Source organism: Polyangium sp. y55x31 (assembly GCF_029946505.1).
GTDB lineage: Bacteria > Myxococcota_A > Polyangia > Polyangiales > Polyangiaceae > Polyangium.
In genome coordinates this window covers 57,188-231,748 of sequence record NZ_JARZHG010000018.1, presented here as the reverse complement: position 1 = coordinate 231,748, position 174,561 = coordinate 57,188, and the positions used below count along the sequence as shown (strand labels likewise).

Below are 174,561 nucleotides of genomic sequence, written 5' to 3'. Positions count from 1 at the left end.
CGCCGCCCGTGCCGCCCACACCGCCGACGCCGCCCGTGCCACCGACGCCGCCGACGCCGCCCGTGCCACCGACGCCGCCGGTCCCGCCGACGCCGCCCGTGCCGCCCGTGCCGCCTCCGGTTCCCCCGGTGCCGCCCGTGCCTCCGGTCGCGCCCGCGCCGCCCGTGCCGCCGGTCGCGCCGCTACCGCCTTGGCCCCCTGTAGTGCCGTCCGAACACGACGCGAGGCCGAGGGCGCCCGCGAGCAGGATCAGCGAGCTGGAAAAGAGAAGGGTACGAGCCATCAGGAAAACCTCCGGGAGCAACGCGCCGGCGCGGCGCCGCCCGAATACGCGCGGTGGTGCGGCCATGTGGAGCACCCGTCGCGCATGTCGGAACCGGAACGCGCGCCTGCCGGGTGTGCGCTCCGATCAAGCGGGCCAAAGCGACTTCCGGAGCATCGTCTCAGATTTCCGCGTGCGGCTCAACTTCGGTCGAACGAGGTCGATCGACGGTCGACGCGAGCTGCGGCCGCGCAAACGAACGGCTCCCATCGTGGGAGAACTCGCGATCTTGGGCAGGACGGCGCGCGGGGACGGAGGAAGGGCAGCGCGCCCGGGGCGCTCGGCCACCGGGCGCGCGGAAGGGATGGGTCAGTAGCTCGTGACCAGCGCGAAGCAGGCGGCGTACGCGTTGTTGCAGTCGGGCTCGGAGCTGTCCGTGATGCAGTTGGCGAGCTCCTGGAGCGCGGCGTTGTTGAAGGGATTCGTCTCGAGCTGGCAGTCCTGCGTCTTGAAGGTCTCGCCGTTGATGCAGAGGTCGGTGGCGATCGTCTCGCAGGCGAGGGCCGCGTCGGCCGAGGGGCACGCCGCGTCGTACATCTTGCCGACGCACTCCGCGACCTGCTGATCGTCACAGGCGTTCGCGGGCTCGACGCCGATGCCGTCGAGACAGGTCTGGAGCACGTTGGCCGCGCCGCGCGTGTAGATCTCGAAGCCACGCTTGCAGGTGCCGTAGCCGGGGGGATCGTACTGGATGGGGTTGCCGTTCTGGTCGGTACCCTGGCACTGGGCCGCGGGGCCGTTCGGCTTGGGCGTGATGTTCATGGCGTCGCAGGAGGCGACGTCGCCGTTGCCGTCGTCCGGGCCGACGCAGTTGGAGCCGCCGCCCTCACCGCCGACCCCGCCCGAGCCGCCGACGCCACCCGAGCCGCCCGAGCCGCCCTCACCACCGACGCCGCCGGTGCCGCCCGAGGCGCCGACACCCGCGCCGGCGTCACCGCCGCTGCCGCCGGTGTTGTTGTTGGGGTCCGTGACGATGATGCAGCCGCTGGAGAAGGCCGCGGCCGCGACGAACGAAGTAAGAACCAAGGCAAATGTAGCGCGAGACTGCATGTTCCGAGTCCTCCGAAGTTGGAGAGGCGCCGGGGGCCCGGGGGGTGGGGCTCCGGCGCGGACGATTCCAAGAAGTGTCAGCGTATACGAGCAGACCCGGCGGATCCTTCAACTCCGAACCGTGCTCCGTACGCCCGTTCAGCGATCGCGGGAGATCCGTTCAGCCGGATCCCTCACGGACGAGGCAGCTCGCAGATTTTCTGCGGATCTGGCTTGCAAGCGTCGTGGGGCTTTGCTAGACACCGCGCTCCGTTTTCCTGGGGGCGATCGCCTATGGCGTTCGTCCCTCCCGAAGCCGTAACGGCGCTTCGGACTCAGCTCGCCTCTTCGGCCGCCGTGGGACACCCCCCGGTGACGCGGAGAGGGTTACTCGTCGCGAGACGTCGGGTTGGTCTTCCGGAACGTACGACGGCAGGGCTCGGTTCGACAGGCGTAAAGCTGGTCGACCGGGTTGGCCAACGACCGGGCGCCCTGGGCCGAACCGGCCCCCTGTCTGCGAGGTTTCTCGGATGCTAAGCAAGGCCAGTGCGATGTTTTCGCGGATCTCTCCGCGAAAGGCGCGCATGATTGCGGACCTGGTCCGCGGACGCGATGCAGCGGATGCGATCCAGCTGCTCCAGTTCACGGAGAAGTCGGGCGCGCCGGTGATCAAGAAGGTCATCGAGAGCGCGGTGGCGAACGCCCGCCAGGGTGGCGCCGACGTCGACGCTTTGTTCATCAGCAAGGCCACGGTCGACAAGGGCCCGAACAAGTTCAACCGCCGCTGGCGCCCCCGTGCGATGGGGCGCGCGACGAAAGTCGTGAAGGGCGTCTCTCACATCGTGATCGAGCTCAGCGAGCGCAAGTAAAGGAACACGGCTTCCATGGGACAGAAGACCCATCCGTACGGCTTCCGCGTCGGCGTCATCAAGACGTGGAGCAGCAAATGGTACGAGGACGGCAACGCGTACCAGAAGTGGCTCCACGAGGACATCCGCATCAAGCGGGCGATCAAGCAGTATCTCTACAACGCGAACATCGCGAGCGTGGAGATCGAGCGCGCCGCGAACCGGGCCAAGGTCATCGTCTACACGGCGCGTCCGGGGATGGTGATCGGCAAGGGCGGCAAGGGGATCGAGACGCTGAAGGGCGGCAACGTCGGCACCGCGACCAAGGGTGAGACGGTGTTCCCGGGCGTCGCCTCCTTCACGGACAACGAGGTCTTCATCGACGTCCAGGAGGTCCGGAAGGCGGAGACGAACGCGCAGCTCGTCGCGGAGAACATCGCGACGCAGCTCGAGCGTCGTATCGCGTTCCGCCGCGCCATGAAGAAGGCCGTGGCGACGGCGATGAAGTTCGGCGCGAAGGGCATCCGCGTTCGGTGCGCGGGTCGGCTCGGCGGCAGCGAGATGAGCCGGGTCGAGACGTACCGCGAGGGTCGGGTTCCGCTCCACACGCTGCGTGCCGACATCGAGTTCGGCCTCGCCGAGGCGAGGACGAAGGTCGGCATCATCGGCGTGAAGGTGTGGATCTTCAAGGGTGAAGTTCTCCAGCGCAAATCGCGCCGGATTCAGTAGGAACGACCGATGCTGTCTCCCAAGCGAACGAAGTTCCGCAAGATGCAGAAGGGCCGCATTCGCGGGGTTGCGACCACGGGAAGCGACGTGTCCTTCGGTGATTTTGGCCTGCAGGCGCTCGAGCCGGCGCGCATCACGTCTCGTCAGATCGAGGCGGCGCGTATGGCGATTCAGCGGCACTGCAAGCGCGCGGGCAAGCTCTGGATCCGCATCTTCCCGGACCGACCGGTGACGAAGAAGCCGCTCGAGGTCCGCATGGGTGGCGGAAAGGGTGCGCCGGAGGAGTGGGCCGCGGCGGTGCGGCCTGGCCGCGTCATGTACGAGATCTCGGGCGTGCCCGAGGAGATGGCGCGTGAGGCTTTCCGCCTCGCCGGGCACAAGCTCCCGATGGCGTGCAAGTTCATCGCTCGCGGGATCGTGTGAGGTATTCGAGATGAAGGCGAAGGATCTGCGCGAACGCACGACGGAGCACCTGCAGGAGCTCGAGAAGAACCTCGGCCGTGAGGTGTTCGACGCCAAGTTCAAGAACTTCACCAACCGGCTGAACGACACGTCGGCGATCCGCAAGGCGCGCCGCGATCTCGCCCGGGTCAAGACGATCCTCCAGCAGCGTGCCAGCGAGTCGGCAGCGGCGGAAGGGAACAAGTAGAGCCATGGCAACGAACGAGGCGAACGCGACCGCCGCCGGGCAGGCTCAGGCCGAGACGACCGCGAAGCCGCACGGCTTCCGCCGCAAGCTCGTCGGGCGCGTGAAGAGCAACAAGTGCGACAAGACCGTCGTGGTCGAGGTCGTGCGCAACTCGCCGGATCCGGTCTACAAGAAGTACGTCCGGGCCCGCGAGCGCTACAAGGCGCACGACGAGAAGAACGAGTACAAGGTCGGCGACCGCGTGGAGATTCAGGAGCACCGCCCGATCTCGCGCGAGAAGCGCTGGATCGTGACGAAGCTCATTTCCCGCCCGGTGGAGGAGTAGGCCATGATCCAGGTCACGACGCATCTCGAAGTGGCTGACAACTCCGGGGCTCGGGTCGTCAAGTGCATCAAGGTTCTCGGTGGCTCGCGTCGCAAGTACGCGGGACTCGGCGATGTGATCGTCGTGTCCATCAAGGAAGCCATGCCGGGCACCAAGGTGAAGAAGGGCGACACGGCCCGCGCGGTCGTGGTGCGCACGGCGCGTGAGTATCAGCGGTCGGACGGCAGCTACATCAAGTTCGACACCAACAGCGCGGTGCTCATCAACAAGGAGAAGGAGCCGATCGGGACCCGTATCTTCGGGCCGGTGGCTCGCGAGCTCCGCGCGAAGAAGTTCATGAAGATCATCTCGCTCGCGCCGGAGGTGCTCTGATGCGACGGCTCCGAGTCGGTGACCTCGTGCAGGTCATCAGCGGCAAGGACAAGGGCAAGCAGGGTCGCGTGACGAAGGTCCTCGCGGAGGACGACAAGGTCGTCGTCGAGGGGATCAACGTGGTGACGCGGCACCAGCGCCCGACGCCGCGCAATCAGCAAGGCGGCAAGATCACGAAGGAGGCGCCGCTTCATGCCTCCAAGGTGATGCCGGTGGATCCGACGACGGGCAAGCCCACGCGGGTGAAGTCCACGGTCGTCGATGGCAAGAAGCAGCGCACCGCGAAGAGCGGCGCCGTGATCGCGGCAGGCTGAGCCATGGCGGACAAGAAGGAAGAAAAGGGCAAGGGCAAGGGCGAAAAGCCCAAGGACGCCAAGCCGGCGGCTGCAAAGCCGCAGGCGGCTGCAGCCGGCAAGGGTGGCAAGGAAGCCGGGAAGGGCGGCAAGGGCAGGGGCGAGGCGAAGGCCACGCCGCAGGCCGAAGTCGCTGATGTCCCGCGCGATCCGAGCTACACGCCGCGTCTGCGCAACAAGTACCGGGACGCCGTCGGGGCCGCGCTCACGAAGCGCTTCGGGTACAAGAACCCGATGATGGTGCCGCGCCTCGAGAAGGTCGTGATCAACATGGGCCTCGGCGCCGCCGTCGGGAACCCGAAGATCATCGACTCGGCTGTCGAGGATATGCGGGCGATCTCGGGTCAGAAGCCGGTCGTGACGCGCGCCCGCAAGTCGATCGCGACGTTCAAGCTCCGCGAGAACCTCCCGATCGGCGTGATGGTGACGCTGCGCGGCGAGCGGATGTGGGAGTTCGTCGATCGCCTGATCAGCTTCTCCCTGCCGCGCGTGCGTGACTTCAAGGGCGTGAGCCCGAAGGGTTTCGACGGCAAGGGCAATTTCACGATGGGTCTGCGCGAGCAGATCATCTTCCCCGAGATCGACTACGACAAGGTCGACGTCGTGAAGGGAATGAACATCTCGTTCGTGACGACCGCGCGCACCGACGAGGAGGGACGAGCCCTTCTCACGGAGCTTGGGATCCCGTTCAGGCATTGAGGAACGTTCGATGGCCCGTGCAAAAGAATTCGCCAAGCTGAACCGGCCGCCCAAGTTCGCCGTGCGGCACCGGAACCGTTGCAAGGTGTGCGGCCGTTCGCGGGCTTATTACCGCGATTTCGAGCTCTGCCGTATCTGTCTTCGTACGTTCGCGCTCCGAGGCGAGCTGCCGGGCGTGATCAAGGCGAGCTGGTGATGCCATGATGACCGATCCGATCGCCGACATGCTGACCCGGATCCGGAACGCTGCGCTTGCGCGGCACGATCGGACCGAGGTTCCTGCAAGCAAAATGAAGCAGGCCGTTGCCGAGATCCTCAAGTCCGAGGGATACATCGCGGACGTGCGGCCGAGCGACGGCAACCCTGCGAAGCTGACGATCGTGCTGAAGTACGGGCGTGACCGCTCGAGCGCGATCGACGGAGTCCGTCGGGTGAGCCGCCCGGGGCGACGCGTGTACGTCAAGCACGACCGCATCCCCCGCGTGCTCTCCGGGCTCGGGATCTCGATCCTGAGCACCTCGCACGGCCTGATGAGCGACCGCGACGCCCGCAAAAACAAGCTCGGAGGCGAGCTCATCTGCGAGGTGTGGTGATGCAGACGGCTACGACGCAACAAGGCGAGGCCTCCAAGACTTCGCGTATCGGCAAGCGGCCGGTGGACGTCCCCAAGGGCGTCACCGTGTCGGTGCAGGGGCGCAAGGTCGACATCAAGGGCGCCAAGGGCCAGCTCTCGCGCGAGCTGCCTTCGACCGTCGACGTGAAGGTCGAGGGCGCGAAGCTGCACGTGGTCTCGACGGCCCCCGGGCGTGATGGCTCGCGGCTGCAGGGGCTCGTGCGAGCGCTGCTCGCCGGCATGGTGAAGGGTGCGGCCGACGGCTACGAGCGTGTGCTCGAGCTGAAGGGCACCGGTTACCGTGTCGACCTGAAGGGCACGACGCTCACGTTCGCGCTCGGGTATTCGCACCCGGTCGTGTTCAACGTGCCGAAGGGCCTCACGGCGACGATCCCGGCGGATTCGAAGGGCACGGTCCTCGTTCTGACGGGCGCCGACAAGGAGCTCATCGGGCAGACGGCCGCCACGATCCGCGGCTTCCGTCCGCCGGAGCCCTACGGTGGCAAGGGCGTTCGTTATCGTGGCGAGCGCGTTCGCGAGAAGGCCGGCAAGGCTGGCGGTAAGGGCGGCAAGAAGTAACCGAGCGGGGCGACCTCGTGTCGCCCCTACAGGTACGGGGTTACGACCATGGCTATGAAGATCGTCGGACGGGAGCGCCGCAAGCTCCGTATTCGCAAGAAGGTGAACGGCTCGCCCGCTCGCCCGCGCCTCACCGTCTTCCGCAGCGCGAAGCACATCTACGCGCAGGTGATCGACGACACGACGGGTCAGACCGTCGCGCACGCGTCGACGCTGTCGAAGGACCTGAAGGGCACGCTCGACAACGACAACAAGGTCGACGCGGCCAAGAAGGTCGGGGCGCTCATCGCCAAGATCTGCAAGTCGAAGAAGATCGACCGTGTCGTGTTCGATCGGAACGGCTACCTCTATCACGGGCGCGTGAGCGCCCTCGCTCAGGCCGCGCGGGAGGCGGGGCTCGAGTTCTAGCCCCGAAGGCGCCGGACCCGTGGGGGTCTCGGGCAAAACGCCTCGGGCGATAGCGAAGACTTCACGGACGACGAAGAAGGCACGGTATGGCGTTCGATCAGGTCGACGAAGAAAAGCTCAAGGAGCGGGTGATCCACATCAACCGCGTCGCCAAGGTCGTGAAGGGCGGGCGGCGCTTCAGCTTCTCGGCGCTCGTCGTGGTGGGCGACGAGTCGGGACATGTGGGCGTCGGCCTGGGCAAGGCCAACGAGGTCCCGGAGGCGATCCGGAAGGGCAACGACCAGGCCCGCAAGAACATCTTCCGCATCCCGCTCGACGGGGCGACGATCCCGCACGACGCGTTCGGTCACGTCGGCGCGGGCAAGGTGCTCCTCAAGCCGGCGAGCCCTGGAACGGGCGTCATCGCGGGCGGCGCGGTGCGCGCGGTCGTCGAGTCCGCGGGCATCCACGACGTTCTCTCGAAGTCGCTCGGCACGAGCAACCCGCACAACGTCGTTCACGCGACGGTCGCGGCTCTCAAGGCGCTGAAGAGCGTGGAGCAGGTCGCGGGCCGGCGCTCGATGCAGGCGGACGACGTGGGTTGGCAGCGCAAGGGTGGCAGCGTGACGGGCGCGACGAACCGTCGTCGCGCGAGCCAGATGCCTCCGGCGCGCAACCCCCGCGAGGGGGGTGAAGGAGGTACGCCGTGAAGACCCATCTCCGCGTGCGGCAGACGGGCAGCGTGACGGGCCAGACGGAGCACACGCGCAAGGTTTTGCGGGGCCTCGGCCTCCGCAAGCCGGGCAATGAGGTGCTCGTGGCGAACACGCCCTCGTTCCGTGGCATGGTCAAGAAGGTGATGCACCTCGTTTCGGTCGAGGAAGTCGACGGCAACGGCGCCCAGGCGTCGAAGTAGAAAGCGAAGTAGCATGGACATCCTCTCGAAGCTTCAGGCCCCGGAAGGCGCCAACAAGAAGGAGACCCGCGTCGGCCGCGGCGTGGGCTCCGGCCTCGGCAAGACGGCCGGGCGTGGCCAGAAGGGCCAGAAGGCCCGGTCGACGGGCAACATCGGCAAGAAGCACTTCCAGGGCGGCCAGACGCCGATTCAGCGTCGCCTCCCGAAGCGCGGCTTCCGCAACCCGCTCGCGGCGATCGTCGCGAACGTGAACGTCGGCGACCTCGAGATCTTCGAGGCTGGCGCGGACGTGAACCAGGAAGCGCTGGAGAGCAAGCGCCTGCTCCAGGGTCGTTACGACCTCATCAAGGTGCTCGGCGACGGCGAGCTCACGAAGAAGCTCACCGTGACGGCGCACCGGTTCTCGAAGAGCGCCATCGCCAAGATCGAGGCGGCGGGCGGCAAGGCGATCGTGCTTGCGCCCGGCAAGGCTTCGGCGCAAGCCTAACGTCCTCTCGGCTCGAGCCCCCCCAAGGCAGCACACCGACGTACCATGGCCACACTCGCGGGAATTGCGAACTTCCACAAGGTCCCGGAGCTCCGGCGCAGGGTGATCTTCACCCTCGTGATGCTGGCCGTGTACCGCATCGGGGTCTTCGTCACGGTCCCGGGCGTCGACCGCGCCGCCATGTCGAAGTACATGGCCAAGCAGTCGGGCGGACTGCTGAACTTCTTCAACATGTTCTCCGGCGGCGCGCTGGAGAACTTCTCCCTCTTTGCGCTCGGGATCATGCCGTACATCTCGGCATCGATCATCATCCAGTTGATGGGCATGGTCTACAAGCCCATCGACGAGCTGCGCAAAGAGGGAGAGCAGGGGCGGCGCAAGATCGATCAATACACGCGCTACGGCACGGTCGCTCTGTCGCTCTTCCAGGCGTACGGCAGCGCCAAGCTCGTCGAGGGCTGGTCGGCCTCGGACGCGGGCGCGGGCATCGTCACGCACCCGGGCCTCGGCTTCCAGCTCATGACGATGATCACGCTGACCACGGGGACGGCGTTCCTCATGTGGATCGGCGAGCAGATCACGGAGCGCGGGATCGGCAACGGCATCTCGCTCCTGATCTTCGCGGGCATCGTGACGGGCGTGCCGGGCTGGGTGGGCAGCTATCTCGCGACGAACGCGGGCAACATCCAGCCGCTCACGATCTCCGCGGTCGGCGCGTTCGTCGTGGGTGCGATCGCGGTGATCGCGTTCTTCGAGAACGGTCGCCGGCAGATTCCGATCGTGTACTCCCGCCGGCAGGTGGGGCGGCGCGTGTACGGCGCGCAGAACGCGCACCTGCCGCTCAAGGTGAACACGGCGGGCACGATCCCGCCGATCTTCGCCTCCTCGCTGCTCATGTTCCCCGCGACGCTGGCGAACATGAACGTGCCGGGCGCGGACAAGCTTCAGTCGATCATCAGCGGCGGCGGCTGGGTGTTCAACACCGGCTACGCGCTCCTGATCGTGTTCTTCTGCTACTTCTACACGAGCGTCACGTTCCAACCGGTCGACGTGGCGGAGAACCTCAAGAAGCAGCAGGCGAACATCCCCGGGATCCGCCCGGGCAAGCAGACGGCGGACTACATCCAGGGCGTGATGAACCGTATCACGTTTGGCGGGGCGATGTACGTCGCGGCCGTGTGTGTCTTGCCGTCGGTGGTTGGTGACCTCCTGCGTGTGCAGATCACGTTTGGCGGGACGTCCCTGATGATCGTCGTGGGTGTTGCGCTGGATACGGTCAATCAGATCGAGGCGCAGCTCATCACGCGCAGCTACGAAGGGCTCACCGGCCCTGGGGCGAGCCGCATTCGGGCGCGGCGCCTGCCCGAGGGATGAGAAGGGAGAGCTTCGGATGATCGCGATCTTGGTTGGTCCGCCTGGTTCGGGCAAAGGCACGCAGGCGAAGGTCCTCACCGGCAAGTTTGGGATCCCGCAGATCTCGACGGGCGACATGCTTCGCGCGGCGAAGGCGGCCGGCACGCTCGATCCGCGGTACCGCGCGATCATGGACGCGGGCGGCCTTGTCCCGGACGAGGCGATGATCGAGCTCATCGACAAGCGCATCGACGACGTGGACTGCAAGAACGGCTTCTTGCTCGACGGTTTTCCGCGTACGGTCCCCCAGGCCGAGGCGCTTGAGCGTCTGCTTGCGGGTCGTCGCCTCACGATCGATGCTGTTTTGCAGCTGGATGTAGCGCGATCTCTCCTGGAGGAGCGCTTGATCCACCGTCGGACCGACAAAAGGTCTGGACAGATCTACCATCTCGTCTATAATCCGCCGCCCCCGGATGCCGAGCTAGAGCATCGGGCGGACGATCGGCCGGAGGCCGTCGGAAAGCGTCTCGATGCATACGAGGCGATGACGGCGGCGCTCCTGCCCTACTACGAAGCAAAAGGTCTCCTCCGGCGTGTCGACGGTGTCGGCAAACCTGAGGAGGTCACGGCGAGGGTGCTCGGGGCCCTTGGCCGAGCGCATCCGGAAGAGTCATGAGGCGATCGAACCAAAGCTCGAAACCCGCGAAGGAACCGAAGGGCGACAAGCTCGAGTTCGATGGCGTCGTTCAGGAGGCTCTTCCGAACGCGATGTTTCGGGTGAAGGCTGACAATGGTCTCGGGGTGCTCGCGACCATCAGCGGCCGGATGCGTCAGTACTACATCAAGATTTTGCCCGGCGATCGCGTTACGGTCGAGGTTTCGCCCTACGACCCGACGCGTGGCCGGATCACGTATCGTCACAAGTAGACCAAGCAGCCCAAATAGCGGAGCGAGGACAGGGAACGGAGCCGCGTCATGAAGGTGCGACCGAGCGTCAAGAAAATCTGCGACAAGTGCAAGGTGGTGCGCCGTCGCGGCGTCGTGCGCGTGATCTGCGAGAACCCTCGCCACAAGCAGCGTCAGGGCTGAGCTGGAGCAACCATGGCACGTATTGCTGGCGTCGATCTCCCGCGTCGTAAGCATCTCGCGTATGCGCTCCCGTACCTTTATGGTATCGGCCGCGCCCTCGCGAAGCAGATCTGCGCGAAAGCCAAGATCCCCGAGAACAAGCGGGTGGAGGAGCTGAACGACGCCGAGATCAGGACGATCCGCGAGATCCTCGACGCCGAGTACAAGGTGGAGGGCGATCTCCGTCGTGAGGTTCAGCTCAACATCAAGCGGCTGATGGATCTCGGCTGCTACCGCGGTCTTCGGCATCGCCGTGGCCTGCCGGTGAATGGCCAGCGCACGCACACGAATGCGCGTACGCGCAAGGGCCCGCGCAAGGGCATGCTGCAGCGTCGCCCGGCGACGAAGGCGTGACGGGACGTTAGGAAGAGGACGCTATGGCGAGTCCGAAGACGGCGGCCACCAAGGCCAAGCAGAAGAAGAAGGTCAAGAAGAACATCGCGGCTGGGATCGCGCACATCCAGTCGACGTTCAACAACACGGTCGTGACGATCACGGACATCAACGGCAATGCCGTGGCGTGGTCGTCGGCCGGTGCGCGCGGGTTCAAGGGGTCGCGTAAGTCGACGCCCTTCGCTGCGCAGCTCGCTGCCGAAGAGGCGGCGCGGCGGGCGCAGGAGCACGGGATGCGGTCGGTGGCCGTATTCGTGAAGGGCCCTGGCGCCGGGCGCGAGAGCGCGCTCCGGGCGCTGCAGACGGCCGGCTTCAAGGTGACGTTGATCCGCGACGTCACGCCCATTCCGCACAACGGTTGCCGGCCGCCCAAGCGGCGCCGGGTCTGAGGCAGCGCGCGCGGGAGTCCGCTCGAGGTTACGAACATGGCTCGCTACGTTGGTCCTGTCTGCAAGCTCTGCCGCCGCGAAGGCATGAAGCTCTACCTCAAGGGAGAGCGCTGCTACTCGGAGAAGTGTGCCTACACGCGGCGTCCTTACCCGCCCGGCCAGCATGGTCAGGGTCGTATCAAGCTCAGCGAGTACGCCGTCCGGCTCCGCGAGAAGCAAAAGGTGCGTCGCATCTACGGCGTTCTCGAGAGCCAGTTCCACGGCTACTTCCAGGAGGCGAGCCGCCGCAAGGGCCGCACGGGTGAAGAGATGCTGGCGCTCCTCGAGCGTCGCCTCGACAACGTCGTGCATCGGCTCGGCTACGCGGCGTCGCGCTCCGAGGCTCGTCAGCTCGTGCGCCACGGTCACGTGAAGGTGAACGGCAAGCGCCTCGACATCCCGAGCTTCGTGGTTCGGGTGGGCGATCGCGTGGAGCTCACCGAGGGCGCGAAGAAGTTCAAGTTCGTGGCGGCCGCTGTGGCCGGCGCGGACAAGCGCCCGATCGCCTCGTGGCTCGAGGCCGAGCGCGGGTCGTTCTCGGGTTCGGTCAAGTCGACCCCGGTCCGCGAGGACCTCAATGAGCCGGAGATCCGCGAGCAGCTCGTCGTCGAGTACTACTCGCGCTGATTCCGTTCGGTGGTCTTGCGGTGAACGTTTCGGAAAGCTGATCGGGGGCGTGCGATGGAGCGCGGCCCCGATCGCTTTTTGATTGCAGGAAAAAAGCGCCAACCGGCGCGACGCGGGCAGGAGACGGCTTTCGCTCACCGAGTGCGGTGACGAAGGTGAGATCTCCGCGCGAACCCCTCGAAGAAAGAGGACGCTGATGACGATGCAGACCAGCGGAAGCATGACGATGATCGCGCGAAACTGGCGCGATCTGATCCGCCCGAAGGGCATCTCGATCGACACCGAGTCGGCGAACAACTTCTACGCGAAGTTCACCTGCGAGCCTCTCGAGCGCGGCTTCGGGATCACGATCGGCAACTCGCTCCGCCGCGTGCTCCTCTCGTCGCTGCAGGGCGCGGCGATCACCGCCGTCCGCATCGAGGGGGCGCTGCACGAGTTCACCACCGTGCCCGACGTCGTCGAGGACGTCAGCGACATCATCCTCAACCTCAAGGAGGTCGTCTTCAAGGCGGCCGCCGCGCGTACCTACACGGTCCGCGTCGACAAAGAGGGCCCGGGGCCGGTGTACGCGCGTGACATTCAGCTCGTCGACGGGCTCAGCGTGCTGAACCCCGATCACCTCATCGCGGTGCTCGACAAGAAGGGCCCGCTCGCGATGGAGCTGACGGTGAACGTCGGCCGCGGCTACGTGCCCGCGGAGCGGAACAAGACGCCGACGATGGCGATCGGGACGATCCCCATCGATGCGCTGTTCTCGCCCATCCGGAAGGTCAACTACACGATCCAGAACGCGCGCGTCGGTCAGGTGACCGATTACGACAAGCTGACGCTCGAGGTCTGGACGAACGGCTCGGTGCTGCCCCAGGACGCGGTCGCGTTCGCTGCGAAGATCCTGAAGGAGCAGCTCTCGATCTGGGTCAACTTCGAGGAGTCGGAGGAGACGAGCTACCAGACCGTGCCGGGCGACGAGGAGCCGCTGAACGAGAACCTCTTCCGCTCGGTCGAGGAGCTCGAGCTCAGCGTGCGCAGCGCCAACTGCCTCCAGAACGCGAACATCACCCTGATCGGCGAGCTCGTGCAGCGGACCGAGCAGGACATGCTGAAGACCAAGAACTTCGGTCGGAAGTCCCTGAAGGAGATCAAAGAGATCCTCGCGAACATGGGACTTTCGCTCGGTATGAAGATCGACAACTGGCCGCAGCTGCTCGAGCGCTGGAAGGCGCAGCAGGCGCAAGCCTAGAGGGTGCGATATGCGTCATAAGAAGGCGGGGAGGCAGTTTGGTCGGGACACGTCGAGCCGGCGCGCGATGCTGCGCAACTTGACGGCGAACCTGATCACCCACGAGCGCATCGAGACGACGGACGCGAAGGCCAAGGAGCTCCGGCGCGTCGCGGAGCGGCTCATCACCAAGGCCACGCGCCTCGGCAAGGTCGCCTATACCGCGCAGAGCGAGCTGTCGGCGGCCGACAAGGCGCGCCGGCTCCACGCCGAGCGCCTCGTCTCGTCGTACGTGCCGCGCTTCGGCGTGAAGGCCGACGGGACCAAGGTCGACGTCGTCGAGAAGGTGATGCTCGACCTCTCGAAGCGCTTCGAGGGCCGGCCCGGTGGCTACACGCGCATCATCAAGCTCGGCAACCGCCGCGGCGACAATGCGCCGATGGTCTACATCGAGTTCATCGATGCCGCGCCGGTGACCGACAAGCAGGCTCCCGAGGAGCCGGCTGCCGCGGTGACCGCGGAGCCCACGACGGCCGCGTCGGCCTCGGCCGAGACCGCCTCGACGGCGAGCTCGGGCGAGACCGCGTCGAACGAGTAAAACACTCCCGCAACGAACCCGTGAACGGGGATCGGGTGACCGGTCGCCGCCGTTCACGGGTTTGGAAGGGACAAACGAACACGGACACCGCAAGGTGCCCGTGTTTTCGTTTGTCCAGTCCGCGAGCGATTCGGACTCGCGGAACCCTCACTCCACGCCGGCGACTGGCGCATCCGGAGCCGGCGGAGCCGGCGGATCGCCCCCTGCCCGCGGCCCTTCCGCGTCGCGACCGGCGTCGGGCTTGCGCCGCGCCAGAAAGATCATCGCGATCAGCGCGACAATCCCCACACCGCCCGCCGCCACATAGCGGTGCAGCGAGCTCTTCTGTGGCTCGATGCGCTCCTGCTCCAGCGACGCGAGCGCCCGTTTCGCGCGATCGTTGCTCGGGTCGAGCTCGATCGCCTTCGTCAGCGGGAACTTGTCCGGCGTGCCCCGCGCGATGAGCGTCACGCCTTCGAGGTACGCGATCTCTGCCTCGACCTTGCGCGCGCCCTCGCCCTTCGGGTCGAGCCGCAGCGCCTTGCGCAAGAGCTCCAGCGCCGCTGCCGGCTCCTTCTCTTCGAGCGTCTTCGCGTGCGCCACGTACGCCGGCGCCATCTCCTTGCGGCGCTCGAACACCGGCGACCGCGCGAGCACCTTGTCGAACGCGCTCGTCGCTTCGACCCATCGGCTCGCGGCCGCGTGCGCTGCGCCCTCGTCCATCAGCTTGTAGACCTCGGCGAGCCGCGCGCGGTCGTACATGCCGAAGAGCTCGCGCGCGATGCGGTCCCACGTGAACTCGCGCGGGGCCTTGTTGCCCGTCTGGTTCAGGTAGGCATCGCGGAGCTGCCAGATGCCGGGCTCGCCGATCGCCGCGATCGCCTCGCGCGCGGCTTCCCGAAGCTGGATGCGGTCGCTGTTGCTGAACGAGAGGATCACGCGGACGGCGTCGACGTCGCGCGTGCGGCCGTAGGCGCGCAGGATGTCCGCGAGCACCTGCGGATCGGTCACGCCGACGGCCTCGCCGGGGATCGCGCGGCCGAGCAGATCGAGCTGCTTGCTCGCGAAGCGCTGCACGATCTTCGCGTCGTGCTGGCGGCCCTCGATGAGCGCGGGGACGGCGCGGTCGCGCAGTTTTCCGATCTGCCGCTGCAGATCGACACGGAGCAGCTCGCCGAAGTACGAGTACATCTGCAAGAGCTCGCGCACCGCGGGCGTCGTGCCTGCCGCCGTCAGCATGCGCTCCATCGCGAGCAGGCGGACGAGATCCCGCCACGTGTCGCTCTTCGGCTTGGGGTTCGCCAGGACGAACTCGAGCCAGTCGCCCTCGTCCTCTGCGTCCTTGTCCTTTTCCTTGTCGGCCTTGCTCTTCTTGGGCGCCTTCGCGTCCTTGCTGGCCTTGTCGTCCTTGGCGGCTTTCTCGTCCTTGCCGGCCTTGTCCTTCTCCTTGCCGGCTTTCTCCGCCTTCTCCTTCTCGCGCAGCGACTTGCGGCCGGCCTTGCGCGCGTCGTCGAGCAGGCCTTGCGCCTCCTTGCGGTCGAGCCCGGCGCGCAGCTCCTGCACGCGTGCGCGCACCGCGGGCACGACGGCGGGCGTCACCTCGGCGACGGCCGCGCGCGCCGTTTCCTTCCCGCGCGCATCACCCGTCGTGAGGCGCTCGAGCACGCGGTCGAGCTCTTGCAGCGCCGCGGCGTCGGGCTCTTGCAGCACGATCGGCTGGAGCTTCGGAAGCTCCGGCAGCGAGCCGGGCGCGGCCGGCGCGGCGGCCGCCGAGGCCGAGGCCGAAGGTTGCGTGATCTCTCCGGCGGCGTGCACGTGCAGGGGCACGAGCGCGAGCGTGGAGACGAGAACGAACGACGAAGCGAGCCTCGAGACGTGATTCACGGTGCCCCCGAGAACGACGGGCGAGCGCGCGGCCCTTCCCGGGCGGCTCACTCGACGATGCGGAAGTCCGGAAAATCCCCCTGAAATCCGCGCCACCGAACGTCGACGCGCTCGACGCGCGCCGCGGTCGGACCTTTTTGGGCCCAGGCGATGAGCTCTTTCAGACCGTCTTCTTCGCCCTCGGCGAGGATCTCGACGCCTCCGTCCGGGCGGTTCTTGACCCAGCCGGAGAGGCCGAGGCGCTTGGCTTCGCGCTGCGTCGACGCGCGGAAATAGACGCCCTGGACGCGCCCCTTCACGTGCAGATGCACTTGTTTCAGCCCCATCGGACCGCTCGATTCCTACTCGCACGTCGCGACCGAGGCAACCTCGGAGGGCCTGCGCGCGGATGCGCGCCCTGAAACGATCCGCCCCCGAAGGAGCGAACCGGCGAGGCGAATCGGCCGATTGACAGGGCAGTATCGCTTGATAGAGTCCCCGCCCGCCGAGCACCACGCTCGGCCGCGCCCCCTCGCTGGGGACGCCTCATCACTGTCCGTCGAACCGCCCTTCCCAGGGGCGGGCATCCACGAGAGCCGGCCCAAGGGCCGACTCGAAGCTCGACCTTCCCACAACCCTACCGACCTCGGGGAACGCGCCGTCTCCCGGCCGACGCCCCTGCGTGGAGTTTTCGATCGATGCACCTGCGTGAACTGAAGCAGAAATCGATGGCCGATCTGGTGCAGATGGCCAAGGGCCTCAACATCGAAGGAGCCGCGGGTCTGCGCAAGCAGGAGCTCATCTTCGCGCTCCTCCAGGCCTTGGCTGCCCAGGATCAGCCCGTGTACGGCGAGGGCGTGCTCGAATGCCTGCCCGACGGTTTCGGCTTCCTGCGGGCGCCCGACTACAACTACCTGCCGGGTCCGGACGACATCTACGTCTCCCCGTCGCAGATCCGGCGCTTCAACCTGCGCACGGGCGACGCGGTGAGCGGTCCGATCCGGCCGCCGAAGGAGCGCGAGGCGTACTTCGCCCTGCTCAAGGTCGACAAGATCAACGGCGTCTCGCCCGAAGTCGCGCGCGACAAGATCCTCTTCGACAACCTCACGCCGCTCTATCCGCAGCAGAAGTTCAACATCGAGAACGGCACGAAGGGCTTCTCGACGCGCATCATCGACATGCTCTGCCCGATCGGGAAGGGCCAGCGCTGTCTGATCGTCTCGCCGCCTCGCGCCGGCAAGACGGTGCTGCTGCAGAACATCGCCAACGCGATCAGCACGAACCACCCGGAGACCACGCTCATCGTGCTGCTCATCGACGAGCGGCCCGAAGAGGTCACGGACATGCAGCGCAACATCAAGGGCGAGGTGATCAGCTCGACCTTCGATGAGCCCGCGACGCGTCACGTGCAGGTCGCCGAGATGGTCATCGAGAAGGCGAAGCGCCTCGTCGAGCAGAAGCACGACGTGGTCATCCTGCTCGACTCGATCACGCGCCTCGCCCGCGCCTACAACACCGTCGTCCCCCCGAGCGGCAAGATCCTCTCCGGCGGCGTCGACTCGAACGCGCTGCACAAGCCGAAGCGCTTCTTCGGCGCGGCCCGCTCGATCGAGGAGGGCGGCTCGCTCACGATCATCGCGACGGCGCTCGTCGACACCGGCTCGCGCATGGACGAGGTGATCTTCGAGGAGTTCAAGGGCACGGGCAACAGCGAGATCCACCTCGACCGCAAGCTCATGGAGAAGCGGATCTTCCCCTGCCTCGACATCAACAAGAGCGCGACGCGCAAGGAAGAGCTGCTCCTGCCCGAGTGGATCCTCCAGCGCGTCTGGCTGCTCCGCGGGCTCCTGCACCCGCTCAACGTCATCGACTCGATGGAATTCCTGCTCGACAAGGTGAGCCGCACCGAGACGAACCAGGAGTTCCTCGAAAGCATGAATCAGTAGCACCGGCCTTCAGCCGTGCTTCGGGGGGGCCCTCGACCCGGGGGCCCCTTCCCTTTTCCCCTCCCCTCCCCTACCGATCCCCCGGGCAAACGCCGGATCCATCGCGAATTTGCGGGAGCGCTGTAGCGCCGGCCGGAGGCGTGTTAGCGTCGACGGGTGACCGGCAAGGCGGACCGCCTGCGAGAGCTCACGGCCCGGGTCGAGGAGCTCGAGGCCAGGCTCGAACGCTCCGAGAAGACCGTCCGCGCCCTGCGCGACGTGGGGCTCGCGCTCGGCTCCACGCTCGACCTCGATCAGCTCCTCGAGCTCATCCTCGGCAAGATCACGGAGCTGCTCGAAGCCGATCGGGCCACGCTCTACCTGCTCGACGAGCAACGAAAGATGCTGCTCTCGCGGGTGATCCTCGGCGGCGAGGTGCGCTCGATCGAGCTGCCCGTGGGCGAAGGCATCGCCGGACACGTCGCCAAGCACGGCAAAATCGCCCGCGTCAAGGACGCGTACAGGGACAAACGCTTCCAGCGCACGTGGGATGAGCTCACGGGCTATCGGACGCGCTCGATCCTCGCCGCGCCGATGCGCAACCACGTGGGCCGCACGATCGGCGTCGTGCAGGTGCTCAACAAGCACGGCGGCAAGGGCGAATTCTCGCAACACGACGAGGAGCTGCTCTCGGCGCTCGCCACGCAGGCGGCCATCTCCATCGACAACTCGCGCCTGTTCCTCTCGGTCATCCAGAAGAACATGCAGCTCGTCGAGACGAAGGAGCAGCTCGAGCATCGCGTCGCCGATCTGAAGCTTTTGTTTGAGCTCGAAACGGCGATGAGCGGCGCGTCGTCGCTCGAAGAGCTGAGCCGCGCGGTGATCGCCGAGGCGTCGAAGGCGTGCGAGGCGCGCGCCGGCGGCCTGCTCGTCGATGAGGGCGAGGCCGGCGTGTTCTTGTACTTCTGCGACGCGTCGGCGCCGGGCGTCTCGGTGCGCGACGTCGACGTGAAGCGATTGCCCGTCAAGCGCGGCGAAGGCCTGCTCGGCTGGGCCATGACGCACAACGAGTCGGTCCACCTCGGCCCGAAGGATCCGCCGATCGGGCCGATCGCCGAGGCCGCGCTCACGCACATGCATCCCTCGCTCGATCTGGAGATCGAGAGCGCGATCGTTGTGCCGCTCGAAGGCGAAGAGGACACGTCGCTCGGCGCGCTCGGGCTCTACAACGCGAAGAACGCGCTCGGCTTCACGCAGGACGATCGATCGCTGCTCAGGCTCGTGTCGGCGAACGCGTCGACCGCGGTGCGCCTCTTCCGCTCGCGCACCGAGCGCGAGAAGAGCGAGCGTCTCACGGCGATCGGGCGGCTGCTCTCCGGCGTGATGCACGACATGCGCACGCCGCTCACCGTGATCAGCGGCTACGTGCAGCTCATGGCGACCGCGGGCGAGCCCTCGGTGCGCGCCGAGCACGCGCGGCTCATCCTGAAGCAGTTCGACGCGATCAGCGCGATGCAGCGAGAGCTGCTCGAGTTCGCGCGCGGCGAGCGCAGCATCCTCGTGCGCAAGGTCTACCTGACGAAGTTCTTCGGCGACCTGGAGAAGCAGCTCCAGCTCGACCTCGCCGGCAACCGCGTCACGATCGTGATGGAGCTCGACGACCGCGGCACCGCGCGCTTCGACGAGACGAAGATGACGCGCGTCGTGCACAACCTCGTGCGCAACGCGGTGGAGGCGATGGAGCCGCACGGCGGCGGCAAGGTCGTGCTGCGCGCGCTGCGGCAGGGCTCGGACTTCGTGCTCAGCGTCTCCGACACGGGGCGCGGGATTCCGCCGGAGATCCGCGAGCGGTTGTTCCACTCGTTCGTGACGAGCGGAAAGCGCGGCGGCACGGGCCTCGGCCTCGCGATCGTCAAGAAGATCGTCGACGAGCACGGGGGCTCGATCGAGGTGGATTCGTCCGAGCGCGGAACGACGTTCACGATCCGGATCCCGCAAGAGACGCCCCTCACGGCGACGATCGCGCCGCCGGCGCCGCACGCGCCGCACGCGTCGCCGCACATCCCACGGGCGTCGAGCGCGCGTGTCGACGAGGCAACGGGCTTGCCGCTCGTGCATGCCACGAGCCCCGCGTCGGCCTCCGCGGCCGCGACGACGGCGCGCTCGCCGCAAGCGACGGCGGCCGAGGAGCCCGAGGCCGACCGATCGGCCAAGACGGCGCGAGCGAGCCAGCCCGGCGAGGAAGGGCCACCGAGCCGACGCAGCGGCCGCACGAGCAACCCGGGTCAGCCCGCGGGACGAACCGGATAGCCCCACGGAATCCGCGGATCCCTTGCGCTCATCGCCTCGGGAGCAGAGACTCCGGAGGTGCTCCGCCTGCCCATCGTCGCCACGCACAAACGCGCGCTCGAGACGTGCGTGTACTGCCCGAAGCTCTGCCGCGCCGCGTGCCCCGTCTCGAACGCGGAGGCGAGCGAGACGGTGACGCCGTGGGGCAAGATGAGCCTCACATACTTCGTCGGGCGCGGCGACGTGCCCGTCGAGCCCGAGCACACCGCGCCGGCGTGGGCCTGCACGGGCTGCCACGCGTGCCGCGAGAAGTGCGACCACAGAAACGAGCCAGCGACGGTGCTCGTGGAGTCGCGCGCGGACTTCTTCGCGCGCGGCGCGGCGCCGAAAGGCGCCGTCGACGTGGTGATGCGGACGCAGGAGCGCGCGAACGAGACGGCCGCGGCGCTCGATGCGATCGAGGCCGAGACACCGCGCCACGGGCACGTCGCGGCCGGCGTGCTCGTCGGATGCTCGTACGTCCGGAAGAACCCGTCCGTCGCAAGGGACGCGCTCGCTGCCGCGGCGAAGCTCGTGGGCGGTCCCGTGCGCGCCATCCGAAGCTGCTGCGGCCTCCCCTCGCTCCACGCGGGCGACCGGGAAGGCTTCCGTGTGGCCGCCGAGCGCCTCGCTGCCGAGGTCGCCGAGGTCCCGCGCCTCCTCGTCGTGGACCCGGGCTGCGCGCGCGCCACGATGGTCGAGCACGCGCGCGTGGGCGTCACGATGCCCCGTGAACCCGAGCTCCTCCTCGACCTCGCGCACGCCGCGCAAGACCGCCTCCGCGTGCTGCCCGAGCTCGCCGAGACCACCGTGCGGTGGCATCAGCCGTGTCAGCTCGGCCGTGGGCTCGGCCGGTACGACGAGCCGCGCGCGCTGCTCGCGAAAATCTCCGGCAAGGAGCCCGCCACGTTCCAGCGCGACCGCGAGCACGGCGAGTGCAGCGGCGCAGGCGCGCTCTTGCCCGTGACGCGTCCGCGGACGAGCGAGGCCATCGCGGACGCGCGCATCGCCGAGCACAAGGCGCGCGGCGGAGGCCTGCTCGTGACGGCGTGCGCGTCGAGCCTGCGGCGCTTCCGGAGCCGCGGCGAACAGGCCGAGGACCTCGTCAGCCTGCTCGCGCGGGCGCTCGCTCCCTGACTCCTCGCGCGCGCATGTCGACCTCGAAACCTCCGCGCCGCAGGCGAACCGTATCGAGCAGGCTCCTCGCGAGTTACGTGGTCGTGCTCGCGGCCTTCGCGCTCACCGTGACCTGGAGCTTTCGCGCCCTGCGCGACACGGCGCAAGGCGCGGAGCTCCTCCGCAGCGGATACGCGCCGCTCCTGCTCCGCGTCGGCGAGGCCCTCGCCGCGCAGAACGTCTTCAACGCGCAGCTCAACCACATCACGGCCGCGAAAAACCCCGGCGACGTGCGCGAGTGGATCGAGACCGCGCGCCGCACGCGCCCGCTCACGTTCGCGCACGTGCGCGAGGCCGCGGAGAAAGGGCTCGTCGACGAAGATCCCTCCGTCGCGAAGTTCCAGGACGAGATCGTGCGCGAGGCCGCGGCGATCGAGCGGCTCCTCGGCTCCGACCCCGAGCGATTCGGGCAGCTCTTCCAGGCGCTCGCGGTGAGCGATCGTGAAGCCGCGGAGCGGGCGCGCGACGAGCTGCTCAAGCGCGAAGCCGAAGGCGCGCAGCGGCTCCGTGCGATCAAGCTGCGCGTCGAGGAGCGGATGGAGAGCCTCACGGCCGAGGCGAAGCGGCGTGAGGCCCGATCGATCCAGCTCCTCGTCGGCCTCTTCGTGCTCACGCTGCTCGTCGGCGTGGTCATCTCGATCTACGCGCGCCGCGTGCTCGCGCCGCTCACGGCCGTCACCGAGCGCGCGAAGGCCGTCGCGCGGGGCGACCTCACGCCGCGCGAGGTCATGGCCACGAACGACGAGATCGGCGAGCTCGCGACCACGTTCGAGGGCATGGTCGCCGCCATCCAGCGCGCCCGCAGCGAGCTCGTGAACGCCGAGCGCCTCGCCGCCATCGGCAAGATGGCCGCGCACGTCACGCACGAGATTCGCAATCCGCTCTCGTCGATCGGCCTCAACCTGGAGCTGCTCGAAGAGGAGGTCGCCTCGTCGGACAACAAGGAGGCCTCGCAGCTCGTCGTCGCCATCAAGGCCGAGGTGGAGCGGCTCTCGCGCATCGCCGAGCAGTACCTCAGCATCTCGCGCAGGCCTCGCCCGCGGCTCGAACGCGAGCGCGTCGAGGACCTCGCGCGCGAGCTCGTGGCCTTCGTGCGGCCCGAGCTCGACCGCGGCAACGTCACGAGCCGCGTGGAGGCCGACGACGATCTGCCCGACGCGCGCCTCGACGAGTCGCAGTTCCGTCAGGCGCTTTTGAACCTCGTGCGCAACGCGCGCGAGGCCATGAGCAAAGGCGGCGAGCTCGTGGTGTCGATCCGCAAAGCCGAAGACGGCGGCATCGATCTCGCGGTCGACGACACGGGCTCGGGCGTGCCCGAGGAGCTACGCGCGTCGATCTTCGATCCCTTCTTCACCACGAAGCAACGCGGCACGGGCCTCGGCCTCGCGGTCACGCGCGACATCGTGGAGGCGCACGGCGGAACGATCCGCTGCCTCGGCCGCGAAGGCGGCGGCACGCGGTTTCTGATTCACCTGCCCGCCGCGGCCGCTTCGGAGCCGAGCGCGAAGGCCGTCGAAGACGACGAGATGGTCGCCTAGTGCGCGCAGCTCAAGGCAGCGCGCCGCCGCCCCACGGAACGAGCACCAGGAACACGAACGCGACGAGCACCAGCATGAGCACGCTGGTCACGAGGTACGTCGAGCGCGGCGAGCGCGACGTGCTCCATCCGTCGCCGTAGAACTTCCCTCGCGAGCGCGTGCGCAGCTTCTTCTGCACGCCTCCGAGCAGGCTCGGCGCCACCGAGCCCGGCGGCGGACGTAGCGCGCGCCGGAGAAGCTCGCGCACCTCGACCTCGTCGAGCGGCGCTTCGTCCTCGGCCTCGTCGTGCTTCTTCGCCGACGTCTCGTCTTTCGCCTTCTCTTCGGCGTCGAGCCAGCGCTCTGCTTCGGCCGCGAGGCGCTCGGCCTCCTCGTCGCTGACGTCGCCCTCCGTGCCGAGCAGATCCCGTTCGTCGTCGGCCGGCGCGCCCGCCTCTGGCTTTCGCTTCGCGTCGCCGCTCATGCCTTCTTCTCGCTCCTCAGCTTGTCGCCGAGCGCCTTCTCGACCAGGGCCCGAAGCTGCGCGCGGGCGCGGAAAATGCGGCTCTTCACCGTGCCTTCCGGCAAGCCCGTCACCTCCGCGATCTCGTCGTAGGACATGTCCTCCACGTCGCGCAGGATCAAGACCTCGCGGAAGTCCGCGTCGACTTGCTCGATCGCGCGCTTGACGATGCGCTCGAGCTGCATGCCCTCGAGGATCTCGTCCGGGCGGTTGATCGCGCCGCTCACCGTGACGCCCTTGCCGCCGTCGCCGTCCACGCGATCGGCGATCTCGTGGACGTCCTCCTGCTCGCCCACCTTGCGCCGCGACAGGTACTTCGCCTTGTTCTTGCAGAGGTTCACGGCGATCCGGAAGATCCACGTGGAGAGCTTCGACTCTCCGCGGAACTGATCGATCGCCTTGAAGACCTGGACGAACACCTCTTGCGCGAGGTCCTCGGCCTCGTCGCGTCGTCCGATCATCCGGAACACGAGTGCGAACACGCGCCGCTCGTAGGCGACGACGAGCTCGTTGAAGGCCGACTCGTCACGCGCCACGAGACGCGCGACGAACCTGGCCTCCTCGGTCTCGTCGTCGCTCGTCACGCCCGGCTGCTCCCTCGGCAGCTACGGTAAACGCCCTCGCACGCGGCGCGCTAGAGTCTGTCTCGCGTGCCCGTCGTCTTCCCGGAGCCGGACGAGCCCGACGGCCCGCTTCCCTGCCCCCCGCGGACCTGGTTCCGGCGCATGGATTCGAACCATGATTAGGGGATTCAAAGTCCCCCGTCCTGCCCTTAGACGACGCCGGAGTGAGCTCCGGAAGAGACCGGAGCGCCAGAGGGCCGGGACGATAGCGCGACTCTTCTCGCTTGGCACGTGCCGCGAGGGCAGTCTCGACCGTCTCCAGGGGGGGTCGTTCCTGTCCCGCGAGACAGTCACGACCCTCCGGGGAGAGGGTCGTTACCGTCGCACGCCCCGTCGCGACCGTCTCTGACCCGGGTCGGTATGGTGGCGCGCCGAGGGCGGAGGGGGCGCCACGGGGGTCGCCTCCGTCTGCCGGAGGGTCTCGACCGTCCTGTGCCCGACCTTCGACACGAGCTCGGAGGCTCCGGACACGAGCGCGGGACGGTTCGCACCCGCGTCGTGCCCAGACAGGACCGCGGGCGCGATCCCTCGATGCACGAGCGCAAGTCCCACCGCCGTCACCGCCACGACACACCCGAGCACGAAGGAGAACCCTCCCTGCCCTGCCAGAGACCGTCGTGACCCACCCTTGCGAAAGAAGGGCCACGCCCGGACAGGGAGCGAAATCGGCTCCGAGCGGGTCTCGTCCCCCTCGATGGACCGTACATGCGGAGGGTCGCCCGTCTGCGCCACGGCCCCGGTGAAGGTCAAAGGCGTCCGCGACTCGCCCCGCGCCGGGGTGAGCGCGACGTCCGGCAGAGGCGCGGGCGTGACGAGCGGCGGGTCGAACGAGACCGAATCGGCGAGCGCATAGGCGAGCTCGGGGATCCGCGCGATCTGCGTCCAGCCCTCCATCCCGTCGCGCCAGACCGTGGTCTCGGCCCCGATCTCGCCCCGTGCGAGGGCCATCCAGAGCTCGAACGTGGTCATGGCCCGCAGGCCCGAGCCGAGCTCGACGCACCACTCGGGCATGGGACGACCGCTCTCGGTGCTCTCCTCGTCGAGGTCGAGGCGCGCGAGCTTGTGGCGCCTCTTGTGGCTGGCAAACCAGGACTTCGGGTTCGAGCGGCCGTAGGGGATGGTGGGGTCGCTCTCACGCGCGAGCGGCGCCGGCTGCGTCTCGGCCTGGTTCTCCGCGGGGGGCGGGAGCATGGACGAGCGCGGCTGGAACACGCTCGGGATCGTGTCTTCCGGGCTCCTGCTGTTGATGGACGACGACGCACACGACGCCTGCATGAGACGCCCCTTCCCGACAAACTCCGGCATCCGCGGGCCCCGCGATGTGGGGCGACGGACGGACGCTCGGCGTGACTAGGGCGCTCGTACAGGGTTCGAAGGAGGTCGGCCAAGTTTTGCGCGGGGTCGGTTTCCTGGGGGGTCGGACGCTTGGGCCGATCGCGGGAGAGTCCAGATCGAGCTGTGCGCGGATCACGCAGCCGGCGGTCGACAGCAGAAGGTCACGGCTTGCTCGGGGTCTTCCTTCTCCCCGATGGGCTCGCCGTCGCTCGGCTCGCACGCGCCGGGCAGGTACGCGGGCGGCGTGATCTCCTTGCTGCCGATTGCGAGGCCCGGGATCGGCACGTTCGAGCATTGCTCGACGGACGAGGAGATCGCGTCGTCCGACAATGGCAGCCGACGGTCGACGACGCCGGTCGGCGCTGAATTGGGGTCGTTCGGCGAGTGTGGAGGATGCGCGCGGGGCGCCCCGTCCTCCTACGCCTTTCATGCATGCCCTCGCTGTCACGTGCATCCGCGGCGGTGAGGTTCTGGGTCCAGGGGTGCCGGCGATCGTGCCGCTTGCCGTACGCCGTACCATGTCGCGGCAGATCTTTTTCGTTTTGGCCGGCACGGTCCTATGCTCCGCCGGAGCATGACGCAGCGCCGCCCCAAATCGTCCCCAGCCACAGCCGCGCGCCTTCCGCACCCAGCGACGGTGCCCCGCTCTTCGGCGGTACAGCCCAAGGCAACGACGCCGGAGCGCCCTCCGCACCCGGCGACAATGCCTCGCTCTTCGGCGGTGCAGCCCAAGGCAACGACGCCGGAGCGCTCTCCGCATCCGGCGACGGTGCCCCGCTCTTCGGCGGTGCAGCCCAAGGCAACGACGCCGGAGCGCTCTCGGTACGCCGCCACCCGATCCCAGCTGGGATCAGCCATCCAACGTATGGAAATCGAAGAGCCGCACAATGGATACAAGGTGTATTTCAACAAGAAGGCTCTGCCTGAACTCGATATGGATGACTATTGGCTGGTGGAAGGCTACCGCGCAACGGCGATGGAGGTGAACAAGGATGGCGGCTACCCCATTGGGGAGAAAAAGGGGCGGAATTTTGATTTTGTCTACAAAGGCGTCAACGTGGGAATACGGTATGACAAGACGAAGACCGGCGTTTACCCGAGGATAAAGGTGAACGGGGATGATCTCTCGACCAACGAGTTGTGGCAACTGGTGGATACGATCCCGTTTCAAGAGTACTTCTTTGCCGGTGTCCGCGGTCAGGGTGTAGTTGCCGATACCAGAGAGAAGGCGAGAGATTATTCGACAGGGATACAGGTTAGGGCTCTGCTACTGGGATCGGATACGCTGGACTTCACCTCGGAGAGGCTCACGGCTTCTGTATTGGCCAGGGTGAATGATGCGAGAAGCTATAAGAGCTTGTTCAAGGCGGGGTACAGGGAGTTTTCGTATGGCGGGTTGCTCAGCCAGAACATCAACACGCAGCTGGAGCAGAGTACCGACCGGATAGGCGTGTACAACAAGCTTGGTGAGCTGATATCGAACCGGAAGGAAGGTAAGAACGACGTATTCGACGTGCCATTCTTGAGCCTGGATGAGTCGGTGGCATCGCACCAGCCGTTGTTCAGGAAACTGAGTGCCATGCTGACGGTGTCGCCACCGGAGGCCTTCAAGATCACTCTTGCAGATGGAACCCATGTACCGGCGCCGGACTTCATCCGGATTGCGAACGGCGTGGCGTTGAAGCGGAGAATGCAGCAGGAAAAGGAGCTGCGGAAAAGTGAAACGACCCGGGATGTGGTGAGCGATGATGAAGACGATGAGGAATTGGGAGCGTTCCGCGTGTCTGAACTGAGCGTCGAAGATATCGATGCGCGCCTCGAACGCCTGAAGCGCATAAGAGTCAGTCTCGACCACAAAATCGCGAACTGGGAAAAACTGAGGCAAATAAAATTATTTCTCGGTTTGGGGTCCTCATTCAAATGAGCCCTGTGTGACCACGTGTATGCCCATCGAGATGCTTTTGGTCGATTTGTATGAGTTGTTATTGTTGGAGTGTTCGTTGCGCTCGTGCTCGGCGTACGGCCCAAAGAGCTTACCGGCCGCTTGCTTTTCGAGGTTCGGTCGGTCGGACGCGATGTCATCGACGGTGACGGCGGACGACCGCTTGGAGCCCCAAGCTGACGGTTGGCGCAAAGTTTCTCCGAGTCGATGTCACATCCCTTTCCCCAGCCTCGTCACGCTCGTGTCAGATCGAGAAGGAGATACCGACGACACCCCGCACGACCGACTACTTCAAGCGTGCCGAGGCTGGCTTCAAGCCGCTCTACGCTGTCGAGGCCGGAATACGCACCAGCACGCTGGAGATGCCGCTTCTGCACCTGATGGCATTGCGTGCGAGCCAGATCAACGCCTGCGCTTATTGCATTCAGGTGCACGTCGCCGAGGCGCTCAAGGCTGGTGAGACCCCGCTCCGTCTGCACATGCTGCCCGCCTGGCGCGAAAGCCCGCTCTATTCCGAGCGCGAGCGTGCGGCGCTGGCCTGGACCGAGGCGTTGACGCTGGTGGCAGAGACCGGCGCGCCCGATGCCGACTGGGCGCTGGTCGAGGCGGCCTTCACCGAGGACGAGCGGGCGTTTCTGACGCTGTCGATCGCCACGATCAACCTTTGGAACCGTGTTCAGATCGGCTTCCGTGCCGCCCACGGCATGACCCTTCCCGAAGCGCAGACCCATGCGGCCTGAGGCGCTGACCACCTTCGAGATGCAGCGGCCCCGGCTGCTGCGTCTCGCCTACCGGATGCTCGGCAGCCATGCCGAGGCCGAGGACATGGTGCAGGAGGTCTGGCTGCGCTGGCAGAACAGCGATCACGCCCAGGTCGAGGAACCGGCGGCTTGGCTCACGCGGGTCGTCTCGCGCCTCTGCCTCGATCAGATGAAATCGGCACGCAGCCGCCGCGAGACCTACCCCGGCACTTGGCTGCCCGAGCCGCTGATCGAGGAAGAGGACGATGCCCTGCGGCCCGACAACCTGACCCTGTCGCTGATGATGGCGCTGGAGCGGCTGTCGCCGCTGGAGCGCGTGGCCTTCCTGCTTCACGACGTCTTCGGCCAGCCGATGGACGAGGAACTGACCCGCGCCTTCTTCGAGGCCTGCAAGTCGGGGGATGCCACGGCCCTCTCCGCAATGCTGGCCGAGGGTGCGACGCTCCACTCCGACGGCGGCGGCAAGGTCCACAACGTGCTGAACGTCATCACGGGGGCGGACAAGCTGCTGCGGATGTTCGAGAGCCTCTGCCGCAAAATGGGCGAAGGGATGGAGTTCCTCGCCTTCACCGTGATCGACGGCTTGCCGGGCTTCGTCAGCCGAATGGGCGGCGCGCTCCAGACCACCGCACTGGAGATCGAGGACGGACGCATTGCCCGCATCTACATCACCCGCAACCCGGACAAGCTCACCCGATTGCAGAACCACTGACGGGAACCGTCGCTCGTTCGCTTGCCCAAATCCCCGCGCTCTTCGGCCGGCCCTCGCCGGCCTCCCGACGGCCTGCAGACGGACGCGACCACCGCGGCGATCGCGGTGGTCGCGCAACTCGAAGAGGCGAAGGCGTTCGCGGCCTCTTCGAAGTGATCGGAAGACCGCCGAGCGGGGGCGCTCAAACCCCCTTGATGACCTCGCACCCCATGAACGGCCGCAGCACCTCGGGCACGACCACGGTGCCGTCTGCCTGCTGGTACTGCTCCAGGATCGCGATCACCGTCCGGCCGACCGCGAGCGCCGAGCCGTTCTGCGTGTGCAAGAGCCGCGGCTTGCCCTTCGGCTCGGGCCGGTAGCGGATCGCCGCGCGCCGCGCCTGGTAGTCGCCGAAGTTCGAGCAGCTCGAAATCTCCCGATAGAGGCCCTGCCCCGGCAGCCACACCTCGAGGTCGTACGTCTTCTGCGAGGCGCCGCCCATGTCGCCCGCGCAGAGCAGCGACACGCGGTAGTGCAGGTTGAGACGGCGGAGAACCTCCTCTGCGTGCCGCGTGAGCGTCTCGTGGTTCTCGGCCGAGGTCTCGGGCGTCGAGAAGCGCACGAGCTCGACCTTGTCGAACTGATGCTGCCGGATGAGCCCGCGGACATCCTTGCCGTGGCTGCCCGCCTCGGCGCGGAAGCAGGGCGTGTACGCCGTGTAGGCGAGCGGCAGTTTGTCCGCTTCGAGGATCTCGTCGGCGTGGAGGTTCGTCACGGGGACCTCGGCCGTCGGGATCAGATACAGGTCGTAGGCGCGCTCGGGGTCGCTCTTGTGCGTCTTGAAGAGGTCCTCGGCGAACTTCGGGAGCTGCCCCGTGCCATAGAGGGCCGAGTCCTTCACCAGGAACGGCGGCAGGATCTCGGTGTAGCCCTGCTCGCGCGTGTGCAGGTCGAGCATGAAGTTGATGAGCGCGCGTTCGAGCCGCGCCGCCGCGCCCCAGAGCACCGTGAAGCGCGAGCCCGAGAGCTTCGCGCCGCGCGAAAAGTCGAGGATGCCGAGGCCCTCGCCGATGTCCCAGTGCGCCTTGGGCGTGAACGTGAACGACGGTTTGTCGCCCCAGGTCCGGACGACGACGTTGTCGTGCTCGTCCTTGCCGTCGGGCACCGACGGATCGGGCAGGTTCGGGACGAGGGCGAGCTGCTCCTGGATCTTCGCCTCGACGTCCTTCAGCGCCTGCTCCGCGTCCTTGATCTCCGCGGACAGGCGCTTCAGGGCCTCGCGTTGCTCCGTGAACTCGGCGGACTTCTTGTCCGCCTTGGCCATCTTCTCGTTGGCCTGGTTGCGCGCGGCAGCCTTGGACTCGGAGAGCGCGATGAGCTCACGCCGCTTCTGGCCGAGCTCGGCAATGGGGGCGAGGGCGGCCGCGGCCGCGGGCGAGCGCCGCGCCAAGGCGGCGCGGACGTCGTCCATGTGATCGACGACGTGGCGGAGGTCCAGCATGGGGGCCGGTTTAGCCGAGACCTCCGCCGATGTCAGCCTAGTTGTACGTCACTTTCGTGAAGGTCAGGCCGTCGCCCGCCCGTCCGATCGAGACGGTATCGCCCGTCTTGAACTCGCCGGCGAGCAGCCGTTTGGCGAGCTCGTCCTCGATGTAGCGCTGGATGCTCCGCTTGAGCGGCCGCGCGCCGTATTGCGGATCCCAGCCCTGCTCGATGAGGAAGGCCTTCGCCGCGGGCGCCACGGTCATCGAGATCCCGCGCCGCGCCAGGCGCTTCTCGAACTGCGCGAGCTGGATGTCGACGATCTTCTCCACCTCCGACCGTTCGAGCCTGCGGAAGACCACGATGTCGTCGAGCCGGTTCAGGAACTCCGGCCGGAAGTTCTTGCGCACCTCCTCGAGCACCACGCGCCGCACGAGCTCGGCTTTGTCCCGCGGGTCGAGCCCCTCGCGCTCCTCGACCGCCATCGCCGCCGGCGTGCCGAGGTTCGACGTGAGGATCAGGATCGTGTTCTTGAAGTCGACGGTGTGCCCCTGACCATCGGTCAATCGGCCGTCGTCGAGCACCTGCAAGAGCACGTTCCACACGTCCGGGTGCGCCTTCTCGATCTCGTCGAAGAGCACCACCGTGTACGGCCTCCGCCGCACGGGTTCGGTGAGCTGACCGCCCTCTTCGTAGCCGACGTATCCGGGCGGCGCGCCGATGAGCCGCGCGACCGTATGCCGCTCGCCGTACTCGCTCATGTCGATGCGCACCATCGCCTTCTCGTCGTCGAAGAGGAACTCGGCGAGCGCCCGCGCGAGCTCCGTCTTGCCGACGCCCGTGGGCCCGAGGAACATGAACGAGCCGATCGGCCGCTTCTCCTCGCCGAGCCCCGCGCGCGACCGCCGGATGGCGTTCGACACCGCGACGAGCGCGTGGTCCTGCCCCACGACGCGCCTGCGCAGCTCGTCTTCGAGGCGCAGGAGCTTCTGCATCTCGCTTTCGAGCATCTTCGAGACCGGAATGCCGGTCCATTTCGACACGATGGCCGCGATGTCCTCGTCCGTGACCTCCTCCTTGAGATAACTGCCCTTCTCCTGGAGCTTGCTGAGCGACTCGCGCAGCCCTTCGAGCTTCTTCTCGACCTCGGGGATCTTGCCGTAATGGATCTCGGCCGCCTTGCCGAGGTCGCCGCGGCGCTTCTCGCGCTCCTCTTCGAGGCGGAGCTGCTCGATCGACTCCTTCGTCTTCTTGATCTCCGTGAGCAGCTCCTTCTCGCGCATCCATTGCGCCCGCATCGCGTCGCGCTTCGCCTGGAGCTCGGCCATCTCGCGCTTGACGTCCTCGAGCCGCGCCTTGCTCGCCTTGTCCTGCTCGCGCTGCAGCGCTTGCTCCTCCATGCCGAGCTTGACGAGCTGCCGCTCGACGTTGTCGATCGGCGTCGGCAGGCTCTCGATTTCCATGCGGATGCGGCTCGCGGCCTCGTCGACGAGGTCGATCGCCTTGTCCGGCAGGAATCGCTCGGTGATGTAGCGGTGCGAGAGCGTCGCCGCCGCCACGAGCGCCGCGTCCTGGATGCGGATGCCGTGGTGAATCTCGTACCGCTCCTTGAGCCCGCGCAGGATCGCGATCGTGTCCTCGACGCTCGGCTCGCCCACGAACACGGGCTGGAACCTGCGCTCGAGCGCCGCGTCCTTCTCGATTCGCTTGCGATACTCGTCGAGCGTGGTCGCGCCGATGCAGCGGAGCTCGCCGCGCGCGAGGGCGGGCTTGAGCATGTTCGCCGCATCCATCGCGCCCTCGGCGGCGCCCGCGCCGACGAGCGTGTGCAGCTCGTCGATGAACAGGATGATCCGCCCCTGCGCGCCCTCGATCTCCTTGAGCACGGCCTTCAGCCGGTCCTCGAACTCGCCGCGGAACTTCGAGCCCGCGACCATCGCCGCGAGGTCGAGCGCCGCGATCCTCTTGTCCTTCAGCGACTCGGGCACGTCGCCGGCCACGATGCGCTGCGCGATGCCCTCGACGATCGCCGTCTTGCCGACGCCCGGCTCGCCGATGAGCACGGGGTTGTTCTTCGACCGGCGCGAGAGCACCTGGATCGTGCGGCGAATCTCCTCGTCGCGGCCGATCACCGGGTCGATCTTTCCGCGCCGCGCGAGCTCCGTGAGGTCACGCGTGTACTTGTCGAGCGCCTGGAACTTGCCCTCGGGGTCCCGATCCGTGACGCGCTGATTGCCGCGCACCTGCGTGAGCGCCGCGAGCAGTTTGTCGTGGTTGAGCCCGGTACGTTCGAGGAGCTGCGACGTGTCCTTGTCGCTCTTCAGCGCCGCGAGCAGGAGGTGCTCGGTGGAGATGAAGTCGTCCTTCAGGCCCTTCATCTCGTCTTCGGCCTTCTGGAGCAGGCCGAGCGCGCGTCGCGACAAGCTCGGCTCGGCGCCGCCGCTCACGCGCGGGTAGCTATCGATCTTGGCGTCGAGCGCCTGCAAAACACGCCCCGGGTCGACGCCCGCCTTTTCCAGGAGCGGCGCCCCGATCCCATCCTCCTGAGCGATGACCGCTCGCAAAAGGTGCTCCGGATAGAGCTCCGGATTCCCGCGCCGGCTCGCGAGGTCGACGGCAGCGCGAACCGCTTCCTGGGCCTTGGTCGTCATTCTATCGATCCGCATGGCACGACCGAAACTAAGGCCGGATCTCGCGCTAGCAAGGCCCTTGCCAAGCGACCGAAGAGGTCACACGCTCGGGGATCCTTTCCGGGTTCTTCGCGATCGACACGGACGGGCGCCCTCGGCGAAGATGCGCCCTCATGCGAAAACACCGGCTCTCTTTTCTCGCTTTCACGGCGCTCGCGGTGCCATCCCTCGCGGCCGCGCTCGCCTCGTGCGGTGATGGCAACGTGACGGGCAGCGGCGCGTCCGCAGGCACGTCCTCGGGCGGCAGCGGCGGCCAGGGCGGCCAAGGCGGCGGCGGCCAGGGCGGCGACGGCGGCGACCTCTTCGGCGACAGCGGGACCACCGGGTGCACGCCCGGCGAGGCCTGCGGCGACGGCGGCGTCTGCACGTCCGGCGGCGTGTGCTGCACGCAGGACAAGGCCTGCGGGACGGCTTGCTGCGGCGACGCGGAGGTCTGCTCGTTCCAGCAATGCGTGGTCCCCGGCGCGACGTGCATCGACGCGACCGAATGCCCGGCGGGCTCCTACTGCGAATATGCGCTCGGCGAGCCGGGCATGCCCGGCGGCGGGGGCGGAGGCTCGTGCCAGGGCGGCGTGACGCCCGCGACGGGCAAATGTCTGCCGCAGCCGCCCGAATGCGCGCCGGGCATGGAGCCCGGCCCGAACGACCCGATCACGTGCCTCGCGAAATGCGAGTACAAGCCGCCCGTCGGCCAGTTCGAACCGGTGCTCAAGTATGCGTGGGGAAACCCGTCCGCGCCGAGCACGCAGGACAGCGTGATGATGGCGCCCGTCGTGATCCAGCTCGACGACGATACGTGTGACGGCGTCGTCGACGAGCGCGACATTCCGGAGATCGTGTTCCTCACGTTCCAGACGAACAAGTACAACGAAAATGGGACGCTCCACGCCATTTCGATCGTCAATGGCCAGGTCGTCGAGAAGTGGACGGCGAACGCGGGCGCGACGAGCCAGAACCATCCGGGCCGCTCGATCGCCGCGGGCAACATCGACGGCATGCCGGGCAACGAGATCGTGGTCTGCACGACCGACGGCCGCGCGCGCGCTTATACGGCGACGGGCGCGCAGCTATGGCTCAGCGAGGCCGGCACGTGTTTCATGCCCTCGCTCGCGGACCTCGATCAGGACGGCGACGTGGAGGTCGTCGTGGAATCGCAGATCCTCGACGGAAAGACGGGCGCGACCGTCGCGACCTTGAACCCGGCGAACACCTCGAACGTCGTGGTCTCCGACATCGACGCCGACGGCAAGCTCGACATCGTCACGGGGAGGCGCGCGTACAAGGCCGACGGCACGCTGCTCGTCGATTCCGGCCTCGTCGCGAGCTTCCCCGCCGTCGGGGATCTCGACAAGGACGGCATCCCCGAGGTCATTGGAATCTACAACTCGAACCACGAGCTCCGGATCTGGCGCGTCGATCCGAACGAGCCCAGCGGCTTCAAGGTCGTGCGTACGGGCATCGACATCAACGGCACCCTCAATCCGGCGCTCTGCCCCACGAACAGCACGGGCTACACGCAAGGCGGCGGCCCGCCCACGGTGGCGGACTTCAATGGCGACGGCACGCCGGACGTGGCGATGGCGGGCGGCGTCGGATACGCGGTGTTCGACGGCAAGAAGCTCATGGACCCCGCGATCCCGAACGCCGAGACGCTCCTCTGGATCCGGCAAACCCAGGATTGCTCGTCCGCCTCGACGGGCAGCTCGGTCTTCGATTTCGAGGGCGACGGCAAGGCCGAGGTCGTCTACGCCGACGAGAAGATGATGCACGTCTATTCGGGGACCGACGGGACGGTGCTCTACGAGACGTGCAACACGAATGGCACGCTCTACGAGTATCCGCTGGTCGCCGACGTGGACAACGACGGGCAGGCCGACATCGTGGTCGTGTCGAACTCGTATTCGAGTTTCACCTGCGCGGACGGCTCGAAGACGGCGGGCGTGCGGATCTTCGGCGATAAAAACGGTAACTGGGTCCGCACGCGCCGGGTGTGGAACCAGCACGGGTATCACGTGACGAACGTGGAAGAGGACGGGACGATCCCGATGGTGGAGCTGCCGAACTACAAGCAGCCGAAGCTCAACAATTTCCGGCAAAACGTGCAGCCCTCGGGCGAGTTCTCGGCGCCGGACCTCGTCGCCACGGTCTTCCCGATCTGCGGAGGCCCGACGTATGGGCTCGTCGCGCGCGTGCGCAACATCGGCGAGGCGGCCGTGCCGGCGGGCGTGAACATCGGGTTTTACCTGGACGACCCGGCAAACGGCGGCATGCCCCTGCCCGGTAGCCCCGTCATGACCACGAAGGTGCTTTATCCGGCCGAAGCCGAGGACGTGACCCTCCCCCTGCCGATGCCGCCGCCCGGCGTGCTCGACGGGGCGAAGAAGATCTACGTCGTCGTCGACGATCAATCGCCGCCGCACGCATGGCACGAATGCCGGACCGACAACAACGTCGCCCAGGGCAGCGGCGTTTGTGAAGGCGGTCCGAACTGACTGAAAAAGGAAACCCCCCTCGAACGGCGACCCGAGGGGGGTGAGGGAATCGATTCTGACGGGGGAGCGGACAATCGCTCCCCACCGATTCAGATATCGAGGTTCTTCACGTTCAGCGCATTCACCTCGATGAAGCGCCGCCGCTCGTCGACCTGCTCGCCCATCAGAATCGCGAAGAGCCGCGCAGCCTCGGCCTCGTCGTCGATCTTCACCTGCAGCAGCGTGCGGGCGTCCGGGTTCATGGTCGTCTCCCAGAGCTCCTCCGCGTTCATCTCGCCGAGGCCCTTGTAACGCTTGATCGCGATGCCGCGTCGACCACGCTGCTCGAGGTATTCGATGAGAGCCTCGCTCGTCTCGATTTCAGCCTCGTCTCCCTTGGAGATGGCGACCCACGGCGCCGGCCCCAGCGAATCCTCCACGGCGCGCTCGATTCCGAGCGCATCCGTGTACTCGGGCTGCCCACAAAGGGTCCAATCGAGCACGCTCACCCGGCTCGACGCGCCGGCGCGCGGGGTCACGGTGATGCGGTGCGCGCCATGCTCCGGATCGAACGCCGTCGAGACCTCGAGCGGCGCCAGATCGGGATACCGCCGCTCCAGATAGGCCTTGAGCTCCCGCCGCGCCGTCTCCACCTTGGCCGCGTCCCGGAGGTCCTCCTGGGCGAGACGGGTCGAGCGGATGGCCGCGGCGACGATGCGCGCGTCGCACCGTTTGTCGAGGTTCCCGAGCGCAACCTTGAAGCGCTTGAGCTCGTGCGCGATATGCCTGAGCGGCTCACCGAGCAGCTTGCGCTCCTGGTTCGCTTTCGACGCGAGCACGAGCTCGTCGACCGCGTGGTTCACGAGGTGCTCGTCGAGCGCTCGCTGGTCCTTGAGGTAAATCGGATTCTTCTTCCCCTTTTGCACGCTGAACAGCGGCGGCTGCGCAATGTAGAGGTGACCCTGCTCGATCACCTCGCGCATCTGCCGGAAGAAGAACGTCAAGAGCAGCGTGCGAATGTGCGACCCGTCGACGTCGGCGTCGGTCATCAGGATGATCTTGTGGTACTTGAGCTTGCCGAGCTCGATCCCATCGTCGTCCTTGTCCTCGCCCTCGCCGCGCGCCGTGCGCACGCCGCTGATGCCGCAACCGAGCGCCGTGATGATCGTGCCGACCTCGGCCGAGCTCAACATGCGGTCGAGCCGCGCGCGCTCGACGTTCAGGATCTTGCCGCGGAGCGGGAGGATCGCCTGGAAATGGCGGTCGCGCCCCATCTTGGCGCTGCCGCCGGCGCTGTCGCCCTCGACGATGTAAACCTCGCTCTTCTCGGGATCCTTCGACTGGCAATCGGCGAGTTTGCCCGAGAGCGAGGTGATGTCGAGCGAGCCCTTGCGGATGACCTCACGCGCCTTGCGCGCCGCCTCACGCGCCCGCGCCGCGAGCACCGCTTTCTCGATGATCTTCTTCGCGCCCTGCGGGTGCTCCTCGAAATACTGGCCGAGCTTGTCGGTCACGGCGCGCTCGACGATGCCCTTCACCTCGCTCGACACGAGCTTCGACTTCGTCTGCGAGTCGAACGACGGGTCCGGGTGCTTGACGCTGAGCACGCAGGTGAGGCCCTCGCGGATGTCCTCGCCCGCGAGCTCCTGCTTGAGCTCCTTGAACAGGTTTTGCGCCTTGCCGTACTGATTGATCGTCTTCGTCAGCGCCGAGCGCATGCCAGCGAGGTGCGTGCCGCCGTCCTTGTTGTGGACGTTGTTGGTGTAGCAATAGATCTGCTCGGTATACGAGCCGCTCCACTGCATCGCGACCTCGACCGTGATGGGCGGCACGGGCTTCGAGCCACCGTTGCCCGCCGCCTCGGCCTGGCCCTCGACCACGAACGCGATGACGTCGTCGTGAATCGCCTCCTGCGCCTGGTTCAGGAGCGCGACGAACTCGGCGATGCCGCCCTTGTAGTGGAATGTCTCGCTGCGGCCGTTCGGGCGCTGATCTTCCAGGTTGATGATGAGGCCCGCGTTCAAGAACGCGAGCTCGCGCAGGCGATTGGCGAGGACGTTGTAATTGAACTCCGTCACCGTGAAGATCTGCGCGTCCGGCTTGAACGACACCTTCGTGCCCGTCCGGTCCGTCTCGCCGAGGGCCTTCAAAGGCTTGCGCGGCACGCCGCGCTCGTACTCCTGGAACCAGACCTTGCCCTCGCGCTTGATCTCGAGCTTCAGCCACTCGGAGACGGCGTTCACCGCGGAAACGCCCACGCCGTGCAGGCCGGCGCTGACCTTGTAGCTCGCGTTGTCGAACTTGCCGCCCGCGTGGAGCACGGTCATCACGACCTCGGCCGCGGAGACACCCCTCGCGTGCATGCCGACCGGAATGCCGCGGCCGTTGTCCTCCACGGATACCGATCCGTCGAAGTGCACTGTCACGCGAATGTCGGTGCAGTGCCCCGCGAGGTGCTCGTCGACCGCGTTGTCCACGGCCTCCCAGACGAGGTGGTGCAGCCCCGAGCCGTCGTGCACGTCACCGATGTACATTCCCGGGCGCTTGCGCACGGCTTCAAGGCCTTCGAGCGCCGTGATGCTGTTCGCGTCGTAAGCCTGGCCCGCGGTCGTCTTGGATTCGGTTTGCTGGATGCTCGTCGGTTCGGTCGTCATCGGTCTCGTGCTTTCGGCTCCCGAACGTCGGGCCGATCGGTTCGTTCCGACCCGCACGTTCGCGCGGGTCGAGAGGTTCCTCGGGCCGAGCGCGGACGCCTTCTGGTCACGCGCGCGGGGGCCGTTTGGAGTCGCGGAAATCTAGCCTTTTTGTGCCTCTTGGGCAAGCGTGGCGGGGCCCTTTTCGTGAGGAAATCACGCCCGATTGGTGCCCGTTTCACGCACGCACGGTCGAGGCGCGGAAGCGCGGCCCGAGGTCAGCCCGCGCCCTCGTCGAGCTCGCCCCGAAACACGCGGAAGTCACGCCGTCCCTCGGCCGGTATGTCCTCGGCGCGGATGAGCTCGGGGCGCGTGGTCGTCAGGAAAATCTGACCACGATGGAGCGCGAGGAATGAAAAGAGCGCGCCCGTACGCTCCGGATCGAGCTCGCTCGAAACGTCGTCGAGCAGAAGCAAGGGCTCGATGCCCCGCTCTTTGGCGATCGTCGCCGTCTCGGCCGCCTTGAGCGCGAGCGTGAGCGCGCGATGTTGCCCCTGCGATGCGACCACACGCGCCGGATGCCCATCCAGCATGAGCTCGAGCTCGTCGCGATGCGGGCCAAACCCCGCCGACGCCCGGAACGCATCCCGCTTTCGGCCCCGCAAAAGCTCGGCGCGCGCCGTCTCCACGTCGGCCGAGCCTCCCGGCGCGTATCGCGCGGTGAGCCGGAGGTCGGGCGCCGCGATCTGCGCGAACGCGCTCGCGAGCTCGACGACGAGCGCCTCGGACGCCGCCGCGCGCGCCCGCGTGAGAGCCGCGCCATGCTCGGCGCAGAGCTCCTCGAACGCGTCGAGCTCACGTGTATCGCTCGAAGGTATGTCCGCGCCCCGCCGCAAGAGCTCCTGCCGCGCTTTGAGCGCATGCGCATACCGCGCGCGCGCTTCGGCGCTCTCGGGCCGCGTGAAGAGCGCGAGCCGGTCGAGCAGCGTGCGCCGTCCCTGCGCGGGCCCGCTCGACAGCGTGAGCTCCTCCGGATGAAACACGACCACGGGCGAGCGCGTCGCGTACTCGACGAGCGCGCGCGGCCGATTGCCATCGATGCGCACGGCGACGCTCTTGCCCTGCACCGCGGCCGTCTGCTCGCGCGCGAGCGCCGGCAGCGCGCCGCCGCGTTCGACGAAACGCGCCTTCACACTCGCCGCCTCCTCGCCGTGCCGCACGAGCTCGCCCACGCGCGACGTGCGAAAGCTCTTCGAAGTCGCGGCGAAGTAAATCGCCTCGAGCACGCTCGTCTTGCCGTGCCCGTTGTTGCCCCACACGACGTTGAGCCGCGGCGCGGGCTCCATGTCCACCCGCGAGAGGACGCGAAGGCCGCGCACGGTGAGCCGTTCGAGCTCGAGGCGATTCATGGGAGTTTTTTCACCCCCGTGTGTCTGGCTTCTGACCCCTCTCCCGGAGGAAGAGGGGTCAGGGGTGAGGGGGATCGGAGGGGTGAGGGTGTATCGGAGACGTGCGTGCGTTTCAGTTCGTCGTCAAATCCGCATCGGCATGATGACCGAGACATAGCTCTCCGCGGCCGACTCCGTCGCAGGACGGATGACCGCGGGGTCGAGCTCGCCCGACACGCCGAGGACGACCTCGTCGTCGTTGATGGCCGCGAGCACATCGAGGAAGTACTTCGCGTTGAAGCCGATCGTCACCTCGGGCCCATCGTAGTCGATCGGCACCTCGTCGAAGCCGTTGCCGCTCTCGGGGCTCTCGCTCGTGATGCGCAGCGCGCGCGACGTCACCGTGAGCTTCACGCCGCCCGTGCGGTCGCTCGCGGCGAGCGAGACGGCGCGCAGGGCCTCGGCGAGCTGGGCGCGCGGCGCGCGGATGCTCCGGTCGCTCACGTTCGGGATGACCTGCTGGTAGGGCGGGAACTGCGCGTCGACGAGCTTCACCGAGAAGGTCATGCCACCGACGCCGAAAAACGCGTTCGGCCCGCTCTGCGTGATGTGCACCGTGGGCGTCTCCTTGTCGACGCCGCTCGTGAGCCTGCGCAGCTCGTGGATGGCCTTGAGCGGGATGAGCATCGTCGCCGTCGCGCTCGTGCCCTCCAGCGTGACCTCCATCTTGGACAGCCGGTGACCGTCCGTCGTGACCATGCGGACGCGATGGCCGGCCCACTCGAAGAGCGCGCTGTTCACGTGCGCGCGCGTCTCGTCGGTCGAGATGCTGAAGTGCGTGCGCTCGATGAGCCGCGAGAGGAGCTCGACGGGTAGCTCCAGCGACGGCGCGTCGGGCGCGGGCTTCGGGAGCTGGGGGAACTCGCTGCCGGGCATGCCGTGCAGCGTGTAGCGACGCGGCGAGCCGACGGCCTTGATGACGGTCTGCGCGCCCTCGCGCGCGGTCACCTGGATGGGCCCGTCGGGCATGGCCTTCACGCGGTCGAGCAGGTCCTTCGCCGGAACGGCCACGGAGCCTGCGCTCACGATTTCGGCCGCCGTCTGACCGCTCACCGCGAGGTAGAGGTCGGTCGCGGAAACGCGCAGCGCGTTCCCGTCGGCGGCGAGCAGCACGTTGGCGAGCACCGGCATGGCGCTCTTCTTGTCGGCGACGCCCTGGCAGCGGTCGACGAGGCGCAGCAGATCTTTCTTCGCGATGACGAGGTCCATGGCCCTTCAACTCCGCCGCGGCGGGAAAGCAGCGGGTCGGTCCCTCTTAGCAGGGTTATCGGCGGGGCGAAGGCCGAAAAGATGACCGAGGCAAACGTGACCAGGCTCACCGGTTCCCCTCCGATCTAGGGAAGATCTTTAGATCTAGATCAGGTCGTCATCGTAGGGCCTGTGGACGATGGGGAAAACTCTGGATCGGCCTATGATTTCGATGACTTACGGAGCCACCCCCCTGTGGATCGTTCGGGGGTACCCCGGGGTCGGGTCGGGGAGAGTCGGACGGTCGGACGGTCGGGCCCGGTTCTCTCCCCAAGGCAGACCCTGGGATCACCGGAAGTTATCCCCAGCTTGCCCCTGTTCGGCTGTATGCGCCGTGCCTGTCCAGACGAGCACCTCTAGACCGAGCGCGTCGCGCGCGCGTCCGCGTTCGGCGTGAGCTTGCGTCGTTGGAACGAAAACGAGTTCGCCGAGCGATTTTGCAGTGGCCGCGCGCGACGGAATGGCCGAACGTAGGGCTCTCGCGATGAGCGAACTCCGTTGCCGCCACTGCGGCATCCGGCACGACGAACGACTCGTGATCTGCCCGGCGACGGGGCTCGCCATCGGGCCAGGATCGAGTCTGCCGCCGCGCCAGGCGATGCACACGCCGCGTTCGTTCATCCCGCCCGCGCCGAGCATCCCGCGGCCCATGGGCATCCCCGCGGCCCGCGTGCCCGCCCCCGCGCCCGTCGCGAACGCTCGACCGGCACCGCCCGGCGCCGCCCCGAACCAGCAGAACGGCCCCTCGTCGCAGAGCTCGCACAGGCTCGCGAGGCGTGACCTCGTCGGGCACGTCATCGGCGACAAGTACCGCGTGAAGGCGCTGCTCGGCGAGGGCGGCATGGGCGCGGTGTACGAGGCCGAGCACCTGGCCATCGGCCGCATCGTCGCGGTGAAGGTGCTGCACCCGAAGCACGCGCAGCAGGCCGACTCGGTCGCGCGCCTCAAGCACGAGGCGCGTATCGCAGGCTCGATCGGTCACCCGAACATCTGCGAGATTTACGACCTCGGCCGCCTCGAAGACGGCACGCCGTACCTCGTGATGGAGCGGCTCGTCGGCGAGACGCTCGACCAGCGCATCAAGCGCGACGGCGCGTTACCCGAGCGCGACGTCGCGGACGTGATGCACCAGGTGCTCTCGGCGCTCACGGCCGCGCACGCAAAGGCCATCATCCATCGCGACCTCAAGCCCGAGAACGTTTTTCTCGTCCGCAAGGCGGGCGTGCCGCCCATCGCCAAGCTCCTCGACTTCGGCATCTCCAAGGCGATCGACGAAGACACGTCGACCGACCTCACGATGCCCGGCATCGTCATGGGCACGCCGTACTACATGGCGCCCGAGCAGGCGCGCGGCGACCGCGGGCTCGACCACCGCGTCGATCTCTGGGCCGCGGGCGTGATCCTCTACGAAGCGCTCACGGGCCGGCGCCCGTTCGTCGCGCGAAACTACAACGCGTTGCTCGTGCAGATCCTCACCTCGAAGCACCGCTCGCTCTCCGAGGTGCGTCCGAACGTCACGCGTGGGCTCGAGCGTGTCGTGGACAAGGCGCTCGCCAAGATGCGGGAGGACCGCTACCAGAACGCCCTCGAGTTCCAGGACGGGCTGCGTCGCGCCCTCGAGCCCGAGGCGCCGCCGCCCTCGCGCCGCGCGCCGCTGCCGCCGGCGAAGATGTCGTTCTCCGAGGACGACGATGACGAGACGATGGTGCTCTCGTTCTCGCGCAAGGACCTCGGCCTGCCCATCGCGCCGCCGCGCTCGTCGAAGCAGGGCACCGGCAACGCGGGCCCACCACCGTCGAGCCGCGCGGCCCCGCCCACGACCGTCACCGCGCCGCACCAGGCCACCGCTGCGCCTCACGCCGCCGCGCCTCACGCCGCTGCGCCGTCCTTGCCCGCGCCGCTGCCGCCCCCCTTGCCGCCGCCTGCGCCGCTGCCGCCGCCGCCACACGCCGCGCAGCAACAAGCGCCCCAGGCCGCCGCCTCCTCGGGTGGCCCGCCGCCGACCATGCCGGCGGGGCAACTCGCGAGCATGGGCGTGGGCAGCGGTCGTCAAGCGTGGCTGCCGCCTCCGCCCGCGCCGCTGCCGCCGCCCTCGGCGCCGCCGCACCCTGCGCCCGTGCCCATCCCGGTCCACGCTGCGGCACCCTTGCCGCCGCCTCCGCCGCGCCCCATCCCGCCGGCGCGCCCCGTGACCGACGACGACGACGACGAGCGCACGCTCGTCGACCCGCCCTCGTTCAACGACGACCGGCCCTCGGTCTCCGACGACCGGCCGACGCTCGTGCGCCCGTTCCCGGCGCGTCCGGTGCCCGGGAAGGGGTCGTGAGCCAGGGCGGATGAGTCGAGCGCCGCGCCTCACTCGCATCGTCGGCAAGGGCCTCATCAAGGCCTATGGCCCCACCGTGGCCTTGCGCGGCGTGAGCCTCACGATCGAGCTCGGCAAGCTGCTCGTCATCGAGGGCGCGAACGGCTCGGGCAAGTCCACGCTGCTCGGCATCCTCGGCACGGTGATCAAGCCGACGGCGGGCAGGGTCTTCTACGAGCCGCTCGGCGACGACCTGCTCGCGGTGCGCGCCGAGATTGGCTGGGTCTCGCACGAGACGATGGCGTACCCGGACCTGTCGGGTCGGAAGAACGTGGAGCTCGCGGCGCGGCTCGTGGGGCTCGACGCGGCGGAGGCGTGGACGCGGGCGTCGGCGCGGTTCGAGCTTGGGCCGTTCGCGGAGCGGCCGGTGCGGACGTACTCGCGTGGGCAGCGGCAACGCATCGCGCTCGCGCGGGCGCTCACGCACGAGCCTTCGCTGGTTCTGCTCGACGAACCGACGACGGGCCTCGACAAGGCGGGCGTGGCGCGGCTGCTCGCGGTGGTCGACGAGGAGGTCGCGCGGGGCGCGGCCGTGGTCGTCGTCTCGCACGAGCCGGAGCTCTTTCGCGAGCGGGCCGGCGCGCGCCTCGTGCTCGACCGGGGTCGGGTGGTCGATAGCGTTACCGCCTGACCATCGCAAAAAAACCACACAATGGATCGTCGCTGCGAATGGGCGGTGACGATGAACGCGAATCTGGATTCGCGCGAAACAGGCGATCGACCTCGGTGTGTCGAAATTCCGTCAGCCGGTATTTTCTTTTCTTTTGGGATTCGATTCGATAAAGATCGATCTCAGCGTGTTCGATCTCGAAAATGGTTTGAACCGGGGGAGCACGAGGGCGCGCCTCGTCGCGGCGCTGGCCGCGCTCTGCTTTCTCGGAATCGCGACGGGCGCCGGGGCGCAGACGAAGACGTCGGCCTCGGACGCGGCGCCGACCGAGATCACGGGAACGGTGCTCGCCCTCGAAGAGGAAGGCGAGGAGCTGATCCTGGACCTCGGCTCGGCCCAAGGAGCGACGGAGGGGGCGACGGTCGAGATCTGGCGCCCGCTGAAGCTCAAACACCCCGTGACCGGCAAGGTGATCTCCGACCGATTCCGGATCGGATCGCTCGAGCTCGGGCAAGTGCGGCCCTCGATGTCGATCGCCACGGCGACCGGCACGCTCACGCGGACCCCCGAAAAGGGCGACCTCGTGATCCTGCGCAAAGCCCCGGCCCCCGGCAAACCGGAGTCCGCAACGCCCGGGGCCGGAGGCGCGGAGCCGGCCAAGCCCGCCGGAGACGCGGCCGGCGCGGATCCCGAGGCGATTGTGATCGCCACGATGTTCGACAACCTCAAAGGCGCCGACCTCGTGACGCGCATCAAAGCGTACGAGGATTACGTCCGCGAGAAGCCGAACGGTCGATATGCCCGCGTGCTCTACGAAGAAGCCGCGTCGCTGCGCCGGCTGATCGAAGCCGACGGAAAACCCGGGCCAAAGGCTACGCCCATCAAAGGGCAGACCATGCGGACCGAGCCAGCGCTCGTGAGTTTTTCCCGACCGACCGCGGCGGTGGAAGGCACGCCGCTCGAGCTCGCGGTGGAGCTCGACGACCTGGCCACGGGCGCGATCCTGCACGTGCGGACGAAGGGGAAACAGACGTACACGCCGCTCGTGATGGCGAGCGCAGGCCCCGGTTACTGGGCCGCGACCGTGCCCGGCGATCGCCTCGTGTCCTCGGAGATCGAGTACTTCATCGAGGCGACCATGGAGAGCGGCGCCGCAAAAGCCGTCGTCGGCCTGCCAAGCGCCCCCGAGCGGATCGAGATCCAGGACGCGCCCAAGGTCTCGAAACCTGAAAAGCGTATCGCTTCGGCGATGTTGCTCACGGATTTCGCGGATTACAACGGGCTCAAGGGCAACGACCGCGTCTGGCAAACGGAAGGCACGTTCGGGCTTCGTTACGGCGACACGGGCGTGCGCGCGCTGCGCACGGGGTTCGGCGTCTATCGCGGCGTCGGCGGGTCGCTGAACGATCTCGATACGCTGGGGCTCTCGGGTCGTCCCGTCGGGTTGACCTACGGCTACCTCGAGACGGAGGTCGGCTTCCACCGGCTGTTCGGCGTGATCGGCAGGGTGGCGATCGGGCTGCTCGACGACGGCATCTCGGGCGGCGGGCAGATCCTCTTCCGCATCGGAAACGATCGCGAGACGAACCTGGTGCTCGGCGGCGAGCTGCTCGGCGGCGTGGGTCTGCGCGGGTTCACCCAGCTCGAGCTGAACACCTTCAAGCGCGTGCCCATCCTCGTCCGGACCGAGGTGACGAACCAGCCGGCCGGGTCGAGTCGATACCGGTCGCCACTCGAGAACGGCGAGCCGACGCAATCCCAGGAGGAAGGCGAGGTCGGCGCACGCGGGATCGTGCAGGTGGGCTACCGGCTCACGCCCGGGCTCGTCGTCGCGGCGCGCGTGTCGTTCCAGGGCCGAACCATCAACCATGCAGGGCCGGGCTTCGGCGGAGCAGTGGGGTACGAATGGTGACGCGAACCTTCGGGAAGACGCTGGCCGCGTTCATCGCGGTCGGGCTGTCGTTGCCCCTCGCGCCGCGCGACGCCGAGGCCCAGAAAGCCGCGGACGCCCCGGCCGGCGAGACGCCGAAACCCACGACGCCACGCGTCCATCACGCGCCGATCGCCAGCGCGGAGCCGGGCACGAAGCTCGTGCTGGAGGCGTCGTTCGAGCACGCGGAGCTCATCCGGCACGTGCTCGTCGTCTACCAGACGGCGCTCGGCGAGATGAAGGCCGTGCCGTTCCAGCGAGGCGGCGAGAAGGGCTACACCGCCATCATTCCGGGTGAAGCCATCAAGGCGCCGGGGATCGGCTACACGATCGAGGTCGAGCAGACGAACGGGACGCGGTTCTCGGTCTTCGCGTCACGGCAGAAGCTACACCCGGTCAGCGTGATCGAGGATCGAACCGACGCGCGTGAACGAGCGGCGTTGAGCCGGCTCGGCGGGCGTCGATCGGTCGTCGGGGTGTCGGGCGAGTACGTGGGCTTCGGGAAGACGACGGGGACGACGGCGATCCCGTGCGCGGCAGGGCAGCCGACCTGCCAGCCGGGCGAGGAGGTCGTGCCGTCGGTCGACGAGCAGTACTACCGGGTGGAGGCGAGCTACACGTACCGGCCGCTGCGCACGGTGTCGGAGTTCGGCTTCCGGCTGGGCCTCGTGCGTGGCTGGTCGCTCGTGCCGCTCTCCGAGTTCAACGAGGAGCGGTACAAGGTCGGCCTGAACTTCGGCTCGGCCCGCATCCGCTTCCGGGTGCTCGACCTGTGGCACCTCGAAATGGAGGCCCTGACGAGCGTCACGGAGATCGGGTTCTCGGTCGGCCTCGGGGCGTCGACGTTGATCGGCGATCCGTACGGCTCGAAGCTCATCCTCGGGTTCGAGTCGATCGGCCTCGGCGACAGCGCGCCGTTTGGGAATCGGTTCTACAGCCGGATCGATCTGGTCGCGGGCGACCGCGTGATGGTGTCGCCGATCGTCGAGGTGACGGACATGCCAAACGCGGAGGCGTACGGGGTGCGTCTGTTCGGCGAGGTGGGCATCACGCTCGGGCGCGGTTTTTCGGTGCAGCTTCGAGGCGGCTACCAGGCGCGAAAGTCGACGTCGGGTGGACCCGGGTTCGGCGGGAGCGTTCTTTACGCCTTCTGATTCTCTCCCTGGAGGGCGAGCGTCGAGAGCACCAGCTTCGCCGCCGCCCTCGTCTCCTCCGCCGCCGGCTCGGCGCGGGGAAACACGACCAGCCTAGGAACGATCTGTAGCTCCACGAGCTCCGCGGCATTCGTCCCGGTGGACGCATCCGCCACGGCCGGCGGCTGAAGCACGAGCAGCGGCGCGGGCAGGTCGGCGGTCATCGTGCGAAGCGCGTGCAGCGTGACCGCGACATCGTGGAGCACGCCGAGCCGATCCGACGCCACCAGCAGCAGGTGATCGGGTCGCAGCACGCGCACGAGGTCCAGGTTGAAGAGCCCCGGCCCGAGCGGCGACAGGAGCGCCCCCGCCGTCTCGATGACCAGCACCTCCGCGCATGCATGCGCGTCGACCCACTCGGCCACGCGACCCAGGTCGATGCGCATCCCCAGGCGACGCGCGGCTAGGTGCGGCGAGACCGGATCCGGCAGCGCGTAGGGCAGGGGATGTTTCACGTGAAACGTGCTGAACGCGCCGAGCGCGGAGGCGTCGGTCGCGGTCGCAGAAGAAGGCTCGGCCGGGACACCGGACTCGATGGGCTTGAGGCCCGCGACCGAGACACGAGCCGACGCGAGGGCGGCGACGATCGCGACACCCGCGTGGGTCTTCCCGACGCCGGTGCCGGTTCCAACAACGACAATGCGGCTCATGGCTTCCAGCCCTCCGCGAAGGCAGTGACGATCCGAGAGAGGTCCGCGTCGGTGAGGCGCGCGTGCGCGGTGACGCGAAGGCGCGAGGTACCCGGCGGGACGGTCGGGGGACGAATGGCCTGGACGAGGACACCACGCTCGCGAAGGCGGAGCGAGATGCGAACGGCCTCCTCCGGAGGACCCACGAAGCAAGGGAGGATGGGCCCATGCGAGGGGAGGAGCGCATCCCCGATGAGGGCGGCGAGGTCGGCGCGCAGGCGGTTCACGACCCGGTCGAGTCGAGCACGTGCCTCGTCATCGGCAGCTACACGAAGGACCCGCTGCCGGATGGCAGCAGCGAGGGCGGGGCTGATCCCCGTGGAGAAGACGAAGCTACGGGCGCGGTTCCAGAGCCAGGTTCGAAGAACCATCGGCCCGGCCACGAACGCCCCTTGAAGCCCGAGCGACTTCCCGAGCGCCCCGACGAGGACGTCCGGTCGAACGCCCGCCCGCGCCGCGAGTCCTCGACCTTCAGGCCCGAGGGTGCCAACCGCGTGGGCCTCGTCCACGATGAGCGCGGCGTCCCATCGGTCACAGGCGGCCCGGAGGCGAGCAAGGTCGGGCGAGTCGCCATCCATGCTGAAGTACGACTCCGTCACGAGCCATCGCCGCCGCGCACCCTGCGCCTGCTCGAGCGCAACCTCGGCGGCCGCTGCATCCCGATGGGGAACGACGACGACCTTGGCCCCGGAGAGGCGGCAGCCATCGATGATGGAGGCGTGGTTCAACGCATCCGAGACGATGACGTCTCCCGGCCGAGCGAGCGCCGAGATGGTGCCGACGTTCGCCGCATACCCGGACGAGAACAGGAGCGCGGATTCGAACCCGAGCCAGGTGGCGATCGTCTGCTCGGCGAGCGCGTGCTCGGCATGATGTCCGCTGACGAGGCGTGACGCGCCGGCCCCGGAGGGTGCCTCGGTGGGCGCAGGCCAGGGCTCGGTGCCGTATCCGAGGTAATCGTTCGAGCAGAGGACGAGGCATCCCGGCGGAGGAGGTGCGCTCGGCTTGCGGAGCAGGCCTGTCTGTTCGAGCGCCGTGATCTCCGCCGCGAGATGGCGAAGGGCGCCAAGCTCAGTCATCGGTCGTCCTCGTCGGATGCGTCCGTGCCGGGTTCGAGGGCGCCAAGCGCAGCGTCGACACGCTCGAGCATGCGGCCAAAGGCGATGCGGGTGCGGGCGAGTTGATCGCTATGGCGAGCGCGCTCCTCTTCGAGGTCGTGCGCGAGGGCGAGGGCCGCGAGGAGGAGAGCCTGGGGGTTGACCATGCGGCCGGGGCCAGCAACCTGCGTGAGCTTCTCCTCGACGATGAGGGTGAGGCGGTGAAGCTCGTCGTCGGACGCGGAAGTGACGACCCGATATGTCTGGCCGCCGATGCGAAGCTGGACCTGACGGCCACCCATGGCGAGGGGACGGTACCATGCGGGGGGCCGGGATGCGAGGCGGGGAGGGAGGTCGGAGGTGGTGGCCACCCGGAGGGGCACTTGGGGTCGTTCTGGTTGGATTTGGACGGGTGGGGTTCTTTGAGGGATGGCCCCCGCACGTCTCGCTCGGGTGGGTGCGTCCGGGGGCGTGATGGCCCCTGGCACTGGACCGCCTCGCGAGGCTTTGGCGTGGGTGTACCTCGCTCGGTTCTCTTGCGTGCCCCTCCGGGTGGCCACCACCTCCGACCTCCCTCCAGCGTCGATCGGGTGGGGCGGGTGGGGGGGATGTTTCACGTGAAACATGGGGGTTGCTTGACGGGGTGGGGGAGGGTGGGCGATGGGAAGAAGATGGAAAGCAGGCGGGCGTGCCGGGTTGGGTTGGGTTGGGCTGGACGGCGGGCGCTCGTGGGCGGGGCGGTGCTCGCGGGGTGCCTGGCGTTCGCGGCGGAGGCGCGGGCCGAGCCGCAAGGGACGGTCGGGTTGACGATTGGCGCCGCCGGGCGAGGGCTGGAGCGAAAGATATGGGACCAGACGGTCTTTCACCTGGGGCTGCGCGGGGACGTTCTGTTCGGTCGGAGCAAGGTGACGGACTTCGGCGTGGGTCCCTATGCCGAGGTGTTCACGCACGCCTTCGATGAGGTGCAGTTCGGCGCCGGGGTGTCGACGCTGTTCCCCGTGCTGCAGGCGTTGCCCATCGTGGCCTCGGTGGGCGGGTATGGGCGGTACGCGCCGATGCAGGGGCTCGAACCGGGGGTGTCGGGGGCGCTGTTCTGGGGGAGCCGCAGCTACAACTTCCACGCCTCGTACGTGATTGCTGCGGGGTTGCTGGCGCAGTTCCGGTACGGGCTCGGGCCCTCGCGGGAGACGTCGATCGTCGTCAGCGCGCAGCTCGACCTGGTGGCGTTGAGCTTGCCGTTCCAGATCCTCTACAACGCGATTCGCGGAGGCTCGGCGGATACGAGACCCGTGCGGTGACGGGTGTCGGGGGGATGTTTCACGTGAAACGTTGAGTGCGGTCGGCTCTCGTTGGGTGGGTGCTCAGGGGACGCAGACCGGATTCCCGGGGCAGACGCGACAATCCACGCCGGTATCCAACCCGATCCGGCAAGCGGAGGTGGGGCCGTCCGACCGGTCCTCGCAATTCGGACCCGGCAGGGTGATGTCGTCCGCTTCGCCCGGGAAGAACACGAGGCACCCGCGGCAAAGGTCGACCGGGAACTGCCACTCGCCGGTGGCGACTTCCTCCCCGCCGAGCGTCCGCCCACGCACGATGACACTGGCGAGAACTTCGACGGGTCCCCCGGAGTTCCCGATGGCTGCCGTCGCGGTGCCGGAGTCGACGAGGACGACATTGGCGAAGCCAAACCCGGGCTCGGCGCCCGTCGACGGGTCGACGAACCCGGTGGCCGGCGCCGTGAAGGCGGCGAGCTCGTTGCCCGCGGAGTCGAAGGTGTGGACGTCGGCGCTCTCGAACTGGACCCGAGAGGTCTCCGTGCGAAGCGTCGCCGCGTTGCCGCGCCGGACCATCTGGTTGCCAATGAGGAGCGCCGCGCTGTACTCGGTGGTGAACGCCACGTCGAGGGTGCCACGCAGGATGGTCGCAGCCGTGGCCTCGGCCGTGACTTCGCAGGTGTCGGGGTCGAACTTGAGCACGCCGCGGACGAAGAGGCTGCTGCGGTTCTCCGCGCACCCCGCACCGAGCAAACCGCCGAACGCCAGAAGCGCGGCCACACTGCCGACATGCCTTCGCTGGATCTTCATGGTGGAGGAGCCTCCCTCGACGCCTGAGGTCAACCGTCAGTGTATCGAGAAAGCCGCCAAGCCGGCAAAGATCCGCAGGGTTCAGACGGAAACGCTTTGCATGCCCGCATGAAGGAGGCGCCCCAAGGCCTCGAGCGAGAGGAGCTCGATGCGAGGTCGCCCAAGGCCTTCGAGGAGGACGACCCGAATCCCGGAAGCCGTGCGCTTCTTGTCGAGGGAAGCCAAGCGGAGCGCCTCGTCGATGGGCTCGCGCGTGAGGTCCGTGGGCAAGCCGAGGTCGACGAGGAGGCGCTCGATACGCGTGGCCGCCTCAGGGTCGGTGACGCCGAGGGCACGGCCGACGCGCAGGATGGCGATCATGCCGAGCGAGACGGCCTCGCCATGGGTGAGGCGGGTATACGCGCCAGCCGCTTCGAGGCCATGCCCGATGGTGTGGCCAAAGTTGAGGAGGACGCGGTCGCCGGACTCACGCTCGTCCCGGATGACGATCGCGGTCTTCACGCCGACGGCGCCGAGGACCATCTGCCGAACGAGGTCGAGGTCGCGGGCGAGGACACGCTCACGCTCGCGGCCGACGAGCTCGAAGAGGGAAGGGTCAGCGATGGCGGCTGCCTTGACGACCTCGGCCAGGCCGGAGACGTAGGCCCGGGTGGACTCGGTCTGGACGCGCGCCGGGTCGATGAGCACGGCCGAGGGCTGGTGGAAGGTGCCGACGGCATTCTTGGCGACGCCGAGGTCGACGCCGGTCTTTCCACCCACGGCCGCATCGACCATCGAGAGCAAGGTGGTGGGCATCGCGACCCATCGGACGCCGCGCAGGAGGAGGGACGCGGCAAACCCGGCAACATCGGAGACGACACCACCGCCGAGGGCGACGACGAGGCACTCGCGGTCAGCGCCGGACTCGACGAGGGCAGCGAGGATGCGCTCGATCGCCGGCATCTGCTTGTGGGTCTCGCCGGGCGGAAGGACGACGGTGGCCGGGACGCGGAGGCCCGTGGCGCGGAGAGCATCGAGGACCGGGTCGAGGGCGATGGGCGCGACGTTCTCATCGGTCACGACGAAGACAGCGGAAGGCGCGAGGGAACGAGCGACCTCGGCGAGGGTGCGCGGGGCGTCGTGGGTGAGTCGAACCGGGTAGGAACGAGCGCCGAGCGGGACGACGAGGGTCGGGTCGAGCCACGCTTGCAGGACGGCATCGGCGATGTCGGCCGGGGAGCGATCGTCGGTCCGAAGGTGGGCATGGGCCTCGGCGTAGACCGGAGCGCGGGCGGCGAGGAGGCTGCGGAGGCGCTGGAGGCGGTCGGGGGCTTCGTCGAGGAGGGGTCGGCCGGGGGCGGCGGTGCGCGCGGCGAGGGTGTCGGGTCGAGCCGTGAGGGTGACGATGTGCGCGTGCGCGAGGGCGAATGCGCGGAGGTCGGGGTCGAGGAGGGTGCCGCCGCCGAGGGCGATGACACGAGGCTCGGGCGAGGCGAGGAGGCCGCGAAGGGTTTCGGCCTCGAGGGCGCGGAAGGCAGGTTCACCGCCGGGTTCGGCGAAGAGGGCTGCAACGGAGCGGCCGGTGTTCTGGGTGATGACAGCGTCGAGGTCGAGGAAAGGGACGCCGGCCTGGGCAGCGACGAGGGGGCCGATGGTCGATTTGCCGGAGCCCATGAGCCCGCTGAGGAGGAGGGGATGCTGGGGGCGAGGCTGGGTAACGGGAAGCGGAGGCATGGGGATTACGATTCGATGGGGGAGGGGATTTGTCGAGGTGGAGTGTGTGCCCAGGTGCGGGGGCGCCGGGGGCGATGGGCGGCGTGAGGTCGGGGGGGCTGGGGGCCCCACCCGAACTCGCGAGCCACGCCGGTCGAACCGGTGCCAGGTCGAGGTTTCGGCAAGACCCGGGAGGGGATGGGTGTCGCCTCCCGGCTAGGTCACGTGGGTGAGGGTTGGGGTGTGGGGTTTCGAGGCGGGGGGCGTGGCTCGCTCAAACAACGGGTTCCCCCCCAGCCCCCCCGACCTCACGCCGCCCATCGCCCCCGGCCCCGTCCAGCTATGGGACGAGGCCCCAGGTCCGGGGAAGAGGTGGGGTTGGAAAGATGCCGGCCGGTAACCTCGGAGGTCGGTTCGCGGTGTGGGGCGGAGGTCGAAGGTAACCTCGGAGGTCGGTCTGCGATGTTGGGCGAAGCTCGAAGGTAACCTTCGAGGTCGGTTCGCAGTGCGGCGCGAAGCTCGAAGGTAACCTCCGAGGTCGGTTCGCAGTGCTGCGCGAAGCTCGAAGGTAACCTCGGGGTCGGTTCGCAGTGCTGCGCGAAGCTCGAAGGTAACCTCGGGGTCGGTTCGCAGTGCTGCGCGAAGCTCGAAGGTAACCTGGAGGTCGGTTTATGATGCCGGGCGAAGGTCGAAAGTAACCTCGAGGTCGGTTCGCAGTGCTGCGCGAAGCTCGAAGGTAACCTCGGAGGTCAGTTTGCGATGCCGTGCGACGCTCGAAAGTAACCTCGAGGTCGGTTCGCAGTGCTGCGCGAAGCTCGAAGGTAACCTCGAGGTCGGTTTGCGATGCCGTGCGAAGCTCGAAGGTAACCTCGAGGTCGGTTCGCGGTCCGAAGGTGGGCATGGGCCTCGGCGTAGACCGGGGCGCGGGCGGCGAATTTGTCGAGGTGGAGTGACGAATGTCGAGTGGACCCGAGGTGGCTTTCCCGGCCCGGCGCTGCCCGGACATCCGCCGTTGTGCACCCCGGCCCGGCTACGCGCGGGGATCACTGGGGGGGGGCGGACGGGACGGGGGGCTGGCAGAAGCAGACCCACCCGATGGGGGTTCCTATGCAGAAGCCGGTTTGGCTCCCCAAGCGCTTGCAGGTAGCGATGCACGCGGGATCACCGCCTTGCATGCAAGCCACCGCGGGATCCTCCGAGGCGCGGGTGGCGACCAGGGCTTCATCCGCCTGCGCCGCCGGATCCTCCACGCTCGCCGCGCATCCGAAGGCCACGGGTGCGACGGCGACGGCAATGAGCGCCGCGATCTTCGCGAGCTTCATGACGACCTCCCTTGTTTTCGCCGTCGGCCCTCGTCGCGCCGCAAGAGGAGCCCATTGCAACCCACACCGCGCGTCGATCTGTATCCGACCAGCTACAATCATCTCCTGGTACGGCTTGGACGACTGTCGAGTGGACCTGACCGGCGTCACGGTCGTTCACGCGTGAGCGCCCTCGATCCCCGCCCCTCGGGGATGAACGTCGGGGCCGCGATGACGAGTATCTTCCAGCGCAGGACCATGCCTCCGCGGTTGGGGTGGGGTTGGACATGAGCAGATGCCGCCCGGTAACCTCGGAGGTCGGTTCGCAGTGCTGCGCGAAGCTCGAAGGTAACCTCGGGGTCGGTTCGCAGTGCTGCGCGAAGCTCGAAGGTAACCTCGGAGGTTCTCAGGAGGGATGTTTCACGTGAAACGTCCCGGTCAGTAGGCCGCGAGCTGGGCGCGGTACGTCTCCAGGTTGCGGCGAAGCTCGCCGAGGCTGTCGCCTCCGAACTTCTCGAGGACGGCGTCCGCGAGGGTGATGGCGACCATGGCTTCGCCGACGACCGAGGCGGCGGAGACGGCGCAGATGTCGCTGCGCTCGTGGGCGGCGTCGAAGGGCTCTTTGGTGTGGACGTCGACCGAGGGGAGGGCCCGTTTGAGGGTGGCGATGGGCTTCATGGCGGCGCGGCAGACGAGGGGCATGCCGTTGGTGATGCCGCCTTCGAGGCCACCGGCGCGGTTGGTGGGGCGGTCGAAGTGGTGGGTGGGGTCGTAGGTGATGGGGTCGTGGACCTGGGAGCCGCGGAGGGTGGCGGCCGTGAAGCCGAGGCCAAGCTCGACGCCCTTGATGGCGTGGATGCTCATGAGGGCCTGGGCGAGGCGGCCGTCGAGCTTGCGGTCCCACTGGACGTGGCTGCCGAGGCCAGGGGGGAGGCCGGTGGCGATGACCTCGAAGACACCGCCGAGGGTGTCGCCGGCATGGGAGGCTTCATGGATGGCCGTGCGCATGGCGGCCTCGGCGTCCGGGTCGACGCAGGCGAGGTCGGAGGCGCGGGCGCGGGTGCGGAGCTCGGAGAGGGGGAGGTCCGGGAGGGTGGCCGTGACCGGGCCGATGGAGACGACGTGGGCGAAGACGTCGATGTGAAGGAGGGAGAGGAGCTTGCGGCAGACGGCGCCGACGGCGACGCGGGAGGCGGTCTCGCGAGCGCTGGCCCGTTCGAGGATGTCGCGGAGGTCCTTGCGGTCGTACTTGAGGCCGCCCGCGAGGTCGGCGTGGCCAGGGCGGGGGCGGGTGAGGGGCTCGGGCGGAGAGGGGAAGGGGTCGGGGCCCATGCGGCCGGTCCAGTTGGCGTGGTCGCGGTTGTCGATACGAAGGGCGATGGGTCCGCCGAGGGTCTCGCCGCCCCGGACGCCCCCGACGAGCTGGGCCCGGTCGGTCTCGATTTTCATGCGGCCGCCGCGGCCGTAGCCGCGCTGGCGGCGTGCGAGGTCGTGGTCGACGTCCTCGGAGAGGAGGGGCATCCCGGAGGGGATGCCTTCGACGATGGCCACCAGGGAAGGGCCGTGAGATTCACCCGCCGTCATCCAACGAAGTCGCGACATGCCCCCACGCTAGTACAGGAAGGCAGGACCCAAAAGGATCGGGTGAAAGATCGAATTCAAGAACGGTATGGACGTCTCGGTTTGCGCTAGGATGCGCCCACCGCGCGATGTCGAAAGCAACGAACCAGATTCCCGGGGAATGGGCGCGGCTCGAGATGAGCGAGCGCGCCGGCGCCGTGCGCTTTTCCGTGCACGTGCGACCGCGATCGTCCCGCTGTTCGATCCTCGGGGTCCGCGACGGCGCGCTCGACGTGGCGCTGACCGCCCCGCCCGCCGAGGGAGCCGCAAACGAGGAGCTGCGCAAGCTCCTTTCGCGTGTGCTCGAAGTGCGCCGCGCCGACGTGAACATCCTCGTGGGCGTGAGCAGCCGCAGCAAGCTCCTGGAGATCAACGGCACGAGCTCGACGATCGTGCGCGAGCTCTTCAGCAAGGCGAAGCGATGAGCGGTACGCTCGCATTCGAGAAGTGGGAAGGGCTCGGCAACGACTTTGTCGTGATCGAAGCAAGCTCGGAGGATGCGATCACGCCGGAGCAAGCTCGCGCGCTCTGCGACAGGCATCGAGGCATCGGTGGCGACGGCGTGCTGCTCGTGATCGGCGGAGCGACGCCGCGCATGGTCGTGCTGAACGCAGACGGGTCGCGGCCGGAGATGTGCGGCAACGGGCTGCGGTGCGTGGCCGCGTTCCTGGCCGATCGAACGGGCGCCGAGGGTCTGTCCATGGTGATCGCCACGGACGCAGGCGACAAGCCCTGCGCCATCGAGCGAAGGAGCTCCGGGCTTTACGACGTGACCGTGGACATGGGTCACGCGAAGATGGGGCCGAGGCTCGACGTGGAGGCCGAGGGGCGGAAGCACGGGTTCGCGACGGTCGATGTGGGCAATCCGCACGCGATCACGTTCGAGCCGTACACGGAGGAAGAGATCGATCGGGTGGGGCCGACGGTGGCGACGGCGCCGGCGGGAGGGATCAACGTGGAGTTTTGCCGGATGCTCGGGGAAGGGGCGCAGACGCGGATCGGTGTGACGGTCTGGGAGCGCGGCGTGGGGCGGACGCTCGCCTGCGGGACGGGCGCGTGCGCGGTGGCAGCGGCGGCGTGTGAAGAGGGGCGGGCCCGGAGAGGCGCGCCGATCGAGGTGTTTCTGCCGGGCGGGCCGCTCGAGATCACGGTGGACGAGGCGCGGGCCCTGCGCATGAAGGGGCCGGCGCGGCGGGTGTTCCGCGGGACGTGGGAAACGAGCTTGGGCCTTGGCCCAGGCCGGGCGGCTCCTCCATCGTGGGGCGCGATTTCGTCATGATGAACTCCATGCCGCCGATCCCCGCGTCGCGCCGTAGGCCGCTCGATCGGGCCGGCGTGCCCGCGATCACCGTGCTGTGCATCGCGCAGGACGCCGCCGTGCGCGAGCTCCTTCCGCGCGTCTTGCGCTTCGACAAGGTGCTCGTGACGGCCGACTTCTCCGAGGCGTTCATGATGGCGACCGCCGAGGCGCCGGACATCGCCTTCGTGGAGCTCGGGATCGGCGACGGCGCAGGCCTCTCCCTGGTGCACCACCTCAAGGCGCTCGTGCCGGACATCAACGTGGTCACGCTGGCGACGAAGAAGAACCTCGACGCCGCCGCGAGCGCAGTGTCGCTCGGCGCGTCGGGGCTGCTCTTGATGCCGCTCTCGGGCGACGACGTCCTGAGCTCGGTCTGGGGCATCAAGCAACGGCTGGTCGAGCGCGCCGAGCGGGATCGATTGGAGCGCGCCGCCGCCGTGAGCGCGCGCGCGACGGGGTGGATTGCACGCATCGCCGAGATCGCGGAGGCGCCGGACCGGACGAGCGCCGCGCGCGAGCTCGTCGAGATCCTCGTGGAGGTGACGGGCGCGAAGGGCGCCGTCGTGTACCTGGCCAGCGATACGGTGCCGGACGAGCTCGTGCTCGGCGCCGCGAGCCCCGGGCTCGACAGCGCGCCCCAGGTCGGCACCGAGAAGCACATCCTCGATACGTTCGCTTCTCCGCGCCGCCTGCTCGCCGTGCCGCTCGGCTCGCGCAACGTCGCGGCCGGGTACGTGCTGCTCGACGAGGACAAGCCCCGCGTCCCCGCCGAGCCCGGCGCCGATCCGCCGATCGATGGGATCATCCGGCTGCTCGCGAACGTGGCCGCGACCGCGATCGCCATGCTCGCCGAGCGCGAGCGCGCCGCCCGTGGAGGCGCGGCCATCAAGGACCCGACGTCGAGCGCGTATTCGTTCGCGTATTACGTCGACGTGGCCGGTCGGGAGATCGGGCGCGCGCGGCGGTACAACCGGCGGTTCGCGATCGTGACGATGGTGTACGAGCCGATTCCCGGGCAGCCGGCGCTCTCGCCGACCGAATACGCCGACCGGCTGCTCGCGACGGTGCACGACACGGACGTGCTCGCCCGCGTCGACGAGAACGAGTTCCACCTGCTGCTCCCCGAGACGAGTGGCCTCGGCGCGCACTCGGTCCGGCGTCGCATCGCGCGGCTCGGGACCGGGGAGAAGTCGGCGTCGAGCCGGGCGCTGCTCGTCGGCGCCGCCGCCTTCCCGCACGATGGGCAAGACCTCGGCAAGCTCCTGCGGGTCGCGCGGCTGCGCGCCGAGGCGAGCAAGACGTCGGTGGTGCACAGGCTCGACCCGGAGTCGAACACGGTGCCGGACCTGCTCGAGATGCTCATCTGGGAGACGGTGAACGCGGCGCCGGCGCGGCAGACGTCGGCGGTGCGGCCGATCGAGCTCGGGACGACCGAGGCGCAGACGCTCGCGCAGTCGGTCGTGGCGGACGCGCTGCGTGGCGGGGCGGCGACGATCGTGGTGACGAATCACGCGGACCTTTGTCTCGGCGCGGCGGTGCGCTCGGCGCTGGGGCACGAGGCGGACAAGATCGCGCTCCACGCGCTCGATCTACGAGCCGTGCCGGGCTGCGAGCGGATCGAGGCGCTGGCGATCATCGCCGAGCACGGGGCTTATGCGCTCGTCGCGCGCAACGACGACGGGCTCTTGCGGGGCGCGCACGCGGCCGATCCGCTGCTCGCCGACGTGCTGGCGGAGCGACTCGGGCGGGCCGCGGGCGTGCGGGTGATCGGATAAGGGAAGGCCATGTCGCGACGCGTACTCCTCGTGGACTCCGATGTCGACGCGCTCGGCGCGCTCGCCTCCGCGCTGCGCGCGATGGGCCTCGTGGTGGCGAACGCGAACAGCGCCGAGAGCGCGCTCGAGCAGGCCTACCAGGCCCGCCCCGACGTGCTGCTCGTCCCGCGCGCCCCCGAGCGCGGCGGCAGCGTGCGCGAGGCCTTCAAGGAGAAGGCCGAGCTCGCCGACATCCCGGTGCTGTTCCTCGTCGACAAGCTCGGCGACGGCGAGCTCGAACAAGACGAGGTGATGCGGGTCGACGTCGACCAGATCGTCTCGCGCATCACGGAGGTGTCGCGGCGCGTGTCGCGGCCGCCGCTGCCGCAGGACATCCGTGGCGACCTGGAGCAGGTGCCGCTCGTGGACATGCTGCAGCTCCTGGCGATGAACCGCCGGTCAGGGACGCTGAGCATCACGACGACGCGGGGCCCGGGCGAGGTGAAGCTCGCCGAGGGGCAGATCGTCGACGCGAGCTTCAGCCGTCGGACGGGGGAACGAGCGCTCTACCGGCTGCTCGCCGAGCGGCGGGGTCGCTTCGCGTTCTCGCCGGGCGACCCGCCGAGCGCGCGCCGCATCCAGGCCTCCACGAACATGCTGCTCATGGAGGCGATGCGGCAGGTCGACGAGCTCAACGAGCGCCGCGCGAGCCTTTCGCCCGAGGGCGAGGTGTTCGCGCTGTCGGACCTCGCGAGCTTGTCGGGCCTGCTCGACGGCCCGGAGTCGATGCCGGACCCGTCGTCGATGCGGGGTCGGATCTTCGAGCTCTTGCGGATGCCGCGCAGCATCGACGAGCTGCTCGACGAGATCGACGGTCCGGACCTCGACATCCTGGACGCGCTCGGGCAGCTCAAGAAGAGCGGCAAGGTCAGGACGATCTCGCTCGCCACGCTGACGACGCCGCTGGCGACGCCGGAGCAGATCCCGGTGCTGCGTTCGCTGGCGACGCGGCTCGTGCGTCCGGGCTTCTCGGCGCCGCCGCGGCTGATTTTGGCGACGAGCCCGCAGCGGCTCGGGGTGCTCGCGTATTCGATGCGTCGGATCACGGACGTGGTGGTGGCGCCGGAGCCGACGTCCCGCGCGCCGCTGCCGCGCCCGCTCGGGACGCTGCGGCTCGGTGAAGGCGTGGAGGTGGCGGTGATCGGGCTGCCGACGGACGAGACGATGGCGCCGACATGGGCGCTGTCGTTGCCGGGGACGGCGGCGGTGGTGCGCGTGGGCGAAGCGGAACGAGCGGCGCTCGAGGCGCATTGCGAGGCGGGGGAGGTGATGCTGCTCGAAGCGGATGGGCTGATCGGGCAGTTCGATCCGACGATCCCGGCGGAGCTCTCGGCGCTGCTGCGGGCGGCGCTGGAGGCGGCGGCGGGGGCGGGGTAGCCGGGTTCACGGCATACAGATCCGCACCGTCGAGCCATAAAGCCCCGCCTCTCCATCCACCATCACGCGATACACGTGCTCGGTCGTCCCTACCGGGCACGAGCATCCCCCGGTCCACGGATTTCCCGCGCGGCACGTCGGCTCCACGTCGTCGACCTGGAATGCGCCTCCGAACGTTCGCAGCGGCGCATCCTTGTTGCCGCAAAGCACCACGACCGTCCCGCCCTCCGCGCCGTTGCACGGCAGCCGGATGATCGAGCGCAGCCCGATCACCTCGTCGAACCCCGCCGGGCACGCGCAGGCCCCGCCGGCCATCGGGTTTCCCACGCGGCATTGCGCTGTCGAGCCGCACCATCCGTCGAGATCGTCGACCTGGTACGCGCCGCCGAAATCGCTGTCCGCTGACAACGTGGGCGTCACGCAGAGCCGCAACGTCGTCGCCGATCGCATCGCCACGCCGGGGCAGTCGCTTTGCACCAGAAGCGGGAGCTCGGACGCCGGGCTCGGGCAGCCGCATGCGCCCGTCTGAGCGTTCGCCGTGCGGCACCCCGGGCATTCCGGCGGGAAGGATTCGAACGCGCCGTAGAGGTTCAGGCAATCGGCGGGGTTTTCCACGAGCGTGCCATTGCAGTCGTAGGCGCACGTCCCGTTCACGCATTGCCCGCCGGGCCCACACGCGTTGTTGCACGCGCCGCAATGCGACGCGTTGTCCTCGAGGTGCACGCATTTGCCGTTGCACGTGGTCTCGGTCGAGAAGCAGCCGTGCCCGCCCTCGTTCGATCCCCCGGCGCCGCTGGCGCCCGAGCCGCCCGCGCCGCCCTCGCCGGCGCTCCCACCACCCCCGCATCCCGTGAGCAGCAGTGCGATAACAAGATTCGAGGCGGAGTGGAAACGTCGCAGCATCGACACGGCCCGATCTTATCACGATCCCGCTTGTGACGACTCCCTGGAGTCTTGTAACCTCGAAAGCATGCGACAGGGCTATGCGCCTTTGCTGTGCGCGCTCGTGGGCCTCGCGAGTTGCGTGGGCATCATCGGGGACACGGGCGACGAGAGGGCCGCCGCCGCAGCGTTCGCGCCCGCCGAGCCGACGCTCCATCGCCTCACACGCCCGCAGATCCAGAACGCCTGGTTCGATCTTTTCGGCAAACCGCTCGCGATCCCCGCGGATCTGCCGGTCGACGACGTGCTTTATGGCTTCTCGTCGATCTCCGCCGCGCGCAGCACCATCGCCCCCGTCGACGCCGAGAAATACGAGACGGCGACGTACGAGGTGCTCGATCAGGTCTTCGCCGATCCGGCGCGGCGCGACGCGCTCGTCGGTTGCCCCGTGACGGCCGTGGGCGAGCCGTGCGTGAAGGACTTCATCGCCTCGTTCACCTCGCGCGCCTGGCGCAGGCCCGTGTCCGAGGAGGAGGTCACGTCGCTGCAGGTGCTTTCGGCGGACGTCGCGACCGACCTCGAGGACGAAGCGCAGGGCCTCAAGTTCGCGCTCGCGGCGGTCTTGTTGTCGCCGCATTTCCTGTTCCGCGTCGAGGTCGGCGAGCGGGCCGACGATGGGTATCGGTACACGAGCTGGGAGATGGCAAGCCGCCTGTCGTTCCTCCTGCTCGACGCGCCCCCCGACGATACGCTGCGCGAGGCGGCCCGGCGCGGCGAGCTCGCGACGGCGGAAGGCGTGCGGGCGCAGGCGTCGCGATTGCTCGATGATCCACGCGCGCGCGTGACCCTGACGCGGTTTTTCCGCGACTTCATGAACATCGGCAAGCTCGACGCGCTCGACAAGCAACCGGAAAAATTCCCGCAGCTCTCGGCCACGCTCGGGCCGTCGATGCGCGGCGAGATGGAGCGCATGTTCGAGAACAACGTCTTCGAGAAAGAAGGCGATTTCCGCGACATGTTCACGACGCGCGACACGTACGTGAACGAGGACCTGGCGCGCGTCTATGGCATCGAGGGCATCACGGGGCCGGAATGGACGCCCGTCACGTTGCCCGACGACGGCCGGCGCGCAGGCATTCTGACGACGCCCGGGTTCCTCGCCTTGAACGCGCACAAGACGCAGACGTCGCCGACCCATCGCGGGCGGTTCGTCCGGCTCAACCTGTTCTGCCAGGACATCCCGCCGCCGCCGCCGGGGATCAGCACCACGCTGCCCGAGCCCGATCCCGGCAATCCGACCACGCTGCGGCAGCGGCTCGACGAGCACCGGACCAACCCGGAATGCGCAGGCTGCCACGAGCGGATGGATCCGATCGGATTCGCCTTCGAGAAGTACGACGCGATCGGCGCGTATCGCGAGACCGACGAGAATGGCCTGTCGGTCGATTCGAGCACGGTGGTCGACGGCCACGACGTCGCGGGGCCGATCGACATGGCCGAGCTCGTCGCGTCGCTGCCGGAAGTCGGCGCCTGCATCGCGCGGCGGTTTTACGAGCACGCCGGCGCGCACCTCGCCGGCAAGGGGGACAAGGGCAGCGTCGAGGAGCTCGTCGCCGATTTCGTGGCGAGCGACTACCGGTTCAAGAACCTCGTCCTCGCCCTCGTGACCAACGACGGATATCGCTACGCCAGCAAGCCCTCGCAGGAAGAGGTGAAGCCGTGAGCGCACGCAAAATCGAACGCCCCTCCCGCCGCCTGTTCCTGCGCGGAATGCTCGGAGGCGCCGCCGTCGCCGTGGGCCTGCCGATCTTCGAGATGATGCTGAACAATCACGGCGACGCCTTCGCCAACGGCGAGGACATCCCGACGCGGTTCGGCCTCTGGTTTTTCGGCAACGGCGTCCACCTGCCCACCTGGACCCCGCCGACGATCGGGCCGGATTGGACCGTGCCCGAGGACTTCGCCCTCGCCCCGCTGCTGCCGTACAAGGAATACGTGAGCGTGGTCAGCGGGCTCTCGGTGAAGACGCCGCGGCACCCGCATCATTCGGGGATGTCCGCGGTTTGCTCGGGCGGGCCGCACCTCAAGATCGACGACGTGCGCGACACGATCGTGTCGACGATGAAGTACCCGAGCATCGATCAGGTGGCCGCGCAATACTTCCAGTCGCTCGCCCCGAGCCCGTACAAATCGCTCGAGGCCGCGGTGACGCGATTCCGCGGCACCGACGAGGGCACGAGCTTCCAGCACCTCTCGCACAACGGCAGCAAGAGCGGCGAGACGAACGTGAATCCGTCCGAGGAATCGCCGCACGCGTTTTTCGATCGCCTGTTCAACAAGGGCGCGGGCTCGCCGCTCGTCGACCGCGCGCGGGCGAGCGTGCTCGACGCCGTGAGCGGGCAGATCAAGACGCTCCAGGGGCGCCTCGGCACGAAGGACAAACAGCGCCTCGAACAGCACCTCACGAGCATTTCGGAGATCGAGTCCCGGCTGAACGTGCCCATCGGCGAGTGCAACAAGCCGGACGATCCGGGCGTGTTCCCCGACCTCGCCTCGAACGAACAGATCGCCGAGAAAAACAAGGCGATGAGCGATCTCATGGCCCTCGCGCTCTCCTGCGGGCTCACGCGGTCGTTCTCGATCCAGTACTCGACCTGCGGCTCGGGCGCGGTGTTCTGGATGGTCGGCGCGACCGACGGGCAGCATTACATGAACCACACCGAGCCCGCGCCCTACACGAAACAAAAGGACGCGGTGCGGTTCACCATGGGCCAGCTCGCGTATTTCCTCGATCGACTGAAGAACACGCCCGACGCGACCGGCAACCTGCTCGATCACAGCTCGCTCTTCGTCTGCACCGAGCACACCGAGGGCTGGACCCACTCGCAGGACGACCTGCCCATGCTCGTCTGCGGCAAGGGCGGCGGCCGATTGCGCGGCAATTACCACTACCGTCAGGACGGCGGGAATGCGAGCCGCGCGCTCATGACGGCCCTGCGCGGCGCGGGTTTGCCGCTCACGGAGTTCGGGTACGAGGAAGGGTACGTGAAGGATCCGATCGTGGAGCTCGAAGCGTCCTGATCCTGACGCGCTGCTTCCGCGCGCTGCGCTAAAACCCTGGAAAGTCGCCACGATCGCCGCATCGCGTCGTTTGCGGAACTGGCTCCACGTCTCTCTCCTTCTGCTATGGTCGCGCGCGCCCTCGCGGCGCAGATGCGTCGACCAAGTCGGGAGGAGACATCGTGCTCATCGGAGTTCCCAAGGAGATCAAGACCAGGGAGTATCGCGTCGGGATGACCCCGGCGGGCGTTCGCGCCTTCGTGGGCCGCGGGCACAAAGTGCTCGTCCAGCAGGGCGCCGGCGAAGGCAGCGGCATCAAGGACGAGGCCTACGTGCGCGCAGGCGCGACGATCGTGCCGACGGCCGCCGACGCCTGGGGCGCCGAGATGGTCGTGAAGGTGAAGGAGCCGCTCCCCGCCGAGTACGGGTTCTTCCGGAAAGACCTCATCGTCTACACGTACCTGCACCTCGCGGCCGAGCCCGAGCTGACGAAGAAGCTCGCCGAGACGGGCGTCGCGGGCGTGGCGTACGAGACGATCGAGCTCGCCGATGGCTCGCTGCCGCTGCTGCGGCCGATGAGCGAGGTCGCCGGCCGCATGTCCGTGCAGGTGGGCGCGGCGTGCTTGCAGAAGGAGCACGGCGGCAAGGGCATCCTGCTCGGCGGCGTGCCCGGCACGCGGCGCGGGCGCGTGGTGATCCTCGGCGGCGGCGTCGTCGGCAAGAACGCCGCGACGATCGCGGTCGGCATGGGCGCGCAGGTGACCGTGCTCGACGTCCGCGGCCAGACGATGGAGTACCTCGAGGACGTGTTCGGCGGGGCGATCGAGACGCTCTACTCGAACGCGGACAACATCGAGGCATGCGTATCGCGCGCGGATCTCGTGATCGGCGCGGTGCTCGTGACGGGCGCGAAGGCGCCGAAGCTCGTCACCGAGAAGCTCATCTCCGAGATGGAGAAGGGCAGCGTGGTGGTCGACGTGGCCGTGGATCAGGGCGGCTGCATCGAGACGTGCCGGCCGACGACGCACGACAACCCCACCTACGAGGTGCACGGCGTCGTGCACTACTGCGTGGCGAACATGCCGGGCGCCGTGAGCCACACGAGCACGTGGGCGCTGACGAACACGACGCTGCAGTACGGCCTCACGATCGCGGACAAGGGCGTGGCGGCGGCGGCGCGCGCGGATCGCGCGGTCTTGCTCGGCGTGAACACGTTCGGCGGCGCGGTGACGTACGGGCCGGTCGCGCAGGCGCACAACCTCGAGTACGTGCCGGTGGAGCGCGCGCTCGGCTGATCGGAGCTGAGCGGAAAGGGAGAGCCGTGGGATCGCAGCGCAAGAAGATCGCCATCATCGGGGGAGACGGGATCGGGCCGAGTGTCACGCACGAGGCGAAGCTCCTGCTCGAGATCTACCGAGACAAGGCGGGCTTGCCGCTCGATCTCTGGGAGCTCGACCTGGGCGCCGATCGCTACCTGCGCGACGGCGTGACGTTCCCGAAGGAGATCCAGATCGCGGTGCAGCGCGAGTGCGCCGCGGTCCTGCTCGGCGCGCTGGGAGACCCGCGCGTGCCCGGTCTCGAGCACGCGCGGGACATCCTCTTCGGCATGCGCTTCGGCTTCGACCTCTACGCGAACGTGCGGCCCGTGAAGGCGCTGTCCGATCGCCTGGTGCCGCTCAAGGGTCGAGGCGCGAAGGACGTGGACATGGTGGTGTTCCGCGAGAACACCGAGGGCGTCTACGTCGGCATGGGCGGGCAATTCAAGCGAGGCACGCCGGACGAGGTCGCGATCAACGAGGACCTCAACACGCGCAAGGGCGTCGAGCGGATCGTGCGCGCGGCGTTCGAGTTCGCCAAGCGCACGGGTCGCAAGCGCGTGTGCATGGCGGACAAGTCGAACGCGATGCGGCACGCGCACGAGCTCTGGCTGCGCGTGTTCGACGAGGTGCGGCGCGAGTACCCGGGGATCGAGTCGCGGCACCTCTACGTGGACGCGCTCTGCCTGCTCATGATCCAGGACCCGTCGCAGTTCGAGGTGCTCGTGATGAACAACCTCTTCGGCGACATCGTGACGGACCTCGGCGCGGCGCTGCAAGGCGGCCTCGGGATGGCGGCGAGCGCGAACGTGCACGCGTCCGACCCGACGCGCGTGGCGATGTTCGAGCCGGTGCACGGCTCGGCGCCGCCACTCGCGGGCAAGGACATCGCGAACCCGTTCGCGGCGCTCCTGACGGTGGGCATGATGCTCACGCACCTCGGATGGCCGGACGAGGAGAAGCGGATCGAGCAGGCGGTGGCGGCGGCGATCGAGGAGAAGGCCTGCACCGTGGACGTGGGCGGGACACTCGGGACGCGCGCGGCGGCGGCGTGGGTGCGGGAGCGGGTGGCGAAGGAGCTGTAGGGGAGGATGAGCGGTCGCGGTCCGGGGTTCGTGGTGCTGTATCGGTGGAAGCTTCATCCCGGGAAGGAGGAGGCGTTCATCGAGGCGTGGTCGCGGATCACGGCGCATTACCGGGAGAAGGGCTCGTTCGGGTCGCGGCTTCATCGCGGATCGGACGGGCTCTTCTACGGATACGCACAATGGCCGAGCGACGCGGCGAGGCAGAAGGCGTTCGCGGAGGCGGAGGATCCGGCCGACACGGAGCAGATGCGGAGCGCGGTGGCGGAGCGGTTTCCGGACATCCGGCTGGAGTCCGTGGCGGATTATTTGGTGCTGCCGGGGGCGGGGTCGACGGGCTGAGGGGCATCACGGCTGGGCGCGTGGTTCGAGAATGCCGCGGGCCGAGAGCGCTTCGACGACGCGATCGATGCGGATGCCTTCGTTTTTGTAGGGCTGTTCTTTCGTGGGATCGCCTTTGATGCCTTGCGCGTGCAAGGCGACCACCTGCCAGAGCTCGTTGCACACGGGCGAGCCGGAGGAGCCGGGCAGGGTGTCGGTGAGGTATTGGACCCGGGCCTGATCGACGTGCACGACCTCGTTGTGTACGAGCCCGATTTTCTTCAGCTGACCCCCGGGATGCTGGACGATGTAGACGAAATCGCCGCGCGTCACCGGTTTGGATGGATGGACGTTCAGCGGCTTGTAGGTGTCCTTGAAGGGTTTCTTCGGCTTGAGGATGGCCCAATCGTCGGCTTCTTCGCCCTGGATGGTCGAGACGTCGCCTTCGTATCTGTCGACGACGAGGGGTCGGCCTGAAGCGTCGAGCTCGAAGTTGAACCAGATGTCGACTTCCTTCATCGGCCGACCGCTCGCGTAAAGCACATGATGGTTCGTCAAGATCGTATTCGGAGCGATCAGGAAGCCTGAGCCGAACGCGAAATGGTCATCTTGGCTCGTCGTGCTGAGTCGTACGACCGAGGGTGCGATTCGAAGACCCTCATGGAAGAAAGACATTTCCAGGAAGGTTGGCTGCTTCCCCGTGATGACCTCCTGTCCGCTCCACACGATGCGCGCGTTTGCCGGGGGGGCGGCTTCTATGGGTGCCGGATGCGGGCCGAGGAGGCGATCGAGCCGGCGGTGGTAGGCGGTGATCGAGCGGTCATTTCGGGCATTCTGCGCGAGCTTTCGCGTGTGCCCTTCGGCCGCGGCGACTTCGAGCGCCTCCTTCCAGATGTCGCGCGGCGATTGCTTGAAGTTGATGCGGTGTCTGTCGATGCCGGATCGGTCGATCATGCCGCGGTCCGTGCCATAGGCGCGGACCATGATCTCGAAGAGCTCGACGGCTTCGGGTTTGCTCCAGTCGTATTCTGCGTCGTCCAGGAAATGGGCTGAGGGCTCCGTCATTGGGGTGTCTCCATCTGGGTTCAAGGTGTACCGCTCGCGAGTCGTTTGATCTCCCGATGATAGGCTGCGATGTCCGGATCCTCGACGGCACGTTGCACGAGCGCGCGGAGGCGACCACCGCGGGCCGCGACCTCGAGCGCCGCTTTCCAGTAGTCCCGCGGGCTTTGGTTGAAGTTGAGGTGAGACCGATCGACCCCGCTTTGCGCCAGGATCAACTCTGCCCTCGACGCCGCACCGTAGGCCTTCACGAGCAACTCGTAGAAAACGACCGCAGTGGTTTTCCCCCAATCGTATTCCTCGTCGCCGAGGAATGGCTCTTCACGCAAACCGTCCTCAGCGAGCACGATCGCTCGCTGATATCGCGGCGACTTATTCACGGCGTACTGATAGGTCACCACCCCCCGATACATGGTGGGGTTGATCAGCGTCCCGAGCTTGAATGCGAGGCCCACCGGGACGGCGGCGAAGAGGTGGATCGCCGTACGGTTGGGGAACAGCGCTCGAAGCCGCGCGATCCCGAGGTTGAACGCCTCGACCACCTCGGCCAGGGCGCTGCTCGTCTCCAGAGCGTCGGGGTGGGGCGTGGCAAGCGCGATGTCGAGATCGAAAAGGCTCCGCGGAACGACCTCGGCTGTCTCTTCGGGTGCGATTCGGGCTGACGTGGAGACACGGATCACGACCGGGCCTTTGTCCGTGGACCCGTGCTCCGGAAGCTGCATCGGCTTGAGCGCAGTCCGCTTCGGGGATGGTTTGTCCGGGGTGTAGACCCACTTCGACTGGGAATGGTTGAGCTGGTAGAGGTCGATCTCGAAGCGGTTCTCGACGAGATACCCCAGATGAATCGCGAGGGGGATCGGAGCAAATCCGAAGTAGGCAAACCCTTTTCGCTCCGCGAGCTGGGGTTTCATGGTCTCGTCGAAGAGCCGCTCCTGCTCGGCCTGCAGAGCCGTCCAGTCGAGCTCGTAGGAGTCCCCGAGCGTCGCGCGAATCGGCGCGATTTCCAAGGACTCCCACCCGGCCGCGCTCTGCGACCTCGGAAGGGTCCGTTTGATCTCGTCATGGCCAATGGCGCCGAGCACGGGTTGCGTAACTACGAGGAGGCGGTTGGTATCAAGCATCGGTTCGAGACTCCTCTCGGTTCACGAGTGGCGAGGGTTCGACATGCGCGAGCGCCTCCAGGAGCACGGCCGCTCCGAAGGGGGAATCGGCCCGCCACGCCTGCCGCAGCGCGGATCGCCCGAGGCGTACCGTGAGGTCCGAAAAGCTGAAAGGCACACCATGACGCGCCCCCGTTGCTTCCACGAGCGCGTCGAGCTCGTCCTTCGTCGGCCGTGTCCCCGCGAGGAGTTGCGCCATCACCGCGCGACGTTGCCCGGCGTTTGGCCGTTCAAACCTCAGGTGCAACGAGGCTCGCCGCGTCACCGCAGGGTCCAGTGCGCTCGCGCGGTTCGTGATCATGAGGACCGCGAGCGGCGCTTTCTCCCGGGTGATCGCGTCAATCTGCTTGATGAGCACGTTCACCCCGGCGCGGTCCTCGTGGTGCGCCTGCATCTGGCCGCGGGCGGTCGCGAGATCGTCGGCCTCGTCGATGATCAGGAGCCCGCATCCGATCTGCTTGGCCCGCACGCGTGCCTGCTCGAATGCCTCGGTGATCCGTGTCGACAGTTCGCCCACGAGCCCGTGCCCGCGAATATCCGAAGGCGTCTCCATCGCGAGGATCAGGCAATCCAGCATGTTCGCGAGTGGGGTCCCGACCGATGTGGCGAGGGCCGTTTTTCCGCAGCCGACCTCGCCGGAGAGGAGGATCAGCGGGGAGCCCCCGCCGAGCGCGCTCACGCCGGGCAATCCCTTCGGGTGGTGCGTCTTCCGCCATTTCTCCACGCGCTTCGCGTCGAGCCACAAGGAGAGCTCGTCGAGCAATTGCTCCTTGTGCGCGTCGATGCCCGTCAGCGCCTCGTACTGGGCGGCGGTGTCCTTGGACGGGTGGGAAACCTCATGCAATCGAAGGTTCGTCATCACCAATCTCCTACCTTGCTGCGCATCACGCCGAAGCCGTCCTTGGAGAAGGCCCGATCCCGGCTCGTGTTCCCGTCGACCAGGCTGCCGCCCGGGCCCCACCCGTGCTCTCTCAGCCAGGCCCCTACCTTTTCGAGGTTTGGCGCGCCCTTTCGGTAGGTGACGTATATCGTGACGCCCGTCGTTCGCGGAAAACCGTAGGGATCGAACCCGCCGCCCTTGGAGCCCTCCTGCACCGTCCCGTCGTCTCGAACCTCGTAGTTCAACGCGAGGCGTTTTCCGTCAGGGGTCTTGAGCTGGAGCTGGAAACTGCTGACCACGTTGTGAGCCACGGCGTAACTGAGCTCGTCGAACCATTTCTGGATTGTTTCGCGTTTGATGAGACCTGCGTCCGCCGCGAGCATGAAATCCGCGAGGACGTGGTGCATGACGGCGCGAGCCCGCGCCTCGGTGAACGTGCTCGCTTGTGAGGCCGTGTGGCTCATCGTCACGGCGCCTCCCCGTGATCCTTGATGGCATTGCCGAACAGCGCGACGAGTTCTTCGCGGACCGCCGCCTCGTCGCCCGCAATGTCCGCCGCGATGACGCGCGTCATGCCATCGCGCGCCTCCTCGAACCACCTAGCCAACTCCTGCAGCTTGATGTTCGTCCAGGAGGTCGGGACGACGTTGTTCTCTGGGTTCACCGAGTCGAGCACGGTCCAGAGGCCGCTGCTCGGAGTGCTCGCCGGGTTCTTGAAGTCTCCGAAGTCCACCCGCTTCCGCTGGCGAACGATGTGCGCAATCCGCCCGAACCAGCGGCTCAACGTCTCCGTGTACGTCTCGTCGACGCTGTGCTCGTCGAAGGCCTTGGCGCACAGCAAATCGATGAGCATCGTCGGCACATCGTCGAGGACGTCGCTCTGCGACTGGCGGAGCTCGCGCCACCATTTGACGAGGCGCACGCCTTCGTTGAACTTGACGCGGCCGTCGAGGAGGTCGCTCTTCGCAGTGCGCGTCTTGACGAATACGATGTGCTTCTGAACGGACGTGAGTCTGCGCTCTCCGTCGCCCCGCAGGAGCACCTGCGCCTCGTCGTCCCCCACGACGGCGAGCATGGGAACGATGTCGTACGACAGGTTATTGCTTTTGAAATCGAGGCAAATCGAGCTCTTCGTCGTGCTCCGCCGCGTGTTCGGGTAAATGGCTTTCGCGTACCGCTCGAACTTGTCGAGAAGGGTATGAATGTCCTCCCCCTCCTTGGTTTGCGGGGAGACGACGAACGGCAAGTCGACGTCCTGCCCCTCGACCTCGTGGTTGCCGCGCATATGGCGCCGGAGGCCGGTTTTCTTGGCGAAAGAGCCGGACCACGGCGTGGAGCGCACGACGAGGCCGTCTTCGACTGCCTTTGCCTTGATACGCTTTCGAATGTCGTCCGCCTGCGTCCGGATCGTCTCTTCGGTCGCCTCCTCCGGCTTGATCCAATCCACGAAATGCGTGAGCGCGCGATGCGACGCGCTCTTGGTGCTGAGCTTACCCATCGGTCCCTCCAGGCCGCGACATCGTCGAATCACGACGTGTCGGTGAGGCGAGAATAAGAGAGACGCACCCGTCCGCAAGGACGGAGGGTATTTCACCCTATTTCAACGCGGGCTGCCTACGACTCGAGGACCTCGACACGCGAGGTGCCGATGCGGAGCTCCCGCCGCCTGCGCTCCACGATACCCGCCGGCCGCTCCACGCCGGCCTTGCCGAACGCCTTGCGCACGCGGCAGATGGTCGTGTTGAGGACCTTCTCGTCGACGTGGAGGTCCCGCGTCAAGGCCTCGAGGTCGTACCAGCCTTGCTCCTCCTCCGGCAGCGTCCCTGCCTCGGCATCCTTCAGGCGCTCGCGCGCAAGCTGCAGGAGCGCGTCGAACACCGTCCGCTCTCCCAGCGGCACGACGTCCTCGCCATGGACGATATCGACGGACACGTGCTCCTGATTTCGGCTCACGTGGAACCGGAGCGACAGCGTCTTCAGCGTGAGCGACGTGCGCGCCTTGTAGGTCCCGGCGACCGGGGACGTCGGCGGGACCGAGAGCTCCCACGTCTCCCCGGCGACGGTGATCTGCTCGCCGTCCCTCGCCGGGCGCCGCGCTCCTTCGAGGGTCTCGACGACCCAATGCCCCTCCGAATCCTCGACGATCGAGAGAAAGACGTTCGCCGCGTCCGGGAGCACGAGCTGCCCGTCCTCCGCCGCCCGGACCTCGCCCGTGCTCGTCGAGCGCGCGAGGACCACGGGCCCGCGATCGTCGACGAGCTCCCATGTTTCGGCGTCGGCGCCGAATCGAAGAACGTTCCCCCGGGAGAGGATTTCCCGCTCCTTGAGACGAAGCGCCTCTCCGTCGACGGACGTGCCGTTCGTGCTGGCAAGATCACGCGCTTCCCAGCGGCTCCCGTTCCACGAAATGGACGCGTGGTTATGCGACGCAGCGGGATCGGCGAGCTGCACGGTGCAGCGCGGCCCGCGGCCCACGATCGAGTCGGCGGCCAGGATCACGGTTCTTCCGGAGGATACGTGCTTGAGGACCCCCATCTGACGGCTGGAAGCCATGCCGTTCTTTCGTTACCGTGTCAACCTCGGACGTGGTCATGCGCGAAGAGCTTCGTTTCATCGCGGACAAGTACGGAATCGGGGAGGACGCGCTCCGCGAGCTCGAACGGATCTACGACGGCGCGCTCCCCCGCGTGCCCACACACCGCGTCGAGGTTCGTGGATCCGAACACGTTGTCCCGGCGCCGCTCGCGCGAAAGGATTACAGGGAGCGATACGAGGACATCGGTCCGATTGGCCAGGGCGGTTTCAGCGAGGTTCGCGAGGTTTGGGATCGTCACGTCGGCCGGCGCGTCGCGCTCAAGGTGCAGTCGCCGTCGCGAAGCTTGCCGGAGGATTGCGAGCGCTTTCGACGAGAAGTGCGGATCACGGCGGAGCTCCAGCATCCCGGGGTCGTCCCGATTTACGATTGGGGCGAGCTGTCCGACGGTCGGATCTGGTTCACGATGAAGCGGGTCCGCGGCGAGACGATCGGCCATCGCATCGCGAGGCTCCACCGGCTGCGAGGCGTCGAGTTCCTCCAGGCATTGCGCCGCCTGCTCGACGATTTTCGCCGGCTCTGCGAGCCTGTGGCCTATGCGCACGCGACACGCATCATTCACCGGGACATCAGCCCGCAGAACCTCATGGTCGGCGACCTCGGAGAGGTTCACGTCATGGATTGGGGCCTCGCGCGGGTTCTCTCCCGCGTCGAGCCGCCCGGGGCGCATGGCGTGCCGGGAGTTCGAAGGTCCGATCCCTCGGAGGGGAGCGTGCGCACGCGGGTCGCCGGGACCCCTTTTTACATGCCGCCGGAACAAGCGCGCGGCGAGATCGCGGCCATGGGGGCGGCGAGTGACGTGTATGCTCTCGGCGCCGTGCTTTACGAGATCCTGAGCGGCCGCCCGCCGTACGCGTCTCGGCCAGAAACGCCCGAGATGCCGGAGACGATCGTCGAGCGTGTATGCAACGGACCGCCCTCTCCCATCGAGGACGTCGCTGTCCCGGAGGCCCCGAAGGAGCTTTATCCGTTGTGCCGCAAGGCGATGGAGCGCGTGCCTTCGAACCGTTTCTCCGACGCCGGCGCGCTCATGACCGCGGTGCGTGATTGGCTCGACGGCGCCGACCGGCAGGCGCGCGCCCACCGTATCGTGGCAGATGCTCACCACGCGCACCGAGCGAGGATCGAGCACATGCGCGAGGACGCGAGCCGGCTCCGGGCCCGAGCCCGGGAGATCCTTGACCGCCTGCGGCCGTTCGACCGTGTCCAGGAGAAAGCTGCAGGCTGGCAGCTCGAAGACGAAGCGGCCGCCATCGAGCAGGACGTCCTGCGCGAGGAGATCAACTGGACGCAGAAGCTCCGGTCGGCCCTCAACGAAGCGCCGGACCTCGAAGAAGCGCACGCTGCGCTCGCCGCGCATTACGCGGACAACCTGCGGCGAGCCGAGGCCGATCATGATCGCCCGGCCGCGACGAGTTTTGCCGCGCTGCTCGAAGACCATGCGGCCAAACTGCCGTCCGACGAACGCGCGCGATACGAGGCGCTGCTTCAGGGCGACGGGCGGCTCACGCTGGTCACCGACCCTCCGCTCGTGCGGGCCATCGTCAAGCCGTACGAGCCCGTGAGCCGCTACCTCGTCGCGAGCGAGGAGAAAGCCTTCACCGCGAACACGCCTCTCCGCGATCTGCGCCTGCCGTGCGGCAGTTATCTCGTGCGACTCTCGGCCCCTGGTCATCGCGACGTCGCGTATCCCGTGGCTATCGGCCGCGGCGAGCATTGGGACGGTGTTCGTCCGGGAGGCACCGAGGCGCATCCGATCCGCCTTTTGCGGGAAGAGGAGCTCGGGCCCGAGGACGTGTACGTACCGCCGGGGTGGTTCGTCGTCGGCGGGGACCCTCGCGCGGGAGAGAGCATGTCCCGGCGGCGGGTGTGGGCAGACGGCTTCGTTATCCGGAGGCATCCGGTCACGAATGGCGAGTACGTCGCGTTCTTGAATGATTTGGTCGAGGAAGGGCTCGTGGATCTGGCGGAGCGGCATTGTCCGCGAAGGTCGCCGGGCGCAGCGTTCAACGGCGACGCGCAGCTCGCGTACGCGCGCGACCCGCGCACCGGGCGCTACGTGCTCGAGAACCCCGAGGCCGAGTCTGCGCGGCCGGTCGTATGCGTCGACTGGTATTCGGCGAACGCGTACGCCGCGCACCACGCGCGCCGGACGGGGCTCGGCTGGCGGCTCCCGAGCGAGCTGGAATGGGAAAAGGCCGCTCGGGGCGTGGACGGTCGATTCATGCCGTGGGGCGACCAGATCGAGCCGACGTGGGCGTGCGTATCGGGCAGCCACGCCGAGCGAAAGCACGTCATGCCGGTGCACAGCTATCCGACGGACGTGAGCCCCTACGGGGTTCGGGGCACCGCAGGCAATGTCCGCGACTGGTGCATCGAGCCCTGGAGCCTCGACGGCCCGCATGTCGAGGGGGACGTCTTGCAGATCGAGCCCGCGAGGGAGGAGGACGATATCGACCGCGCGGTGAGGGGTGGGGCTTGGATCTCGTCGGGAGACATGATGCGACTGTCGGTGCGTTATGCCGAGCGTCCGACGAGGCGACACGGCGTGCTCGGTTTTCGCCTCGCGAGGAGCGTCATCGGTTGACGCCCAGCGAGGGGCCGATATCGAAGCTCGTGGAGTAATGCCAGGCCCAACCGCCGATGTCGTTCGGATGGAGGCTCGGCGCGCCGCTCTCGTCTTTCACGAGCACGAACTCCAGCGCATCGGGGATCGCAGCGAAGGCTGCGCCAGCGCTCCACGTCTTGTACCACGTGACCTGCTCCAGCCTGCCTCGCGCATCCTGCTCGATGAGGACGCCCATCATCTTCGTGTCGTCGTCGGGGTCGACGGCCTTGTAGAGGCGGCAGCGGGCGCCGGAGGGGGTGTGAATGCCGCGGCAGAAGCTCACGACCTGGGGTATCTCCAGCGGCGCCGACATCGCCCCGAGCACCCCTTCGACGGCCTGCTGGGTCTCCTCGATGGGACTCGAGCGCAGGGTGAACGACGAGACGTCGTCCACGAAAATCGCGGCATTGCCGCCATGGTATTCGCGATAGGGGGCGTATTGCGCGACCGTGCGGTCGTTCATCACGACGATTCGCAGGAGGTCGCCGCGGCCGTCGTTCGTTTCGAAGCGAACGCCCCGTACGATTTTGACGTCGACCGGGAACTGCTCCCGTATCTTGGTTTCGCCGCGGGGCGCGTGGCCGCTACGGGGAAGGTCGGGCATGCTCGATCGTCCTTTGCAGGGATGGGGAATGCTGTGTGGGCGACCGAATATCGCCCGCGCCCCGGAAGGTACGACAGGACGAACCGCGAGACGATTTCAGTCTATTTCACCGTGGAGCGGCTCCACTGCCGGCAATGACGAGGACACATGCAGGTCGCTGGCAGTCCCGAGGCATGAGGTAAAGTCGAGGCATGGGGCACCCGGCGGAGAAGCTGCATCCGGCGACGCACGCGGACCTCGAAGCGGTCCCGCCGCATGAGGTCGCCGAGCTGATCCAGGGCACGCTGTACGTGTTCCCGCGCGCTGCGCCGAGGCATGCGTCGGCGCACTCGTCGCTCGGGATGCAGCTCGGTCCCCCGTTCCGGTTTGGCGAGGGCGGTCCCGGCGGCTGGTGGCTCCTCGACGAGCCCGAACTGCACCTCGGCGTGCAGCACCTCTGGATCGTGGATCGGATCGAGCGGCTGCTCGAGGTCTTCGCCCTCACCCCTGAGGGCTGGCTCCTGCGCGGCGTGCACCACGACGACGAAAAGGTCCGCGCCGCGCCCTTCGATGCGATCGAGCTCGATCTCTCCATGCTGTGGAACAAGCCCGCGCCGCCAGCGGGCTCGTCGACGTAGCGCCTAGCCCTCCCCACGCTCGATGCTGGGCGCGTTGTACTCGGCCGCAGCCTCGTCGACCTCTCTCCAGAGGTCCGCGAGATCGAGCACGAGCCCATCACACCCGGGTATGGATACACGCTCGGTGGAGGCTTGCAGCGCGATCGTGTACCGCCCATCCGCGCCGAGCTCCAGCACCTCGAGGAGCCGCACCGCGGGGTCGAGCAGCCAGTACCAGCGCACGCCGAAGCGCGCGTAGTCGGCGAGCTTTTCCACGCGATCCCGACGCACGTCACGCGCTCGCGGGGAGATCACCTCCACGACCATGAGCGGAGCAACCCGCGAGAGCGAGGCCTGCAAGTCGATCTTCGTACGAGGCGCGTACACCGTCACGTCGGGCTTGCGACCGCGGCGCGTGGACACGCCGAGCTTGTGTTCCGAGCCGAAGACGCGACCGCCACGCTCCTTCGCCCAGGTCATGAGGGCGTAGAGCAACCAGCTCACGATGAGCTCGTGTAGATTCGTCGGCACCTCTTCCTCCACCAGCGTGCCGTCGACGAGCTCGCCCGGCTCGTCCTCGTCCATGTCGGCCCACTGCTCGAGCGTCATCGGTTCCGGCCGAAGCACCTCTGCCATCGCGATCACCACCATGCGACGCAGCATACCTCGGCGCGTGAGAAACGGCTTCACAAACCCCATGTCGACAGGAGGAGGCTCGCGGTTGCGTAAAATCGACCGCGGATCACGATCGAGGCCCCCGCAGGCGTCGCCACAAATTGGAGCTGCCGCGCCGACCCGTGATACGGCCCGAACCGATGGGCGCGCAAGCTACCGCGTTGGACCGAAATGAAGGCGGCCGTCCCGAGGCCATGGGCGTGATCACGCTCGAGGGCATCGCACCGCCCGTAGCGCCAGAGCGGCGTGCCGAGGCGCCCAAGGACCCTCGACCGGCGTCGTCTCCCGAGCGCCTCGGCGGCGTCCGGGCCGATTTCGTGGCCACCCTCGGCCGTCGGGTCGTCGAGCTCCGCACCGCCGTCACCAAGCTCGCCGAAGAGCCCGCGTCCCCCGCGCGTCGCGACGATCTGCGCCGCCGCGTGCATGCCCTCGCCGCCGCCGCGAGGCTCCTGCGCTTCAACAAGCTCGCCGAGGAGCTCAAGAGTGGCGAGGCGCTCGTCGATCGGATCGCCGAGCGCGGCAAGCTCACGGACGACGAGTGGAAGGCGTTGCGAACCTTGCTCGATCGGCTGCCCGAACTCGCGTGGGGCGAGGCCTCGCTGGGCGTGCCCGAGCGGGAAGCCGCGCCGAGGTCGGCGGGCAGCGGCCCGCGTACGTTGCCCTCGGCCGAACGATCTGCCGAGACGTCCGCGAGCACGGCCGCGCAGGGCATCCCGCAGACCGTGCTCTTCGTCGGCCCCGAGAAGCTCGCCGAGGCCCTCGCGAAGGATCACGCCGAGGGGGCTCCCTCGTTCTTCGAGGTCGAGCGCACGAGCGATCTCGTGGCCGCGCCCGATCTCGCGCGCGCGCTCGCACCCGACGTCGTCGTGATCGACGCGGACAAGCCCGGCGCGCGGGAGCTCATCGCCTCGCTGCTCGCCGATCCCCTCATCGAAGGGGTGCCGATCGTCCTGCTCGGGCGCTTCTCCCGGCCCGACGACGCCGCGCTCTACGCCGCGCTCGGCGTCACGCGGACCTTGCCGAAGCCCGTCTCGCCCGAGGCCCTGCGGAAAGCCTGCGCCGAGGTGATCGCGAGCCAGGTGCGTCGCGACATCGCCCGCGCGCCGATCGGCGAGGTCACGCTGGACGATCTCGGCGCGCGCCTCGCCGAAGAGCTGCGTCGAGGCCTCTGCGACGCGGCCGACGTGCGCGCTCGCAGCACGCGGATCGAGCTCGGCGAGGGCAGCCAGGTGCTCGCCGCGCTCTGGGGCGCGGTCGCGCGGATCCGGGACCTCGTCACGATCGAGTCGCAAGGCAAGGTGCGGTTCACGCCGAGCGGACCGGAAGGGGCGCTCCCGTTCGCACCGTGGCTCGGCGGTCCCGAGCAGGCAGGCCAGGCGACGCGCGTGCGGGCGCTCGGCGAGGCCCGCGGCGCGCGCGTGCCCTCGCTCGATCGGCTCCGCGTGGTCGTCGCGGATGACGACGCTGCCGTCACCTGGTTCCTCGCCGGCGTTCTCCGCGCCGCCGGGGCCACCGTGTACGAGGCCCACGACGGCGAGCGCGCCTTCGAGCTCGCGTGCGAGGTCTCGCCCGACCTCGTGGTCAGCGACATCATCATGCCCGGCCTCGACGGTTTTGCCCTTTGCCGCGCGCTCAAGCGTGACTTCGCGCTCCGCGACGTCCCCGTCGTGCTCCTCTCCTGGAAAGAAGACCTCCTCCAGCGCGTGCGCGAGCTCGGCGCCGGCGCCGACGGCTACCTTCGCAAGGAGGCCAGCGCCGCGGCGATCGTGCAGCGCCTCCGCGAGATCTTGCGGCCTCGCCTGCGCGTCGCCGAGCGCCTCGCGCAAGGCGGCGAGGTTCGCGGCCGCCTCGACGGCCTCACGCCTCGCACGCTGCTCGCGCTCGCCTGCGCCCATCGGCCCGCCTCGACGCTCACCGTGCGCGACGCGCTCTACCTCTACGAGGTCGAGATCCGCGACGGCCGTCCCGTGCGGGCCACGCGCACCACGGCCGACGGCTCCTTCGAGCGTGGCCCGGGCGTGCTCGCGCGCCTCCTCGGCCTCGGCGCGGGCCGCTTCGTAGTCGCGCCCGTCGACGACGAAGCCGCGCGCCTCTCGGGAGCGCGCCCCGACCTCGAAGGCTCACTCGCCGAGCAGCTCGTCGCGCCGATCGCCTCGGCCCGCGCCGCGCAACGCCTCCTCTCGGGCGCCTCGCTCATGACCGTCGAGCGCGTCGAGATCGACCTCGACCTCCTCGGCGCGGCCGCGCACGCGACCCCCGAGCCCTTGCGCTCGCTCCTGCGCTCGATCGCGGCTGGCGCCTCGCCCCGCGCGCTCGTCGCCGGCGGCAAGGCTGCCGCGCACCTCGTCGAGGACGTCCTCTGCGATGCGGCCGCGCACGGCGCGATCACCGCCGTCGTCGGCGAGGCCGGCGCGGACCTGCTCACGCCTGCCGTGCATCGCGAGTCCGAGCGGCTCCGCGGCGTGCGCCGTCCGCCGCCTCCTGCGCTCATCCCCGCGCTCGCCGACATCCTGCCCGAGCCTGCGCCGAGCACGCCGGAGCCGATCTCCGCGGTGATCGACCGCTCGGCCACGCCCGGCCCGGTCTACGCCCGCGAGGAGGCCTCGCCCGCCCCGTCGATCCTGACGCTCCAGCCGGACGAGGTTTTGTCAGTCGAGGTCGGATCGGTCCTCGATCTCGCGCAAATGCCCACCGAGGAGCCGACGCTCGACGTGCGGCGGCCCGTGGTGAACGTGAAGCAACCGTCGCCCACGCCAGGCCCCGTGGCCCCGCGGAAGGTCGAGCGCCTGTCCATCCCCGTGCTCACGCCCGCGCCGGTGGCCGTCGCCGCGCCTGCGCTGATTCCTTCACCGATTCCCGCACCCGTCGCCGCGCCCATCGCCGCGTCCGCTCCCGCAGCCGTGCCGCCCGCGCCCGCTCCCGCGCCCGCACTCGCTCCCGCGCCGCGCGCCTCGATCGCTCGGCCGATCCCGACCTCCCTCGGCACCCTCGTCCCCCCGCCGGTCGAGGATCTCCCGCCGCCCCCGCGTGGCTCCTTGCCTTCGGCCCACGCGCCTGCTGCTCGCACGCTCGACCCCGACGTCGAGAGCCGCCCGAGCCGCTTCCGCCGCAACGAGAAGGTCAGCCGTGACTCGGCGCCGCCTTCTCGCCGCGAGGGCAGCTCGCGCACCCGCGTCAGCGCCTGGATCCTCTTCGCCGTCGCCGGCACCGTCTTCGCCGTCGGCAGCCGCCTCGCGCACCAGCGCGTCGCGCCCGCGCCCGCGCCCGCTGCGCTCCCCGCCCCCACGGTCACGGCCGACCCGCCCGCGCCCGCGCCCGCACCCGAGCCCGCTGCGGCCGCCCCGACCGCCCAAGACCGCCGCGAGGGCGACACCGCCGACTTCCCGGTCATGCCCCAGGACCTCCCCCTCCGCGCCGAGGACAAGGTCCCCGCGGGTCAGGGCCTCCTCGAAGTGGTCGCCGGGCCCAGTGATTCGGTTTACGTCGACGGCCAGCTCGTCGGCACCGGGCCCGTCGTCCAGTCGAAGCTCGCCCCCAAGAAGGACCCGTACGAGATCCGCGTCCGCCTCCGCGGCGAGGAGCGCGTCCGGTTCGCCCTCGTCAAGGAAGGACGCTTGACGCGCCTGCGCATCGCGCCACCCTGGTCGCGTTGACGCCTTCCGCCCCGCTCGTCCTCTCGTCCCTCCTCGCCCTTGCCCTCGGCGCGAGCGCCTGCAGCCCTAGCAAGGGCCAGGAGCAGGGGACCCCCGCGCCCACCACCAGCGCCGCCGCCCCCCAGCCGCCTGCGCCCGCCCGCATCGTCGCCGACCTCGTCGACCAGCTCCCCGGCTGCGACCTCGAACATCGCGGCCTGCTCCTCGACACCGGCACCGACGCCATGGTCGGCCGCTTCGCCTGGACCGGCACTGCCCCGCGGGGCGTCGATCCCATCGAGCACGACGCCTCCACGTGGATGCGCGTCTCGAACCGCACCTTGCGCGTCACCTTCGTCCTGCCCGAGGCGAGCCCCATCTTCGTCGCCGCCCGCTCCATGGGACTCGGCGCCCGCGCGGCCACCGTCTCCCTCGACGACCAGCCCCTCGGCACCCTCAACTTTCAGCGCGACCAGATCCGCATCGCCACCACCGGGGCCACCTCGCTCCCCGTCGATCCCGGCGTCCACACCCTCACCTTCCGCTTCATGGGCCGCGCCAAATCCGGCGATCCCCTCGTCGACCTCGACTGGATTCGCATCGGCGTCCCCGACGAGAGCACCGCCACCTTCGGCCCGCCCACCCTGCGTGACGTCATCCTCCGCGAAGCTGCCCTCTCCGCCGTCCCGCACCGCTCGATCGCCCTCCGCGGCCCCGGCGCCGTCCGCTGCACCCTCCGCCTTCCGCCGGGGGCGCGCCTCCGCACCTCCGTCGGCGTCCTCGGCCCCGGCGAGGCCGACGCCCGCGTCCGCCTCCTTCGCGATGGCCAGAAGCCCGTCGACGTCCTCACCCAGCACGTCACCGGCGGTGACAAGGCCACCTGGACCGACCTCGACCTCCCGCTCGACCTCCAGGGCGGCCCCCTCGCCACCCTCGAGCTCCGCGCCGAGGGCACTTCCCAGGGCGCCCGTGTCCTCTTCGGCGACCCGGTCATCGTCCTGCCTGCTGCGCCTCCGCCGGCCACTGCCAAGGCCCGCGCCGTCGTCCTCGTCGTCATGAACGGCCTCGACCGCGACAGCCTCCCGCCCTGGCACGCCGGCCCCACGCCACACCTCACGACCCTCTCCGAGCTCGCCCTCACGGCGACCACCTTCCACCGCCACCGCGCCCCGACCACCTTCCCGGGCAGCGTCGTCGGCTCCTTGCTCACGGCCATGCCGCCGCGGGCCCATACCCTCACCGATTTCGGCGCGCGCATGCCGGCCTCGAACACCACGCTCGGCGCCGTCGCCCACGACGCCAGCATTCGCGCCGCCATGTTCACCGGCGTCCCCGCCACCTTCAAACGATTCGGCTTTGGCGAGGGCTGGGAGCATTTCGTCGAATATCCCCCCTACGGCAACGACGCGGCCACCGCGCCCCTCGACGCCGCCGCCACCTGGCTCACGGACGTCCTGCGCCAATCGCCCGAAGCACGCCTGCTCCTCGTCGTCCATGCCCGCGGCGGACACCCGCCCTGGGACGTCTCGCCCAAGGAGCAAGCGCAGCTCCCACCGACCCCGTACACCGGCGTCATCGAGCCGCGCCGCGGGGCCCAGCAGCTCGCGACCTTGCGGAAAAAGCGAGACAAGAAGGACGCCATCTCCGCGCAGGACCAGGAGCGCATCCGCGCCCTCGAAGGCGCCGCCATGTCCGCGCAGGACCGCGCCCTCGGCGGCCTCGTCGCCGCCTTGAAGACCGCCGGCCTCTGGGAGAGCACCGTCTTCGTCGTCACCGGCGACGTCGCCGCCGGCGCCGCCGCGCTTTACGCCGAGGGCGAGGACCTCGCCGAGCCGCGCCTCACCCTCCCGCTCTACGTCCGCTTCCCGGACGCCCGTCATGCCGGCGCCCACGTCAACCTCCCCACCGAGGTCTGGGACGTCAGCCAGACGGCCCTCTCCGCGCTCGGCATCTCCTTCTCGCGCCCGGGCCTCGGCCGCGACCTCTCCGCCGTCGCCTCGGGCCTCGAAGACTCCTCCTTCGAGCCGCAGATCGCCACGCTCGACGACCGCTTCTCCGCCCGCTGGGGCCAGCTCATCATGACGGGCCGCTACGACGCCGTCCCGTTCCTCTGCGACCTCGAGCTCGACCCCACGTGCGCCTTCAACCGCCGCGAAACCCTCCCACTCGCGGCGCAGGCGCTCTTCCGCCGGATCATGGCACGCGACCAGTCGACCCGGTCGGACCTGCAGAAGCGCGAGCCCGCGACGATCGACCCGGACACGGCGGCGGCGCTGCGCGTCTGGGGGACGATCGAGTGAGATCCGCCGCGGGCAAGCCCGCGCGGACGTTCCGATTGACGTTGAAGCCGAGGCCGACCATGATGCCAGGAGTCATGGCACGCCCGATCGAGCCGACTCCTCCCCTTTCCGGCGACGATGCCGAGCAGCTCCTCGCGTCGCTGGAAGAGGTCGCCTCTCCGGAGGAGGTCGAAAAGCGGCTTGAAGCGGCGAAGCGGTACCTCGCGGACGTCAAGCGTCCGAAGGTTCTGCCTCTTCGTGCCCCGAAGGAGCCGGCGGATCGTTGAGCCAAGACGGGCGGCGTGGGGCGTGGACGTCGAGCCGCATGCTCGTGTTGGTTCGCTCCCGGTACTCTTTCGCACGGTTCCTCATGAAACCGAGCCGTTCGTAGAACGGTACGGACGCCTCGTACGCGTCGACCGTGAGTAAGCGGCAACCGACACGCTCGGAAGATTCGAGCGCGATGGCCCAGGCGAACCGCACGAGTGCCTCCCCGCACCCGCGGTGCGTATTGCGGAAGCTTGCGCTGACGCCGAGACGCGCGATTTTCAGGGCCGGAATGACAGGGTGGTCGTGATGGCCGAGGGCGAGGAGCTTGCGTTCCTTGGTCTCCAAGGTGACGGAGTCGTTCATCAGCGAGATGAAGCCGACAAGCTCGCCTTCGTAATACGCGACATACGTGCGGACGATGTGCCGAGCCTGAAGACGCAGCGCCTCGACGAGCAGGAACTCGTCAAGATCGCTGTCGCCGCAGGAAAACCCTTGTGCGTCATCAATGGCCGCTTCGTCCAGCAGCCGGATTTCGAGCCGGTTCGGATCGAGCGATGGGCGTGCCGTAGAGACGCTGTTCATACGTGGACGACCGTCCCGTCAGGGTGGACTTACTGAGAAAACGTTCAGGAAGAACGTTCGTCGTGATCCCTCTTAGCAGGGTTATCGCTTATGCGAAGGTCGAAAAGATGATCTGGTTCAACGTGATTAAGATTACTTGATTCTGGCGCGGCCGTGGGCCCTCCCGAATTCGAATCGGGGGTGCCTCATCGCCGTCCGGGTGACGTTTTACGTGCCCTGCCCACCGCTTCCCGCTTCCGCTCCCCGCCCTCCCCGTGTAAAGCACCGTCTCGAAGGGGCCCGACGGAGGATCGGTTGAGGTTCGTTTTGTCTCGATGGTCACACGCCGTCGCCCTGGCTGCGGCCCTCCTCGCCACGCGCCCCGCGTTTGCCCAGCCGGAGGCTCCCAAGGCGCCGGCTGGCCAGGCCAACGTCACCCTTCCGACGGTCGTCGAGCATGTCGACGCCGTCTATCCCCCGGACAAGCTCGCGCAGGGCATCGACACCACCGTCGAGGTCCTCGTCACCGTCGAGCGCAACGGCACCGTCGGCGACGCCCAGATCGCGGTCTCCGGCGGCGAAGCCTTCGACGACGCGGCCCTCGCCGCCGTCCGTCGCTGGCGCTTCAGCCCGGCCACCCGCGACGGCGTCCCCATTCGCGCGCGCATCCGCGTCCCCTTCCATTTCGCGCCCGAGCCGCACCCGCCCGTCGCCGTCCCGCCGGGCGCGCCGACCGACACGCCGCCCCCCGACGCGGGCGCCGCGCCTCCGCCCGGCCCGCCCGCGCCCGCGGACAAACCGCCCCCTGCGGACAAACCGCGCCCGGACAAACACACCCATTCGCACGGTGAACAGCCTGCCGAGCTCGACTCTGGCCTCGCGCTCCCGCACGCCGTCGCCGAGCCGGGCAAGCCCATCGAAATTCACGTCCAGGGCCGGCCGAACCCTCCGCGCCGCGGCGCCTCCGACTTCCGCCTCGGCCGCGCCGTCCTCGACAGCGCCCCGCGCCCCACCACGGCCGACCTCCTCAAATCCGCGCCTGGCTTCCACGTCATGCGCCCCGAGGGCGACGCCGTCGCGCAGCGCGTCTATCTCCGCGGCTTCGACGCCGATCATGGCCAGGACATCCAGTTCACCGTCGGCGGCACGATTCCGATCAATCAACCCTCGCACGTGCACGGGCAAGGGTATGCCGACCTCAATGTCCTGATCCCCGAGACCGTGCGCAGCGTGCGCGTCCTCGAGGGCGTCTACGATCCGCACCAGGGCGATTTCGCCGTCGCGGGCAGCGTCGATTTCGACCTCGGCGTCGAGGAGCGCGGCGTCCGGGCCACCGCGTCGTACGGCTCTTTCAATACGAAGCGCCTCGTCGCCGTCTTCGCGCCCGCCGGCCAGTCCGAAGAGACCTTCGGCGCCGCCGTCGTCCGCACCACGGACGGCTTCGGCGACGGCGTGCGCGGCAGCCTCTCGGGAGGTTTTACCGGACAGTACCGATTCGAGCTCCCGGGTGACCTCTCCGCCCTCGTCCACCTCTCCGCCTATGGCGCTCGGTCCAGCGTCGCGGGCGTCCTCCGCCGCGACGACATCGACCGCCGGCGGGTCGATTTCTACGACGCATACCCCGACACCTCCGCCCGCTCGCAATCCGCCGCGGCCACCCGCACCCAGGCGAGTGTCTCCCTCCAGCGCACCGGCGATGACAACTCCGAGGCCTCCTTCGGCCTCTGGGGCGCATACGCCACCTATCGCAGCCGCCTCAATTTCACCGGCTACACCCAGCGCTCGCGCCTCCGGCCCACCTGGGCCGGCCGCGGCGACCTCATCGAGCAATCGAACGACGACGGCGGCTTCGGCGCCCGCGCCTCCTATCGCACCCGCCGTTACGAGGCGGCTTCCTGGCTCAAGGCGCAGCTCACCCTCGGGGCCGACGCCGAGGCCCATTCCATCGAGCAGGCGCAAAACCTCCTCGAAGCCCCGCAAAACGAGACCTGGGACCGCCGCGTCGACGCCACCATCCGCTCCCTCCGCATCGGCGCCTTCGCCGACGCCCTCTTCACCTTCTCCCGCTGGGCGCGCCTGCGCGGCGGCCTCCGCGCCGACCTCATCTCCTTCGACATCGACGACCGCCTCGGCAACCAGATCCCCGCCTTCCGCGAAGAAACCCATTTCGTCGGCTATCGCCGCACCGCCGCCGGCATTGCCTGGGGCCCGCGCGCCACGCTCGAGGTCGACCCCTTGCCCTCGTTACGCCTCTTCGCCGCGTATGGCCGCGGCTATCGCTCCCCGCAGGCCCGGCAGCTCGAAGAGGGCGAGCAAGCTCCTTTCGCCACCGTCCACAGCTACGAGGCCGGCGCCCGTTTCCAATACGAACGCGCTCGCCTCTCGGCCACCCTCGTCGCTTATGAAACCCGCCTCTCCTACGACCTCGCCTTCGACGCCGAGGAAGGCCGGCTCGAGCGGATCGGCCCGACCACCCGCCGTGGCCTCGTCGCCTACCTCCAGGCAAACCCCCTCTCCGGCTTCAATGCTTCGATCAGCGCCACGTTCGTCCGGGCCACCCTCGATTCGCCGCCGCCGCCGACCCCGGAAAACCCATCGCCGCCCTATGTCGAGGGACAATCGCTCCCCTTCGTTCCGCCCGTCGTCGTGCGGACCGACGTCTCCTATCGAAAAACCTTCGGAACGTTCCTCGGCAAACCCCTCGTCGCCCGCGCCGGGTATGGCGCCACCTTCCTCTCGCCGCGCCCGCTCCCGTATGCCCAGGAGGCGCGACCCGTCTTCGTCGTCGACGCTTCGCTCGGCTTGCGCCGCGATTTCGTCGAGATCGGCGTCGACGCCACGAACCTCTTCAACGCTCGGTACGCGGACACCGAGTACGTCTTCGTCTCCGACTGGCGGACGAGCGACATCCCCTCGTATCTGCCCGCGCGCCACATTTCCGCCGGATCGCCGCTCACGATCCTCGGCAATCTGACCTTCCATCTCTGAGCCGGAGTGCCGCCATGCGATGTCTTCTGCGCTCGTTTTTGCCGTTTGTCCTCGTCCTCGCCGGCTGCGGGACCGGCACCGGACAGCCCGACGTTTCGTTCCCGGCGCTCTTCGTGTCTGCCCCGACAAACGAATTCGTCGTGGACGATGTTACGGTCACCCTGGACGAGGCGCGTGTGGCCTTCGGGCCGGCTTATTTTTGCGCCAGCGCCTCGGGCTCGGCCACCCTTTGCGACGCGGCCGTGGGGGAAATTCGCCGCGTCACGACGATCGACGTCCTCGGGGAAGGGGAGACGCCGCTCGGCACGTACGCGGGGTTCGCGGGGGACGTGCGCAGCGCCTCGTACGATTACGGGATTCACTGGTTCTTGCCCGAGCAGGAGGCCCAGGCTTCGCCCGAGGCGCCGGGCGGGCATTCGGCGCGCGTGCGGGGTGTGGCGAGCCGCGCCGGCACGTCCGTCCGGTTCGAGGCCGACATCGACGTCGCCCCGCTCTTTCGGGGCCAGCGCGCCGTGCCGACCACCAAGGTCGAGGGAACGGTCACCGAGGCGACCTCGCGGATCGAGGTCCGGTTCGACGTCGCATCCTGGTTTTCCGCCGTGGATTTTGCTGCGGCGCTCGACATGGGCGCCGATCCGTTCGTCGTCGGACCGGGTGCGCGTGACCACGACGCCGTCGTGATCCGCATGGTTTCGACCCACCCCCCGTCGTTCGCCTTCGTGGAGGGCGAGGCGCCGGCCGCGCCCTAGCCGCCTGCTCCTTTGTTGCCCGCGCGCGCGAGGCGGGTGATCCGCGGGTGCGCACCTCCGTGCCACCCGCCGTGATCGACTGCGCCGACCGCGCGCGGTCACGGCTCTTCGCATCGCGACTGCCTGCGCGCCCGCCGATCGGGGTACGAGCCTCCGCAGCGCGCGGCTCTCCTGCGCGGCAAGCTCGGCTCGTTGCCTCGTTTTGCTCGTGCTTTCGCTCGGGTCGCGGCCTTCCGTCGGGGGGTGGGGTGGGGGGGTTTCGCCGTCCGTCCCTCGCTTTTCTTCGGGCCCTCGGGGGCTTTGGCATGCCACGCGCAAGGAGCCGCGAGCACGAACGAAGGGGGCGGCGCCTCGGCGAGGCGCGGCACGCCGAGAAGGAACGGATTGAGGAGCTCGACATGAAGGCGACCGACCTACTCAAGCAACAGCACCGCGAAGTCGAAGAGTTGTTCCGCGAAATCGAGGGTGCCGAGGACGAGGACGAGCGTGCCTCGCTGCGCGAGGAGCTTGCCAACGCGCTCGCGGCGCACACGGCGATCGAGGAGGAGATCTTCTACCCGGCGGCGATGGAGGCGCTCGGCCCGAGCGGTCGCATCCGCGAGGCCTTCGAGGAGCACGCGGTGGCGGATTTCGCGCTCTACCGGCTGATGTCGGTCAGCGTGGGCGACGAGACGTTCTCGGCCAAGCTCGGCGCGCTCAAGGACATCGTGATGAACCACGTCGAGGAGGAGGAGAGCGAGCTCCTGCCCCAGGCGGAGGGGGAGATGGAGCGTGACCAGCTCGAGCAGCTCGGCGATCGTCTCTCGGCGCGGTTCTCGGAGCGCCTCGCGGAGGGGCATCGCCCGATCCTGGAGCGGAGCCTCGGCATCGCGGCGCGGCAGGTGGCCACGCAGGCGCCCGGGGCGAAGAAGGCGGCGGCTCCGCGCAAGCGCGCGCCGGCGAAGCGCCAGGCGATGCCGAAGCGGGCGGCGGGCGCGGCCCAGCGTGGTGCGGCCCAGCGAGGCACGGCGAAGCGTGGCGCGGCGAAGGCGGCGCCGGCGAAGCGTGGCGCGGCGGTCGCGCAGAAGCGGAATGGCGGGGCCGCGGCGGGCGGAGCTTCGCGCACGCAGGCGCGCAAGACGGCGTCGACGCAGAAGGCGCCGGCGGCGCGCGGGCAGGGTGCGTCGCGGACGCAGTCGCAGAGCGGCGGGGCGGCGCGGGGCGGCCAGGCTGGCGGCGCGCGTGGGGCGCAAAAGGGCATGGCGCGCGGCGGCGGCGCGCGGGGTCAGGCGGTGTCGGCGCCGCGCAAGCAGCGGGCGCGGGGCTGACGTTTTGGCGGCGCTTCGTGGGTGGCGGGTTCGGGGGGGCCTGCCATCGACGAGCGCGTGACGATCGCGGGTGGCGGGTTCGGGGGGGCCCGCCGGACGCGAGCGTCGACGCAAACGGTGAATGACGGATCGGGGGGGTCTGCCATTCACGCGCGCGTGGCAAATTCGTGAGTGACGGGTTCGGGGGGGGCCCGTCACGCGCGGATTGCGTCGCAAAAGGCGCGCAGAAAATTTCGCAGGACAAAGATTGAATAAACCCAGAGAACCGTATTCATCAATTATCGCGTCCTGGACGGTTGTTTTCGCTTGACCGAGCGAACCATTTCATGTGCTTTGGGGGCCTCACCCTTGTCTTCACGGAGGTCCCATGGCCCGGATTGCTTCTTATTGCATTGCGGCAAGCGCCCTTTTCCTCCTCGCCCCGAGCGCCGCGTTCGCGCAGGCGGGTGAGGCTGCGGCGCCGCCGCCCGCGCCCGAGGGGCAGGCTGCGGCGCCTGCACCTGCGCCTGCGCCTGCGCCCGCGCCCGCGCCTGCGCCGGCCAAAACCGAGCCCAAGGAAGATACCAAGGACAAACCCGCGCCGAACTCGATCTATGTCGAGGGCCTCGGGGCAGGCCTGTGGTACTCGCTCAATTACGAGCGCCGCATCATTGACGACCTCGGCGTGCGTGTCGGGTTCAGCTACATCTCGATCGGGGCGACGGTCTCGGCGGGGAACGCTTCGTCGAGCGCGAGCGCGAGCCTTTTGACCTTCCCCATCACGGCCAGCTACCTCGGCGTTCGCAGCGGCAAACACGCGCTCGAGGTCGGCGGCGGCGTCTCGGTCACGTATGCGACGGCGCAGGCGTCGAACAGCTTCGGCGCGAGCGCGTCGGGCTCGGGCGTGGGCGCGTATGGCAACGTCATGGTGGGGTATCGCTTGCACCCGGTGGACGGCGCAGGCTTTCAGTTCCGTGTCGGCGCGATGGCGCTCGTGGGCCCGGGGTTCAACGTCTTCGGCGACGACCCCACCGCGTTCGGCGTCCTGCCCTTCGGATACATCAGCCTCGGCGCGGGTTTCTAAGCCGATTCTCGCGGCAGAAGCAGCGGATTGAAGGGCGCTTCCCCCATGCATACGCGCGCCGTGTAATCGTAGGCGTCGTCCGTCGCGGCGATGTGCTGCGCGGCCGCGTGAATGTCCCGGAAGCACCGTTCGAGCACCGTGCCCGCGTAAATCGCGCTCGACCCGCCCGCCCGGAATGCAAAGGACGTCACGTCCGCGGCGACCTCGGTCGTATACGTCGTCGCCGCGCGCACGGCGGACCAATCGTCCGGTGACAGCGCAAGGCCCGCCTCGGCCCTCTGCATCGACAGCTCGATCACCTCGCGCGCGAGCGCCCGCGCCGCGTCGAGGGCCGCACGCTTTCGGCCGAGCTCCACGCGGAAGCTCGATTGCGCGGCCAGCGCCTCGCCGTTCCAGGCCTTGATCCGGCGCGGCGCGACGATCGCGATCTCTTCGAGCGCCCGCCTTGCCACGCCGAGCGCAAATCCGATGTGCCCCGGCGCCACCAGCGCGATGAACGGCAGCTCGAAATAGGCCTGACCCCGCTTCCGCGCCGCCCCCGGATACGAGCAGGTGAATGCCTCCTCCACGAACACCGACTCCATGCGGTAATGGTTGCTCCCGCTCCCCCGCAAAAACGCCGTGTTCCACGTATCCTCGATCGTCACCCGCGACACCGGCACCGCGACCTGCACGAACGACGGCGGCCCGACCTGCGTCGGCTCCTCGATCGTCGCGGCCGTGTACACCCAGCTCGCGTGCCGGATCCCGCTCCCGAATCCCCATCGCCCCGTCACCTCGAAACCTCCGCGCACCCGCCGCGCCTTCCCCATCGGCACCTGCAGCCCGGCCGACGTCGTCATTCCTCTGGCGAAGACCTCCCGCGCCCCGGCCTCCGGCAGATAAGCGCCCATCATCCCGTTCATGATCGCCCCGATCATCAGCGCCCATCCTGCGGACGGGTCCGCGTGCGCCATCGCCTCGTACACCACGAGCTGCGTCCGCCCGTCTGCCCCTTGCCCGCCCACCTCCTTCGGCGCTGCGAGCCCGAACAGCCCCTCCTTTTTCATCACCTCGACCACCGCCGGATGCAGCGTCGCGCCCTCGTTCGACGCGTCGGCGTGGGCCTCCGCGACCGGGCGCACCCGGGCGACGGACGCGAGCAGGCTGGCTTCGAGGACGTTCTCGGTTCCCTTCGTCATGACGGTTCCCTCCGGAGACCGGGGTTCTCGGCCGGTCACCCTCATGTAGACAACGACAACATCCCGAAGTTTCCACCGTCAACATCGAATGTTGCGATCGTCAACATCCGCCTCGGACGTGCTACGCTGCGGGCCGTGCCTCGACGCCCGCCGCGCCCGTACCACCATGGGGACTTGCCTCGCGCCCTTCGGGAGGGCGCGCTCGCGCTCATCGAGGAGCGCGGGCCGATGGGGTTCACGCTGCGCGAGCTCGCGCGGCGGGTCGGCGTCTCGCATGCCGCGCCGTACCGGCATTATGCCGACAAGCGGGCGCTGCTCACGGCGCTCGCGGCCGAGGGCGCGCATCGCCTCGCGGACGCGGTCGACGCTGCGCTCACGGCTGCGGGCTCCGACCTCCGCGCGCGTTTCCTCGCGGCCGCGCATGCGTACGTGCGCTTCGCGATCGACCACCCCGGCTATTTCCAGGCGATCTTCTCCGCCGACACCGACCTGAACGACCCGGCGCTCGTGAACGGCCGCGACCGCAGCCTCGGCCTGCTCTATCGTTACATCGCGGAGGCGCAGGCGGCGGGGTATTTCGGTGAAGGCGAGGCGCTCTCGTACGTGATCCCGGTCTTTGCAATGCACCAGGGCCTCGCGGTGCTGGCGATGTCGGGCGCATTCGCCCCGCTCGGCGTGCTCGACATCCGCGCCGCGTCGGACCTCGCGCACGGGCGCCTGCTCGACGGGCTCACGCGCGCGGCCGAGGCGAAGGGCGAAAAGCGCACGAAAGCGTGAGGGGCGCTCCCTTGCGATCTTCCGCGATCGCGCCGTGCCGTGCCATCCTGGCCTCGGCATGGTGCGCACGAGGATCCTTCTGTCTTCGATGGTGGTGGGCCTCATCTCGGCGGTGAGCGCGTGCTGGCTCGGCGACTACCAGCCGCCGACCGGCCACGCGGGCGGCCCGGCGCAAGGCCACGAGGTCCGCTGCGGCGACGACGTCTGCGGCCCGTCCGAGGTCTGCTGCGTCGAGCAGGGCGACGCCCCCACGGCCGCGTGCACCGCTCCCGACGGCTGCATCTCGCTCGCGGTCCCGTGCGACGGCCCGGACGACTGCGCGCCCCTCGGCGGCGTCTGCTGCGGCCTCTGGGACGAGGTCGCGTCGAAGTACACGGCCGTCGAGTGCTCGGACGCCTGCAGCAGCAGCGATCGCGTCCCGATCTGCCGCCTCGAACACGACGACGCCGATTGCCCCACGGGCCTCGATTGCAAAGAAGAGCGCCTCTTCGGCCCGGGATTCGGCTACTGCGCCGCCCCCTAGCATCCGCCCCGTACCCCCGCACCCTGACATTCCGGCCACGCCCGTCTGGGAACGGCCGTTCTCAGCGCCCCCGCGTCCCCGCGGCAAACGCCCTTTCCCCCGATGGCCTTGCCCTTGCACCGGGCGGGGGCACACACCAAGGACCCTCTTTCCAACGCCTTACGCCTCGGGACATCCCGCCATGATGCGCACTTCTACGCAGCTCCTCGCCGTGGGCACCGTCTTCCTTTCGACCCTCCACGCGAGCCTGGCCCAAGCGCAGTATTACCCGCAGCAGCCGTACCCCTATCAACAGCCTTACCCGTACGGGCAGCCCGCTCCTTATCAACAACCCTACCCGTACGGGCAGCCCGCTCCTTATCAACAACCCTACCCGTACCAGCAGCCGAACCCGTACCAGCAGCCTTATCCCGCGTACGGCTCGCCGAACTACCTCGACGCCGGCACCAATTCACGCAAGCCCAAGCACCAGCTCACGTTGCGCGTCTCCCCGGGCGCAAGCTTTCATTTCATCCCCGGAAGCTCGGCCAAACCGGCCTTCGCCCTCGACGCGGCCCTCGGTTTCCGTGCCGGCGTCGCCTCGTATACCTCCATCTGGACCGAGGCTGGCTACTCCTACGACACCCTCGGCCCCGGCCATTTCGTCGCCGTCGGCGTCGGCCCCCTCTTCGGCACGAACCAGACCTCCGTCGGCATCCTCGAAAAACTCGTCATTGGCGACGTCGCCGGCGGCTTCGCGGTCGGCCCCCGCAGTAGCCTCGTCCTCATGCTTTACAATGGCGGCCTCGCGGCCGAGGTCGGCCATCAATGGATCTACAGCAATGTCGCGGGCTCGGGCCACAACGAGCTCCGCCTCCAGGTCTCGGTCGACCCCATCACGTTCTTGATGCGGTTCCTGGGCCGGTAGCCGTTCCCCCCGAACGGATCGCTTCCCCGGCGCCCGCCTGGGCCGTCCTTCCGAGGCGCACTCCGCCCCGGCAAAACCCCCGTCATGCGCCTTTCTGCGCTCCCCCCTTGCTCTCCGCCCCTTTTCCTGAGAAGCCTTGCGCCGCGCGGCCTCCGGATCCCTTGTCTCAATCTACGCCGCTCCCCAAGGTGACCACCATGGCAGACAGCTTCGGTGCCAAGAGCACCCTCTCGGTTTCCGGCAAGTCCTACACGATCTTCCGCCTTCGGGCCCTCGCGAGTGATGCCGAGCTCGCGCGCCTCCCGGTCTCCCTGCGCGTCCTGCTCGAGAACCTCCTCCGCCACGAGGACGGCCGTGTCGTCCGCAAGGAGCACGTCGAGGCCGTCCTCCGCTGGGATCCCAAGGCCGCGCCTTCCCAGGAGATCTCCTTCCACCCCGCGCGTGTCCTCCTCCAGGACTTCACGGGCGTGCCCGCCGTCGTCGACCTCGCCGCGATGCGCGAGGCCTTCGCGGGCATGGGCGGCGATCCCAACCGCATCAACCCGCTCTCGCCGGCGGACCTCGTCATCGACCATTCGGTCGAGGTCAACTACTTCGGCACCCGCGACTCGCTCGTCCGCAACGCCGAGCTCGAGTATCAGCGCAACGAGGAGCGGTACGTCTTTCTCCGCTGGGGTCAGCAGGCCTTCGAGAACTTCCGCGTCGTCCCGCCGGACACCGGCATCTGCCACCAGGTCAACCTCGAGTACCTCGCCCGCGCCGTCATGACCGACGCCGAGGGCCGCGCCTTCCCCGACACCCTCGTCGGCACCGACTCGCACACCACCATGATCAACGGTCTCGGCGTCGTTGGCTGGGGCGTCGGCGGCATCGAGGCCGAGGCCGCGCTCCTCGGCCAGCCCGTCACCATGCTCGTCCCCGAGGTCGTCGGCTTCAAGCTCACGGGCAGCCTGCGCGAGGGCGCGACGGCGACCGACCTCGTCCTCACCGTCACCGAGATGCTTCGCAAGAAGAAGGTCGTCGGCAAGTTCGTCGAGTTCTACGGCCCTGGCCTCGCGTCGCTCTCGCTCCCCGATCGCGCCACGATCGCCAACATGGCGCCCGAGTACGGCGCCACGATCGGCTTCTTCCCGATCGACGGCGAGACCCTCTCGTTCCTGCGCTTCACGGGCCGCTCCGACGAGCAGGTCGCGCTCGTCGAGGCCTACTGCAAGGAGCAGGGCATCTTCCGCACCGACGGCATGCCCGACCCCGTCTTCAGCGACACGCTCGAGCTCGACCTCGGCGCCGTCGAGCCCTCGATCGCCGGCCCCAAGCGCCCGCAGGATCGCATCCGCCTCGCCGCCGCGCGCACGGGCTATCGCAAGAGCTTGCAGTCGATGATCGAGAAGAGCTTCGGCGACATCGACGCGGCCACCGTCGCGAAGTGGTGCGACGAGCCGAGCGCGGAAAAGCCCACGGACGAGGCCATCGCGGCGCGTATGCTCGTCCGTGACAAGGTGCTCAAGCCCGTCTCCGTCGAGGAGGGCGACACCTCGTACAACCTCCGCCACGGCTCGGTCGTCATCGCGGCGATCACCTCCTGCACGAACACCTCGAACCCGGCCGTCATGCTCGCGGCGGGCATCCTCGCGAAGAAGGCCGTCGAGCGTGGCCTCTCGGTCAAACCGTGGGTGAAGACCTCGTGCGCGCCCGGCTCGCAGGTCGTCGCGGATTATTACGAGGCCTCCGGCTTGCTCCCGTACCTCGAGGCGCTCGGCTTCCACCTCGTCGGGTACGGCTGCACCACGTGCATCGGCAACTCCGGCGCGCTCCCGGATGCGATCGTCGATGCGATCAAGAAGGGCGACCTCGTCGCGGCGAGCGTGCTCAGCGGCAACCGCAACTTCGAGGGCCGCATCAACCCGAGCGTGCGCATGAACTTCCTCATGTCGCCGCCCCTCGTCGTCGCCTACGCGCTCCGCGGCGACATGGATTGGGATCCGTACTCCGAGCCGATCGGCAAGGATCGCAACGGCACGCCCGTCTACCTCCGCGACATCTGGCCGACCGCGGCCGAGGTCCGCGAGACGATCCGCTCGTCCGTGAAGAGCGAGCAGTTCAAGACCCGGTACGACAATGCCCTCGTCGGCGACGTCGCCTGGCGGAAGCTCAACGTCCCCGCGGGCAAGACCTTCTCCTGGGACGACAAGTCCACCTACGTCCGCAAGCCGCCGTTCTTCGACAACCTCGGCAAGCAGCCGCAGCCGCTCACGGACATCGTGGGCGCGCGAGTCCTTGCGCTCCTCGGCGACAGCGTCACGACGGACCACATCTCGCCGGCGGGCAACATCTCGAAGACGAGCCCTGCGGCGCGTTACCTCATGGAGCACGGCGTGCAGCCGGCCGACTTCAACTCGTACGGCGCGCGCCGCGGCAACCACGAGGTCATGATGCGGGGCACCTTCGCCAACATCCGCATCAAGAACGCGCTGCTCGGCGGCGAGGAGGGGCCGAACACGCTCCACCTGCCCGAGGGCACGAAGCTCAGCATCTACGACGCGGCGATGAAGTACGCCGAGGAGAAGGTGCCGCTCGTGGTGCTCGCGGGCGTCGAGTACGGCACGGGCTCCTCGCGCGATTGGGCGGCGAAGGGCACGAAGCTCCTCGGCGTGCGCGCGGTCATCGCGAAGAGCTTCGAGCGCATCCACCGCTCGAACCTCGTCGGCATGGGCGTGCTCCCGCTCGAGTTCGCCGCGGGCGAGGACGCGCAGACGCTCGGCCTCGATGGTCGCGAGACCTTCGACATCAAGGGCATCGCCGAGGGCGTCACGCCCTTCAAGAAGCTCGAGGTCGTGGCGACGAAGGCGGACGGCACCAAGAAGACGTTCACGGCGACGGCCCGCATCGATACGCCGAACGAGGCGGACTACTACCTGAACGGCGGCATTCTCCAGTACGTGCTCCGGCAGATGGCGAAGTAACATCGGCGCCCATGGCGCCCACGAATCGGCTCTCGTGTATCTCGCTCCTGCTCTCCGCCGCGCTCGCGACGAGCGCTTGCGGCGAGGGCGAAACGGACGGAACGCAGCACGTGCTCGTCTCCGTGACGCATGGCGAGGGCCGGTTCGTGGCCGTCGGGTACGACGAGATCGAGCGAGCGGACAACCAGCCCTTGCTCATGAGCTCCACGGACGGCCTCTCGTGGACGCGGCACGACGCTTCGCTTCCCAGGCAAGAGCTCCACGACATCACGTTCGGCAACGGCGTCTTCGTCGCCGTCGGCGGCACGGCTCATCCCACCGCGACGGGCGCGTCCATCCCGGTCGCGCTCGCCTCGGACGACGGCGTCGCGTGGACGCGCATCAATCTCCCCACGACCGAGCCGCTTCGTCATGTTGGGTTCGGCGGCGGCCTGTTCGTGATCATCGACCATGCCGGCCAGACGTTCGTCTCGACGGATGGCCGGAACTTCACGGCGGCGGCGGCGATCCCCGATGGATACTCCATCAGCGGGATCGCCTTCGGCGCGGGCCAATTCGTCTTCTGGGGCTTCCATCCGGGCGTGTACGTCTCGCCGGACGCGCAGGCCTTCACCGAAAAACCCCTCGTCGACGTGCAGGAGGTGCACTGCCTGCATTTCGCGGCCGGCCAGTTCCAGGGCGTCGGTATGACCTCGACGGGCGCGGACGAACAGCCGATCGCGACCAAGTTCGTCGTCACGTCCGAAACGGCCGACACGTGGGCCACGAAGATCGGCAGCTTTCCGTGCCAGGGTTTGGCCGAGTCGAACGACGTCCTCGTCGCGGGCTCGGGGGATCAATTGTATCGATCGGTCGGAGGCAACGACTTCGAGGTCACGCATACGGCCGCGGAGCGGCACGAGCGGCTCGACGTGGCGGTGGGGGGCGGCGTCTTCGTGGCGGTCGGGGTCGATGAAATCGACACGAGCCCGGACGGACGAACCTGGACGGTGACGCCGCTGCCGCTCCCCTGAACGGCGCGCTCTATTTGAACTGCGCCGTCCCCTTGTAGGTCTCGCCGTCCTTCCATTTCGCCACGGTCTCTTCCACGACCTGCCCGTCCGCTCCGGTGATCCGCAGCGTCACGGATTGCGAGCCGACGCCTTTGGCCGCGGTGAAATAGTTATCGTCCGAGCGCGTCATCTCGACCCACTCGTCGCCGCGCTTGAAGGCCACGCTTTTGATCGGCATGCGGTGATTGCGCACCTGGATCGAGGTCCAGTGGATCGAGCTCGTCTTCTTGAAGCGCAGCTCGAGGTTGCCTTGCACCGCGCAGGGCACGGGTTTCCACGTCACCTCGGCCTTTCCGACCTTCGTGCCGGCGATCTTCACGAACGCGGGCTTGTTGATGACCAGCCGATCCGGCGGGCAATCGTTGCAGCGATCGGCGACCATCACGACCTCGGAGCCCTCGGAGCCCGTGATTTCGAGGCATTGACCGCAGGCCTGAATCTGGTTGTAGACCGCATTCGGCGCGGACAACACCGCGGCGTCCCGGCCGAACGTGAGCGAACAGCTCCCGCGGGCGTTTGCGTCGTAATACACGGCCTCGCCTTTCGAGACCTTCACCTCGGGCTTCGGCGGCTCGGCGGGCTTGGCCTCGGCCGCCGGCGCGGGCGGGGGCTCGGCGGGCGCCGGGGCGGGCTCGGGGGCCGCCGCCGGGGCTGCGGGCGGGGGCGCGGCAGGCTCGGCGGGCGCAGCGGCCGTTGCGGGCGGCGTGGCGGGCGCCGCGGGCGACGGCGGGGCCGGGGGCGGCGAGGGCGGCGGCGCCGAGGCGCAGGCGGCGAAGAGGACGGTCGCGGTGGCCAGGGCGAACGAGGCGGAAAGTGGGCGCATGGCGCGGTGCAAAATTCCATTTCTGGAGGCGCGTCAAGCGTGATGTGTGGCGCGGCCCGCGGAACCTCGGCACCGGGGAGGTGTCCGGCAAGCCATGAGGTTTCATGTTCACGTGTTGCGCGGGTGGCTCGTCGGTCGGCGACTCGGGCGGGGGCGATGGGTCTCCGGGCAGATCACGACGCTCTCGTGGCTCGCCAGAGGCACGCTGATCTTCCTCGCGCTCCTGATGATCTTCGGAAACCAAATGGATCAGGATGCGCGCGCGATGGGCCTCCTGACCGTGCAGATCGAGCCCCTGCCGTTTGTCGGGACGCACACGTGTATCTACCCGAGTGACGTGGAAGAACCGCCGGCGCCCCCGCCCGAAGAGGAGCCGCCCTGCTCGCGAAAGGGCAAACGCCCGGACGCGCGCTGATTCGGGCTACTGCGCCCGCTCGGGCAAACCGAGCGCAATCCGGCGGAGCAGGTCGAGCACGGCATACGCCGCGGCGATCTGCACCTCCTCGCGTTCGCCCTGAAAAACCTTGCTCCGCACGACCGTGCCGCCCGGATGCGCGACGGCCCAGTACACGAGGCCCACGGGCTTCTCCGCCGTGCCGCCCGTCGGGCCCGCGATGCCCGTCACTGAGAGGCCCACGTCCGTCTCGCAGGTCCGGCGCACGCCCTCGGCCATCTCCGCCGCCACCTCGGCCGACACCGCGCCATGCCCGCGCAGCGTGTCCTCCGAGACCCCGAGCAGCCGCGTCTTCGCGCTGTTCGCGTACACCACCGCGCCGCCCACGAGGTAATCGCTCGCCGGATACTTCGTCAGCATGTGCGCGATGAGCCCGCCCGTGCACGACTCCGCGAGCGCCAGCCGATAGCCGCGGCTGCGCACCGCGCGGCCGACCATCTCGGCGAACGCCTCGTCGCCCTCGCCGTACACCACGTCGCCGAGCCGCGCCTTCACCTCGGTCGATGCCCGGATCGCGAGATCCCGCGCGACCTCTCGATTGGCGCCCCGCGCGTGCACCTTCACGTCGACCTCGGGGAAATGCACCCGGTAGCCGAGCGTCACGCCCGCGTGTGTCCCCTCGATCCCCGCGAGCGCCTGCCCCACGAGGCTCTCGCCGAGCCCGTACGTCCGCAGGCGCACCTGGGACGTGTTGTTCGGCGCCGACGGCCGGATCCGCGGCAACACCTGGTCGGTGAACATGCGCTTCATCTCGCGCGGCACGCCCGGCAGGAAGAAGAGCGGCGTGTCCCCGAGCGGGATCGAAAAGCCCGGCGCCGAGCCCACGCTGTTCGAGAGCACGTCCGCGCCCGCAGGCAGATCCGCCTGCTTCTCGTGGCCCGCGTTCATCGTCTTGCCGCGTGACTCCACGCGCCGCCGGATCGCGAGCAGCGCGCTCTCGTCGCGCACGAGCGACACGCCCGCGGCCTTCGCCGCCGCCGTCGCCGTGAGGTCGTCGGTGGTCGGTCCGAGCCCGCCCGTCACGACGACCAGCCGACGCGTCTGCGCCAGCGTGCGCAGCGCCGCGACGATCTGGTCCACGTCGTCGGGGATCGCGTCGATCACATCCACGGTGAAGCCCGCGGCCGTCAGCTCCGCGGAGATCCACGCCGCGTTCGTGTTGACGATTTCGCCTCGGGTGAGCTCGGTACCGATCGAGAGAATCGCGGCGGTCATTTTGGGGGCATGCACTCTATCCCATCGCGCGCCCTTGACGAGGGCCTCGATCGCAAATCGAGCACGATTCAGCGCGGAAGGGAGCCGCCCTCAGCAGCCGCCGCGAACGGATACACACACCGGAAGCCGACCTCGGCCGAGCGCGTGCTCACCGCGATCTCCAGGCGATTCCAGCTCCGAAGCGCGCTCGCCGCGCCGTCCCCGAACGATCCGCCCCGCGCCTCGGCGAGCGCCGGGCCCTCGGCCTCGACCACTCTCGGCGCCGCCCACTCGGCCACGTTGCCCGCGAGATCGTGCGCGCCCTCGGGCGAAACACCGTCCGGATGCGAGCCCGAGACCTCCGGCCCCGTCGCGCCCTCGCCGCAAGGACCACGCACGAGCCCCCACGCCGCCCGCCGACAAACCGCGCCCGTATCCCCCCAGGCGTAGCGCCGTCCCTTCGCGCCCGCGGCCGCGAAAGCGAGCTCTTCCGGCGTCGGGAGCGCGCCGCCCGCCCACGCGCAAAACGCGCGCGCCTCGGACAAACTCACGCGGGAGAGCGCGCGGCCGGGCTCGCCCGTGAGCGGGACGGGCGCGCAGGCGGACGCGGCCACGCAGGCGGCATAACGCGCCTCCGTGACCTCGTACGCGTCGAGGGCGAAGGCCTCCATCGGCACGGCGCGCGGCGTGACCTGACCTTGCGCCTCCCAGTCACTCGGCCCGATCCGCAAGAGGCCGGCCGTGATGCCCACGGCGCGCGGCGTGGCCACGCACCCGGCCTCCGTCACGACGAGCCCCGCGGCGCATCGCGTGGGTTTGCCCGCGCAACGATCGCCCGCGAGGGTTTGTCCTTCCCCGCAGCAGCGCGCCCCGAGCGCGATCATCCCGGGCGCGCACCGCGCCGGCGGCGCCGCGCGATCCCGCGCCACGAGCACCACGGCGACGGCGAGCCCGATCGAAAGGGCGAAGAGGCCGATCGTCCGGACGACCGGCCTCGCTCCGCGCGCCTCAGGCCGAGCCACCCTCGCCGCGGGCCTCTCCTCGGGGTCGTCGCGTCTCGCCGCGATCGCGCCTTCGCTGCTCGGCGCGCGCGGCCTTCACCTCGTCGAGCCGCGCCTCGATCCGCGCGAGCGCGTCGAGCAGCGCGGCCTTGAGCCGACCGTACGTCTTCGGACCGATGTCGCCCTTGCGATGCGCCTTCTCCAGCGCGACGAACTCGCCGAGCAGCGCCTCGCGTGCTTCGAGCAGATCGTCCTTCGCCTCGTCGGGCACCGCGCCCTCGGTGCGCTGGCGGATCGTGTACGCCGCGGCGAGCGCGGCCGCCGAGAGCGCGAAGAACAGCGCGAACCAGCGCGTGTTTCCGGGCACGGGCAGGCCCGTGATGGTGATGTCGAGCGCGCCGATGCCGCGCTCGCCTTGCATCGCCTGGCGCATCGTCACCATCACCTTGCGGCCGTCGCGCCCGGTCTGGCGTTGCGCCTCGGGGAAGCCGGCGACCTGAAGGCCCATGGTCTTGTTCGCCTCGGAGAAGATCCGCACCTCGCCGACGCGCGGCGGGAGCGCGACGTGGAAGGTCTGTTTGTCCCTGCCTTCGAGCTTGACCTGGTAGCTGAACGAGGCCTCGTGCCGCCCGGGCGCGATCGTGCCCGAGAGCCACGGTCCTTTGTTCGGCTCGTCGACGAACCGCACGTCGGTCATGCCGTCGGGAATGCGGAAGGCTTGATACCCCTCGGGCAAACCCACGAGCGCGTCGCCCTTTTCGGGCACCCACGCGACCTTGCCGATGTTGAAGACGTTGAAGAGCTGCTCGACCTGGAGCACGCCTTCCCGCAGCGAGACGAACACGAACGCCTGCGCGCCGACGAGCGCGCCGTTCACGTCGTCCGTCGCTTCGTATGCGTGCAAAACGACGCGCTTGCCGGCCTTGTCCGAGAGCGCGAACGGCTCCGTCGCGTACGTGCCGAGGCCACGCTGCGTGGTCACGCGATAACTCGTGCCCGCGCCGACGGCCAAGCCCTCGAGCCGCGCCGTGCCTTGCGCGTCGGTCGTGATCTCGCGGCGCTCGCGTTTGTCGCCTTGCGCCACGCTGCTCTTGAGGATGCCGATGATCGCGGTCGCGTTCGGGATCGGGCGCTCGTCGGCGTCGCGGATCGTGAAGACCATCGTGCCCGGCGGCAGCGTCTGATCCTCGACCGCGGTGTCGGGCGGCGCCTCGAAAAACCCGCTGTTTCCGCGGCGCGAGTCGCCATGCGGGTTCGCCCCGTGCGGCGATTCGTCGGGCCCGTGGGGATCCATCCCCGCGCCGTCTTCCACGCTCGGATGCCCGGGCGGAAGCTCACCGACATCCGGATGTCCCTCGGGAAGCGGCCCGGCCGTCTTGCCGGCGTCCCCCGCGCCCGCGTCGCCGGGCCCCGCGTCGGGTTTGTCCGCGCTCGGTTTTTCCTTCTCGGCCTTCGCGTCCGGCTTCTTCGCGTCCGGTTCGGCCTTCTTCGCAGGCGCAGGTTTGTCCTCGCCCGCGGCAGCGGCCACGTGCGGCAGCGAGATCGCGGCGGCGGTGATGGTGAGGGCCGCGCCGAGGATCCCGAGGCGCGTTCGTCCGATCGATCTCACGACGCCTCCGCCTCCTCGTCGGCCTTCTTCGCCTCGCGGGTCTCCTCCGCAGGCTCGGGCGCGGCCATGCGCGCTCCGCATTTCTTGCAGAACAAAGCGTCCTCGTCGTTCTCCGTGCCGCACGCGCCACACGCGCGCTGCGCGGCCGCCTCGTCGCTCGCCTGTGCGGGCTTCTTCGCCTTCTTCTTTTTCTTGGGCTTGCGAGGGGCCTCGTCGGCCTCTTCCTTCACCGGCTCCGGCGCGGCCTTGGCCTCCGCCTTCGGCGCCTCCGCAGCCTCGTCCGTCGCGCCGTCCTCGTCCTCGTTCGTCTCTTCGGACTCGTCTTCGAGCAGGCCGAGCTGCTTCAAGCGCCGCTGCACGAGCACCTCGGCCCGCTCGCGGCCCGGCGCCGCGCTCTGATCGAGGGCCTGGAGCAGGCGCTTCGCCTCGGCGCGGTACTTCGCGACGAGGGCGCGATAGTCCTCCTCGCTGATCTTGCCGACGCTGCGCTCGAACTCGAGGTCCTTCAGCGCGCGGATGACGGCGCGCTTCTGTTCCTCCTCGGCGCGGGGCGGGGCGCCGATCGCGTAGGCGTCGGCGCCGGAGAGCGGCGTCTCGCCGAGCAGCGTGCGCAGGCTCCCCCAGAACATCGCGATCACCGTCACGAGGACGCCGGCCGCGAGGACCAGGATGGCCGTGGGCACGTCGACGAAGAGGCCACCGAGCAGCGCGAGGACAGCCGTCACGATCGGAACGCCGTACTTCACGGTATCCGCGATCTTGCGCTCCAGCTCCTCGTCACGTTTGTCCACGGCGCGTTTGTCCGTGCTGGTCTCGGAGCTCATTCGTCGTCGAGGTCCTTCAGCTCCTGATCGAGCCGGTCGTCATAGGCGTCACGCGTGTCGTTCTTGGCCTGGGCCTTCTTGCCCGCGGGCACGGCTGCGGCGGCCGCGAGGCCGCGGCGCTGCCAGCGCCGGAGCACGACGAACACGAGCCCGGCGCCGGCCACGATCGCGGTGATGGGCACGACCCAGAGCGCGCGGCTCGCGCCCTGGTTGCGCGGTACGGCGAGCGATTTCGGTCCGTACTGCGACACGTAGATGTCCTGCGCCTGCTCGACGGTCTTGCCCTCGGCGAGCAGCTCGCGGAGCGCCGTGCGGCGTTGATGCGCGATGTCGCACGGGCAGGTGCCGAGCGTCTCGCGCGGGCAGCCGCAGGTGCAGATGAGGCTCCAGAAGAGCTGGCGCTCGGTCTCGTTCTGGATCGACACGGTCCCCGTGCCGCCCGTGTGCTGGCCGAGCGCGAGGTGCGGATCGAACGTGAGCCACGCGGCCGTGAGGCCGGCCGCGGTGAGCAGCGCGAGGTGGAGCGGTGTTCGTCGGGTCGTCATTCGGGGTTACTTGGCGGGAGCGAGGGCGGCGCCGAGCGAGGGGAGCGGCGCATCGGAGGGCGCGGCGGTCGCGGGCGCAGGCGGCGCGCGCGTGCCGCCGTAGGCGAGGGACGGGCCAGCGGCGAGGAGCAGGGCGAAGATGACCGAGGTCGCGACCGAGGCCGCGGCGCGGATGTAGCCGAACGCGCCCGCCTCCTCCAGCGCGACCTCGGGCCACATCGACACGATCGCCCCGAGGATCAGGATGCCCACGCCGATCCAGATGAAGTTCACGAGCGGGTTCACGTGGAACTGGAACGAGGCGACCTTCGTCGTCGGGTTGACCATTCCTACGATCACGTAGAGATCGTCGCGGATGGTCATGTGCTTGGCGACCTCGGTCGAGGGCTGATCGGCGCCGGTCTTGTAGATGAACTTCGCCGGCGTGACGCGGCCGATGGGCTTGCCCTGACGGACCACGTCGAGGTCCGTGAAGATCATGCGCTTCTCGTTGTCGACCTCCATGCGCGGGCCGACGTACGTCATGGAGTAGTAGTCGACCTGGGCCGTCTCGCCCGGCGACATGCTGAGCTCCTTGTCGACGCCCCACGCGCGGCCGGTGAAACCGAGGAACATGAGCGCGATGCCCACGTGCACGACGTAGCCGCCGTAGCGGCGGCGCGACTTCGCCACGAGGTTGAAGAGCGAGGTGAACAGGCCCTCGTCGCTCTTGCTGCGCTGCCGCGCCGCGACGCCGCGGTAGAACTCCTGCACGACGACGGTGATGTTGAACGCGACGAGCATCACCGTGACGAACGGCAGCTTGCCCGAGATCCAGGCGAGGACGCGGCCGAGCGTGCCCTCGTAGATCGGCGCGGCGTCGTAGAACGCCGGGTAGTTGAACCGCTTGCCGATCACGAGGTGGATCGCGCCGACGACGAGCATCACCGCGACGGGCCAGCGGAAGCTCTTCAGGAAGAGCTCCGGGCTCGTCTTGCGCCAGCCGAGGAGCGGTGCCGCGCCCATGAGGAAGAAGATCACGAGCGCGAGCGGCGGGATCCAGGTGTTGTAGAACGTCGGGCCGAGCGTCGACTCCTGGTTGAGCAGCCACTCGCTGATGCGCGGCCAGGTCGTCGCCGTCGCGATGAACACCGTCAGGCTCAGGAAGCCCCAGTTGTTCAGCACGAACGCCGCCTCGCGGGACAGGGCCGACTCGAAGGCGCCCTCGCTCCGGAGCCTCGGCAAACGCCAGACGATGAGCGAGATGCTCACCGCGGCGATCACGCCCATGTACCAGACGAAGAAGATGCCGATGCCGGACTGGGCGAAGGAGTGGACGGACGAGATGAGGCCCGAGCGCGTGAGGAACGTGCCGAAGATCGTGAGGAAGAACGTCGCGCAGATGAGGAAGACGTTCCAGATCTTCAGCATGCCGCGCCGCTCCTGGATCATCGTCGAGTGCACGTAGGCGCTCGCCGTGAGCCACGGGAGGAACGCCGCGTTCTCCACGGGATCCCAGGCCCAGTAGCCGCCCCAGCCGAGCTCCTCGTAGGCCCAGAGCATGCCGAGCGCGTTGCCGATCGAGAGGAAGAGCCAGGCGAAGAGCATCCACTTGCGCGTGGCCACGATCCACTCGTTGTCGAGCCTTCCTGTGGCGAGCGCCGCGATCGCGAAGGCAAACGGGATCGCCGAGCTCGTGAACCCGATGTAGAGGCTCGGCGGGTGGATGATCATGTAGAAGTTGCGGAGCTGGTAGTTCAGCCCGCTGCCATCCATCGGCGCGCCGCCCGCGCTCGTCTGGAAGGGGTTCGCCGCGAAGATCATGAGGATCGCGAAGAAGCCGATGATGGTCATCAGCGTCGCGATCACGAAGGGCTGGAGCTCCAGGTATCTGCGCCGGAGCCACGCCACGCAGCCCGCGGAGAAGCCGGACGTGAGGAAGAGCCACCAGAGGAGCGAGCCGTCCTGGCCGCCCCAGAGCGCCGCGACGAGGTACGGCGTGGTCATCGAGCGGTCGCTGTACCGAGCGACGTAGCTGATGCGGAAATCGTGGCTCACGAAGGCGAACGCGAGGACCAGGACCGAGAGGCCGACGAGCGCCACGGTGCCGTACGCGCCGAGCCGAGCCGCCTGGAGCAGGCGCGGCCTGCCGGTGCTCGAGGCGAGCGCGACGGCGAACGTGTACGCCGCGGCGATCAGGATCGCGTAAAGAACGCCGGTTCCGAACTCGGGGAGCGATTGCCAGATCGACATGGCCGGGGGCAGAGCTTAGGCCGGCCACGGAGCCGGGGCCACGTCTACGCGCCCTATTTCCCGAGGACGCCTCGTCGCCGCTCGCCGGGAGCGATCATGACGACGCGAGGCGGCAAATACGCGTCCCCTCGTCCGACGGGAGCGAACCCGATTATACTCTTCCACATGAGCGCCACGCCCGACTTCCGATCCGACGACCTCATCTACGACTGGAACGAGATCGGGCGCAAAGGACGCCTCATCCCCCGGGACGTCACGTTCTTCGACGAGACGCTGCGCGACGGACTGCAGAACCCCTCGGTCGCCGATCCGAACATCGAGCAGAAGCTCAAGCTCATTCACCTGATGTCCAAGATCGGCATCCACGTCGCGGACATCGGCCTGCCCGGTAGCTCGAAGCGCGCCTTCGACGACGTCCTGCGCATGTGTCGCGAGATCACGGACAACCGGCTGCCGCTCGGCGTGGCGTGCGCGGGTCGCACCGTGGTCTCCGACATCACCCCGATGATCGAGATCTCCCAGCGCGCGGGGATCCCCGTCGAAGTCTACTGCTTCATCGGGTCGAGCCCGATCCGCCAGCTCGCGGAGGACTGGGACCTCGACACGATCGTCAAGCGCAGCGCCGAGGCGATCGACGTGGCGGTGAAGGCAGGCCTTCCCGTCGCGTACGTGACGGAAGACACGACGCGCTCGCGGCCGGACATGCTGGCGACGCTGTTCAAGATGGCGATCGATCACGGTGCGTCGCGGCTGTGTCTCTGCGACACCGTGGGTCACGCGACGCCGGACGGCGTGCGCAACCTGATCTCGTTCACGAAGGCGATCATCGCGGGCCACGGAGCGGACGGAAAGGTCCGCATCGACTGGCACGGTCACAACGATCGCGGGCTCGCGCTGGAGAACGCGCTCTGGGCGCTGGAGTTCGGGGCGGATCGGGTGCACGGGACGGCGCTCGGGATCGGCGAGCGCGTGGGGAACGCGGCGATGGAGCTGATCCTGCTGAACCTGAAGCTCCTCGGCCTGCTGGAGCATCAGGACCTCACGCACATGCTGGATTACTGCAACACGGCGGCGGAGGCGGTGGGCTGGCAGATCCCGATCAACTACCCGCTCGTCGGCCGCGACGCGTTCCGCACGGCGACGGGCGTGCACGCGGCGGCGATCATCAAGGCGCAAGGCAAGGGCGACGCGTGGCTCGCGGACCGGATCTACTCGGGCGTGCCGGCCGGGATGTTCGGGCGGAAGCAGGAGATCTGCGTGGGGTACATGTCGGGCGCCTCGAACGTGAATTTTTGGCTGCGGCAGCGGAGGATCGAGCCTTCGAAGGAGCTCGTGGAGGCGATCCTGAAGAAGGCCAAAGGGTCGAGCCACATCCTGTCGGACGAGGAGATCCTGGCCGTCGTGGACGAGGTGAACGGGCGGTAGGCGCTCACTTGGGGTCCGGAATGTCCTCGGCCGCGACGCGGAAAATCAAATACGCGCGGAACGTGTTCGATCCGGTCGATTGAAATGGATTGGCGATGCCGCCGGGCTGATACCACATCCAGTGCGCCGCCGGGTCGATGCTCGCCGCCTCGGGAGGCGCGGAGCCCGTGGGGCAGGTGGGTGGGAACGTGCCGCCGGGCGCCGGATCATTCGCTTCCCCCACCGCGAGCGAGCCGATCGCGCCGGGCGTCACGGCCCCTGCGACGTTCACCCAGCCCGCGCTCGTCGTGACGTCGTCTCCATTGCCGCTGTTGCAGAGCGCGATCTGCTCGTTGATCTCGTTCTGCGTGGGGCCGGTTTGGCTCGCCTGCATGTTGATGCCGGTCGCGCAGACCTCGAACTGGGCGTCGCCGGTGTACAAGGGCGCGCCGTCGCCGCGGCGGAATTGCCCGAGGACGCCTTGCGTCACCGAAAGGTCGTCCCAGGTCACGATGTACAGGTACGCCGACGGCGGAGCGTCCGCGGCGGGCACGACGTAGGCCTCGGGCCCCTCGCCGCAATTGAAGATCTGGCCCGCGGTCTGCGCGCGCGTGCCCTGCGTGAAATGCGTGATTCCGTCGACGTCTCCGTACCCGAAGCTGTACGCATTGTCGGCCGTGATGACCACGTCGACGTCGACCAAGGGGACACCGCCGCCGCTCCCGCTCGTGAAATCGAAGCCGCCTTGTCCCCCCGCGCCGCCCTGATTCTGGCCGCCGACGCCGCCCGTTCCGCCCATTCCACCCATGCCGCCGGCCGAACCGCCCCCGGTCGAGCTGGTCGAGCTGGTCGATCCGCCCTGCGCGCTCTCGGCGGTGCACGCGAGCGCGGTGAGGCCAAGTGCTGCCTGGAGGATCAAGAGTCGAACCAAGTTCGCGGAGTTGAGGAAGGTGCGCATCGGCTCGATTCTACCTGGTCGGCGGGCGGGTGTCGTACATGCTCCTGGGTGGTCGCCTCCTTCGGACCGCGCTAGCAACAGGGGACGTGAGCGCCCGCCTCCCGCACCCCTCCTGGCCCTCACGCCTCGTCGCGATCCTCGCCGCGCTCGTCAGCTTCGTCTACGTGGCGGGGCTCTTCGATACGCGGCTCTCGGCGCTCGACCTCCTGATGCAGGCGCCCGCGCTCCCCGCCGTGATCACGGCGCGCGACGCCGACGTGCGCGTGGCCATCGTCGACGAACACGACAGGCCGCTGCCCGGCGCGTTCGTGCGGCTGTTCTCGATCCAGGGCGGGACCACGTACTTCGCAGGTGAAGCACGGGCAGGTGAGGACGGCGTCGCAACGCTCGAAAGCATGCCGCGTGGAGAAGCGTGGTTTCTCGCGTATGCGGAGGGGCGCGCGCGTGGGTCGGTGCGGGTCGTGCTCGGGCCCGGCGAGCGCGTCGTGCGGCTCGTGCTCCAGCCGGCCGCGGCGATCGATGTCGTCGTCGTCGACGAAGCGGAAAAACCGTTCCCGAGCGCGAAGATCACCGTCACGGGCGGAGACCCGCTGCCGTTCGTGGCCATGACCGGCGCGGATGGTCGCGCGCGGATCGATCGGCTCGGGCAAGGGCCGTTTTCGGTGCGCGTGGCGGCGCGCGGGTACGACGACGCCGTGCGGACGGGCGTGCTCCCGGGGCCGGTTCCCGTGCGGATCAAGCTCGAACGGCTCGGCGCGTTCGAGGTGTCGGTCGTGGAGGCCGACGGCAAACCCGCGCCGTACGCGCGCGTGCTCTGCGCAGGCGCGGGGCTCTGGCCGGCGCGCAGCACGGTCGCCGATGCGAACGGCATGGCGCGGATCGTGGGCCTCCGGCGCGGCGGGTACGATCTCAAAGCCGAGCTCGGCGAACGCGTGAGCGCGACGGAACTCGGGGTCGAGCTCGAGCGCGCGATGACGAAGCCGGTGAAGCTCGTGCTCGGCGCGGGTCGACGCATCACGGTGAAGGTGACCGACGGCGAGTCCGAAGACGCGCCGCCCGTGAAGGAAGCGAGCGTCGTGCTCGCCGAGGAGGGCCTGAGCCCGTTCCCGATCCACGGTCGTACGGACGCAAAAGGTGTGGTCGTGCTCGGCCCGATCGCGCTCGGCTACGCGACCGTCAGCGCGCGCGCCCCGGGCTTCGTGCCGCGCAGCGCCGTGCCCGTCGACGACGACGCGACCGAGGTGCGCGTCTCGCTTCTGCGTGGCGGCGCGCTCGTCGGCGAGGTCGTCGACGATCGAGGTTTTCCGGTCGGCGGCGCGACGATCGAGGTCGTCGGCGTGGACATCGAGGGCATGCCGATCGACGAGACGAGCGCGATGGCCGAGTTCCGCGACGATCACTTCGACCTCGCGCTGCCCGGCCCGCTGCCGCTCCTGCCCATCGGCGAGCTCGGCGTGATGCCGGGCCCGATTCCCGATCTGCCGCGCGCCGGGGCGTTCGCCGCCACGTCGCTCGGCGGCGGCGGTGATCCGTGGGTCACGCGCGCCGATGGCGAGTTCCGCGCCGCGCCGATCCCACCCGGCCGCGTGCACGCGATCGTCCGGCACCCGGACTACGTCGAGGCCGAGAGCGAGACCGTCACGATCACCTCGGGCGGCGAGGCGCGCGTGAAGGTCGTGCTGCGGCAGGGCGGCTCGCTCGAAGGACGCGTGGTCGATGCCGATCACCGACCCGTCGGCGGCGCGCGTGTCGAGATCGCCGCGGCGGCCGGCACGTTCGAGCGCGTCACCTACACGGACGACAGCGGCAGCTTCGCGTTCGCCGCCGTCCCGGACGAGGTCTTGATCAGCGTCGCGCGCCCCGAGACGCCGGGCGACGTGGCGGCGCGGCTCATCGTCGAGATCCCGGATCGCGAGCGCAAGGAGGTCGAGATCGTTCTGCCGCGCCAGCGCGACGCCGTCGTCGTGCACGTGACCGACGATCGTGGCTACGCGCTCGATCGTGTCGAGGTGCGCGCCGTCTCGCTCGACCCATCCGTTCCGCTTCGACGCACGTTCTTCACGGACGACGACGGCGACGTCGAGATCCCCGACGCGGCGGGTTTGCCCTTGCGCATCGTGCTCATGCGCCCGAGCAAGGCGCCGAAGGTCGACGAGGTGGAGATCGCGCCGGCGAAGCTCACGTACGAGCTCGCCGAGGGCATCACGGCGCGCGGCGAGGTCACGGGGCGTGATGGGCGCGAGCGCATCGAAGGCGCCGAGGTCGTGGTCTACACGGACGCGGGCGTGCGGCGCGCGCGCAGCGACGCCGAGGGCGCGTTCGAGGTGAAGGACCTCGCGCCAGGCCGCGTGCGGATCGTCGCGTCGCATTCGGACTGGGCGCAGAACGAGAAGATCGCCACGGTCGCCGCAGCGCCGAGCCGCGAGGTGGATGTCGGCGCGGTGGATCTCGCGGAGGCCGGCGAGGTCGAGGGCACGGTCGTCGATCCGAACGACGAACCTGTCGCGGGCGCGCGCGTGGCCGCGGGCCTCGTGCCCACGTACTTGCCGCTCGGTCCGCTGCCGCGCGGCGTGGCCACGACGGATCGCGAGGGCCACTTCAAGCTCGTCGGCGTGCCCGAGGGGGATGCGACGATCGAGGCGTATTCGTCCGACCTCGGACGAGCGTCGACCACGGTAAAAGTTCGCGCGGGGAGGAGCACGTCACGCGTGGACATCACGCTGCCGGGCGAGGGGAGTGCGAAGGGCGAGGCGAAGGGCGCGGGCAGCATCGCGCTGACGCTCGGTGAGCGGACCGAGCGTGGGTCGAAGGTGATCGTGGTCGTGATGGTGCCGCCGGGCGGCGAGGCGGAGCTTGCGGGCGTGGAGCCGGGGGACCGGCTGCTCAAGGTGAACGATCACGAGGTGCGGACGATCGAGGATGCGCGGCGGCGGATTTCGGGGCCGCTCGCGGAGGATGTGGTGCTGACGCTGGCGCCGGATGGGGCAGGGGAGAAGGCGCGGAGGCTTCGGGTGCGGCGAGAGCGGGTGCGGAGGTAGGGGGCAAGGCAGGTGGAAAGCGTGGATGCGTCGTTCGCATGCGTTACACGTCGGCGGTGACGACGGTGTTGTCGAGGAAGCGGGAGAGCCGCGCGAGTCAGTTCTCGGTTCCGTCGTAGTGCGTCATTGCTAAGTCCAAGAGGCGCCTTGGAAGAGAATATACGTAATCGCTCGTCCTTGTCTGTCCGTCCATCGTTCCGTCAGCGCATCGGCGCGGTGCGACATTGCTGATGGAAACTGGAAGAATTTCGAGGATTACTCATTCTCGTGGGTAGCGATATCCGCCAACAAGCCCTGCAGTCGCAGAAAGAAGGGGTTCTCGCTGTCTTTTGACTCCTTCGCAAGAGCTTCCAAACGAGCTGTCACAACCGCGCGAGCTTCGTTGTATCGCCCAAGAGCCATGAGGCTCCTTCCGATGAAAAAGTCGGCGACTCGCAGAAGCCGGTCCGTGCGACCTGGCGGCTTTTGCTCCAACGCTCGGCGTAACCGCTCGACGAAGTCGAGGGCTTCCCGGGGTTGCCCGAGGTCCAGCAAAAACTCACAGAGCCCCAGGTGTGTGTCGCTGACGTGTTTTATCTGGGCACTGGATTGAATCCACGCCTGCACGGCTTGACGTACGTGGGCAAGGGCCTTGTCAGGGTGACCCATGGCATGCTCGAAGACGGCCTGCAGCGCGAGCACTTCGATGACGTAGCGGACATCGGCACCAGGAGCCGAGCCTGCCAGCCGAAGAGCCCGTTCGCACAGAGCCAACGCTTCGGCCCACTCACCTGGTGCCTCTTCTCGCAGGGGCGAGAATGTGTGAATGACCCACAGAAGGGACGGCAGCGAGTCGAGTGCATCTGTGCCATAACGCTGCTCTGCCAGGAGGAACGCCTTACGAAACACCTCCCTCGCGCGCGCCGGCTCCGAGGCCCTCAAGAGGGATTTACCCTGGGCCATCAGTCCGCGTAGGTCGTCATCATTCATAGGCGAGATGCTACTCCTGTCCGAGGAAATGGCTTCCGTTCATCTCCGGGGCATTCGTCCCACCCGGCTCACCACCCCGCTTGGTCCATGCAATCGTTATATTCCTTGCGTTGCCAGTTGTCCGAACTGTCGGACGGGCAGGATCCACCCTCATCATCCAGTTCGTCGAGTCCTGGGTTCCACCCCGTCTCCTTCATGCAGCAGATTCTTGCTAGTGTTTCTGAGAGTCCCTTGCAATTGTACCGGCGCCTGACATCTGCGGGCGTCCGGTAATCAACGGCCTCAACAATATCATCATCGTCATCTTCAAGTCTGTTTATGAGTGCGTCGATGGCAAGGCCTCCGGTGGCTAGTGCGCCCGTAATGAGGAGCCCCTCGGCGATGAGCTCTGCCCCTACCACCAAACCAACCAGAACAGCCGGGGCGATCAGCCCAGTAGGATCCGTGCAATTGACCGCGTCGTTTAGGCAGTAACTGTAAACATTCGCGTCCCCACCTCCGAATCGCAGCGGATCTTTGCTCGTCCACCGCCCCGTGAACGCATCATAATCCCGCGCCCCAAAGCGCACGAACCCCGTATCCCTGTCGTAGATCCCCCCCGCGAACCCGAGCGGCTGAAACCCTGGATTCGTGTCGACGAGCACCCGCCCGAACTCGTCATAATCCACCCGCTGCACCACCGCGCCCGTCGCCGCGTCAATCACCATCCGCGGGCTCCCGAGGTGGTCCGTCACGATCCGGTACGTCTGCCCGCCCTTCACCATCGCGTCGGGCACGTTCCGGTGACGCCCGTAGATGAAGCGCGCCACCACGTTCCCCAGCCCGTCGAGCTCCGCCACGGGCCGCAGGTCGTCGGAATACAGGAAACCCTGCTCCAGGACGCCGTTGCGCTTCTTCCAGATCCTCCGCCCCAGCCCGTCGACGATGTAATCGATTGCCACGCCGCTCGGGAGCTGTACATGCCGGAGCGAACTCCGTGCATCGTACACGTAACTCGTGAGCTGTGGGACCCCGCCGACGACCACGGTCGTGCTCTCGAGCTCGCCCGCGAGCGTATACGTGTACGTTCGGCCGCCGTAGGACTCCAAGCGGTCCTGATCGTCGTAAACGCCGGTCTCTGTATTCGCAGGGGAACTCACGACCCGGGCGAGTCTGTTCCCGTTGCCGTCGTAGTCGTAGTGTGTCGTGGCGCCGGTCTGGACGTGGATCACTTCCTCCAGGCGCCCCGCAGCATCGTACACGTAATCGAATGTCTTCGCTTGGCCGCCGATCGTTTCCGCCAGCGTATCGATCCGGCCAAGGGCATCACGCGTGTACATGACGTCGTACACCGTGGATCCAGAAATCGCCACCTCGTAATCGGTGACCTCACCATGCAAGTTGGGAGTGTAGCTGTCCGAGACGACGCCAAGGATGCTACCGTTGAGCTGGCCGGTCGATGAATTGCGGGTGAGCGTGAGCGGCCCGGCTCCGATGAGCAGGCCATCGTTATCGTAGGTCATTGCGACAAGATGCCCGCCGTTCACCGTCTCCGAGGAGATCCGGAACGTAGCATCGTGGTCGTGATGCACGTTTCCAGTCGGATACCCGACGCCGGACCACGTCCGACCCGAGAGGAGCCGGCCATCGTAGTCGATGGTGAGGGTAAGGTCCGAGGGGCCTGCGATGCTCTCCATGTGCCCCGTCGCCGGGTCATAGGTGTAATCGATCGTTCCTTGTCCCGACGGCAGCGTGATCGTGTCGAGCCGGCCAGCACTGTCGAAAGCATGATCGGTGACCTGGTTCCCTGGCCTTGTTTCCAGATCGTGCTTTCCGTCGAGATCGTACGTCCACGTGGTGATGGCCGGCTGCCCGCCGGCGGCCGGCGGCGGAGCCGTATACGTGGCGATCTGATCGAGCGGCGTGTAGGTCATTGCGTGCAGCGGCTTGTCGGGCGGCGTGATCTCGTCTGGATTGCCATTGGGGTCGTATCCCAGCCCGATGACCTCGGTGTCCGGCCTCGTTCCTTGCGTCACGCGCCCCACCGAGTCCGTCAAGAACGTCGTGCTCTGGAGCAACGGATTCTCGACGCTCTGGAGATATCCCGTCGTCGGATGATAGGTATAGTTCCACTCGCGCGTCGTACCCCACCGTACGGTTTCGATTCTCCCGCTCCCGCCGTAAAGAAACTCGAATGGCTGCAGGCTTCCGAGCTGCAGGCTCGTGGTGCGCCCTTTGGTATCGAACACCCGCGTCAGCGTCCGTCCCTCCGGCGTCGTCGTGGTCTCCGTCCGCGTCGCGGCGACGAATGTCGTGGCGAACTCCTTCCCATTGATCTTCGTCTTCTCCGTGATGGAAGCGAGGCTCAATATGTTGCTCGGATTGGACAGCGTGACGCTGCGGGTGCGTGTCACCTCGCGCGTCTTCAGCGGTGTGCCCGTCTTCGTGATCACCGACGATACAACAGGCGCCTGCATGCCGAAGCGCTCGTCCCCGGTCCTCACCTCCGTCACGGTGGTCCCGTCCGGGAACGTGGAGACTCGCTTATCCGAAGTATCCGTGATGGTCTCGGACGAGAGCGTGCTCGGCTGGGTGACCTTCCGGCGCTTGCTTCCGTCCGGTAGCTTGGTGAGTTCGTATTCCGTGTTTCTCCCGAGTTTCGTCGTCAGATCGACGGTATACCCATTCGATACATCAGTTCGGACGAGCGTCTTGGACCCGCCTGCCGGGTTCTCGTCCACCCAGAGCCGGCCGAGCGCGTCGTACGTGAATTCGTGCGTCTGGGTTTTCGCGTCCTCGAGCGTGTGAAGGAGGCCCGTCCCGGGGTGATACGTCATGTTCACGGCCTCGCCCGCCGGGTTTTCGATGAGGTCGAGGTACCCTTCGGCGTCCACCGAGAGCGTGGTAACTTGCGAGAAAGGCGCGACGATCGACGTGGGCGCGTCCGAGACCGGATCGTAGGTGATCGTGGTCGGGAGGTTGTTGCGATCCGTGATGGATGTCAACCGGCCGTCGCTATTGTACCCGAACGCGTAAATCGTCGCGCCGGTCCGGAGGTCGACGGTCGAGACGTGCCGGCCGAGCGGATTGAAATGGTAAGCCTCGGTCGCCGCCTCGTTTGGCAGAAGATAGCTCCCGGCGGATACGCCCGGCAGAGAGGGCTTGATCTGCGTGATACGGCCGTCGCTACGATCGGCGACGACCACGCTGCCATCCGGGGCCACGGCGAGGCCATTGATGCCGTACATTTTTGCCGCTTTCGCGGGACCCTCGAGGCCGCAGTAGTGGCTGGGGCAAGTCGTGTTGATTTCGCGCCCTGCGATCGTCGAAATCGTTCCGTCCGGAGAAATGACATAAACCGCGTCTAGGGAGTTGGACGAGGAGACGCGGACGCCGCCTACGTAGACGCTGCCATCGGGGGCGGCCGCGAGAGCCTTTGGGTAAGCGAAATTTACGACTTTCTGGATGATGCCATCCAGCCCCACATGGGCGACAGCTTGTCCATTCACAACCGCAATGTACAAGCTGCCATCCTGACCGACGGCCAGCGCGCCCGGATTATCGAGATAAGCGCTTTTCGCAGGAACATCATAGGAGGAAGAGCCGCCTCCCGCCACCGTCGTCAGAATGCCATTCGCATCCACGCGATATACGCGGTTTGCGCCGGCGGTGATGTACACGTCCCCGCTGCTCGAGACGGCGACGGCCTTCGGCCCCGGCAGGCGCGTGCTCGTCGCCTGTACGCCCTCGACCGGGGCCGGCGACGCGTTTCCATTGCCCGCGAACGTTGTGATCCTCTGGTCGGGGCCGATGCGCCGGACGCGGTTGCTCAGCAGCTCCGCGATGTACACGCTCCCATCGGGGCCGAGCGCCAACGACCAGGGCCGAACTCGGACCGCAGGATCCGTCACGAGCAGCTCATCGCCGGCGGAGCTGCACTGATTGGGGACGCCCGCGACGATGCTGATCGTGCCATTCAGGGCAATGCGGCGGATCGTGCACGTCGTGCTGTCTGCATACAGAATGGTCCCATCCGGACGCACCACGACGGACTCGGGACTCCCCAAGTTCGTGGCGACGTTCGTCAAGATCGGCGGCATCAGCCGGCCATTCACCCGTCGCCCGTCGCCCCGGTAGAGCACCCGCCCGATCGGATCGTAGACGTGATGCGGATCGAGCGTGAAGCCCCCCAGGCCCATCGCATCCACGCTGAATGCGCCAATGACGCGTTGCCAGTGCTTCCACAGGATGATCTCGGTACGCGCCGCGTTCCCTGACATTGGGACATCGGAGAACGCCGCGAAAGACTGCGCGAGATCGGCAGGCTCCATGTATTCGGCGGGATACTGGTACCCGACTTCGATGTCCGCGGGCTGGGAGCCACGTAACAGGTGTCCGTACGCATCCAGACCGTCCCACGTGAACGAAACGCGCTTGTTTAGCTGGCATTCTGACGGGCAGAGGAACGTCTGTTCGAATTTTTGGCCCGCGATCTTGACGCGCAACAAGATACTCTGGACACTTGGCGGAAGGTAAGAGCCCGTGAGCTGAATGGAGAGCGTGTACGCATCTTTGCGACCGAACGCCCGGTCACTGCGGTAGTTCAAGGTAAAGGGTGTCCCGGCGACGGGGATCCTCTCGCCGAGGATCTGGTTCTCGCACTCGATGATCGAGCCCGATTGCGTGCAGGGGTCGTCCTCGAGCTCCGGCCCCTTGGGATCATCGAGCGGGCACGTTGCATCGTCAGGCGCGCAAGCGTCGCCTGGCGGGCCATAAGGCCAGTTCAGGTCCCAGGGGGAGAAATGCTGGAGCTGTACACGCCACAGGCTCGTTCCCGCCGTATAGAGGGATCCGAGCGTCTCGAGCTCCGGCTGAGTGATGTTCAGGTCTGTGAGCTTCGTCCCCGTATCCACGACCCCATCGCCGTCGACGTCGACATCCGCGCCGGCCGGCGTCACCGACACGACTTCGATGATCCGACCGTCCGGCTCCGGGAGCCATAACCCCTTCTCCCTGTCGTAATACCCGACCGGTACGTCCTGACCTACCGGGAAGCCGAGGAAATTCTCGACGTAATACGATACGGGCTGGGAGAAATCGACGCTCGTCGCGCCAGCCTGGACAGCCTCGTCGACGCTCAGCTCGATCGCATACGTGTATCCGCTCGCCGCGGGCAACGTACCGGGCATTGCGAGCGGTCCCTCGGGGCCCACGGTGAACTCGGTCGCGCGCACGGTCATCGGACTCGTCAGCGGCACGACCGTCGGCGGACCATTCGGATTTGGAATCGAGATCGTGGCCGTCGTGTTGGCCGGAAAGATCACCGTCGCCTGCCGCGTGCCATCCGCGTCGGTCTGGGCCGATCCGCGTGCCACCTGGACGGTGCTCGCGTTGATTTGCACCTGGGTGGCCTGGGCGTCGAAGGGGACCAGGACGACGTCGTCGGTGGGCGCGTCCTCCTGGGGGCTCCGGATCAAAGAGCGCTGCGCTGGAATGTAATTCGCCTTTTCGTAGACGAGCGTATGGGCCCCGCCATTGAGGGCGATCGCGAAGGCGCCGTCGCTTTGCGTGAATACGTGCCCGTAGGGCTCGGCGGCTCCGCCCCGCTCGCTGAGCACGCGAACTTTCGCGCCGGGGATCGGCGATCCGTTTCGGGCGACGACGCGCCCACGGACGACTGCGACCGTCGCGGGATCGAGCGGCGTCTGAATGCCCGTTTGCAAGGCGTCCGGCCCCTCGTAGATGCAGCGCGCGGATTCGATGAGCTGCGTGGGTACCGTAGGATCGAGCGGCCCGCAGACGGTATGGTGGACGCCCGACGCCGGATCGCACCAATCCATGGTGGTCGGGTCACTATCGTCGAGGCTCACGGGGGTGTGGAGAATGCCGTTGGCTGCCGTGCACGTATCCGTGGTGCAGGCGTCGCCGTCGTCGAGGTTCGGCGGGGTCCCCGGGAGGCAGTGTCCCTGGCCGTCGCATACCGCGGCGACATTGCAGAGGCCGCCGTCTGCGCACGAGCTCCCCGCGGGCTTAGGGGCGCAGACGCCCTGCTGGGTGCAGATGGACGTCATGCACGCGGGCGAGCAAGAATCGTTATCGTCCGGGGGCGTGCCGGGGAGGCAGTGTCCCTGGCCGTCGCATACCTCGGCGCCATTGCAAGTGTAGCCGTCCGAGCAAGAGGTCCCCGCGGGCCTGGGACCAACGGGAGAGCATGTGCCGCCTGAATTACAAAAGTAGTACAGGCACGGGTCGGTGATTGCACCTTGGGCCGTGCCCGTCTTCTCTTCGGGGACGTGGTCGGACGAACTACACGCGACGGGTGCGATCGTCAGGGGGATACAGGCGAGGAGAAGCCAGCGACGGCGGGATGCTCGGATCAAGGAAAACCTCCGAGCTGGTCTCGTACGCTACCTGTTCCGTCCCTGACAACTAAATTGTGAGGAACTCCTGTGATCTTGCATGCAGGATTTCGACGTTGACAGGCAACGGATCTTCTGCATCGAGCGACCAGCGCAGAGCCCGCCTCAGTTCTGCACGGACTTCACGAGCACGATCTCGCGACCGTCCCCGATCTTCCACCGGAGCTGACCCTCGCCGACGAACTGCAGCTCTGCCTCGTCGCGGCCTCCCTCTTCGCGAAGGAAGCTCACGAGCACGCGGTCGCCGTTCGCCTCGGTCACGCGGAACGAGCCGGTGCGCGGCGATTCCGCTGGGATCGTCACCGTCACCTTGCTCCCGGCGAACTCGAACGCCGTGCCTTTCACCCAGCCCATGGCCTTGGCGAGGTGCGGCTCCGGCACGTTTTCGATCGATTCTCCGAGCCATCGCCCCTGGAGCCGGTCCTTCGGCGTCTTGCCGCAACCCGACGCGAACAGGGCGACGGCCATCAGCGCGAGGGCCGTCTTCTTGGAAAAACGCATGGGCCTCCAACCGACGAACCGAGGCCGCGATCTCCACTCGCGTGCCACGTCCGCCGGCTGGTCGGAACGTTAAGGGAGCCTGGATCCTGGGGCCAACAAATGTAGGAGATCAGGCGACAATGTGCCGACGTGAAGGTGTGTCCCCTACGTACCCCACCGTCAGGTCATGCCACCTTCGGCTGGACAAAGGGCCTCGTCCTGCGCCAAGGCTACCGTCCGGTGGGAGCACATTTCACGCATCGAAGGCTCGGCGAGGTTGAACGCAAGCGGCTGCTCCGCGAGGTCCTGGGGCGGATCCGGGATCGCTCCCGCGGGGCGGCGGTCGTCGTCTTCGACCTCGATGGCACGATCATGGACAATCGGCCGCGGGTCGTCGCCATCCTTCACGAGCTCGCCGAGGTCTGGCGGACGCGGCACCCGAGCGAGGCCAAAGCCCTCGCCGCCGCCGGCATCGACGACGTGGTCTACGGCCTCGTCGACACGCTGCGACGCCTCGGCGTGAGCGAGCCGACGCTCCACGAAGAAGGCTTCCGTTTCTGGCGCGAGCGCTTCTTCTACGATCCGCACATCCGCCACGACATCGAGATCGCCGGCGCCCGGGACTACGTGCGCGCTTGTTACGACGCCGGCGCGATCATCGTGTACCTGACGGGCCGCGATCTGCCGAACATGGCGCTCGGATCCTTCGCGAGCCTGCGTGATCTCGGCTTTCCGATCGGCGTCGTCGGCACCGAACTCGTCACGAAGCCCGCCTTCGAGACGCCCGACAGCGTGTTCAAGCGCGAGGTCGCGCCGGCACTCTCGCGGCTCGGCGAGGTCGTCGCCGTCTTCGACAACGAGCCGGCGAACTGTAACCTGTTCGTGGAGATTCACCCCGCGTGCACGACGGTCTTCGTGGACACCCAGTACGCCCCCGATCCGCCGCCGCTCGATCCACGCGCCCACGTGATCCACTCCTTCGAGCTCGAGCCATGAAACCCTCTGTCGCGCTCGCCCTGCTCCTCCCGGCCCTCGCTGCGTGCGAGGCGCCGCCCGGCACGCCTCCTTCCGCGACGTCGACGACCGACGCCGCCAGCCCCAACGCGAGCATCCTGCCCGCGCCCCTCGCCACCGAGGCCGAAGAGGCGCCGCACGACGCAGGCATGCCCGAAGGCGGGCCCATCGGCCTCATGGCCGATCCCTCGGGCCGCTTGATCATCCCGGACGCGGGCCCGCCGCCGCCGGGGGTTCTTCGCGGCGACGAGGCGATCCCCGCGGAGTCGCCGGCCACGAAGGACCTCGCGGGCGCCACGCTCGAAGCCGTCTTCCGCCAGCGGAACGTCCCACCCGCGCCCCGCGGCCCGGAGATCTCGCAGGAGGGCATCAAGGCCGCCGCGGCGCTCACCGCGCCGAAGTGGAAGATCGACCTCACGGACACGGGCCGCATGCGCATCGAGTTCGCCTCGCGCGCGATGCCGCTGCCGCAGCGCTCGGAGATCCGCGCGCGCACCGATCGTTACGGCCACATCGTCCTCTGGCCCGACGCGACCGACTACCGCGTCGTGCCGCCCGGCGCGCTGCGCACCGTGCTCGGCGAGCGGCGCGTCGACGTCACGCCTCTCTCGCCCGGCGTCGCGCGTTCGCTCGGCGAGGGCAAACGGCTGCAGCTCCCGACGCGCAAGGTCGAGATCACGTCGAGCCTCGGCTCGGTGCGGCTCGAGCTCGGCAAGTCCGCGGAGATCGGCGAAGGCGGGGCGCTGCTCTGCCGCGCGCTCGTGGAGATCGTCGGCGTCGATCCGCGCACGTCGGTTTGTCAAGGCGGCGAGGTCCCGCTCGCGGCTGCGTACACGTGGCAGGACGGCGGCGGCATCGACTTCGAGATCACCACGATCACGCGCCGCACCGACATCCCGACGAACGAGACGCTCGTGCCTCCGCCCGGCTCGACGTACCAGCCGAGTGGCCTTCCGGCCTCGCCTGGTGGCGTGTTCCTCACGCGCGAGGAGGTCACGGCGTTCCGCTCGTCGGCGCTGCAGGCCCCGGCGCCCACGGATCCGCTCGCGCCGGGCGAAGGGTTCATCGCGGTGAACGCGTCCGACATGCTCGCGTACGTGCTCGTCGACGGCGTGCCCGTCGTCGCGGTCCCGCCGAACGATCAGCGCTACGTGATCGGCACGTTGCGCGGCCGCTACGTGATCCAGTGGCGCACGTTCCTCGGCGATCGCATCGGCCCGGCGAGCACGCTCGACCTGCCGGCGCGGTTCACGTTCGGCGAGGTCGCCGACGCGGGCGCGCCCGATGCGGGCGGGACGGGCAACTAAACCGTCTCGGGGCTTCGAAACACCGCGGCGATCTCCGGCGGCAAACGCTTCGGCGTGAGCTCGTTGCCGACGCACGCGAGCAGCGTCTCGCCTTCGCAGAGCACGTCGGCGCCGCGCACGAGGCGATAGCTGAAGCGCACGGTCACGCGCGTCACCTCGGCGCACGTCGTCTCCACGACGAGCGTCTCGTCGAAGCGCGCGGCTTTCCGGTAGCGGAGCTTCGCCTCGACGACGGGCAGGTGGATGCCCATCTCGACCCACTTGTCGTAGGAGATGCCGCGCTTGTGGAGCCAGTCGACGCGGCCGGCTTCGAAGTAGGTCAGGTAATTGGCGTGATGCACGATGCCCATGAGGTCCGTCTCGCAGAAGCGGACGGTGAGGGTCATGCGGCTCGTCAGGTGCTCGGGGAGCGGCTCTTTTTGAACGGTGGCCATCACGAAATTGCGCCGGCCGATCCCGCGTCGGAGCTCTTCTTTTTCACTTTCCGTTCGAACATCCGGCGGGTCGAGATCGGCACGAGGCGCGGAATGGTCGGGTCCTGCTCGTGGGCATTCTCGAAGGCGCTGATGATGTGTGTGAGCAAGAGGAGATTCACACCGTCCGCGCGATCGAGCGACCCTTGCGTGACCTTCTCCCCCGCGGGCCGCGCCGAGGCGGCCGTGGCCGCGGCCGCGAGCGTGGCGGCGGCATTCTCGAGCTTCGCGACGTACTCGAAATCGAGTCGCATGAGCTGAGCGCGCGTCTTCACCGGCCCGGACGGCTCGCCGAGATACTTCTTCGCGAGGGCGACGAGCGTGCCGAGCCCCCTCGCGAGCGCGGCCGGATCCTCCGCGGTTCCGACCGCTTGATTCACCTCCTCCTCGGCCGCGGCGTGATTGCCGGCGACCTTGAGCAGGACCGAACGGGCTTGGTCTCGCAGGGTCAATGCCTTCTCGAATGCCTCCCTGAGCGCCGCGTCGAGCGTCGCGCGCGAAGCCTCCCGCGAATCCCCCCGCTCCTCATGCTCGACGAGCATGGCGTCGAGCGCGAGCGCCTGATGCACGGCGACCGAGAGCAATTCCGCCGAAAAACCCCGGAGCGCCTCCTTCTGCGCGGGCGTGGCCGATTGCCAGAATGAATAAGCGAGCGAATAGAGGCGGCGTACGTCGGTGAGGACGCGGGAGGAGGCGACGTGTTTTCCTTTGGCGACGAGCTGCGCCTCGGTGGTGCCGTCGAGCAATGCCGCGAGCAGCGCGGGATCGGGCGTGCCGAGCGCGCTGGCCAGGCTGGCGAGGGTGTGTTCGGACATCGGCGGTTCTCCGGGGACGGGATGGGGGTGGTGGGGCAAGGTACGAGGGAGGGGGGTGGGGTGTAAAGAGTGGAAACCCTGCTCTGTCGCCGGGTCGCTCAGACCTCCGGCGGCCGGCAGCCGAAGGTCACAGCCTGCTCGGGGTCTTCCTTCACGCCGTCTCGGTAGGCGAGAAACAGGGCCTCTGCGGCGTCGTGGGCTCGGTTGGGGGCCACGCCGAGGAGTAGAGGCGCTCGGAGGTGTTTCTGGACAGCGGCTGGACGATTTTTCGGAGCAGGGGCGACGCCTTGGTCGCTTTTCTTGTGCCGGGAGGCTTCCGGGAACCCTCAGTTCCCGGAAGGTTTATTCTGCGCTTGGCACGTCCGACCTGTCGAGCATCTTTCGCTGAATCTCTGGTTGCAGAAGCACAACTTTTATTGCCTCTGTGAATCCGCCGTCGACCTTGCCTGAAACCGAGGCAAGTCGAGACTCTAGCTCACGTATGCGCCGCTCGAACGCGTCCAGTTTATCCGCGGATTGGCGATTCTGCGCCTCGATGCGCTCATTAGTTCGACGCTCAAATGCATCGACGGTTTTGAGCAAGCTCTCCATGAGAGCCTCAAGCCTGACTACGGCCTTGTATGCTTCAAGAGCCTTGTCCAACGCCGCCTTGGCAGTGTCACCCCAGCCCATCACGAGACCTCTTTGCCGGAAATGTGACCAGAGAGTCGAGCTTCAAGTTGCCCGAGCAGTTTCTCCAATCCTTGAACTCGATCGGAAACGTCTTCCCAGGTGCGCGCAGCCGCTCCCCACATCTCCTCGATCGCTGCCAAATCCTCGGTCGTCTCCTGTTGTTTGGGGCCTGAGGGTTCGACGCTGGGAGATGGAACAGCGTGCGAGAAGTACAAATAGGGTGCCTCCGCATTTCGTGCCGACGTATGCTCTCCAAGCACTTTGACACGCCTAAGCACTTCTACCGATTCAGCAAATTTGGCACCCAACAGCGCAACTTCGTGCGTGCTGTTCAGAAGGGCGTCAAGGTCGACGTCTCCTGTGCGTTTATGAAGGACGTACCCCACCTTGCCCTCCATGATTACTAGCGGTCCCCTGGGGTCCTCAGGCGAAGGATCGTGGACCGTGATTGGAGTAAATAGATCTATCGGTATTTGTGTTTCGGTTTCATTCTTTTTTGACATGGCCGACACTCGGGGGTACTAGGACAAACCACGATCTTGTGTGCGAAACGACCAACAAGTCTACAGCAGGTCGATCCTCGGTTCCATCACCATCCCGAACCACGTTAAAAGGGCGGTAGTGACCTGGCAGTGACGGGTTCCTGGTCCTCAGTGCCGGAGCAGCTTGTGCAGGCAAGCCTACAATTCACAACGTAGGCTCGGCCCATGATCTCGGCTCCGATAAGTCGGCCCTCTCGACCGCGAGCCCTGCCGCGCCATTTGGATGAGCGACGGGACCGGCGCCTCCGATCGAGGGCCGCGCCTGCCCGATCGAGCAACCGCCCGCTTGACAGCCGAGCCCATGCGTGCTCGCCCCGCCAAAATTCATGGTCACCTCGCCAGGACCCGTGGTCACCCGGCCGAGACCCATGGTCACCCGGCCGAGACCCATGGTCACCCGCCCAGGACCCATGGTCACCCGGCCGAGACCCGTGGTCATCCGGCCGTCGACCCTCGCAGCGCTTGCCGGAACGCCCGCACCGCTTGGCTCTGGTTCGGCGACTCGAGGAAGCTCTGAAGAAGCGACAGATCGAGCTCCGGTAAAAGGGCGCTCGTCGAGGCCTTCTCGTACCGCCCTTCCCGGAGCAGGTGGACCGTGATGCCCACGCCTCGCTCCCAGACCCAGACCTCGCCCACGCCGAGGTTTCGGTAGATGTCGAGCTTGTTCAGGCCGCCACTCGTCCACACCACCTCGATGGCGAGCTGCGGGACGTCGCCGCTCGGCACGCCGAGCGCGTAACACTCGTCTGGCTCGATGCCCTTCTCGACGAGCGCGTTCTTCAGCGTCCACGAGCCATAGCCGTTGAGGTCGAGCCCTCGTTCGTCGGCGTAGGCCTCGACCAGCCGACCGATCAGCGTCTTGACACCTTCATGGTTGACGGAAGGACTCATCAGCTCGATCGCTCCGTTCGAGTAGGCCATGCGTACGCCGGACTCGTCCCCGCGGACGGCGAGCAGGATCTCGTAGTCCTTCCATGTCATCCCGTTCAGAATGACCCGCTGATCCTCGGCCGGCGGCGGTGCGCTCCAGGCGTGCGGCTCGGGCTTGTCCGGACGGGCGGACGGTTCGACGAGGAGAGCCATGACCCGAGCTTAGCGCGACACGAGCCCCGCCGGGAGCGTGGCCCGACCACGTCCACCTAGGCGCCCGACGCCACCGGTGCTACCTCGCGCTCCCGATGGCCACCAACGTCTCCACGATGATCGACGCCGACCGCATCGCGCAGCGTGTGCGCGAGCTCGGCGCCGAGATCACGCGCGACTACGCGGGGCGCAACCTCGTCCTCGTCTGCGTCCTCAAGGGCAGCTTCGTCTTCACCTCCGACCTCGCGCGCAACATCGATCTGCCGATGCGCGTGGAGTTCCTCGGCGTGCGCAGCTACGGCGAGGGCACCAAGTCCTCGGGCGTCGTGCAAATCACCCACGACCTCACCAAGCCCGTCGAGGGCGACGACGTCCTCATCGTCGAGGACATCGTCGACACGGGCCTCACGATCGCGCACCTGCTCGACCTGCTCCGCACGCGCAAGCCCGCGAGCGTGAAGGTCTGCGCGCTCCTGCACAAGCCCGCGCGCACGCGCATCCAGGTGCCGATCGACTACCTGGGCTTCACGATCGAAGACAAGTTCGTCGTGGGCTACGGGCTCGACTGGGCCGAGCGTTACCGCAACTTGCCGTTCATCGGGCTCGTGGAGTCGGGGTCGTGAGCAAGCGCCTCGCGGTCCTGGAGAGCATGATCCAGAAGGGATCGAAGGATCCCTTCGCGTGGTACGCGCTCGCGATGGAGTACGCGGGGGCCGATCGGATCGACGACGCGCTTCGCACGTTCACCGAGCTTCGCGACATCGATCCGAGCTACGTGCCGCAGTACCTCATGTGCGGGCAGATGCTCGTGAAGGCGGGGCGCGTGGATGAGGGGCGTGCGTGGCTCGAAGAGGGCGTGACGCGGGCGCGCGCGAAGGGCGATGCGCACGCGTTGTCCGAGATTCAGTCGGCCTTGTCGGCGCTCGAGGATTGAGGCTTCGGATCGGTTTTCTCTTCACCCCCGGACGACTCCCTCACCCCCGTCCCCTCGTTCAACGCTTGGGGGCTACGCTCGGACGAGCCGAGCTGCGCCCCCAAACCTCCCTCGCGGGAGAGGGGAGCAGAGCCTTCCTCTTCGTCGTGACGAGATTGCTGCGCGCGAACCCATCGCACGCGCTCGGCGATCACCTTCTCGTAGCCGCGCTCCGTCGGCTCGTAGAAGTGCGTCCCGGCGATCTCGTCCGGCAGGTACGTCTCGCCCCACGCGACGCCGCCTTTCTCGTCGTGCGCGTAGCGATATCCCGTCCCGTATCCCTCGCGCTTCATGAGGCCCGTCACCGCGTTGCGTAGCCTCATCGGCACGGGCAGGCTGCCCCGCTCGCGCACGGCTTCCTGCGCCGCCTTCCACGCCATGTTGCACGCGTTCGATTTGGGCGCGCACGCGAGATAGATCGCCGCCTGCGAGAGGAAGTAGATCCCCTCCGGCATGCCCACGCGCTGGAACGCCGCGTCCGCCGCGACGGCCACGTCGAGCGCGCGCGGGTCGGCGTTGCCCACGTCCTCGCTCGCGAAGATCATCATGCGCCGCAGCAGAAACAGCGGATCGTCGCCCGCCTCCAGCATGCGCATCAGCCAGTAGATCGCCGCGTCCGGATCCGATCCGCGCATCGATTTGATGAACGCGCTGATGACGTTGTAGTGCTCTTCCCCCGCCTTGTCGTAGAGCAGCGTCTTCTGCCCGCTCGTCTGCACCACGTCGTCGCGCGTCACCCGCGCGCGGCCCTCACGTTTCGCCTCGTCGGCCGCGATCTCCAGCGTCGTCAGCGCTCTCCGCGCGTCGCCGCTCGCGAGCTTCGCGATCGCCTCGATCGCCTCCTCGTCCGCCCCGACAGACCCCGCGAGCCCCTCCGGCGATTCGAGCGCGCGCCCCAGAAGCTCCCGGATCCCCTTCTCGTCGAGCAGGTTCAGCCGGAAGACGCGACACCGCGACAGCAGCGGCGCGTTCACCGCGAACGAAGGGTTTTCCGTGGTCGCGCCGATCAGCGTGATCGTCCCGTCCTCCACGTGCGGCAAGAACGCGTCCTGCTGCGCGCGGTTGAACCGGTGGATCTCGTCGACGAAGAGGATCGTCCGCTTCCCCTCGTACGCGCGTGCCTCCTTCGCCGCGGCCATCACTTGCCGCAATTCCGGCACGCCGCCGAGCACCGCGTTGAACGGGACGAACCGCGCCCGCGTCGACTCCGCCACGATCCGCGCGAGCGTCGTCTTGCCCGATCCCGGCGGCCCCCACAGGATCATCGACGGCACCCGATCGGCCGCGATCGCATGCGCGAGCAGCTTCCCCTCGCCGACGAGGTGCTCTTGCCCGACGAGGTCCGAGAGCGCGCGCGGTCGCATCCGTTCGGCGAGCGGCACGAGCTCCGCGAGCTTCGGATCACGCTTCAGCGCGGCCTCGAACAGCGTCGGGCCCGCGTCTTTCTCGCCGCCGCGAGCGGTTCGTCGGGCCGTCATCTCACCGGTCCATGAGCGCGACCACCGCGCGCTGGATGCTCGACGGATCACGCCCCACGAAGCGCACCGTCCCCGACCGATCGACCACGAACGTCGTCGGCACCTCCGACACCCCGAACGCGTACTGAAGCCCGTGCCCGTCGTCGTGCACGATCGGGAACGACACCCCGAACGCCTCGGCCCCGCGCGCGGCTTCATCCGCGCTGTCGTCCACGCTCACGCCCACGACCACGAGCCCCTCGGCGCGTCGATCCTGATAAAGCCGCTCGAGCGCAGGCATCGTCTGCTGACACGAGCCGCACCACGACGCCCAGAAATCGATCACGGTCACGTGCGTGCGGAGCGTGCCCGGCACGTCGACCGAGCGCTCGTCGATCGTGGTCTCGTGAAACGGCGGCGACGTCGCGCCGAGCAGCGGATGGCCCATCGACACGGGCATGGCCGGCGCGCAACCGAAGAGGCCGATCGTCCCCGCGCAAGCGAGCACGCTCGGCGTGGCAGCGATGGAACGGAGAGGACCGCGCATGGGGATGATCGAACTCTAGGCCGCCTCTTTCGCGAAGGCTATCGCGCGCCGAAGATGGCCGTACCGACGCGGACGATCGTCGCGCCCTCCTCGATCGCCACGTGGAAATCGTGGGACATGCCCATCGACAGCTCGGGCAGGAGCGCGGGCGCTTCGAGCGAATCGCGCAGCGCGCGCAGGCGCGCGAAGTACGGGCGGACGGCCTCGGGATCGTCGAGGTAGGGCGGGATCGCCATGAGCCCGACGACGCGCAGATGCTCGGCGCGCCGCGCCGCTTCGAGCAGCGCGGGGACGGCCTCGGGCGCGCATCCGGCCTTCGACGCCTCGCCGCCCACGTTCACCTCGAGCAGCACGTCGAGCTTGCGCGAGAGCGCGCCGGCGCGCTTGTCGAGCTCCGTCGCGAGCTCCTCGCGGTCCACCGTGTGGATGACGGCGGCCACGCTCGCGGCTTGTTTCGCCTTGTTGCGCTGGAGCGCGCCGATGAAGTGCAGCCTGAGCTCCGGCAGGTCCGCGAGCGCCGCGGCCTTCTGGGCCAACTCTTGCACGTAGTTCTCGCCGAAGTCGCGCTGGCCCGCGTCGTACGCGGCGCGGATCGCCTCGGCCGGCTTCGTCTTCGACACCGCGACGAGCCGCACCGAGCGCGGGCTCCGCCCTGCTCGGATCGCAGCTTCGTCGATGCGCGCGCGCACGGCGGCGAGGCGCGCGGGGATCGTGCTCTCGTTTTCGTTCACAGGGCCTCACGATACCGCGCCGCGCGCTCCTCGCGAGCAAAGCGCCTGTGCCAACGGTGAGCGCGATCCGGGCGTCCGGAGACGTGCCAAGCTGTGCCGCAATTGCGCCCGTTTCCTCGTGGAAACGACGTTGGCCGTCATGGCATGATGGTTGCGGCACAGCGTCCTCAGCCATGCGAAAGCTCTTCGTCCTCTTCGTCTTCACGGGTCTCGCCGTCACGGCGTGTAGCTTCAACCCGCAACCGGATCCGCCTGGGGCCGACGAGACCGCAGGCAACGCGGGCTCGGGCGCGAACGCGGGCGCAGGTGGCTCGGGCGGCACGTCTTCGTCCTCGGGCGGCGCGGGTGGTGGTGGTGGCGTGGGCGGCGATCCCACCGGGACGGGTGGTGAAGCCGGCGGCAGCGGCGGCGCAGGCGGCGCAGGCGGCGCAGGCGGCGCAGGCGGCGCGGGTGGCGCGGGTGGCGCAGGCGGAGCCGGCGGTGAAGGCGGCGCCGGTGGTGCCGGTGGTGCCGGCGGCGCGGGCGGTGAAGGCGGTGAAGGCGGCGCCGGTGGTGCTGGCGGCGGTGGCGGCGCCGGCGGCGTGCGCGGCAAATAGCCGAGGCGGAGCAACTTTCTCCCCTCTCCCGCACGGGAGAGGGGAGACGGGGTTGTCTAGCTGGTCCGGTTTGGCCGGGTGTACTCGTCGATCACGTTGGCGACGAGCTCGGCGAGCAGGTTGTCGCAGACGCGCAGGCGTCTCGACATCTCGCGCGCGATGTTCAGCACGAGCAGCGAGTAGGCGCGCAGGTCGCGCCGGTAGAGCGAGTCGAGGTCATGCGCGGTGATCCGCAAGAGCCTCGAGGGCGCCACGGCGCGCACCGTCGCCGAGCGCGGCAGCACGTCGAGGATCGACATCTCGCCGAACCAGTCGCCCGGGCCGAGCACGGCCACGCGTGTCTCGTGCTTGCGCTTCGACTGCTTCAAGACCTCCATCTCGCCGTCGAGCAAGACGAACATCTCGCGACCGCTGTCGCCTTCGCGGAACACCACCGAGCCGGGCGTGAGCTCGATCAGATCGAGCGAGCCCGACAGGTCTTGCAAGACCTCGTCGCCGAGCCCGCCGAACAGGCCGATCTCCCGCAGCCGCTCGCTACCCTGGAAGCCGAGTTTTACAGACATGCGCCGTACGTCACGTTGCCGATGATCACTTCCACTGCGTCAGCGCCGATCGTGATCGGCGTGCACGATGCGCCCGCGGGACAGCTCGCCGCGTTCACGTTGCAGTACTTCAAGCACTCGTTCGCGCTGCCCGTGTTGAAGCACCCGTAGGTCGCCGCGCAATCGGTGTCGTCCGTGCACGCGGAGTTTTGTGTGCCGCTGCCGGCCTCGCGGCACGTCGTGAAGAGCCGCATCTGCCCCGCCGCCTCGCGCCCGAACGTGCAGCCCGTGCCCGCCGCGCAGCCGACGTTCGTCGTGGCGTTGCAGTTCTCCGAGCAGAGCGTGACGCCCGCGACCTGGCCGCCGCTGCCGTCGTTGAGCTTCACCGCGCAGAGGCCGCCCGGCGCCGTGCACTGCGCGTCCGTCGAGCAGAATTCGCCGCACGTGCTGATCGTCGGCGTCGTCGCGAGGCAGATGCCGCCCGGCGCGCAGTCGTTGTCGATGTCGCAGAGCCCGCCGATCGGCACGTTGCCCGCGGGCACACACGCGCGCTCGCCCGTGCCGTCGATCTGGCACATCTCGCCGGCCGCACACCCACACTGCGGCGACACGAGCTTGCAGGGCGTCTCGTTGCAAGCGCCGCCGCCGCCGGATCCGCTCGCGGACGACGACGACGACGAACCCGCGCCGCTGCCGCCGCTGCCCGACGAGCTCACCGAGCCCATGCCTCCCGCGCCGCCCATGCCGCTCGCGGACGACGAGTTGTTCGACGACGGGCCAGGCCCCGGCCCGTTTTCCTCGCCGCCCTCGCCGCCGTTTCCGCCCGAGCCTGTGTACGAGCTGCCTTTCGCGCAGGCGAAAAGCACGGATCCCAGGAGCGAAACGAGCCCTATCGCCACGGCAAAGCTTGTTCTCATCGTCACCTCGCGCGAACGGGAGCAAGAGGAGGAAGCGAGAGAAACCTTACGCCCAAGGCGCGAAAGATCAACGCGCGGCGAGCTCCTTCGTGAACACGATCCGTTGACGTCCCGGACCCGCGTAGTCCTCGACCTCGGCCTTCGCCCAGCCGAGGGCGTCGTGGAAGCGCACGGAGCCCTCGTTGCCGAGCGTGGTGATCGCCTTCATCAGGCGGCAGCCGGCCGCGTGGCAGTCGGCCTCGAACGCGGTGTAGAGCAGGCGCGCGACGCCGCGGCGTCGGTAGTCCGGGTGGATGCCGACGATGTGCACGTAACCGACCGGCCCTTCGGGCGCGATGAACCCGAACAGGAAGCCCACGATTTGCTCGTCGTGCTCCACGACCCGCGCGAGCTTTCCGAGCTCGTAGAAGAAGATCGGGTGCGCGAGCGCGCTCGTGGGGCCGCCCCACCAGCGGTCGATCACGCGTACCACCTCGTCGTAGTCGGACTTCTTGAGGGGTCTCGTCGTCAGCTCCAAGGCGCCTCCTGCGTGAGCCCGGCTCGGGCTCCCCCAGGGTAGCCGCTCTTGGGCTAGGGACCCCACTGCAAAAACATGCTAGCCGTAGCCCCGTGAGTCGCGACGCAATCCGCATCGCCCCCTCGATACTTTCCGCAGATTTCGGTCGTCTCGCCGAAGAGGTCCGCGCCGTCGAGGCCGCGGGCGCCGACTGGATCCACGTCGATGTCATGGACGGGCGCTTCGTGCCGAACATCACGATCGGCCCGCTCGTCGTGCAGGCGGTCCGCGCCGCGACGAAGCTGCCGATCGACGTGCATCTCATGATCGTCGAGCCCGAGCGTTACGTCGCGGATTTCGCGAAGGCCGGCGCCGACCTCATCAGCGTGCACGTGGAGGCCTCGCCGCACCTGCACCGCACCCTCCAGCAAATCCGCGCCCTCGGAAAAAAGGCCGGCGTCGTCTTGAATCCGCACACCTCGGAGGAGACGATCCGCTACGTGCTGCCCGACTGCGACTTCGTCCTCGTGATGAGCGTCAACCCCGGCTTCGGCGGCCAGCGCTTCATCCCGAGCGCCCTGCCCAAGCTCGACGCGCTCCGGCGCGCGATCGACGCGCAGGGCCTCGCCGTCGACCTCGAGATCGACGGCGGCGTCGCGGTCGGCACCGCGCGCGAGGTCGTCCGCGCCGGCGCGCGTGTGCTCGTGGCCGGCTCGGCCGTCTTCAACGCGGCATCCGGCGCCGGAGATTTTTCGTTCGACGAGCGGGTCACCCGCTACGCCACGGCCATCCGCGCGCTGCGCGAGGACGCGGCCGCGGGCGCAGGGGCCGTGGCGTGAAACGCGCCTGGCTCGGGGCCGTCGCCCTCGCGCTCGTCTCCGGCTGTGGCCCCTCCTCGCCGCCCTCCTCGCCGCCCTCGCGCGCGCCCGAGCCGACACGAACGAACCCTCCGCCCCCGAGCGAGCCGAGAGAGATCGACCTCGACGACGTGTCTCCGCCCGACGCCGAGAGCACGGCGGCGGTGCAGAGGATGCTCCAGCGCGTCGCGCGCGCGCGCGGCCTACCGATCAAGCGGACCGTGCCGGGCAAGGTCCTCGATCGCGAGGCGATGCTCCGACGTATCCGCGAGACGGTCGAAGAGGACACGCCGAAGGACGCGCTCGTCGCGCAAGGGGAGCTGCTCGCCGCGCTCGACGTCGTCCCTGCCGGGTACGACTTCGTCGCCGGCACCTTCGCTCTGCTCGGCGGGCGCGTCGCGGGGTTTTACGATCCGGAGGACGGGGCCATGTACCTCGCCGACGACCTCGGCGAAGAGGAGGCCGAGGAGACGCTCGCGCACGAGCTCGCCCACGCCCTGGCCGATCAGACCTTTCCTTTGGCGCCGATGGTCGAATATGCGCCGGGCGCGGGCGATCGTCTCTCGGCCGTGCATGCGGTCATCGAGGGCGACGCCGTGAGCGCGATGCTCGACGTCACGCTCGGCTCGGCTTTCCAGATGACCGAGGAGCAGGTGCGATTCGCGTTCGTCGCGTCGACCGCGATGTCCGACGTCGGCCAGAAGACCCCGCGCGCCATCACCTCGTCGCTGATCACGCCCTACATCGACGGCTTCGCGTTCATCCAGGCCTTGCGCCGCCGCGGCGATTGGCGCGCGGTCGACGAGGTTTGGCGGTCGATGCCCGAGACGACGGAGCAATTGTTGCACGTCGACAAACTCCTTGCGCGCGAGCCGGCCGAGGTCGTCGCGCCGCCGGTGCTCGGCGCGCTCGGGCGGCAAGGGTATCGGGTGCTCATCGACGACGTGGTGGGCGAGCAGGGGCTCCGGATTCTGCTGGAGGACATTGGCAGCCGCGCGCAGGCCCGGGAGGGCGCGGCGGGGTGGGGCGGGGATCGATTCGTGGTGGCGGCGCGCGAGGAGAGCGGAAAGCGGCTATTCGCCGTGGCGTTCCGGCTTCGTATGGACACGGCGGCGGACGCGGCCGAGGTCGCGACGCTCTTCGAGCGCAAGTATGGGAAAGGTTGCCGGGAGCGGGATACGCTCGGCCCTGTCGCGTGGGGGCTGCGGGGTCGGGACATCGCGTTCGTCGCGGGGCCGTACGAGAGGGACGGGGGACGACCGCGGACGCGGGGGCAATGCGCCGATGCGGTCACCTGGCTGGGGGAGGTTTGGCAGGCCGCACCACCGGATGGCGAGGCGGGCAGCGCCCGCGCGGGACGATGACGAAGACGCGGACGATCCTCGACGAGATTGGCCATACCCCCATCGTGCCGCTCAAGCGTATCGGCAAGGGCCTTCCCGTGCCGGTGTACGTCAAATGCGAGCACCTGAACCCCGGCGGCAGCATCAAGGACCGCATCGCGCGGGCGATCGTGGAGGACGCTGAAAAGCGCGGCTCGCTCAAGCCCGGCATGACGCTCGTCGAGGCCACGGCGGGCAATACGGGCATGGGCCTCGCGCTCATGGCCGCGGTCCGCGGCTACGAGCTCGTCTGCGTGATGCCCGAGAAAATGAGCGTCGACAAACGGGCCGCGCTCTCCTCGCTCGGCGCGCGCCTGCACATCACGCCGAACGATCCGCCGGACAGCCCCGACAATTTTCGCAACGTGGCCGAGCGCCTCGCGAGGACGGAGGGCTGGTTCTTGACCGACCAGTTCCGGAACCCCGCGAACATCCGGGCGCACGAAGAGACGACGGGCCCCGAGATCCTGGTATCGATGGGCCGTAAAATCGGCGCATTCGTGGCGGGCGCGGGCACGGGCGGCACGATCACGGGCGTCGGCCGATATTTGAAGCGCCTCGCCCCGGGTGTACGAATCGTCCTCGCCGATCCACGCGGCTCGGTTCTGGCGCACTGGGTGGAGACGGGGGAAATCGGCCCCGACGCGCCTTATCGCATGGAGGGCATCGGCGGGAGCCGTCCTCCCGAATTGCTCGACCGCACGGTCATCGACGAGGCGATCACGGTCAGCGACGAGGACGCGTTCCTCATGACGCGCCGATTGATCCGCGAAGAAGGCCTCTTCGTGGGCGGCTCCTCCGGCGCCGCGGTGGTCGCGGCGCTCCGCGTGGCGGCGAGCGGCGACCTCCAGGGCCCCGTGGTCGCGATCCTGGCCGATAGCTGGGACCGCTATTTCAGTCGCGAATGGCTCCGCTAGCCTAGCTTGAACACCCGCCGCGCGTTTTCCCCGAGGAACGCCGCGCGCGCTCCTTCATCGAGCCCGAGCGAATCGAGTTTGTCGAGGCAATTCACGGGCGAGAGCATGGGCCAGTTGCTCCCGAAGAGCACCTTTTCGCGCCCGTGCCCGCGCATGAACGAGACGAGCTCCGGGGGATAGCGGCTCGCCTTGTAGGCCGAGGTATCGATGTACACGTTGGGATATTTCGTGGCGAGCGCGATCATCTCGGTGGTCCAGGGATACCCGATGTGCCCGCCGACGATGCGGAGCTCGGGGAACTCGCAGGCGACCTCGTCGAGATAAGGAATGGGCCGCCCCGGCTCGCTCGGCCGAAGCGGCCCTGCGTGCCCGACCTGCAAGCAAAACGGCACGTCGAGCTCGACGCACTCGGCATAAAGCGGATAATACCGCCTGTCATTCGGCGGCAGCCCCCAGAGCCACGGCAGGATGCGGAGCGCGCGCATGCCGAGGGAGCGCACGGCGCGCCGGAGCTCGCGCACGGCATCCATGGGCCTCGCGAGGTCGACGGAGGCGACGCCGACGAGCCGATCGGGATACCGCCCGACGAACGCGGCCACGCTGTCGTTATCGAGCATCGGCCCCGAAGGCCCCCACCAGGCGGAGACGAGCGCGACCGAGACGGACGCAGCCTCGAGCGCGCCGAGGGTGAACACGTCGGGAATGACGTCGGGGAGCGCGTCGGCCTCGATGCCCATCCACCGGCGGAGGGTGGCGAACATGGGGTCCCGCAGGAAAGGGCCGGTAGGATGCTGGATCCAGGCATCGACGACGAAGGCGGGCGTGTTCATGGCACCTCGGCGCCGAGCATCGCACGCCCGGCCCGCGCCGAGGAGGTGCGACGAGCGCCGCCCCGTGGTAGTCCTGTCCAGAGCGCCGGACCCGGCAGCCGACCGGGACGAGGAGAGGAGCAGAGAGACGGCGGACGAGCAGGCGCGCGCAGGAGGGGATTGACAAACCGGGAAGAAAAAGCCGAAGATTTTCGGCGCCGTTCGGGAGGAGTGGCCGAGTGGTCGAAGGCAGCGGTTTTGAAAACCGCCGTACCCGGAAGGGTACCAGGGGTTCGAATCCCTTCTCCTCCGCTGAGTTTTTCAATCAGGTCGGGTCGTCGGCGCGGCTTCGCGCATCGAGAAGCCGCACGGCCCGTAACGCATCTTCACCTGTCCATTGCGCAGACAATTCCCTCGATCGTCGCGCCATTCTTTTATTGCTCTCGAAAGTCGCCCGTAGCGAAGCCCGCAACCTCATTGCCCCATCGGGCGCAGCGCCAGCCAGTGCCGCCCGCTCGTATCGTCGAACGTCTCCGGCGTGGGGTCGAGCTCGATCAGAACGTTGCCCGAGGGATCCACGCTCACGTCGCTGATCTCCTCCGTCGCGCGATACACGAGCCGCCGGTTCGTCCCCTGCAGCACGTAGAGCTCGCGTTTGCCCTCGTCATCCTCGCCGGTCCGCGCGGCGACGGCGAGTGCATCTCCGCGGAACGGCACGACACGCGTAAACGGAAGCGCTGCCGTGTCCACCGCGGACCAGCTCGCGCCGCCGTCCTCCGTCGCCCATACGTGGTCGCCTGCGTGGTGCACGTAGCCGCGGAGCAGGCCGTGATCGGCGTCGGCAAAGTACATGCTCGTGCAGCAAGAAACATGTCGCGCGGCGACCGGAACGGAGCGCACGCGGGGCGCCGGGATGCCGGCCAGCACGCTCGTGCTCGTGGGCAGTTTGACACGACGAACCGTGTTGTCCGCGAGCCAGAGCACCACGTCGTGGTCGGGCGACGCGGCGGCCGCGATCGCGATCGCGCCCTTCCAGCCATCGAGTTGCGTCCAGTTCGCGCCGCGATCGTTCGAGCGCCACGCCCCGGCTTGTGGGCGGCCGCGGTCCAGCATGATCCACTGCCCGGCGTCGACCACGACGAGGCTCCCCACGGGTACCCTCGCGAGCGAGCCCACGGCGGTCAGGCGGTGGGAGCGCGCGTCGAAGATCGACGCATCGCCCCGGGCGTCCCACACGAAGAGCTCGTCCGTGCTGCGCGCCTCGAGCCCGACGAGCGCCGTGGTCGACTCTTGCTCGACGCCCCACGTCGCGCCGCCGTTCGCCGATGCATAAAGCCCGTGCGGGGCCACCCCCCAGAGCTTATCGCCTGCGCGTCGAACCATCGTGAGCGACGCGGCCGCGTCGCCGTCCGATTGCGGGACCACGAAGCGCGCGCCTTGTGCGTCGGCGCGGTAGAGCCCGAGCGAAGCGTCGAGCGCGTAGAGCACGCCGGCCTCGACGTGCAGATCCTCGAGCTCGCCCTCGAGCCGCGCACCGGAAATCGACGCGAGCGCGAGCGACGCGTCGATCCGCACGAATCGGCCGTCCCGCTCGACACCGAATGCTGCGCTCCCGTCGCGGTCGGCCTCGAACGCAACGAGGGTGCCCACGCGGCGCCAGCGCACCGGCGTGACGTCGGGCGACGCGAACACGGCGTCATTTTGCTGCACCAGCCACTGTCCATGGACGAATGCGACGTTCTGGATGTTTTTCGCAGGGCTTTCCGCTGCTGGTTTTGCCCCGCTCGTCGCGCGCTGATCGAGCGGCGTCTCGATCGCCGTCCAGGTGCGACCGCCGTCGCGTGTCACCTTGAGCTCGTTACCGAGCGCGCCGGCGAGCCCGTTGCCGCTTGCCGTCATGAAAATCCGGTGCATCCGCGATCGATCGTCGTAGGGCTGTGAAAGCAGGGTGAACGTGCGGCCGGCGTCGCGCGAATAGTACACGTTTCCCCGCGAGCCGCCGAGCCAGGCCTCGCCGCGCGCCGTGGCGAACACGTCGTAGATCCACTCGCCGGCCGGCAGCTTGCGACGCTCCCATGTGCGGCCGGCGTCGCCGGTCCAGAAATACTCGTCGTTGCGCTGGCCGACGTAGCCGGTGGCGATGGCGACGCGGTCGGTGAAGAACGTGACGCGGTCGCATTGGCCGGATCGCGAGAAGCCGACGAGCGTGCTGCAATCGAGCGGGCTGCGGCTCCAGAGCGCGTCGAAGGCGTCGGCGTGGTACGAGGGACCGTCGCTGTCCGTGAGCCACGCCGCGCCGCTCGGGGACACGGAGATCTCTCGCACGCGGCCCGTGACGTGCAGCTCGACGCGCGAGGCTTGCGAGCGTGGCCCTGCGCTGCTGCTCGCGGCGGACACGACCGGGGAAGCGGTCCACATTCCCGGGGGCGACGCGGCGGGTGCGGGTGCGGTCGCCGGTTCGGCGCTCGCGGGCGCCTGCGCAACGCGCGTGGCCTGGGCCGAGCTGGCCGCTGCGGCGCGCTGCGCGGGCGGGCTCGAGCATGCGGTGATGGCAGAGGTCGCGGCGACGAAGACGAAAAGGAGGGATCGGGATTGCACGGTGGAGTCCTGTTGCGACGAGCGCGGGATTCGTGATCGCCGCACGGCATCTTATCGTGAGGCCGTCTGTCGGCCGCGTAAAGACGCGGCGAACATCGCTCGGGCGTTGTTCGACACGCTTCTCGATGGTTCGTTCCCGTTTTCGTCGAAGCGGATTGCACCCCGCCTTCACGACGAGTACGCCCACCGCATGGCATCTTCCCTCGAACGGATCCCCGTCAACACCATCGATGGCCGTCCCTCCTCGCTTGGCGCGTTCGCGGGCAAGGTTCGCCTCGTCGTCAACGTCGCCTCGCGGTGCGGGCTCACGCCTCAGTACGAGGCGCTCGAGGCGCTTTATCGCAAGTACAAGGACCAGGGCCTCGAGGTGCTCGCCTTTCCCGCGAACGAGTTCGGCGCGCAGGAACCCGGCACGGACGCTGAAATCCAGTCGTTCTGCTCCACCTCGTATGGCGTCTCTTTCCCGCTCTTCTCCAAGATCGTCGTCAAGGGCGAGGGCCAGCACCCGCTCTACCGCGAGCTCACCTCGGCCAAGCCCGAGGCGCGCGCGCTCCCCGGCAGCGATTTCCGGGCGCGGCTCATCGGCTACGGCATCGACCCCGGCGCGCCGCACGAGATCCTCTGGAACTTCGAGAAATTCCTCGTTGATCGCAACGGCGACGTCGTCGATCGGTTCTCGCCCGACGTGCCGCCCGACGCCGCGCTCCTCGTGTCCGCGATCGAGCGAGCGCTCGCGCAGCCGTGAAAACAACCGCGATTCTCACCGCAGGAGATGGCTCATGAATCACCCCGCTTTCACTCCGGGCGCCGTCGCCGTCATCACGGGCGGCGCCTCTGGCATCGGGCTCGCTGCGGCGAAGAAGCTCGCGTCGCTCGGCCTTCGTGTTTGCATCGCCGACCTCGGCGCCGATCGCCTCGCGCGGGCGCGTGAGGCCGTCGTGGCCGTGGCGAAGGGCGGCGACGCCGACGTCATGACCTCCGAGACCGACGTCGGCCACGTCGAAGCGCTCGTCGCGCTCGCGGACGCCGTCGACGCGAGGTTTGGCGGGACCAACATCCTCATGAACAACGCCGGCATCGGGCCTCGGAGCACCGTGCTCGGACCGGCCGAGAGCTGGGCGCGAACGCTCGAAGTGAACCTCTGGGGCGTCATTCATGGCACGCAGGTCTTCGTGCCGCGGATGCTCGCGCGGGGGCTGCCCGGCCTCGTGATCAACACCGGCTCGAAACAAGGCATCACCACGCCGCCCGGCAACCCGGCGTACAACGTCTCCAAGGCCGGCGTGAAGGCCTTCACCGAGGCGCTCGAGCACGAGCTTCGTAACACGCCCGGCTGTCAGATCCGGGCGCACTTGCTCATCCCCGGCTTCGTTTTCACCGAGCTCACCGCGTCCGGCCGTACCGAAAAGCCCGCGGGGGCGTGGACCCCCGAGCAGACGATCGACTTCATGCTGGAGCGTCTGGCCCAGAATGACTTCTACATTCTCTGCCCGGACAACGAGGTGCCGCGCGCGCTCGACGAGCGCCGTATCCTCTGGGCCGCCGGCGATATCGTCGAGAACCGTCCGCCGCTCTCGCGGTGGCACCCCGACTTCGCCGAGGCATTCAAGACGTTCGCCTCGGTGAAAAAATAGCACGGTATCGTCGAGCGCGATCGCTCGTCGACCTTGACGGCAACCCCGCCTACATCGTAGCCTCACGGGAGCGCCCGCATCGGCGCGACCAGCACGCGCAGTTTGGCCAATCGGGGAGGCCGGACCGCGGCGCCGGGGCTCGGGTTTCGGGGGGGGGTTGACATGTTGCAGGACACGCCGTCGTCGGGGAGCTCGTCCCATTTCGCTGCGGGAGCGTGGTCGGCGCTCGATGCGCTCACGGATCCGGTTGCGCTCGTCGACGCGCGTGGGGGAATTCGTTACGTCAATCTCGCTTGGTATCGGCTCGCCGGCGACAGCGAGCCGGGGCCGCGGAGCCACGAGCTTGCCTTGTCCACGCCCCCGGATGCCATGCTCGACCTTCGCGAGACCGACCGAGAGGCGATACGCGCCGGCATTGGTGACGTGAGCTCGGGCCGCCGCGCGCGATTCGACCTGGAGCTTGGCACGAGCCTCACGGCCGACGAGGAGCAGAAATGGTTTTCGCTCGTCGTGACGCCCTGCCAGGTCGACCCGGAAGGCGGGGCGCTCGTCCACCTTCGCGACGTGACCGCGCAGAAAAAGACGGAGAGCGCGCTCCGCGCGAGTGAAGAAGGTCTGCTCTGGGCCCAGGAGATCGGAAACATGGGCAATTGGGACTGGGACATTCCCACGGGAGGCTTGACCTGGTCCGACCAGATCTTTCGCATCTTCGGCTACGAGCCGCGAAAATTCGACGTCAGCTATCAGGCGTTCATCAGCACGATTCACCCGGGCGATCGCGACATGGTCGTGGAGGCCGTAAACAAGGCCGTGAACGAGCGCGCCCCTTACAGCATCGAGCACCGCATCGCGCTGCCGACGGGCGAGGTCCGCGTCGTCCACGAGCAGGGCAAGGTCTTCTACAGCGATTCGGGCACGCCGCTGCGGATGCTCGGCACCGTGCAGGATGTCACCGAGCGCAGGCAGTCCGCCGATACCATTCGCCTCCAGGCCGGGCGCCTCGAGCGAGAGCTCGCGGCGCGCGAGGAATCCGAGCGGGCGCGTGCTGCCCTGCAGGACGAGGTGATCCGCGTGCAGCGCGCGCTCCTCGAAGAGCTCTCCACGCCCCTCATCCCCATTCGCGAGGACCTCATGGTCCTGCCGCTCATCGGCGCCATCGACGCGAGGCGCGCCGAGCAGATGCTTTCGACGGTGCTGAGTGCGGCCGTGACGAAGCAGACGCGCGTCGTCATCATCGACATCACCGGCGTCAAACAGGTCGATACCCACGTCGCCAATACGATCATGCGTACGGCGCAGGCGCTCGGGCTCGTCGGCGCGGAGGTCGTGCTGACGGGGATTCGGTCGGATGTCGCTCGAACCTTGGTCGAGCTCGACGTGCCCCTCACGTCGCTGATCGTTCGCGGCACGCTGGCGAGCGGGATCGCCTACGCCACGGGTCAGGCCGGAAAGCGGCGCTGAAGCGGGCCGCATCGGCTCACGTCTGCCGGCGCCGCCCCTTCGCCTCCCGACACGCCGGCGCCGCGCCGAGCAGCTTTTCGAGGGCCGCCTCCCCGATCCGCTCGATCGCCTCACGCTCCAACCCCGTCTTCGCGAGGAACTCCATCCCTTGATGGACCGCGAGCAAGAGCCGCCCGAGCTCGCGCACGTCCGCGTCCGGCCCGAGGTCGCCCTCGGCGCGCGCCTGCTCCAGGAGCTCGACGAAGAGGTCCTCCAGGGCTGCGAACGTCTCCCGTGCCCGCTTCTGCACCTCGGGGTCGTGGGATGCGAGCTCTGCGGCGCTGTTGACCAGAAAACACCCGCGCGTGTCGCCGAGGGTGGCTTCGGGCGGTCGGGCGGCGGCCTGGAAGAGGTTTCGAAGCCGGTCGATCGCCTTCGCGTCGCCGCCGAGCGCCGCGCGCAGGACCTCGAGGCGCCGGGCCGCGTAGGCGTCGAGGACGGCGAGGAAGAGCTGGTGCTTGTCGCCGAAGGCCGCGTAAAGACTGCCCTTTCCGAGCCCCGTCGCCCGCATCAGGTCGTCGAGCGACGTCGCCGCGTACCCCTTCTCCCAGAACTGGTCCCGCGCGGCCTCGAGCACCTGTTCCACCTCGAACTTACGTGGACGACCCATACCCCTCTACATGGTACTTGACCGATCGGTCCACAAGTCCCATAGTGGACCGAGTGGTCAACAACGCCGACACGAACGAGCTCGTCGTCGGCCAGTCCTACCACGTCGGAGCGCGTGGCCGGCGGACCAAACCGAACGAATCCCGAAGAAACTGGAGAATGATCATGGGCGCACTCGAAGGGAAAGTTGCCGTCGTCACGGGCGGGAGCACGGGCATCGGATTCGCCGCGGCCAAGCGATTCGCCGCGGAAGGCGCGCGCGTCTTCATCACGGGCAGGCGCCAAACCGAGCTCGACGCAGCGGTCGCGGCGATCGGCGGCAGCGCCGTCGGCGTCCGTGCCGATTCGTCGAACCTCGCGGATCTCGACCGACTTTATGCGATCGTCGGCGAGCAGGCGGGCCGCATCGACGTGGTGTTCGCGAATGCCGGCGGCGGCGAGTTCGCCCCGCTCGGCGCGATCACCGAGGAGCATTACGACAAGACCTTCAACACGAACGTGAAGGGCGTGCTCTTCACGGTGCAGAAGGCATTGCCCCTGCTCGTCGACGGCGGCTCGGTCATCCTGAACGCCTCGACCACGGCGACGATGGGCACCGAGGCATTCAGCGTCTACAGCGCCACGAAAGCGGCCGTGCGCAATTTCGCGCGAAGCTGGATCCTCGACCTCAAGGCGCGCCGCATTCGCGTGAACGTGATCAGCCCCGGGCCCATCAAGACCCCGGGCCTCGCGGGGATCGCGCCGACGGAAGAGCAGGCAAAGGCGCTCCTCCAGGGGCTCGCGACCGCGGTCCCTCTCGGCCGGCTCGGCGATCCCGACGAGGTGGGCAAAGCCGCCGTATTCCTCGCCTCCGACGCGAGCAGCTTCGTCAACGGCGCGGAGCTCTTCGTCGACGGCGGGCTCGCGCAGATCTGAACCTCGTCGCGCCACGGCAGGATCGTTCGCCAAGCGCTTGACGCCTCTGGATGGGTACGGTGTCGTTACGTCACCCGTACAGAGGAGTGCGAGATGAGCGATCCTTCGGCGACCACGTATCGCGCGTTTCTCGACAGTCAGGCGCGCGATCTGGCGCTCGTGGTGGCGCGTGACGCCACGTCCGAAGTCGCGCTCCTCGGCAAGGCGACGACGGCGGAGGTCGCTGCGTGGTCCGAGGCCGTCGTGGGCGCGACGATCGGCGTGCTCGTCGGGGAAGACGGGGCTGCCGAGCGCGTCACGGCGGCTGCGCTGGATCTCGGGCAGCGCGGGGCGGCCATCGACGAGGTGCTCCGCGCGCTCGCGAGGGCGCGGCGCCATTTCCAGCGCGTGCTTCGCGCGGACCCTGCTTCACCGCTCGATGCCTCGGCCTATGCCGATGCGCTCGACAGGCTGCTCGCCGTTCACGATGAAGTAACGAGCGCGCTCGCGCGGTGCGCCGTCTCGGCCACTGCCGCGGCTCGCTGCGATGGCGAGGCGCGTTTTCGCAGCCTCGTGAACGCCGTCAAGAGCGTCGTGATGCTCATCGGCGAGGACAAAACCATTCTCGAATGGAACGCCGAGGCCGAGCGACTCTACGGGTGGCCGAGGGACGAGATCCTCGGGAAAAACTACCTCGAACTGTTCGTGCCGCCCGAGGCGCGGACCGCGGTCGCGGCCGACATGCGCAAGGTGCTCGCGGGCGAGGAGACACGCGGCTTCGAGAACCCGATCACGTCGCGGGACGGGGCCATCCGTATCCTGCAATGGAACGTCGGGCGCCTGCTCGACGGCGAGGGACGACCGATCGCGGTCGTGGCCAGCGGCATCGACATCACCGACCACAAACGGGACCGCGAGGCGCTCGACCGGAGCGAGGGGATGTTGCACGCGGTCATGACGAACGCGCCCATCATGCTCTTCGTCAAGGATCTCGAAGGCCGTTATACCTTGACGAACCGCGCCTTCGACGAGGGGATGGGCTTCGAGCCGAACTTCGCGATCGGCAAGATGGAGGCCGAAGTCCTTCCGCCCGCCGTCCTCGCGAGGCATCGCGCGGACGACCAGAGAGTCTTCGACGGGGGCGAGCCGCTCCAGATCGAAACGAGCATTCCCACGAAAAATGGCACGCGTGTCTTTCTCGGCTCCAAGTTCCCGCTGTTCGACACGAACGGCAAGGCGTATGCGCTTTGCGGCATCGCGTCCGACATCACCGATCTGCGGCGTGTCGAGGCGGAGCAGGCGACGTTCCAGGTCCGGATCATCGAGGCGCAGCGCGAGACCTTGCGCGAGCTGTCGACGCCGCTCTTGCCGATTGCCTCGGGCGTCGTGCTCATGCCGCTCGTCGGCGCCATCGACGAAAGCAGGGCGGCGCTCGTGCTCGAGGCGCTGCTCCAGGGCGTGGTCGCGCATCACGCCGAGGTCGCGATCCTCGACATCACCGGCGTTCGCACGGTGGACACGCCCGTCGCGCTCGGCCTCGTGCAGGCGACGCAGGCGGCGGGTCTGCTCGGCGCGGAGGTCGTGTTGACGGGCGTGCGCCCCGCGGCGGCCCAGACGCTCGTGGAGCTCGGGATCGACATGCGTGGCATCAAGACGGTGAGCACGCTGGAGCAAGGCGTCTCCCACGCCATCGCGCGCTCGGGCCGCCGCGCGCGCCGGAATGCGCCGGCGCGGTAGAGCTCATCCCCGGGCGTGCTCCACGAGCGCCAGATACTCGTACGCCGCGATCGGCTCCTCCGGCAAACCGGCCGGCGCGAGATACTTCTTCCGGAGCGCCTCCCCGTCCGCCTGCTCGATCACGGAAAACCCGTTTTCCGCCACGAATTTCGGCAGCCGCGCGGGCCGGATCCCCCACCGCATCGTTTCTCCGGCGAGTCGCAGCGACGTGCGGATCAGCCAATCCAGCGTCCCCAGGTGCGGCCGGCCGGCGTCGTCTCCGTCCACGTACGAGAATGCCACGCGGCTCCCGGGCCCCGTGTGCTCGTGGACGGCCCGGAAAAACGCCTTCACGTCCTTCACGTCCAGATACATGAGCAGCCCCTCGGCCACGACCACGCTCCGCGCATCGCTCCGCCAGGGCGTCTCGCGCAAGACCTCGCCGAGGGATCGCTTCGAAAGATCCGCCGCGCAGAGGTGCAGGTTCGTCCTTTCAAACCCGGCGCCACGCACCCCCGCGCGCTTCGGCTCGGCCGTCGCGGGCGCGTCGATCTCCACGCACGTGATCTCCGGATGACGCCTCGCGACGATCGTCGCCAGTGGATCGAACCCTGCGCCGACCACGAGGAGCTGCGTCGCGCCCGCTGCGATGGCCTCCTCCACGGCATCCGCCATCCACCGCTTTCGCAGCCCGAACCAGATGAGCTGACCTCGGGCCGTCCACGCCTCCGCGATCTCGTAAAACCTTTGCGTCCACGGCGCGCGCATCATGTCGATGTGCCGCCGCCCGACGGCCCCGGAGGCGCGCAGGATCGCCTCCGCCGTGCTCGCCGCGTCCGCGGGCAAGAGGCCCGCGAATCGGGGCACGGCGTCGATCAGGATCAGGAACCGGGCGATCTTCTTGGCCGTCAGGCTCGTGCGTTCGTGGGACATGACGTCCCCGAGCGTAGCACCCTCACCAATCGAGCCGCAGCCGCCCGTCCGTGTACACGCGGTTCGTTTTGCCGAGCTCCGTCGATCCGTTCTCGATCGCCCGGTGCACGTTCTCTGCGGGACGGAGCAGCGCGTCGCGGCCGAGATCAAAACGTTGACCTCGAACGATCACCCGATACGCCTTGTCGAGTGCGAGCGCGCGCTCGCGCGAGGGCAGGAGCAGGAACGCGAGATCCCGATCGCCGCCGGGCGCGGCGCGCCGCACCTCGGCTTCCGCGAGGGATCCGCCGGGGAAGAAGCGCGCGAGCATCTCCTCGTTCGCGCGGAGCTCGTCGCCGCCGCCCACGCGACGCAGATACGTCAGCACCTCGGGCTCTCCGTGTCCGAGCTCGGGGACGTCTTTCATGCCGCGCAGGTCTTGCATTCGCCATCCCTGCGTCCCCGGCACCTTGCGCGCGAGCGCGAACGTCTGATCGACCGTCACCCCGAGCCCCGAATGGCAGCCCATGCAAAATCGATGTTCTTCCTCGGTCGCGAGCCTGAGCCGCCCCGCGGCGTCCTCGATGAAGCCTTGCAATTGCCAGCCGAACGCATTCCGCAGCCCGCTCGTCGCAGACCCCGTGTACACGGGCAAGAGCCCCTCGTCCTTTTCGTCCTGCTCTTTCTCGTAGGCCCGTAGGAGCGCCCATCGATCGAGCTTCAGCACCTTGCGTGAATACCGGAGCTCCTTCATGCGCCGCGCGACGTACCCGGGCGCGTCCGGATCCAGGTAACGAACCGAATGCAAGAACTCCACGCCGCGCGGATAGAGTCCTCGTTCGAGCGGCTCGCTCGACGCGGCGCCCGCGTACGTGCGTGGCAAGCGCCGCACGCGCGTCACGCCCGCGGAGAGCGCGCCGTCGCCGTCGAGATCCTCGCCGAGCAAACGCTCGTCCACCGGCTCGATCGTCCGATCGATCCGATCCGCCGGCGCATCCGGATCCGTCGTGATCGCGGCTTCGAGCAGCGACAGGTTCAGCGTGTAGATCGCGCGTGACGTCGCGCCGCGATCGTCGGTGCGAAACGCCTCGGGCAAGCGGATGAAGACGTCGTCCGTGCTCCCGTTCGTGGGCCAGAACGTACCTGGAAACGGCTTGTATCGAAGGGCGCGAAAGCCGCTCCCATCCCGCGCAAAACCCTCGTCGTCGAAGCCGCGATCGAGATCGAGGTCCGGCACGTAGCCTTCGTACCCGCGTGCGCTCGCGAGCGCGCGCTGGAGCGGCGCGTAGTTGTCCTCGCGCACGTAGCGGAGGATCTCCTCGTCCGACATCCGCGCGATCTCCGCGCTCCGATCGACGAACAGGTTCTCGTAGTGGTTCGTGAGGGCTACGTCCGAGAACGCGTATTCCTCCTGCAGATGCGCGTCGGCGCGCACGTTCGGCCCGTGCGCGCTCGTGTGGCAGACCCAGCACGGGTTCGAGGTCCCGCCGGTCTTCGTGTAACAGAGCGGCGGCACCGAGGCCTCGGGGTTGTGCACGACGCCGGCTGCCTCGCGGGCGCGCGCGAGCGGGTCGTAGAGGCCCTCGGCCGCCCGCTCCGCGCGCCACCCGCACGCGGCCGCCCCGAGGCCCACGAGGAGCCCGCAAACGAGCAAGAACGAGGACGCGCGTGCCTTCACCGCGCCCCATGCGGCCACAGGCTCTGCACGCGCTCGCCTGGGTGCTGCACGCTCACGAACAGCGTGCGCATGTCCGGCGCGAGCGCCGGCCCCGTGGCTTCTGCGTCGCTCGGCAGCGCCACGATGCGGAACGCCTTGCCGAACGTCGGCGACACGACGCCCGGCGCGCCCGCGGCGTGCGCGCGATCGAGGTCGAGGAAGTACACCGCATCGGCGCGCGCGTTCGTCGCGAAGTTCCCGTCCGTCCCGAACCACACGCCGCCTTCGCGATCGATCAGGATGTTGTCGGGGTTCGACGCATCGTACGGCCCCGTAGCATTCTTGCCGGCCCACACGCGGAAGAATGCGAACGTCGTCGAAGCCCCGGGGCTCTTCGGGTTCGACTCCTGCATCGCGAACACGTTGCCGATCATGTCGGGCCGCTTCCCCGCGGCCTGCTCGTGCACGGCCGGATCGATCAGCCTGCCTGCCTGATCGAGCTGCGTCTTGTGCCCGTGGTTCGTGAACGACACGTAGATCCGCGGCGTGCCGCTCGGATCACGCGGGTTGTACTCGACGTCCTCGGGCCGGTTCAGCTCCATGATCCCGACCTTCGCGCTCGCCGTGTAGAGCGCGCGGCGCACGTCGTCGTCGCTCGAAAAGCCGCCGAGCCCGTTGTAATCCATGTCGGAGAGCGCTTCGCCCACGGTCTTGCCCGGCTCGCCGAGCGCGACCGCGTTCGGGGCGATCGCCGTGCTCGCCGTACCGAGCTCGATCCACTGCCCGATCCCCGGCTGTTCTTCCGTCGGCGCCTCGCCCGTCGCGAGCATCGTCACGCCGGTCGTGTTGTCGAGCCCGGCGAAGTGCGCGGCGTACACCTTCCCCTCGTCGAGCAGCGCGCGTGTCTCGGCCCGCGTCATGCCGGGCACGTACACGTTTTTCGAGACGAACTTGTACACCCGGCCGCTGCGCCGATCGTCGCCGGAATAGAGGACGATTGGTTCGTTCGGCAAAAGCTTCCAGTCCGCGTCGACCACGAACGTCGTGTTCTCCCACCGCGCGCGGCCCATCGCGCCGAGCTTCTTGTGCCCCACGCCCGGCGCGTGTTTCCCTTCGAATTCGTCGGGCGCTTTGCCTGGATCGATCTCCACGAGGTACCCATAAAAATCTTTCGCGTGGCGCGACTTCGGATCCGGCGACATCCCGTACAGGCTCGCCGGGCTCGGGGTCGGGTCGAACGTGATCGGCCCGCCGGGATCCGCGCCTGCGCCGCGGACGAGCTTTTGCTCGTTCGTCCAGAAAACCTCCATGTCTCCATGGAAGTCCTGCACGTTCTCCTCCGCGGTGATCACCGTGCCCCACGGCGTCTGGCCGCCCGAGCAATCGGACATGATGCCGCTCACGACGCCGGGCGGGAGCGCGTGGCCCTCGTCGTCGTGATCGACTTCGAGCGGTGTCATCCCCGTGATGCGTGCCAGCGTCTTGCTCGTCGCGTCGTATCGGACCGCTCCGGCGCCGTGATCGACGCGCCACGCGCCCGAGGCTGGATCCTGCACTACGTGAAACCACGATCCGCCGACCTGGCGCTTGGACTCGCGCACGTACGTCGCGAGCGCCGCGGGAGGCCATTGGTTCGAGGTCACGTCATTCGTCAACACCCTCTCCGCCGCGAGGTATTTCGCGAGCGTGAGGTGCTGGCCCGTCGGCGCCGTCGTCGAGGTCGGCGCCTCGTTCGAGATCGATTCGTGGTTCACCCACAACCACGCCGACGCGCCGCTGCCGTGCCATTGCGGCGGATCGCCGGGCGCGTCGTTCCAGTGATCGCCGAAAACCGCGATGTAATCGTCGTTCACCCCGAACCGCGGCGCCGCAGGGCTCCGATCGAACGTCAGCGGATCGAGCCACGACACCACCACGTTCGGCGAGAGCCCGGCGATCGCCCGCACGTCGTTCGTCGACGCATTCGAAAGCGGAAATTCCACGTCCTCCGGCAGCGTACCTCGCGCGACCTGCTCGACGCGCGCCCGGACGTATTGCGCGAGATCCGTCGCGCCCGTGCCGAGATCATCCGTGAACGACAAACCCACCACGCTCGAAAGCGGCTGCCCGCCGAGCACGTGCGCCGTCGCCGCGGTCCGGTCCGGACCCTCGCCGCCGCCCTCACAGGCGACGAATCCGACCCCGATCAGGACGCCGGCAGTCCCGAGAGCCTGGAAATGACGATGCTCCCAGTGGCCCGTTTTTCGTCTCATGCGCGGTTTCCTCGGGCGGCGCTCGCGAATGCGGAGCGCGCGCGCCCGAGGATCTTGCCATTGTCGAGCTGGGACACCAGCCGTTTTGCGGATCAGGCCGCCCGCCGCACGAGCAGCGTGTATGTGGCCTCCGCGCCCATGGCTTGGGCGTGGGCTGCGGCGTCGAGGCCGGCGATGTCGCGCTTCATGGGGTCGGCGCCGCGCTCGATCAGCGCTTCCACGACCGTGCTGCGATTGAAGGCCGCGGCCCATATGAGCGGCGTCCGCCCGTCCGGTCCCGCCGCGTCCGGCTGCGCGCCGCAATCGAGCAGCATCCGGATCACCTCCAGATCACCCTTGAACGCGGCCCCGTCGAGCGGCGACCAGCCGCGCGGATTCCGCAGCTCCGGATCCGCCCCGAGGAGCAGCAATGCCGTCACGGTCCCCGCGTGCCCGTAATATGCCGCGAGCATCAGCAGGCTATCACCCTTCGCGTCGAGGACGTCCGGGCAGCGGCCCCCCAGCAATTCGACGAGCGGATCGGTCTTTCCAGCGCGGGCGAGGTGCGCGGCGCGCTCGCGTTCCTCGAAGGTGAGATCGTTCATCGTGCACCTGCCTTCGCTCCGCGCAGCGCGGCCACGGCGCCGCGCAGCTTGCGGCCGAGCTCCTCGTCCGCCTTTGCGAAATACCCGATCGACCGCTCGATCACGTCCTCGCGGCTCACCTGCGCGAGGCTGCCCGAAAGGTTCTGCACGAGCCGCTCCTTTTCGTCCTCCTTCATCACGCGATAGAGCGCCCCGGCCTGCACGAAATCGTCATTCTCGGCGTGCCGCGGATGCGCTTGCGGCCCGGTATGCCCCGAGAGCGCAATGCCGAGGTCGTATCGCTCACCCGTCGGCGACGCGCCGTCGTGGCTGTTCGGCTGGTAATTCTTCCCGCGGCCGCCATTGTCGTCGAAGCGCATCGCCCCGTCCCGCCCGTAGTTCCGCGCCCCGCCGACCACGCCTTGCGGCGCGTTCACCGGCAGCCGCGTGTGGTTGATGCCGAGGCGATATCGCTGCGCGTCGCCGTATGCGAAGAGCCGCGCTTGCAGCATGCGGTCGGGCGAGGGCCCGATGCCCGGCACCATGTTCCCCGGATCGAACGCGGATTGCTCGGTCTCGGCGAAATAATTGTCTGGCAACCTGTCGAGCACGAGCTTCCCGATCGGGATCAGCGGATAGTCCTTGTACGGCCACACCTTCGTCACGTCGAACGGATCGAACCTGTAATGCGCGGCGTCCGCCTCCGGCATGATCTGCACGTTGAACGTCCAGCTCGGGTATTCGCCGCGCGTGATCGCGTCGTAGAGGTCCTTGTGGTGGAACGAGTGATCCTTGCCGCCGATCGCGGCGGCCTGCTCGCTCGTGAGGCACTGGATGCCTTGATCCGTCTTGAAATGGAACTTCACCCAGAACCTCTCGCCGTCCGCGTTCACCCACAGGAACGTGTGCGAGCCGAACCCGTCCATGTGCCGCAACGTCGCGGGAATACCTCGATCGCCGTGCAGCCAGATGAACTGGTGCGTCGCCTCCGGCGTGTGCGAGAAGAAGTCCCACGCATTGTCGGGCTCCTGCCGGTTCGTGTACGGATCGTACTTCTGCGAGTGAATGAAATCGGGGAACTTGATTCCGTCTCGCAGAAAGAAGATCGGCGTGTTGTTCCCGACGATGTCCCAGTTCCCGTCCTCGGTATAGAACTTCAGCGCGAAACCCCGCGGATCCCGCACGGTGTCCGGCGCGCCCTTCGAGCCGGCGACGGTCGAGAAACGCAAGAAGACACGCGTCCGCTTGCCCACGGCGGAGAAGAGCTTGGCCTTCGTCCACCGCGGCACGTCGGGGCTCGTGACCTCGAAGTAGCCATAGGCGCCCGAGCCCACGGCGTGCACCACACGCTCGGGGATTCGCTCGCGGTTGAAGCGGGCGAGTTTTTCGAGGAGGTAGTGGTCCTGCAAGAGCGTCGGCCCGGCGGCGCCCGCGGTCTGCGAATGCGCGTCGTCGATCACCCGCGCTCCACCCTCGGTCGTGAGAATGCGATTCGTCATGGTTGCTCCCTCCTCGTTCCTGCGAATGCGAGAAGAGTACGTCCGCCCCTGGGTGGGGGGCCATGACATCGTTCCTATGGTCCCGATAGGCTCAGACTATCAGACGGCGGCCTGGCCACGCTCGGTGCGCGTGGTGTAGGCGCTGCGGAGCGTCTCGCCCACGGGGCGCAGCGTGCTCTCGAGGGCCGAGCCGCGCCGCCAGACGAGGGCGAGCGTCCGCGCCGGTCCCCGGGGCGCGAAGGGGCGGATCCGCAGCGCGTCGCGCCGATTCTCGAGCGGCACGGCGAGGCTCGGCAGGAGCGTCACGCCCGCGCCTCCGGCGACCATCTGCGTGAGCGTCGCCAGGCTCGTCGCGCGAAAGCCCGCCTCCTCGGCCCCGGCGCGCGAGCAAAACGAGAGCGCTTGATCCCGAAAGCAATGGCCGTCGTCGAGCAAAAGCACGCACTCGCCCTCGAGCTCCTCGGGCTTGAGCGGCCGGCGAGTTCCGGCGAGCGGATGCCCCGGCGCCGCCGCAAACACGAACGGATCCTTGCCGAGCACGACGTGCGGCCGATCCCCGATATCGGCTTCGAGCGCGACGATCGCCCCGTCGAGCGCGCCTTGCCCGAGCATCTGCACGAGCGTCGACGTCTTTTCCTCGGTCCAGACGAATGTGAGCTTCGGATATCGCTCGCGCAGGACGGGGGCGATCTCCGGCAAAAGATACGGTCCAATCGTGGGAATCACGCCGAGGCGCAACGTCCCGGCGAAGGGATCGCCGAAGCGGCGCGCCGTGTCGACGAGATCGTCCGCGGCGACGAGCAGCGCGCGGGCGCGCGCGACGATCTCGGCGCCGGCGGCCGTCAGCGTGACCGTGCGCCGATCCCGCTCGAACAGGCAGATCCCGAGCGCCTCCTCGGCCTGCTGGATCTGCGCCGACAGCGAGGGCTGCGACACGTGGCAATCGTCCGCGGCCTTCCGAAAGCTCTTTCGATCCGCGACCGCGACCACGTACTGGAGTTGCCGCAGGGTCACCGGATGAGGGGCGAGGCGCATGATAGGATGATCCTATCACCGAACCCCGCCGGACGCGACGCGCCCTTTCTACTTGCCGCCTTTCCCTTTGCGCGGCGGAATCCAGATGGGATTCCAGTTCCCGCCCGGAGAGCTCGTCAGCCTCGTCATTCCGCTCCCGTCGGCCCGCACGATCCAGATCTGCTGCTCCGACCCGCGGGTCACGGTCACGGCGAGGTATTGCCCGTCGGGCGACCACGCGGGCTCACCCACGTGCCCCGCGCCTCCGGGCGCGCGCACGAACGTCTCTTTCCCGTCTTCCATGGCGACGATCCCCACGCGGGAAGGCTCCTCGGGCGCGCGCAGCGCGTAAGCGATTCGTTTGCCCGTCGGGGACCATGTCGGCTTGTCCTCGACGATCCGCGGCGCGGGCCGCAATTGCGTCAAACGCCGCGCCTCGCCGCCCGACGAGGGCATGAGCCATACGCGGTCCGCGCCTTCGCGATCACTCACGAACACGAGCACCTTGCCGTCGGGCGAATATCGCGCGCCCCATTCGTCGCGTGGCGTGTTCGTCAGGCGGACGGGATCACTCCCGTCGGGCCGCATGCGATAGAGCTCGGCCACGCGATCGCGGCTCGAAAGGAAGACGATCGCGTCGCCTTTCGGCGAAAACGACGGCTCGAAGTTCCCTTCGTCGTTTTTCGTGATGCGTCGAAAGCCGCTGCCGTCACTGTTCACCCGGTACAGATCGGAAAAATGTGCCGGGTCCACCTTCCCGCCGTTCGACTCGTAGACGACGAAGCGCCCGTCCGGTGAGAATGTGGGAAAGCGTACGCGACCTGCCAGGGGTCCGAGGGGTTTTGGGGGGCTTCCGTCGAGGGGTTGGAGCAGGAGTTGTTGGGGCCCTTCCTCGCCTTCGACGCGGATCGCGAGCAGCGCGCTGCCGTCCGGGGAGGCGGGGCCATTGTAATCGGCGTGCGGGCTCTTCGTGAGCCGCTCTTCCCCTTTGCCATCCGCTCCGATCACGTAGATCTCGCGGTTTCCATCGCGCTCCGAGATGAACGCGACCTTTCCCGCGATTTTTTGCCGCTCTTCGGGGGGTATTTCGTCTCCCGCCGCGTTTTTAGGCCCTCCTTCCGCCCTCTCCGCCGATTCCGACGGCAAAGGTTTGTCCTTGGTTGTCGGGACATCCGGTTTGTTGCCGGTTGTCGGGACAGGTAGTTTTCCCTCAATCGGTCCGCCGCTCGCACCGGTTCCGGGCATTGCGGAATGCGACGGCAATGCATTGTCCGGTTCTTTTTCTTTTTTCGTGCAGGACGTCGCCGCGAGGAGGGCGAGGAGGGCGGGCGCGAGGCGGGAGAATCGGGGCAGGGAAGGATTCGGCATGCGTCTTGAAAAAGGCCCGCGGCGCGCGTGACGCCGCGGGCCCTGGAGAGGGGTTCAGCGAATCTGCACGGCGTCGGCGATGACCTGATAACCGGTCGCCGTCCAGCGCGAGACGACGACCTGGTTCCAGCCAGGCGTGAAATTGTACGTGCCGAGGAGCTGCCACGCGCCTCCGCCCGTCTGCTGATTCTTGCTCACCGTGCCGAGCTTCGTGCCGTTCGCGTCGAAGATGACGAAGGGCGTCGTCGTCGACCGATCGGAGGCCGAGGTCCACCACGCGTAGACCTGCTTCGAGGCCGCCGCGGACAGGTAGAACTCGAACGTCGCGCCGTCGGAGATCGCCGCCGTGGGCGCGGCATAATACCCCGTGCCGTAATACCCGGCGACGTTCGTGGACGACGTCCAGTTCGCCGAGGGCGCCACGATACGCGCCACCGCGCTGTTGTTGTTCGCGTTGTTGCTGTCGACCGTGATGTACGAGGCGCCGCCGCCGCCGCCACCGACGCACGTGTTGATGCGGTTCATGTAATCGGCCCAGGGGAAATCGGTCCCGGGGTCGTTCGCCCGGTTCACCGGATCCGGCTGGTAATGGCCGATGATGTGCTGCCGATCGCGGATGATGTTCTGCCGCTTCACGATGTCGCACGAGAGCTTCGCCGACGCCGCGACCTGGCCCTCGGTCCACTTGTTCGCGCCGGCGTACGGATAACCGCCGTGCTCGATGCCGACCGATCGCGGATTCGTGGGCAGGCCATTCCAGCTCGCGCCGACGTGGTGCGCCGTGTTCGCCTCGTCGACGAGCGCCGAGATCTCGCTGCCGCTCTCGTTGACGACGTAATGCGCGCTCGTCTTGTACGGGTTCGTCGGATAGGGCGTCGTGAGCCAGCCCCAGCAGCCCGAATACGTGCCGGCGCAGGTGTGGACGACGAGCAGCTCGGCCTTGTATCCGTTGCGGCCCGAGGTGTAGTTCGACGACGGCGCGGGACGCCACACGGATCCGGCATAAACCGCGTTCGCGGGCCCGGGCTTGCCGATGAACTCGGGCTTCGGGAATTTCGGCGTTGCGTCGGGGTTCGCCGCGAGGATCTCGTCGATCCCGCTGTCCTCGGGCGCCGCGATGCCCTCGCGCAGGTGGCGGTAGACCTCGTCATGAACGAAATGCGCCTGCGCGTCGAGGCTCGGATGATTGAAGTACGCCGCCACCGCGGGCGCCCACGCGCCGATATCCGCGCGGTCGAAGCCGAGCTCCTCGGCGTGGGCGTCGAGCAGCGCCGCGGCGGCCCGGATGTTGGCCGCGGGCTCGGTCTGGACTTCCTCCTCGCTCAGGCCCGCGAGCGCGGCGCCCTTCGCGAGCGCCTCGCCGCGCAATGCCATCACGCCATACGCAGGCGGGACACCATCGAACTCGGAGGTATCACCGGGCACGTGATAGAGCTGCGTCTCGGCGTATCCGATCGCGACGAGCAGCGAGGCCGGGACGGCGAACTCCTTCGCCGCTGCCTCGAAATGGGGGTGATAAGGGTGCATACCAGCGGTCGGGCTGGCGGCCCCTTCACCGGGAATCAGCGTGGCGTCCCCCTCGCCGGTGCCTTCCTCGCCGCCGCAGCCGGAGAGGAGGGCGGAGGCCGAAAGCACGGGCGCAAACATCAGCAGGCAAAGCAGACGTCTCATGGCGTGAACCCTTCTTCGTTTCCAGGGTGGGATCGTGTGGGCCTTCGGGACGCGATGCCGAGGCAGGGATACGAAATGGAAGGGGTACGTTGATTGGTCGCCGGGCGCAAGCGCGAGTCACCGCTTGGCGCGACGCATCTGTCCGGAGCAATGATGACGCGGAGCGTAACGCTCGAGAATCACGTCATTCGAGCTCGTCCGATATGAACATCTGTGTGGACAGGACGACCGTCCCTTTCTGAATCTTTCCAATCATGGTGAACAGGCTCGTCTTGCCGTCGCCGTCGAGGTCACCCTCGGCCGAGACTTCGAACCCGTCCTTGCCCGGATCGGGCCCGCCGCGCTTCGGTCCTTTGTAGTTCCCGCCCACACGGTATTCGTACTGGTACCGGATCGGCTGCACGAGCGAGACCTTGAGGCAACGCCAGCCCGAGGTCTCATCGCCCTGCTCGAAATCCTGCCCCGGTTTCCCCGAAGGCAGATACGTCGTGTCCCGGGGCACGACGCTCGGCACCGGCGTCGCCGATTTGCACAGCTTGTGCGTCCCCGCCTTTGCGTCGGCCTGCTCGCGCTCGTATGCGGCCACGGCCGCGCGGGCCATCATGCCGAGCGTATGCCTGGCCTCCGCGGCTTTCGTGCGCGTCGTGTACCGCTTGACGCCGTTCACCGCGAGCGCCGCGCCGATCCCCAAGAGCTCCGCCGCGCCGTCCCCGGTCGCGGCGAGCTCGAGCCCACGATCACTCGGGAACAGCACGAGCGAGAGCATCGATCCGCCCCCGACCCGCGTGCCGGGCGCCGCGCCCGAGGTCGGATCGGCGATCAGCCGGGCGAGCGCCGGATCGAAGAAGAGCAGCGCATGCGACGCGGCCTTCTCCTTCGCGCGCGCCGTGAGGAACGCTGGATTCGTGGACAACGTATTCGTGTCTTTCCCAAACCGGCGCACGGCGTCGAGCGCGACTTTCTTGTTGCCGAGCCCGATGACGGCGAACCCCGGCCGCATTTCGATGTGGAGGAAGGAGCCGTCCCCCGGATCCCGCGTGTACGTATTCCCTCTGAGTGTGTCCTTCTTGTCCGGCTTTATGCCCACGTGGAAGCTCGAAAAGGCCTTTTTCTGCGCGTCCGCATCCTTCGTCGCGATCACCACGAGCGCCGCCATGTCCTTCGCGGGATCGTCGCTCACGTCATCGAACGAAAACGGCCGCTTCGGATCCCGGTACAATCCGATCACGACCTCGCCGCCGAGCGCCTTTTCGAAGTCCGCGAGCTCGATCCCGACGTTACCGAGCTCCCGCTGCAACAACCTCTGCGCGAGACCAGGCGATGTCGAGCGCCCGAGCACCACATCCAGAACGTCCGCCACGGTTTTGCCGGACGAACGCTGCGTCGACAAACCGATGGCAGCAAGCGCGCCTTCCGGCAGCTTCGGCATGACGACCTGCGGCGCCGCGTCGAGCACCGAGCCGAGCGCCGGGAAATCGGGCCCATATCCCGAGAATCGCAGGTCGAGCCCGAGCCCCTGCGGTTGTCCCACGAGCGCGACGAAGAGGCGCGAGCCCGGCTCGGGCGGCGATTTCGTGTCGGCCCCGAGGCCATGCAAATCGACCGCGATGAACGGATCCCCCGCGCGCTCCTTGACGAGCAGCGCCGATCCCTCGACCGAAGGCGCGCGCCCATGACCGACCTCGAACGCATCACGGAGGTTCTCTTTTTGCAGGCACCCGACGAGCGCGCGTGCCCCCTCGATCCACGCTCCGTGCATGACTTCGAGGCCCTTCGGCGAACGGACGACGAAGAGGCCCCGCTCCTTTTTCTCGGCCCCGAGCGCGCCGAGCGCCTTCGTCACGAGCGCCCCGTCGTTCATTCGGGCCGCATAACAAAACCTGTCCATCGGCTCAGGCGGACCGTCGGGCGTGGCCGGACCCGCGAACACGACGGCGCCCTCGAATGATTTGACGAGGTCCGCGACGAGCGCCGGGTCGAGCCCAAGTTTCCCCGAGAGGCCCCCCGCGAGCTCGGAGAGCAGCCCCGCCCGGAGCGCCGGATCCATCGCGGCGAGCGCCTTCTCGGGCGGCGGCACGTTTGCCACGAGCACGGCGTCGCGTGGCACGAGGCGGAGGAGCGAATCGATCTTCTGCGGCGGCTCGAGCGCGGCGTCCTTGGCCGGCGCCGCGGCGGTGGTGGTGGGCGCGGGCGGCGCGACCGCGACGTCCGTTTTCGCCCCCGCGCCGGTCTCGGGCGGCGTCTGTACGGCCGCGCCGCCGCAAGAAACGAGGGCCCAGAGACCAGCCCCGAAGAACAGCCCACGGACACGCCGCATCGCCATACGAAACTTCTCCTCTGGCCGCATGAGAGCACGAACGCCCCGAGGTCGGCAAAAGGAGAATGGTGACGACGAAGTGTCGATCTACCCCGCGAGCGCGGCCCGTACTCCGTTCTCGAAGATGCGCAGGCCGAGGCCCGCGGCCGGGAGTGTTCCCGCGTCGCGTTGCCGGATCCAGTCGGGGTGGTTCTCCGGATAAAGATACGCGTCGGGGTGCGGCATGAGCCCGAAGATGCGCCCCGTGGGATCGCAGAGCCCCGCCATGCCGCCCGGTGAGCCGTTGGGGTTGTCCGGCCAGACCTCCGTCGGCGCGCCGCTCGCGTCCGCGTAACGCACGGGCACGAGGCGCGAGGCGAGGATCTCGTCGCGGAGCGATTCGTCGAGGAAGAGCAGCTTGCCCTCGCCGTGGCGGCTCGGCATCTCGATCGTGGGGCCGATTCCGCGCGTCCACACGCAGGGGCTCGCGGGGTCGACGGCGAGCTTCACCCAGGTGTCGAAATACCCGAGCCGGTCGTTGTGCACGAGCGCCGCCTGCTGCGCAGCGAGCGGCATGCCCCGCGCGCGGCTCACGCCCGGCAGGAGGCCCAGACAAACCAGCGTCTGGAATCCATTGCAGACCCCGAGCGCAAGCCCGCCGTCGTCGACGAACCGGCAGAGCGCCTCGCCGAGCCGGAACCGGAGACGATTGGCGAACACGCGTCCGCTCTGGATGTGATCGCCGAAGGAAAAACCGCCGATGAACGCGAGGATGTGATACCCGGCGAGCGTGTCGGCCTGTCCGCCGCGCTCCAGGATCTCGCTCAGGTGGACGAGATCGACCGTCGCGCCGGCGCGTAAAAACCCGGCGGCCGTCTCGGCCTCGCAGTTGAGCCCGTAGCCCGTGAGCACGAGGACACGCACGTCGCGCGCCTCTTTCGGCGCAGATCTGGGGGTTTGGGGGCGTAGCTCGGCTTGTCCGAGCGCAGCCCCCAAGCGGTGACCGTCAGACGGCATGGGATTCCTCCTGGAAGGCGCGGCGGAGCGCGTCCGAGCCGATCTCGGCGAGCGTTTGTCCTCCCTGACGAATACGTAAATACCCGCGCCCGGACGAGCCTGGTTCGACCGTGCCGAGCCGGACGAGGGCGTGCGGCGAGAGGCGCGCTTCGAGCGCGGCCGCGTCCTCGGCCCGGGTGCTGAGCAGGATGCGCCCCGTCGATTCGCTGAAGAGCGCGATCGCCGGGGAGAGCCCCGCGCCCACGCCATCGAGCGAGACCGACAAACCGAGCTCGCTCGCCATCACCATGTGCGAGAGCGCGACCGCGAGCCCGCCGCGCGAGAGCACGTGCGCCGACCGAACGAGGCCCGCCTCGTGCGCCGCGGCGAATGCATGATACCGCGCCGCAAATCGCTTCGCGTCCGTGCGCGGGACACCCTCGAGGGCGAGCCCGAGGAGCCTGGAAAGCTCGCTCTCGCCGCACGCGTCCTCCGTCTCGCCGAGCAGATACACGACGTCGCCCGGCGCACGCGGTGAAAGCGTGAGCGCGCACCGCACATCCTTCATTTGCCCGATGACGCTGACGAGCAGGGTCGGCGGTACAGAGATCTTCACGCCGCCGAGGGTCGCGTCGTTCTTCATCGAGTCCTTGCCCGAGATGAGCGGCAGCCCGTACGCCACGCACGCCTCGTACAATCCCTCGCACGCGCGTACGAGCTGCGCGAGCTTGTGCTCGCCGTCGGGCGTGGTCGTGCTCTTGATCGGGTCGGGCCAGCAGAAGTTGTCGAGCGCGGCCATTCGATCGATCCGCGCGCCGGCGCAGAGGATGCGCCGCACGCCCTCGTCCGCGCAGGCGAGGGCCATCGCGTGCGTGTCGATGTCGCTCCAGTGCGGGTGAATCCCCTCGCCGAGCACCACGCCCTCGTCGCGCCCGTGTCGCACGCGCATGACCGTGGCCGTGGCCGGTACGTCCCGAAAAACACCGACGAAGGGTTTTACCACGGCGAGCCCCTTCACCTCGTGATCGTAATGGCGCGCGTACCGCTCACCGCTGCGGATGTTCGGCTGCGCGAGCATCGACACCACGAGGTCGCCGAGCGGCCGCGCGGCGAGCGCCTCGTCCCGGTCCGCGGCGCTCGCGAATGCCCGCGGGGGCGGGCTCCAGCGCGCCGTCCGCACGACCTTCGGCAGCCCGCCGTGCAGGAACGCGAGCGAGAGATCACAGACCTTCTCCTCGCCGTACCGCACCACGAGCTTGCCCGAATTCGTGAACGTGCCGATCTCGGTGGCCTCCACCTCGCGGCGCGCGGCGAGCGCGAGGAATGCTTCCAGTTTGTCCGGAGGCACGGCCACCGTCATGCGCTCCTGCGCCTCGCTGACGAGGATCTCCCAGGGGGCGAGGCCCGGGTATTTGAGCGGCACGCGCGCGAGGTCGATCTCCGCGCCGCCCGAGGCCTCGGCCATCTCGCCGACGCTGCTCGAAAGCCCGCCGGCGCCGTTGTCCGTGATCCCGCTATAAAGGCCCCGATCCCGCGCCTCCGCGAGCATGTCGAACATCATCTTCTGCGTGATCGGGTCGCCGATCTGCACCGCCTGGACGGGCGAGCTCTCGTTCAGCTCGACGCTGGAGAACGTGGCGCCGTGAATGCCGTCCTTGCCCACGCGCCCGCCGATCATGACGATCCGATCCCCGGGCGCCGTGAATTTTTCGTGCGTGGGCCGGCCCGCCGTCTCGACGGGCATCGCCGCGACGGTCCCGCAATACACGAGCGGTTTGCCCGTGAACCGGTCGTCGAAGAGCTCGAAGCCGCGCATGTACGGAATGCCGGACTGATTGCCGCCGTCGATGACGCCGTGGTGTACGCCGTCGCGGATGCGCCGCGGGGGCATGAGACCCTTCGGCAGCGCGCCGGTATGGTTTGGCTTGCCCAAACAATACCCCCACACGTTCGCGAGCAGGTCCGCCCCGAGCCCGCAGCCGAAGCTGTCGCGGTTGACGCCCACGATGCCGGTCATCGCGCCGCCGTACGGATCGAGCGCCGAGGGCGAGTTGTGCGTCTCGACCTTGTAGACGAGGTGGCATTCGTCCGTGAACCGCACGACGCCCGCATTGTCGCTGAAGACGGAAACCAAGAAATCGCCGCCGTCTCCGTCGATTCCCGACGACGCCCGCGCCTTGCGCACGTCCTCGGTCGCGGCGACGACGTACGTCTTGAAGACGCCGCGCTCGATGCGCCGCGTATTGCCCGCGGGGTCCGTGTACTCGATCGGCGCGTTGAAGATCTTGTGCTTGCAGTGCTCGCTCCACGTCTGCGCGATGCACTCGAGCTCGGCGTCGGTGGGCTCGCGGCCTTCTTTCTCGAAATGGTCGCGCGCCGCGTGCATCTCGGGCACCGAGAGCGCGAGGAGCCGCTCGCGCGAGAGCCGTTCGAGCGCCTCGTCGGAGAGGCCGCGCAAGGGGACGATCTCGGTCCGCGGCGCCTGGGTCGCGCCGGCGCGCGGCACGGAGAGGTCGGGCCTGCGCGGAGGCGCGTCGATGCGGATGCGCTGGATGAGCGGGTTGTGCAGGACTTCGGCCGCCGCGCGCTCGACGTCGGCCCGCGGAAGGCCCCAGACGAGGTACATCGTGCCCGTGTACACCTGGCCCGCGAGCGCGCGCCCGAGCGCGTCCTCACACGCGGTTTTCACGCTCTTGCCGACTGCGTCCGTCACGCCGGGCAAGAAGGAGACGGTCAGGATCACGGGCGGATCGCCGGGTTCGCCGTCGGGCAACGCGCCGAGGGCCGCGACCTCGATGACGGGGTCGGCGATGGCGGCGAGGACCTTTTTGGCCTCGGCCTCGGACATGTCGAGATCACAGAGGTATACCTTGCGCGTACGAATCCGCGCCGGGGAGAGGCCGAGCCAAGCCGAGAGCGTCTGCGCGGTTTTCGTGGCGAGCGCGTCCGGAACGGCCGGCCGGTTCTCGATCTCGAGCCGGTAGATGGGCATGGTGGGTGGGCTCCTCGTCCGCGCAGCCGTCTAGCACAACCTGGGGGATGTGGAAGGTTTGCGGGCGCGGCTTCGTTCGCTTCGCCGAGGCGCTCGCGCGCCGAGCGAGCGCTCGTGCTTGGAAGATTCTACGCAAAAGGGATAATCTGCGGCGAAGGAGCGCACCTCGTGCCTCGAACGATCCGGTGGGCCGCCTGTTTGCCCGTGTTCGCCTTCCCGCGTCTCGCGCGGGCGGAGGTGCTCGACAAGGTCGCGCCGCCCAGGGAGCCGCTCGTCCTCGGCTGCACGCTCATCGCGCTCGTCGTGACGGTCGCGCTCGTGCTCTCCGGCAAGAAGGCCCTACGCGCGGCGGCCTTCGTGGTCGCGCTGCTCTGGGCCGCCTATCGGATCGGAACGGATGAATGGTTCTCGGACGACGTGGGGCCGTACATCCGCGTGGAGCTCCCCGCGGAGGAAGCGCGGGTTTGGCTCGGCACGATCGTATTGGAGGGGCTCGCGCCGCTCGTGGCTGTGCTTTTGACAGCCGCCGTCACCACCAGCCGATATCGGCGACCAGATCGCCCACGCTCCCGTGCTTGACGATGGCGCGGTTCTTCTTGATCTCGTAGGCCTTCGGCGACGCGTCCACGATGTCCTGCTCGAAGTGGTGCGCTTCGAGCTTGTACTTCCCCTCGCCGTGCATCAGGCCGCCCTTGAGCTTGATGTACGTGGAGTGGAACCGCGATTCGAGGTCGACGATCTGCGTCGCCGAGATCTGCATGCCGAGTTCGAGGTGGACGGTCTTCACGGCGTGCGGATGGGACGCATCGAATGCAAGCGCGAGATGGGCCCCGACCGTGAGGAGCGCATCGATGTCGGCCTTCGTGAACGTCTCGTAGATCGTGATTTTAGCCACCGGATCTCCTCCCTGCGTTCGTTTGGAACCCAAGCATCATGACACGGGGAGACCCGGCGTGGCAACCCGCCGAGAGCGCCGAGATCAGGCCTCTCGACCCTCGGCCTTCCGCGCATCGAACCGCCGCGCGATCATCTCGAGATCGTGCCCCTTGAGCGCCGCCTCGAGCATCGGCGGCAGTGCATTCGGGGTGCACGCGAAACAAGGCACGCCGAGCTTCGCGAGCTTCTTCGCGAGCTCCGCGTCGTACATCGGCGTCCCCGAATCGTCGAGCGCGAGCAGGCACATCGCGCGCACGCCGCTCTGCACCATCTCCTCCATGCGCTTGACCATCTGCTCCTGATTGCCGCCTTCGTAAAGATCCGTCAGCAGAATGAAGAGCGTGCGGCGCGGGTTCGAGACGAGGCCCTGGCAATACCCGACCGCTCGATTGATGTCCGTCCCGCCGCCGAGCTGGATCCCGAAGATGAGGTCCACCGGATCCACGAGCCGCGGCGTCAGATCCACGACCTCCGTGTCGAACGCCACGACGTGCGTCTCGAGCGCCGGCAGGCTCGCGAGGATCGAGCCCATCACGCCGCCGTAGACGACGCTGCTCGCCATCGAACCGGATTGGTCCATCGCGACGATCACGTTCCACTCGCGCCTTCGATGCTGCCGAGCGAAAAAGAAGAAACGATCGGGGACGATCGTGCGGCGGTCCTTTTGATAGTTCTTGAGGTTTTTCCCGATCGTACGCCGCCAGTCGAGGTTCGGCAGGCTCGGAATGGGCTGGTGGCGCGAGCGGTCGAGCGCGCCGCGCACCGCGCGTTCGAGCTCGCCTTGCATTCGCTTCTTGATCTCCTCCACGACGGACCGGACAATTTCGCGCGCGGCATCCTTGGCGCGGTCCGGGATCATGTCCTTCATCGTGAGCAGCGTGCCCACGAGCTCGACGCTCGGCGTGATCTGCGCGAGTGATTCCGGCTCGAAGAGCAGCTCCTTCCAGCCCCTCTTCTGGATCGCGTCCTGCTGAATGACCGCGACGACGTCCTGCTCGAAATACTTGCGCACGTCGCCGAGCCACGCGGCGAGCTTGGGCCGGCTCGCGCCAAGTCCGGCGCTTCGCTTGCTGCTGCTGCCGCTGCCGTTTCCGGGCTCGGTCTCCTCGACGTCGTAAAGCGCGCCGAGCGCGGCGTCCATTTCCGACATCTCGCGCGTGAGGAGCCCTCCGCCGCCGCCGCCGCCGCCATTGCCTGCGCCTCCGCCGCCGCAGATCTGATCTTCCACGCGTTTGCCGAGGATGAGCCGCCAGCGCTGGTGCCGGTCGAACGTCATCGGTCCGGCGGGCGCGGGCGGCGCCGCGGGCGGATTCGGTGCAGCAGGGCTTTGGGCGGGAGCTGCCTTCTTTTTGGCCATGGCTTTTACAGGTCCAGATCCAGATCGCCGAGGTCGTCCTGGAGGGCCGCGAGCTCGGCGTCGTCCACCTTGGTCTCGATCGCCCGGAGGAGCTCTTTTTCGTTGCCGCCCCAGAGCTCCGCGAGCAGGGCCGCGATCTTTCGCGCCTCGCTCGTCTCGAACGAGCCGAACGCGCGGCGGAGCGCGACGACGGCGCGCCGGAAATCGTCGTGGTCCATCGCCTCGACGAACCCGCTCATGGCGGCCCAGAGCGAGCGGCGCGAGAGCAATGCATAACGGTTGCGCGTCGCGAGCCCCTCGAAAAAGCCCGCGCCTTCGCTCGGCGAGACGCCGGGGCAGATCCGGCGCGAGATGCGGCGGTCGAGGACGTCGTCCTGGAGAATGCCGCGTTCGAGGAGGATCGCGCTCGCGACGCCCGCGATGTGCGCCGAGGCGACGTCGTCGTCGGCAATCGCGTCGAGCACGCTGGTAAACCGATCGACGTCGAGTTTGTCGGGGAACATGAGCCCCACGCGGTGCAGGTGCCCGAGCGCGGCGCCGACGTTCCGCGAGGCCTCCTCGTTGCAACGCGAGGCCTCGGGCGCGAGGAGCGCGCCACGCAAGAAGAGCTGGGCGACGAGGGGTTCGAGCGGCGCGACGTCGATCTTGCGCACGTCCTTGTAGGCGACGAGGTGGCTCAATTCGAGGGCGGCCCCCGCCACGGCCACGAAATCCCCGTCGTCGACGGCGAGCGTCGAGACGCGGGCGAGCGCCGCCGCCGTCGCGTCCGAGAGGTCGCATTCGACGCTCCTTCGCGCGAGGTTCGCCGCGGCGTGCACGTTTTCGGCCGCGTCGAGCGCCTCGCCGATGGAGCGCGCGGCCGCGATTTCGATCGTGTCGCCCCGGAGCGCGTTCTCGACGAGCTGGATCTCGCAATCGGGCGTCCAGCGGGCGGCCCAGACTTCCTTGTACGTGCTCTGCGCCCGGTCCTCCTCGCTCGTCCTGTTTGTCGCGAATCCGATGCCGAGCACCGTGAGCCGATGCAGGAAGATGGATCGATTCCGATCCCGGTAGGCCGCGTCCTCCGATTTGGCAAAACGGTCCTGCCGGAGGTCGAGCCAATCTTTGCTCGTCGAGCCCTTGATGATCTGCTCCTTGTCCTTGAGGTAGTCCTCCAGGCGCAGATCCTTGACCCAGCGATAAAAATCGTCCTGGATCGAGGTGCGTAGCACGCCCGGAGGCACCTTGCCGAGCGCGTCGCCCACCGCGACGTCGTGAATGAAACGCGCGACGTTCATGGGTTCGCCCTGGCCGAGGCACGTCGCCGCCGCGTCTTCGAGGTCGCGTAGCGTGGGCGCGTGCGCGTCGCGCAGGGACGCCATGCCCTCGGCGAGCCGCACGGCCTCGATGACCTCCGCGCTCGATCGCACCATGCCCGCCTTGCGTAGCCGCCCCGCGACCTCGGCGAGGAATCGCGTCCCGAGCCGCGCCGTCGAGCCCTCTCGGGCCTCTTCGTAGAGCGCCTGGAAATACCCGGGCGCCTTGTTGCCCGCGCCGTATCCCGATTGCGAACTCAATCGGAAGAAACTGTACGGCATCAGCGTGCGCGTGACCGGCACAGTCGGGAGCTTTTCGATTTCCTCGTCGGTCATCGCCGGCTCTTCGGCGACGAGCACAGGCGCATGATAGGCGCCGCAGATGACGACGATCCGGTCGGGGTCGTGCCCTTCCGCGATCGTGTCGCGGATGCGCCGGCGCATGAACGCCTCGCGCACGAGCGTCTCCTCGCGCCGCCGCGGCGACTCGTATTCGAGCGCGCGGAGCTCGCGGCCGAGCTCGAAGATGCTCAGGCGATACGAATCCGGCGTCATCGAGTGCTCGAAATGGCGCTCCCACCAGGTATCGTGGTCCGGATCGCCCGAGAGCTTTGCGATCGCCTCGTAGGGATCACCGAGGTAACGCTGGGTGTCCGTCTCGGGTTTTTCCTCCGCCTCGTCGGATTCGTCGTCGTCCTCGTGCGTATGCTCCGCCGCAGCCTCGCTGCGGGCGAGGTACACCGAAGCGGCGAGGTCGATGAAGCGGGCCACGCGGTTTTTCCGGAGCGCCCAGCGGAGCGCGACCCACTCGGGCGAATAAGCGGCGAGCGGGAAAAGCACCGAGCGGACGGGCCGCTTCTGCGTGAAGGCGAGCAGCGCGACCGGGGGGACCGTGCGTTTGTCGAGGAGGTGCGCGATCTCGTCGGTCGCGTCGCTCGGGCCCTCGACGAGCACGGCCGTGGGATCGACCTCGTCGAGGAATCGCTCGACGTGCCAGGCCCCCATCGGCGAGAGGTGGCGCACGCCGAAGATACGCGCGAGCGGACCCGTGGTGGGCGGGGTTTTTCCCGGCACCACGGTGCTTGCCCCGAGGTTTGCCTTCCTCGCCGCCATGGCTGCCTACACGAGCTCCTTGCAGGCCGTATAAAGCGGCTCCCAGGCGCCGCCGCGTTTCTTCATGACGTTTTCGAGGTACTCGACGAACACCGCCTCGTCCTTCGAATCCTCCTTGACGACCGCGCCGAGCAGGCCCGCGGCGAGGTCGCGGTCGCTCACGCGGCCGTTGCCGAAATGGCCGGCGAGGGCCATTCCATTGCCGAGCACGGAGATGGCCTCGGCCGTGGAGAGGACGCCCGAAGGGCTCTTGAGCTTTTGCTTGCCATCGATCGTCTGGCCCCGCCGGAGTTCCTGGAAGACCTGCACCACGCGGCGCACGGCCTCTTCGGCCGGCGGCGCCGCCGGCAATTTCAAGCTCGATCCGATCTCGCGCACGCGACGCGCCACGATCGATACCTCGGTGTCGATGTCGCTCGGCACGGGGAGCACGACGATGTTGAAGCGGCGCTTCAAGGCGGCGCTCATGTCGTTGACGCCGCGGTCGCGCGTGTTCGCCGTGGCGATGACGTTGAAGCCACGCTTCGCTTGCACGTGGAAACCGAGCTCGGGCACGGCGAGGACTTTTTCGCTGAGGAGCGTGATCAACGCGTCCTGCACCTCCGAGGGGCAACGCGTGATCTCTTCGAATCGAACGAGCTTGCCGGCTTCGAGCGCGCGGTGAATGGGTGAGGGCACGAGCGCCTTCGGGCTCGGTCCTTCCGCGAGGAGGAGCGCGTAATTCCACGTGTAACGAATCTGCTCCTCGGTGGTGCCCGCCGTGCCCTGGACGAGGAGCTGCGAGTCATTGCAGATGGCCGCCGCGAGGTGCTCCGAGAGCCAGCTCTTCGCCGTGCCCGGCTCGCCGATGAGCAGGAGCGCGCGGTCGGTGGCGAGCGTGGCGATCGCGATCTCCACGATGCGCGGCGCGCCCACGTATTTCGGCGTGATATTCGTCTCGCCGACCTTGCCGCCCATGATGTAGAGGAGCACGGCCTTCGGCGAGAGCCGCCAGCCCGCGGGTTTTTCGAATTTGTCGGCCGCCGCGATGGCTTCGAGCTCGCTCGCGTACAGCCGCTCCGCCGGCTCGCGGAGCACGTCCGATTTCACAGAGCCCTCGCCGCCGTCCGCCTTCTGGGTGTCCTTCTTCGTCGCCATGTCTCGTCCCCGACCGTGCGTTCGATGAAAAATACGTGGGTTTGTCGTGTCAATCTTCCGCGGACGCCGGCGTCCGGGCTCGTTCGAGGAAGCGCAGGCACTCCTCGAACGGGGTCGCCTCGGCGCGCGCGAGGCGCTTTCGCTTTTGCTTCGCGTCGAGCCAGCTCCGGAGCATCGGGGCCAGGGCCGGATCGTCGTACGCGGTCATGATGTTGCAAGCGCGGCCATAATCGTAGCCGCCGCGCAGAGGCTCGAGCAGCCGCAAAAACGCGTGCAGGAGGCGCGGATCACGCTGCTTGCCGAGGTAGGCGAAGACGAGCAGGGCCTCCTCGCTCGACAATCCTTCCTCGCGCGAGATCGAGAGCGCATCGCCGAGCGCCTTCGGCGTGTTTGCGTTCGCGAGGAGCACGAGCGCGGGCATGCGCAGGTTCTTGTTGACGAGCATGGCGACCGCGAGATCCACCCAGCGCTCGTCCTTTCGGATCACCTGGATGGCCTCGGCCGATTCTCCGTTGCCCGGGGTGCCGTCTTCGTTCTCTTCGTATTCCTCGAAGTGGTTTTGGATACGCGCGAGGATACGCGTGGCGAGGTCCGCGCCATTCTTCTGCGCGAGCGCCCCGGTCTCGAAGAAACGTGCGAGGCGATCGTAGGCCTTCGCCGGGTCGAGCGCGATGACGCCGCGGACGAACTCGTCCTTCGTGGCCTCGGGCGCGTCGTAGAGCGACGGCATGAGCTCCTCCCAAGCGCCGGGGAACCCGATTCGCAGGAGCGCGCGCGCCGCGGCGTCACGCACTTCCTTGACCTTGTGGCCGCGGAACGTTTCGAGCACGAGGTTCGCCCCCTCGTCCGTGCCCCGCGCCGTGAGGAGGTCGACGAGATCGACGAGGTATTCGACCTGGTTGGTATGAGCTTTCTGCTCTTTCGCGGCCGCGTCCTTTTCCTCTTTCGTCGTGGCCTTCTTGATCCGGAAGTGGCCGAGGTCGCGGAGCTCGGGCGTGAAGAGCGCGATGATTCGCTCGTTCGCGCGCGGGTGCTTGCTCGCGGCGAGCGAGCTCTCGGCTGCCGAGCGCATCTCGGCCGTGCCCCCGAATGCGCGGAGGAGCACGTCGAGCGTCTGATCGCTCGGGGCCCCGGCGAGCGCATGCACGGCCGCCACGCGCACGTCCTTCGAACGATCCTTCTCCGCCAGCACGATCGCAATGGGCTCGGCGGCGAGGGGGTCGATCCGGCCGAGCTCGGCGATCGCCGCGGCGCGGATGTCGGGCACGCCCTTTTCGATGGCCTCGCGGAGCAGGTCCGTGGCCTTCGCCCCCTCGATCCGCGCAATGGCCCGGAGCACCCGCACGTCGAGCGCGCGGCCCTTTTCGAGGTCGAGGTGTCTTTGCAGGCTCGGCACGATCGCCTCGCCGAGCGCCGGCACGAGGTATTGCACGACCACCTCGGCGATGGTGCCGTCCGAGAGCGCCGGAATGACGAGCGGCAGGATGCGCAGGTCCCGCGCCGCGCCGCGGTCCGACATCGCGTAATCGCGGATGACCCGGGAGCGCTGCCGCGCATCCGGGGCGTTCGTCAGGGCGCCGACGAGCGTATTGAGCTCCGTGGGCGTGAGCGGCGTGCCGATCTTCCGGGCCGGCGGGAGCGGCGTGAGGTCGCCGCTCGCCTCGGGCAGGGCCGGCGTCGCCTGCGCTCCGCGCACCTGCGCCATGAGCGAGGCGAGCGCGAGGAGCTCGGAGGCCGCGGCCTTGCCGGTGGCATTCTGGAGTTTTTCGACTTGCTCCGTGACCTTGCCGAGCGCGGGCGCGCGCGCGGCGAGCGGGGCGAGCGTGTCCCGCGCGGCGGCGAGGTTCGGGTCTGTCCGGGCAATCTGCGCGCCGGCGAAGAGCCAGCGGTCGACGTCGCGGTCGAGCTGCTTGAGTGTATCCTTGGCCATCGTCGTGCTCCTCTTCGATCAGGCGCGGAGGCGCAGGTGCTCGTCGCCCACGAAGAGCGCGAGCGGATCGCCGTAGATGGCGCGCTTCAGGAGGTCGTAATGAAGGCGGACCGCGAGCGTCCCCGGGCCAAACGCCGCCGCCGCGTGGCGAAGCGCGTCCGTGCTCGGGAGCCGGCCGTCGTTCATGTTGCGAAGGACGAGCCGCATGCCCGCCTCGTCCTCGAGGACGAGCTCGCCCCCCACGTCGCCGAATTTCTTCGCTGCGACGAGAAACACCGCGTCGAGCGGGTGGAGCGGGTTCTTGAGCTGATTGCGCATCGCCCGCAGCACCGGGTCGAGCGGTTTTCCGTGGCGGTGCACGGCCTCGTAATCGGCCGCCTCGCGCGGCCGCTCGCGCACGACGCCCTCGACCTTTTCGTCCCAGCGGACGCGGCGATTGACGAGGTCGCCCGGATAGAGCGCGGCTTCGGCGATTTCGAGCGTGCCCATGCGCGAGGCGCGGAGCTTCGTGAAAGGCAGGGTGTGGAACGGGAGCGAGGTCACCTCGCAGACGACCGAGCCATCGTCGAGGTCCACCAAAAAGCCGATCGCCGTGGCGAACTCGGTGATCTCGTCGTCGGATCGCTCGTGCGCGAGCTCGAGGAACTTGCGATTCTTGACCCAGTAGCCCGCTTCCCGGAGCTCGGGCAATCGCCACGCTTTGCCGAGGATCGATTCGAGCTGCGCGTCGGCCTCGCTCTGCGTCGTGCCCTCCTCGACGAATTTCCCTTCGAGCGCCTTTTTCCCACGACGAACCGTGGTGTAGAGCTGCGTGAGCGTGAACGCGATACGCGCCTCCTGCGCCTCGCCGAGGCCCCGCGCCACGTCCCGCACGCCGGGCGCGTCGTCGTCGTCCTCGTCGCCGAGCCATTCGCCGGACACGTACGACGCGAGGCGCGTGAGCACGCCGGCCGTGCGCTTCATGTCGGCGTCGGCCATGCGCTTCGCCTGGTGCTCGATCGCCTCGATGCTCTTTCCGGAGAGGCCGCCGAGGCCGCCCGCGACGAGGTCGACGAGGAACGTCTCCAGGGTATCGAGGGCGTCGCTCTGCTCCTTGGCCTTCTTGGCTTGCGCGGTCTTGTTGACGCGCGGGGCGGCGGCGGCCGGCTTCTTTTCGGCGGCGGCGGCCTTCTGGGCGGCCTGCTTTTCGCGTTTCTGGACGAGGTCCTTCGGCGGCTCTTCGACGGGGAAGAGCGCGCCTTTTTGCGCATAAGCGAGCAGGAGCGCGAGCCCGTGCTTGCAAGGGAAGAGGCGCGAAGGGCAGGTGCAGCGGACGGTGGGTTTGTCCGCCCCGGTCGCGAGGTCCACGGAGACCGCATAAGGCGAGCTGCCAGAGCCGTCGCAGTGGCCGAAGGCGAGGGTCCCATCGTCGTTCTTGGCGAGCTTCTTCAGCGCGCCTTTCCGCAAGAGCGACTTCGCGTCGAGGAGCGCCTTCTCGTTCGGCGCCCACTCGGCGATCGATTGCTCGGTGACGACCACAGCCATGCATCGGACCGTACCAGAAGGACGCCGACGTGGGGAGGGGGAGTTTGGAGAGGTGTGACAGGAAAAGTCCGGGCCAGGACGAACCGGTTCAGGGGGCGCAACGCGGGGGAACATCCTCATGCGCGGGGTCGTCTCCGGCGGGCTTTCCGGCGAGGATCGTGGCGAGCAGGCCGCTCGAAAAGGCGCGCTCCTCGCAGAGGTCGAACGGCATTCCGAAGCGGCCGGCGCGGCACTGGAGGCGGGCGCGCGCGGCGCAGGGGGTTTTGCCGAGGAAGTCGGCGTGGCCGTCGCTGTCGAGGACGTGGGCCGCGTCCTGCTTGTTGAGAAAATGAATCGAGGCGGTCGGGCCCTCGCTCGTGGGGCGCTGAAAGAGGAGCGTGCCGTCGCCGAAGCCCGTGACGAGCCACTTTCCGTCGGGCGTGAAGGCCAAGGCGAAGGGGCTGGTCGACGATTTGGGCATCGAGCGCGCCTTGCCGGTTTCGAGTTCCCAGATGCGCAAGCTGTTGCTGAGCCCTCCCACGGCGAGGAGCTTGCCGTCGGAGGAAAACACGACGTCCTCGACCATTTCGGATCGCCGCGCCTTGGGATCCTGGAAGGTTTGGCGGGGCTTGCCGGTCTCGACGTCCCAGAGCATCGCGGAGGTGTCCTGCGAGCCCGAGGCGAGGAGCTTGCCGTCCGGCGAGAATGCGACCGTCTCGACCAAGCCCGTATGCCCCCGCAGAATCCGCTCTTCCAGGCCCGAGGTGACGTTCCAGAGCCGTACGGTGTGGTCGTGCGAGCCGGAGGCGAGGAGCTTTCCATCGGGCGAGAACGCGAGGGCGCGTATGTTGCCGGTGTGCCCGGCGAATTCACGGATCGGTTCGTTCGTCGCGAGGGGAATGACGCGAATCGTCTTGCCCACGTCGACCGCGACGCGCGAGCCATCGGGCGACATGGCGAACGAGGAGGCCGCTGCGGGCAAAGTTTCCTCGCGGACGATCTGGCCCGTCTCGATGTTCCACACGCGTACGGTTTTTCCACCCGCGCCGAGGAGCTTGCCATCTCTCGAAAAACCGATCTCGCCCTCGTCGTCGGGAAGGGTGAGGGTGCTCCGCAAGGTGCCCTTTTCGAGATCGAGGAGGCGCACCGTCGCATCCCAGGGCCGCACGGCGAGGGTTTTTCCGTCGGCCGTGACGGACAGGGAGCTGATGCCCGCATCTTGCAAAGCGATCTTCATTTGCTCGGCGCCGCTGTTCACGTCGACCACGCACAGCGGGCCGCCGTCGCATCCGCCGGCGATGCGCTGGCCGTCCGGCGAGAATGCGAACCCGGTCATGAAGAACTTGTCGCCGATCTTGGTCCGGACCGTGCCGTTCTTCGCGTCCCACACGGAGACGCCATTCGTGTTTCCCGTGGCGATGAGCGATCCGTCGTGCGAGACGGCGAGGTCCCAGGCGGGGTCGTCCGCGCCGAGCGAAAACGAGGTCTCCTGGGCGCCGGTGCGCGTGTTCCAGAGTCTCACGTCGCCGCTCATGGCGTCGGACGTGGCGAGGTGCTTTCCATCGCGCGAGAACGCGAGGTGACCTGCGTTTCCTTTGTGCCCCGCGAGGGTCACGGACACGCGACGTTTGTTGATGTCCCAGAGGCGGACCTTCTCGTCGGCGCAGGGAATGGCGAGCATCTGCCCGTCCGGCGAGTAAGCGAGCCCGACGGGCGCCGCCGGCCCGAAAGGCAATCCGTCCTTCACGGGGATTCGTTCGATCTGCGCGAAATCGAGGAGGACGGCCTCGTCGTATTTCACGGCCGCGAGCCGCCCGAGATCGGGCGAAAAGGCACTCGTGTCCGCGACGGGGAGGTCGGCGAGCTCGCGCACGACGAGGCGCGAGGCGACATCGAGGACGAACCCCTTGGCGGAGGTCTTCACGCCGAGGAGCTTGCCGTCGCTCGACAAGGCGGCGTGGTCCTCCTGGCTCCAGGGCAAAAAGAGGTGGAGGTGCTCGCGGCCCGTCGCCGCGTTGAAGACGGACAGCTCGACGTCGCCGCCGCCCATGGCCTGCTCTTGCCGGAGGGCGAGATGACGGCCGTCGCTCGACCAACCCACCCATTCCCCGAAAACATCACGGTTTGGCAGGACGACCTTCGGCGTTTGTCGTTCGAGTCTGCCGAGCAGCGCGAAGGCGCGATCGAAGAGCCTCTGGGCCTCCGCGGCGTCGCCGAGCCTGCGCGTCACGAGGGCCGCGCCGAAGAGGGCCTGTCCATTCGGGTGTGCCGCGAAGGCGCCGAGGTATGCCTCGCGGGCGGCGCGGAGCGAAGCCTCGTCGCCCTTGGCCGCGAGCGCGTCGGCCTGCACGACGAGAGGAAGCGCCACCTTCGTGATGTTCGTCGCGTACAGGTCCTCGAGCCTCTTGCTGGCCTTCTGGGCCGCCGCGAAGGCCGCATCCGCGCGTTTTTTCGTGGCGTCGCTCGTGCCGGGCATCCGGAAGAGCTTGGTCAGGGTCTTGTACGCGAAGGTGAAATCGTAAAGCTCGACGGCGAGCTCGGCGCTCGTCGCCAGATCCTCGGCCAAAACCTCGGGAGTCGGCTCGGGGCAGAGCTCCCGCACGCGCGTCATGACGCGCGCGGCGCGGTCGAGCTTGCCTTTGCCCAGGAGCGCGGGGACCTTCTTTCGGAGCACGTCCGCGACCCCGCAAGGGCCCGCCGGGGCGGGCGGCGCCGCGGGGCTCGGAGCGGGTTTGGCCACGGGCGACGGCGGCGAGGGCGGGGGCTCGGGCGCGCCTCCACAGGCGAGGAGCCCGAGGAACGGCGCGGCAGAAAGGACCCCAAGGAAACAGCGCGAGCGGGCAAACATGCGTGGACGGTATCACGCCGGATCCGCGGCTCGCAATGCGGCTAGAGGGAGAGGCGCTCGCCCTCCGACAAGAGCACGTTCACGCGTTCGAGGTCGCGACGAAATTCGGTCCAGCGGGCCTCGCGCTGGGCGGGGTCGGTGAAGGGGACGTCGCGGAGATCGCGGAGCGCGGAGTCGGCGACGCGGCGGAGCGCGGCGAGGCTGAGGAGGCCGGCGAGGTGCGCGTCGAGCGCGTGGCCGATGTAGGTGTCATTGAAGGCGACGCCTTTCGCGCGCCACGCGGCGCGGCCCTCGGCATTCGTGTTCACGACGTCGTGAATGAACACGGCGCGCATGCCGCCGCCGGGGTGCTCCATCATGCGGGCGCCGGCGATGGCGTCGCCCTGGCCGCTGTCGCCGCAGAAGACGAACGTGTATTCGGGGAAGAGCTTGCGGTATTCGATGAAGCTCCCGTATTTCTTGTCGGCCATGAGGTCGTGCGTGGCGAGGTGGCCGAAATCGCCGGTGAGGACCTTGGCATAAGGGAGGCCGCGCGCCGTGAGGTGCTTGCGTGTGATCCCTTCGCCGAAGCCGGCGCGATCGCCGGGGCGGGCCGTCAAAAAGGTGAGGTCGCCGAGGCCGTCGTGCGGGGAGAAGGCGAGGTCGAGCTCGTTGTAAAAGGCGCGCACGCCGGGGTAGGGGCGGGGCTCTTTCGTGCGGGGATAACGGGTGTCTTTCCAGTTCGGGTACAGCGTGTCGTCGATGTCCGAAAGGACCTTCAAATCGGCGCGCGGCGCGGCGGCGATGCGGAAATGTTCGAGGAGCCGCTCGCGGAGGAGGTCGTCGTCGAGGTCGCGATAGAGGAGCTGCTGGAGGTCGCGGTGATCGCCGCTGTCGTCGATGGCGTTCTTCAGCGCGGTGAGCTCCGCGCCGCGCGTGCCGAGGAGGATCTTTCCGATCGCCGCTTCGTCGGCGCTGCCCGTGCGGCCCCGCTGGAGCGCGAAGACGAGCGCGGCGCGCGTGGGGATGGAGAGGTCGGAGAGCCGCTCCTCGCAGAGAAGGCGGAAGAGGGCCGTGCGGTTGTCCGGACCAACGATGCGGTCGTCGATGCCCGAGAAGAGCCGGTCGAGGGGCAGGCGCCCGAGGAGATGGTCGAGCTCGCGCGGGCGGGCGCCACGCAGGAGGTCGAGGATTCGCGCCTCCTCGGACCGGTCGGTGTGGCCCGCGAGGAGGCGCTCGATCGTCGCGATCTTCTCGTCGGCGGCGGTCTTGTCGAAGTCGTCCGGGACCATCGTAGGGAAAACGATAGAGCCCGGGCCGGACGGCCGTCAACGACCCGTCAAGCGGGGCCGCCCTCGCCCCCGGCCACACCCGAGAGGCG

The 174,561-nt window shown here is 68.3% G+C and carries 153 protein-coding genes and 2 tRNA genes (1 of these 155 running past the window's edge); 78 read left to right on the top strand and 77 right to left on the bottom strand.

What is annotated here, in order from left to right:
- The coding region (locus tag QHF84_RS28630; protein ID WP_281316616.1) for a hypothetical protein at nt 1-283 on the bottom strand (283 nt) is incomplete at its 3' end.
- Nucleotides 284-631: 348 nt separating this feature from the next.
- Entirely contained in the window at nt 632-1,372 is a 741-nt protein-coding gene (locus tag QHF84_RS28625) for a hypothetical protein (protein ID WP_281316615.1), read from the bottom strand.
- 509 nt (nt 1,373-1,881) lie between these two features.
- Here QHF84_RS28625 and rplV point away from each other — a divergent pair.
- From rplV to rplQ, 24 genes are all read left to right on the top strand, one after another.
- The gene (gene rplV, locus QHF84_RS28620) at nt 1,882-2,220 is read left to right on the top strand and encodes a 50S ribosomal protein L22 (RefSeq protein WP_281316614.1); all 339 of its coding nucleotides are present in this window, start codon (nt 1,882-1,884) and stop codon (nt 2,218-2,220) included.
- 15 nt (nt 2,221-2,235) lie between these two features.
- The gene (rpsC, locus tag QHF84_RS28615; RefSeq protein WP_136935251.1) at nt 2,236-2,928 is read left to right on the top strand and encodes a 30S ribosomal protein S3; all 693 of its coding nucleotides are present in this window, start codon (nt 2,236-2,238) and stop codon (nt 2,926-2,928) included.
- Nucleotides 2,929-2,937: 9 nt separating this feature from the next.
- On the top strand, nt 2,938-3,351 hold the full coding sequence (gene rplP / locus QHF84_RS28610) for a 50S ribosomal protein L16 (protein ID WP_136935252.1): 414 nt from the start codon (nt 2,938-2,940) through the stop codon (nt 3,349-3,351).
- Nucleotides 3,352-3,361: 10 nt separating this feature from the next.
- Nucleotides 3,362-3,577: a 50S ribosomal protein L29 gene (gene rpmC / locus QHF84_RS28605; RefSeq protein WP_281316613.1), complete on the top strand. Its 216-nt coding sequence runs from the start codon at nt 3,362-3,364 to the stop codon at nt 3,575-3,577.
- 4 nt (nt 3,578-3,581) lie between these two features.
- Entirely contained in the window at nt 3,582-3,902 is a 321-nt protein-coding gene (rpsQ, locus tag QHF84_RS28600; RefSeq protein ID WP_271930142.1) for a 30S ribosomal protein S17, read from the top strand.
- A gap of 3 nt (nt 3,903-3,905) precedes the next feature.
- Nucleotides 3,906-4,274 carry a 50S ribosomal protein L14 gene (rplN, locus tag QHF84_RS28595; RefSeq protein WP_271930139.1) on the top strand — a complete coding sequence of 123 codons (369 nt, stop codon included), beginning with the start codon at nt 3,906-3,908 and terminating at the stop codon, nt 4,272-4,274.
- Nucleotides 4,274-4,588 (top strand): 50S ribosomal protein L24, encoded by a 315-nt coding sequence (gene rplX, locus QHF84_RS28590; protein ID WP_281316612.1) that lies wholly within the window; start codon nt 4,274-4,276, stop codon nt 4,586-4,588. Before rplN ends, rplX begins: the two co-directional genes overlap by 1 nt.
- A gap of 207 nt (nt 4,589-4,795) precedes the next feature.
- Complete coding sequence (gene rplE / locus QHF84_RS28585; protein ID WP_281316619.1) at nt 4,796-5,326, top strand: 50S ribosomal protein L5; 531 nt, start codon at nt 4,796-4,798, stop codon at nt 5,324-5,326.
- Between the two features lie 10 nt (nt 5,327-5,336).
- The gene (locus QHF84_RS28580; RefSeq protein WP_136935257.1) at nt 5,337-5,522 is read left to right on the top strand and encodes a type Z 30S ribosomal protein S14; all 186 of its coding nucleotides are present in this window, start codon (nt 5,337-5,339) and stop codon (nt 5,520-5,522) included.
- 4 nt (nt 5,523-5,526) lie between these two features.
- Nucleotides 5,527-5,919: a 30S ribosomal protein S8 gene (gene rpsH, locus QHF84_RS28575; RefSeq protein ID WP_281316611.1), complete on the top strand. Its 393-nt coding sequence runs from the start codon at nt 5,527-5,529 to the stop codon at nt 5,917-5,919.
- On the top strand, nt 5,919-6,518 hold the full coding sequence (gene rplF, locus QHF84_RS28570) for a 50S ribosomal protein L6 (RefSeq protein WP_281316610.1): 600 nt from the start codon (nt 5,919-5,921) through the stop codon (nt 6,516-6,518). Before rpsH ends, rplF begins: the two co-directional genes overlap by 1 nt.
- Before the next feature lie 48 nt (nt 6,519-6,566).
- On the top strand, nt 6,567-6,926 hold the full coding sequence (rplR, locus tag QHF84_RS28565) for a 50S ribosomal protein L18 (protein WP_136935260.1): 360 nt from the start codon (nt 6,567-6,569) through the stop codon (nt 6,924-6,926).
- Nucleotides 6,927-7,012: 86 nt separating this feature from the next.
- A complete protein-coding gene (rpsE, locus tag QHF84_RS28560; RefSeq protein WP_348652885.1) occupies nt 7,013-7,615 on the top strand; it encodes a 30S ribosomal protein S5 in 603 nt (200 codons plus the stop codon).
- Nucleotides 7,612-7,821 carry a 50S ribosomal protein L30 gene (rpmD, locus tag QHF84_RS28555; RefSeq protein WP_348652884.1) on the top strand — a complete coding sequence of 70 codons (210 nt, stop codon included), beginning with the start codon at nt 7,612-7,614 and terminating at the stop codon, nt 7,819-7,821. Before rpsE ends, rpmD begins: the two co-directional genes overlap by 4 nt.
- 13 nt (nt 7,822-7,834) lie before the next feature.
- Nucleotides 7,835-8,308: a 50S ribosomal protein L15 gene (rplO, locus tag QHF84_RS28550; RefSeq protein WP_281316609.1), complete on the top strand. Its 474-nt coding sequence runs from the start codon at nt 7,835-7,837 to the stop codon at nt 8,306-8,308.
- A 45-nt stretch (nt 8,309-8,353) separates the two neighbouring features.
- Nucleotides 8,354-9,682, top strand: a complete 1,329-nt coding sequence (gene secY / locus QHF84_RS28545; protein WP_281316608.1) for a preprotein translocase subunit SecY — start codon at nt 8,354-8,356, stop codon at nt 9,680-9,682.
- A 16-nt stretch (nt 9,683-9,698) separates the two neighbouring features.
- The gene (locus QHF84_RS28540; RefSeq protein ID WP_281316607.1) at nt 9,699-10,337 is read left to right on the top strand and encodes an adenylate kinase; all 639 of its coding nucleotides are present in this window, start codon (nt 9,699-9,701) and stop codon (nt 10,335-10,337) included.
- On the top strand, nt 10,334-10,588 hold the full coding sequence (gene infA, locus QHF84_RS28535; RefSeq protein ID WP_136921418.1) for a translation initiation factor IF-1: 255 nt from the start codon (nt 10,334-10,336) through the stop codon (nt 10,586-10,588). Before QHF84_RS28540 ends, infA begins: the two co-directional genes overlap by 4 nt.
- Nucleotides 10,589-10,636: 48 nt before the next feature.
- Nucleotides 10,637-10,750: a 50S ribosomal protein L36 gene (gene rpmJ / locus QHF84_RS28530; protein WP_136935266.1), complete on the top strand. Its 114-nt coding sequence runs from the start codon at nt 10,637-10,639 to the stop codon at nt 10,748-10,750.
- 12 nt (nt 10,751-10,762) lie between these two features.
- Nucleotides 10,763-11,143, top strand: a complete 381-nt coding sequence (rpsM, locus tag QHF84_RS28525) for a 30S ribosomal protein S13 (protein ID WP_272416916.1) — start codon at nt 10,763-10,765, stop codon at nt 11,141-11,143.
- A 23-nt stretch (nt 11,144-11,166) separates the two neighbouring features.
- Nucleotides 11,167-11,571 carry a 30S ribosomal protein S11 gene (gene rpsK, locus QHF84_RS28520; protein WP_136935268.1) on the top strand — a complete coding sequence of 135 codons (405 nt, stop codon included), beginning with the start codon at nt 11,167-11,169 and terminating at the stop codon, nt 11,569-11,571.
- Nucleotides 11,572-11,607: 36 nt separating this feature from the next.
- The gene (gene rpsD / locus QHF84_RS28515; RefSeq protein WP_281316606.1) at nt 11,608-12,237 is read left to right on the top strand and encodes a 30S ribosomal protein S4; all 630 of its coding nucleotides are present in this window, start codon (nt 11,608-11,610) and stop codon (nt 12,235-12,237) included.
- 196 nt (nt 12,238-12,433) lie between these two features.
- Entirely contained in the window at nt 12,434-13,477 is a 1,044-nt protein-coding gene (locus QHF84_RS28510) for a DNA-directed RNA polymerase subunit alpha (protein WP_153821388.1), read from the top strand.
- A gap of 10 nt (nt 13,478-13,487) precedes the next feature.
- Complete coding sequence (rplQ, locus tag QHF84_RS28505) at nt 13,488-14,054, top strand: 50S ribosomal protein L17 (protein WP_281316605.1); 567 nt, start codon at nt 13,488-13,490, stop codon at nt 14,052-14,054.
- Between the two features lie 147 nt (nt 14,055-14,201).
- On the opposite strand, the gene QHF84_RS28500 is transcribed toward rplQ, so the two are convergent.
- Nucleotides 14,202-15,917 carry a hypothetical protein gene (locus QHF84_RS28500; RefSeq protein ID WP_281316604.1) on the bottom strand — a complete coding sequence of 572 codons (1,716 nt, stop codon included), beginning with the start codon at nt 15,915-15,917 and terminating at the stop codon, nt 14,202-14,204.
- A 47-nt stretch (nt 15,918-15,964) separates the two neighbouring features.
- Complete coding sequence (locus tag QHF84_RS28495; protein ID WP_281316603.1) at nt 15,965-16,243, bottom strand: acylphosphatase; 279 nt, start codon at nt 16,241-16,243, stop codon at nt 15,965-15,967.
- Nucleotides 16,244-16,594: 351 nt separating this feature from the next.
- On the opposite strand from QHF84_RS28495, the gene rho reads away from it, so the two are divergent.
- The 4 genes from rho to QHF84_RS28475 all read left to right on the top strand — a co-directional run bounded on the left by rho (nt 16,595) and on the right by QHF84_RS28475 (nt 22,863).
- Complete coding sequence (gene rho / locus QHF84_RS28490; protein ID WP_272416911.1) at nt 16,595-17,842, top strand: transcription termination factor Rho; 1,248 nt, start codon at nt 16,595-16,597, stop codon at nt 17,840-17,842.
- A gap of 156 nt (nt 17,843-17,998) precedes the next feature.
- The gene (locus QHF84_RS28485; protein WP_281316602.1) at nt 17,999-20,131 is read left to right on the top strand and encodes a GAF domain-containing protein; all 2,133 of its coding nucleotides are present in this window, start codon (nt 17,999-18,001) and stop codon (nt 20,129-20,131) included.
- A 57-nt stretch (nt 20,132-20,188) separates the two neighbouring features.
- A complete protein-coding gene (locus QHF84_RS28480) occupies nt 20,189-21,286 on the top strand; it encodes a (Fe-S)-binding protein (RefSeq protein ID WP_281316601.1) in 1,098 nt (365 codons plus the stop codon).
- A 14-nt stretch (nt 21,287-21,300) separates the two neighbouring features.
- Nucleotides 21,301-22,863, top strand: a complete 1,563-nt coding sequence (locus QHF84_RS28475; protein ID WP_281316600.1) for a sensor histidine kinase — start codon at nt 21,301-21,303, stop codon at nt 22,861-22,863.
- A 10-nt stretch (nt 22,864-22,873) separates the two neighbouring features.
- Here the strand turns inward: QHF84_RS28475 and QHF84_RS28470 are convergent, their stop codons facing one another.
- The 5 genes from QHF84_RS28470 to QHF84_RS28450 form a co-directional block, all read right to left on the bottom strand.
- Nucleotides 22,874-23,326: a hypothetical protein gene (locus QHF84_RS28470; RefSeq protein WP_281316599.1), complete on the bottom strand. Its 453-nt coding sequence runs from the start codon at nt 23,324-23,326 to the stop codon at nt 22,874-22,876.
- Complete coding sequence (locus QHF84_RS28465; RefSeq protein WP_281316598.1) at nt 23,323-23,949, bottom strand: sigma-70 family RNA polymerase sigma factor; 627 nt, start codon at nt 23,947-23,949, stop codon at nt 23,323-23,325. The genes QHF84_RS28470 and QHF84_RS28465 overlap by 4 nt, the downstream gene beginning before the upstream one ends.
- A 129-nt stretch (nt 23,950-24,078) precedes the next feature.
- Nucleotides 24,079-24,152: transfer RNA gene (locus QHF84_RS28460), tRNA-Gln, on the bottom strand.
- A 151-nt stretch (nt 24,153-24,303) separates the two neighbouring features.
- Nucleotides 24,304-25,263 carry a DUF4339 domain-containing protein gene (locus QHF84_RS28455; RefSeq protein WP_281316597.1) on the bottom strand — a complete coding sequence of 320 codons (960 nt, stop codon included), beginning with the start codon at nt 25,261-25,263 and terminating at the stop codon, nt 24,304-24,306.
- A 192-nt stretch (nt 25,264-25,455) separates the two neighbouring features.
- Nucleotides 25,456-25,653, bottom strand: coding sequence for a hypothetical protein (locus QHF84_RS28450; RefSeq protein WP_281316596.1), 198 nt, complete (start codon nt 25,651-25,653; stop codon nt 25,456-25,458).
- A gap of 535 nt (nt 25,654-26,188) precedes the next feature.
- Here QHF84_RS28450 and QHF84_RS28445 point away from each other — a divergent pair.
- The 3 genes from QHF84_RS28445 to QHF84_RS28435 all read left to right on the top strand — a co-directional run bounded on the left by QHF84_RS28445 (nt 26,189) and on the right by QHF84_RS28435 (nt 28,738).
- Nucleotides 26,189-27,247, top strand: a complete 1,059-nt coding sequence (locus tag QHF84_RS28445; RefSeq protein ID WP_281316595.1) for a hypothetical protein — start codon at nt 26,189-26,191, stop codon at nt 27,245-27,247.
- A 278-nt stretch (nt 27,248-27,525) separates the two neighbouring features.
- Entirely contained in the window at nt 27,526-28,005 is a 480-nt protein-coding gene (locus QHF84_RS28440) for a carboxymuconolactone decarboxylase family protein (protein ID WP_281316617.1), read from the top strand.
- Complete coding sequence (locus QHF84_RS28435) at nt 27,995-28,738, top strand: sigma factor (RefSeq protein ID WP_281316594.1); 744 nt, start codon at nt 27,995-27,997, stop codon at nt 28,736-28,738. Before QHF84_RS28440 ends, QHF84_RS28435 begins: the two co-directional genes overlap by 11 nt.
- A 181-nt stretch (nt 28,739-28,919) precedes the next feature.
- Here QHF84_RS28435 and serS read toward each other — a convergent pair whose 3' ends face one another.
- Together serS and clpB are read right to left on the bottom strand one after the other, a co-directional pair.
- Nucleotides 28,920-30,218 carry a serine--tRNA ligase gene (serS, locus tag QHF84_RS28430; protein WP_281316593.1) on the bottom strand — a complete coding sequence of 433 codons (1,299 nt, stop codon included), beginning with the start codon at nt 30,216-30,218 and terminating at the stop codon, nt 28,920-28,922.
- Nucleotides 30,219-30,255: 37 nt separating this feature from the next.
- Nucleotides 30,256-32,865, bottom strand: coding sequence for an ATP-dependent chaperone ClpB (gene clpB, locus QHF84_RS28425; RefSeq protein WP_348652883.1), 2,610 nt, complete (start codon nt 32,863-32,865; stop codon nt 30,256-30,258).
- 137 nt (nt 32,866-33,002) lie between these two features.
- Between clpB and QHF84_RS28420 the strand changes: the two genes are divergently transcribed.
- Nucleotides 33,003-35,381: a VCBS repeat-containing protein gene (locus tag QHF84_RS28420; RefSeq protein ID WP_281316591.1), complete on the top strand. Its 2,379-nt coding sequence runs from the start codon at nt 33,003-33,005 to the stop codon at nt 35,379-35,381.
- An 89-nt stretch (nt 35,382-35,470) separates the two neighbouring features.
- Here QHF84_RS28420 and gyrB read toward each other — a convergent pair whose 3' ends face one another.
- The 3 genes from gyrB to dnaN all read right to left on the bottom strand — a co-directional run bounded on the left by gyrB (nt 35,471) and on the right by dnaN (nt 40,650).
- Nucleotides 35,471-38,014 (bottom strand): DNA topoisomerase (ATP-hydrolyzing) subunit B, encoded by a 2,544-nt coding sequence (gene gyrB / locus QHF84_RS28415; protein ID WP_281316590.1) that lies wholly within the window; start codon nt 38,012-38,014, stop codon nt 35,471-35,473.
- A 257-nt stretch (nt 38,015-38,271) separates the two neighbouring features.
- Nucleotides 38,272-39,402: a DNA replication and repair protein RecF gene (gene recF / locus QHF84_RS28410; protein ID WP_281316589.1), complete on the bottom strand. Its 1,131-nt coding sequence runs from the start codon at nt 39,400-39,402 to the stop codon at nt 38,272-38,274.
- Nucleotides 39,403-39,525: 123 nt separating this feature from the next.
- Nucleotides 39,526-40,650, bottom strand: a complete 1,125-nt coding sequence (gene dnaN, locus QHF84_RS28405; protein ID WP_272416899.1) for a DNA polymerase III subunit beta — start codon at nt 40,648-40,650, stop codon at nt 39,526-39,528.
- 523 nt (nt 40,651-41,173) lie between these two features.
- Between dnaN and QHF84_RS28400 the strand changes: the two genes are divergently transcribed.
- The 4 genes from QHF84_RS28400 to QHF84_RS28385 all read left to right on the top strand — a co-directional run bounded on the left by QHF84_RS28400 (nt 41,174) and on the right by QHF84_RS28385 (nt 46,748).
- The gene (locus QHF84_RS28400) at nt 41,174-43,015 is read left to right on the top strand and encodes a serine/threonine-protein kinase (protein ID WP_281316588.1); all 1,842 of its coding nucleotides are present in this window, start codon (nt 41,174-41,176) and stop codon (nt 43,013-43,015) included.
- A gap of 10 nt (nt 43,016-43,025) precedes the next feature.
- Complete coding sequence (locus tag QHF84_RS28395; protein ID WP_281316587.1) at nt 43,026-43,685, top strand: ATP-binding cassette domain-containing protein; 660 nt, start codon at nt 43,026-43,028, stop codon at nt 43,683-43,685.
- A gap of 166 nt (nt 43,686-43,851) precedes the next feature.
- Nucleotides 43,852-45,576: a hypothetical protein gene (locus QHF84_RS28390; RefSeq protein ID WP_281316586.1), complete on the top strand. Its 1,725-nt coding sequence runs from the start codon at nt 43,852-43,854 to the stop codon at nt 45,574-45,576.
- Nucleotides 45,570-46,748, top strand: a complete 1,179-nt coding sequence (locus tag QHF84_RS28385; protein ID WP_281316585.1) for a hypothetical protein — start codon at nt 45,570-45,572, stop codon at nt 46,746-46,748. The genes QHF84_RS28390 and QHF84_RS28385 overlap by 7 nt, the downstream gene beginning before the upstream one ends.
- Here QHF84_RS28385 and QHF84_RS28380 read toward each other — a convergent pair.
- From QHF84_RS28380 to zapA, 3 genes are read right to left on the bottom strand one after another with little or no spacing between them, the layout of a single operon-like run.
- Nucleotides 46,736-47,437: a dethiobiotin synthase gene (locus tag QHF84_RS28380; RefSeq protein ID WP_281316584.1), complete on the bottom strand. Its 702-nt coding sequence runs from the start codon at nt 47,435-47,437 to the stop codon at nt 46,736-46,738. The genes QHF84_RS28385 and QHF84_RS28380 overlap by 13 nt on opposite strands.
- Nucleotides 47,434-48,555 (bottom strand): 8-amino-7-oxononanoate synthase, encoded by a 1,122-nt coding sequence (locus QHF84_RS28375; RefSeq protein ID WP_281316583.1) that lies wholly within the window; start codon nt 48,553-48,555, stop codon nt 47,434-47,436. The genes QHF84_RS28380 and QHF84_RS28375 overlap by 4 nt, the downstream gene beginning before the upstream one ends.
- Entirely contained in the window at nt 48,552-48,875 is a 324-nt protein-coding gene (gene zapA, locus QHF84_RS28370) for a cell division protein ZapA (RefSeq protein ID WP_281316582.1), read from the bottom strand. Before zapA ends, QHF84_RS28375 begins: the two co-directional genes overlap by 4 nt.
- A 426-nt stretch (nt 48,876-49,301) precedes the next feature.
- Here zapA and QHF84_RS28365 point away from each other — a divergent pair, with 426 nt between their 5' ends.
- Nucleotides 49,302-49,871 carry a hypothetical protein gene (locus QHF84_RS28365; protein ID WP_281316581.1) on the top strand — a complete coding sequence of 190 codons (570 nt, stop codon included), beginning with the start codon at nt 49,302-49,304 and terminating at the stop codon, nt 49,869-49,871.
- A 63-nt stretch (nt 49,872-49,934) separates the two neighbouring features.
- Here QHF84_RS28365 and QHF84_RS28360 read toward each other — a convergent pair whose 3' ends face one another.
- From QHF84_RS28360 to aroC, 4 genes are all read right to left on the bottom strand, one after another.
- On the bottom strand, nt 49,935-50,657 hold the full coding sequence (locus QHF84_RS28360; RefSeq protein ID WP_281316580.1) for a hypothetical protein: 723 nt from the start codon (nt 50,655-50,657) through the stop codon (nt 49,935-49,937).
- An 81-nt stretch (nt 50,658-50,738) separates the two neighbouring features.
- Nucleotides 50,739-52,370, bottom strand: a complete 1,632-nt coding sequence (gene aroB / locus QHF84_RS28355; protein ID WP_281316579.1) for a 3-dehydroquinate synthase — start codon at nt 52,368-52,370, stop codon at nt 50,739-50,741.
- A 1,022-nt stretch (nt 52,371-53,392) separates the two neighbouring features.
- Nucleotides 53,393-53,671, bottom strand: coding sequence for a hypothetical protein (locus QHF84_RS28350; protein ID WP_281316578.1), 279 nt, complete (start codon nt 53,669-53,671; stop codon nt 53,393-53,395).
- Between the two features lie 417 nt (nt 53,672-54,088).
- Complete coding sequence (gene aroC / locus QHF84_RS28345; protein ID WP_281316577.1) at nt 54,089-55,252, bottom strand: chorismate synthase; 1,164 nt, start codon at nt 55,250-55,252, stop codon at nt 54,089-54,091.
- A 107-nt stretch (nt 55,253-55,359) separates the two neighbouring features.
- Here aroC and QHF84_RS28340 point away from each other — a divergent pair, with 107 nt between their 5' ends.
- From QHF84_RS28340 to QHF84_RS28325, 4 genes are read left to right on the top strand one after another with little or no spacing between them, the layout of a single operon-like run.
- Complete coding sequence (locus QHF84_RS28340) at nt 55,360-55,695, top strand: DUF167 domain-containing protein (protein ID WP_281316576.1); 336 nt, start codon at nt 55,360-55,362, stop codon at nt 55,693-55,695.
- On the top strand, nt 55,692-56,549 hold the full coding sequence (gene dapF / locus QHF84_RS28335; protein ID WP_281316575.1) for a diaminopimelate epimerase: 858 nt from the start codon (nt 55,692-55,694) through the stop codon (nt 56,547-56,549). The genes QHF84_RS28340 and dapF overlap by 4 nt, the downstream gene beginning before the upstream one ends.
- A complete protein-coding gene (locus QHF84_RS28330) occupies nt 56,546-58,345 on the top strand; it encodes a response regulator (protein ID WP_281316574.1) in 1,800 nt (599 codons plus the stop codon). Before dapF ends, QHF84_RS28330 begins: the two co-directional genes overlap by 4 nt.
- 9 nt (nt 58,346-58,354) lie before the next feature.
- The gene (locus tag QHF84_RS28325) at nt 58,355-59,761 is read left to right on the top strand and encodes a DUF4388 domain-containing protein (protein ID WP_281316573.1); all 1,407 of its coding nucleotides are present in this window, start codon (nt 58,355-58,357) and stop codon (nt 59,759-59,761) included.
- Nucleotides 59,762-59,767: 6 nt separating this feature from the next.
- On the opposite strand, the gene QHF84_RS28320 is transcribed toward QHF84_RS28325, so the two are convergent.
- Entirely contained in the window at nt 59,768-60,670 is a 903-nt protein-coding gene (locus QHF84_RS28320) for a hypothetical protein (protein WP_281316572.1), read from the bottom strand.
- 61 nt (nt 60,671-60,731) lie between these two features.
- On the opposite strand from QHF84_RS28320, the gene QHF84_RS28315 reads away from it, so the two are divergent.
- From QHF84_RS28315 to QHF84_RS28295, 5 genes are all read left to right on the top strand, one after another.
- Complete coding sequence (locus QHF84_RS28315) at nt 60,732-62,366, top strand: DUF1592 domain-containing protein (protein ID WP_281316571.1); 1,635 nt, start codon at nt 60,732-60,734, stop codon at nt 62,364-62,366.
- Nucleotides 62,363-63,724, top strand: coding sequence for a DUF1552 domain-containing protein (locus QHF84_RS28310; protein ID WP_281316570.1), 1,362 nt, complete (start codon nt 62,363-62,365; stop codon nt 63,722-63,724). Before QHF84_RS28315 ends, QHF84_RS28310 begins: the two co-directional genes overlap by 4 nt.
- 161 nt (nt 63,725-63,885) lie before the next feature.
- A complete protein-coding gene (gene ald / locus QHF84_RS28305; protein ID WP_281316569.1) occupies nt 63,886-64,998 on the top strand; it encodes an alanine dehydrogenase in 1,113 nt (370 codons plus the stop codon).
- A gap of 26 nt (nt 64,999-65,024) precedes the next feature.
- Nucleotides 65,025-66,104 (top strand): isocitrate/isopropylmalate family dehydrogenase, encoded by a 1,080-nt coding sequence (locus QHF84_RS28300; RefSeq protein WP_281316568.1) that lies wholly within the window; start codon nt 65,025-65,027, stop codon nt 66,102-66,104.
- A 6-nt stretch (nt 66,105-66,110) separates the two neighbouring features.
- Nucleotides 66,111-66,443 (top strand): antibiotic biosynthesis monooxygenase, encoded by a 333-nt coding sequence (locus QHF84_RS28295; RefSeq protein ID WP_281316567.1) that lies wholly within the window; start codon nt 66,111-66,113, stop codon nt 66,441-66,443.
- Between the two features lie 6 nt (nt 66,444-66,449).
- On the opposite strand, the gene QHF84_RS28290 is transcribed toward QHF84_RS28295, so the two are convergent.
- The 6 genes from QHF84_RS28290 to QHF84_RS28265 all read right to left on the bottom strand — a co-directional run bounded on the left by QHF84_RS28290 (nt 66,450) and on the right by QHF84_RS28265 (nt 72,077).
- Nucleotides 66,450-67,487, bottom strand: coding sequence for a trypsin-like peptidase domain-containing protein (locus QHF84_RS28290; protein ID WP_281316566.1), 1,038 nt, complete (start codon nt 67,485-67,487; stop codon nt 66,450-66,452).
- A gap of 20 nt (nt 67,488-67,507) precedes the next feature.
- Nucleotides 67,508-68,605 carry an SAVED domain-containing protein gene (locus tag QHF84_RS28285; RefSeq protein WP_281316565.1) on the bottom strand — a complete coding sequence of 366 codons (1,098 nt, stop codon included), beginning with the start codon at nt 68,603-68,605 and terminating at the stop codon, nt 67,508-67,510.
- On the bottom strand, nt 68,598-69,503 hold the full coding sequence (locus QHF84_RS28280; protein ID WP_281316564.1) for an ATP-binding protein: 906 nt from the start codon (nt 69,501-69,503) through the stop codon (nt 68,598-68,600). The genes QHF84_RS28285 and QHF84_RS28280 overlap by 8 nt, the downstream gene beginning before the upstream one ends.
- Nucleotides 69,503-69,988: a hypothetical protein gene (locus QHF84_RS28275; protein ID WP_281316563.1), complete on the bottom strand. Its 486-nt coding sequence runs from the start codon at nt 69,986-69,988 to the stop codon at nt 69,503-69,505. The genes QHF84_RS28280 and QHF84_RS28275 overlap by 1 nt, the downstream gene beginning before the upstream one ends.
- Before the next feature lie 2 nt (nt 69,989-69,990).
- Nucleotides 69,991-71,022 (bottom strand): CBASS oligonucleotide cyclase, encoded by a 1,032-nt coding sequence (locus QHF84_RS28270; RefSeq protein WP_281316562.1) that lies wholly within the window; start codon nt 71,020-71,022, stop codon nt 69,991-69,993.
- Nucleotides 71,023-71,138: 116 nt separating this feature from the next.
- Nucleotides 71,139-72,077 carry an FHA domain-containing protein gene (locus tag QHF84_RS28265; RefSeq protein WP_281316561.1) on the bottom strand — a complete coding sequence of 313 codons (939 nt, stop codon included), beginning with the start codon at nt 72,075-72,077 and terminating at the stop codon, nt 71,139-71,141.
- Between the two features lie 38 nt (nt 72,078-72,115).
- On the opposite strand from QHF84_RS28265, the gene QHF84_RS28260 reads away from it, so the two are divergent.
- Nucleotides 72,116-74,704, top strand: a complete 2,589-nt coding sequence (locus QHF84_RS28260) for a bifunctional serine/threonine-protein kinase/formylglycine-generating enzyme family protein (protein ID WP_281316560.1) — start codon at nt 72,116-72,118, stop codon at nt 74,702-74,704.
- Here QHF84_RS28260 and QHF84_RS28255 read toward each other — a convergent pair.
- Nucleotides 74,694-75,329 (bottom strand): hypothetical protein, encoded by a 636-nt coding sequence (locus QHF84_RS28255; RefSeq protein ID WP_281316559.1) that lies wholly within the window; start codon nt 75,327-75,329, stop codon nt 74,694-74,696. The genes QHF84_RS28260 and QHF84_RS28255 overlap by 11 nt on opposite strands.
- A 191-nt stretch (nt 75,330-75,520) precedes the next feature.
- On the opposite strand from QHF84_RS28255, the gene QHF84_RS28250 reads away from it, so the two are divergent.
- Complete coding sequence (locus tag QHF84_RS28250) at nt 75,521-75,946, top strand: hypothetical protein (RefSeq protein WP_281316558.1); 426 nt, start codon at nt 75,521-75,523, stop codon at nt 75,944-75,946.
- Between the two features lie 3 nt (nt 75,947-75,949).
- On the opposite strand, the gene QHF84_RS28245 is transcribed toward QHF84_RS28250, so the two are convergent.
- On the bottom strand, nt 75,950-76,576 hold the full coding sequence (locus QHF84_RS28245; RefSeq protein ID WP_281316557.1) for a Uma2 family endonuclease: 627 nt from the start codon (nt 76,574-76,576) through the stop codon (nt 75,950-75,952).
- Between the two features lie 185 nt (nt 76,577-76,761).
- Here QHF84_RS28245 and QHF84_RS28240 point away from each other — a divergent pair, with 185 nt between their 5' ends.
- Both QHF84_RS28240 and QHF84_RS28235 read left to right on the top strand, forming a co-directional pair.
- Entirely contained in the window at nt 76,762-80,253 is a 3,492-nt protein-coding gene (locus QHF84_RS28240) for a response regulator (protein WP_281316556.1), read from the top strand.
- A complete protein-coding gene (locus tag QHF84_RS28235) occupies nt 80,250-82,532 on the top strand; it encodes a sulfatase-like hydrolase/transferase (protein ID WP_281316555.1) in 2,283 nt (760 codons plus the stop codon). Before QHF84_RS28240 ends, QHF84_RS28235 begins: the two co-directional genes overlap by 4 nt.
- 210 nt (nt 82,533-82,742) lie before the next feature.
- Here the strand turns inward: QHF84_RS28235 and QHF84_RS28230 are convergent, their stop codons facing one another.
- Nucleotides 82,743-83,363: a GNAT family N-acetyltransferase gene (locus tag QHF84_RS28230; RefSeq protein ID WP_281316554.1), complete on the bottom strand. Its 621-nt coding sequence runs from the start codon at nt 83,361-83,363 to the stop codon at nt 82,743-82,745.
- 306 nt (nt 83,364-83,669) lie between these two features.
- Here QHF84_RS28230 and QHF84_RS28225 point away from each other — a divergent pair, with 306 nt between their 5' ends.
- From QHF84_RS28225 to QHF84_RS28210, 4 genes are all read left to right on the top strand, one after another.
- The gene (locus QHF84_RS28225) at nt 83,670-86,330 is read left to right on the top strand and encodes a TonB-dependent receptor (RefSeq protein ID WP_281316553.1); all 2,661 of its coding nucleotides are present in this window, start codon (nt 83,670-83,672) and stop codon (nt 86,328-86,330) included.
- Nucleotides 86,331-86,344: 14 nt separating this feature from the next.
- Nucleotides 86,345-87,079: a hypothetical protein gene (locus QHF84_RS28220; RefSeq protein WP_281316552.1), complete on the top strand. Its 735-nt coding sequence runs from the start codon at nt 86,345-86,347 to the stop codon at nt 87,077-87,079.
- 398 nt (nt 87,080-87,477) lie between these two features.
- On the top strand, nt 87,478-88,386 hold the full coding sequence (locus tag QHF84_RS28215) for a hemerythrin domain-containing protein (RefSeq protein WP_281316551.1): 909 nt from the start codon (nt 87,478-87,480) through the stop codon (nt 88,384-88,386).
- Nucleotides 88,387-88,753: 367 nt separating this feature from the next.
- Nucleotides 88,754-89,449: a hypothetical protein gene (locus QHF84_RS28210; protein ID WP_281316550.1), complete on the top strand. Its 696-nt coding sequence runs from the start codon at nt 88,754-88,756 to the stop codon at nt 89,447-89,449.
- On the opposite strand, the gene QHF84_RS28205 is transcribed toward QHF84_RS28210, so the two are convergent.
- A complete protein-coding gene (locus tag QHF84_RS28205; protein ID WP_281316549.1) occupies nt 89,446-90,630 on the bottom strand; it encodes an acyl-CoA dehydrogenase family protein in 1,185 nt (394 codons plus the stop codon). The two genes, QHF84_RS28210 and QHF84_RS28205, sit on opposite strands and share 4 nt — an antisense overlap.
- 174 nt (nt 90,631-90,804) lie before the next feature.
- Here QHF84_RS28205 and QHF84_RS28200 point away from each other — a divergent pair, with 174 nt between their 5' ends.
- The 5 genes from QHF84_RS28200 to QHF84_RS28180 all read left to right on the top strand — a co-directional run bounded on the left by QHF84_RS28200 (nt 90,805) and on the right by QHF84_RS28180 (nt 96,813).
- Nucleotides 90,805-91,407, top strand: coding sequence for a TetR/AcrR family transcriptional regulator (locus QHF84_RS28200; protein WP_281316548.1), 603 nt, complete (start codon nt 90,805-90,807; stop codon nt 91,405-91,407).
- 58 nt (nt 91,408-91,465) lie between these two features.
- On the top strand, nt 91,466-91,930 hold the full coding sequence (locus tag QHF84_RS28195) for a hypothetical protein (protein WP_281316547.1): 465 nt from the start codon (nt 91,466-91,468) through the stop codon (nt 91,928-91,930).
- A 181-nt stretch (nt 91,931-92,111) separates the two neighbouring features.
- Nucleotides 92,112-92,837, top strand: a complete 726-nt coding sequence (locus QHF84_RS28190; protein ID WP_281316546.1) for a hypothetical protein — start codon at nt 92,112-92,114, stop codon at nt 92,835-92,837.
- Between the two features lie 197 nt (nt 92,838-93,034).
- Nucleotides 93,035-95,800: an aconitate hydratase AcnA gene (gene acnA / locus QHF84_RS28185; RefSeq protein ID WP_281316545.1), complete on the top strand. Its 2,766-nt coding sequence runs from the start codon at nt 93,035-93,037 to the stop codon at nt 95,798-95,800.
- A gap of 11 nt (nt 95,801-95,811) precedes the next feature.
- Nucleotides 95,812-96,813, top strand: coding sequence for a hypothetical protein (locus QHF84_RS28180; protein WP_281316544.1), 1,002 nt, complete (start codon nt 95,812-95,814; stop codon nt 96,811-96,813).
- A 10-nt stretch (nt 96,814-96,823) separates the two neighbouring features.
- Here QHF84_RS28180 and QHF84_RS28175 read toward each other — a convergent pair whose 3' ends face one another.
- A complete protein-coding gene (locus QHF84_RS28175; RefSeq protein WP_281316543.1) occupies nt 96,824-97,675 on the bottom strand; it encodes an expansin EXLX1 family cellulose-binding protein in 852 nt (283 codons plus the stop codon).
- Nucleotides 97,676-97,769: 94 nt separating this feature from the next.
- Between QHF84_RS28175 and QHF84_RS28170 the strand changes: the two genes are divergently transcribed.
- A complete protein-coding gene (locus QHF84_RS28170) occupies nt 97,770-98,090 on the top strand; it encodes a hypothetical protein (protein ID WP_281316542.1) in 321 nt (106 codons plus the stop codon).
- A 6-nt stretch (nt 98,091-98,096) separates the two neighbouring features.
- Here QHF84_RS28170 and QHF84_RS28165 read toward each other — a convergent pair whose 3' ends face one another.
- The 6 genes from QHF84_RS28165 to QHF84_RS28140 all read right to left on the bottom strand — a co-directional run bounded on the left by QHF84_RS28165 (nt 98,097) and on the right by QHF84_RS28140 (nt 105,534).
- Nucleotides 98,097-99,344, bottom strand: coding sequence for a CinA family nicotinamide mononucleotide deamidase-related protein (locus QHF84_RS28165; protein ID WP_281316541.1), 1,248 nt, complete (start codon nt 99,342-99,344; stop codon nt 98,097-98,099).
- A 68-nt stretch (nt 99,345-99,412) separates the two neighbouring features.
- A complete protein-coding gene (locus QHF84_RS28160) occupies nt 99,413-100,345 on the bottom strand; it encodes an SUMF1/EgtB/PvdO family nonheme iron enzyme (RefSeq protein ID WP_281316540.1) in 933 nt (310 codons plus the stop codon).
- Nucleotides 100,332-101,933: a hypothetical protein gene (locus QHF84_RS28155; protein WP_281316539.1), complete on the bottom strand. Its 1,602-nt coding sequence runs from the start codon at nt 101,931-101,933 to the stop codon at nt 100,332-100,334. Before QHF84_RS28155 ends, QHF84_RS28160 begins: the two co-directional genes overlap by 14 nt.
- A complete protein-coding gene (locus QHF84_RS28150; RefSeq protein WP_281316538.1) occupies nt 101,930-102,757 on the bottom strand; it encodes a zinc ribbon domain-containing protein in 828 nt (275 codons plus the stop codon). The genes QHF84_RS28155 and QHF84_RS28150 overlap by 4 nt, the downstream gene beginning before the upstream one ends.
- Entirely contained in the window at nt 102,754-103,302 is a 549-nt protein-coding gene (locus tag QHF84_RS28145; protein ID WP_281316537.1) for a cytochrome c-type biogenesis protein CcmH, read from the bottom strand. The genes QHF84_RS28150 and QHF84_RS28145 overlap by 4 nt, the downstream gene beginning before the upstream one ends.
- Before the next feature lie 6 nt (nt 103,303-103,308).
- Nucleotides 103,309-105,534 carry a cytochrome c-type biogenesis CcmF C-terminal domain-containing protein gene (locus QHF84_RS28140; RefSeq protein ID WP_281316536.1) on the bottom strand — a complete coding sequence of 742 codons (2,226 nt, stop codon included), beginning with the start codon at nt 105,532-105,534 and terminating at the stop codon, nt 103,309-103,311.
- Nucleotides 105,535-105,699: 165 nt separating this feature from the next.
- On the opposite strand from QHF84_RS28140, the gene QHF84_RS28135 reads away from it, so the two are divergent.
- The gene (locus tag QHF84_RS28135) at nt 105,700-106,959 is read left to right on the top strand and encodes a LeuA family protein (RefSeq protein ID WP_281316535.1); all 1,260 of its coding nucleotides are present in this window, start codon (nt 105,700-105,702) and stop codon (nt 106,957-106,959) included.
- A 4-nt stretch (nt 106,960-106,963) separates the two neighbouring features.
- Here QHF84_RS28135 and QHF84_RS28130 read toward each other — a convergent pair whose 3' ends face one another.
- Nucleotides 106,964-107,896 carry a hypothetical protein gene (locus QHF84_RS28130; protein ID WP_281316534.1) on the bottom strand — a complete coding sequence of 311 codons (933 nt, stop codon included), beginning with the start codon at nt 107,894-107,896 and terminating at the stop codon, nt 106,964-106,966.
- A gap of 86 nt (nt 107,897-107,982) precedes the next feature.
- On the opposite strand from QHF84_RS28130, the gene QHF84_RS28125 reads away from it, so the two are divergent.
- Nucleotides 107,983-110,934 (top strand): carboxypeptidase regulatory-like domain-containing protein, encoded by a 2,952-nt coding sequence (locus tag QHF84_RS28125; RefSeq protein WP_281316533.1) that lies wholly within the window; start codon nt 107,983-107,985, stop codon nt 110,932-110,934.
- Between the two features lie 255 nt (nt 110,935-111,189).
- On the opposite strand, the gene QHF84_RS28120 is transcribed toward QHF84_RS28125, so the two are convergent.
- Together QHF84_RS28120 and QHF84_RS28115 are read right to left on the bottom strand one after the other, a co-directional pair.
- Nucleotides 111,190-111,903, bottom strand: coding sequence for a tetratricopeptide repeat protein (locus QHF84_RS28120; protein ID WP_281316532.1), 714 nt, complete (start codon nt 111,901-111,903; stop codon nt 111,190-111,192).
- Nucleotides 111,904-111,971: 68 nt separating this feature from the next.
- The gene (locus QHF84_RS28115; protein ID WP_281316531.1) at nt 111,972-117,122 is read right to left on the bottom strand and encodes an RHS repeat-associated core domain-containing protein; all 5,151 of its coding nucleotides are present in this window, start codon (nt 117,120-117,122) and stop codon (nt 111,972-111,974) included.
- Here QHF84_RS28115 and QHF84_RS28110 point away from each other — a divergent pair.
- Nucleotides 117,097-117,381 (top strand): hypothetical protein, encoded by a 285-nt coding sequence (locus QHF84_RS28110; RefSeq protein WP_281316530.1) that lies wholly within the window; start codon nt 117,097-117,099, stop codon nt 117,379-117,381. The two genes, QHF84_RS28115 and QHF84_RS28110, sit on opposite strands and share 26 nt — an antisense overlap.
- A 1,025-nt stretch (nt 117,382-118,406) precedes the next feature.
- Here the strand turns inward: QHF84_RS28110 and QHF84_RS28105 are convergent.
- Nucleotides 118,407-118,802 (bottom strand): hypothetical protein, encoded by a 396-nt coding sequence (locus tag QHF84_RS28105; protein ID WP_281316529.1) that lies wholly within the window; start codon nt 118,800-118,802, stop codon nt 118,407-118,409.
- Between the two features lie 219 nt (nt 118,803-119,021).
- Between QHF84_RS28105 and QHF84_RS28100 the strand changes: the two genes are divergently transcribed.
- On the top strand, nt 119,022-119,777 hold the full coding sequence (locus tag QHF84_RS28100) for an HAD family hydrolase (RefSeq protein WP_281316528.1): 756 nt from the start codon (nt 119,022-119,024) through the stop codon (nt 119,775-119,777).
- Nucleotides 119,774-121,102, top strand: coding sequence for a hypothetical protein (locus tag QHF84_RS28095; RefSeq protein WP_281316527.1), 1,329 nt, complete (start codon nt 119,774-119,776; stop codon nt 121,100-121,102). Before QHF84_RS28100 ends, QHF84_RS28095 begins: the two co-directional genes overlap by 4 nt.
- Here QHF84_RS28095 and QHF84_RS28090 read toward each other — a convergent pair.
- The 5 genes from QHF84_RS28090 to QHF84_RS28070 all read right to left on the bottom strand — a co-directional run bounded on the left by QHF84_RS28090 (nt 121,099) and on the right by QHF84_RS28070 (nt 124,687).
- On the bottom strand, nt 121,099-121,536 hold the full coding sequence (locus tag QHF84_RS28090; RefSeq protein ID WP_281316526.1) for a thioesterase family protein: 438 nt from the start codon (nt 121,534-121,536) through the stop codon (nt 121,099-121,101). The genes QHF84_RS28095 and QHF84_RS28090 overlap by 4 nt on opposite strands.
- A complete protein-coding gene (locus QHF84_RS28085) occupies nt 121,536-122,390 on the bottom strand; it encodes a hypothetical protein (protein ID WP_281316525.1) in 855 nt (284 codons plus the stop codon). The genes QHF84_RS28090 and QHF84_RS28085 overlap by 1 nt, the downstream gene beginning before the upstream one ends.
- Before the next feature lie 342 nt (nt 122,391-122,732).
- Complete coding sequence (locus QHF84_RS28080) at nt 122,733-123,062, bottom strand: hypothetical protein (protein WP_281316524.1); 330 nt, start codon at nt 123,060-123,062, stop codon at nt 122,733-122,735.
- On the bottom strand, nt 123,062-123,460 hold the full coding sequence (locus QHF84_RS28075; RefSeq protein ID WP_281316523.1) for a hypothetical protein: 399 nt from the start codon (nt 123,458-123,460) through the stop codon (nt 123,062-123,064). The genes QHF84_RS28080 and QHF84_RS28075 overlap by 1 nt, the downstream gene beginning before the upstream one ends.
- A 579-nt stretch (nt 123,461-124,039) precedes the next feature.
- Nucleotides 124,040-124,687 carry a Uma2 family endonuclease gene (locus tag QHF84_RS28070; RefSeq protein WP_281316522.1) on the bottom strand — a complete coding sequence of 216 codons (648 nt, stop codon included), beginning with the start codon at nt 124,685-124,687 and terminating at the stop codon, nt 124,040-124,042.
- 95 nt (nt 124,688-124,782) lie between these two features.
- Between QHF84_RS28070 and hpt the strand changes: the two genes are divergently transcribed.
- Entirely contained in the window at nt 124,783-125,310 is a 528-nt protein-coding gene (gene hpt / locus QHF84_RS28065; RefSeq protein WP_281316521.1) for a hypoxanthine phosphoribosyltransferase, read from the top strand.
- Entirely contained in the window at nt 125,307-125,621 is a 315-nt protein-coding gene (locus tag QHF84_RS28060; RefSeq protein ID WP_281316520.1) for a tetratricopeptide repeat protein, read from the top strand. The genes hpt and QHF84_RS28060 overlap by 4 nt, the downstream gene beginning before the upstream one ends.
- Here the strand turns inward: QHF84_RS28060 and QHF84_RS28055 are convergent.
- From QHF84_RS28055 to QHF84_RS28045, 3 genes are read right to left on the bottom strand one after another with little or no spacing between them, the layout of a single operon-like run.
- Nucleotides 125,591-127,138, bottom strand: a complete 1,548-nt coding sequence (locus tag QHF84_RS28055; protein ID WP_281316519.1) for a replication-associated recombination protein A — start codon at nt 127,136-127,138, stop codon at nt 125,591-125,593. The genes QHF84_RS28060 and QHF84_RS28055 overlap by 31 nt on opposite strands.
- A gap of 1 nt (nt 127,139) precedes the next feature.
- Nucleotides 127,140-127,664, bottom strand: a complete 525-nt coding sequence (locus QHF84_RS28050; RefSeq protein WP_281316518.1) for a TlpA disulfide reductase family protein — start codon at nt 127,662-127,664, stop codon at nt 127,140-127,142.
- Between the two features lie 38 nt (nt 127,665-127,702).
- The gene (locus tag QHF84_RS28045; RefSeq protein ID WP_281316517.1) at nt 127,703-128,395 is read right to left on the bottom strand and encodes a YggS family pyridoxal phosphate-dependent enzyme; all 693 of its coding nucleotides are present in this window, start codon (nt 128,393-128,395) and stop codon (nt 127,703-127,705) included.
- A 173-nt stretch (nt 128,396-128,568) separates the two neighbouring features.
- On the opposite strand from QHF84_RS28045, the gene QHF84_RS28040 reads away from it, so the two are divergent.
- The gene (locus tag QHF84_RS28040; protein WP_281316516.1) at nt 128,569-128,991 is read left to right on the top strand and encodes a hypothetical protein; all 423 of its coding nucleotides are present in this window, start codon (nt 128,569-128,571) and stop codon (nt 128,989-128,991) included.
- Between the two features lie 56 nt (nt 128,992-129,047).
- Here the strand turns inward: QHF84_RS28040 and QHF84_RS28035 are convergent, their stop codons facing one another.
- From QHF84_RS28035 to QHF84_RS28025, 3 genes are all read right to left on the bottom strand, one after another.
- A complete protein-coding gene (locus tag QHF84_RS28035) occupies nt 129,048-129,554 on the bottom strand; it encodes a cyclic nucleotide-binding domain-containing protein (RefSeq protein WP_281316515.1) in 507 nt (168 codons plus the stop codon).
- A complete protein-coding gene (locus QHF84_RS28030) occupies nt 129,545-130,432 on the bottom strand; it encodes a hypothetical protein (protein ID WP_281316514.1) in 888 nt (295 codons plus the stop codon). Before QHF84_RS28030 ends, QHF84_RS28035 begins: the two co-directional genes overlap by 10 nt.
- An 85-nt stretch (nt 130,433-130,517) precedes the next feature.
- Nucleotides 130,518-130,967, bottom strand: coding sequence for a GNAT family N-acetyltransferase (locus QHF84_RS28025; RefSeq protein ID WP_281316513.1), 450 nt, complete (start codon nt 130,965-130,967; stop codon nt 130,518-130,520).
- 92 nt (nt 130,968-131,059) lie between these two features.
- On the opposite strand from QHF84_RS28025, the gene rpe reads away from it, so the two are divergent.
- The 3 genes from rpe to QHF84_RS28010 are packed head-to-tail and all read left to right on the top strand — an operon-like array spanning nt 131,060 to nt 134,102.
- Nucleotides 131,060-131,785 (top strand): ribulose-phosphate 3-epimerase, encoded by a 726-nt coding sequence (rpe, locus tag QHF84_RS28020; RefSeq protein ID WP_281316512.1) that lies wholly within the window; start codon nt 131,060-131,062, stop codon nt 131,783-131,785.
- Nucleotides 131,782-133,167: a hypothetical protein gene (locus QHF84_RS28015; protein WP_281316511.1), complete on the top strand. Its 1,386-nt coding sequence runs from the start codon at nt 131,782-131,784 to the stop codon at nt 133,165-133,167. The genes rpe and QHF84_RS28015 overlap by 4 nt, the downstream gene beginning before the upstream one ends.
- A complete protein-coding gene (locus tag QHF84_RS28010) occupies nt 133,164-134,102 on the top strand; it encodes a cysteine synthase family protein (protein WP_281316510.1) in 939 nt (312 codons plus the stop codon). The genes QHF84_RS28015 and QHF84_RS28010 overlap by 4 nt, the downstream gene beginning before the upstream one ends.
- Here QHF84_RS28010 and QHF84_RS28005 read toward each other — a convergent pair.
- Nucleotides 134,099-134,932 (bottom strand): amidohydrolase family protein, encoded by an 834-nt coding sequence (locus QHF84_RS28005; RefSeq protein ID WP_281316509.1) that lies wholly within the window; start codon nt 134,930-134,932, stop codon nt 134,099-134,101. The genes QHF84_RS28010 and QHF84_RS28005 overlap by 4 nt on opposite strands.
- Nucleotides 134,933-135,136: 204 nt before the next feature.
- Here QHF84_RS28005 and QHF84_RS28000 point away from each other — a divergent pair.
- Nucleotides 135,137-135,223, top strand: a tRNA-Ser gene (locus QHF84_RS28000).
- A 162-nt stretch (nt 135,224-135,385) separates the two neighbouring features.
- Here QHF84_RS28000 and QHF84_RS27995 read toward each other — a convergent pair.
- Nucleotides 135,386-137,509 carry a hypothetical protein gene (locus QHF84_RS27995; RefSeq protein WP_281316508.1) on the bottom strand — a complete coding sequence of 708 codons (2,124 nt, stop codon included), beginning with the start codon at nt 137,507-137,509 and terminating at the stop codon, nt 135,386-135,388.
- A gap of 190 nt (nt 137,510-137,699) precedes the next feature.
- On the opposite strand from QHF84_RS27995, the gene QHF84_RS27990 reads away from it, so the two are divergent.
- From QHF84_RS27990 to QHF84_RS27980, 3 genes are all read left to right on the top strand, one after another.
- Nucleotides 137,700-138,254, top strand: coding sequence for a glutathione peroxidase (locus QHF84_RS27990; protein ID WP_281316507.1), 555 nt, complete (start codon nt 137,700-137,702; stop codon nt 138,252-138,254).
- Between the two features lie 34 nt (nt 138,255-138,288).
- Nucleotides 138,289-139,143, top strand: a complete 855-nt coding sequence (locus tag QHF84_RS27985; protein ID WP_281316506.1) for an SDR family NAD(P)-dependent oxidoreductase — start codon at nt 138,289-138,291, stop codon at nt 139,141-139,143.
- Nucleotides 139,144-139,305: 162 nt separating this feature from the next.
- Nucleotides 139,306-140,604 carry a PAS domain-containing protein gene (locus QHF84_RS27980; RefSeq protein ID WP_281316505.1) on the top strand — a complete coding sequence of 433 codons (1,299 nt, stop codon included), beginning with the start codon at nt 139,306-139,308 and terminating at the stop codon, nt 140,602-140,604.
- 16 nt (nt 140,605-140,620) lie between these two features.
- On the opposite strand, the gene QHF84_RS27975 is transcribed toward QHF84_RS27980, so the two are convergent.
- Nucleotides 140,621-141,253 carry a TetR/AcrR family transcriptional regulator gene (locus tag QHF84_RS27975; RefSeq protein ID WP_281316504.1) on the bottom strand — a complete coding sequence of 211 codons (633 nt, stop codon included), beginning with the start codon at nt 141,251-141,253 and terminating at the stop codon, nt 140,621-140,623.
- 164 nt (nt 141,254-141,417) lie between these two features.
- Here QHF84_RS27975 and QHF84_RS27970 point away from each other — a divergent pair, with 164 nt between their 5' ends.
- Together QHF84_RS27970 and QHF84_RS27965 are read left to right on the top strand one after the other, a co-directional pair.
- Nucleotides 141,418-142,167 carry an SDR family oxidoreductase gene (locus QHF84_RS27970; RefSeq protein WP_348652886.1) on the top strand — a complete coding sequence of 250 codons (750 nt, stop codon included), beginning with the start codon at nt 141,418-141,420 and terminating at the stop codon, nt 142,165-142,167.
- A gap of 93 nt (nt 142,168-142,260) precedes the next feature.
- Nucleotides 142,261-143,883, top strand: a complete 1,623-nt coding sequence (locus QHF84_RS27965) for a PAS domain S-box protein (RefSeq protein ID WP_281316502.1) — start codon at nt 142,261-142,263, stop codon at nt 143,881-143,883.
- Between the two features lie 3 nt (nt 143,884-143,886).
- Here QHF84_RS27965 and QHF84_RS27960 read toward each other — a convergent pair whose 3' ends face one another.
- The 11 genes from QHF84_RS27960 to QHF84_RS27910 all read right to left on the bottom strand — a co-directional run bounded on the left by QHF84_RS27960 (nt 143,887) and on the right by QHF84_RS27910 (nt 161,082).
- Entirely contained in the window at nt 143,887-144,795 is a 909-nt protein-coding gene (locus QHF84_RS27960) for an SAM-dependent methyltransferase (protein ID WP_281316501.1), read from the bottom strand.
- A gap of 22 nt (nt 144,796-144,817) precedes the next feature.
- On the bottom strand, nt 144,818-146,452 hold the full coding sequence (locus tag QHF84_RS27955) for a hypothetical protein (protein ID WP_281316500.1): 1,635 nt from the start codon (nt 146,450-146,452) through the stop codon (nt 144,818-144,820).
- The gene (locus tag QHF84_RS27950; RefSeq protein ID WP_281316499.1) at nt 146,449-148,683 is read right to left on the bottom strand and encodes an alkaline phosphatase PhoX; all 2,235 of its coding nucleotides are present in this window, start codon (nt 148,681-148,683) and stop codon (nt 146,449-146,451) included. Before QHF84_RS27950 ends, QHF84_RS27955 begins: the two co-directional genes overlap by 4 nt.
- Before the next feature lie 92 nt (nt 148,684-148,775).
- Nucleotides 148,776-149,267 (bottom strand): ankyrin repeat domain-containing protein, encoded by a 492-nt coding sequence (locus tag QHF84_RS27945; protein WP_281316498.1) that lies wholly within the window; start codon nt 149,265-149,267, stop codon nt 148,776-148,778.
- Nucleotides 149,264-150,745, bottom strand: coding sequence for a catalase (locus tag QHF84_RS27940; protein WP_281316497.1), 1,482 nt, complete (start codon nt 150,743-150,745; stop codon nt 149,264-149,266). Before QHF84_RS27940 ends, QHF84_RS27945 begins: the two co-directional genes overlap by 4 nt.
- A gap of 99 nt (nt 150,746-150,844) precedes the next feature.
- A complete protein-coding gene (locus tag QHF84_RS27935) occupies nt 150,845-151,780 on the bottom strand; it encodes a LysR substrate-binding domain-containing protein (RefSeq protein ID WP_281316496.1) in 936 nt (311 codons plus the stop codon).
- A 48-nt stretch (nt 151,781-151,828) separates the two neighbouring features.
- Nucleotides 151,829-152,767 carry a hypothetical protein gene (locus QHF84_RS27930; RefSeq protein ID WP_281316495.1) on the bottom strand — a complete coding sequence of 313 codons (939 nt, stop codon included), beginning with the start codon at nt 152,765-152,767 and terminating at the stop codon, nt 151,829-151,831.
- A 414-nt stretch (nt 152,768-153,181) separates the two neighbouring features.
- A complete protein-coding gene (locus QHF84_RS27925; protein ID WP_281316494.1) occupies nt 153,182-154,798 on the bottom strand; it encodes an N-acetylmuramoyl-L-alanine amidase in 1,617 nt (538 codons plus the stop codon).
- Between the two features lie 184 nt (nt 154,799-154,982).
- Nucleotides 154,983-157,121 carry a hypothetical protein gene (locus tag QHF84_RS27920; RefSeq protein ID WP_281316493.1) on the bottom strand — a complete coding sequence of 713 codons (2,139 nt, stop codon included), beginning with the start codon at nt 157,119-157,121 and terminating at the stop codon, nt 154,983-154,985.
- A gap of 81 nt (nt 157,122-157,202) precedes the next feature.
- Nucleotides 157,203-158,111: a phosphoribosylformylglycinamidine synthase subunit PurQ gene (locus QHF84_RS27915; RefSeq protein WP_281316492.1), complete on the bottom strand. Its 909-nt coding sequence runs from the start codon at nt 158,109-158,111 to the stop codon at nt 157,203-157,205.
- Nucleotides 158,101-161,082, bottom strand: coding sequence for an AIR synthase-related protein (locus tag QHF84_RS27910; protein ID WP_281316491.1), 2,982 nt, complete (start codon nt 161,080-161,082; stop codon nt 158,101-158,103). Before QHF84_RS27910 ends, QHF84_RS27915 begins: the two co-directional genes overlap by 11 nt.
- Nucleotides 161,083-161,250: 168 nt before the next feature.
- On the opposite strand from QHF84_RS27910, the gene QHF84_RS27905 reads away from it, so the two are divergent.
- Nucleotides 161,251-161,661, top strand: a complete 411-nt coding sequence (locus QHF84_RS27905; RefSeq protein ID WP_281316490.1) for a hypothetical protein — start codon at nt 161,251-161,253, stop codon at nt 161,659-161,661.
- Here QHF84_RS27905 and QHF84_RS27900 read toward each other — a convergent pair.
- The 9 genes from QHF84_RS27900 to QHF84_RS27860 form a co-directional block, all read right to left on the bottom strand.
- Entirely contained in the window at nt 161,612-161,977 is a 366-nt protein-coding gene (locus tag QHF84_RS27900; protein ID WP_281316489.1) for a hypothetical protein, read from the bottom strand. The genes QHF84_RS27905 and QHF84_RS27900 overlap by 50 nt on opposite strands.
- A gap of 84 nt (nt 161,978-162,061) precedes the next feature.
- Nucleotides 162,062-163,375: a VWA domain-containing protein gene (locus QHF84_RS27895; protein WP_281316488.1), complete on the bottom strand. Its 1,314-nt coding sequence runs from the start codon at nt 163,373-163,375 to the stop codon at nt 162,062-162,064.
- Between the two features lie 5 nt (nt 163,376-163,380).
- Nucleotides 163,381-165,783: a DUF5682 family protein gene (locus QHF84_RS27890; protein ID WP_281316487.1), complete on the bottom strand. Its 2,403-nt coding sequence runs from the start codon at nt 165,781-165,783 to the stop codon at nt 163,381-163,383.
- A 6-nt stretch (nt 165,784-165,789) separates the two neighbouring features.
- Nucleotides 165,790-166,920, bottom strand: coding sequence for an AAA family ATPase (locus tag QHF84_RS27885; RefSeq protein WP_281316486.1), 1,131 nt, complete (start codon nt 166,918-166,920; stop codon nt 165,790-165,792).
- Nucleotides 166,921-166,969: 49 nt separating this feature from the next.
- Nucleotides 166,970-168,850, bottom strand: a complete 1,881-nt coding sequence (locus QHF84_RS27880; RefSeq protein WP_281316485.1) for a HEAT repeat domain-containing protein — start codon at nt 168,848-168,850, stop codon at nt 166,970-166,972.
- A gap of 18 nt (nt 168,851-168,868) precedes the next feature.
- Nucleotides 168,869-170,374, bottom strand: coding sequence for an SWIM zinc finger family protein (locus QHF84_RS27875; protein ID WP_281316484.1), 1,506 nt, complete (start codon nt 170,372-170,374; stop codon nt 168,869-168,871).
- A gap of 88 nt (nt 170,375-170,462) precedes the next feature.
- Nucleotides 170,463-173,201: a WD40 repeat domain-containing protein gene (locus QHF84_RS27870; RefSeq protein ID WP_281316483.1), complete on the bottom strand. Its 2,739-nt coding sequence runs from the start codon at nt 173,199-173,201 to the stop codon at nt 170,463-170,465.
- A 41-nt stretch (nt 173,202-173,242) separates the two neighbouring features.
- Nucleotides 173,243-174,472, bottom strand: coding sequence for a phosphatase domain-containing protein (locus tag QHF84_RS27865; protein ID WP_281316482.1), 1,230 nt, complete (start codon nt 174,470-174,472; stop codon nt 173,243-173,245).
- 47 nt (nt 174,473-174,519) lie between these two features.
- Nucleotides 174,520-174,561: the 3' portion of a deaminase gene (locus QHF84_RS27860; protein ID WP_281316481.1), read on the bottom strand. The gene runs 462 nt beyond the window's last position; 42 of the gene's 504 nt are visible here — the last part of the coding sequence; its start codon lies beyond the right edge, outside the window; it ends in the stop codon at nt 174,520-174,522.

Excerpts from the sequence above, each read along its gene's own strand:
- QHF84_RS28495 (WP_281316603.1), bottom strand. The coding sequence starts at position 16,243 with ATGGGGCTGAAACAAGTGCATCTGCACGTGAAGGGGCGCGTCCAGGGC.
- QHF84_RS27885 (WP_281316486.1), bottom strand. The coding sequence starts at position 166,920 with ATGGCGACGAAGAAGGACACCCAGAAGGCGGACGGCGGCGAGGGCTCT.
- QHF84_RS28275 (WP_281316563.1), bottom strand. The coding sequence starts at position 69,988 with ATGAGCCACACGGCCTCACAAGCGAGCACGTTCACCGAGGCGCGGGCT.
- clpB (WP_348652883.1), bottom strand. The coding sequence starts at position 32,865 with ATGCGGATCGATAGAATGACGACCAAGGCCCAGGAAGCGGTTCGCGCT.
- QHF84_RS28145 (WP_281316537.1), bottom strand. The coding sequence starts at position 103,302 with ATGACGACCCGACGAACACCGCTCCACCTCGCGCTGCTCACCGCGGCC.
- QHF84_RS27950 (WP_281316499.1), bottom strand. The coding sequence starts at position 148,683 with ATGAGACGAAAAACGGGCCACTGGGAGCATCGTCATTTCCAGGCTCTC.
- QHF84_RS27990 (WP_281316507.1), top strand. The coding sequence starts at position 137,700 with ATGGCATCTTCCCTCGAACGGATCCCCGTCAACACCATCGATGGCCGT.
- QHF84_RS28120 (WP_281316532.1), bottom strand. The coding sequence starts at position 111,903 with ATGAATGATGACGACCTACGCGGACTGATGGCCCAGGGTAAATCCCTC.
- QHF84_RS28245 (WP_281316557.1), bottom strand. The coding sequence starts at position 76,576 with ATGGTGGTGATCGCGATGGCAGAGGTGCTTCGGCCGGAACCGATGACG.
- QHF84_RS27960 (WP_281316501.1), bottom strand. The coding sequence starts at position 144,795 with ATGTCCCACGAACGCACGAGCCTGACGGCCAAGAAGATCGCCCGGTTC.
- QHF84_RS28265 (WP_281316561.1), bottom strand. The coding sequence starts at position 72,077 with ATGGCTTCCAGCCGTCAGATGGGGGTCCTCAAGCACGTATCCTCCGGA.
- dnaN (WP_272416899.1), bottom strand. The coding sequence starts at position 40,650 with ATGGACCTCGTCATCGCGAAGAAAGATCTGCTGCGCCTCGTCGACCGC.
- infA (WP_136921418.1), top strand. The coding sequence starts at position 10,334 with ATGAGGCGATCGAACCAAAGCTCGAAACCCGCGAAGGAACCGAAGGGC.
- QHF84_RS28050 (WP_281316518.1), bottom strand. The coding sequence starts at position 127,664 with ATGCGCGGTCCTCTCCGTTCCATCGCTGCCACGCCGAGCGTGCTCGCT.
- QHF84_RS28220 (WP_281316552.1), top strand. The coding sequence starts at position 86,345 with ATGCGATGTCTTCTGCGCTCGTTTTTGCCGTTTGTCCTCGTCCTCGCC.
- rplX (WP_281316612.1), top strand. The coding sequence starts at position 4,274 with ATGCGACGGCTCCGAGTCGGTGACCTCGTGCAGGTCATCAGCGGCAAG.
- QHF84_RS28140 (WP_281316536.1), bottom strand. The coding sequence starts at position 105,534 with ATGTCGATCTGGCAATCGCTCCCCGAGTTCGGAACCGGCGTTCTTTAC.
- QHF84_RS27975 (WP_281316504.1), bottom strand. The coding sequence starts at position 141,253 with ATGGGTCGTCCACGTAAGTTCGAGGTGGAACAGGTGCTCGAGGCCGCG.
- rplP (WP_136935252.1), top strand. The coding sequence starts at position 2,938 with ATGCTGTCTCCCAAGCGAACGAAGTTCCGCAAGATGCAGAAGGGCCGC.
- QHF84_RS28330 (WP_281316574.1), top strand. The coding sequence starts at position 56,546 with ATGATGAACTCCATGCCGCCGATCCCCGCGTCGCGCCGTAGGCCGCTC.
- QHF84_RS28510 (WP_153821388.1), top strand. The coding sequence starts at position 12,434 with ATGACGATGCAGACCAGCGGAAGCATGACGATGATCGCGCGAAACTGG.
- QHF84_RS27940 (WP_281316497.1), bottom strand. The coding sequence starts at position 150,745 with ATGACGAATCGCATTCTCACGACCGAGGGTGGAGCGCGGGTGATCGAC.
- QHF84_RS28250 (WP_281316558.1), top strand. The coding sequence starts at position 75,521 with ATGGGGCACCCGGCGGAGAAGCTGCATCCGGCGACGCACGCGGACCTC.
- QHF84_RS28215 (WP_281316551.1), top strand. The coding sequence starts at position 87,478 with ATGAAGGCGACCGACCTACTCAAGCAACAGCACCGCGAAGTCGAAGAG.
- QHF84_RS27925 (WP_281316494.1), bottom strand. The coding sequence starts at position 154,798 with ATGAGACGTCTGCTTTGCCTGCTGATGTTTGCGCCCGTGCTTTCGGCC.
- QHF84_RS28385 (WP_281316585.1), top strand. The coding sequence starts at position 45,570 with ATGGTGACGCGAACCTTCGGGAAGACGCTGGCCGCGTTCATCGCGGTC.
- gyrB (WP_281316590.1), bottom strand. The coding sequence starts at position 38,014 with ATGACGACCGAACCGACGAGCATCCAGCAAACCGAATCCAAGACGACC.
- QHF84_RS28080 (WP_281316524.1), bottom strand. The coding sequence starts at position 123,062 with ATGGGCTGGGGTGACACTGCCAAGGCGGCGTTGGACAAGGCTCTTGAA.
- acnA (WP_281316545.1), top strand. The coding sequence starts at position 93,035 with ATGGCAGACAGCTTCGGTGCCAAGAGCACCCTCTCGGTTTCCGGCAAG.
- rpsD (WP_281316606.1), top strand. The coding sequence starts at position 11,608 with ATGGCTCGCTACGTTGGTCCTGTCTGCAAGCTCTGCCGCCGCGAAGGC.
- QHF84_RS28170 (WP_281316542.1), top strand. The coding sequence starts at position 97,770 with ATGAGGTTTCATGTTCACGTGTTGCGCGGGTGGCTCGTCGGTCGGCGA.
- QHF84_RS28445 (WP_281316595.1), top strand. The coding sequence starts at position 26,189 with ATGGAAATCGAAGAGCCGCACAATGGATACAAGGTGTATTTCAACAAG.
- secY (WP_281316608.1), top strand. The coding sequence starts at position 8,354 with ATGGCCACACTCGCGGGAATTGCGAACTTCCACAAGGTCCCGGAGCTC.
- QHF84_RS28075 (WP_281316523.1), bottom strand. The coding sequence starts at position 123,460 with ATGGAGGGCAAGGTGGGGTACGTCCTTCATAAACGCACAGGAGACGTC.
- QHF84_RS27935 (WP_281316496.1), bottom strand. The coding sequence starts at position 151,780 with ATGCGCCTCGCCCCTCATCCGGTGACCCTGCGGCAACTCCAGTACGTG.
- QHF84_RS27965 (WP_281316502.1), top strand. The coding sequence starts at position 142,261 with ATGAGCGATCCTTCGGCGACCACGTATCGCGCGTTTCTCGACAGTCAG.
- QHF84_RS28180 (WP_281316544.1), top strand. The coding sequence starts at position 95,812 with ATGGCGCCCACGAATCGGCTCTCGTGTATCTCGCTCCTGCTCTCCGCC.
- rpmJ (WP_136935266.1), top strand. The coding sequence starts at position 10,637 with ATGAAGGTGCGACCGAGCGTCAAGAAAATCTGCGACAAGTGCAAGGTG.
- QHF84_RS28285 (WP_281316565.1), bottom strand. The coding sequence starts at position 68,605 with ATGCTTGATACCAACCGCCTCCTCGTAGTTACGCAACCCGTGCTCGGC.
- QHF84_RS28395 (WP_281316587.1), top strand. The coding sequence starts at position 43,026 with ATGAGTCGAGCGCCGCGCCTCACTCGCATCGTCGGCAAGGGCCTCATC.
- QHF84_RS27915 (WP_281316492.1), bottom strand. The coding sequence starts at position 158,111 with ATGCCGTCTGACGGTCACCGCTTGGGGGCTGCGCTCGGACAAGCCGAG.
- QHF84_RS28090 (WP_281316526.1), bottom strand. The coding sequence starts at position 121,536 with ATGGCCACCGTTCAAAAAGAGCCGCTCCCCGAGCACCTGACGAGCCGC.
- QHF84_RS27870 (WP_281316483.1), bottom strand. The coding sequence starts at position 173,201 with ATGTTTGCCCGCTCGCGCTGTTTCCTTGGGGTCCTTTCTGCCGCGCCG.
- rplR (WP_136935260.1), top strand. The coding sequence starts at position 6,567 with ATGGCTATGAAGATCGTCGGACGGGAGCGCCGCAAGCTCCGTATTCGC.
- QHF84_RS27980 (WP_281316505.1), top strand. The coding sequence starts at position 139,306 with ATGTTGCAGGACACGCCGTCGTCGGGGAGCTCGTCCCATTTCGCTGCG.
- QHF84_RS28165 (WP_281316541.1), bottom strand. The coding sequence starts at position 99,344 with ATGACCGCCGCGATTCTCTCGATCGGTACCGAGCTCACCCGAGGCGAA.
- QHF84_RS27945 (WP_281316498.1), bottom strand. The coding sequence starts at position 149,267 with ATGAACGATCTCACCTTCGAGGAACGCGAGCGCGCCGCGCACCTCGCC.
- QHF84_RS28070 (WP_281316522.1), bottom strand. The coding sequence starts at position 124,687 with ATGGCTCTCCTCGTCGAACCGTCCGCCCGTCCGGACAAGCCCGAGCCG.
- QHF84_RS28400 (WP_281316588.1), top strand. The coding sequence starts at position 41,174 with ATGAGCGAACTCCGTTGCCGCCACTGCGGCATCCGGCACGACGAACGA.
- QHF84_RS28290 (WP_281316566.1), bottom strand. The coding sequence starts at position 67,487 with ATGACGGAGCCCTCAGCCCATTTCCTGGACGACGCAGAATACGACTGG.
- QHF84_RS28195 (WP_281316547.1), top strand. The coding sequence starts at position 91,466 with ATGGTGCGCACGAGGATCCTTCTGTCTTCGATGGTGGTGGGCCTCATC.
- rpmC (WP_281316613.1), top strand. The coding sequence starts at position 3,362 with ATGAAGGCGAAGGATCTGCGCGAACGCACGACGGAGCACCTGCAGGAG.
- QHF84_RS28040 (WP_281316516.1), top strand. The coding sequence starts at position 128,569 with ATGCGAAAGCTCTTCGTCCTCTTCGTCTTCACGGGTCTCGCCGTCACG.
- QHF84_RS28280 (WP_281316564.1), bottom strand. The coding sequence starts at position 69,503 with ATGACGAACCTTCGATTGCATGAGGTTTCCCACCCGTCCAAGGACACC.
- QHF84_RS27865 (WP_281316482.1), bottom strand. The coding sequence starts at position 174,472 with ATGGTCCCGGACGACTTCGACAAGACCGCCGCCGACGAGAAGATCGCG.
- aroB (WP_281316579.1), bottom strand. The coding sequence starts at position 52,370 with ATGCCTCCGCTTCCCGTTACCCAGCCTCGCCCCCAGCATCCCCTCCTC.
- QHF84_RS27890 (WP_281316487.1), bottom strand. The coding sequence starts at position 165,783 with ATGGCGGCGAGGAAGGCAAACCTCGGGGCAAGCACCGTGGTGCCGGGA.
- QHF84_RS28150 (WP_281316538.1), bottom strand. The coding sequence starts at position 102,757 with ATGAGCTCCGAGACCAGCACGGACAAACGCGCCGTGGACAAACGTGAC.
- rplN (WP_271930139.1), top strand. The coding sequence starts at position 3,906 with ATGATCCAGGTCACGACGCATCTCGAAGTGGCTGACAACTCCGGGGCT.
- QHF84_RS28315 (WP_281316571.1), top strand. The coding sequence starts at position 60,732 with ATGCGACAGGGCTATGCGCCTTTGCTGTGCGCGCTCGTGGGCCTCGCG.
- QHF84_RS27985 (WP_281316506.1), top strand. The coding sequence starts at position 138,289 with ATGAATCACCCCGCTTTCACTCCGGGCGCCGTCGCCGTCATCACGGGC.
- QHF84_RS27875 (WP_281316484.1), bottom strand. The coding sequence starts at position 170,374 with ATGGCTGTGGTCGTCACCGAGCAATCGATCGCCGAGTGGGCGCCGAAC.
- QHF84_RS27895 (WP_281316488.1), bottom strand. The coding sequence starts at position 163,375 with ATGGCCAAAAAGAAGGCAGCTCCCGCCCAAAGCCCTGCTGCACCGAAT.
- serS (WP_281316593.1), bottom strand. The coding sequence starts at position 30,218 with ATGCTGGACCTCCGCCACGTCGTCGATCACATGGACGACGTCCGCGCC.
- QHF84_RS28295 (WP_281316567.1), top strand. The coding sequence starts at position 66,111 with ATGAGCGGTCGCGGTCCGGGGTTCGTGGTGCTGTATCGGTGGAAGCTT.
- QHF84_RS28580 (WP_136935257.1), top strand. The coding sequence starts at position 5,337 with ATGGCCCGTGCAAAAGAATTCGCCAAGCTGAACCGGCCGCCCAAGTTC.
- zapA (WP_281316582.1), bottom strand. The coding sequence starts at position 48,875 with ATGGGTGGCCGTCAGGTCCAGCTTCGCATCGGCGGCCAGACATATCGG.
- QHF84_RS28055 (WP_281316519.1), bottom strand. The coding sequence starts at position 127,138 with ATGACGGCCCGACGAACCGCTCGCGGCGGCGAGAAAGACGCGGGCCCG.
- QHF84_RS28230 (WP_281316554.1), bottom strand. The coding sequence starts at position 83,363 with ATGAACAGCGTCTCTACGGCACGCCCATCGCTCGATCCGAACCGGCTC.
- rpsQ (WP_271930142.1), top strand. The coding sequence starts at position 3,582 with ATGGCAACGAACGAGGCGAACGCGACCGCCGCCGGGCAGGCTCAGGCC.
- QHF84_RS28270 (WP_281316562.1), bottom strand. The coding sequence starts at position 71,022 with ATGGGTAAGCTCAGCACCAAGAGCGCGTCGCATCGCGCGCTCACGCAT.
- QHF84_RS28375 (WP_281316583.1), bottom strand. The coding sequence starts at position 48,555 with ATGACTGAGCTTGGCGCCCTTCGCCATCTCGCGGCGGAGATCACGGCG.
- QHF84_RS28190 (WP_281316546.1), top strand. The coding sequence starts at position 92,112 with ATGATGCGCACTTCTACGCAGCTCCTCGCCGTGGGCACCGTCTTCCTT.
- QHF84_RS28085 (WP_281316525.1), bottom strand. The coding sequence starts at position 122,390 with ATGTCCGAACACACCCTCGCCAGCCTGGCCAGCGCGCTCGGCACGCCC.
- QHF84_RS28010 (WP_281316510.1), top strand. The coding sequence starts at position 133,164 with ATGACGAAGACGCGGACGATCCTCGACGAGATTGGCCATACCCCCATC.
- QHF84_RS28350 (WP_281316578.1), bottom strand. The coding sequence starts at position 53,671 with ATGAAGCTCGCGAAGATCGCGGCGCTCATTGCCGTCGCCGTCGCACCC.
- QHF84_RS28380 (WP_281316584.1), bottom strand. The coding sequence starts at position 47,437 with ATGAGCCGCATTGTCGTTGTTGGAACCGGCACCGGCGTCGGGAAGACC.
- rplO (WP_281316609.1), top strand. The coding sequence starts at position 7,835 with ATGGACATCCTCTCGAAGCTTCAGGCCCCGGAAGGCGCCAACAAGAAG.
- QHF84_RS27920 (WP_281316493.1), bottom strand. The coding sequence starts at position 157,121 with ATGGCGATGCGGCGTGTCCGTGGGCTGTTCTTCGGGGCTGGTCTCTGG.
- QHF84_RS28540 (WP_281316607.1), top strand. The coding sequence starts at position 9,699 with ATGATCGCGATCTTGGTTGGTCCGCCTGGTTCGGGCAAAGGCACGCAG.
- rplV (WP_281316614.1), top strand. The coding sequence starts at position 1,882 with ATGCTAAGCAAGGCCAGTGCGATGTTTTCGCGGATCTCTCCGCGAAAG.
- QHF84_RS28360 (WP_281316580.1), bottom strand. The coding sequence starts at position 50,657 with ATGAAGATCCAGCGAAGGCATGTCGGCAGTGTGGCCGCGCTTCTGGCG.
- rpsH (WP_281316611.1), top strand. The coding sequence starts at position 5,527 with ATGATGACCGATCCGATCGCCGACATGCTGACCCGGATCCGGAACGCT.
- hpt (WP_281316521.1), top strand. The coding sequence starts at position 124,783 with ATGGCCACCAACGTCTCCACGATGATCGACGCCGACCGCATCGCGCAG.
- QHF84_RS28255 (WP_281316559.1), bottom strand. The coding sequence starts at position 75,329 with ATGCCCGACCTTCCCCGTAGCGGCCACGCGCCCCGCGGCGAAACCAAG.
- QHF84_RS28475 (WP_281316600.1), top strand. The coding sequence starts at position 21,301 with ATGTCGACCTCGAAACCTCCGCGCCGCAGGCGAACCGTATCGAGCAGG.
- rho (WP_272416911.1), top strand. The coding sequence starts at position 16,595 with ATGCACCTGCGTGAACTGAAGCAGAAATCGATGGCCGATCTGGTGCAG.
- QHF84_RS28205 (WP_281316549.1), bottom strand. The coding sequence starts at position 90,630 with ATGACGAAGGGAACCGAGAACGTCCTCGAAGCCAGCCTGCTCGCGTCC.
- QHF84_RS28625 (WP_281316615.1), bottom strand. The coding sequence starts at position 1,372 with ATGCAGTCTCGCGCTACATTTGCCTTGGTTCTTACTTCGTTCGTCGCG.
- rpsK (WP_136935268.1), top strand. The coding sequence starts at position 11,167 with ATGGCGAGTCCGAAGACGGCGGCCACCAAGGCCAAGCAGAAGAAGAAG.
- rpsC (WP_136935251.1), top strand. The coding sequence starts at position 2,236 with ATGGGACAGAAGACCCATCCGTACGGCTTCCGCGTCGGCGTCATCAAG.
- QHF84_RS28130 (WP_281316534.1), bottom strand. The coding sequence starts at position 107,896 with ATGCGCACCTTCCTCAACTCCGCGAACTTGGTTCGACTCTTGATCCTC.
- rpsM (WP_272416916.1), top strand. The coding sequence starts at position 10,763 with ATGGCACGTATTGCTGGCGTCGATCTCCCGCGTCGTAAGCATCTCGCG.
- recF (WP_281316589.1), bottom strand. The coding sequence starts at position 39,402 with ATGAATCGCCTCGAGCTCGAACGGCTCACCGTGCGCGGCCTTCGCGTC.
- rplQ (WP_281316605.1), top strand. The coding sequence starts at position 13,488 with ATGCGTCATAAGAAGGCGGGGAGGCAGTTTGGTCGGGACACGTCGAGC.
- QHF84_RS27970 (WP_348652886.1), top strand. The coding sequence starts at position 141,418 with ATGGGCGCACTCGAAGGGAAAGTTGCCGTCGTCACGGGCGGGAGCACG.
- QHF84_RS28420 (WP_281316591.1), top strand. The coding sequence starts at position 33,003 with ATGCGAAAACACCGGCTCTCTTTTCTCGCTTTCACGGCGCTCGCGGTG.
- rpsE (WP_348652885.1), top strand. The coding sequence starts at position 7,013 with ATGGCGTTCGATCAGGTCGACGAAGAAAAGCTCAAGGAGCGGGTGATC.
- QHF84_RS27910 (WP_281316491.1), bottom strand. The coding sequence starts at position 161,082 with ATGCCCATCTACCGGCTCGAGATCGAGAACCGGCCGGCCGTTCCGGAC.
- QHF84_RS28455 (WP_281316597.1), bottom strand. The coding sequence starts at position 25,263 with ATGCAGGCGTCGTGTGCGTCGTCGTCCATCAACAGCAGGAGCCCGGAA.
- dapF (WP_281316575.1), top strand. The coding sequence starts at position 55,692 with ATGAGCGGTACGCTCGCATTCGAGAAGTGGGAAGGGCTCGGCAACGAC.
- QHF84_RS28095 (WP_281316527.1), top strand. The coding sequence starts at position 119,774 with ATGAAACCCTCTGTCGCGCTCGCCCTGCTCCTCCCGGCCCTCGCTGCG.
- QHF84_RS28340 (WP_281316576.1), top strand. The coding sequence starts at position 55,360 with ATGTCGAAAGCAACGAACCAGATTCCCGGGGAATGGGCGCGGCTCGAG.
- QHF84_RS28135 (WP_281316535.1), top strand. The coding sequence starts at position 105,700 with ATGAGCGCCACGCCCGACTTCCGATCCGACGACCTCATCTACGACTGG.
- QHF84_RS28035 (WP_281316515.1), bottom strand. The coding sequence starts at position 129,554 with ATGTCTGTAAAACTCGGCTTCCAGGGTAGCGAGCGGCTGCGGGAGATC.
- QHF84_RS28260 (WP_281316560.1), top strand. The coding sequence starts at position 72,116 with ATGCGCGAAGAGCTTCGTTTCATCGCGGACAAGTACGGAATCGGGGAG.
- QHF84_RS28005 (WP_281316509.1), bottom strand. The coding sequence starts at position 134,932 with ATGAACACGCCCGCCTTCGTCGTCGATGCCTGGATCCAGCATCCTACC.
- rplF (WP_281316610.1), top strand. The coding sequence starts at position 5,919 with ATGCAGACGGCTACGACGCAACAAGGCGAGGCCTCCAAGACTTCGCGT.
- QHF84_RS28115 (WP_281316531.1), bottom strand. The coding sequence starts at position 117,122 with ATGACCGTGCGCGCGACCGAGTTCACCGTGGGCCCCGAGGGACCGCTC.
- QHF84_RS27880 (WP_281316485.1), bottom strand. The coding sequence starts at position 168,850 with ATGGCCAAGGATACACTCAAGCAGCTCGACCGCGACGTCGACCGCTGG.
- QHF84_RS28105 (WP_281316529.1), bottom strand. The coding sequence starts at position 118,802 with ATGCGTTTTTCCAAGAAGACGGCCCTCGCGCTGATGGCCGTCGCCCTG.
- aroC (WP_281316577.1), bottom strand. The coding sequence starts at position 55,252 with ATGTCGCGACTTCGTTGGATGACGGCGGGTGAATCTCACGGCCCTTCC.
- QHF84_RS28210 (WP_281316550.1), top strand. The coding sequence starts at position 88,754 with ATGGCCCGGATTGCTTCTTATTGCATTGCGGCAAGCGCCCTTTTCCTC.
- QHF84_RS28325 (WP_281316573.1), top strand. The coding sequence starts at position 58,355 with ATGTCGCGACGCGTACTCCTCGTGGACTCCGATGTCGACGCGCTCGGC.
- QHF84_RS28435 (WP_281316594.1), top strand. The coding sequence starts at position 27,995 with ATGCGGCCTGAGGCGCTGACCACCTTCGAGATGCAGCGGCCCCGGCTG.
- QHF84_RS28175 (WP_281316543.1), bottom strand. The coding sequence starts at position 97,675 with ATGCGCCCACTTTCCGCCTCGTTCGCCCTGGCCACCGCGACCGTCCTC.
- QHF84_RS28470 (WP_281316599.1), bottom strand. The coding sequence starts at position 23,326 with ATGAGCGGCGACGCGAAGCGAAAGCCAGAGGCGGGCGCGCCGGCCGAC.